The 225465-nt window shown below is 60.0% G+C and carries 212 protein-coding genes, 2 tRNA genes, 1 other RNA gene, 1 pseudogene and 1 riboswitch (2 of these 217 only partly in view); of the genes and pseudogenes, 116 read left to right on the forward strand and 100 right to left on the reverse strand.

Annotation, left to right across the window (positions count from 1 at the left end; genetic code table 11):
- From lpdA to pdhR, 4 genes are all read right to left on the reverse strand, one after another.
- Positions 1-478, reverse strand: partial view of a dihydrolipoyl dehydrogenase gene (lpdA, locus tag ACJ8J5_RS13685; protein ID WP_004937500.1) — the start only. It extends 947 nt beyond the left edge of the window; the window shows 478 of its 1425 coding nt (coding positions 1-478); its start codon is at positions 476-478; its stop codon lies off the left edge, out of view.
- Between the two features lie 233 nt (positions 479-711).
- Entirely contained in the window at positions 712-2592 is a 1881-nt protein-coding gene (aceF, locus tag ACJ8J5_RS13690; RefSeq protein ID WP_089196261.1) for a pyruvate dehydrogenase complex dihydrolipoyllysine-residue acetyltransferase, read from the reverse strand.
- Between the two features lie 13 nt (positions 2593-2605).
- Positions 2606-5269 (reverse strand): pyruvate dehydrogenase (acetyl-transferring), homodimeric type, encoded by a 2664-nt coding sequence (gene aceE, locus ACJ8J5_RS13695; RefSeq protein WP_025304233.1) that lies wholly within the window; start codon positions 5267-5269, stop codon positions 2606-2608.
- 165 nt (positions 5270-5434) lie between these two features.
- A complete protein-coding gene (gene pdhR / locus ACJ8J5_RS13700; RefSeq protein WP_004937490.1) occupies positions 5435-6199 on the reverse strand; it encodes a pyruvate dehydrogenase complex transcriptional repressor PdhR in 765 nt (254 codons plus the stop codon).
- 631 nt (positions 6200-6830) lie between these two features.
- Between pdhR and ACJ8J5_RS13705 the strand changes: the two genes are divergently transcribed.
- On the forward strand, positions 6831-8207 hold the full coding sequence (locus ACJ8J5_RS13705; RefSeq protein ID WP_025304234.1) for an amino acid permease: 1377 nt from the start codon (positions 6831-6833) through the stop codon (positions 8205-8207).
- Positions 8208-8270: 63 nt separating this feature from the next.
- Here ACJ8J5_RS13705 and ACJ8J5_RS13710 read toward each other — a convergent pair whose 3' ends face one another.
- Genes ACJ8J5_RS13710 through ACJ8J5_RS13720 form a run of 3 tightly spaced genes read right to left on the reverse strand, consistent with a single transcriptional unit; the run spans position 8271 to position 12843 of the window.
- Positions 8271-9506 (reverse strand): cytochrome c, encoded by a 1236-nt coding sequence (locus ACJ8J5_RS13710; protein WP_261127559.1) that lies wholly within the window; start codon positions 9504-9506, stop codon positions 8271-8273.
- Positions 9503-10057 carry a (2Fe-2S)-binding protein gene (locus ACJ8J5_RS13715; protein WP_025304236.1) on the reverse strand — a complete coding sequence of 185 codons (555 nt, stop codon included), beginning with the start codon at positions 10055-10057 and terminating at the stop codon, positions 9503-9505. The genes ACJ8J5_RS13710 and ACJ8J5_RS13715 overlap by 4 nt, the downstream gene beginning before the upstream one ends.
- Positions 10054-12843, reverse strand: a complete 2790-nt coding sequence (locus ACJ8J5_RS13720) for a xanthine dehydrogenase family protein molybdopterin-binding subunit (protein ID WP_414104529.1) — start codon at positions 12841-12843, stop codon at positions 10054-10056. The genes ACJ8J5_RS13715 and ACJ8J5_RS13720 overlap by 4 nt, the downstream gene beginning before the upstream one ends.
- Before the next feature lie 208 nt (positions 12844-13051).
- On the opposite strand from ACJ8J5_RS13720, the gene ACJ8J5_RS13725 reads away from it, so the two are divergent.
- Positions 13052-13636 (forward strand): nucleotidyltransferase family protein, encoded by a 585-nt coding sequence (locus tag ACJ8J5_RS13725; protein WP_173889754.1) that lies wholly within the window; start codon positions 13052-13054, stop codon positions 13634-13636.
- Positions 13637-13644: 8 nt separating this feature from the next.
- Positions 13645-14697 carry an XdhC family protein gene (locus ACJ8J5_RS13730; RefSeq protein ID WP_043141323.1) on the forward strand — a complete coding sequence of 351 codons (1053 nt, stop codon included), beginning with the start codon at positions 13645-13647 and terminating at the stop codon, positions 14695-14697.
- Here ACJ8J5_RS13730 and ACJ8J5_RS13735 read toward each other — a convergent pair.
- Together ACJ8J5_RS13735 and fumA are read right to left on the reverse strand one after the other, a co-directional pair.
- The gene (locus ACJ8J5_RS13735) at positions 14621-15487 is read right to left on the reverse strand and encodes a helix-turn-helix domain-containing protein (protein ID WP_043141326.1); all 867 of its coding nucleotides are present in this window, start codon (positions 15485-15487) and stop codon (positions 14621-14623) included. The two genes, ACJ8J5_RS13730 and ACJ8J5_RS13735, sit on opposite strands and share 77 nt — an antisense overlap.
- Before the next feature lie 150 nt (positions 15488-15637).
- Positions 15638-17284, reverse strand: coding sequence for a class I fumarate hydratase FumA (gene fumA / locus ACJ8J5_RS13740; protein ID WP_025304241.1), 1647 nt, complete (start codon positions 17282-17284; stop codon positions 15638-15640).
- A 349-nt stretch (positions 17285-17633) separates the two neighbouring features.
- Here fumA and ACJ8J5_RS13745 point away from each other — a divergent pair, with 349 nt between their 5' ends.
- The 6 genes from ACJ8J5_RS13745 to ruvX all read left to right on the forward strand — a co-directional run bounded on the left by ACJ8J5_RS13745 (position 17634) and on the right by ruvX (position 21838).
- The gene (locus tag ACJ8J5_RS13745; protein ID WP_261425154.1) at positions 17634-18146 is read left to right on the forward strand and encodes a SprT family zinc-dependent metalloprotease; all 513 of its coding nucleotides are present in this window, start codon (positions 17634-17636) and stop codon (positions 18144-18146) included.
- A 101-nt stretch (positions 18147-18247) separates the two neighbouring features.
- Positions 18248-18943 carry a deoxyribonuclease I gene (gene endA / locus ACJ8J5_RS13750; RefSeq protein WP_089196263.1) on the forward strand — a complete coding sequence of 232 codons (696 nt, stop codon included), beginning with the start codon at positions 18248-18250 and terminating at the stop codon, positions 18941-18943.
- A gap of 69 nt (positions 18944-19012) precedes the next feature.
- A complete protein-coding gene (rsmE, locus tag ACJ8J5_RS13755; RefSeq protein ID WP_025304244.1) occupies positions 19013-19744 on the forward strand; it encodes a 16S rRNA (uracil(1498)-N(3))-methyltransferase in 732 nt (243 codons plus the stop codon).
- A gap of 10 nt (positions 19745-19754) precedes the next feature.
- Positions 19755-20705, forward strand: coding sequence for a glutathione synthase (gene gshB, locus ACJ8J5_RS13760; protein ID WP_043141334.1), 951 nt, complete (start codon positions 19755-19757; stop codon positions 20703-20705).
- Between the two features lie 147 nt (positions 20706-20852).
- Positions 20853-21416 carry a YqgE/AlgH family protein gene (locus ACJ8J5_RS13765; RefSeq protein ID WP_004937452.1) on the forward strand — a complete coding sequence of 188 codons (564 nt, stop codon included), beginning with the start codon at positions 20853-20855 and terminating at the stop codon, positions 21414-21416.
- Entirely contained in the window at positions 21416-21838 is a 423-nt protein-coding gene (gene ruvX, locus ACJ8J5_RS13770; protein ID WP_025304246.1) for a Holliday junction resolvase RuvX, read from the forward strand. Before ACJ8J5_RS13765 ends, ruvX begins: the two co-directional genes overlap by 1 nt.
- Here the strand turns inward: ruvX and ACJ8J5_RS13775 are convergent.
- Complete coding sequence (locus ACJ8J5_RS13775) at positions 21835-22857, reverse strand: type IV pilus twitching motility protein PilT (protein WP_089196265.1); 1023 nt, start codon at positions 22855-22857, stop codon at positions 21835-21837. The two genes, ruvX and ACJ8J5_RS13775, sit on opposite strands and share 4 nt — an antisense overlap.
- A 20-nt stretch (positions 22858-22877) precedes the next feature.
- Between ACJ8J5_RS13775 and ACJ8J5_RS13780 the strand changes: the two genes are divergently transcribed.
- Genes ACJ8J5_RS13780 through hemW form a run of 6 tightly spaced genes read left to right on the forward strand, consistent with a single transcriptional unit; the run spans position 22878 to position 27045 of the window.
- Positions 22878-23585: a YggS family pyridoxal phosphate-dependent enzyme gene (locus ACJ8J5_RS13780; protein ID WP_025304248.1), complete on the forward strand. Its 708-nt coding sequence runs from the start codon at positions 22878-22880 to the stop codon at positions 23583-23585.
- A gap of 19 nt (positions 23586-23604) precedes the next feature.
- Positions 23605-24426, forward strand: a complete 822-nt coding sequence (gene proC, locus ACJ8J5_RS13785) for a pyrroline-5-carboxylate reductase (RefSeq protein WP_173889760.1) — start codon at positions 23605-23607, stop codon at positions 24424-24426.
- A gap of 31 nt (positions 24427-24457) precedes the next feature.
- Positions 24458-25012, forward strand: a complete 555-nt coding sequence (locus ACJ8J5_RS13790; RefSeq protein ID WP_060434544.1) for a YggT family protein — start codon at positions 24458-24460, stop codon at positions 25010-25012.
- Entirely contained in the window at positions 25009-25299 is a 291-nt protein-coding gene (gene yggU / locus ACJ8J5_RS13795; protein WP_004948014.1) for a DUF167 family protein YggU, read from the forward strand. Before ACJ8J5_RS13790 ends, yggU begins: the two co-directional genes overlap by 4 nt.
- 17 nt (positions 25300-25316) lie before the next feature.
- Positions 25317-25910: an XTP/dITP diphosphatase gene (locus tag ACJ8J5_RS13800; protein WP_060434546.1), complete on the forward strand. Its 594-nt coding sequence runs from the start codon at positions 25317-25319 to the stop codon at positions 25908-25910.
- Positions 25903-27045, forward strand: a complete 1143-nt coding sequence (hemW, locus tag ACJ8J5_RS13805) for a radical SAM family heme chaperone HemW (RefSeq protein ID WP_197759586.1) — start codon at positions 25903-25905, stop codon at positions 27043-27045. The genes ACJ8J5_RS13800 and hemW overlap by 8 nt, the downstream gene beginning before the upstream one ends.
- A 36-nt stretch (positions 27046-27081) precedes the next feature.
- Here hemW and ACJ8J5_RS13810 read toward each other — a convergent pair whose 3' ends face one another.
- The 6 genes from ACJ8J5_RS13810 to trmB all read right to left on the reverse strand — a co-directional run bounded on the left by ACJ8J5_RS13810 (position 27082) and on the right by trmB (position 30663).
- Positions 27082-27330 carry a DUF2442 domain-containing protein gene (locus ACJ8J5_RS13810; protein ID WP_025304253.1) on the reverse strand — a complete coding sequence of 83 codons (249 nt, stop codon included), beginning with the start codon at positions 27328-27330 and terminating at the stop codon, positions 27082-27084.
- Positions 27314-27556: a DUF4160 domain-containing protein gene (locus ACJ8J5_RS13815; RefSeq protein WP_004937418.1), complete on the reverse strand. Its 243-nt coding sequence runs from the start codon at positions 27554-27556 to the stop codon at positions 27314-27316. The genes ACJ8J5_RS13810 and ACJ8J5_RS13815 overlap by 17 nt, the downstream gene beginning before the upstream one ends.
- 95 nt (positions 27557-27651) lie before the next feature.
- A complete protein-coding gene (locus tag ACJ8J5_RS13820) occupies positions 27652-28374 on the reverse strand; it encodes a DUF2884 domain-containing protein (RefSeq protein ID WP_043141352.1) in 723 nt (240 codons plus the stop codon).
- Positions 28375-28404: 30 nt separating this feature from the next.
- Positions 28405-29328 (reverse strand): glutaminase B, encoded by a 924-nt coding sequence (gene glsB / locus ACJ8J5_RS13825; RefSeq protein ID WP_044031973.1) that lies wholly within the window; start codon positions 29326-29328, stop codon positions 28405-28407.
- A 289-nt stretch (positions 29329-29617) separates the two neighbouring features.
- Positions 29618-29944: a YggL family protein gene (locus ACJ8J5_RS13830; protein ID WP_025304256.1), complete on the reverse strand. Its 327-nt coding sequence runs from the start codon at positions 29942-29944 to the stop codon at positions 29618-29620.
- Entirely contained in the window at positions 29944-30663 is a 720-nt protein-coding gene (gene trmB, locus ACJ8J5_RS13835) for a tRNA (guanosine(46)-N7)-methyltransferase TrmB (RefSeq protein ID WP_043141355.1), read from the reverse strand. The genes ACJ8J5_RS13830 and trmB overlap by 1 nt, the downstream gene beginning before the upstream one ends.
- 177 nt (positions 30664-30840) lie before the next feature.
- On the opposite strand from trmB, the gene mutY reads away from it, so the two are divergent.
- The 3 genes from mutY (at position 30841) to mltC (ending at position 33350) form a co-directional block, all read left to right on the forward strand.
- Positions 30841-31941, forward strand: a complete 1101-nt coding sequence (mutY, locus tag ACJ8J5_RS13840; protein ID WP_170311447.1) for an A/G-specific adenine glycosylase — start codon at positions 30841-30843, stop codon at positions 31939-31941.
- Positions 31938-32210 (forward strand): oxidative damage protection protein, encoded by a 273-nt coding sequence (locus ACJ8J5_RS13845; protein WP_004937404.1) that lies wholly within the window; start codon positions 31938-31940, stop codon positions 32208-32210. Before mutY ends, ACJ8J5_RS13845 begins: the two co-directional genes overlap by 4 nt.
- 63 nt (positions 32211-32273) lie before the next feature.
- Positions 32274-33350, forward strand: a complete 1077-nt coding sequence (gene mltC / locus ACJ8J5_RS13850; RefSeq protein WP_004937402.1) for a membrane-bound lytic murein transglycosylase MltC — start codon at positions 32274-32276, stop codon at positions 33348-33350.
- Between the two features lie 50 nt (positions 33351-33400).
- Here the strand turns inward: mltC and speF are convergent, their stop codons facing one another.
- Entirely contained in the window at positions 33401-35566 is a 2166-nt protein-coding gene (gene speF / locus ACJ8J5_RS13855) for an ornithine decarboxylase SpeF (protein ID WP_049208424.1), read from the reverse strand.
- Positions 35567-36272: 706 nt separating this feature from the next.
- On the opposite strand from speF, the gene ACJ8J5_RS13860 reads away from it, so the two are divergent.
- The 16 genes from ACJ8J5_RS13860 (at position 36273) to ACJ8J5_RS13935 (ending at position 55010) form a co-directional block, all read left to right on the forward strand.
- Positions 36273-36348 (forward strand) — tRNA-Phe (locus tag ACJ8J5_RS13860).
- Positions 36349-36898: 550 nt separating this feature from the next.
- The gene (locus tag ACJ8J5_RS13865; RefSeq protein WP_025304260.1) at positions 36899-37381 is read left to right on the forward strand and encodes an Hcp family type VI secretion system effector; all 483 of its coding nucleotides are present in this window, start codon (positions 36899-36901) and stop codon (positions 37379-37381) included.
- Between the two features lie 47 nt (positions 37382-37428).
- Complete coding sequence (locus ACJ8J5_RS13870) at positions 37429-37911, forward strand: Hcp family type VI secretion system effector (protein ID WP_025304261.1); 483 nt, start codon at positions 37429-37431, stop codon at positions 37909-37911.
- 36 nt (positions 37912-37947) lie between these two features.
- Positions 37948-38808, forward strand: a complete 861-nt coding sequence (locus tag ACJ8J5_RS13875; protein WP_238476092.1) for a hypothetical protein — start codon at positions 37948-37950, stop codon at positions 38806-38808.
- Positions 38809-39737: 929 nt separating this feature from the next.
- Positions 39738-41033 carry a lysine N(6)-hydroxylase/L-ornithine N(5)-oxygenase family protein gene (locus ACJ8J5_RS13880; protein ID WP_414104530.1) on the forward strand — a complete coding sequence of 432 codons (1296 nt, stop codon included), beginning with the start codon at positions 39738-39740 and terminating at the stop codon, positions 41031-41033.
- A 50-nt stretch (positions 41034-41083) separates the two neighbouring features.
- The gene (locus tag ACJ8J5_RS13885; RefSeq protein ID WP_043142145.1) at positions 41084-41968 is read left to right on the forward strand and encodes an ATP-grasp fold amidoligase family protein; all 885 of its coding nucleotides are present in this window, start codon (positions 41084-41086) and stop codon (positions 41966-41968) included.
- 617 nt (positions 41969-42585) lie between these two features.
- Positions 42586-43500 (forward strand): alpha/beta hydrolase, encoded by a 915-nt coding sequence (locus ACJ8J5_RS13890; protein ID WP_414104531.1) that lies wholly within the window; start codon positions 42586-42588, stop codon positions 43498-43500.
- 427 nt (positions 43501-43927) lie between these two features.
- A complete protein-coding gene (locus tag ACJ8J5_RS13895) occupies positions 43928-44338 on the forward strand; it encodes a GNAT family N-acetyltransferase (protein WP_019453029.1) in 411 nt (136 codons plus the stop codon).
- A 27-nt stretch (positions 44339-44365) separates the two neighbouring features.
- On the forward strand, positions 44366-45055 hold the full coding sequence (locus ACJ8J5_RS13900; protein ID WP_025304266.1) for a helix-turn-helix transcriptional regulator: 690 nt from the start codon (positions 44366-44368) through the stop codon (positions 45053-45055).
- A gap of 20 nt (positions 45056-45075) precedes the next feature.
- Positions 45076-46377, forward strand: a complete 1302-nt coding sequence (locus tag ACJ8J5_RS13905; protein WP_060434746.1) for a cytosine permease — start codon at positions 45076-45078, stop codon at positions 46375-46377.
- A 530-nt stretch (positions 46378-46907) separates the two neighbouring features.
- The gene (locus ACJ8J5_RS13910) at positions 46908-47522 is read left to right on the forward strand and encodes a helix-turn-helix domain-containing protein (RefSeq protein WP_261127553.1); all 615 of its coding nucleotides are present in this window, start codon (positions 46908-46910) and stop codon (positions 47520-47522) included.
- On the forward strand, positions 47523-48419 hold the full coding sequence (locus ACJ8J5_RS13915; protein ID WP_004937338.1) for a queuosine precursor transporter: 897 nt from the start codon (positions 47523-47525) through the stop codon (positions 48417-48419). It abuts the gene before it with no gap.
- Positions 48397-49236: an NADPH-dependent 7-cyano-7-deazaguanine reductase QueF gene (gene queF / locus ACJ8J5_RS13920; protein WP_049204446.1), complete on the forward strand. Its 840-nt coding sequence runs from the start codon at positions 48397-48399 to the stop codon at positions 49234-49236. Before ACJ8J5_RS13915 ends, queF begins: the two co-directional genes overlap by 23 nt.
- Before the next feature lie 122 nt (positions 49237-49358).
- Positions 49359-51503 (forward strand): phosphocholine-specific phospholipase C, encoded by a 2145-nt coding sequence (locus tag ACJ8J5_RS13925; protein ID WP_414104532.1) that lies wholly within the window; start codon positions 49359-49361, stop codon positions 51501-51503.
- Between the two features lie 86 nt (positions 51504-51589).
- Positions 51590-52726: an ABC transporter substrate-binding protein gene (locus ACJ8J5_RS13930; RefSeq protein ID WP_025304271.1), complete on the forward strand. Its 1137-nt coding sequence runs from the start codon at positions 51590-51592 to the stop codon at positions 52724-52726.
- 160 nt (positions 52727-52886) lie between these two features.
- The gene (locus tag ACJ8J5_RS13935; protein WP_414104533.1) at positions 52887-55010 is read left to right on the forward strand and encodes a TonB-dependent receptor family protein; all 2124 of its coding nucleotides are present in this window, start codon (positions 52887-52889) and stop codon (positions 55008-55010) included.
- A 28-nt stretch (positions 55011-55038) separates the two neighbouring features.
- Here the strand turns inward: ACJ8J5_RS13935 and ACJ8J5_RS13940 are convergent, their stop codons facing one another.
- The gene (locus ACJ8J5_RS13940) at positions 55039-55935 is read right to left on the reverse strand and encodes a LysR family transcriptional regulator (RefSeq protein WP_025304273.1); all 897 of its coding nucleotides are present in this window, start codon (positions 55933-55935) and stop codon (positions 55039-55041) included.
- 272 nt (positions 55936-56207) lie between these two features.
- On the opposite strand from ACJ8J5_RS13940, the gene ACJ8J5_RS13945 reads away from it, so the two are divergent.
- From ACJ8J5_RS13945 to ACJ8J5_RS13980, 8 genes are all read left to right on the forward strand, one after another.
- Positions 56208-57524 carry a M20 family metallo-hydrolase gene (locus tag ACJ8J5_RS13945; protein WP_025304274.1) on the forward strand — a complete coding sequence of 439 codons (1317 nt, stop codon included), beginning with the start codon at positions 56208-56210 and terminating at the stop codon, positions 57522-57524.
- Entirely contained in the window at positions 57521-58972 is a 1452-nt protein-coding gene (locus ACJ8J5_RS13950; RefSeq protein WP_025304275.1) for a M20 family metallopeptidase, read from the forward strand. Before ACJ8J5_RS13945 ends, ACJ8J5_RS13950 begins: the two co-directional genes overlap by 4 nt.
- A 100-nt stretch (positions 58973-59072) precedes the next feature.
- Entirely contained in the window at positions 59073-60599 is a 1527-nt protein-coding gene (gene abgT / locus ACJ8J5_RS13955; protein WP_414104534.1) for a p-aminobenzoyl-glutamate transporter, read from the forward strand.
- A 177-nt stretch (positions 60600-60776) separates the two neighbouring features.
- Positions 60777-61703, forward strand: a complete 927-nt coding sequence (locus tag ACJ8J5_RS13960; RefSeq protein WP_147823216.1) for an aminoimidazole riboside kinase — start codon at positions 60777-60779, stop codon at positions 61701-61703.
- Between the two features lie 195 nt (positions 61704-61898).
- Positions 61899-63308: a carbohydrate porin gene (locus ACJ8J5_RS13965; protein WP_025304278.1), complete on the forward strand. Its 1410-nt coding sequence runs from the start codon at positions 61899-61901 to the stop codon at positions 63306-63308.
- A 63-nt stretch (positions 63309-63371) separates the two neighbouring features.
- A complete protein-coding gene (locus ACJ8J5_RS13970; protein ID WP_043142125.1) occupies positions 63372-64742 on the forward strand; it encodes a sucrose-specific PTS transporter subunit IIBC in 1371 nt (456 codons plus the stop codon).
- Positions 64742-66151, forward strand: coding sequence for a glycoside hydrolase family 32 protein (locus ACJ8J5_RS13975; RefSeq protein ID WP_414104558.1), 1410 nt, complete (start codon positions 64742-64744; stop codon positions 66149-66151). Before ACJ8J5_RS13970 ends, ACJ8J5_RS13975 begins: the two co-directional genes overlap by 1 nt.
- A 21-nt stretch (positions 66152-66172) precedes the next feature.
- Positions 66173-67216, forward strand: a complete 1044-nt coding sequence (locus tag ACJ8J5_RS13980; RefSeq protein ID WP_060434570.1) for a substrate-binding domain-containing protein — start codon at positions 66173-66175, stop codon at positions 67214-67216.
- A 55-nt stretch (positions 67217-67271) separates the two neighbouring features.
- Here the strand turns inward: ACJ8J5_RS13980 and exbD are convergent, their stop codons facing one another.
- Together exbD and exbB are read right to left on the reverse strand one after the other, a co-directional pair.
- Positions 67272-67694 carry a TonB system transport protein ExbD gene (gene exbD / locus ACJ8J5_RS13985; protein WP_004937307.1) on the reverse strand — a complete coding sequence of 141 codons (423 nt, stop codon included), beginning with the start codon at positions 67692-67694 and terminating at the stop codon, positions 67272-67274.
- Positions 67695-67697: 3 nt separating this feature from the next.
- Positions 67698-68675, reverse strand: a complete 978-nt coding sequence (gene exbB, locus ACJ8J5_RS13990) for a tol-pal system-associated acyl-CoA thioesterase (RefSeq protein WP_072269874.1) — start codon at positions 68673-68675, stop codon at positions 67698-67700.
- Between the two features lie 431 nt (positions 68676-69106).
- Between exbB and metC the strand changes: the two genes are divergently transcribed.
- Together metC and ACJ8J5_RS14000 are read left to right on the forward strand one after the other, a co-directional pair.
- Positions 69107-70303, forward strand: coding sequence for a cystathionine beta-lyase (metC, locus tag ACJ8J5_RS13995; protein WP_025304284.1), 1197 nt, complete (start codon positions 69107-69109; stop codon positions 70301-70303).
- Positions 70304-70448: 145 nt separating this feature from the next.
- Complete coding sequence (locus ACJ8J5_RS14000; protein WP_025304285.1) at positions 70449-71111, forward strand: DedA family protein; 663 nt, start codon at positions 70449-70451, stop codon at positions 71109-71111.
- 10 nt (positions 71112-71121) lie between these two features.
- Here ACJ8J5_RS14000 and ACJ8J5_RS14005 read toward each other — a convergent pair whose 3' ends face one another.
- Complete coding sequence (locus tag ACJ8J5_RS14005; RefSeq protein WP_049208379.1) at positions 71122-72042, reverse strand: LysR family transcriptional regulator; 921 nt, start codon at positions 72040-72042, stop codon at positions 71122-71124.
- A gap of 107 nt (positions 72043-72149) precedes the next feature.
- Between ACJ8J5_RS14005 and ACJ8J5_RS14010 the strand changes: the two genes are divergently transcribed.
- Complete coding sequence (locus ACJ8J5_RS14010) at positions 72150-73178, forward strand: zinc-dependent alcohol dehydrogenase family protein (RefSeq protein WP_414104535.1); 1029 nt, start codon at positions 72150-72152, stop codon at positions 73176-73178.
- 7 nt (positions 73179-73185) lie between these two features.
- On the opposite strand, the gene ACJ8J5_RS14015 is transcribed toward ACJ8J5_RS14010, so the two are convergent.
- Complete coding sequence (locus ACJ8J5_RS14015) at positions 73186-74073, reverse strand: AraC family transcriptional regulator (RefSeq protein WP_212637121.1); 888 nt, start codon at positions 74071-74073, stop codon at positions 73186-73188.
- A 226-nt stretch (positions 74074-74299) separates the two neighbouring features.
- Here ACJ8J5_RS14015 and yqhD point away from each other — a divergent pair, with 226 nt between their 5' ends.
- From yqhD to ACJ8J5_RS14030, 3 genes are all read left to right on the forward strand, one after another.
- Positions 74300-75463, forward strand: coding sequence for an alcohol dehydrogenase (gene yqhD / locus ACJ8J5_RS14020; protein WP_060434573.1), 1164 nt, complete (start codon positions 74300-74302; stop codon positions 75461-75463).
- A gap of 287 nt (positions 75464-75750) precedes the next feature.
- Complete coding sequence (dkgA, locus tag ACJ8J5_RS14025) at positions 75751-76575, forward strand: 2,5-didehydrogluconate reductase DkgA (RefSeq protein WP_046687817.1); 825 nt, start codon at positions 75751-75753, stop codon at positions 76573-76575.
- A 144-nt stretch (positions 76576-76719) separates the two neighbouring features.
- On the forward strand, positions 76720-77325 hold the full coding sequence (locus ACJ8J5_RS14030) for a transglycosylase SLT domain-containing protein (protein ID WP_025304291.1): 606 nt from the start codon (positions 76720-76722) through the stop codon (positions 77323-77325).
- Between the two features lie 63 nt (positions 77326-77388).
- On the opposite strand, the gene ACJ8J5_RS14035 is transcribed toward ACJ8J5_RS14030, so the two are convergent.
- Together ACJ8J5_RS14035 and ACJ8J5_RS14040 are read right to left on the reverse strand one after the other, a co-directional pair.
- Positions 77389-79557, reverse strand: a complete 2169-nt coding sequence (locus tag ACJ8J5_RS14035; protein WP_025304292.1) for a YgiQ family radical SAM protein — start codon at positions 79555-79557, stop codon at positions 77389-77391.
- 80 nt (positions 79558-79637) lie between these two features.
- Positions 79638-80372 (reverse strand): GntR family transcriptional regulator, encoded by a 735-nt coding sequence (locus tag ACJ8J5_RS14040; protein ID WP_043142111.1) that lies wholly within the window; start codon positions 80370-80372, stop codon positions 79638-79640.
- Positions 80373-81029: 657 nt separating this feature from the next.
- Between ACJ8J5_RS14040 and ACJ8J5_RS14045 the strand changes: the two genes are divergently transcribed.
- Positions 81030-82427, forward strand: coding sequence for a purine-cytosine permease family protein (locus ACJ8J5_RS14045; RefSeq protein WP_049204426.1), 1398 nt, complete (start codon positions 81030-81032; stop codon positions 82425-82427).
- Positions 82424-83356 carry a PfkB family carbohydrate kinase gene (locus ACJ8J5_RS14050; protein ID WP_060434575.1) on the forward strand — a complete coding sequence of 311 codons (933 nt, stop codon included), beginning with the start codon at positions 82424-82426 and terminating at the stop codon, positions 83354-83356. Before ACJ8J5_RS14045 ends, ACJ8J5_RS14050 begins: the two co-directional genes overlap by 4 nt.
- Before the next feature lie 34 nt (positions 83357-83390).
- Here ACJ8J5_RS14050 and ACJ8J5_RS14055 read toward each other — a convergent pair whose 3' ends face one another.
- Together ACJ8J5_RS14055 and xapA are read right to left on the reverse strand one after the other, a co-directional pair.
- Entirely contained in the window at positions 83391-84641 is a 1251-nt protein-coding gene (locus ACJ8J5_RS14055; RefSeq protein WP_025304296.1) for a nucleoside permease, read from the reverse strand.
- Positions 84642-84722: 81 nt separating this feature from the next.
- Positions 84723-85544 (reverse strand): xanthosine phosphorylase, encoded by an 822-nt coding sequence (xapA, locus tag ACJ8J5_RS14060; protein ID WP_049204424.1) that lies wholly within the window; start codon positions 85542-85544, stop codon positions 84723-84725.
- A gap of 136 nt (positions 85545-85680) precedes the next feature.
- Here xapA and ACJ8J5_RS14065 point away from each other — a divergent pair, with 136 nt between their 5' ends.
- Entirely contained in the window at positions 85681-86592 is a 912-nt protein-coding gene (locus ACJ8J5_RS14065; RefSeq protein WP_043142098.1) for a LysR family transcriptional regulator, read from the forward strand.
- 17 nt (positions 86593-86609) lie between these two features.
- Here the strand turns inward: ACJ8J5_RS14065 and ftsP are convergent, their stop codons facing one another.
- From ftsP to parC, 3 genes are all read right to left on the reverse strand, one after another.
- On the reverse strand, positions 86610-88025 hold the full coding sequence (gene ftsP, locus ACJ8J5_RS14070) for a cell division protein FtsP (protein ID WP_025304299.1): 1416 nt from the start codon (positions 88023-88025) through the stop codon (positions 86610-86612).
- Between the two features lie 132 nt (positions 88026-88157).
- Complete coding sequence (locus ACJ8J5_RS14075) at positions 88158-88892, reverse strand: 1-acylglycerol-3-phosphate O-acyltransferase (RefSeq protein ID WP_025304300.1); 735 nt, start codon at positions 88890-88892, stop codon at positions 88158-88160.
- Between the two features lie 246 nt (positions 88893-89138).
- A complete protein-coding gene (parC, locus tag ACJ8J5_RS14080) occupies positions 89139-91412 on the reverse strand; it encodes a DNA topoisomerase IV subunit A (protein WP_025304301.1) in 2274 nt (757 codons plus the stop codon).
- A gap of 325 nt (positions 91413-91737) precedes the next feature.
- On the opposite strand from parC, the gene ACJ8J5_RS14085 reads away from it, so the two are divergent.
- Positions 91738-92319: an NAD(P)H-dependent oxidoreductase gene (locus tag ACJ8J5_RS14085; RefSeq protein WP_334273841.1), complete on the forward strand. Its 582-nt coding sequence runs from the start codon at positions 91738-91740 to the stop codon at positions 92317-92319.
- Between the two features lie 33 nt (positions 92320-92352).
- Positions 92353-92661: a putative quinol monooxygenase gene (locus tag ACJ8J5_RS14090; protein ID WP_025304303.1), complete on the forward strand. Its 309-nt coding sequence runs from the start codon at positions 92353-92355 to the stop codon at positions 92659-92661.
- A gap of 8 nt (positions 92662-92669) precedes the next feature.
- On the opposite strand, the gene ACJ8J5_RS14095 is transcribed toward ACJ8J5_RS14090, so the two are convergent.
- The 6 genes and pseudogenes from ACJ8J5_RS14095 to nudF all read right to left on the reverse strand — a co-directional run bounded on the left by ACJ8J5_RS14095 (position 92670) and on the right by nudF (position 98086).
- On the reverse strand, positions 92670-93566 hold the full coding sequence (locus tag ACJ8J5_RS14095; protein ID WP_025304304.1) for a LysR substrate-binding domain-containing protein: 897 nt from the start codon (positions 93564-93566) through the stop codon (positions 92670-92672).
- A gap of 81 nt (positions 93567-93647) precedes the next feature.
- Positions 93648-95543, reverse strand: a complete 1896-nt coding sequence (gene parE / locus ACJ8J5_RS14100) for a DNA topoisomerase IV subunit B (RefSeq protein WP_025304305.1) — start codon at positions 95541-95543, stop codon at positions 93648-93650.
- 46 nt (positions 95544-95589) lie between these two features.
- The gene (yqiA, locus tag ACJ8J5_RS14105; RefSeq protein WP_025304306.1) at positions 95590-96174 is read right to left on the reverse strand and encodes an esterase YqiA; all 585 of its coding nucleotides are present in this window, start codon (positions 96172-96174) and stop codon (positions 95590-95592) included.
- Positions 96174-97001, reverse strand: a complete 828-nt coding sequence (gene cpdA / locus ACJ8J5_RS14110; protein WP_060434581.1) for a 3',5'-cyclic-AMP phosphodiesterase — start codon at positions 96999-97001, stop codon at positions 96174-96176. The genes yqiA and cpdA overlap by 1 nt, the downstream gene beginning before the upstream one ends.
- Before the next feature lie 27 nt (positions 97002-97028).
- A pseudogene (locus ACJ8J5_RS14115) lies at positions 97029-97454 on the reverse strand (DUF1249 family protein).
- Positions 97454-98086: an ADP-ribose diphosphatase gene (nudF, locus tag ACJ8J5_RS14120; RefSeq protein ID WP_043142088.1), complete on the reverse strand. Its 633-nt coding sequence runs from the start codon at positions 98084-98086 to the stop codon at positions 97454-97456. The pseudogene ACJ8J5_RS14115 and the gene nudF overlap by 1 nt, the downstream one beginning before the upstream one ends.
- 347 nt (positions 98087-98433) lie before the next feature.
- Here nudF and hasF point away from each other — a divergent pair, with 347 nt between their 5' ends.
- Positions 98434-99951: a multidrug efflux transporter outer membrane subunit HasF gene (hasF, locus tag ACJ8J5_RS14125; RefSeq protein ID WP_089181357.1), complete on the forward strand. Its 1518-nt coding sequence runs from the start codon at positions 98434-98436 to the stop codon at positions 99949-99951.
- 151 nt (positions 99952-100102) lie between these two features.
- A complete protein-coding gene (gene dhaR, locus ACJ8J5_RS14130) occupies positions 100103-102052 on the forward strand; it encodes a dihydroxyacetone kinase operon transcriptional regulator DhaR (RefSeq protein ID WP_060434582.1) in 1950 nt (649 codons plus the stop codon).
- Here the strand turns inward: dhaR and dhaM are convergent.
- From dhaM to ACJ8J5_RS14150, 4 genes are read right to left on the reverse strand one after another with little or no spacing between them, the layout of a single operon-like run.
- Positions 102049-103479, reverse strand: coding sequence for a dihydroxyacetone kinase phosphoryl donor subunit DhaM (dhaM, locus tag ACJ8J5_RS14135; RefSeq protein ID WP_334273842.1), 1431 nt, complete (start codon positions 103477-103479; stop codon positions 102049-102051). The two genes, dhaR and dhaM, sit on opposite strands and share 4 nt — an antisense overlap.
- Before the next feature lie 11 nt (positions 103480-103490).
- Positions 103491-104123, reverse strand: a complete 633-nt coding sequence (dhaL, locus tag ACJ8J5_RS14140) for a dihydroxyacetone kinase subunit DhaL (protein ID WP_025304312.1) — start codon at positions 104121-104123, stop codon at positions 103491-103493.
- 9 nt (positions 104124-104132) lie between these two features.
- Entirely contained in the window at positions 104133-105203 is a 1071-nt protein-coding gene (gene dhaK, locus ACJ8J5_RS14145) for a dihydroxyacetone kinase subunit DhaK (protein ID WP_025304313.1), read from the reverse strand.
- Positions 105204-105254: 51 nt separating this feature from the next.
- The gene (locus ACJ8J5_RS14150) at positions 105255-106355 is read right to left on the reverse strand and encodes a glycerol dehydrogenase (RefSeq protein ID WP_334273843.1); all 1101 of its coding nucleotides are present in this window, start codon (positions 106353-106355) and stop codon (positions 105255-105257) included.
- 353 nt (positions 106356-106708) lie between these two features.
- Here ACJ8J5_RS14150 and ACJ8J5_RS14155 point away from each other — a divergent pair, with 353 nt between their 5' ends.
- A complete protein-coding gene (locus tag ACJ8J5_RS14155; RefSeq protein WP_025304315.1) occupies positions 106709-107371 on the forward strand; it encodes a DUF1190 family protein in 663 nt (220 codons plus the stop codon).
- Between the two features lie 3 nt (positions 107372-107374).
- Positions 107375-108535 carry a glutathionylspermidine synthase family protein gene (locus ACJ8J5_RS14160; RefSeq protein WP_060434583.1) on the forward strand — a complete coding sequence of 387 codons (1161 nt, stop codon included), beginning with the start codon at positions 107375-107377 and terminating at the stop codon, positions 108533-108535.
- Positions 108536-108582: 47 nt separating this feature from the next.
- On the opposite strand, the gene ygiD is transcribed toward ACJ8J5_RS14160, so the two are convergent.
- Positions 108583-109365: a 4,5-DOPA dioxygenase extradiol gene (gene ygiD, locus ACJ8J5_RS14165; protein ID WP_060434584.1), complete on the reverse strand. Its 783-nt coding sequence runs from the start codon at positions 109363-109365 to the stop codon at positions 108583-108585.
- A gap of 325 nt (positions 109366-109690) precedes the next feature.
- On the opposite strand from ygiD, the gene ACJ8J5_RS14170 reads away from it, so the two are divergent.
- On the forward strand, positions 109691-111220 hold the full coding sequence (locus tag ACJ8J5_RS14170; RefSeq protein ID WP_334273844.1) for an alkaline phosphatase: 1530 nt from the start codon (positions 109691-109693) through the stop codon (positions 111218-111220).
- 53 nt (positions 111221-111273) lie between these two features.
- Here the strand turns inward: ACJ8J5_RS14170 and ribB are convergent, their stop codons facing one another.
- Entirely contained in the window at positions 111274-111927 is a 654-nt protein-coding gene (gene ribB / locus ACJ8J5_RS14175; protein WP_004937218.1) for a 3,4-dihydroxy-2-butanone-4-phosphate synthase, read from the reverse strand.
- A gap of 109 nt (positions 111928-112036) precedes the next feature.
- A riboswitch (FMN riboswitch) is annotated at positions 112037-112197 on the reverse strand.
- 147 nt (positions 112198-112344) lie between these two features.
- Here ribB and ubiK point away from each other — a divergent pair.
- The gene (gene ubiK, locus ACJ8J5_RS14180) at positions 112345-112620 is read left to right on the forward strand and encodes a ubiquinone biosynthesis accessory factor UbiK (RefSeq protein WP_025304319.1); all 276 of its coding nucleotides are present in this window, start codon (positions 112345-112347) and stop codon (positions 112618-112620) included.
- Positions 112621-112681: 61 nt separating this feature from the next.
- On the opposite strand, the gene hldE is transcribed toward ubiK, so the two are convergent.
- From hldE to ACJ8J5_RS14195, 3 genes are all read right to left on the reverse strand, one after another.
- Complete coding sequence (gene hldE / locus ACJ8J5_RS14185) at positions 112682-114112, reverse strand: bifunctional D-glycero-beta-D-manno-heptose-7-phosphate kinase/D-glycero-beta-D-manno-heptose 1-phosphate adenylyltransferase HldE (protein ID WP_019453075.1); 1431 nt, start codon at positions 114110-114112, stop codon at positions 112682-112684.
- A gap of 77 nt (positions 114113-114189) precedes the next feature.
- Positions 114190-117027, reverse strand: coding sequence for a bifunctional [glutamate--ammonia ligase]-adenylyl-L-tyrosine phosphorylase/[glutamate--ammonia-ligase] adenylyltransferase (glnE, locus tag ACJ8J5_RS14190; protein WP_334273845.1), 2838 nt, complete (start codon positions 117025-117027; stop codon positions 114190-114192).
- Between the two features lie 45 nt (positions 117028-117072).
- Complete coding sequence (locus ACJ8J5_RS14195) at positions 117073-118380, reverse strand: CYTH domain-containing protein (RefSeq protein ID WP_025304321.1); 1308 nt, start codon at positions 118378-118380, stop codon at positions 117073-117075.
- 278 nt (positions 118381-118658) lie between these two features.
- On the opposite strand from ACJ8J5_RS14195, the gene ACJ8J5_RS14200 reads away from it, so the two are divergent.
- Complete coding sequence (locus tag ACJ8J5_RS14200) at positions 118659-119279, forward strand: TIGR04211 family SH3 domain-containing protein (RefSeq protein ID WP_016930153.1); 621 nt, start codon at positions 118659-118661, stop codon at positions 119277-119279.
- Positions 119280-119401: 122 nt separating this feature from the next.
- Positions 119402-120646 carry a multifunctional CCA addition/repair protein gene (locus ACJ8J5_RS14205; protein WP_334273846.1) on the forward strand — a complete coding sequence of 415 codons (1245 nt, stop codon included), beginning with the start codon at positions 119402-119404 and terminating at the stop codon, positions 120644-120646.
- Between the two features lie 39 nt (positions 120647-120685).
- Here the strand turns inward: ACJ8J5_RS14205 and bacA are convergent, their stop codons facing one another.
- Positions 120686-121510, reverse strand: coding sequence for an undecaprenyl-diphosphate phosphatase (bacA, locus tag ACJ8J5_RS14210; protein WP_004937204.1), 825 nt, complete (start codon positions 121508-121510; stop codon positions 120686-120688).
- 132 nt (positions 121511-121642) lie between these two features.
- Positions 121643-122002, reverse strand: a complete 360-nt coding sequence (gene folB / locus ACJ8J5_RS14215) for a bifunctional dihydroneopterin aldolase/7,8-dihydroneopterin epimerase (RefSeq protein ID WP_004937203.1) — start codon at positions 122000-122002, stop codon at positions 121643-121645.
- A 107-nt stretch (positions 122003-122109) separates the two neighbouring features.
- Between folB and plsY the strand changes: the two genes are divergently transcribed.
- On the forward strand, positions 122110-122754 hold the full coding sequence (plsY, locus tag ACJ8J5_RS14220) for a glycerol-3-phosphate 1-O-acyltransferase PlsY (RefSeq protein WP_025304323.1): 645 nt from the start codon (positions 122110-122112) through the stop codon (positions 122752-122754).
- 30 nt (positions 122755-122784) lie between these two features.
- On the opposite strand, the gene tsaD is transcribed toward plsY, so the two are convergent.
- Positions 122785-123798 carry a tRNA (adenosine(37)-N6)-threonylcarbamoyltransferase complex transferase subunit TsaD gene (gene tsaD / locus ACJ8J5_RS14225; RefSeq protein WP_025304324.1) on the reverse strand — a complete coding sequence of 338 codons (1014 nt, stop codon included), beginning with the start codon at positions 123796-123798 and terminating at the stop codon, positions 122785-122787.
- 325 nt (positions 123799-124123) lie between these two features.
- Between tsaD and rpsU the strand changes: the two genes are divergently transcribed.
- From rpsU to rpoD, 3 genes are all read left to right on the forward strand, one after another.
- Positions 124124-124339 (forward strand): 30S ribosomal protein S21, encoded by a 216-nt coding sequence (rpsU, locus tag ACJ8J5_RS14230; protein WP_001144069.1) that lies wholly within the window; start codon positions 124124-124126, stop codon positions 124337-124339.
- 136 nt (positions 124340-124475) lie between these two features.
- Complete coding sequence (gene dnaG, locus ACJ8J5_RS14235; RefSeq protein ID WP_025304325.1) at positions 124476-126224, forward strand: DNA primase; 1749 nt, start codon at positions 124476-124478, stop codon at positions 126222-126224.
- Positions 126225-126381: 157 nt separating this feature from the next.
- A complete protein-coding gene (gene rpoD / locus ACJ8J5_RS14240; RefSeq protein WP_025304326.1) occupies positions 126382-128223 on the forward strand; it encodes an RNA polymerase sigma factor RpoD in 1842 nt (613 codons plus the stop codon).
- 55 nt (positions 128224-128278) lie between these two features.
- Here rpoD and ACJ8J5_RS14245 read toward each other — a convergent pair whose 3' ends face one another.
- Together ACJ8J5_RS14245 and mug are read right to left on the reverse strand one after the other, a co-directional pair.
- The gene (locus ACJ8J5_RS14245) at positions 128279-128722 is read right to left on the reverse strand and encodes a nuclear transport factor 2 family protein (protein ID WP_049204445.1); all 444 of its coding nucleotides are present in this window, start codon (positions 128720-128722) and stop codon (positions 128279-128281) included.
- A gap of 24 nt (positions 128723-128746) precedes the next feature.
- On the reverse strand, positions 128747-129235 hold the full coding sequence (gene mug / locus ACJ8J5_RS14250; protein ID WP_414104536.1) for a G/U mismatch-specific DNA glycosylase: 489 nt from the start codon (positions 129233-129235) through the stop codon (positions 128747-128749).
- A gap of 146 nt (positions 129236-129381) precedes the next feature.
- Between mug and ACJ8J5_RS14255 the strand changes: the two genes are divergently transcribed.
- Positions 129382-129457: transfer RNA gene (locus ACJ8J5_RS14255), tRNA-Ile, on the forward strand.
- A 106-nt stretch (positions 129458-129563) separates the two neighbouring features.
- On the opposite strand, the gene ACJ8J5_RS14260 is transcribed toward ACJ8J5_RS14255, so the two are convergent.
- Positions 129564-129785, reverse strand: coding sequence for a hypothetical protein (locus ACJ8J5_RS14260; RefSeq protein ID WP_033651283.1), 222 nt, complete (start codon positions 129783-129785; stop codon positions 129564-129566).
- A 265-nt stretch (positions 129786-130050) separates the two neighbouring features.
- Positions 130051-130686, reverse strand: coding sequence for a hypothetical protein (locus ACJ8J5_RS14265; RefSeq protein WP_147823202.1), 636 nt, complete (start codon positions 130684-130686; stop codon positions 130051-130053).
- A gap of 175 nt (positions 130687-130861) precedes the next feature.
- Here ACJ8J5_RS14265 and aac(6') point away from each other — a divergent pair, with 175 nt between their 5' ends.
- The 3 genes from aac(6') to ACJ8J5_RS14280 all read left to right on the forward strand — a co-directional run bounded on the left by aac(6') (position 130862) and on the right by ACJ8J5_RS14280 (position 133132).
- Positions 130862-131302: an aminoglycoside 6'-N-acetyltransferase gene (gene aac(6'), locus ACJ8J5_RS14270; protein WP_147823201.1), complete on the forward strand. Its 441-nt coding sequence runs from the start codon at positions 130862-130864 to the stop codon at positions 131300-131302.
- Positions 131303-131592: 290 nt separating this feature from the next.
- Entirely contained in the window at positions 131593-132234 is a 642-nt protein-coding gene (locus ACJ8J5_RS14275; RefSeq protein WP_043142050.1) for a YbhB/YbcL family Raf kinase inhibitor-like protein, read from the forward strand.
- 148 nt (positions 132235-132382) lie between these two features.
- A complete protein-coding gene (locus ACJ8J5_RS14280) occupies positions 132383-133132 on the forward strand; it encodes a helix-turn-helix transcriptional regulator (protein WP_197813187.1) in 750 nt (249 codons plus the stop codon).
- A 13-nt stretch (positions 133133-133145) separates the two neighbouring features.
- On the opposite strand, the gene ACJ8J5_RS14285 is transcribed toward ACJ8J5_RS14280, so the two are convergent.
- Positions 133146-133862, reverse strand: coding sequence for an HPP family protein (locus ACJ8J5_RS14285; protein WP_025304335.1), 717 nt, complete (start codon positions 133860-133862; stop codon positions 133146-133148).
- Between the two features lie 170 nt (positions 133863-134032).
- Here ACJ8J5_RS14285 and yfcF point away from each other — a divergent pair, with 170 nt between their 5' ends.
- Positions 134033-134668 carry a glutathione transferase gene (gene yfcF / locus ACJ8J5_RS14290; protein WP_197769527.1) on the forward strand — a complete coding sequence of 212 codons (636 nt, stop codon included), beginning with the start codon at positions 134033-134035 and terminating at the stop codon, positions 134666-134668.
- Positions 134669-134741: 73 nt separating this feature from the next.
- On the opposite strand, the gene ACJ8J5_RS14295 is transcribed toward yfcF, so the two are convergent.
- The 3 genes from ACJ8J5_RS14295 to ACJ8J5_RS14305 are packed head-to-tail and all read right to left on the reverse strand — an operon-like array spanning position 134742 to position 138774.
- Positions 134742-135983, reverse strand: a complete 1242-nt coding sequence (locus ACJ8J5_RS14295; protein WP_033639324.1) for an aromatic amino acid transport family protein — start codon at positions 135981-135983, stop codon at positions 134742-134744.
- A 58-nt stretch (positions 135984-136041) separates the two neighbouring features.
- Positions 136042-137496 (reverse strand): NAD-dependent succinate-semialdehyde dehydrogenase, encoded by a 1455-nt coding sequence (locus tag ACJ8J5_RS14300; protein ID WP_334273848.1) that lies wholly within the window; start codon positions 137494-137496, stop codon positions 136042-136044.
- 12 nt (positions 137497-137508) lie between these two features.
- Positions 137509-138774: a 4-aminobutyrate--2-oxoglutarate transaminase gene (locus tag ACJ8J5_RS14305; RefSeq protein ID WP_048234933.1), complete on the reverse strand. Its 1266-nt coding sequence runs from the start codon at positions 138772-138774 to the stop codon at positions 137509-137511.
- A gap of 121 nt (positions 138775-138895) precedes the next feature.
- On the opposite strand from ACJ8J5_RS14305, the gene pdxR reads away from it, so the two are divergent.
- Positions 138896-140386, forward strand: a complete 1491-nt coding sequence (gene pdxR, locus ACJ8J5_RS14310; protein WP_060434613.1) for a MocR-like pyridoxine biosynthesis transcription factor PdxR — start codon at positions 138896-138898, stop codon at positions 140384-140386.
- A gap of 13 nt (positions 140387-140399) precedes the next feature.
- Here pdxR and ACJ8J5_RS14315 read toward each other — a convergent pair whose 3' ends face one another.
- A complete protein-coding gene (locus tag ACJ8J5_RS14315) occupies positions 140400-142019 on the reverse strand; it encodes an ABC-F family ATP-binding cassette domain-containing protein (protein ID WP_414104537.1) in 1620 nt (539 codons plus the stop codon).
- 424 nt (positions 142020-142443) lie between these two features.
- Between ACJ8J5_RS14315 and ACJ8J5_RS14320 the strand changes: the two genes are divergently transcribed.
- Positions 142444-144465, forward strand: a complete 2022-nt coding sequence (locus tag ACJ8J5_RS14320) for an NADPH-dependent 2,4-dienoyl-CoA reductase (RefSeq protein WP_334273850.1) — start codon at positions 142444-142446, stop codon at positions 144463-144465.
- Positions 144466-144518: 53 nt separating this feature from the next.
- Here the strand turns inward: ACJ8J5_RS14320 and rlmG are convergent, their stop codons facing one another.
- Positions 144519-145658 (reverse strand): 23S rRNA (guanine(1835)-N(2))-methyltransferase RlmG, encoded by a 1140-nt coding sequence (gene rlmG, locus ACJ8J5_RS14325; RefSeq protein WP_173888554.1) that lies wholly within the window; start codon positions 145656-145658, stop codon positions 144519-144521.
- 149 nt (positions 145659-145807) lie between these two features.
- Here rlmG and ACJ8J5_RS14330 point away from each other — a divergent pair, with 149 nt between their 5' ends.
- From ACJ8J5_RS14330 to sstT, 5 genes are all read left to right on the forward strand, one after another.
- Entirely contained in the window at positions 145808-146314 is a 507-nt protein-coding gene (locus tag ACJ8J5_RS14330; protein WP_004937154.1) for a M48 metallopeptidase family protein, read from the forward strand.
- Between the two features lie 50 nt (positions 146315-146364).
- Positions 146365-147345 (forward strand): Gfo/Idh/MocA family protein, encoded by a 981-nt coding sequence (locus tag ACJ8J5_RS14335; protein WP_025304343.1) that lies wholly within the window; start codon positions 146365-146367, stop codon positions 147343-147345.
- A gap of 1 nt (position 147346) precedes the next feature.
- Positions 147347-148078, forward strand: a complete 732-nt coding sequence (locus ACJ8J5_RS14340) for a glutamine amidotransferase (RefSeq protein ID WP_334273851.1) — start codon at positions 147347-147349, stop codon at positions 148076-148078.
- 252 nt (positions 148079-148330) lie between these two features.
- A complete protein-coding gene (locus ACJ8J5_RS14345) occupies positions 148331-149299 on the forward strand; it encodes a TerC family protein (protein ID WP_414104538.1) in 969 nt (322 codons plus the stop codon).
- 262 nt (positions 149300-149561) lie between these two features.
- A complete protein-coding gene (gene sstT / locus ACJ8J5_RS14350) occupies positions 149562-150797 on the forward strand; it encodes a serine/threonine transporter SstT (protein WP_164063435.1) in 1236 nt (411 codons plus the stop codon).
- Between the two features lie 52 nt (positions 150798-150849).
- Here sstT and ACJ8J5_RS14355 read toward each other — a convergent pair whose 3' ends face one another.
- Both ACJ8J5_RS14355 and uxaC read right to left on the reverse strand, forming a co-directional pair.
- Complete coding sequence (locus tag ACJ8J5_RS14355) at positions 150850-152337, reverse strand: UxaA family hydrolase (RefSeq protein WP_334273852.1); 1488 nt, start codon at positions 152335-152337, stop codon at positions 150850-150852.
- Between the two features lie 20 nt (positions 152338-152357).
- Positions 152358-153770, reverse strand: a complete 1413-nt coding sequence (gene uxaC, locus ACJ8J5_RS14360; RefSeq protein ID WP_334273853.1) for a glucuronate isomerase — start codon at positions 153768-153770, stop codon at positions 152358-152360.
- Positions 153771-154054: 284 nt separating this feature from the next.
- Between uxaC and ACJ8J5_RS14365 the strand changes: the two genes are divergently transcribed.
- The 11 genes from ACJ8J5_RS14365 to ACJ8J5_RS14415 all read left to right on the forward strand — a co-directional run bounded on the left by ACJ8J5_RS14365 (position 154055) and on the right by ACJ8J5_RS14415 (position 161589).
- Positions 154055-155353 (forward strand): MFS transporter, encoded by a 1299-nt coding sequence (locus ACJ8J5_RS14365; RefSeq protein WP_334273854.1) that lies wholly within the window; start codon positions 154055-154057, stop codon positions 155351-155353.
- 118 nt (positions 155354-155471) lie between these two features.
- A complete protein-coding gene (exuR, locus tag ACJ8J5_RS14370; RefSeq protein ID WP_025304350.1) occupies positions 155472-156248 on the forward strand; it encodes a transcriptional regulator ExuR in 777 nt (258 codons plus the stop codon).
- Between the two features lie 186 nt (positions 156249-156434).
- A complete protein-coding gene (locus ACJ8J5_RS14375; RefSeq protein ID WP_025304351.1) occupies positions 156435-156881 on the forward strand; it encodes a hypothetical protein in 447 nt (148 codons plus the stop codon).
- Between the two features lie 136 nt (positions 156882-157017).
- The gene (locus tag ACJ8J5_RS14380) at positions 157018-157698 is read left to right on the forward strand and encodes a DedA family protein (RefSeq protein ID WP_025304352.1); all 681 of its coding nucleotides are present in this window, start codon (positions 157018-157020) and stop codon (positions 157696-157698) included.
- Positions 157695-158069 (forward strand): EnvZ/OmpR regulon moderator MzrA, encoded by a 375-nt coding sequence (gene mzrA, locus ACJ8J5_RS14385; protein ID WP_004937130.1) that lies wholly within the window; start codon positions 157695-157697, stop codon positions 158067-158069. Before ACJ8J5_RS14380 ends, mzrA begins: the two co-directional genes overlap by 4 nt.
- Positions 158070-158311: 242 nt before the next feature.
- On the forward strand, positions 158312-158683 hold the full coding sequence (locus ACJ8J5_RS14390; RefSeq protein ID WP_025304353.1) for a DUF1090 domain-containing protein: 372 nt from the start codon (positions 158312-158314) through the stop codon (positions 158681-158683).
- Between the two features lie 164 nt (positions 158684-158847).
- Positions 158848-159153, forward strand: coding sequence for a DUF883 family protein (locus ACJ8J5_RS14395; RefSeq protein WP_004937125.1), 306 nt, complete (start codon positions 158848-158850; stop codon positions 159151-159153).
- A 2-nt stretch (positions 159154-159155) separates the two neighbouring features.
- On the forward strand, positions 159156-159557 hold the full coding sequence (locus ACJ8J5_RS14400; protein ID WP_015379160.1) for a phage holin family protein: 402 nt from the start codon (positions 159156-159158) through the stop codon (positions 159555-159557).
- Positions 159554-159841: a YqjK-like family protein gene (locus ACJ8J5_RS14405; protein ID WP_004937121.1), complete on the forward strand. Its 288-nt coding sequence runs from the start codon at positions 159554-159556 to the stop codon at positions 159839-159841. Before ACJ8J5_RS14400 ends, ACJ8J5_RS14405 begins: the two co-directional genes overlap by 4 nt.
- A gap of 294 nt (positions 159842-160135) precedes the next feature.
- A complete protein-coding gene (locus ACJ8J5_RS14410) occupies positions 160136-160531 on the forward strand; it encodes a DoxX family protein (RefSeq protein WP_004937119.1) in 396 nt (131 codons plus the stop codon).
- A gap of 71 nt (positions 160532-160602) precedes the next feature.
- Positions 160603-161589, forward strand: coding sequence for a glutathione S-transferase family protein (locus ACJ8J5_RS14415; RefSeq protein ID WP_334273855.1), 987 nt, complete (start codon positions 160603-160605; stop codon positions 161587-161589).
- A gap of 50 nt (positions 161590-161639) precedes the next feature.
- Here ACJ8J5_RS14415 and ACJ8J5_RS14420 read toward each other — a convergent pair whose 3' ends face one another.
- The gene (locus ACJ8J5_RS14420; protein ID WP_004937113.1) at positions 161640-162536 is read right to left on the reverse strand and encodes a LysR family transcriptional regulator; all 897 of its coding nucleotides are present in this window, start codon (positions 162534-162536) and stop codon (positions 161640-161642) included.
- 107 nt (positions 162537-162643) lie between these two features.
- On the opposite strand from ACJ8J5_RS14420, the gene ACJ8J5_RS14425 reads away from it, so the two are divergent.
- The gene (locus ACJ8J5_RS14425) at positions 162644-163345 is read left to right on the forward strand and encodes a pirin family protein (RefSeq protein ID WP_049273683.1); all 702 of its coding nucleotides are present in this window, start codon (positions 162644-162646) and stop codon (positions 163343-163345) included.
- A 57-nt stretch (positions 163346-163402) separates the two neighbouring features.
- Here ACJ8J5_RS14425 and rnpB read toward each other — a convergent pair.
- Together rnpB and rsmI are read right to left on the reverse strand one after the other, a co-directional pair.
- Positions 163403-163780, reverse strand: an RNA gene (gene rnpB / locus ACJ8J5_RS14430) — RNase P RNA component class A.
- A gap of 41 nt (positions 163781-163821) precedes the next feature.
- Positions 163822-164685 carry a 16S rRNA (cytidine(1402)-2'-O)-methyltransferase gene (gene rsmI / locus ACJ8J5_RS14435; RefSeq protein ID WP_004937108.1) on the reverse strand — a complete coding sequence of 288 codons (864 nt, stop codon included), beginning with the start codon at positions 164683-164685 and terminating at the stop codon, positions 163822-163824.
- 62 nt (positions 164686-164747) lie between these two features.
- Here rsmI and ACJ8J5_RS14440 point away from each other — a divergent pair, with 62 nt between their 5' ends.
- The 4 genes from ACJ8J5_RS14440 to dolP are packed head-to-tail and all read left to right on the forward strand — an operon-like array spanning position 164748 to position 168364.
- On the forward strand, positions 164748-166787 hold the full coding sequence (locus ACJ8J5_RS14440) for a penicillin-binding protein activator (RefSeq protein ID WP_334273856.1): 2040 nt from the start codon (positions 164748-164750) through the stop codon (positions 166785-166787).
- A complete protein-coding gene (locus ACJ8J5_RS14445) occupies positions 166784-167137 on the forward strand; it encodes a YraN family protein (RefSeq protein WP_015379164.1) in 354 nt (117 codons plus the stop codon). Before ACJ8J5_RS14440 ends, ACJ8J5_RS14445 begins: the two co-directional genes overlap by 4 nt.
- A gap of 51 nt (positions 167138-167188) precedes the next feature.
- Positions 167189-167779 carry a DnaA initiator-associating protein DiaA gene (diaA, locus tag ACJ8J5_RS14450; protein ID WP_004937103.1) on the forward strand — a complete coding sequence of 197 codons (591 nt, stop codon included), beginning with the start codon at positions 167189-167191 and terminating at the stop codon, positions 167777-167779.
- A gap of 9 nt (positions 167780-167788) precedes the next feature.
- On the forward strand, positions 167789-168364 hold the full coding sequence (gene dolP / locus ACJ8J5_RS14455) for a division/outer membrane stress-associated lipid-binding lipoprotein (RefSeq protein ID WP_004937101.1): 576 nt from the start codon (positions 167789-167791) through the stop codon (positions 168362-168364).
- Positions 168365-168403: 39 nt separating this feature from the next.
- Here the strand turns inward: dolP and mtgA are convergent, their stop codons facing one another.
- From mtgA to ACJ8J5_RS14475, 4 genes are all read right to left on the reverse strand, one after another.
- Complete coding sequence (gene mtgA, locus ACJ8J5_RS14460; protein WP_025304358.1) at positions 168404-169135, reverse strand: monofunctional biosynthetic peptidoglycan transglycosylase; 732 nt, start codon at positions 169133-169135, stop codon at positions 168404-168406.
- Positions 169132-169785 (reverse strand): isoprenoid biosynthesis glyoxalase ElbB, encoded by a 654-nt coding sequence (gene elbB / locus ACJ8J5_RS14465; RefSeq protein WP_334273857.1) that lies wholly within the window; start codon positions 169783-169785, stop codon positions 169132-169134. Before elbB ends, mtgA begins: the two co-directional genes overlap by 4 nt.
- A gap of 237 nt (positions 169786-170022) precedes the next feature.
- Complete coding sequence (gene arcB / locus ACJ8J5_RS14470; protein WP_025304360.1) at positions 170023-172362, reverse strand: aerobic respiration two-component sensor histidine kinase ArcB; 2340 nt, start codon at positions 172360-172362, stop codon at positions 170023-170025.
- 92 nt (positions 172363-172454) lie between these two features.
- Positions 172455-173393, reverse strand: a complete 939-nt coding sequence (locus ACJ8J5_RS14475) for a TIGR01212 family radical SAM protein (RefSeq protein ID WP_334273858.1) — start codon at positions 173391-173393, stop codon at positions 172455-172457.
- A gap of 691 nt (positions 173394-174084) precedes the next feature.
- Here ACJ8J5_RS14475 and gltB point away from each other — a divergent pair.
- The 3 genes from gltB (at position 174085) to ACJ8J5_RS14490 (ending at position 180622) form a co-directional block, all read left to right on the forward strand.
- Positions 174085-178545 (forward strand): glutamate synthase large subunit, encoded by a 4461-nt coding sequence (gene gltB, locus ACJ8J5_RS14480; protein WP_060434641.1) that lies wholly within the window; start codon positions 174085-174087, stop codon positions 178543-178545.
- 14 nt (positions 178546-178559) lie between these two features.
- The gene (locus ACJ8J5_RS14485) at positions 178560-179978 is read left to right on the forward strand and encodes a glutamate synthase small subunit (protein ID WP_043141970.1); all 1419 of its coding nucleotides are present in this window, start codon (positions 178560-178562) and stop codon (positions 179976-179978) included.
- A gap of 164 nt (positions 179979-180142) precedes the next feature.
- Positions 180143-180622 carry a hypothetical protein gene (locus ACJ8J5_RS14490; protein WP_025304364.1) on the forward strand — a complete coding sequence of 160 codons (480 nt, stop codon included), beginning with the start codon at positions 180143-180145 and terminating at the stop codon, positions 180620-180622.
- Between the two features lie 62 nt (positions 180623-180684).
- Here the strand turns inward: ACJ8J5_RS14490 and sspB are convergent, their stop codons facing one another.
- The 5 genes from sspB to zapE form a co-directional block, all read right to left on the reverse strand.
- The gene (gene sspB, locus ACJ8J5_RS14495; RefSeq protein WP_025304365.1) at positions 180685-181185 is read right to left on the reverse strand and encodes a ClpXP protease specificity-enhancing factor; all 501 of its coding nucleotides are present in this window, start codon (positions 181183-181185) and stop codon (positions 180685-180687) included.
- Between the two features lie 5 nt (positions 181186-181190).
- Positions 181191-181832 carry a stringent starvation protein SspA gene (sspA, locus tag ACJ8J5_RS14500; RefSeq protein WP_025304366.1) on the reverse strand — a complete coding sequence of 214 codons (642 nt, stop codon included), beginning with the start codon at positions 181830-181832 and terminating at the stop codon, positions 181191-181193.
- Between the two features lie 325 nt (positions 181833-182157).
- Positions 182158-182550 carry a 30S ribosomal protein S9 gene (rpsI, locus tag ACJ8J5_RS14505; RefSeq protein ID WP_004937080.1) on the reverse strand — a complete coding sequence of 131 codons (393 nt, stop codon included), beginning with the start codon at positions 182548-182550 and terminating at the stop codon, positions 182158-182160.
- Between the two features lie 15 nt (positions 182551-182565).
- Positions 182566-182994 (reverse strand): 50S ribosomal protein L13, encoded by a 429-nt coding sequence (rplM, locus tag ACJ8J5_RS14510; protein WP_004937079.1) that lies wholly within the window; start codon positions 182992-182994, stop codon positions 182566-182568.
- Positions 182995-183269: 275 nt separating this feature from the next.
- A complete protein-coding gene (zapE, locus tag ACJ8J5_RS14515; RefSeq protein WP_173888540.1) occupies positions 183270-184397 on the reverse strand; it encodes a cell division protein ZapE in 1128 nt (375 codons plus the stop codon).
- Between the two features lie 231 nt (positions 184398-184628).
- Between zapE and zapG the strand changes: the two genes are divergently transcribed.
- The 3 genes from zapG (at position 184629) to degS (ending at position 187723) form a co-directional block, all read left to right on the forward strand.
- On the forward strand, positions 184629-185030 hold the full coding sequence (gene zapG, locus ACJ8J5_RS14520) for a Z-ring associated protein ZapG (RefSeq protein WP_004937074.1): 402 nt from the start codon (positions 184629-184631) through the stop codon (positions 185028-185030).
- Between the two features lie 175 nt (positions 185031-185205).
- Positions 185206-186576 (forward strand): serine endoprotease DegQ, encoded by a 1371-nt coding sequence (gene degQ, locus ACJ8J5_RS14525; RefSeq protein ID WP_414104539.1) that lies wholly within the window; start codon positions 185206-185208, stop codon positions 186574-186576.
- An 88-nt stretch (positions 186577-186664) separates the two neighbouring features.
- The gene (gene degS, locus ACJ8J5_RS14530; protein ID WP_025304369.1) at positions 186665-187723 is read left to right on the forward strand and encodes an outer membrane-stress sensor serine endopeptidase DegS; all 1059 of its coding nucleotides are present in this window, start codon (positions 186665-186667) and stop codon (positions 187721-187723) included.
- 71 nt (positions 187724-187794) lie between these two features.
- On the opposite strand, the gene murA is transcribed toward degS, so the two are convergent.
- The 7 genes from murA to mlaF form a co-directional block, all read right to left on the reverse strand.
- A complete protein-coding gene (gene murA / locus ACJ8J5_RS14535) occupies positions 187795-189054 on the reverse strand; it encodes a UDP-N-acetylglucosamine 1-carboxyvinyltransferase (protein WP_004937068.1) in 1260 nt (419 codons plus the stop codon).
- 55 nt (positions 189055-189109) lie between these two features.
- Complete coding sequence (gene ibaG / locus ACJ8J5_RS14540) at positions 189110-189364, reverse strand: BolA family iron metabolism protein IbaG (protein ID WP_025304370.1); 255 nt, start codon at positions 189362-189364, stop codon at positions 189110-189112.
- Positions 189365-189504: 140 nt separating this feature from the next.
- On the reverse strand, positions 189505-189807 hold the full coding sequence (mlaB, locus tag ACJ8J5_RS14545) for a lipid asymmetry maintenance protein MlaB (RefSeq protein ID WP_173888535.1): 303 nt from the start codon (positions 189805-189807) through the stop codon (positions 189505-189507).
- The gene (gene mlaC / locus ACJ8J5_RS14550; protein ID WP_414104540.1) at positions 189807-190436 is read right to left on the reverse strand and encodes a phospholipid-binding protein MlaC; all 630 of its coding nucleotides are present in this window, start codon (positions 190434-190436) and stop codon (positions 189807-189809) included. The genes mlaB and mlaC overlap by 1 nt, the downstream gene beginning before the upstream one ends.
- A gap of 14 nt (positions 190437-190450) precedes the next feature.
- Positions 190451-190999: an outer membrane lipid asymmetry maintenance protein MlaD gene (gene mlaD, locus ACJ8J5_RS14555; protein WP_025304373.1), complete on the reverse strand. Its 549-nt coding sequence runs from the start codon at positions 190997-190999 to the stop codon at positions 190451-190453.
- 4 nt (positions 191000-191003) lie between these two features.
- The gene (mlaE, locus tag ACJ8J5_RS14560; RefSeq protein WP_004937059.1) at positions 191004-191786 is read right to left on the reverse strand and encodes a lipid asymmetry maintenance ABC transporter permease subunit MlaE; all 783 of its coding nucleotides are present in this window, start codon (positions 191784-191786) and stop codon (positions 191004-191006) included.
- A 4-nt stretch (positions 191787-191790) separates the two neighbouring features.
- Positions 191791-192606 carry a phospholipid ABC transporter ATP-binding protein MlaF gene (mlaF, locus tag ACJ8J5_RS14565; protein ID WP_043141965.1) on the reverse strand — a complete coding sequence of 272 codons (816 nt, stop codon included), beginning with the start codon at positions 192604-192606 and terminating at the stop codon, positions 191791-191793.
- A 303-nt stretch (positions 192607-192909) separates the two neighbouring features.
- Here mlaF and ACJ8J5_RS14570 point away from each other — a divergent pair, with 303 nt between their 5' ends.
- The 11 genes from ACJ8J5_RS14570 to npr all read left to right on the forward strand — a co-directional run bounded on the left by ACJ8J5_RS14570 (position 192910) and on the right by npr (position 200944).
- Positions 192910-193887 carry a calcium/sodium antiporter gene (locus ACJ8J5_RS14570; RefSeq protein ID WP_033644493.1) on the forward strand — a complete coding sequence of 326 codons (978 nt, stop codon included), beginning with the start codon at positions 192910-192912 and terminating at the stop codon, positions 193885-193887.
- Positions 193888-193903: 16 nt separating this feature from the next.
- Positions 193904-194890 carry an arabinose-5-phosphate isomerase KdsD gene (kdsD, locus tag ACJ8J5_RS14575; RefSeq protein WP_025304376.1) on the forward strand — a complete coding sequence of 329 codons (987 nt, stop codon included), beginning with the start codon at positions 193904-193906 and terminating at the stop codon, positions 194888-194890.
- Positions 194891-194907: 17 nt separating this feature from the next.
- Positions 194908-195462: a 3-deoxy-manno-octulosonate-8-phosphatase KdsC gene (kdsC, locus tag ACJ8J5_RS14580; protein WP_414104541.1), complete on the forward strand. Its 555-nt coding sequence runs from the start codon at positions 194908-194910 to the stop codon at positions 195460-195462.
- Positions 195459-196037, forward strand: a complete 579-nt coding sequence (gene lptC, locus ACJ8J5_RS14585; protein ID WP_004937047.1) for an LPS export ABC transporter periplasmic protein LptC — start codon at positions 195459-195461, stop codon at positions 196035-196037. Before kdsC ends, lptC begins: the two co-directional genes overlap by 4 nt.
- Complete coding sequence (gene lptA / locus ACJ8J5_RS14590) at positions 196006-196545, forward strand: lipopolysaccharide ABC transporter substrate-binding protein LptA (RefSeq protein ID WP_025304377.1); 540 nt, start codon at positions 196006-196008, stop codon at positions 196543-196545. Before lptC ends, lptA begins: the two co-directional genes overlap by 32 nt.
- Positions 196546-196551: 6 nt before the next feature.
- On the forward strand, positions 196552-197277 hold the full coding sequence (gene lptB / locus ACJ8J5_RS14595) for an LPS export ABC transporter ATP-binding protein (RefSeq protein ID WP_004937040.1): 726 nt from the start codon (positions 196552-196554) through the stop codon (positions 197275-197277).
- Positions 197278-197329: 52 nt separating this feature from the next.
- Positions 197330-198763: an RNA polymerase factor sigma-54 gene (rpoN, locus tag ACJ8J5_RS14600; RefSeq protein WP_043141961.1), complete on the forward strand. Its 1434-nt coding sequence runs from the start codon at positions 197330-197332 to the stop codon at positions 198761-198763.
- Positions 198764-198786: 23 nt separating this feature from the next.
- On the forward strand, positions 198787-199074 hold the full coding sequence (gene hpf / locus ACJ8J5_RS14605) for a ribosome hibernation promoting factor (protein WP_004937038.1): 288 nt from the start codon (positions 198787-198789) through the stop codon (positions 199072-199074).
- A 155-nt stretch (positions 199075-199229) separates the two neighbouring features.
- Positions 199230-199691 (forward strand): PTS IIA-like nitrogen regulatory protein PtsN, encoded by a 462-nt coding sequence (gene ptsN / locus ACJ8J5_RS14610; RefSeq protein ID WP_016930212.1) that lies wholly within the window; start codon positions 199230-199232, stop codon positions 199689-199691.
- Positions 199692-199820: 129 nt separating this feature from the next.
- A complete protein-coding gene (gene rapZ / locus ACJ8J5_RS14615) occupies positions 199821-200675 on the forward strand; it encodes an RNase adapter RapZ (RefSeq protein WP_015379177.1) in 855 nt (284 codons plus the stop codon).
- A complete protein-coding gene (gene npr, locus ACJ8J5_RS14620) occupies positions 200672-200944 on the forward strand; it encodes a PTS phosphocarrier protein NPr (RefSeq protein ID WP_004937034.1) in 273 nt (90 codons plus the stop codon). The genes rapZ and npr overlap by 4 nt, the downstream gene beginning before the upstream one ends.
- A 40-nt stretch (positions 200945-200984) precedes the next feature.
- On the opposite strand, the gene ACJ8J5_RS14625 is transcribed toward npr, so the two are convergent.
- From ACJ8J5_RS14625 to ACJ8J5_RS14670, 10 genes are all read right to left on the reverse strand, one after another.
- The gene (locus ACJ8J5_RS14625) at positions 200985-202901 is read right to left on the reverse strand and encodes a BglG family transcription antiterminator (protein WP_049208316.1); all 1917 of its coding nucleotides are present in this window, start codon (positions 202899-202901) and stop codon (positions 200985-200987) included.
- A gap of 51 nt (positions 202902-202952) precedes the next feature.
- A complete protein-coding gene (locus tag ACJ8J5_RS14630; protein ID WP_334273859.1) occupies positions 202953-204167 on the reverse strand; it encodes a lactonase family protein in 1215 nt (404 codons plus the stop codon).
- A gap of 87 nt (positions 204168-204254) precedes the next feature.
- On the reverse strand, positions 204255-204995 hold the full coding sequence (gene dagF, locus ACJ8J5_RS14635; protein WP_033648993.1) for a 2-dehydro-3-deoxy-phosphogluconate aldolase: 741 nt from the start codon (positions 204993-204995) through the stop codon (positions 204255-204257).
- Positions 204992-206110 carry a DgaE family pyridoxal phosphate-dependent ammonia lyase gene (locus tag ACJ8J5_RS14640; protein ID WP_334273860.1) on the reverse strand — a complete coding sequence of 373 codons (1119 nt, stop codon included), beginning with the start codon at positions 206108-206110 and terminating at the stop codon, positions 204992-204994. The genes dagF and ACJ8J5_RS14640 overlap by 4 nt, the downstream gene beginning before the upstream one ends.
- On the reverse strand, positions 206094-207233 hold the full coding sequence (locus ACJ8J5_RS14645) for an amidohydrolase/deacetylase family metallohydrolase (protein WP_334273861.1): 1140 nt from the start codon (positions 207231-207233) through the stop codon (positions 206094-206096). The genes ACJ8J5_RS14640 and ACJ8J5_RS14645 overlap by 17 nt, the downstream gene beginning before the upstream one ends.
- A gap of 63 nt (positions 207234-207296) precedes the next feature.
- Positions 207297-207947 carry a DUF4310 family protein gene (locus ACJ8J5_RS14650; RefSeq protein ID WP_004937013.1) on the reverse strand — a complete coding sequence of 217 codons (651 nt, stop codon included), beginning with the start codon at positions 207945-207947 and terminating at the stop codon, positions 207297-207299.
- 11 nt (positions 207948-207958) lie between these two features.
- On the reverse strand, positions 207959-208735 hold the full coding sequence (locus ACJ8J5_RS14655; RefSeq protein ID WP_004937006.1) for a DUF4311 domain-containing protein: 777 nt from the start codon (positions 208733-208735) through the stop codon (positions 207959-207961).
- Between the two features lie 30 nt (positions 208736-208765).
- Positions 208766-209062: a DUF4312 family protein gene (locus ACJ8J5_RS14660; protein WP_004937003.1), complete on the reverse strand. Its 297-nt coding sequence runs from the start codon at positions 209060-209062 to the stop codon at positions 208766-208768.
- The gene (locus ACJ8J5_RS14665; RefSeq protein ID WP_004937000.1) at positions 209062-209427 is read right to left on the reverse strand and encodes a glycine-rich SFCGS family protein; all 366 of its coding nucleotides are present in this window, start codon (positions 209425-209427) and stop codon (positions 209062-209064) included. The genes ACJ8J5_RS14660 and ACJ8J5_RS14665 overlap by 1 nt, the downstream gene beginning before the upstream one ends.
- A gap of 36 nt (positions 209428-209463) precedes the next feature.
- Entirely contained in the window at positions 209464-209790 is a 327-nt protein-coding gene (locus ACJ8J5_RS14670) for a glycine dehydrogenase (RefSeq protein WP_399613861.1), read from the reverse strand.
- 444 nt (positions 209791-210234) lie between these two features.
- Between ACJ8J5_RS14670 and rnk the strand changes: the two genes are divergently transcribed.
- On the forward strand, positions 210235-210645 hold the full coding sequence (gene rnk / locus ACJ8J5_RS14675) for a nucleoside diphosphate kinase regulator (protein ID WP_004936993.1): 411 nt from the start codon (positions 210235-210237) through the stop codon (positions 210643-210645).
- A 37-nt stretch (positions 210646-210682) separates the two neighbouring features.
- On the opposite strand, the gene ACJ8J5_RS14680 is transcribed toward rnk, so the two are convergent.
- The 3 genes from ACJ8J5_RS14680 to ACJ8J5_RS14690 are packed head-to-tail and all read right to left on the reverse strand — an operon-like array spanning position 210683 to position 213796.
- On the reverse strand, positions 210683-211471 hold the full coding sequence (locus ACJ8J5_RS14680; RefSeq protein WP_043141945.1) for a sulfite exporter TauE/SafE family protein: 789 nt from the start codon (positions 211469-211471) through the stop codon (positions 210683-210685).
- Positions 211464-212345: a formyltransferase family protein gene (locus ACJ8J5_RS14685; protein WP_230489668.1), complete on the reverse strand. Its 882-nt coding sequence runs from the start codon at positions 212343-212345 to the stop codon at positions 211464-211466. The genes ACJ8J5_RS14680 and ACJ8J5_RS14685 overlap by 8 nt, the downstream gene beginning before the upstream one ends.
- A complete protein-coding gene (locus ACJ8J5_RS14690; RefSeq protein WP_334273862.1) occupies positions 212342-213796 on the reverse strand; it encodes an FAD/NAD(P)-binding protein in 1455 nt (484 codons plus the stop codon). Before ACJ8J5_RS14690 ends, ACJ8J5_RS14685 begins: the two co-directional genes overlap by 4 nt.
- Before the next feature lie 283 nt (positions 213797-214079).
- Between ACJ8J5_RS14690 and ACJ8J5_RS14695 the strand changes: the two genes are divergently transcribed.
- Positions 214080-214862 carry an AraC family transcriptional regulator gene (locus ACJ8J5_RS14695; RefSeq protein WP_141972382.1) on the forward strand — a complete coding sequence of 261 codons (783 nt, stop codon included), beginning with the start codon at positions 214080-214082 and terminating at the stop codon, positions 214860-214862.
- Positions 214863-214866: 4 nt separating this feature from the next.
- Here the strand turns inward: ACJ8J5_RS14695 and cybC are convergent, their stop codons facing one another.
- Positions 214867-215253 (reverse strand): cytochrome b562, encoded by a 387-nt coding sequence (gene cybC / locus ACJ8J5_RS14700; RefSeq protein ID WP_308379484.1) that lies wholly within the window; start codon positions 215251-215253, stop codon positions 214867-214869.
- A gap of 138 nt (positions 215254-215391) precedes the next feature.
- Positions 215392-216732, reverse strand: a complete 1341-nt coding sequence (gene pmbA, locus ACJ8J5_RS14705) for a metalloprotease PmbA (RefSeq protein WP_025304390.1) — start codon at positions 216730-216732, stop codon at positions 215392-215394.
- A 179-nt stretch (positions 216733-216911) separates the two neighbouring features.
- On the opposite strand from pmbA, the gene yjgA reads away from it, so the two are divergent.
- Positions 216912-217460, forward strand: a complete 549-nt coding sequence (yjgA, locus tag ACJ8J5_RS14710; RefSeq protein WP_004936968.1) for a ribosome biogenesis factor YjgA — start codon at positions 216912-216914, stop codon at positions 217458-217460.
- A 30-nt stretch (positions 217461-217490) separates the two neighbouring features.
- Here the strand turns inward: yjgA and ACJ8J5_RS14715 are convergent, their stop codons facing one another.
- From ACJ8J5_RS14715 to aaeX, 5 genes are all read right to left on the reverse strand, one after another.
- Positions 217491-217790 carry a barstar family protein gene (locus ACJ8J5_RS14715; RefSeq protein WP_004936963.1) on the reverse strand — a complete coding sequence of 100 codons (300 nt, stop codon included), beginning with the start codon at positions 217788-217790 and terminating at the stop codon, positions 217491-217493.
- Between the two features lie 5 nt (positions 217791-217795).
- Entirely contained in the window at positions 217796-218263 is a 468-nt protein-coding gene (locus ACJ8J5_RS14720) for a ribonuclease (RefSeq protein ID WP_025304391.1), read from the reverse strand.
- 280 nt (positions 218264-218543) lie between these two features.
- Positions 218544-220511: a p-hydroxybenzoic acid efflux pump subunit AaeB gene (aaeB, locus tag ACJ8J5_RS14725; protein ID WP_197769543.1), complete on the reverse strand. Its 1968-nt coding sequence runs from the start codon at positions 220509-220511 to the stop codon at positions 218544-218546.
- Entirely contained in the window at positions 220511-221446 is a 936-nt protein-coding gene (gene aaeA, locus ACJ8J5_RS14730; RefSeq protein ID WP_033644462.1) for a p-hydroxybenzoic acid efflux pump subunit AaeA, read from the reverse strand. The genes aaeB and aaeA overlap by 1 nt, the downstream gene beginning before the upstream one ends.
- Positions 221447-221453: 7 nt before the next feature.
- Complete coding sequence (aaeX, locus tag ACJ8J5_RS14735; RefSeq protein WP_004936952.1) at positions 221454-221657, reverse strand: p-hydroxybenzoic acid efflux pump operon protein AaeX; 204 nt, start codon at positions 221655-221657, stop codon at positions 221454-221456.
- Between the two features lie 314 nt (positions 221658-221971).
- Here aaeX and aaeR point away from each other — a divergent pair, with 314 nt between their 5' ends.
- Positions 221972-222883: an HTH-type transcriptional activator AaeR gene (aaeR, locus tag ACJ8J5_RS14740; RefSeq protein ID WP_004936950.1), complete on the forward strand. Its 912-nt coding sequence runs from the start codon at positions 221972-221974 to the stop codon at positions 222881-222883.
- Here the strand turns inward: aaeR and ACJ8J5_RS14745 are convergent.
- Both ACJ8J5_RS14745 and ACJ8J5_RS14750 read right to left on the reverse strand, forming a co-directional pair.
- Positions 222874-223218 (reverse strand): hypothetical protein, encoded by a 345-nt coding sequence (locus tag ACJ8J5_RS14745; protein WP_148123776.1) that lies wholly within the window; start codon positions 223216-223218, stop codon positions 222874-222876. The two genes, aaeR and ACJ8J5_RS14745, sit on opposite strands and share 10 nt — an antisense overlap.
- Entirely contained in the window at positions 223215-223490 is a 276-nt protein-coding gene (locus ACJ8J5_RS14750; protein ID WP_334273863.1) for a double zinc ribbon domain-containing protein, read from the reverse strand. Before ACJ8J5_RS14750 ends, ACJ8J5_RS14745 begins: the two co-directional genes overlap by 4 nt.
- Positions 223491-223697: 207 nt before the next feature.
- Between ACJ8J5_RS14750 and uriH the strand changes: the two genes are divergently transcribed.
- Both uriH and ACJ8J5_RS14760 read left to right on the forward strand, forming a co-directional pair.
- A complete protein-coding gene (uriH, locus tag ACJ8J5_RS14755) occupies positions 223698-224639 on the forward strand; it encodes a uridine-preferring nucleoside hydrolase UriH (protein WP_060434673.1) in 942 nt (313 codons plus the stop codon).
- A 693-nt stretch (positions 224640-225332) separates the two neighbouring features.
- A protein-coding gene (locus ACJ8J5_RS14760; protein ID WP_414104542.1) for a PglL family O-oligosaccharyltransferase crosses the window boundary here: on the forward strand, positions 225333-225465 show its 5' end (the start). It continues 1550 nt past the right edge of the window; the window shows 133 of its 1683 coding nt (coding positions 1-133); its start codon is at positions 225333-225335; its stop codon lies off the right edge, out of view.

Here is a 225465-nt window from a genome sequence, read left to right on the forward strand (position 1 = left end):
GATCTTCATGAGGAATGAATGGCAGTTGGATCGGACGAGAACCTGCAGCGATGATGGCGTTGTCGAAGTTGATGGTGGTTGGGCCGTTTTCGCCTTCCACAACCAGGGTGTTAGCGCCGGTGAACTTGCCCAAGCCGTTGACCACTTTCACTTTACGGCCTTTCGCCATGCCAGCCAGACCGCCGGTCAGCTGAGTGATGACTTTTTCTTTCCAGACGCGCACTTTGTCGATGTCGGTTTTCGGCTCGCCGAAAACGATGCCGTGTTCGGCCAGCGCTTTGGCTTCTTCGATCACTTTGGCAACGTGCAGCAGTGCTTTGGAAGGGATACATCCCACGTTCAGGCAAACCCCGCCCAGAGTGGAATAACGTTCAACCAGAACGGTTTCAAGACCTAAGTCAGCGCAACGAAAGGCTGCAGAGTAACCTGCCGGGCCCGCCCCAAGTACCACGACCTGAGTTTTAATTTCAGTACTCATCATGACCTCTTAATTGATTGTCCGGCGGGTCAGACGTCATTTTTATTGCTAATCGATCTCATAACGCCCTTCATCCACCGGGACGCTTACACCGCGAGCAGTTTACAGAATTGTTAATAATCTGCAAAGCGTGTTCGAGTGACCCGTGTCTCAACAATTTTGTCGAGTTGTGCAAAATCCGACAAAACTGCTACAGAATCATCAGGGGCGCAGCATGCTGCGCCCCTTTTGCATTACATCACCAGACGGCGAATGTCGGACAACATGTTGTTGATGATGGTGATGAAGCGCGCACCATCGGCACCGTCGATAACGCGGTGGTCGAAGGACAGCGACATCGGCATCATCAGGCGCGGCATGAACTCTTTACCGTTCCAGACCGGCTCCATCGCAGACTTGGAGACGCCCAGGATAGCCACTTCCGGCGCGTTGACGATCGGCGCGAAGTGGGTCGTCCCGATGCCACCCAGGCTGGAGATGGTGAAGCAGCCGCCCTGCATCTCGCCCGCGGTCAGCTTGCCGTCGCGCGCTTTCTTGGAGATGGCCATCAGTTCGCGAGACAGCTCGGTGATGCTCTTCTTGTTCACGTCCTTGAACACCGGAACCACCAGGCCGTTCGGGGTATCTACCGCCACGCCGATGTTGATGTATTTCTTCAGCGTCAGCTTCTGGCCATCTTCGGACAGCGAGCTGTTGAAGCGCGGCATCTGCTCCAGAGCGGCAGCAACGGCTTTCATGATGAACACGACAGGCGTGAACTTCACGTCCAGCTTGCGCTTGGCCGCTTCTTCGTTCTGTTGCTTGCGGAACGCTTCCAGATCGGTGATGTCGGTTTTGTCGAAGTGAGTCACGTGCGGGATCATCACCCAGTTGCGGCTCAGGTTCGCGCCAGAGATCTTCTGGATGCGGCCCATTTCGACTTCTTCGATCTCGCCGAACTTGCTGAAGTCCACTTTCGGCCATGGCAACATGCCTGGCAGACCGCCGCCGGCAGCAGCCGGAGCTGCTTCAGCGCGTTTCACCGCGTCTTTCACGTAAGTCTGAACGTCTTCGCGCAGGATGCGGCCTTTACGACCGGTGCCTTTCACTTTCGCCAGGTTAACGCCGAATTCACGCGCCAGACGACGAATGACCGGGGTCGCGTGCACGTATGCCGCGTTCTCGGCGAACTCGCCTTTGTCGTCAGCTTTCGCAGCCGGAGCGGCGGCTTTAGCGGCGGCCGGCGCCGGCGCAGCGTCCGCTTTAGCGGCTGGAGCGGCGGCAGCGGCAGGCGCAGCGCCTTCCACTTCGAACACCATGATCAGGGAGCCGGTTTTCACTTTGTCGCCGGTCGCGATCTTGATCTCTTTCACGGTACCGGCGAACGGCGCAGGCACTTCCATGGAGGCCTTGTCGCCTTCCACGGTGATCAGAGACTGCTCGGCGGCAACCTTGTCGCCCACCTTAACCATCACTTCGGTCACTTCGACTTCGTCACCGCCGATATCCGGCACGGCGACGTCTTTGGCCGCAGAGGCCGCAGGCGCTGCAGCGGCGGCAGGAGCTTCAGCCGCAGCCGGGGCGGCAGCGGAAGCGGCGCCAGCCACTTCGAACACCATGATCAGGGAACCGGTTTTCACTTTGTCGCCGGTCGCGATCTTGATCTCTTTCACGGTGCCCGCGAACGGCGCAGGGACTTCCATGGAAGCCTTGTCGCCTTCCACAGTGATCAGGGACTGCTCGGCTTCCACCTTGTCGCCCACTTTCACCAGGATCTCGGTCACTTCGACTTCGTCGGCGCCGATGTCCGGCACGGCAACGTCTTTGGCCGCAGCGGCGGCCGGGGCAGCTGCTGCCGCCGGTTTTTCTTCCGCTTTCGCCGCCGGTGCAGCTTCCGCTGCGCCTGCCGCTTCGAAGATCATGATCAGTTTGCCGGTTTCGGTTTTATCGCCGACCGCCACTTTAATCTCTTTCACCACGCCCGCCTGAGGGGATGGCACTTCCATGGAAGCCTTGTCGCCTTCCACGGTGATCAGCGATTGTTCCGCTTCAACTTTATCGCCGACCTTCACCAGAATCTCGGTGATTTCGACTTCATCTGCACCGATGTCCGGTACGTTGATTTCGATAGACATTATTCAGTACCTCTTAGGCCAGACGCGGGTTAACTTTTTCCGGGTTGATGTCGAATTTCTTGATTGCATCAGCAACCACAGAAGCTTCGATCTCACCGCGTTTAGCCAGTTCACCCAGAGCAGCAACCACCACGTAAGATGCATCGACTTCGAAGTGGTGACGCAGGTTTTCGCGGCTGTCCGAACGACCGAAGCCGTCGGTGCCCAGTACGCGATAATCGCTGGCCGGCACATAAGTACGAACCTGTTCAGCGAACAGTTTCATGTAGTCGGTAGACGCTACCGCTGGCGCGTCGCTCATCACCTGAGCGATGTAAGGCACGCGTGGCGTTTCGGTTGGGTGCAGCATGTTCCAACGCTCGCAATCCTGGCCGTCGCGCGCCAGTTCGGTGAACGAGGTCACACTGTAGGTGTCGGAACCCACGCCGTAGTCCTTCGCCAGGATCTGCGCAGCTTCGCGCACGTGGCGCAGGATAGCGCCGGAGCCCAGCAGCTGTACCTTGCCTTTGCTGCCTTCCAGCGTTTCCAGCTTGTAGATACCCTTGCGGATACCTTCTTCCGCACCCTGCGGCATCGCAGGCATGTGGTAGTTTTCGTTCAGCGTGGTCAGGTAGTAGTACACGTTTTCTGGGTTGTCGCCATACATGCGCACCAGACCGTCGTGCATGATCACCGCCACTTCGTACGCGTAAGCCGGATCGTAAGAGATGCAGTTAGGGATGGTCAGAGACTGAATGTGGCTGTGGCCATCTTCGTGCTGCAGACCTTCGCCGTTCAGGGTAGTACGGCCCGAGGTCCCGCCGATCAGGAAGCCACGCGCCTGTTGGTCGCCCGCTGCCCAGCACAGGTCGCCGATACGTTGGAAACCGAACATCGAGTAGTAGATGTAGAACGGAATCATCGGCAGATCGTTGGTGCTGTAGGAAGTCGCTGCGGCCAGCCAGGAAGAGGCTGCACCCAGTTCGTTGATGCCTTCCTGCAGGATTTGACCTTTCTCGTCTTCTTTGTAGTAAGCAACCTGCTCACGGTCCTGCGGGGTGTACTGCTGGCCGTTCGGGCTGTAGATACCGATCTGACGGAACAGACCTTCCATACCGAAGGTACGCGCTTCGTCGGCGATGATTGGCACCAGGCGATCTTTGATCGACTTGTTCTTCAGCATCACGTTCAGGGCACGCACGAAGGCGATAGTGGTGGAGATCTCTTTGTTCTGCTCTTCCAGCAGCGAGCTGAAATCTTCCAGCGCCGGCATTTCCAGCTTCTGGGTGAACTCCGGCAGACGGGTTGGCACGTAGCCTTTCAGCGCCTGGCGACGTTCGTGCAGGTATTTGTACTCTTCGGATTCTTTCTCGAAGGTGATGTACGGCAGTTTTTCGATGTCAGCATCGGCAACCGGCACATTGAAACGATCGCGGAAGTGGTGAACCCCTTCCATGTTCATTTTCTTCACCTGGTGAGCGATGTTTTTACCTTCCGCGGTTTCACCCATGCCGTAACCTTTGATGGTGTGGGCCAGGATAACGGTCGGTTTGCCTTTGGTGTCCTGCGCTTTTTTCAGTGCAGCGAAGATTTTCTTCGGATCGTGACCACCACGGTTCAGCGCCCAGATTTCGTCGTCGGTCATGTCTTTGACCAGCGCCGCGGTTTCCGGGTAACGGCCGAAGAAGTGCTCGCGCACGTAAGCGCCGTCTTTGGATTTGAAGGTCTGGTAGTCGCCGTCCAGGGTCTCGTTCATCAGCTGAACCAGTTTACCGCTGGTGTCTTTGCGCAGCAGCTCATCCCAACGGCCGCCCCAGATCACTTTCAGCACCTGCCAGCCTGCGCCGGAGAAGATACCTTCCAGTTCGTTGATGATCTTGCCGTTACCAGTGACCGGGCCGTCCAGGCGCTGCAGGTTGCAGTTGATGACGAACACCAGGTTGTCCAGCTTCTCGCGAGTCGCGATGGTGATGGCGCCTTTGGATTCCGGCTCATCCATCTCACCGTCGCCCAGGAAGGCGTAAACGGTCTGCTCAGAGGTGTCTTTCAGGCCGCGGTGTTCCAGGTATTTCAGGAACTTCGCCTGATAGATGGCGCTGATTGGGCCCAGGCCCATGGATACGGTCGGGAACTGCCAGAATTCCGGCATCAGCTTAGGATGCGGGTAAGAGGACAGGCCGTTGCCGTGCACTTCCTGACGGAAGTTGTTCATCTGTTCTTCGGTCAGGCGGCCTTCAAGGAAGGCACGCGCGTAAACGCCCGGAGAGATGTGGCCCTGGAAGTACACCAGGTCGCCGCCGTCTTTCTCGTTGCGTGCGCGGAAGAAGTGGTTAAAGCAGACTTCATAGAAGGTCGCGGAAGACTGGAAGGAAGCCATGTGGCCGCCCAGCTCCAGGTCTTTTTTGGATGCGCGCAGAACGGTCATGATCGCGTTCCAACGGATCGCAGAGCGAATGCGGCGTTCCAGATCCAGGTTGCCTGGGTAGGCCGGTTCGTCTTCTACCGCGATGGTGTTGACGTAGTTGTGCGCTGCAGCACCGGCCGCAACGTTAACGCCGCCTTTGCGGGCTTCTCCCAATACCTGATCAATCAGAAACTGAGCTCGCTCAACACCCTCTTCACGGATGACCGATTCGATCGCCTGCAGCCAGTCGCGGGTTTCGATCGGATCCACGTCATTGTTTAAACGTTCTGACATGGTGGTATTCCTTATCTGTCTAATGGTTTGTTTGGAGCCTGTCTTCCTGTGCTCTGTGCAAAAACACACGAAGACAGGCCCATCAGTTTAGTTGCCGCTTAAGTACTTAACTAAGTACCTCGAACTTAACCCCCGCAGGCTGGTGTACCCTGAAGAGGACAGCTCTTAATCCTTGCGTTGCTGGAGACGCCGTAGCGATCTCTCGCGCCGAGTATGCTCCCGGCTGAGATCCAGCAAGATTTCCTCGATAAACGCCAAGTGGCGATGCGAGGCTTCACGGGCCTTTTCCGGCTCGCGTGCCACAATCGCCTCAAAAATTCCGGCGCGGTGGCTGCTCACTTTTGCCAACATCTCACGGCGCGAGTAGAGCAATTCAAAGTTCTGACGCACGTTCTGTTCCAGCATCGGCCCCATGCAGCGTAGCAGGTGAAGTAACACAACGTTGTGAGCGGCTTCAGTCACGGCGATTTGATACTGCATGACCGCATCGGCCTCGGCGTCGAGATCGCCGCTGTCTTGAGCCTGTTGAATCACGATGTGGCAATCGCGGATGCGCGCCAGATCTTCATCGGTGCCGCGCAGCGCCGCGTAATAGGCGGCAATGCCTTCCAGCGCGTGACGGGTTTCCAGCAGATCGAACTGTGATTCGGGATGGTCGGCCAGCAGCTCGGCCAGCGGATCGCTGAAGCTCTGCCACAGATTAGTTTGCACGAAGGTGCCGCCGCCCTGACGGCGCAGGAGCAGCCCTTTCGCTTCAAGGCGCTGAATGGCCTCTCTCAGAGAAGGACGGGAGACATCAAATTGTTTCGCCAGCTCGCGCTCCGGAGGCAGTTTTTCGCCTGGGCGCAGTGTCCCCTCGAGGATCAGGTATTCGAGCTGTTGCTCGATAACATCTGACAACTTGGGTTGGCGGATTTTGCTGTAGGCCATGAGTGAATTCTTCTCTGCGAATGGCGCGGAGTCAATTGGTAATACCAATTTCAAAAACGTGACGGTAAAGTAACAAAGTATTCACCTCCTGTCCATACGGGCCTTGATCGAAATCAGGTTACCCGCACATTTTAACACCCCGCTGAAAACCCCGCTGCAAACCGGTAACGCCGTGATGGTATTACCATTTACGCGATGGGTTTGGGATTTAACTTTTACCAAACCTTACGCAAGGCAGAGTGCAAACTTTTTGCCCGAGTTTCATTGCATGGTTATGACGCTTTAATGAATGACTATTTGGCGAGCAGCGCAACGGCGGTTCGTTCATTATTTGAACGCACCCCACCGTTCAGATCTACGTTATTTTTGCGCATTATGTGATTTGTTGCTTATTTCATGCACTGAATCCCCCCCGCCGTCACACAACCCGCATTTTGTTTCCTAAACTGCTGCAATCTTAATCACTCACACGACAAAGCAGGTGCAAACCGACGCGCATAACATTATTCTCTGCCAAACGGTAGCGGCGCCGTGGAATTAATAGCTATAACGCCGTAAATAAAACAAAACACACATCGTAACCACTGCTTTACAGGCAGGTGGGCATTCACAACGACAGAGGGTTAGATTGATGGATGGTCAACAGCAGGGTGACCAGCTGAAACGCGGCCTGAAAAACCGCCATATTCAGCTCATCGCCTTAGGTGGCGCAATCGGTACCGGGTTATTTCTCGGTATCGCTCAAACAATAAAAATGGCCGGCCCGTCAGTGCTTCTCGGCTACGCCATCGGCGGCTTCATCGCGTTTCTGATCATGCGCCAGCTGGGGGAAATGGTGGTGGAAGAGCCGGTCGCCGGTTCCTTCAGCCACTTCGCCTACAAATACTGGGGCAACTTCGCCGGCTTCGCCTCCGGCTGGAACTACTGGGTGCTGTATGTCCTGGTGGCGATGGCGGAGCTGACCGCGGTCGGCATCTACGTGCAGTACTGGTGGCCGGAGATCCCGACCTGGGTCTCCGCCGCGGTATTCTTCCTGGCGATCAACGCCATCAACCTCGCCAACGTTAAAGTTTACGGCGAGATGGAGTTCTGGTTCGCCATCATCAAGGTGGTGGCGATTATCGGCATGATCGTGTTCGGCGCCTACCTGCTGTTCAGCGGCATGGGCGGCCCGGAAGCCACCGTCACCAACCTGTGGGCGCAGGGCGGGTTCTTCCCGAACGGCGTCATGGGCCTGGTGATGGCGATGGCGGTGATCATGTTCTCCTTCGGCGGCCTCGAACTGGTTGGCATCACCGCCGCCGAAGCCGACAACCCGCAAAAGAGCATTCCGAAAGCCACCAATCAGGTGATCTACCGCATCCTGATCTTCTATATCGGTTCGCTGGCCATTCTGCTGTCGCTGTACCCGTGGGGCAAAGTGGTCGAAGGCGGCAGCCCGTTCGTGCTGATCTTCCACGCGCTGAACAGCAACCTGGTGGCGACCGTGCTGAACGTCGTGGTGCTCACCGCCGCGCTGTCGGTGTACAACAGCTGCGTCTACTGCAACAGCCGCATGCTGTACGGTCTGGCGCAGCAGGGCAACGGCCCGAAAAGCCTGCTGAAGGTCGACGGCCGCGGCGTGCCGGTGGTGGCCATCGGCATCTCCGCCCTCGCCACCGCGCTGTGCGTGCTGATTAACTACCTGATCCCGGGCCGTGCCTTCGAACTGCTGATGGCGTTGGTGGTGTCGGCGCTGGTGATCAACTGGGCGATGATCAGCCTGGCGCACCTGAAGTTCCGCGCCGCCAAAAACCGCGAAGGCGTGGTGCCGAAGTTCAAAGCGTTCTGGTACCCGTTCAGCAACTACCTGTGCCTGCTGTTCATGGCCGGCATCCTGGTGATCATGTACCTGACGCCGGGCATTCAAATCTCGGTGCTGCTGATCCCGGTATGGGTGGCGATCCTGGCCGTCGGTTACGCCATCAAACAGCGCAGCCAACGCGTCGACGGCGTCACCAGCCGTTGAATCCCGTGACCGCGCAATAAAATGGCCCGCAGATGCGGGCCATTTTTTTCGTCTGAACGCCGCTTACTTGCGCAGCGCTTTCACCTGCTCGGCGGTGACGTCCGCCGGCAAACCGCCCCAGGTCACCCGCAGGTAATTTACCAGTTCCGCCACGTCGGCATCGCTCAGACGCTCGCCGAAGCCCGGCATGCTCTGCATGCTTTCACCGTTCGGGAACTGCTGGGCCGGCAGGCCGTCCAGCACCGACACGATCAGGTTCTTGCCGTCCGCCTGGCGCAGCGTGGCGTTATCGCGCATCGCCGGTGCGACGTGCGGTTTGCCTTCGCCTTCGCGCGCATGACAGCCGGCGCACTGATCCAGATAGGTCATGCGCCCGGCATCGCTGCCCTGCCCCATTTTCACCGGCACCGCCGCTGGCGGCTGCTCGCCCATCAGATACAGCGCCAGCGCCTGATGGTCTTCTGGCGTCAAATGACGGGTGCTGAGATCCACCACCATATGCATCTCACTGAAGGCCGAACCCTGCGGCGCGAGGCCGGTGCCGAGGAAGCGGCTGACGTCCTGCGGCGTCCAGCCGCGCTGCGCCAGGCCGTGCGGCGTAATGTCCGGCGCCATGAAGCGGCCGAGATCGCCGCCCTGCATCGGCTTGCCGAGATCCATCTGCCCCAGCGCGCCGCGCGGCGTGTGGCATTCGCCACAGTGGCCCAGCACGTCGGCCAGATAGCGGCCGCGCTGCCATTGCGGCGAGTTGCCCTGCGAACTGGCCGGCAGCGGATCCTGGCTGCGGAACAGCAGGTTCCAGCCGATCAGCGCCATGCGCTGGTTGAACGGGAACGGCATCTCGTTGGCCGGAATGGTCACGTCCACCGCCGGGCGCGTCATCAGGTAAGCGTAGATGTCGTCGGCGTCCTGACGCGACATGCCCTTGTACGAGGTGTAAGGCATCGCCGGGTACAGGTGCCGCCCGCCCGGCGCCACGCCCTGCGTCAGCGCCAGGAAGAAGTCGTCCTTGCTCCAGCGCCCGATGCCGTGGTCGGCCGACGGCGTCAGGTTGCTGCCGTAAATCGTGCCGAACGGCGTGTCCAGCGGATAGCCGCCGGCCAACGGTGCCCCGCCGCTGGCGGTATGGCAGGCGGCGCAGTCGGCGGCCTGCGCCAGATAGCGGCCGCGCGCGATCTGTTCGGCGCTGGCGGTCACCTGCTGCACCGGGCCGTCGTAACGGCGGTTTTCCCGCCACCACAGCAGCGCAATCACCACGATCGCCACCAGCACAATCAACACTGCGAGACGTTTTTTCATTGCGCCGTCTCCTTCAGCAGGCCCGGCGTTTTCAGCACCACGTCGCGCACCGCTTCGTAGTAGCGCACGTAGCCGGTGCAGCGGCAGATGTGGCTGTCCAGCGCCTGCTCGATGGCGTTTTCCAGCTGTTCGCGGGCGATCGGCTCACGCTTGAGCTTTTCCACGAAAATGGTGGCGGCGTTGACGAAGCCCGGCGTGCAGTAGCCGCACTGGAAGCTGTAGTGCTCCAGAAACGCCTGCTGGATCGGCGACAGTTCAACCACCTCGCCCTGCTCGTCCACCTTGGCATGGCCTTCGACGGTACGCACTTTCTTGCCGTTGAAGAAATGCGCGCCGGTGATGCAGGTGCGCACCTCTTCGCTAGTGCCGCTCGGGTGATCGACGATCGCCACGCAGGCGTGGCAAATGCCCTGCCCGCAGCCGAGGCGCGAACCGGTCAGGTCAAGGTACTCGTGCAGGAAATCGATCATCATCAAGCCTTCCGGCACCTCGATCGGGCCGTACTGCTTTTCGTTGATGGTCAGGGAAATCGGCTGGGTTTTAATGCTCATTGTAATACCTCACGAATATTTTCTGCACGAACGGGCAAATCACGGAAACGGTGGCCGGTGGCGTCGGCGATGGCGTTGACCAGCGCGGCCACGATCGGGATCATCACCACCTCCGCCATGCCTTTCGGCGGATCGGTTTCCGACAGCGCCGGCAGGATGTCGCCGCTCTGCTTCCACACCGCCACGTCACTAGCGCGCGGCAGGTGGTAACGGTTGAAGTTCCAGGTGCCGTTGCCCGGGCCGTCTTCGTACAGTGGTAAATATTCGTGCAGCGCATGGCCGATCCCCATCGCCAGCCCGCCCTGCAGTTGGCCGGAAACCAGTTCCGGCACGATCAGGTTGCCACACTCCATGATCGAGTGGTGATTCAGCAATTCCACCTGGCCGGTGGCGATATCCACCGCCACTTCCGCCAGCGTGCCAACGGCGCTGTAGTAGGTCACCGCCGCATTGTTGCGCTGGGTCGGCGGATAATAGACCTGCCCGCGCGCCAGCGGTTTGAATTCGCCGCCGGCGTTGCGCAGCGCCATGCCGTCAACCGGCAGGCGCTCGCTTTTGCCGTTCAACGTGAAATCGGCCTCCGCCCACTGCCAGCGGTTGAACACGTGCACCGCCGCGCCGGTGACGCCGCCCATCTGATAAGCCGTCTTGGCCAGCAGCTCGAGGCTCAGCACCGACATGCCCGCCGCCGTCAGGCCGCCTTCGACCCAACGCGCATCTTCGCGCCGCACCACCAGCGGCGCCGCCTGGCCGCCGCCGATACCGGCCTGCCACAGCGCCATCGCCGCCGGCCACAGGCCGTGATCGAAGATCAGGCGCGCCGCTTCGCGGGTGCTGTGCGAGAAGTAATAGGCCGAATTGCTGGCGCTCGACGGCGAACAGTAGCTCGGCGTCCAGTTGGGGTTGGTTTGCAGCTTGTCCTGCTCTTCTTGCGACATCAGGTAAGGATCGCCGCTGGTGACCATCGGCAGTACCGACCAGTCGGTGACCGAGAAGTGCGCTTCGTCGGCCGGTTTGCCCAGCCACTGCGCGCACAGTACCGACTGCGAGGTCGACATGCCGGTGCCCATCTCCGCGCCGCTGTGATGCAGGGTGATGCGCCCGTCTTCGCTCAGCTCCACCCGGGCGAACGAGGTTTCCGCCCCGGTGCCGAAGTCTTTCTGCACGCAGCCGAAGCCAACGCCATAGCGCTTGCCGGGATAGTGGCTCTCAAACTCGGCCTTGCGTTCGGCGCGCTTGAGCCACATCTCATGCTTCGCCGCCTTCTCCAGCACTTCATCGGCGCGGATCGCACCGGCCGGGATCGCCCCTTGGGTATTTTTCATGCCGGATTTCAGCACGTTGCGCAGGCGGAACTCGATCGGGTCGATCTTCAGCTCGGCGGCCAGCTCATCCACCATCATCTCGGTGGCGGCCATGCTCTGCAGCGTGCCGTAACCGCGCGCCGAACCGGCGTCGATGGCGCGTGAGGCCAGCCCGACCGACGACAGATCGCTTTTTGGGAAGTAGTAAATCGACTGGGCGGCGGTCGCGCCGACCATCACCACCGAAGGGGTAAAGTTGCTGCGGCCGCCGCCGTCCGCCGTCATGTCACCGAGGAACGACTGCATAACGCCGGTCTGGCGATTCACCGCGATGCGATAGTTCATGTCGAACGCGTGGCGCTTCAGCGCCGTCTGGAACTGCTCGAAGCGGTCATTGGCCAGGCGCACCGGGTGGCCGTCGCCGTACATCGCCGCCACTGCGCCGTAATAGGGGAAGTTGTAGTGATCTTTCGAGCCGTAGCCCACGGTGTAGCACGGGTGCAGGATCAGCTGTTTCACCGGCGGGTTGCGCTTGGCCAGCATGCGCGGCATCTCGTCGGCCACTTCCTGCGGCGACTGGGTCGGCACCACCAGATGCAGGGTTTGCGTCTGCGCGTCGAACCAGCCGTTGGCGTTGTCCGGCTCCAGCGCCGAGGTATCGATCGACTGCGTGGTGTAGCGGCGTGACATCACCAGCCAGTCGGCCGGCGGGTTGGCCATCTCGTCGGCGATCTGGCCCGCATAGCGCATGCCTTCCTGATCCAGCTTGCCGCCCTCGCGCCCTTCCGGCCACACCGGCAGGTGCTTTTTCATCGATACCGGGAAGATTGGCGTGTCCTTCAGGCTGGAGAAGCGATCGTCGTCGAACGGTTGATCGCCCCCCACCCGCACATAGCGGAAGCTGCCCCAGGGATCGCGCTCCAGCGGGCCGGTGACCGCGCCGAATTTGATGGTCTCTTCACGGAATTTCAGCTTGTCCTTGGCAAAGCGGAATCGGGCGAAGTCGTGATAGATCAGGATCGCCACCGCCTGGCCGAGGTAGGCCGGGGTTTTGCCGCTCGGCAGCAGCATGTCGTCACCGTAGAAGGCCGGGAAGGCCAGGCCATCGCGCGCCAGATCTTCCGCCGTCACCAGGCGATCCGGCTGCAGGTCGTCCCCCAACAGCGACAGATCGACCCCTTCGAACAGCCGGTCGGCTTTGGTGACGCGCAGAATGAAGGCGTGCGCCTGTTTCTGCGGCCAGTGCGGCATGTCCACCGCGCGGATATCGCGCGCGAACACCTTCTGCCCCATGACCTTGGCGCGGCCATCGATGCGGAAACGGACGCGTTTGGTCTGCGGATCCCAGTTAGGCGACTGGAGGATTTTTTGCTCGAACAGCGCGGCGTAGGCGCGGCTGTACAGGGGGGCTAGGTACACGGAGACCCCCGCAATCACGGCGCTTTTGATAAAGCGGCGCCGCGACGGGTTGAAATTGCTCATAAATAAGTCCTTCACGTCTTTCTTGTAATTGGTTTTTGTTCGCGGTGTTGTTGCGCAAACGCTGACGACCTTGCCGTAGACGTCATAAGCATATGCTTATAACTAAAATTATGTGATGATTAACAGACTGTTTTCAACAAAAAAACATTTGCAAAACACAGGTAGTTTGTAGGCTAATAAATAATTTGCGCAAACGCGGACTTCAACCATGACCACGGGCATTGTCATTACCGCCGCCGGACGCGGGGAGCGCTTTATCCAGGCCGGCGGCCAGGGCAACAAATTGAACGCCGGATTCGCCGATGCGGCGGGCGAGCAGCGATCGCTGTTCGAACACACTCTGCGCCAGGCGCTGGCTTCCGGCCTGCCGGTACAGGTGGTAACCCGGCCGGATAATCTGCCGGTGCTGGCAGCCTGCGCCGCCAAGCAAGTACCGGTCACCCTGCTCACCAGCGCGGGCCTCGGCGACTCGATCGCCGCGGGCGTTGCGGCCACGCCGCACTGGCAGGGCTGGCTGATCCACCTGGCCGATATGCCGTTCGTCGGCGCCGACGTTTTCCGACAGGTGGCGGATGCCTTACGGCAGCACCCGATCGTGCGCCCCTGCTATGCGCAACAGCCCGGTCACCCGGTCGGCTTTTCCGCCCGATTGCGCAAACCGCTTTGCCAACTGCGCGGCGATAATGGCGCGCGTGAACTGCTGCAAGGCGCGGCGGTACACCTGCTGCCGCTTGAGTACCCCGGCGTCGTGCAGGATATTGATCTTCCATCGCAACTCCCGGCCAGCGAGTAAACTCACCTATGCAACATCTTGATGTCACCGTGGTCAGCCAGGCGATAAGCTGGCTGCAGCAACAGCCGGTCTGGTTATGCACCGTGCTCAGTACCTACGGCTCTTCGCCGCGGTCGCCGGGCGCGTTGATGGCCGCGACCCGAGACGGCCGCTACAGCGGTTCATTGTCGGGCGGGTGCGTGGAGGAGGACTTTCTACGGCGCGTAGCCGCCGGGGAGTATCAGGCGCCCAGCCAGGTGATCCGTTATGGCGAAGGCGGCATGACGCCCAACGTGGCGCTGCCCTGCGGCGGCGTGCTGGACGTGCTGATCGAGTATCTGCCGGCGGGAGAAGCCAGCGTCGCTTATCTGCAACGCATCGCCGGCGCGCTGGAAGGGCATCACGCGTTGATCAAACGCCTGACGCTGCCCCACGCCTGCCACAGCCTTGAGCAGAGCCACTTCACCAGCGCCACCCAGGTCGAACGCCGGCTCGAGCAGATCACCCTGCACATCGCGGCCGCGCCACGCCTGCTGATCGCCGGGTTGTCCAGCGTGGCGCTGTACTGCGCCGACTTCGCCGTGGCGCTGGGGTTTGAGGTGCTGGTGTGCGAGAGCCGCCCGGAGGCGCTGGATAACTTCGCCGCCGAGCTGAAACCGGGCGTGACGCTGCTGCGCCAGTTTCCGGCCAAGTTCATTGAGGACGGCGGTTGCCACGCCAATACCGCCGTCGTGGCGCTGACCCACGATCCGCGCATGGACGACCTGACGCTGATGGAAGCGATCCACACCCCGGCGTTTTACATCGGCGCCATGGGCTCGCTCAGAAACAGCGCGCGGCGGCGCCAGCGTTTGCAGCAGATTGCCGAATTCACGCCGCAGGAGCTGGAACGCATTCATGCGCCGATCGGCCTGCCGCTGGGCAGCAAAACCCCGGCGGAGATCGCCCTGGCAGTGATGGCGGCGATCGTGCAGCAGAAAAACCGGCGGCCGGCCGCCGACGGGATCAGTGCAACGGCACCACCGGCACCAGATGCTGCAGCTCCAGATACAGCTCCTCTTTCCCGCTCAGCGAATAGCTGAACACCGTCATGTCCGGCCCGTCACCGCGGGCCAGCCCCATTTCGGGTAGCACCTGCGTGTAAATTTTAATGATGTGGTCGTTGAGCGCCACCGGCTTGCCGGAATAGCGAAAACGGCAAAACTCGCCGTGGATCTCCGGCAGCGGCTCCAGCGCCACGCCTTCGCGCAGCGGGTAGTCCGTCGTCACGCCCAGGGTATAGTCGACCCTGACCCGCTCGCCGTCCGGCACCAGTTGGGTAAACGAATAGGTTTGTGCCGGGCGCTCGCCCAACAAGGTGTAGAACTGCGCCCGAAGCGCGCTGCGCTGCGGCAGGTGCGACTTGTCCAGCTTCTCGATATCCAGATGGTACGCGTAATGTTTGCCGTGAAAGGCATATTGCCCTCTGGCGATGCTGACGCGTTCGACCTGAATATCGCCGGGCTGGCTGGCCGCCAGCGAACGCACCAGATTGCTGAAGTCCTGCTTGCGGGCATGGCGATACACGCTGGGCGATTCGGCGAAGTGCTTTTTGAAACAGCGCGAGAATGTCTGCTGATTATCGAATTGATATTCAACCGAAATGTCTAGAATGCTCTTCTGCGTGAAGCGCAAGGCGAAGGCGGCGAGGTAGAGGCGGCGAGCGCGGATATACGAGGCTAACGATAATCCGGTCTGCTTTTTGAACATGCGCTGCAGGTACCATTTCGTGTAGCCTGACTTGGCAGAAACGATATCCAACGACAGCGGATTGGTCAGGTTATCTTCAATCCAGACCAGCAATTCCTTGATGTGACTTTCCTGCGTTCCCATGTGCTTGCCGAACCTTCTGTTGCCGATATTCCATTAGTCGAATTTTAGTGCTACCCGCGTAGGGTATACAGGTTAAAACTCGACGTCCAGCAAGCTACAGGACTTTACACACTCCCCTTCACCGCCCGCGGGCGGCGAAGGGGGCAGCGATTATTTCAGACAGCTGGAGCACTGACCGGCCTGAATCTTCTGGAAGAAGTCATTGCCTTTGTCATCCACCAGGATAAACGCCGGGAAATCTTCCACTTCGATTTTCCAGATCGCTTCCATGCCCAGCTCAGGGTACTCCACGCACTCCAGGCTCTTGATGCTCTGCTGCGCCAGCACCGCCGCCGGGCCGCCGATGCTGCCGAGGTAAAAGCCGCCGTGCTTGTGGCAGGCATCCGTCACCTGCTGGCTGCGGTTGCCTTTCGCCAGCATGATCATGCTGCCGCCGTGGGATTGCAGCAGATCGACGTAGGAGTCCATACGCCCGGCGGTGGTCGGCCCCAAGGAACCGGACGCATAGCCTTCCGGCGTTTTAGCCGGGCCGGCGTAGTAGATCGGGTGATCCTTGACGTACTGCGGCAAGCCTTCACCGCGATCCAGGCGCTCTTTCAGCTTGGCGTGCGCGATATCGCGGCCGACGATGATGGTGCCGCTCAGCGACAGGCGGGTGGAAACCGGGTACTGCGACAGCTGTTTGAGGATCTCGGCCATTGGACGGTTGAGATCGACTTTGATCGCCTCGCCTTCCCCGGCCTGGCGCAGCTCCTGAGGAATGAATTTACCCGGATTGTGCTCCAGTTTTTCCAGCCAGATGCCGTCGCGGTTAATCTTGCCTTTGATGTTGCGGTCTGCCGAGCAGGAAACGCCCATGCCGACCGGGCAGGACGCGCCGTGGCGCGGCAGGCGCACCACGCGGATATCGTGCGCGAAGTATTTGCCGCCGAACTGCGCGCCCAGCCCCAAGTTCTGCGCTTCTTGCAGCAGTTCCGCTTCGAGTTCCAGATCGCGGAACGCCTGACCATGCTCGTTGCCTTCGGTCGGCAGGCCATCGTAATACTTGGTCGAGGCCAGTTTGACGGTTTTCAGCGTCGCTTCCGCCGAGGTGCCGCCGATGACGAACGCCACGTGGTACGGCGGGCAGGCCGCAGTGCCCAGCGTGCGCATCTTGTCGACCAGGTAGTTTTTCAGCTTGCCCGGCGACAGCAGCGCCTTGGTTTCCTGATACAGATAGGTTTTGTTGGCAGAACCACCGCCCTTGGCGATGCACAGGAATTTGTATTCTTCGCCGTCCACGCTGTAGAGATCGATCTGCGCCGGCAGGTTGCTGCCGGTATTGACCTCTTTGTACATATCCAGCGCGGCGTTCTGCGAATAGCGCAGGTTCTCTTCGATGTAGGTGTTGTACACCCCGCGCGACAGCGCTTCTTCATCGCCGCCGCCGGTCCAGACGCGCTGGCCCTTTTTGCCGACGATGATCGCCGTGCCGGTATCCTGGCAGGTCGGTAAAATACCCTTGGCGGCGATTTCTGAGTTACGCAGAAATTGCAGCGCAACGTACTTGTCGTTTTCGCTGGCGTCCGGATCGTCGAGGATATCGGCCACCTGCTGTTGATGCGCCGGGCGCAGCATGAACGAGGCGTCGTGGAACGCATGCTGGGCAAGCAGGGTTAACGCTTCAGGGGCAACTTTCAGTATTTCCTGGCCTTCAAACTCGCTCACGGAAACGTGGTCGCGGCTCAGCAGATAATATTCGGTATCGTCTTTCTTCAGCGGGAACGGATCTTGATAGTGGAACGGTTTATTCGACATTGATCTCTCACTTGCAACATCAGCTGCGTTAAATTCACACTTGTGGCGCGCGAGGCGGCGCCTTGTCAAAAAACTGCCTCCACCTTACGTATTTTTAATCAGTCAGTTATTGCGCCAAATCGCAAAATAACCGCTCTTTGCGTAAGGGATTACCACAGGCGGCGTTTCAACCTTGCTCGGTGAGAACTGCGGGTACAGGCTCATCATGCACGCATTATTATCCCGCAGTTAACACATTGATTACAATCCATCGACGGCGATCGCTTTATCAATGTGGCGAAAAAACGCGGATGCGGATTTGCGTCGGAGCATATTGTCAGCCGCCGTGCCATTGCTTAAGCTAGCCGCAATGAACAAACCAAGAATCCCCATCGCGCTGCAACAAGCGGTGATGCGCTGCCTGCGAGAAAAGCTGCAGTTGGCACGCCAGCATTTTGCCGTCGAGTTCCCCGAACCCAGCATCGTCTATCAGCAACGCGGCACCAGCGCGGGCACCGCCTGGCTGCAAAGCTGGGAAATCCGTCTGAACCCGGTGCTGCTGCTGGAAAACCAACAGCCGTTTATCGATGAGGTGGTGCCGCATGAGTTGGCGCACCTGCTGGTGTTTCGCCAATTCGGCCGTGTGGCGCCGCACGGCCGCGAATGGCGCTGGATGATGGAAAGCGTGCTACTGACCCCCGCCAGCCGCACTCACCGTTTCGAAACCGCCTCGGTGCAAAGCAAAACCTTCCCCTACCGCTGCGGCTGCGGGCAGCACCAGCTCACCATTCGCCGCCATAACCGCGTGCTGCGCGGCGAAAGCGAATACCGCTGCCGCCGGTGCGGCGAAAAACTGAAATTTCTTGCTAGCGAGAGCCTTTAGTTAAACGATTTATACGTTAAAACAAGCAAATATCGCCATTTGCCACTGCCGGCAAGTTCCGTTACCCTGCCTGCTTTTCCAATTTTGAGCTGTTTTGGAATATGCTTCGCAGAATTTTGTTTATGGCGGTTTTCGCCGCAGGCGCCGTACAGGCGCACGGCATCAATAACTTCTCTCAGGCCAAAGCGGCGGCGGCCAAGATTAATCAGGATGCGCCGGGCAGCTTTTACTGCGGCTGCCGCATCGACTGGCAAGGCAAGAAGGGTATCCCGGATCTCGCCGGCTGCGGCTATCAGGTGCGTAAAAACGTCCAGCGCGCACAGCGCATCGAATGGGAACACGTAGTGCCGGCCTGGCAGTTCGGTCACCAGCTGCAGTGCTGGCAGGACGGCGGGCGCAAAAATTGCAACAAGGACGCCACCTATCGCCAGATAGAAACCGATCTGCACAACCTGCAGCCGGCGATCGGCGAAGTGAACGGCGACCGCAACAACTTCATGTACAGCCAATGGAACGGCGGTGCAGGCCAGTACGGGCAATGCCCAATGAAGGTGGACTTCAAGAATAAACAGGCGGAGCCGCCCGCCCGCGCCCGCGGCGCCATTGCCCGCACCTACTTCTACATGCGCGATCGCTACCAGCTGCGGCTGTCACGCCAGCAAACCCAGCTGTTCGAGGTGTGGAACCGGCAATATCCGGTGAGCCAATGGGAATGTCAGCGTGAAGCACGTATCGCCAAGGTGCAGGGCAACCACAACCCCTATATTCAACAGGCTTGTCAGCAGCGGAAAAGCTAACCTACTATAGCCTTTATCTTTCATGGCGCCGCCAACCCGCGGCGCCGTTTCGTCAGGATCAGACTACCCATGCGCATACCCCGCATTTACCATCCGCAGCCGTTGACCGATCGGGCGGAGATCGCCCTCAGCGAGGACGCCGCCAACCACGTCGGGCGCGTGCTGCGCATGAGCGCCGGCCAGGCGCTGCAGCTGTTCGACGGCAGCAACCAGGTGTTCGACGCCGAGATAGTCCGGGTGGACAAAAAGAGCGTGCTGGTGCGCCTCGGCGACGGCCGCGTGGAGGACATCGAATCGCCGCTCAACCTGCATCTGGGCCAGGTGATCTCGCGCGGCGAGAAGATGGAGTTCACCATCCAGAAATCCATCGAGCTGGGCGTCAACGTCATCACCCCGCTGTTTTCCGAGCGCTGCGGCGTCAAGTTGGACGGCGAGCGTCTGGCGAAGAAAATCCAGCAATGGCAAAAGATCGCCATCGCCGCCTGCGAGCAGTGCGGCCGCAACCGCATTCCCGAAATCCGCGAGGCGATGTCGCTGGAGGCCTGGTGCGCCGAGCAGGACGGCAGCCTGAAGCTCAACCTACATCCGCGCGCCAGCCACAGCATCAACACGCTGCCGCAGCCGGTAGACCGCGTCCGCCTGCTGATCGGCCCGGAAGGCGGTTTGTCCGCCGACGAAATCGCTATGACCACCGACCACGGATTTACTGATATTCTGCTGGGACCACGCGTTCTGCGTACCGAAACCACAGCGCTCACCGCCATTACCGCTCTGCAGGTCCGCTTCGGCGACCTGGGTTAAAGGAGAAAAGATGATTAAGCTCGGCATCGTGATGGATCCTATCGATTCCATCAACATCAAGAAAGACACCAGCTTCGCCATGCTGCTCGAAGCGCAGCGCCGCGGTTACGAATTGCACTACATGGAGATGAACGATCTCTATCTGCACGCCGGCGACGGGCGCGCCCGTACCCGCCTGCTGAGCGTGAAGGAAGACAAGGAGAGCTGGTTCAGCTTCGGCGCCGAGCAGGATCTGGCGCTGCACGATCTGGACGTGATCCTGATGCGCAAGGATCCGCCGTTCGATACCGAATACATCTACGCGACCTACATTCTGGAGCGCGCCGAAGTCAAAGGCACGCTGGTGGTCAACAAGCCGCAAAGCCTGCGCGACTGCAATGAGAAGCTGTTCACCGCCTGGTTCTCGGAACTGACGCCGGATACGCTGGTCAGCCGCAGCGCCGCACACATCCGCAAATTCCACCAACAGCACGGCGACATCATCCTGAAACCGCTGGACGGCATGGGCGGCGCGTCTATCTTCCGCGTGAAGCAGGACGATCCTAACCTGTCGGTGATCATCGAAACCCTGACCGAACACGGCAGCCGTTTCTGCATGGCGCAGAACTTCCTGCCGGCGATCAAGGACGGCGACAAGCGCATCCTGGTGGTGGACGGCGAGCCGGTGCCTTACTGCCTGGCGCGCATTCCGGCGCAGGGCGAGACCCGCGGCAACCTGGCGGCCGGCGGCCGCGGCGAAGCGCGTCCACTGAGCGAGAGCGACTGGAAAATCGCCCGTACCGTCGCCCCGACGCTGAAAGAGAAAGGGCTGATCTTCGTCGGCCTGGACGTGATCGGCGATCGCCTGACCGAAATCAACGTGACCAGCCCAACCTGCGCGCGCGAGATCGAGGCGGCATTCCCGATTTCGATTACCGGCATGCTGATGGACGCGATTGAAAAGCGCCTGGCGGCGAAGTAATGCGTCATGCGGGCGGCATGCCGCCCGCTATCCTGTATCGCGCCCGCCAAAGCCCGCCTTTCCGGCAGCGGCTTGAAAGGCGGCGGGTATAGCCGCATACTGGCGGCTGTTTATTTTCTCACCCATTGATTACCTTATACTAACGCCATGAATTTACAGCACCATTTTCTGATCGCCATGCCAACGCTGCAGGATCCTCGCTTCAAGCGCTCGGTGATTTACATTTGCGAGCACAATGAAGAAGGCGCCATGGGTTTGGTGATCAATAAACCGGTGGAGCAGTTCACGGTAGCCACGGTGCTGAGCAAGCTGAAGATCATGCCGCCTGCGCGCGATCCGGCCATCAGCCTGGACAAGCCGGTGTTCGCCGGCGGCCCCCTGGCGGACGATCGCGGGTTTATCCTGCATACGCCGCGCCACGGCTTCGGCGCCAGCATTCAAATTTCGCCCAACACCATGATCACCACCTCGAAAGACGTGCTGGAAACGCTCGGCACGCCAGAGCAACCGGACGACGTGCTGGTGGCGCTGGGTTATGCGGGCTGGGAAAAGGGCCAGTTGGAGCAGGAAGTATTGGAAAACGCCTGGCTGACCATCGAAGCCAACACCGACATTTTGTTCCGCACGCCGATCGCCAGCCGCTGGCGCGAGGCGGGGAACCTATTGGGTATCGACATTCGCAGCATCGCCAACCACGCAGGACACGCCTGATGAGCAACCGCACCATTATCGCCTTCGACTTCGGCACCAAAAGCATTGGCGCGGCCATCGGCCAGGAGTTGACCGGCAGCGCCCGCGCCCTGCCGGCCTTCAAAGCGCAGGACGGCTCGCCGGACTGGCTGAAAATTGAAAAACTGCTAAAGGAGTGGCAGCCGGATTTGGTGGTGGTCGGCCTGCCGCTGAACATGGACGGCACCGAACAACCCGTTACCGCCCAGGCGCGCAAGTTCGCCAACCGCCTGCACGGCCGCTTCGGCATCCAGATCGATCTGCATGACGAGCGCCTGAGCACCGTGGAAGCGCGCGCCAACCTGTTCGACCGCGGCGGCTTCCGCGCCCTTGATAAAGGCAGCGTGGATTCCGCCTCCGCGGTAGTGATCCTCGAGAGCTGGTTCGAACGGCAGCTGGGCTAAACACCCGTTCCCTCCCCCGCACAGTCCCCCAACACACCGGCGTCAATCCGCTGCTGCAAACCTTGCTCAAAGGTTTGCATGCCGGACTGTGCGCCGGTTTGCAACACGCTCGCCAACTGATGCGTTTTCCCTTCGCGGATCAGGTTGCTGACCGCCGCCGTCGCCGTCAGCACTTCGAAGATCGCCACGCGTCCGCCGCCGGGCCGCCTCATCAGCTTTTGCGCGATCACCGCCTGCAGACTGCCGGCCAGCTGGGCGCGCACATAGGGTTTTTCTTCCGCCGGAAACACGTCCACTAACCGTTCCACTGCCTGCGACGCGCTGCGGGTGTGCAGCGTCGCCAGCACCAGGTGGCCGGTCTCCGCCGCGGTGAGCGCCAGCCGGATGGTGGTGGTATCGCGCAGCTCGCCCAGCAGGATCACATCAGGATCTTCGCGCAGCGCGGCGCGCAACGCCGCATCAAAGCTGTGGCTGTCGCGGCCGATCTCCCGCTGCTGGATCAGCGATCGCCGGCTGCGGTGCAGGAATTCAATCGGATCCTCCAGCGTCAAAATGTGCCGCTGCTGGTGCCGGTTGATCTCGTCGATCATCGCCGCCAGCGTGGTGGACTTGCCGCTGCCGGTGGCGCCGGTGACCAGGAGAAGCCCATCGTCGCGCCGCAGCAGCGCCGGCACGATGGCCGGCGCTGCCAGCTCGGCAAGCGAGGGCGACTGCCCGGCGATGCGCCGCAACGCGAGAGACATCCCCGCGCTTTGCTGAAAAACGTTGGCACGCAGCCGCTCTCCACTCGGCCTGTGCAGCGCCAGATCGACCTGCCCCAGCCGCCGCAGGCTCTCGCGCTGCTGCGCATTCAGCAATCCGTCGCAGAGGGCCTGCACGCCTTGTGCCGTCAGCGTTGGCGCCGCCGCCAGCGGCTGCAGTTCACCGTCGATGCGCAACATCGGCGGATGACCGGCACAAAGGTGCAGATCGGAAGCATTATGCTTTACACTAAGGGCCACGAATTCATCGATATCCATATCACTCTCCCGGGTCAATAATGAGCACTATCCAACAGAACCTGCAGGATGTCAGAAACCGCATCGCGGCCGCCGCGCAAAACTGCGCGCGGGCGCCAGAAGAAGTTGCTCTGCTTGCAGTCAGCAAAACCAAACCTGTGGCGGCGATCGAAGAAGCCATCGCCGCCGGCCAGCGCGCCTTCGGCGAGAACTACGTGCAGGAAGGGGTAGACAAGATCCGGCATTTCGCCGAGTCGCCTCAGGGCGGTGAGTTGGTGTGGCACTTTATCGGCCCGCTGCAATCCAATAAGAGTCGGCTGGTGGCGGAACACTTCGCCTGGTGCCATACCGTGGATCGGCTGCGCATCGCCCAGCGCCTGAGCGATCAGCGCCCGGCCGACCTGCCGCCGCTCAACGTGCTGATTCAAATCAACATCAGCGATGAGCAGAGCAAATCCGGCATTGCATTAAGCGAACTGCCGGCGCTGGCCGAGGCGCTCGCTGCGCTGCCGAACCTGACGCTGCGCGGCCTGATGGCCATCCCGGCGCCGGAAGCGGATTACCAGCGGCAGTTGGCGGTATTCAACCAGATGAACGACGCCTTTCTCGCCCTGCGCCAGCGTTATCCGCAGGCCGATACGCTGTCGATGGGCATGACGGACGATATGGCGGCAGCGATTGCCGCAGGCAGCACCCTGGTGCGCATCGGCACCGCAATTTTTGGCGCCCGCGACTACTCGCAGGCCTGACAAACAGACGAGGGATTTGATGCAACATCGCAAGATTACCTTTATCGGCGCCGGCAACATGGCGCGTGCAATCATCGCCGGCCTGGTGGCGGGCGGCTATCCGGCCAAATCCATCAGCGTCTGCGCCCCTTCGCCGAAAAACCGTGACGCGCTGGCGGCGGACTACGGCATCGTCAGCAGCGGCGACAACGTCGCCTGCGCGCGTGAAGCTGAGGTGGTGGTGCTGGCGGTCAAACCGCAGATGATGGCCGACGTGTGTCAGCCGCTGCGCGAACAGGTCGATTTCGGCGGCAAACTGGTGCTGTCGATCGCCGCCGGTATTCAGGTCAGCCGTTTCTATCAGCTGCTCGGCGACCAGCTGGACATCGTGCGCATCATGCCCAACACCCCGTCGCTGGTCGGCAAGGGCATGAGCGGGCTGTACGCGCCGGAGCAGGTCAGCCAACAGGATCGCGACTACACCGGCGATTTAATGGCGTCGGTCGGTAAAGTTTGCTGGGTAGATGACGAAAATGGCATCAACGGCGTGATCGCCGCAGCGGGCAGCGCCCCGGCTTATTTCTTCCTGTTTATGGAAGCGATGCAAAAAGAGGCCGAACGCATGGGCTTCGACAGCCAGACCGCGCGCGATCTGGTGCAGCAGGCCGCTTCCGGCGCCGCCGCGCTGGTGGAAGCCAACCCGGATACGCCGCTGGGCACGCTGCGCGAGCAGGTGACTTCCAAAGGCGGCACCACCGCCGAAGCGCTGCGGGTGTTCAACGAACGCCAACTGCCGGAAACCGTGGCGCAAGCGATGCAGGCCGCCGTTTCTCGTGCCCAAGAGATGGAAAAATTATTTTAAATAACCATGAGTTAAGGAGAAGGACCACTTCATGCTAACGCTGACTTTCCTGGTCAAGACCGTTATTGATCTGTACGTGATGGTGCTGTTGCTGCGCATTTGGATGCAATGGACGCGCACCGATTTTTACAACCCGTTCTCGCAGTTTGTGGTGAAGATCACTCAGCCGATCGTCGGCCCACTGCGCCGCATCATTCCGTCGCTGGGGCCTATCGACAGCGCTTCGCTGCTGCTGGCGTTCCTGCTGATGACCATCAAGTACCCGCTGCTGCTGCTGATCCAGGGCGGTGCGATGTCGCTCAGCCCCTATAACCTGCTGTTTGGCCTGATCTCGCTGGTGAAATCCGCCGGCTACCTGATCTTCTGGGTGATGATCATTCGTGCGCTGATGAGCTGGGTAAGCCAGGGCCGCAGCCCGATCGACTACGTGATGTACCAGCTGACCGAACCCTTGATGGCGCCGATCCGTCGCATCATCCCGGCGATGGGCGGTATCGACTTTTCCGCCATGGTGGTGATCCTGATCCTCTATCTGATCAACTACCTGGGCATGGATCTGTTCGGCGAGATCTGGTTCCTGCTGTGAGTGCAGTCACTCCGGTGCTGGACGGGCTGGCGATCAGGCTATATATTCAGCCGAAAGCCAGCCGCGACCAAATTATCGGCTTGCATGGCGACGAACTAAAAGTCGCCATCACCGCCCCGCCGGTCGACGGCCAAGCCAACGCCCATTTGATCAAGTTTATCGCCAAGCAGTTCAAAGTGGCGAAAAGCAACGTCACCATCGAGAAAGGCGAACTGGGGCGGCATAAACAGTTACGCATCGTGAATCCGCAACAGATCCCCGCCGTGGTCGCGGCGCTCATCGAATAATTTTCAAGGTAGTCATTATGCAAAAAGTCGTTCTTGCCACCGGTAACCCGGGCAAAGTGCGCGAACTTGCCGACCTGTTGGCCGATTTCGGCCTGGACGTGGTCGCGCAAACCGATCTGGGCGTGGAATCCGCCGAAGAAACCGGGCTGACGTTTATTGAAAACGCCATTCTCAAAGCGCGCCATGCGGCACAGGTCACCGGCCTGCCGGCGATCGCCGACGACTCCGGCCTGGCGGTCGACGCGCTGGGCGGCGCGCCGGGCATCTACTCCGCACGCTATGCCGGTGAAGACGCCGACGATCGGCAGAACCTCGACAAGCTGCTGGCGGCGCTGAAAGGCGTAGCGCCGGGCCGGCGCGGCGCACAATTCCACTGCGTGCTGGTCTATCTGCGCCATGCAGAAGATCCGACGCCGCTGGTGTTCCACGGCAGCTGGGCCGGTGAGATCACCGAACAGGCCGCCGGCGAAGGCGGCTTCGGTTACGATCCTGCCTTCTACGTGCCGGAGCTGGGCCGCACCGCCGCCGAGCTGAGCCGCGACGAGAAGCGGGCGATTTCGCACCGCGGCAAAGCGCTGAAGCTGATGTTGGAAGCCATGCGCAATGCTTAAGCTGCCCCCGCTAAGTCTCTACATTCACATCCCGTGGTGCGTGCAGAAATGCCCGTACTGCGACTTCAACTCCCATGCGCTGAAGGGTGACGTGCCGCATCAGGAGTATGTCGATCATCTGTTGGCGGATCTGGATGCCGACCTGCCGCTGGCCGGCGGCCGGGAGATAAGCACCATCTTCATCGGCGGCGGCACCCCCAGCCTGCTGAGCGCCGAGGCGATGCAAGCCTTGCTGGACGGCGTGCGGGCGCGCATTCGCGTCACCGACGACGCCGAAATCACCATGGAGGCCAACCCCGGCACCGTGGAGGCCGATCGCTTCAGCGGCTACCAGCGCGCCGGCGTCAACCGCATCTCCATCGGGGTGCAAAGCTTCAGCGCCGAGAAGCTGACCCGCTTAGGGCGCATCCACGGCCCGGAAGAGGCCAAGCGCGCGGCAACGCTGGCGACCGGCCTCGGCCTGCGCAGCTTCAACCTCGATCTGATGCACGGCCTGCCGGATCAGTCGCTGGAAGAGGCGCTGGACGATCTGCGCCAGGCTATCGCCCTGAACCCGCCGCACCTGTCGTGGTATCAGCTGACCATCGAGCCGAACACCCTGTTCAGCTCACGCCCGCCGGTTTTACCGGACGACGACGCGCTGTGGGACATCTTCGAGCGCGGCCACCAGCTGCTGAGCGCCGCCGGCTATCAGCAGTATGAAACTTCGGCCTATGCCAAACCGGGCTACCAATGCCAGCACAACCTCAACTACTGGCGCTTCGGCGACTACCTGGGGATCGGCTGCGGCGCGCACGGCAAGGTGACCTTCAGCGACGGGCGCATCCTGCGCACCGCCAAGACCAAGCACCCGCGCGGCTTTATGCGCGGCGACTACATGGACAAGCAGCATGAGGTGGCGGCGGCAGATCGGCCGTTCGAGTTCTTCATGAACCGCTTCCGCCTGCTGGAAGCCGCGCCGCGCGCCGACTTCGTCAACTACACCGGGCTGGCGGAAAGCGTCATTCGCCCGCAGTTGGACGAAGCGCTGGCCAAAGGCTATCTGGAAGAAACCGCGGAGCACTGGCAGATCACCGAGAAGGGCAAACTGTTCCTCAACTCGCTGCTGGAACTGTTCCTGGCGGACGACGAGTAAAAAAAAGCGCTGAATAATCAGCGCTTTTTTTCATGTTCAGGCGGCATTATGAGGGCGGTGCGTCACGTCGCCACGCCCCTTCAGCAATCCCTCAACGGAAACATCCTCGTCCAACGCGTCCCAATGGATGCCGCGAGCGCTGAGCTCATACCCCGCCCGCTGTTCTTCCGTCGCGTTCAACAAACGGGGAAACCAGGCCAGCGGCACGCCAATAATTCTGGCGTCACTTAGTTCGACCCACATCGTCGTATCGTCAAAGCTGACGCGTTTAGCCGAAATACTCATGCCAAGCCTCCAAAAACAATGCCTGATAGGTATCAACCAGACCAGCCAACTCTTTTAGCGTTCTGGCGTTAAAGCCATCATTACGCGCCAACTGCACGCCAGGAACCAACCAAAATTTCGCTTCAGCCTCAGCGTCTCTGATATGAACATGCGGCGGCTCAAGCGGGTCACCCTCATTTGAATAAAAAAAGAACCTATAGCCTTTATAACGGAATATCACTGGCATCAATGCAAAATCCTTTTGCCGATTGATTATAGTTTAGCCAGTTTCTCAGATAGCCGTCGTGAGGTCAAAGAACGCACGGCGGCTATGCCTATCCGTTACTTCAACGCCTTCAGCAGATCCTTGCGCTGGGTTTCCAGTGCGGTGACGCGGTTGCACACGTCATGACCGAAGTTCTGGAAGTCCTGCTCCTGGTTGTTCCATTCGTTCTGGATCGCCTTCTGCAAGCCGCCCAGGTTGCCCATGATCGCCTGCAGCGGGTTGCCGCCGCTGTTGGCGGCCTGTTTGACGCCCATCTCGTTCAGGCTGTCCTGCAGCACCCCGCCCATGCTCTGCTGCACGATGTTGCGGCCGTCCTGTTCCACCTGGTCAATCGCCTGGTGGTGGAAGGTCAGACCGTCGCTGCGGTGTTCGATGATGCGGTTCATCTGCTGTTTCAGTTGGCCATTCAGGGTGGTCAGCCGGTTGCGCACGTTACTGTTGCTGCCCAGCTCTTTAACGATCACCTTATCCAGCGCCGAGCGGGCTTTCTCCAGGTGTTTCTGCGCGCCGTCGTCGATCCACGGCAGCTGCTTGCGCAAGGCGCTCTGGTAACTGAAGGCTTTCTGCCGCTGGCTGTCGTTCAAGCTTAGCGCCTGGCCGTTGCGGATCACGTCGCCATCCGGCGATATTTGCAGGTCGCCACTGGCGCCTTTCACCTGCACGCTCTGCGGGCTGATGATCACATCATCCTGGGGTTTAACGCTGCATTGGTACTCAGCGTGGGCCTGTGCGGCAGTCGCCGCCAGCAGCAGTAAGGCTAACCCGGTTTTCTTCAACATAGCTTCTCCTGACTCCCATCCAGATTGGGATTAAAAAATCGAACGACCGATACGTTGAGACAACAGTTCCAGCGCCGCAGTTCCCGCCAGTGAGTTGCCGGAGGCATCCAGCTCCGGCGACCAGACGACGATCGACAGCTCGCCCGGCACGATGGCCACGATGCCGCCGCCCACGCCGGACTTGCCCGGCATCCCCACCCGATAGGCGAATTCGCCGGCGCCGTCGTACATGCCGCTGGTCATCATCAGGGCGTTGATCTGCCGGGCCTGCAGCGGGCTGATCACCGCCTCGCCGCTGAGATCGCGGCCGTGATTGGCCAGATAGACGAAGCTGCGCGCCAGCTCCACGCAGCTCATGCGCAGCGCGCAGTAGTGGAAATAGGTTTGCAGCACGGTAATCACATCGTTCTCGAAGTTGCCGAACGACTTCATCAGATAGGCGATGGCCGCATTGCGATCGGAGTGTTCGAACTCGGAGCGCGCCACCCGCAGGTCATAGGCCAGGTCGTCTTCACCGGCCAACTGACGCACCACCTCCAGCATGCGCTGTTTGGGGGCGCTGAGCCGGGTTTGCAGCATGTCGCACACCACCAGCGCGCCGGGGTTGATAAACGGATTGCGCGGTTTGCCCTGCTCCATCTCCAGCTGCAGCAGCGAGTTGAACGGCAGGCCAGAAGGCTCTTTGCCGACGCGCCGCCAGATCTCAGGCTCCTGATAGCGCGTCAGCGCCAGCGTCAGGCTCAGCACTTTGGAGATCGACTGAATGGAGAAGCGCTCCGCGGCGTCGCCGGCCTGGAACAGTTCGCCGTCCACCGTGCAGACGGCGATCGCCAGCCGATCGGCGGGCACTTCCGCCAACGCCGGGATGTAGTCGGCCACTTTTCCCTGGCCAATCAGCGGACGCACCTGTTGCAGGATCTCTTCCAGCAACGCATTATCCAATGTTGTTACCACCTCGGTCACACTCCGGGCAAAACAAAGGCGCCGTTAAGGCACCTTAAATCCATCCCCGTCATACTTGAATCCGCATCTGTGTTGGCTGCGCAGTTACTCGGCCCATCCGTGGGCCTCACCCCTTCGGGGCCGCTGCAAGCAGCGTTTAAATCTGCTCCCGGCAGATTTTTCACCCCAGTCACTTACTGAAGTAAGCTCCTGGGGACTCACACTCTTGCCGCCGTGATGCAAATCCAATTATTTAGGGGGAAATAAGCGGCGCGAAGCCGCGCTCATCGGGCAAGCGCGATCAATCCCACCAGATATCGAACAGATCGCTGACCTTAACGTCGGACAGTTTGCGCGCTTCCAGCCAGTTTTTCACCAGTTCGCGATGCTCGTCGGTGCAGTGGCCGATCTTCTGCAGGCAGATCAGACCTTCCCACTGCAGGTAGCCGCTGCCGTCAAACGCCAGACCGTTCGGCTCGATCACTTCATCGATGAAGGTATCCAGCGTGCTGTCGATATCTTCCACCGACGTGCCTTCGGCGAAGCGCCAGGCTACGGAGAAACCCAGCTCCTGAAATTCTTCAATGTGCAACTTTTTACGTAAACGACGACTGCGGTTCTTAGCCATTATTCTTTCCTCTCAAACATCAAGTCCCAAACGCCATGTCCCAGGCGCTGGCCGCGTAATTCAAATTTCGTCAGTGGGCGCGAATCCGGACGCGGCACGTAATCATTATCGCTGGAAAGATTACGGTAGCCTGCGACCCCGTTCATAACCTCTAACATATGTTCCGCATAAGGTTGCCAATCGGTGGCCATGTGGAAGACGCCGCCGGTCTTCAGCTTGCGCAGCACCAGTTCGACAAACGGCGTTTGCACGATGCGGCGCTTGTTGTGGCGCGCCTTGTGCCACGGATCGGGGAAGAACAGCTGCACCATGTCCAGCGAGCCGTCCGGGATCATGTTTTCCAGCACTTCAACCGCATCGTGGCACATCACGCGCAGGTTGCTCAACTTCGCCTCGTGGGCGTCGGCCAGGCAGGCGCCCACGCCCGGCGAGTGCACTTCGATCCCTAAAAAGTTCTGCTGCGGGTTGTTACCCGCCATGGTCACCAGCGAGGCGCCCATGCCAAAACCGATCTCCAGCACCGTCGGCGCTTCGCGGCCAAACAGCGCGGTGAGATCGACAGCGTCAGTCTGATACTCCACGCCCATCACCGGCCAATAGTTCTCCAGCGCGTGCTGCTGGCCTTTGGTCAGCCGCCCCTGGCGGCGGACAAAACTGCGGATACGGCGCATCGCGCGGCCGTTCTCATCAAATTCCGGGGAGATGACGTCATTAATCATAGTGCTTTCTGTCTGTTTGGCTGCCAATTAGGGAAACGCGCATTATGCAAAGATACATTGGTTTAGCAAGTGTTCATCTTCTGTACCCGCCGTGCGGCGTCGGAAAGTTCCGGTTTACAGCACCATGACTCTATGCTGCAATCTCGCTTCATTTTCTGCCGGATAACGACGCTGCTCATGATGCAAGCACAACAATTCGCACAGGTGGTGCTTGACTGGTACCAGCGCTACGGCCGCAAGACCCTGCCATGGCAGCTGGAGAAAACCGCCTATCAAGTATGGCTCTCCGAGGTGATGTTGCAACAGACCCAGGTTGCCACCGTCATTCCTTATTTTCAGCGCTTTATGGCCCGTTTTCCTAACGTGCGCGCGCTGGCGGAGGCCCCGCTGGACGAAGTGCTGCATCTGTGGACCGGTCTCGGCTATTATGCCCGCGCCCGTAACCTGCACAAGGCGGCGCAGACCATTGTCTCACAGCACGGCGGCGAGTTCCCGACAACCTTCGCAGAAATCGCCGATTTGCCGGGCGTTGGCCGCTCTACCGCCGGCGCGGTGCTGTCGTTGGCGCTGGGCCAACACTATCCGATCCTCGACGGCAACGTGAAGCGCGTGCTGGCCCGCTGCTACGCGGTGGAAGGCTGGCCGGGCAAGAAAGAGGTCGAAAACCGGCTGTGGAAAATCAGCGAAGAAGTCACCCCGGCCCAGGGCGTCGGCCAGTTCAACCAGGCGATGATGGATCTGGGTGCCATGGTCTGCACCCGCTCCAAGCCCAAGTGTGAACTCTGCCCGCTCAACGTCGGCTGCCTGTCTTACGCCAATCACAGCTGGGCCAACTATCCCGGCAAGAAACCCAAGCAGACCCTGCCGGAAAAAACCGCCTACTTCTTATTGCTGCAGCACGGCAACCGCGTGTGGCTGGAGCAGCGCCCGGCGGTGGGCCTGTGGGGCGGCCTGTTCTGCTTCCCGCAGTTCAGCGCGCGCGTGGATTTGGAACTCTGGCTGCAGCAGCGCGGTCTGAAAGGCAAGCGCCTGGAACAGCTGACCGCGTTTCGCCACACGTTCAGCCATTTCCATCTCGATATTGTGCCGATGTGGCTGTCGCTCGACGCGGCGGGCAGCGGCATGGATGAGGGCGCGGGTCTCTGGTATAACTTAGCGCAGCCGCCGTCGGTCGGGCTGGCAGCGCCGGTAGATCGCCTGTTGCAACAGCTGGCGAAGCAGCCCCCGATCCAACAAAACTTATATGGCGATAGCGCCATCGATGAGGAATTAGCATGAGCCGCACCATTTTTTGTACTTTCCTGCAGCGCGACGCCGAAGGCCAGGACTTCCAGCTTTATCCCGGCGACGTCGGCAAGCGCATCTACAACGAGATCTCCAAGGAAGCCTGGGGCGAGTGGATGAAGAAGCAGACCATGCTGATCAACGAGAAGAAGCTGAACATGATGAACGTGGATGACCGCAAGCTGCTGGAAGAGGAAATGATCAAGTTCCTGTTCGAAGGGCACGACGTACACATCGAAGGCTATACGCCGCCGAGCGAATAATGCTGTTGGGGCCAGGCGCTGGCCCGCTTCAATCCTCTTATACTTCTTCCAAACGGCTTTAAGATGAAGAAAATTTTAGCTTTGCTCGTAATAGCGCCTTTGCTGATCTCCTGTTCCGGCAAAAAAAGTGAAGAAATCAACGAAGCCTGGATCAAAGATACCAACGGCTTCGACATTCTGATGGGCCAATTTGCCCACAACATCGAGAACATCTGGGGTCTGAATGAAGTTCTGATCGCCGGGCCGAAAGACTACGTTAAATATACCGACCAATACCAAACCCGCAGCCACATCAACTTCGACACCGGCGCCATTACCATCGAGACCATCGCCACCACCGATCCGGCTGCGCACCTGCGCCAGGCGATCATCAGCACGCTGCTGATGGGTGACGATCCGGGTTCGATCGACCTCTATTCCGACGCCAACGATATCCAGATCAGCAAAGAGCCGTTCCTGTACGGCCAAGTGCTGGATAACAAGGGCGCGCCGATCCGCTGGGAATGGCGCGCGGCGCACTTCGCCGATTACCTGCTGCAGACCAAGCTGCAAAAACGCACCTCCGGCCTGCACGTGATCTACTCGGTCACCATCCAACTGGTGCCGAACCACCTGGACAAACGTGCGCATAAATACCTGCCGATGGTGCGCAAGGCGTCGGAAAAATACGGCGTGGACGAGTCGCTGATCCTGGCTATCATGCAGACCGAATCGAGCTTCAACCCGTATGCGGTGAGCGGTTCGGACGCACTGGGCCTGATGCAGGTGGTGCAGCACACCGCCGGTAAGGATGTGTTCCAGATGCGCGGCAAGTGGGGCACCCCGAGCCGCAGCTACCTGTTCGATCCGGAGAACAACATCGACACCGGCACCGCCTACCTGGCTATCCTGCAGAACAACTACCTGGGCGGCATTCAGAACCCGACCTCGCGCCGCTATGCGGTGATCACCGCTTACAACGGCGGCGCAGGCAGCGTGCTGCGGGTGTTCTCCAGCGACAGAACGCGTGCGGTGGGCATCATCAACGGCATGCAGCCGGGCGACGTGTACCAAACGCTGACCACCAAGCACCCGGCCGCCGAGTCGCGCCGCTATCTGGTGAAAGTAAATACCGCGCAGAAGAGCTACCGCAGAAAGTAACGCTTCCCGCGTGGATAAATGAGAAGGGCCGGTGCGAACCGGCCCTTTTTCTATGGCTTGATCATATAGCCGAAGATGCGCTTCCAGCCGTGATCTTTTTTCTCGATGTAGACCCCCTGCAGCTCCGGCGAGAAGCCCGGCAGGCGGTTGATGCCCTCTTCCAGCGCCAGGAAATAGCGCTGCACCGCACCGCCCCACACTTCGCCCGGCACCACGCACAGCACGCCCGGCGGGTACGGCAAGGCCCCCTCCGCCGCGATGCGCCCTTCCGCCTGGCCGATCGGCACCAGCTCGACGTTGTCGCGGATAAACTCCACGTTGGCGTCCTGCGGGTTCATCACCACTGGCGGGAAATGATCCTGGCGGAACATCTCTTTTTGCAGCTGCTTGACGTCGAAGCTGACGTACAGATCGTGCATCTCCTGGCACAGCCGGCGAATGCTGTAGCCACGATAGCGCTGCTCGTTCTTGCGGTACACCGTTGGCAGCACCACGCTCAGCGGCGCGTCTTCTGCAACATAGCGCTCGAACTGCGCCAGCATCTCCACCAGCTGTTCCATCTTGGCCGGGTTTTCCGCCGGAGTCAGCAGGAACAGGATCGAGTTGAGATCGCACTTCTCCGGCACGATGCCGTTCTCGCGCAGGAAGTTGGCCAGAATGGTGGCCGGCACGCCGAACTCGGTGTATTGGCCAGTCGCGGCGTCAATCCCCGGCGTGGTCAGCAGCAACTTGCACGGATCCACCAGATACTGATCCTGGGCATAGCCTTCGAAGCCGTGCCACGTTTCCCCCGGTACGAAGGTGAAGAAACGCGCGTCGTTGGCAATCAGATCGGTATCGTAATCCTGCCAGTCCTTGCCCGCCACCTGCAGCGGAATAAACGGCTTCAGCTGCGAGCAGCGCGTGAGCAGCTGTTTACGCGTCTCGATGCCCAGCTTGACGCAGTCCATCCACATGCGACGTCCGGCGGCGCCGGCATGCATCTTGGCGTTGACGTCCAGCGCGGCGAACAGCGGATAGAACGGGCTGGTCGACGCATGCAGCATGAACGCATTGTTCAGATGCTTATGGTTGCAGTGGCGCTTCTGCCCTTTGATATGGTCGTCTTTCTTGTGGATCTGCGAGGTCTGCGAGAACCCCGCCTGCTGTTTATGCACCGACTGGGTGACAAAAATGCCCGGATCGTGCTCGTCCAGCTCCAGCAGCAGCGGCGAGCACTCTTTCAGCATCGGAATAAAGCCTTCGTAGCCCACCCAGGCGGAGTCGAACAGGATGTAATCGCACAGGTGGCCGATGGTGTCGATCACCTGGCGAGCGTTGTAAATCGTGCCGTCGTAGGTACCGAGCTGAATGATCGCCAGCCGGAACGGCCGTGCCGCTGCGGCTTTCTCCGGCGCCACTTCGCGGATCTGCTCGCGCAGGTAGCGTTCGTCGAAGCAGTGCGCATCGATACCGCCGATAAAGCCGAACGGGTTGCGGGCGGTTTCCAGATAGACCGGCGTGGCCCCAGCCTGGATCAGCGCCCCATGGTGGTTGGATTTGTGGTTGTTGCGATCGAACAGCACCAGATCGCCACGGGTCAGCAGCGCGTTGGTCACCACCTTGTTGGCCGCCGAGGTGCCGTTGAGCACGAAGTAGGTTTTATCGGCGTTGAACACCCGCGCCGCGTGCTTTTGCGCATCCTTGGCCGATCCTTCGTGGATCAGCAGATCGCCCAGCTTGACGTCGGCGTTGCACATATCGGAACGGAACAGGGTTTCACCGTAGAAATCGAAGAACTGCCGGCCGGCCGGGTGTTTGCGGAAGAACTCTCCGCCCTGATGCCCCGGGCACGCAAAGGTCGAGTTTTCCATTTCGACGTAGGTCTTCAGCGTTTTGAAGAACGGCGGCAGCAGCGCCTGCTCGTAGGCGTCGGCGGCGGCCTCCAGCTGCGCCATGTAGAATGGCTTGCTGGCGCCGGCCAGCAGCGCGAAGACCCCGCTGACAAACGGCAGATAATCCGGGGAAAGATGCTCGTCCCCTTCCACCGCTACGAAGGTCGGAATATCGAACCCCGTCGCCTGCAAGCGCGCCAGAATGCCGGCGTCCACGTCGGCGACCGACACCACCACCGCCGCCACGTCAGTGTAGTCCGTCTGCTCTACGCGCACGATCTGGCGCAGCGTCTCAATGGTGGCGACCAGGCTGGCGCTGGTCGCGATTTTCAATTCTTTCATCATGCTGACTCTCAAACGGTGAAGGATGAGGGTGTGCCACCGGCACGGTAATGAGATAACGCGGTTATCCCGGTAAAAGCGATACCCGGGCACGGCAGCATAAGCGGCGTGCGTGACCGGCTCATGATCGGGGGATCATCAGGCGGCTATCGGGGGAACTGGTCTTGGCAGCATCCGACAGGCATCAGTAAAATCAGGGCAGAAGCGCTGGCTTTACGCATGCCTAACAGCGAGCATCAGGCGGCCTTACCGCATGGCCGGCAGGCGTATTCGGGCGGAGGACGTGCGGAGGAAACAACGACGGAACGGTGACGGCGTCAGATGTCTGGTGCGCAGCAGCGCTTGAGCAACAAAACCAGTCATGCCAATAACCCTCTGGCTTATAAGAAGCGGGAACACCGTCAGGGAACGGAGAGTGCTAAAATTTGCGCAATGATTGCATGATTCGTTGCGGGGTTCAAGCAAGAATCGTCTTGATTGAACGCCTATTAAACCAAGCATAACTAATTGTTATTTAATTTAAAAACAAGAAATCACGCATTTTAAAGTGGTATAAATACACGTTTTATATGCATATTTATTGAGTAGCGTTGGCTCCCTGCGCCACTCCCCTTTTGGTTATCTGCCTGAAAATAGAGCAACCGATCGGCTTTGTGACAGAAAGCGATTGACGCCATCCGGCCAATACGGTTTAATGCGCCCCGTTGCCCGGATAGCTCAGTCGGTAGAGCAGGGGATTGAAAATCCCCGTGTCCTTGGTTCGATTCCGAGTCCGGGCACCATATTCAGAAGAACCCGCCTATGGCGGGTTTTTCGCTTTCTGGGGTACGGACTCTCCATCGAACTGCGTTCGATTATTCGGTCTGAGACCTCACCCTGCGGGCCAGCGCTGAAGCGCTGTTCAACACGGCGCCAGCGCCGGTTGTCCGAGTCCGGGCACCATATTCAGAAGAACCCGCCTATGGCGGGTTTTTCGCTTTCTGGAGTACGGATTCCCCATCGCTTCATCCGATGGGGTGTAACTTCGCATTACAGGTGGGCTCTCTCGAAAGAGCGCCCCTAATCCCCGACTATCCGAACGTCAAACGAACGCGCTCATATTCCGTGTTTATTGGGTGTTTTATTGTCGAACGGTGGTGGGATACAGTTACGAACATATAACCGTATCCAATTGTTAAATAATAATATATTGCACAAAAACTAGGAACATTCCGAATAAAAACGACATTACTGTCAATTCATTCATATAGGGCTATGCTGAATTTTACCCATTGATAAGGCATTTTTAACCTATTCCGCTGCCAACACGAAATAATGGAGGATCCGGCGACAATGGCCATTGATATGTATATGAAAGTTGAAGGAATGACGGGCGAGTCCCAAGACAGCAATCATAAAGGATGGACCGACGTACTTTCGTTTAACTGGGGCGCTTCACAGCCAGGAAATATGGCTGTTGGCGGCGGGGGTGGCTCCGGAAAAGTGAATTATCAAGACCTCCGTATTCAAGCCCTTATCGACAAATCTACGCCCGCTATTCTCAAATATTGTTCCAGTGGAAAACATGTCGCGAAAATCGAGCTTTCCGTATGCAAAGCGGGCGGCAACCAGGTGGAGTATTCCAAAATCGTTCTCGAAGACGTTCTGGTGACGCAAACCGATTTTAACGGTGTAGGCCAAAATGATGCGATCGTGGTTGATTACGCCTTCCAGGCGTCAAAAGTCACCATGAGTTACTGGGAACAAGGCAGCAGCGGCACTAAAGGCGCGGAAAGCAAATCTGGTTGGGATATCAAGCAGAATAAAGAGAGCTAAGCGCATTCTGGCACCTAACAATACGTTAATGATCGGGTGATAAAATCATGGCAATGGATATGTTTTTAAAAGTTGAAGGCATTAATGGTGAATCGAAAAATGCGAATCACAAGCAATGGATCGATGTCTTTTCCTTTAACTGGGGAGCGCGACAGCCTGGCAATATGGCCGTTGGCGGCGGCGGCGGTGCGGGTAAAGTGAACTTTCGCGATCTGACCGTACAGGCTCTGATAGATAAAGCGACACCTGCCTTATTGAAATACTGCTCGGCCGGTAAACATCTCGCCAAGGTGCAGTTGTCTCTTTGCAAAGCCGGTGGGCAGGAAGTGGAATATACCCGCATTACCCTGGAAGATGTATTGGTGACTCATACCGACTTCATCGGTGTCGAGCACGGTTCCACGCTAGGCATTGAGTACTCTTTTCAGGCCGGTAAAGTGTCGATGGAATACTGGGAGCAAGCGAAGCAAGGTAATAAAGGGGCTTCGGTGCAGATGGGCTGGGATATTAAGCAAAATAAAGAAAGCTAATCATATTACGGTGCATATCGTAATGACGGGGGCGTTATGGCATTTCCTAAGTCACATGAAATTCTAGCTCTGACATCGCAACACGAATCGAATAATCGGGTGTCAGCCAACTTTTTGACCCGCGAGATTTTAAATGAGGCGCTGATCCTCGTCAGGTCTCTGTCACCAGAAGAAGTCTTTCGATTAACAAAAACGGAGACCGGCCAGATCGCGTTTACGCTGGGTGAACTCAAAGATGAAAACAACCGCCGGTTGACAGCCAACACTATTGAGTCAGGACAACGACCAGGCGGAAGAATTAATCACCTGGATAACCGAATTAATGTCTCTTTTCCCGGAACCTCATGGCAAATGGGAGCCCGTGTTCAGCATTTTGAGAATATCGCATCGAGTACCGTAGGCGGGGCCGGTCTGGTTTTGATCGCGGGATTATGGACGGGAGCCGGTTCTGGCGTTGGCAGCATTTTAGGCCGAAATGCCGCCCAGCTCGCTGTAGTGACAGGCACTTATTTGGGTAAACGCTTCGTGACCAATAAAACCATGGTCGTGAATCAGATGGCGGCGCATATCAAAAACCTTGCCGATATGTTTAACTCTACCCACAATGCCTTTAATGATTTCAAGTTTGAAAGCACAGCCAAACGCGCACAATACAGCCCCGATCCTCAAGCAGAGTACCCTATTACATTTGAACAAAAAGTCACGGATAATAATGCAGTTCCTGCTAACTATGCCGAGACCATTCAGGCCATCGTGCGCCGTTTTGTAACGGGAACCTACGAGCGTGTAGATATCGTCGGCCAGGGCGATATGTTTATAAAAGTTTTTTTCAGCGATGGGGAACTGGACATTTCGAAAGCCCAGTATGACTATCTCAGCAATTTGAAGCTCCCGTGATTGATCAACCTGGCAGGTCTTCACGCTTGTGGCGCAACGGTAGCCATTCAGTCCAGGGGGCAAAAATGCCTCGAGCTGACCAAAAGATTTTTATTGTCGGTAAGAATGGTCAATGATGATGACAAGGCAGATTGCCGGATCGGATTCAACCGTTGCGCCAGCGTGGCCAGGTTTTTCACACTCGCCTCGAGCAAGCGTCCTCTCCGGCCAGCCTTTGCCCGGCATTAATTAAACGAACCCTAACACCGGTAGTTAACGCGAACCATCCGCGCCCATAGGGTGATGCAACTCGGGGTAAAATATTGCCATTCGGGGGGCAACAAGAAGAGATAAAGGTACAGAAGTGTGCGTATCACCTTAGTGAAAGAGTGTGATACCCTGCCGCAAAAAACAAAATAACACATTGAATTTAATGATAAAAACTAAATCACAACGCGCAGATTTCATAATTTCACTTCCGATTTCATCTTTGCAAAAAGCATCCTGCCTCTAATATCACGTTATTTCACCTTCCCCGTGCCTATTTTAAGGCTATTCTAAGCAACGAATACACCGATCCCGGCAATGCAATGGCATAGACACCAGATAAGCAGATAAGAACTCATACGGTGGGCATCCTCCCTGGTGGCCGTTTTCATGGCTTGATGAATCAGGGAGAGATCGGATTTTTACTTAGGAATATTCATTAAATACACGCGCAAAACCTTCATAGGAATTTTCATGGAAAGAAATACACCCGTAGCCTTTACCTAATGCGCTACCGAATTCTAAACGGGCATTTAAAAGTGCGGTATTTTTGGCCTGCACACCGTTTAATTACATTTAATTCGTGAAGCTTACTTATAAGAAAAAGGCAGCCTGGTTGCTATAAGCCACCCTATCTGCGGCCGTATTTCTGGGTATTATTCTCATTATACTGGAGCTTATTAATGAATCAGCATTTGGATATCATCGGTATTGGCCTTGGCCCGTCGAATCTTAGCCTGGCAGCCTTAGGAAGTGAAATAGAGGGATTTACGGGACAATTCCTTGAACGCAAACCTCATTTCTCCTGGCACCCAGGGATGATCCTGGCGGACTGCAGTATGCAGACCAACTTTTTAAAAGATTTAGTGAGCGCGGTTACCCCAACCAATCGCTACAGCTTTCTCAACTATCTGGTAAAAAACAGAAAATTTTATCGTTTCCTGACGACGGAGCAGCGCACCGCATCGCGCGAAGAGTTCGCCGATTACCTCACCTGGGCCGCCGCCGGGATGGGATCATTGGCATTCAATCAAGACGTTCAGCGGGTCGAATTTGACGATCGGCAGCGCCAGTTCGTGGTGACAACCTCGAATAAGGTCTTCCACGCCAGGCACGTAAGTATCGGTATTGGCAAGAAAATAAAGCTGCCTGATTGTGTGACAACGCAAAGCGATCGCTGTTTCCACGCCAGCGAAATGATGCTGCGCAACCCCGATCTGACCGGCAAACGCGTGGCGATCGTCGGTGGCGGCCAGAGCGGCGCAGACCTGTTCCTCAATATTTTTAAAGGGGAATGGGGGCAACCGGAGCAGCTCGACTGGATATCGCGCCGCAACAACTATAATGCGCTCGATGAAGCGGCCTTTGCCAACGAATACTTCACGCCCGATTACGTCGAGAGCTTTTACTCACTGGATAGCGCGGCCAAACGGCATATGCTGGCCGAACAGAAAATGACCTCAGACGGCATCACCAGTGAGTCGCTGCTAGCGATTTATCGCGCCATGTACCACCGCTTCGACGTCCTGCGCGAGAAATTATGGGTGCGCCTGCTGCCCAGCCGTTCGCTGACGGCCGTGAAACACACGCTGGATAACGCCTACCAACTCGAAACGCGTCATCATCTCGATCACGGCGAAGAAGCCTTCAAGGCGGACGTGGTGATCTTTGCCACCGGTTATCAATCGGCCACGCCAGAGTTCCTTGAACCTTTGGCCCACCGCTTACTAACCACTGCGGAGGGCGAATACCGCATCGCCCCAGACTTTACCTTTGAGTGGGAAGGCCCGGCGGAGAACTGCTTATTCGCCATGAACGCCAGTATGCACAATCACGGCATTGCCGATCCGCAGTTGAGCCTGATGGCGTGGCGGTCGGCTCGCATTCTTAATCGGGCGTTAGACCACAAGCCATTTGATCTGGGAACAACGCCGACAGCCATTCAATGGCGCAGTGAAAGCGCACCACCCGCGTTTTAAATACAAGAACGACTTAATCATTGTCACTACGCTTTGATGGAATTACGTATATGAAAAGACAAGTCATTAAATTTATTACGAAGCAGCTGGCCGTATTGGCCCCCGAATTCAAGGCCAGATTGCTCTACAAAAAAGCATTTGGCAAACCGTTAAACTTGCAGGCGCCGTCCACCTGGAATGAAAAGATCAATCACCTGAAATTGAATGGCTATAGTCACAATGCGTTGGTGAAGCAGTGTGCAGATAAATATGCGGTAAGACAGTACATCAAAGATCAAGGGTGCGAAGAGATCCTTAATGAATTGTACTTTGCCTGTGATTCAGTAAACGATATTCCGTGGGACGCATTGCCGGATAAGTTTGTGATCAAAGGGAATCACGGTTCCGGGTATAACCTGATTTGCCAGAATAAAAAATTGCTGAATATCAAGAGCGCAAAAAAATTGATCGACGGTTGGATGAAAGACGATTATTGGAAAACTTATGTAGAGCTCAACTACAAAGGGATACAAAAAAAGATCATTGGGGAGAAATATATCGAATCGGCCAATGGTCACGGACCTGAAGACTATAAAATCTATTGTTTCCGCGGTGTACCTTACTGCACGTTGCTGTGTGTCGGCAGAGAAACCGGGTCGCCGAAGTATTACTTCTTTGACAAAGATTTCAAGTTTCTGTGCTACAGCGATGACTGCCTGGCCTTGAGCCAGGAAGAAATAGACGCCTTCGTGAAGCCAGAAGGCTACGATGAGCTGTTTGAGTACGCCTCACGCTTGTCCGCGCCCTTCGAGTTTGTTCGCGTTGATTTCTACATCTCCAAAGGCCAGATCATTTTCGGCGAATTGACCTTTACCCCATCCGCCGGGCTGGATACGGATATTCTGCCGCCAACCGATGTTTTGCTTGGCGAGATGTTGACGTTGCAACAGCACTGATTTTCACCTGGTCCCACATCCCACAGTGAAGATCGGCTGCGCCTGAGGATAAATACCGGCCGGCCTTTTTGCAGCCCGCGGGCCGGTATTGCCCTGAGGGATATCGGGCCGATGACCTCGCCTGTTCATGCCACCGTTACAGCAAAATCTCTGCTGCCTATCCCTGGCAGCCCACACCCGACCCAAATGCAATACGCCAGTCAGATCACATAACCATTTGAAAAACAATGGCATTAAATGATTAATAAGAATCACTTACATATTTATAATAAAATGTTCTATATGTATAGGAAGCTATAATATAAGATACAGGAAAGTTTCCCTGGTGTTGTTGTGTGTCTTTGCCCTATTTTATAGGGCTTTTTTCGCTAAAAATCGTTGATAACCGTGTGTTTTTACCTACCTTCACCATTTCCCTCTCCATAAAAACCATAACCATTTCTAATTAATTGTAATCCCTCTTATTCCTGACTTACCAATAATAACAATGAGTTGCTATTAACCTGGCAAAGCAACGGCTGGCAGCGCTTCGCGACCGGAATGTCCGCCCTAAAGGTAGGTTTTTACCGGGCGCGAACGGATGCTACTATCGGCCTTTTTCGAGGATGTTGATCCGCATGTTATTGTCCAACCGGCATTTTATCTCCGCGCTTCTGGCGCTCGCCATCGGCCTTTGGCTGCCGGGCTCCGTGCTGGCCAGGCCCGATTTGGAACGCAAGATTGGCACTACCGTAGCCGATAGCGATACTGCGGATTACCGCTTCAGCGATCTGCGATTCACCTCCGCCGATGGCCAACGGCATTATCGTGTTCGCATCGCCCAACCGCGTCAGGCGCCTGTGCCAGACGGCTATCCAACGGTTTATTTCCTCGACGGCAATGCGGTGCTGATGGAGTTGAACGCCGCCTTACTGGCCAAATTGGCAGCAACGAAGCGGCCACCGGTGCTGGTGATGATCGGCTATGACAACGATCTGCGCATCGATGCCGCCGGCCGCGCCTACGACTATACGCTCCCTCTGCCGGCAGGCATGAAGAAACCGCCGCGGGCCGTCGGGGGCGCGGATGCGTTCCTGCAATTGATTGAGACCCAGATCAAACCGGCGATCGCCGCCAAACTGGCGGTCGATCCTCAGCGGCAAACGCTGTGGGGGCACTCCTACGGCGGGCTCTTCGTTCTGCATACGTTGTTCACCCATCCCACCGCCTTTCAGCGCTACATCGCCGTGGAACCCTCGCTGTGGTGGGGCGACGGCATGATCCTGCAAGAAGCACAGCAGATGACAGAACGGCGCGCGGCGCCGGCGGCCAGGTTGCAACTGTGGGTTGGCCTGGCAGAACGCGATCGGGCTGCCCCGCCCGGCGTGAAGAGCCCCGCTCTGCCGGCGGACGCAACGCGTTTATTGGCCGAACACCTGGCACAGCTCGACGGTCTCACCGTCGGCTATCGCGAATGGCCTGCCCTGGGACACGGCGCCATGCTGGGTGCGGCCATCGAGCCGGCGCTGGGCAGCGTCATTGCAGAGGACTAAATCAGCGGATCAGAAGCTATCGGCCATATTTTCATCTGCGGCGCATATCTTCTGATAAGAAGAGTGTTTACTATCTGAGACAGAGAATGGCGGGCGCGGGTGGGGGCGTCAAAAAACAAAGTGGCTCCCCCGTCGGCAAGTGAGCTTGCTCTATCCGGTGGAGCCATACAGTACTGCAGTTTTCCCGGTGGGGCCCTGGTGAGGCGCAAGTAGGAAAAGATGGTGTTAGCAGGGCATTTCAGCGTTTTAATACCGCCTGTTTCACTATTTTCTTCTCCCTGTGGCACCTACTATAAGCGGCCTCTCACCTGGCGGAAAAGGGTGAAAACCACCCTTGAAATACATTAATGAAAGTGATATTAGAAGCGGTTAGGGCGAAAGCGCCTAGTTCAGTTTTGAATAATTAAATCAGGGAATTATATTAAAAATGAATATTAATATCACCGACAAACCCAACCCGCAGGATGAAGAGTTCGTTATCGACAGCCTCTGGGCTCACAACCATAAAACCCAGCCAGTAGACATTCACCCACTGTTCCTGACCGTCACTGACGACAACCAGCAGATCGTCGGTGGCCTGGTCGCACGCACCTGGTGGGGCGGCCTGGAAGTGCAGTATCTGTGGGTCGGCGATCAATGTCGCAAAAGCGGTTACGGCCGCCAGCTGATGCAACTGGCCGAAGAAGAAGCCCGCAAGCGCGGTTGCCATATGGCCTATGTCGATACTTTCGATTTCCAGGCCCGAGGCTTCTACGAAAAACTGGGCTACCGGGTCTACGGCGAGCTGGGCGACTACGCGCATCGCCACACCCGCCATTACCTGGCTAAAAGCCTGTAACGCGGCCTGAGCGGCGCAGAGGTAGGTATGGATTCATCGCATAAAAATAATGAATCTTATTTTAAGGGCCTCATCACCATGATGGAGCACCTGAGCGAGCCCTGGGGCATCAAAGACCAGCTGTCCCGCCACCTCTATATGAACCGTGCCGCTTATCTCTATACCAATACGCCGCTGAATTTCGACGTCGCCGGCAAATATGACCACGAATTCCCCGCCGACTGGGCCGACTCCGCCGCCGACTTTATCGAGCATGACAAGATGACCGAAGCAGCGCGCGATCGGGTCACGGTCATAGAAACCCACTACTGGTACGGCAAAGACAGCCTGACGCCGTTTATCAGCGAAAAGCTACCGGTGTACAACGATGACAAACAGGTGATTGGCGTGATCTGGAACGCCAAGCCGATGAACAGCCTGTCACCGCTGAAATACATCAATCAGCAAAAACCCAGCGTGTTGACCACCGAAGTCAATAACGAGCTGTTCACCCGTGCCGAACTCGATGTCATTTTTCTTATGCTGCAACGATTTACGGTAAAAGAGATCGCAAAAATCTATAACGTCAGCAATAAGACCATCGAAAACCGCATTTATAACATTTACCAGAAGGCCAACGTGCATACTCAGCAACAATTTGAGGAATACTGCAAATACGCCAATCTGGATAACTACATTCCCGATCGCCTGATAACCAAAGGCATTCAGTTTATTTGAACCGCAAGGAAGATCTCACCGTGATAAAGATCGAAGATTATCCGCTCACCCGGGTGCCGCAGGATAAAAGAGTCTCGTTTTTAAGCGTGGCCATCGTGCATATGGGCATGTTGACCGCGCTGGACCAGTTCATGCTCGGCGCCGTACTCGGCAACTCCATGACGCTGATTGACGCTTTCACCGCCATTTTCGTCGGCAGCCTGATCTTCGGCGTGGTGACCTACGGCCTGGGGCTGGCGGGCATGCGTGAAGGCATTTCCGGCAGCCTGCTGGCGCGCTGGTGCGGCTTCGGCCGTCTGGGCTCGGTGCTGATCGGCGTGGTGGTGGCCGTCAGCCTGCTGGGATGGTTCGGCATTCAGAACGCCATTTTCGCCAAGTCGCTCGACTTCGCGCTCGGCAATAAGCTGGGCTTTGGCTTGGCCGCCGGGCTCTCGGGCACGCTGTTGACTATCCTGGTGGCATTCGGTTTCAAGGCGCTGCGCATCGCCGCACGTATCGCGGTGCCGATGTTCATCATGCTGGTGGCCTTTATTTCAGTGACCGCGCTTTCCGGGCATAACCTGCAGGAGATCATCCAGCTGGCGCCGCCGGGTGAACCGCTGACCATCAGCGCCGGCATCACCATCGTCGTCGGCGGCGCCATCGTGGCCAGCCTGATGACCCCCGATCTGACCCGTTACTCCAAAAACGGCAAGCACGTGCTCGGCGTCACGCTCTTCACCATCATCGCCGGCGAGTTCGTGGTAAACGGCCTGGCGATCCTGATCGCCAAAACCCTGGGCACCGCGGATGTAGTCACCATCATGTCACAAGCGGCCGGCGGCGCCGGTTTGCTGGTAGTGGTGTTCTCCACCCTGCGCGTCAACGATCTCAACCTGTATTCCTCTTCGCTGGGCATCGTCAACGCGGTGGAAGGCATCACCGGCAAAAAGCTGAAGTACACCTACACCACGTTGGTGATCGGGATTCTGGGCACTACGCTGTCGGTGCTGGGCATTCTCGACCGCTTCGTCGACTTCCTGACGGTGCTTGGCGTGGTCTTCCCGCCGATTATCGGCATCATGTTGGTGGACTATTACCTGCTGCGCAGCCACCGCAAGATCCTGGACGAGAGCCGCCGCATGGGCCAGTTGCCGAACGAAACGCCAACCATCGGCTGGGCGGCGATCGTCGCCAGCATCGCCGGCGGCGCCGTTGGCCTGGCGACCGAATGGGGCGTACCGACCATCAATTCCCTGGTAGCGGCCAGCCTGCTGTATTGGGTGCTTAAACTGGCCTTCAGTCGGGCGCAAAAACCGCTGGCCTCGCAGAAGTCTCTCTGATTTTCGCGCACGCGGTAATGCACTCCTCCGGTATCGGGGGAGTGTTTGACGCTCGAAAAGGGGATTCAATGCAAAAGATGGGGCCGATCGCGCAGACAAACGGCCGTGGTGTTTAGGGTCCCTGGTGTCGGTAGCAAGCTATCCATTTATGCTCAGAGTGTGGCAATGCCCCCTCTGAGCTTTTTATTATAAAAACTGTCGGCTTCCGTATTTTGATCGTAAAGAAAAACTTCAGCTTGCATGAACAGTAGCCCATGAAATCGGCTTTGGTCAACATAAAAGTAAACACAAAACCGGCTTTTGTGTTCACTTTTCTATAAGTAAAACCTAATCAATTGATTTGCACGGCTTTATCTTTCTCGCAGAGGAAGCAGGCTACCCCCGCTGACATCACTGCGCTAAACGGCTGACGGTAAACAATAATTACCGCTAATAATCAGTTCGTTACCCGCTCGTCTGCGCCTTTTTATCTGGACAACGCCAATGCGTAAGATATAGTGAAGCCTGCGTAATGTTTGTAAGGACAGCCAATGAAAACCACCAACGCACAGCGCAAAATCAACATCATTAAAAATATTGAATATCTGATGCGTACCCGCGGTGAAACCAAGGCTTCCTTTTCCAATCGCAGCGGCCTGACGCGCACTACCCTCTACAAAATTCTTGACGGAAGAGTGAACAACGTTCAGCAATCCACCGTGAATCGGATCTCCGACTTCTTCGGTGTCTCCTGTGAAGAGATCGAAGACTACGATCTGGAAAAACTGGAGCTGCTCAACGAAACGCTGTCCACCGAAGGCAACAAGAACCCTTCCGCCATTCCGGTGATCCCCCAGTCGCGCTATCTGGCCGTCTCGCAGCGCAAGATCGGGCAGTTGGTCACCGAGTTTCCTCTGACTTATTTCTTCGGCGATGAGTCGAACATGTTGGCAATAAAAATAGAGACCGAAATTAAAGGGTCATTTATTCCCGGCGAGGTCATCATCATCAAAAGGCCGCCGGTACTGATTTGCGATTCACCTTTGCTGTATCACTCGGGAAAACGCGGCTTCTTTGTGGTTGACGACAAAGACAGCGAAAGCATGGACAAACGCCCTCAGGACACCGTGCACTTCCTGGGTTACATCGTTGGAGAAAGGTTATAAATGGAACCGAATCAGAAGTTCAAGCTGTTGGGCTTCACCCGGCATGGCACCATCGCGGCCAATGTCATGGTATTGGCCACCGGCAAAACCATTACCATGGGGCTGAATGAGCTGGCCGACAGCGAAATATCAGAAGATCTGAGCCGGCACGAGCTGCAGGCGCTGTACCGCAAACTCTATGGCGATAACCAACAAAAAACCGCCTACGAGCTCAGCGATCGCCACGAACGCTCCTGGTACGCCTACCTGATTATTACCGTGGCGCTCAGCGTGATTTATATTTTCTCAACGCTGTGCGGCGTCAAGCCGATCCAAATCCCGGTGCTGAATCTCATCACGCCGCCGGCGATCTTCATCTACCCGCTCACGTTCATTCTGGTGGACATCCTTAACGAATTCTATGGGTTGCGGCTGGCTCGGCGCACCATCATCATCTCGTTTATCGCCAACCTGACCTTCGTCCTGGGGGTCTGGGTAACAACGCTGGTGCCGAGTATTCCGCAGTGGGAGTACAGCGAGACCTACAACGGCATCGTGCACAGCATCATGGCGGTGCTGGTGGCCTCGTCGGCGGCCTATCTGATCTCCGAGAACGTCAACTCCTACCTGCTCTGCAAAATCAAAGAGTTGACCAACTCCCGCTACCTGTTTGTGCGCGTGATCACCAGTACCGTAGTGGCGTCGGCCATCGACAGCGTGGTGTTCTGTACGCTGGCGTTCTACAACGTGCTGAGCTGGGACATCATCAAAACCATGATCCTGTCGCAGTTCCTGATCAAGGTGGTTTACGCCCTGCTGGGCGTCGGGCCGATCTACGCCACCCGCAGTCTGTTTAACCGCTACATCAATACCGAACAAGCAAAGGGCAATGAATATGCATATCCAAAAGCAAGATAAGATCACCCATCTTGGCGCGAACTCCGATTATCCGGATCAATATGCACCCGCATTGCTCGAAGCCCTGCCGCGCGCGCGCGGCCGCGATCTGATCGGCGTGGACGAGCAGCAGCTGCCATTCAGCGGCTTCGATCTGTGGACCGCCTTCGAGTTGTCGTGGCTCAACGGCAAGGGCAAACCGGTGGTGGGCATCGGCGAATTTACCTTCCCGCACTCTTCTTCCAACCTGATCGAATCCAAATCGTTCAAGCTGTATCTCAACAGCTTCAACCAAACGCGCTTCGACAGCGTGGAACAGGTGAGCGCCGCCATGCAGAAGGATCTGTCGCAGGCGGCCAATGGCCAGGTCACCGTCAAGCTCTATCCGGGTTTGGAAGGTTACCCCGCGCAGATCGATCGTCTGCCGGGCATCAACATCGACGATCTGGATATCGCGGTCGACGACTTCGCCTTCAAACCGGAATACCTGAGCGGCGCGGCCGATCAAGGGGAGCACGTAGCGGAGACGCTGTCTTCCAATCTGCTGAAATCCAACTGCCTGGTCACCAACCAGCCGGACTGGGGCAGCGTGGTGATCCACTATGAAGGCCGCAAAATCGATCGCGAAAGCCTGCTGCGCTACCTGATCTCCTTCCGCCAGCACAACGAATTCCACGAGCAGTGCGTCGAGCGCATTTTCAACGACATCAAGCAGAGCTGCCGCCCGGAAAAACTCAGCGTGTTCGCGCGCTACACCCGCCGTGGCGGCCTGGACATCAACCCCTTCCGCAGCGATTTCGAAACGGCGCCAGCGCTCGGCCGCCTGATCAGGCAGTAAGCGTTACCCCCCAATGCTCCCGCCAGGGAGCATTGTTTCCTCGCTTTCATCTCCCTGTTATTTTTCGCCATTATCGTCGTCAGCGGCTATCTTCAAAGCACACTGACGGAGATTAACGACGCATGCCTGGCCTTTCTCGCAGAGACCTACTGCGGGCCGCTGCCATTGGATCGGCTTTCACGCTGTTGCCCGCCTCGATTCGCAAAGCGCTGGCCATTCCCGCCAATAACCGCACCGGCACCCTGCGCGACGTCGAACACGTGGTGATCCTGATGCAGGAGAATCGCTCTTTCGACCACTACTTCGGCACCCTGCCGGGTGTACGCGGCTTCAGCGATCGCTTTACCATCCCATTGCCCGGCGATCGCCTCGTCTGGCAGCAGCAGGGCGCCGAGCGGCTGGTGCTGCCCTACCATCTGGACAGCAAACGCGGCAACGCACAGCGCGTCACTGGCACGCCGCACTCGTGGGTGGATGAGCAAGCCGCCTGGGATCACGGCCGCATGAGCGCCTGGCCCACCTACAAAACGCCGGCCTCGATGGGCTACTACCGCCAGCAGGAGCTGCCGTTCCAGTTCGCACTGGCCAACGCCTTTACCCTGTGCGACGCCTATCACTGCGCTATCCACGCCGGCACCAACACCAACCGGCTGTTCCACTGGACCGGCACCAACGGCCCGTCCGCCGCCGACGTGGCGGTGGTGGTCAACGAGTGGGACAGCCCCGGCCCGGCGGAGATCGGCTACCAGTGGACAACCTATCCGGAACGGCTGGAGGCGAGCGGCGTCAGCTGGAAGGTGTACCAATTCCTGCCGGACAACTTTACCGACAACCCGCTGGCGGGCTTCCGCCAATACCGCGCCGCCAGCATTCAGGTGGGCAACCCGGCGCGGCCGCCGAAAGACTTCAACGCCTTCGTGCCCTATCGTGATGCGCTCAACGCGACCGCGCCGCTGTACAAGGGCAACGGCAACACCCTGCCGGCCGCCGACGGCAACGATCTGGACGCCATGCTGGCCGGATTCCGTGCCGACGTGCAGCAGGGCAAACTGCCGCAGGTCAGCTGGATCATCGCGCCGGCGGCCTATTCGGAACATCCCGATCCCTCCAGCCCGGTGCAGGGCGGCTGGTTCACGCAAGAGATCCTCAACGCGCTGACCGATAACCCGGAGGTGTGGAGCAAAACCGTTCTGCTGGTCAACTACGACGAAAACGACGGCTTTTTCGATCATATGCCTTCGCCTTCTGCACCGTCGCTGCGTGAAGACGGCAGCTTCGCCGGTAAATCGACCGTGCCGTTCGACACCGAGATCTTCCAGCACGTGGCGCCGCCCGGCTCGCAGGATCAACCGCCGCCGGACGGCCGCATCTACGGCCCCGGCCCGCGGGTGCCGATGCTGGTGCTATCGCCCTGGAGCCGCGGCGGCTGGGTCAATTCGCAGGTCTTCGATCACACCTCGGTGCTGCAATTCCTGGAAAAGCGCTTTCAGGTGCATGAACCCAACATCAGCGCCTGGCGCCGCGCGGTGTGTGGCGATCTCACCTCAGCGTTCAACTTTGTCGACCCTAACGGCGAAGCGCTGCCAAGCCTGCCCGCCACCAGCCGCCACGCCGCCGATGGCCTGCGCCAGCGCCAGGAACAGCTGCCGCAGGTGCCGCTGCCATCGCCCGCCCACCAGCGTTTGCCGCACCAACGCCGCCTGGCGCGCCCTTCCCGCGCACTGCCCTACCAACTGCACGTCGAGGCCACCGTCGCGACCGAGCAGCGCCGCGTGACGTTGAACCTGTTCAATACCGGCGAGCAGGGAGCGGTATTTCACGTCTACGACCGGCGAGACCTGACGCAAATCCCGCGCCGCTATACCGTCGAGGCCGGCAAGGCGGTCAGCGACGACTGGCAGGCGGACAATGAGTACCATCTATGGCTGCTCGGCCCCAACGGCTTTCATCGCGAGCTGCGCGGCGTCCTGAGTCGGCCGCAGCCGGAAGTGCGTTTGCGCCCAACGGGCCGCAGCCTGCAGCTGCAGTTGAATAATCCGGGCACCGAAGCGATAGCGGTCACCCTCGAACGCTGCCCTTACACGCAGCAAGGCCCGTGGCCTATTACGCTGCCTGCGGGCGGCAGCCACCACCAAACGTTTGACGCCCGCACCAGCGGCGGCTGGTATGATCTTACGCTGCGAGGCCCCGGCTGGCTGCGTCGCCTGGCGGGGCGGCTGGAGGACGGTGAGCACAGCGTCAGCGACCCGCTGATGGGCCAGGGATGATCTATCGGCATCAAGGGAGTTCAAAAAGCGAAAGGATATCGCTTATCATTGCGTTCTCGTTCTTCGCCGATTACCCAAGGATCTTCATGCCCGCTGTTCTTATCGCTAAAGCCGGCCGCTGGTTGGCCGCCTGTGTGTTGCTGTTGGCCGGCACCGCTCAAGCCGCGCCGATCGTCGTCACCGATGTCGCCGGCCGCCAGGTCACCCTGCCGCAACCGGCCAAACGCGTTATCCTGGCCGATGCCCGTGCGCTGCTGGCGCTGAATATTCTGCATCCGCAGGAGCCGCTGAAAAACATCATCGCCTGGGACAACTCGCTGAAGGTCAAAGCGCCGGATCTGGTGGAGGCCTACGCGAAAAAATTCCCGCAGGTCATGCAGATCCCCACCTTCGACAACCCCTACACCAGTGATTTCAGCGTGGAAAGCGCGGTAGTGCGCCAACCGGATCTGATCATTTTCGACATCGGCCTGCTGAGCAAATTGAAAGACAGCGGCGTGCTGACCCAGCTGGAAAAAGTCGGCATCCCAGTGCTGATCATCGATTTTCGCCAGCAGCCGCTGACCAACACCGTCGCCAGCATGGCGCTGTTGGGAAAAGTGTTTGACGAGCAGCCCAACGCCGATGCTTTTATCCGCCTCTATCAGCAACGCCTCGAACTGGTGCGCCAGCGGGTCGCCACGCTGAAACCGGAGCAGCGCCCCAGCGTCTTCATCGAGCGCAGCGCCGGCATCAAAGGCGAACAGTGCTGCAACACCTTCGGCAAAGGCAGCTTCGGCCAGTTCATCGATACCGCCGGCGGCAACAATATCGGCAGCAAGCTGTTTTCAGACATGGGCGGAGAAGTGAACGTCGAGCAGGTGATCAGCAGCAACCCGGATTTCTATCTGCTGACCGGCGCCGACTGGAGCCGTGGCCATCGCGGCACGCTGGCGGTACCGCTGGGTTACACCACCGATATGGCCACCAGCCAAAAGAAACTGGCGCATCTGCTGGATCGTACCGGTATTAACGTGCTGAAAGCGGTGAAAGAAAAACGCGTGATGGCGATTTATCATCAATTTTACGACACACCGCTCAACTTTATCGCGGTTGAAGCGATCGCCAAATTCCTGCACCCGGCGCTGTTTAAAGATATTGATCCGCAAGCGGATATCGAAATGGTGCACCAGAAATTCACCGCGCTGGATTACAGCGGCGTCTTCTGGCTTACGCCACAATAACCTCCCGCAGGGCCCGCCAGTCGGGTCCTGTTTCCCGCATTCATTATTTAGTTACCCACTTAACTATCCCGTAACAATTCTATTTACTTGCCAATAATTATCATTAAGATTGTCTTTTCTAAAAAAACACATCCGGGTCTGAAACTCTTAAGGCATTATTATGTCACCTCTTTTTCGGCTTTCCCTGCTGACGGCTTCCATCGCCATCGCATTCCCTGTCCTTGCTACTGATAACTCATCTCAGAACGATACCGACACCGTGACCGTCGTCGGCAACTGGCTGGACAACCCTGATACCAGTTCGGTGCTGCTCAACCATCCGGGCGCGCGTTCCATCGTCACCCAGCAGCAGATGCATGAGCAAGGCGACCAAACCATCGCCGACAGCCTGCGCGGTGTGCCCGGCGTGCAGGTGCGCGACAGCAACGGCACCGGCGGCAGCGACATTTCGCTCAACGTCGGCGTGCGCGGCCTGACATCGCGTCTTTCTCCGCGCTCCACCATTCTGATGGATGGCGTCCCGCTGGCGGTTGCGCCTTACGGCCAGCCGCAGCTGTCGATGGCGCCGCTATCGATCGGTAACCTGCAATCGGTGGACGTGGTGCGCGGCGGCGGTGCGGTGCGCTACGGGCCGCAAAACGTCGGCGGCGTGATCAACTTCGTTACCCGCGACATTCCCAAAACGTTTGGCGGCACCGCCAGCGTACAAACCCAGGGCGCCAGCCACGGCGGCCTGAAGACCCTGACCAGCGCCTCCGTGGGCGGCACCGCAGACAACGGCCTCGGCGCCGAGCTGCTCTATTCCGGCCTGCACGGCCAGGGCTACCGCGACAACAACGACAACACCGACATCGACGATTTCATGCTGAAAACGCGTTATGCGTTCACCGATCGCGACGAACTGCTGGCCAATTTCCACTACTACGACGCCAAAGCCGGCATGCCGGGCGGGCTGAGCAGCGCGCAATACGCGCAGAACCCGTTCCAGTCCACGCGGCCGTGGGATCAGTTCGAAGGCCGCCGCAAGGATATGTCGTTCAAATACAAACATCAGGAAGACGACAAGCAGTTCGAAGTGTTGACCTACTTCACCGACAGCTACCGCGGCAGCAACATCGAATCGGAAGGCACCGGCAAAAACGCGGGCCAGCGGCGCATGGTGTCCTACCCTCGCCATTATTCGACCTGGGCGATCGAGCCAAGCTATTCGCAGCTGTTTCGCTTCTGGGATATGGCGCACGAGATCACCCTCGGTTACCGCTATCTGAATGAAACCATGGACGAAAAGGCGTCGCGTTCCGCCTGGTATAATCCGGCGAATATCGGCTCGACGCCGGATACCCCGGACTATTACCAACACACCTCCGGCGGCACCGCTGCCAACGCGTTCTATATCGACGACACCATCAACGTCGGCAACTGGACGGTCACGCCGGGCTTGCGTTATGAAAGCATTCGCACCCACGTGGACGATTCGTTCAACAACATCAGCCGCGAGAAAAGCTACAGCGAGCCGCTGCCGTCATTGAACGTGATGTACCACCTGTCCGACGCCTGGAAACTGTTCGCCAACGCCAACACTTCGTTCGGCAGCATGCAGTATTTCCAGTTGACCAAAGGCGGCAACGGCAACCAGCCGGCGCCGGGGCTGACGGCGGAAAAAGCGCACACCTATGAGTTCGGCACCCGCTACGACGACACCGTGGTCAAGGCCGAGGCCACGCTGTTCTACATCGACTTCGATAACCAGCTGCAGTACATCAGCAACGACGTGGGCTGGACCAACATGGGCGCCACCAAGCACAAAGGCATCGAGCTGGCGCTCAGCTACGATCTCAGCGAGCTGAACCGCGCGCTCGACGGCGCCAGCGTCTACACCAGCTATACCTATACTAAGGCCAGCACCGACAAGGGCGACTTCGCCGGTAAAGACCTGCCGTTCTACTCGCGCCAGGTGTATACCGTCGGTACGCGTTACGCCACCGGCAGCTGGGTATGGAATCTGGACGGTTACGCGCAGTCCAAACAGCATTCGCCGGGCACCGGGCCGGAGTACGTCACGCAGGAAAGTGCCGATGGTCAGTTCGGCAACATCGCCGGTTACATGGTGTGGAATATGCGCGGGGAATATAATTTCGGGCCGCAGCTGTCGAACCTGACGCTGGGCGCCGGGGTAAAAAACCTGTTCGATCAGCGCTACTTTACCCGCTCCAACGACAATAACTTCGGCAAGTACGTCGGCGAACCACGCACCTTCTTCGTGCAGGGGTCGATCGCCTTCTGATACCCAGGCCCCCGATGGGGCCTCGGTATCACCGACAATAAAGACGAAACAGGCGCGCCAAGTGCGCGCCCATCGGCGTCAGGGTGGTGTCCTTGCGTTGGATAAGATAAAACGTCGCTTTCGGCAGACTCTCTTCCAGCTCAAGCGGCACCAAATGCTTGCCCAGAATCGGATCCGAAATCACGTCCACCGACAGAATGCTAACAAAATCGCTCTGCGCCACCAGGCTGGTACAGGCCATAAAGGTCTCACAGGTTACGCTGATCGACGGCGCCATGCCCAAGTCCCCGAACAGATCGTGCAATAGCCGGTAATAACTGCCTTTCGGCGTCGGCATGGTCCAGTCGCAGTGCTGCAGCTGTTTCAGCGAGGTTGCCCCCTCCATCGGATGCCCTTTGCGCACCACCACCCGATACTCTTTTTCCATCAGCCGTTCGTACTGCAACTCGTTGTCGAGGCTGCTGGGGTAATAGGTATTGACGGTAAAATCCAGCTCGCCCTGACGCAGTTCAGGGATCATCGACACCAGCTGCCCCTCGACGATGCGCACCTTCACGTTGGGATACTCACGATGAAACTGAGTGACCACCTGCGGCATCACAGTACGCGCAATGCTGCCACCAACGCCGATATTCACCGTGCCGCCCGCCAACCCCAGCCGCTGCTGGATATCTTCCTGCGCCACCCGCAGCTCCTCAAGGATCAGGCTGGCATGCTGGAAAAAGTTATCGCCACAGTCGGTCAATACCACACCCTGGCTACGGCGAATAAACAACTTGGCGCCCAGCACCTCTTCCAGCTCCTGAATGGCTTTGGTCAGTGCAGGCTGGGAAAGGCGTGAGGTACGGCTAGCGGCGCGGATGCTGCCCTGGCGGCTAACGTCCACAAATGCACGTAATTGGTGCAATTTTATCGAGGCTGGCATAGGCGAAAGGCGATAACCGTTATTTATCAATAGCAAGATATTGGCATCTTATTTAGCCAGATTCCATTGTGTACATTCGGAAAAAACATAATAAATAACCAAATTCTTATTTCGCTTAATTAAGCGCATTTTCTGCGCCAATAAGCGCCATTCACGGCAGTTAGTAACCAAATACACCTTTTTATTTGCAAGAGCATCACCGTCTGATTTCAGTTCAGAGCATAACTGCTGCCTGGAGCAATCCAGCGCGCGATAACTTATGAGATATCACTATGACTAATTCGCTTTCGATGTTGGTGGCCGATCTGTACCCGCAATTGCAGGCCTGGCGCCGCGACTTCCACCGCTATGCCGAATCCGGCTGGTTTGAGTTCCGCACCGCCACCCTGGTGGCGGAAGAACTCGATCGGCTGGGTTACCGCCTGCAGCTAGGCCGCGAGGTCATCAAGGCCGAGGCGCGCATGGGACTGCCCTCGTCCGATGAGCTGGAGGCGCAGGAACTGCGCGCCCGCAATCAGGGCGCGTTGGAAAAATGGTTGCCGCATTTTTCCGGCGGCTTCGCCGGCATCGTCGCAACGCTCGATACCGGCCGCCCCGGCCCGACTATCGCCTACCGCGTGGATATGGACGCCCTCGATCTCAACGAATTGCTGGAACCCGAACACCTGCCGTTCCGTGAAGGCTTCGCCTCTTGCAACAGCGGCATGATGCATGCATGCGGTCATGACGGCCATACCACCATCGGCCTGGGGCTGGCGCACGTGTTCAAAAGCCTGGAGTCCCAGCTTAGCGGCACCGTCAAACTGATCTTCCAGCCGGCGGAGGAAGGCACACGCGGCGCAAAATCGATGGTGGAGGCCGGCGTGGTGGACGACGTCGATTTCTTCACCGCGGTGCATATCGGCACCGGCGTGCCGGCCGGTGAGCTGGTATGTGGCAGCGACAGCTTTATGGCCACCAGCAAGCTGGACGTTACCTTCCGCGGCGTCGCCTCCCACGCCGGCGCCAAGCCGGAAGACGGTCGCAACGCACTGCTGGCGGCGGCGCAGGCTGCGCTAGGGCTTTACGCCATCCCGCGCCACAGCGAAGGCAGCTCACGCATCAATGTCGGCGTGCTGCAGGCCGGCACCGGCCGCAACGTGATCGCCGATCGGGCGTTTATGAAGGTGGAGACGCGCGGCGCCACCAATGAGATCAATACGTTCGTCTATCAGCAGGCCCTGAACGCCATCGAAGGCGCCGCCAAAATGCACGGCGTCGCCTGCGACATCGCGCTGATGGGCGCGGCGCAGAGCAGCAAACCGACCCAACCGTGGGTGGATTATATCCGCCGCCAGGCGCAGCAGATAACCGAGCTGACCTCGGTGGTCGATCGCCGCGAACAGGCGGCGGGTTCAGAAGACGCCACCTACATGATGGAACGGGTGAAATCCCGCGGCGGCCAGGCCTCATACGTCATTTTCGGCACCGAGCTGAGCGCCGGGCACCATAACGAGAAATTCGACTTCAACGAACAGGTGATGGCGGTGGCGGTGAAAACGCTGGCGTCGCTGGCGCTGAACCTGCCGACATTCGGGAGCGGAGCATGAGCAACTCAGAACTGCAGGCATTTATCGACGACTACATTGACCAACGTCAACCCCGCTTCAGCACGCTGAGCGACGCGATTTGGGATCACCCGGAAACGCGCTTCAACGAGACCTATTCCGCCACGTTGCTGGCCGATGCGCTGGAACAGGAAGGCTTCTCGGTCGAACGCGGTGTGGGCGACATCGAGACGGCGTTTATCGCCAGCTACGGCAGCGGCCACCCTGTTATCGCGCTGCTGGGCGAGTACGACGCGCTGGCCGGGCTGAGCCAGCGGTCCGGTTGCGCCACGCCGCAGCCGCTGGTGGAAAACGGCAACGGCCATGGCTGCGGCCACAACCTGCTGGGCACCGCCGCGCTGGCGGGCGCCTTCGCTGCCAAGGCGTGGATGCAGCAGAACCGGCTGACCGGCACCCTGCGCTTCTACGGTTGCCCAGGCGAAGAAGGCGGCTCCGGCAAAACCTTTATGGTGCGCGAAGGCCTGTTCGACGACGTCGACGCCGCCCTCACCTGGCACCCGGAAGGCTTCAGCGGCATGTTCAACACCAGCACGCTGGCCAACATTCAGGCGGCGTTTCACTTTAAGGGCGTCGCCGCCCATGCCGCCAACTCGCCACACCTGGGGCGCAGCGCGCTGGACGCGGTGACGCTGATGAATACCGGCGCCAACTTCCTGCGCGAACATATCGTGCAGGAAGCGCGGCTGCACTACGCGGTCACCCACACCGGCGGCAGCTCCCCCAACGTGGTGCAGGCCGACGCCGAGGTGTTGTACCTGATCCGCGCGCCGCAGCTCGACCAGGCGCAGGACATTTACCAACGGGTGATTAACATCGCCAAGGGCGCAGCGCTGATGACTGACACTCAGATGGACGTGCGCTTCGACAAGGCCTGCTCCAACTATGTGCCGAACCGCAGTCTTGAACGCGCGATGTATCAAAACCTGTGTGATTTCGGTCTGCCCGAGTACAGCGACGCCGAACGCCGCTTCGCCGAGGAAATCCGCCAGACGCTGAGCCGCGACGATCTGCGCAACGCCAAACTCAACATAGCCCGCACCGGTGGCGCAGCCGGGCGCGAGTGGGTACAACTGCTGGGAGATAAGGTGCTGATGGACGAGGTCGCTCCTTATGTGGAGTCCGACGACCTGCTGTACGGTTCTACCGACGTTGGCGACGTGAGCTGGGTGGCGCCAACCGCCCAATGCTTTAGCCCCTGTTTCGCACTCGGCACTCCTCTGCACACCTGGCAACTGGTGGCGCAGGGCCGCACCGCTATCGCCCATAAGGGCATGTGCCTGGCCGGCAAGGTGATGGCGGCGACCGCCATCGATCTGCTGAGCGACAGCGCCCTGCTGGCGAGCTGCCGCAGCGAGTTTGAGCACCAACGCGCCGAACAGCCGTATCGATGCCCTATCCCACAGGGGGTAAAACCCTCCCCATTGAAATAGCATGAACAGACAGGGCCCGGTTCACCGGGCCACTAAGCATAATTATAAATAAATCAAATAATAACAATCACACAACAGAGCAAACACAGAGGGTAAAATCATGAGTGAGGCCACAACGCCAATCAATAAAAGCCCCGGACGCGTTTTTTACTGGGTGGAACGCATCGGCAATAAGATCCCTAATCCGTTTTTACTGTTCGTCTATTTGATCCTGGTGCTTATGCTGGCCACCGCGCTATTTTCCTGGCTCGACGTGGCGGTGAAAAATCCGGCCACCGGCGAGCTCATCAAGGTGAATAATCTGATGAGCGTGGCGGGCATGCAGTGGATATTTCCCAACATCATCCATAACTTCAGCAGCTTTGCGCCGCTGGGGGCTATTTTGGCGCTGGTGATAGGCGCCGGCCTGGCGGAAAAGGTCGGCCTGCTGCAGGCGCTGATGTACAAAATGGCCTCGCGCGTCAGCGCCCGCTACGCCAGTTATATGGTGCTGTTTATCGCCTTCTTCAGTCATATATCGTCGGACGCCGCGCTGGTGGTGATGCCGCCCCTTGGCGCACTGATGTTCGTGGCGGTGGGCCGCCACCCAATAGCCGGACTGCTGGCGGCGATCGCCGGCGTCGCCTCCGGCTTTACCGCCAACCTGTTGATCGTCACCACCGACGTATTGCTTTCCGGTATCAGTACCGAAGCCACCAAAGCGGTGGATGGCGCGGTTCACGTCAGCGTGATCGACAACTGGTACTTTATGGCCACCTCAGTGGTCGTGCTGACCATCGCAGGCGCGCTGCTCACCGACAAATTTATCGAGCCCCGTCTGCCGAAGTGGCAAGGCAGCGCCGAAGGCAAAATCGCAGCGCTGACCCCGCTGCAAAACCGGGGGCTGATGATGAGCGGTATCGCCGCGCTGGTGTTTATCGCCATCATCGCCGCTCTGGTGGTGCCGGAGGCCGCGCCGCTGCGTGACCCAAACACCGGTTCGGTGATCCCTTCCCCGTTCATCAAGGGTATCGTGCCGATCATCATCCTGTTTTTCTTCACCGTCGCCATTACCTATGGCGTAGTCACCAAACAGATCCGTCGGCCGGACGATATTCCCCATCACTTGCTCGATCCGATGAAAAGCATGGCGGGTTTTATCGTGATGGTATTTCCGCTGTCGCAGTTCGTGGCGTTCTTTAACTGGAGCAACATGGGCAAGTTTATGGCCGTCGGCCTGACCGATATGCTGGAAGCCGCCGGCATGAGTGGCGCACCGGCATTTCTCGGCCTGATGTTCCTCTCCGCCTTCCTGTGCATGTTCATCGCCAGCGGCTCGGCGATCTGGTCAATTTTAGCGCCGATCTTCGTGCCGATGTTTATGCTGCTCGGTTTCCACCCGGCGTTCGCCCAGATGATCTTTCGCATCGCCGACTCTGCGGTGCTGCCGCTGGCGCCGATGTCGCCGTTCCTGCCGCTGTTCCTCGGCTTCCTGCAGCGCTACCGCAAAGACGCGCAGCTCGGCACCTATTACGTGCTGATCCTGCCCTATCCTTTGGTGTTCTTCAGCGTGTGGATTTTGCTGCTGCTGGTCTGGTATGCGCTAGGCTTGCCAATCGGTCCCGGCGTCTATCCGAAGCTGGGCTAAACGCTCTGCTATCTCGCCCCGCGCTGGTTCGCGGGGCAGATTCCCTCCCCCCAAGCCCAGTAGAAAGATTGATCTTCCTCACTGCCCAAGCGGCTCTGAGGATTATTTCATTGCCTTGCTAAATCGGTTCTTCTATTTTAGCTAACCATCTGACAACGACAAAAATAGGGATTAAGCATGATGAATCGCGTATGGGTACTGGGCGACGCCGTGATCGACCTGGTGCCGGAAAATGCCAACGGTTATCTCAAATGCCCCGGCGGCGCGCCGGCGAATGTGGCGGTGGGTATCGCCCGGCTCGGTGGCGACAGCGCTTTTATCGGGCGTGTGGGGCAAGACGGCTTCGGCGCCTTTCTGCAGCAGGTACTGAGCGATGAAGGGGTGGATATCGGTCATATGAGACCGGATCCCGACCACCACACTTCCACGGTGGTGGTGGATCTCGATCTGCAGGGTGAGCGCTCATTCACGTTTATGGTGCAGCCCAGCGCCGATCTGTTTTTGCAGCCCGACGATCTGCCGGCTTTCCAACGGGGCGAATGGCTGCACCTCTGCTCCATCGCGCTTTCACAAGAACCCAGCCGCAGCGCGGCCTTTGCGGCGATGGAACGCATTCGGGCGGCCGGTGGCCAGGTCAGTTTCGATCCCAACATCCGCGAAGAGGTCTGGCGCCAGCCGGAAGCGCTGCGCCCCTGCCTGCAAAAGGCGCTGTTGCTGGCGGACGTGGTGAAACTGTCGCGCGAAGAGCTGGCTTTCATCAGCCACCTTGACGATGTAGAGAACGGCATCCGCTGGATGATGCAAACCTACCCGACACGCCTGCTGCTGGTGACGCTGGGCGGCGACGGCGTCTGCGTACACGATGGGCATCGCCTGCGCCATTTCCGCGCGCCGTCGATCGTGCCGGTCGATACCACCGGCGCCGGCGACGCGTTTGTCGCCGGTCTGTTAGCGGCGCTGGCACGCCTTCACGAATTGCCGCAGGAAACGCAGTGGCCGGCGGTTATCGCCCAGGCTCAGGCCTGCGGCGCACTGGCCACCACCGCCAAAGGCGCCATGACCGCCCTGCCCCGCGCCGAAGAGCTCACCGCTTTTCTGCGCTGATCCCTGCATCCACGGCGATCCCCTGGGCGCCGTGGTCTTTTACCCCCACGATTTGCGCACTCGATCACAATAGCTGAATCGGGTTAGCAAACTTGATTGCCAGCCCGCTTCTTGATCGTTATCTTTCGCCTTGAAAAACCGGTTTAGCAATTTAGCAAAAAATAATAACAACCCTTACCCGGATGATAGACGATGATGAAAAAACTCAGCTATTTGGCGATAACAACAGGGCTTTTCCTCTCTGCTTCCAATGCAGCGGCCTCGGGCAGCGGCAGCATCGAGGCGCGCCTCAACGCGCTGGAACAGCGCCTGGCGCAGGCGGAACGGCGCGCCGCACAGGCTGAAACCCGCGCGACGGCGGCGGAACGCCGGGCGCAACAGCTGGAGCAGCGCACCGCCAACACGGAACGGCAAACCGCGCAGATTGCGCAGCATACCGCCGCGCCGCAAACGCCAATTGCCCCGATCAGCGCACTGAAACTGAATGGATTCAATGATCTGAAACTGTACGGCGACGTGGAGTTCAATCTGGACGGCGCCAGCCGCAGCGGCCAGCTGACGTCGCTGAAAGGCAGCGACCACAAAGACTGGAAGCCTGGCAACAAAGAACGCTGGGATATCAACGGCCGCATTCTGGTCGGGCTGGACGGCTACCGCCGCAATCCGGACGGCAACTTCTCCGGCTTCAGCGTGCAACCGCTGGCAGACATGAGCGGCAAAATGAACCTGGATGACGCCGCCTTCTTCTTCGGCAATGAAAAGAACTGGCAAACCAAAATCGGCCGCTTCGAAGCCTACGACATGTTCCCGCTGAATCAGGACACTTTCATTCAATACTCCGGCAATACCGCCAACGATCTGTACGCCGACGGCTTCGGCTATATCTACATGATGAAAGAAGGCCGCGGCCGCAGCAGCAGCGGCGGCAACCTGATGTTGAGCAAATACGCCGGTGATGTCTATTTCGAGCTGAACACGCTGGTGGAGGACGGCACTTCGCTGTTCCAGGACAGCCGCTATCACGGCAACGCCCTGGACAATAAGAAAAACGTCGCCTATTTGCGCCCGGTGATCGCCTGGAAAAAAGACGCCTTCAGCATCGCGGCGGCAATGGAAAGCAACGTGGTAAATAACGCCTACGGGTATCAGGACAGCCAGGGCCGCTTCGTCGATCAGTCCAAGCGCAACGGTTACGGCATGACGATGAGCTGGAACAACAGCGCCGCCAACCCGGATAACGGCGTGGTGGCCAACCTGAGCACCGCCTATCTGGATGCCTCAGGCGAGCAAGACTTCACCGCCGGCGTGAACGTGCTGTGGCGGCGCTTCGAACTGGGTTATATCTATGCCCATAACAATATCAAAGAGTTCAATACCGCCGGGATCGCCGCCGATATCCACAACCCGCTCAGCGAACCGGGCAACTACGACATCCATACCGTTCACGCGTCGTATCAGATACCTAACATTATGAATATGAAGAATTTCAATCTGTATTTAGGCGCCTATGTGTCGCTGCTGGAAGCCAACGCCGACAACAAGATCGCCAACGGCGACAACGATCAACGTTACGGCATGCGCGCCAGATTCAAGTATTTCTTCTGACATCGATTCACGACGCTGCGTCGCAAACTGCGCGGCGGCATTTTTATTTAGCAAGGGGACAACATGGACATTACCGCAACCGCCAACGCGCTGTTGCCGCTGCTCGGCGGTAAAGAGAACATCGCCAGCGCCGCCCACTGCGCCACGCGCCTGCGTCTGGTGCTGGTGGACGACAGCAAGGTGGACAAAGAGGCCATCGGCAAACTGGACGGCGTCAAAGGCTGCTTCAGCAACGCCGGTCAAATCCAGGTAATCTTCGGCACCGGGCTGGTCAACAAGGTGCATGCGGAATTCATCAAGGCGGCGGGCGTCAGCGAATCCAGCAAGGCCGAAGCCGCCGATATCGCGGCGAAAAAGCTCAACCCGCTGCAGCGCATCGCCCGCCTGCTGTCGAACATCTTCGTGCCAATCATCCCGGCGATCGTCGCTTCCGGCCTGTTGATGGGGTTGCTCGGCATGGTGAAAACCTACGGCTGGGCCGATGCCAACAGCGCGCTGTTCATCATGCTGGATATGTTCAGCTCGGCGGCGTTCATTATCCTGCCGATTCTGATCGGCTTCACCGCCGCACGCGAATTCGGCGGCAATCCCTACCTGGGCGCCACGCTCGGCGGCATTTTGACGCATCCGGCGCTGACCAACGCCTGGGGCGTCGCGGGAGGGTTCCACACTATGAACTTCTTCGGTCTGGACATCGCCATGATCGGCTATCAGGGCACCGTGTTCCCGGTGCTGCTGACGGTGTGGTTCATGAGCCTGTTGGAGAAACGGCTGCGCAAGGTGATCCCCAACGCGCTCGATCTGATCCTGACGCCGTTCCTGACGGTGGTCATCTCAGGCTTTGTCGCCCTGCTGTTTATCGGCCCCGCCGGCCGCGCGCTGGGTGACGGCATCTCCTTCGTGCTCAGCACGCTGATTGCCCATGCGGGGTGGTTCGCCGGGCTGCTGTTCGGCGGCCTCTATTCCGCTATCGTCATCACCGGTATTCACCACAGTTTCCACGCGGTAGAGGCCGGGCTGCTCGGCAACCCCACTATCGGCGTCAACTTCCTGCTGCCGATCTGGTCGATGGCCAACATCGCTCAGGGCGGCGCCTGCCTGGCGGTGTATTTCAAAACCCGCGACGCCAAAATCAAAGCCATCGCGGTGCCTTCCGCCTTTTCTGCCATGCTCGGCATCACCGAGGCGGCGCTGTTTGGTATCAACCTGCGCTTCGTGAAACCCTTCCTGGCAGCGCTGGCGGGCGGCGCGCTCGGCGGCGCCTGGGTGGTGGCCAATCACGTCGGCATGAACGCGGTCGGGCTGACGGCGATCCCTGGCATGGCGATTGTGCAGGCCAGTTCGCTGGTCAGCTATATCATCGGCCTGGCGATCGCGTTTGGCACCGCCTTCATACTCTCCCTCCTGTTGAAATATAAAACGGACGCGCAATGATGGAAGAACTCAGCTTAATCAAACAGGCGATGCAGGCTGTCATGAACGGCCAGCCACGCGCGCTGCGCGATCCGCACCGCCCGGCCTGGCATCTGGCGCCCAGCGTTGGCCTGCTGAACGATCCCAACGGCTTCATCCAGCACAACGGCGTTTATCACCTGTTCTATCAGTGGAATCCGCTGGGCTGCGATCATCGCAACAAGTGCTGGGGACACTGGCAGTCGACCGACTTGCTGCGTTGGGCGCATCAGCCGCTCGCCCTGGCACCAGGTGCCTGTTACGACAGCCACGGCTGTTATTCCGGCTCAGCGGTGGTGGCGGAAGATAAAATCACGCTGATCTACACCGGCAATGTGAAATTCCCCGACGGCTCACGCACTGCCTATCAATGTCTAGCTCAGGAAAGCGATCGGGGCGAATACCGCAAGCTCGGGCCGGTGCTGCCGCTGCCGGACGGCTACAGCGGGCACGTACGCGATCCCAAAGTGTGGCGTCATCAGGATACCTGGTACATGGTGCTCGGCGCGCGTGACTTGCAGGATCGCGGCAAGGTGCTGCTGCTTCGTTCCAGCGATCTGCGCGGCTGGCAACCGCTGGGCGAAATCGCCGGTTCCGGCCTGCACGACCTGGGTGAATTCGGCTACATGTGGGAGTGCCCAGACCTGTTCTCGCTGGAGGACGCCGACGTGTTGATCTGCTGCCCGCAGGGGCTGGCGCCGCAGCCGGAACGCTATCTCAACCGTTATCAGGCCGGCTATCTGCTCGGCAAGCTGGATTACCTGCAGCCGGCCTTCAGCCACGGCCAATTTCGCGAGCTGGACGCCGGCTTCGAGTTCTATGCACCGCAGACGACGCTGGCGGAAGATGGCCGCCGCCTGCTGTTCGCCTGGATGGGCGTGCCCGAGCAAGATGAAGAAGCCCATCCGACGCGCCGTTATGGCTGGATCCACACCATGACCTGCCCACGCGAGCTGTCGCTGCGGCATGGCCGCCTCCACCAGCGCCCGGCGCGCGAGTTGCAACAGCTGCGCGGCGAGCGAGAAGACTGGCGAGGCCGCGCCGATGACGCCCCCGCCTATGCGCTGGGCGCCGCGGAGCTGCAGCTGACGCCGCAGGGCGCGTTCAGCGCCGCGTTTGGCGAGGCAATGACGCTGAACTGGAACGGCGAAAGGCTGCAGCTGACGCGCGCTTCCCTGGCCGACGGCCAGCCGGAGCACCGTTACTGGCGCGGCCCGGTCACGCATCTGCAGTTGCTGTTCGATCGTTCCAGCGTGGAGATCTTCATCAACCGCGGCGAGGCGGTGATGAGCGCGCGCTACTTCCCGGCCAGCGAGCCGCAACTGCGGCTGTCCGGAAGCGCGCCGCTGGCGTTGGAATACTGGCCGCTGACGCCATGCATGCTAGAATGACGCATCCTCCGATGACTTCAGATGGCGTCAGTGAAAAAAAATAAACGCATTACCATCAGTGACATCGCCACGCTGGCCGGGGTGTCGAAATCGACCGCCAGCCTGGTGCTGAACGGCCGCAGCAAGGAATATCGGGTGTCCGACGACACCCGCGACCGCGTTCTGGCGCTGGCGCACGAACACCATTATCAGCCCAGCATCCACGCTCGTTCTTTGCGCTCCAACCGCAGCCACACACTGGGGCTGGTGGTGCCGGAGATGACCAACTACGGCTTTGCGGTGATTTCGCGCGAGCTGGAAACGCTGTGCCGCGAAGCCGGTCTGCAGCTGCTGATCGCCTGCACCGATGAAAACCCGGCGCAGGAGATGATGGCGGTGAACAGTCTGGTACAGCGGCAGGTGGATGGCTTGATCGTCGCCTCCAGCCAGTTGAACGATGCAGAATACCAGAAGATCAACGCCGGGCTACCGGTGGTGCAGATGGACCGCCTGATCGCCGGCTCCGAACTGCCGCTGGTGATCACCGACTCGGTTAATGCGACCGCCGACCTGGTGGAAAAGGTCGCGCGCCAACATCCGGATGAGATCTATTTTCTCGGCGGGCAGCCGCGCATTTCGCCGACCCGCGATCGCCTCGCCGGCTTCCAGCTTGGCCTGGAGCGCGCCGGCATCACGTGCAAACCGGAATGGATCATCAACGGCAACTATCACCCCAGCTCAGGTTACGAGATGTTCGCTCAGCTGTGCGCACAGCTGGGGCGTCCGCCCAAAGCGCTGTTTACCGCCGCCTGCGGCCTGCTGGAGGGCGTATTGCGTTATCTGACGCAGCATCAGTTGATGGAGAGCGACATCCACCTGTGCAGCTTCGACGATCACTACCTGTTCGATTGCATGACGCTGAAGATAGATACGGTCGCGCAAGACTGCCGGGCGCTGGCGCAGCATAGCTTCGACCAGGTGACCGCGCTCATCGACGAGCGGCCGCTGGAACAGCATGCGCTTTATCTGCCGGGCCGTATCCACTGGCGTCATGCCGGTTCCCGGGCGTTGTTGGCCGGGGAGTGATATCTCAGAATCAATAAAAAAGGGCGCCTGAGCGCCCTTTATCGTTGTGCTGCCGCTATTTGGCGGCGCCTTCCATGCCCACCAGCCCCACTTTCAGGTAGCCGGCTTTACGCAGGGTGTCCATCACGCTCATCAGCGTTTCATAGTCCACGCTCTTGTCTGCCTGGAAGAAGATGGTGGTTTCTTTGTTCGCCTGAGTGCGTTGATCCAGCACCGAAGTCAACTGATCGGCATTCACCGGCTGATCGCCGACGTAGAGCTGCTTGTCGGCCTTCACCGACAGGAACACCGGTTTTTCCGGCCGCGGCTGCGGTTTGGCGGAGGAGGCCGGCAGATCGACGCGAATATCTACCGTTGCCAGCGGCGCGGCCACCATAAAGATGATCAACAGCACCAACATGACGTCGATAAACGGCGTCACGTTGATTTCATGCAGTTCGCCGCTGTCGTCCAGATCTTCATTTAAGCGCATCGCCATGACTCACCCCGCCCGCAGTTGGTGTGCGTGCTGTGAGCGCTTGGCTTCCGCCGTTGCGGCCAGATCCAGATCGCGGCCCTGCAGCAGCAAGACCTGCGCCGCCACGTCGCCTACCTGGGCGCGATGGCCGCTGATGACGCGGGCGAAGATGTTGTAGATAACGACCGCAGGGATTGCCGCCACCAGGCCCATCGCGGTCGCCAGCAGCGCCTCTGCGATGCCCGGCGCCACGACCGCCAGGTTGGTAGTCTGCGAATGGGCGATGCCGATGAAGCTGTTCATGATGCCCCAGACGGTGCCGAACAGGCCGACGAACGGCGAGATGGCGCCGATGGTGGCCAGGAAGCCGTTGCCGCGGCCCATGTTGCGGCTGTAGGCCGCCACGCGGCGCTCGAGGCGGAAACCGGTACGTTCTTTGATGCCGTTGTTGTCATTGGATTCCGCAGACAACTCCAGCTCATTTTGCGCATCGTTCAGCAAGACAGCACTGACGCTCTCCGGGGAGAAGTTTTGCGCCAGCTCGGAAGCCTCATCCAGCGAACGCGCTTCGGCCAGCGCCAGCTGCTCGCGGCGCAGACGGCGCTTGGCACGCAGCAGTTCGCTGCCTTTGGCGAACAGAATGGTCCAGGTCACGATAGACGCCAGCACCAGGCCGATCATCACCGCTTTCACCACCGCGTCGGCGTGCTGGTACATGCCCCAAATGGACAGGTCCATGCCGCGGGTTTCCGGTGGCTGGATCGTCGGTGCCGGGTTCACCGGCGTGATGCTCTCCGGCGCGGCGGCTGCAGGTGCCGGCGCGGTGGTCGGCGCAACGCTTTCGGTAACGGCCGGATTGGCCGCCGGCGCTGCCTGCGCGCTGCCGGCCAGCCCCACGACCAGCACCATAGAAGCCATCAGGCTGCGGCCAAAGGCCTTGCCCCACTGCGCCCGGCCCTGGCCGAACGATCCTTGATTTAAATTCTTGCCAGCCGTTTTCACGCTGTGCCTCCACCCATTACCGATCAAAATTAAGGAATAATTCAGCGTGCGATCATATCAAACCAACCGGGGATTGATAGTAGTTCTCATTATTATTTACCAAATAAACGCGAAAATTTTAGCCAGCCCCGCGGCAAAGCGCCAATCCGCGCCCGTTCACCGCCAAACGCTCCTTTTATGGGGTTATTTCGTTACTTTTCTCCCACAACGGTGCAACAAGACCACCCTGCCGAACGACGTCTCGACCGATGAATGGGCTTCTCTCTCGCCGCTCGGCAGAAGGATGAGGCGAGAAATGCGCCGCTGACAGCCAATTATAGCCGTTTCTATATCCAGAAGTTAAAACGTCTGGATGGCTATATCAACTCATGCTAACGTAAGGGCTATCGTAAACGGGCACGTGCAGAGCAACCAGAGGTGAGCCAGGTACCATGACGTCAAAACACATCGAAACCACGCTGATCGGCGCCGGCCGCGGCAAACGCTACACCCAGGGCTCCGTCAATCCCGTCACGCAACGCGCCTCTTCTTTGGTCTTCGACTCAGTCGCCGCCAAAAAGCACGCCACCGCGCAACGCGCCCACGGCGAGCTGTTTTACGGCCGACGCGGCACGCTGACCCACTTCGCCCTGCAAGATGCGATGGTCGAGCTGGAGGGCGGCGCCGGCTGCGTGCTGTACCCCTGCGGCGCGGCGGCGGTGGCCAATGCGATCCTGTCGTTCGTCGGCGCCGGCGATCACCTGCTGGTCACCGGTTCGGCGTACGAACCGACCCAGGATTTCTGCACCCACATCCTCGGTCGCATGAACGTCAGCACCACCTATTTCGATCCGCTGATCGGCGCCGATATCGCCACGTTGATCCAACCCAATACCCGCGTGGTGTTCCTGGAATCCCCCGGCTCCATCACTCTGGAAGTGCAGGATATCCCGGCCATGGTGCAGGCCATTCGTGCCGTGGCGCCGGAGGTGGTGATCATGATCGACAACACCTGGGCGGCGGGCGTGCTGTTCAAGGCGCTGGATTTCGACATCGATATCTCCATTCAGGCCGGCACCAAATACCTGATCGGCCATTCCGATTACATGCTCGGCACCGCCGTCGCCAACGCGCGCTGTTGGGATCGGCTGCGCGAGTACTCCTATCTGATGGGGCAGATGGTGGATGCCGACACCGCCTACATGGCGAGCCGCGGCCTGCGTACCCTGAGCGTGCGCCTGAAACAGCACGAGCGCAGCAGCATTGAGGTCGCCAACTGGCTGGCCGAACGGCCGGAGGTGGCGACGGTCAATCACCCAGCCCTGCCCAGCTGCAAGGGCCACGAGTTCTATCGCCGCGACTTCAGCGGCTGCAACGGGCTGTTCTCTTTCGTGCTGAAAGAGCGGCTGGATGATGCCCAGCTGGCCGCTTACCTGGACAACTTCAGCCACTTCAGCATGGCCTACTCCTGGGGCGGCTTCGAGTCGCTGATCCTGGCCAACCAGCCGGAAGAGCTGGAAGCCATCCGGCCGGCGGGCGGCGTCGATTTCTCCGGCACGCTGGTGCGCATACACATCGGCCTGGAGAACGTCGAAGACCTGATCGCCGATCTGGCGGCCGGTTTCGATCGCCTCAACGGCGTGCGCTAAGGCGGATTCCGGTAATTTTCTTCGTCTCGTTTAATGTCGGCTTAAGCTATTAGCGGTACACTAACCGGATAACTGTCAGATACGGTAACCGCCGCATCCTGGAGAACGTGACCCCGGGCGCAACCGGCATGCAACAGGACATAAAATGGATGTATTACGAGAGATTATTCATGCGCTTTGGCAGCAGGACTTTATCGCCCTCGCCGATCCTAGCGTGATTTGGGTGGTTTATGCCGTGCTTTTCACCACCCTGTTTTTGGAAAACGGACTGCTGCCCGCCTCCTTCCTCCCCGGCGACAGCCTGCTGCTGCTGTCGGGTGCGCTGATCGCCAAAGGCGTGATGGGCTTTGCCCCCACCCTGTTGATTCTGACCGCCGCCGCCGGCCTCGGCTGTTGGCTGAGCTATATCCAGGGCCGCTGGCTGGGCCACACCGGCCTGGTGAAAGGCTGGCTGCTGCAATTGCCGGCGCAATATCACCAGCGCGCTCATAACCTGTTCAATCGCCACGGGCTGACGGCGCTGCTGATCGGCCGTTTCCTCGGCTTCGTGCGCACGCTGCTGCCGACCATGGCCGGCATTTCCGGGCTCAACAGTTCGCGCTTCCAGGTGTTCAACTGGCTGAGTGCGGCGATCTGGGTCTGCGCGCTGGTCGGCCTCGGCTACGCGTTCAGCCAAATCCCTCTGGTGAAACGCTACGAAAGCCAGGTGATGACCGGCCTGATGCTGCTGCCGCTGTTGCTGCTGTTCGTCGGCCTGCTGGGCGCCATGCTGGTGATCTGGCGTAAAAAGCGCGCCTCCTCCTCCTGATCCAGGCGCACTACAGCGCCTTCTCAACCAACGCCAGACTGGCGGGCAACTTGCTCACCAGCGTATCCACCGCCAGCCGCACCTTCAGCGGCAGGTGGGGCGTGTGTGGCCATACCGCATGCGCATCAAAGGCGGCGCCGGGCCGATCGCGCAGTAAGCGCACCAGCGCCCCGCTCAACAGCTGCTCACGCACCAGCCAGCACGGCAGCCAGGCGATGCCGAAACCCGCCGTCGCTGCATCCGCAATCGCCTGCAAATCGTCCATCTGCAACCGGTTATTCGGCATCACGTCCTGCGGTTTGCCGTTCTCGTCCAGCACCCGCCAGCTGCGCCGCGCGCCGGCGCGTATATAGGTCACCGCCTCGTGCTGAGCCAGTTGCTCAATGCTGTGCGGTTCGCCGCACCGCTGCAGATAGGCCGGCGAGGCGCACAGCGTCATGCGGTGATCGCCGATACGACGCGCCACCAGCCCGCTGCTGTTGGCCAGCGTGCCGTTACGGATCGCCATATCGAAACCGTCCTCAATCAGATCCACCACCCGATCGCTGAATGACAGCTCCAGCTCCAGGCCAGGGTGCTCACGCGTCAGATCGGTCAGCAACGGCGCAATACACATGCGGCCAAACAGCACCGGCATCGACACCCGCAGCCGGCCGCTGACCTGCCGCTTGCCCGACTCCAGCAACGTTTCCGCGCTGCGGATCTCCTCCAGCGCCCGCAGGCAGCGCTCATAGAACAACGCACCGTCGTCGGTCAGGCTCTGGCTGCGGGTGGTGCGATGAAACAGCCGCACGCCCAGCCGTTGTTCCAGCCGGGCGATGGTTTTCCCTACCGCCGAACGCGACAGGTGCAACCGACTGGCCGCCAACGCAAAACTGCCCGCCTCCACGGCGGTGACGAATACCGAAATGCCGCTCAATCGATCGCTCATGATTTGTCGCTCTGAAAGAAACAATCTGCGGAAATCTTATCGCCACTGGCGAACCTCTATCAACGATATTATCGACAGGTCGTTAATCGCTGACTTTGGAGAACATCATGACCGACACGATGCAACGCTGGACGATGGACGCCCTGGGGCGTGAACACCTGCAGCTGACCACCGACGCGATCCCGCAGCCGGGGCCACACGAAATCAGAGTGAAAGTGAAGGCGGTAGCGCTCAACTACCGCGACAAAATGATGATTGAAAGCGGCATGGGGCTGACGCTGCCGCAGTCGTTCACCCCCGCCTCTGACATGGCCGGCGAGGTCGACGCTATCGGCCCCGGCGTCAGCCGGTTCCAACCCGGCGCCCGGGTCATCTCCACCTTCAGCCCCGGCTGGCTCGACGGCCGGCAAAAACCGTACGGCGATGCGCGCCAGGTGCCTTACCACACCCTTGGCGGCTTCTATCAGGGCGTACTGGCGGAATACGTGATTTTGCATGAAGACTGGCTGGTGGCGGCGCCGACGTCGCTGGACGACGCGCAGGCCAGCTCCCTGCCGTGCGCCGGGCTGACCGCCTGGTTCGCGCTGGTAGAGCAAGGCAAACTGCATGCCGGCGAGACGGTGCTGGTGCAAGGCACCGGTGGCGTGGCGCTGTTCGCGCTGCAGATCGCCAAAGCGCACGGCGCCGAGGTGTACGTGACCTCCGGCAGCGATGAAAAGCTGGCGCGCGCCCGGGCACTGGGCGCCAGTCACGGCATCAACCGGCTGAACGGCGATTGGGTGGAGGCGGTTTATGCGCTGACGCAGGATCGCGGCATCGACCATGTGATCGACACCGTCGGCGGCCCGAATCTCGGCAACTCAGTACGCGCCGTGGCGGTGGGCGGCCGCATCTCGGTGATCGGCGTGCTGGCGGGCGCCGAGATTTCCGCGCCCGCCGGCCTGCTGCTGCTGAAATCGGCGCAGATCCAGGGCATCGGCGTCGGCCATCGCCGCGCGCTGGAAGATCTGGTGCGCGCCGTGGACGCCGTCAACCTGCAGCCGGTGATCGATCAGGTATACCGCTTAGACCAGCTGCCGCAGGCGTTGGATCATCTCGATCGCGGGCCGTTCGGCAAGATCGTTCTGACCCCGTAAACGCGGCTCAGCCCTCCAGCAGCAGCGGATTGGCATCGCGCAGCCGGGCGACTTCATCGCTCGGCGTCATGCCGAACAGCCGTTTGAATTCACGACTGAACTGCGACGCGCTCTCGTAACCGACGCGGATCGCCGCCGTGCTGGCCTTCAGACCGTCATGCACCATCAACAGGCGCGCCTTATGCAGCCGGTACGATTTCACGTACTGCAGCGGAGAGGTGTTGGTCACCGCCTTGAAGTTATGGTGAAATGCCGACACGCTCATGTTGACCTCGCTGGCCAACTGCTCGACGTTGAGATTGTCGGCATACTGATTTTCTATGCGCCGCAGCGCCTTGGCGATCTGGCTGAAGTGGGTATGCCGATTAACCAGCTCCTGCAGCGACGCACCGCAGGTGCCGCGCAGCACATAGTAGAGGATCTCGCGCACGATCTGCGGCCCCAGCACCCGGGCGTCGAGCGGCTTGGCCATCACGTCCAGCAGGCGTTCAGTGGCACACAGCAGCGCTTCCGTCAGCTCGGCCAGATTTACCCCGTTGCTCTCCGCCCGCGGCTGCATCAGGTAGTCGTCGTCGCCGATGTCGATCAGCAAATCCTGCAGCATTTGGGTATCGATATTGACCGCCAACCCCACCAGCGGCAACTCCGGGCTGGCGAAGGTTTCGCACTCGAACGGCAGCGGCACCGTCATCAGCAGGTAGTTGCGCGGATCGTATTGGAACACCTTGTTGCCGCAATAGCCGACCTTGTGCCCCTGAAAGATGATGACGATCCCCGGTTCGTACATCACCGGTTGGCGCGGGCAGTGGCGATCGACATACAGGATCTTCACCCGCGGCACCGGTGAGGACGTGTAGCCATTGCCGGTGGCGATAGCCATCGCCTGGCGCGCCATGCGGCTGCGCAGCGCATCGATTTCAGTCACGGAAACACCCTCTTACAGTCAGAACGATTCGGCATAAATCATAATTTAAAGCTCTCCATTTCTACAGGCAGTTGTAGAAATAGGCAAGAACCAAACAGGAATGTGCATTGTGCGTTGCCGCCAGGTTCCTGACAATACGGGCCAGACACCTTTGCGCCGCGTTGGCGCCCGCCTGACAGAAAGAGAGAAATCAACCATGCAAAACTTCATTCTGCATACCCCAACCAAAATCCTGTTCGGCAAGGACCAAATTGCCGACGTGGCCGGCCAGATCCCAGCGGACGCACGCATCCTGATCACCTACGGTGGCGGCAGCGTGAAGAAAAACGGCGTGCTGGATCAGGTGTACAGTGCGCTGGCCGGCCGTGACGTGCGTGAGTTCTCCGGCATCGAGCCGAACCCGACCTACGAAACCCTGATGAAAGCGGTCGAGGTGGTGAAAGCGGAAAACATCGATTTCCTGCTGGCGGTCGGCGGCGGTTCGGTGGTTGACGGCACCAAGTTCATCGCCGCCGCGGCCCGTTATACGGCCGACAGCGATGCCTGGCATATTCTGCAGACCGTCGGCAGCCACATCACTGACGCGGTGCCGATGGGCTGCGTGCTGACGCTGCCGGCCACCGGTTCCGAGTCCAACAGCGGCGCGGTGATCACCCGGAAGAGCAGCGGCGACAAACAGCACTTCTTCTCGCCGCTGGTGCAGCCGCGCTTTGCCGTGCTGGATCCGGTCGTGACCTACTCGCTGCCGCCGCGCCAGGTAGCCAACGGCGTGGTCGACGCCTTCGTACACACCCTGGAGCAGTATCTGACCTACCCGGTCGACGCCAAGGTGCAGGATCGCTTCGCCGAAGGCCTGCTGCTGACCCTGCTGGAAGACGGCCCGCGCGCGCTGGCCGAGCCGGAAAACTATGCGGTGCGCGCCAACGTGATGTGGAGCGCTACCATGGCGCTGAACGGCCTGATCGGCGCCGGGGTGCCGCAGGACTGGGCGACCCACATGCTGGGCCATGAACTGACCGCCATGCACGATCTCGACCACGCACAAACGCTGGCCATCGTGCTGCCGGCGCTGCTGCACGAGAAGAAAGCGCAGAAGCGCGAAAAACTGCTGCAGTACGCTGACCGCATCTGGGGCCTGCGCGAAGGCAGCGAAGACAGCCGCATCGACGGCGCCATCGCCGCCACCCGCGCCTTCTTCGAACAGATGGGCGTACCGACCCGCATGGCGGATTATCAGCTCGACGGCAGCAGCATTCCGGCGCTGCTCGACAAGCTGCATCAGCACGGCATGACCGCCCTGGGCGAGCATCAAGACATCACCCTGGACGTCAGCCGCCGCATTTATGAAGCGGCGCGTTAATCGCAAAACGGCGATTTTTTGCTAGGCTTTAGTCTCCGTCAGCCATTTTTCGCCGCATCCGGCGCCCGGCCGATCGCCGGGCGTCGTCGGGCGCCTCAGCGCGCCGCCGATCGTTTCGCACCCCTCGTCTTACCGCTCATTCGCAGGGAGAGCGGGGAGAGAATCGCCCTCCCGCCACCGCTGAAATTAGGCTGGCAAACCCGGCAACCGCCCACTTTGCCAACTAGAATTTATCTATAGCCGTTTCGGTGCCGCAGGCGCCGCAATCCGTACACAAGGAGATGCGCATGACAACGCAACAACCCATCATCAAACTCCACGATGGTAATCTGATGCCGCAGTTGGGTCTCGGCGTTTGGCAGGCGAGTATTGAAGAGACCACCCACGCGGTCAGCAAAGCACTGGAGATCGGTTACCGCTCCATCGACACCGCCGCGATCTACAAGAACGAGGAAGGCGTCGGCGCCGCGCTGCAGTCCAGCGCGCTGCCGCGCAGCGACCTGTTCATCACCACCAAACTGTGGAACGACGATCAGGGCGATCCGCTGGCGGCGCTGGAAACCAGTCTGGAAAAGCTCAAGCTGGACTATGTGGATCTGTATCTGATCCACTGGCCGCGCCCACAGCAGGATCAATACGTCTCCGCCTGGCGCGAGCTGATCAAACTGCGCGAACAAGGCCTGGTGAAAAGCATCGGCGTGTGCAACTTCCATACGCCGCACCTGCAGCGTCTGTTGGATGAAACCAACGTGGCGCCGGTCGTCAACCAGATCGAGCTGCACCCGCTGCTGCAACAGCGCCAACTGCGCGCCTGGAACGCTACGCACCATATCGCCACCGAATCCTGGAGCCCGCTGGCGCAGGGCGGTGAAGGGGTATTCGACCAGCCGCTGATCAAGGCCCTGGCCGAGAAATACGAGAAAACCCCGGCGCAAATCGTGGTGCGCTGGCACCTGGACAGCGGTCTTATCGTGATCCCGAAATCCGTCACGCCGTCGCGCATTCGCGAAAACTTCGAGGTATTTGATTTCAAACTCGATAAGGACGAACTGGGCGAGATCGCCAAGCTGGACGTCGGCAACCGCCTGGGGCCGGATCCGGATACCCTGTAACCCCACGCTCAAGCCCTCTCCCGCCGGAGGGGGCTTTTCCTTCCCACACATTGCTCCTTTGCGCCGCCTGACGTTATGATGACGACGCCGGAGGCTCCGGCCACCGGTTAACGCCGTTAAAAAAACAGACAAGCACGGAGCACCATGAAATTCTCTTTCTCACACGGGTCACGGCTGGGCATGCTTTGCATCATGCTGGTGCTGGCGGGTTGCGCCGGCAAGAAACAGCGCGTCAGCTACGATCGCCACGCCTTCGATAGCGCCATCAAAGACGCCGCCAGCGAATACGGCGTGGACGCCAAGCTGATCACCGCCATGATCCAGGTGGAGTCCGGCTTCAACCCTTCCGCAGTGAGCAGATCCAATGCGATCGGCCTGATGCAGCTGAAAGCCGATACCGCCGGCTGCGATGCCTACCGCTACAAAGGCAAACGCGGCTGCCCGGACGACGATGACCTGCGGGATCCCGACACCAATATCGATCTCGGCGCCGCCTATCTGGCCACCTTGCAAAAACAACAGCTTAAAGGGATCGCCAATCCCGTCACGCTGCGCTACGCCACCATCATCGCCTACGTCAACGGCACCGGCGCGCTGCTGCGCACCTTCTCCAGTAACCGCCAGCAGGCGATCGCGATGATCAACAACCTGTCGCCAGAAGCCTTTAACTGGCACGTGCGCAAATACCATCCCGCACCGCAGGCGCCGCGCCATTTGATGAAAGTGGAAGCCGCTTACGAACGGTTGTAATTAGCTAAAGTAAAAAGGAGAACCCGGGGGTTCTCCTTTTTGTTTGCGCACGCGGCGTGGTCGTTACGGCTTGGCCTTGCGAATCGGCTTGCGCGGCGGCCGGTTGGACGGCGTGCGCTGCCGATTAATATCGGTATGTTTGGTCAGCGCCGGCCGGGTGTGGCGCTGCAGCCGTTTCGCCTCGCGCTGCTCGTCGATGCTCGGCGCCGGCACCAGACACTCGCGGCGGCTGCCGATCAGGTGCTTCAGCCCCATCTCTTCCAGCGCGGTGCGGATCAGCGCCCAGTTGGCCGGATCGTGGTAACGCAGCAGCGCCTTATGCAGGCGACGCTGGCGCTCGCCGCGCGGCACCACCACGTCTTCGCTCTTGTACCCCACCTTGCTCAGCGGGTTTTTGCCGCTGTAATACATGGTGGTGGAGTTGGCCATCGGCGAAGGATAGAAGTTCTGCACCTGATCGAGGCGGAAACGGTTCTTCTTCAGCCACAGCGCCAGGTTCACCATGTCTTCATCGCGGGTGCCCGGGTGCGACGAGATGAAGTACGGGATCAGGTACTGCTCTTTGCCCGCCTGCTTCGAATAGTGATCAAACAGCTGTTTGAAGCGATCGTAGCTGCCCATGCCCGGTTTCATCATTTTCGACAGCGGGCCTTCTTCGGTGTGCTCCGGCGCGATCTTCAGGTAGCCGCCGACGTGGTGGGTCGCCAGTTCCTTGATATAGCGCGGATCTTCCACCGCCAGATCGTAACGTACCCCGGAGGCGATCAGGATCTTCTTGATGCCCTCCAGCGAACGCGCGCGGCGGTAAAGCTTGATGGTCGGCTCGTGGTTAGTGTCCATATAAGTGCAGATCTCCGGATACACGCACGAGGCGCGGCGGCAGGTCTGCTCGGCGCGCGGGTTAGTGCAGCGCAGCATGTACATGTTGGCGGTCGGGCCGCCCAGATCGGAGATCACGCCGGTAAAGCCCGGCACCTTGTCGCGGATCTCTTCGATTTCGCGAACGATCGAATCTTCCGAACGGCTCTGGATGATGCGCCCTTCATGCTCGGTGATCGAACAGAACGAACAGCCGCCGTAGCAACCGCGCATGATGTTCACCGAGAAACGGATCATGTCATAGGCCGGAATGCGATCCTGGCCATAGGACGGGTGCGGCACACGCTGATAAGGCAGGGCAAAGACGCTGTCCATCTCCGGCGTGGTCAGCGGGATCGCCGGCGGGTTGATCCACACGTAGCGGTCACCGTGTTTCTGCATCAGCGCGCGGGCGCAGCCTGGGTTGGTTTCATGGTGCAAAATGCGCGAGGTGTGCGCATACAGCACCTTGTCGCCCTTCACTTTCTCAAAGGACGGCAGCAGCACGTAGGTCTTCTCCCACGGCTTCGGCTTGGCGGCGCGCACCGTGACAGGCTTGGCTTCCGGCTCTTTCGGTTTGGCGCCGTCGGCGCACGGCAGATCCTCGCCGTACGGGTTCGGGATAGGTTCGATGCGGCCCGGCTTGTCGAGGCGGGTGGAATCCACGCCGCTCCAGCCCGGCAGCGCTTCTTTGCGCATCACCGCGGTATTGCGAATATCGTGGATATCGCCGATCTTCTCGCCGGCGGCCAGACGGTGCGCCACTTCTACCAGCGGGCGTTCGCCGTTGCCGTAGATCAGCATGTCGGCTTTGGAATCCACCAGCACCGAACGGCGCACGGTATCCGACCAATAATCGTAGTGGGCGATGCGGCGCAGACTGGCTTCGATGCCGCCCAACACGATCGGCACGTCTTTATAGGCTTCTTTGCAGCGCTGGCTGTAGACCAGGGTGGCGCGATCCGGGCGTTTGCCGCCGACGTTGCCGGCGGTGTAAGCATCGTCGTGGCGCAGTTTGCGATCGGCGGTATAGCGGTTGATCATCGAGTCCATGTTGCCGGCGGTGATGCCGAAGAACAGGTTCGGTTTCCCCAACCGCATGAAATCTTCTTTGTTGCTCCAGTCCGGCTGCGCGATGATGCCGACGCGGAAGCCCTGCGCTTCCAGCATGCGGCCGATGATCGCCATGCCGAAGCTCGGGTGGTCGACATAGGCGTCGCCGCTGATGATGATCACGTCGCAGCTGTCCCAGCCCAGTTGATCCATCTCGGCTCGCGACATCGGTAAAAACGGCGCGGTGCCATAACATTCCGCCCAATAAGGCTTATAGGAAAACAGTTCACGATCGGGTTGGATCAGGCTGGTGGTGCTCATTCTGCCGCTCTTTTTACAGGTTAATTAATCGCCGGGCGGCGATTATACGCACTAGTGACAAAAAGAGCATGGTTATTTCGCTAACCATTCACCTCGAATTCATAAACATCGCTGCGGCACAAGATATCACTGTACTCCAATGCCTCGCCCCGGGCGTTGCGGCTGGTCTGGATGATGTGCAACAACGGCGCGCCGCACGGTACGTTGAGCAGTTCGGCGACCTCGTCGCTGCAGGATACCGCCTTCAACAGAAAGTGTTTATCTTCAGGCACGATGCCGCGCGATTGCCATAGCGCATACAGCGAATGTTCCAGCTGCCCCGGTTCTGGCAGGAAGCGCGGCGGTATATAGGTGGTTTCCAGCGAGACCGGGCTGCCGTTCAGCAAGCGTAACCGCCGCAGTTTAATCACCTCGTCTCCCTCCGCCAGCCCCAGCGCCGCCGCGGCCTTGGCCGGCGCGCCGACCCGGGTGCGCAGCAGCCATCGATTGCTGACGCGGCTGCCGTGGCGCAGCGCCTGAGCGGTGAAACCGCTGTCCTTATCGAGGGAATAACCAATGTGCATCGCCACGCGGGTACCAACGCCCTGCTGCCGCGAAATCAGCCCCTTCTCCTCCAGCAGCTTCATCGCCTTGCTGACGGTGACGCGCGACAGCGCCAGGCCTTCCGCCATCTGCCGTTCCGGCGGCAAAAACGCCTCCGCCGCCAACACCTGCTGCCTGATTGCAGTTTCTATCGCCGTCGCCAGCTGAATATAACGCGGCGCTACCGCCCCCTGCGCCAGATGGCCACGCAGCCAGGCCATAAAATCCGTCATTCGCCCGCCCTCCTGCTTATGCCATTTGTCTGAATTTCATTTTTATCCTATCGCCTGTCCGGCGATAAGCCCCTCACCTTAACTAAAATATCGCTAATGTTTTCAGAGTGGCATCACAATTTTTGCCTAATGGACTTTCATTGGATCTAGATCGCGCGTAATCTGTGCTTATTGATGTTGATACATCAATAGCACCAACACCAGGGACCCACTTTAAAAACAATAAAAAACCCGCTGCCAGCCCTAAAGGATACCCTTGATGGCCGGCAGCGGGCATATACTGCCAGCAAAAACGGCCGATAATAAGCAACGGAGCTAATGGATAGCTTGCTCACGGCTCATAGCCGCGTCACAGGATCCTATCGCGTGAGCGAACCGGACTGATGTCGGCAAATAGAAACGTACCCGCTTCGCCAACCCCCGCTGCAGACCCACTCTTTGGCTACACTCATTGGCGCCGTGCGGCCGACGTGCCTCACCCGATAAGGCGGATACCGCCCTCATTTTGACAGACCTGGCGGTCTCAGCCGCTACACACTGCGCGGAATCGGTGTCGTCCCCCGACCACGGGATAGCCAGTCTCAACCGCGCCAACGGAATCGATTTTCAGTCAACTGCGGCGGCCCTCGCGGCCCTGCGCAACAGGGATCATTTGCTATGACCGATATCAATCGCAATGAAGCATGGAAGGTAGAAAGCACCGGTATCGACCGGGTGCCGGACGCGGAGCAGACCGGTAAGCCCATCGAGCTGTTTTGGATCTGGTCGGCGGCCAATATCGGCATCCTCGGCGTAGTGTACGGCGCCATCATCGTCGGCTTCGGCTTATCCTTTCTGCAATCGGTGCTCGCCGCGCTGGTCGGCGTCGCCAGCTTCGTGCTGGTCGGCCTCACCAGCTTCGCCGGCAAGCGCGGGCGCACCTCTACGCTGACGCTGTCGCGGGTGATTTTCGGGCTGAAGGGCAACGTGGCGCCCACCCTGTTCAGTTGGATCAACCTGATGGGCTGGGAAGCGGTCAACGTGATCACCGGCACCCTGACGCTGGCGGCGCTGTTCGAGGCCTTCGGGTTGGGGGCCAGCCACCTGCTGACCGCGCTCAGCCTATTGTTGTTCGGCGGGCTCACTGTCGTCGTCAGCCTGCTGGGGCAAAATACCGTGGTCTGGATGCAAAGCTGGTTCAGCCGCATCTTCGGCACCATGACGCTGATCGTGGTGCTCTATATCCTGTTCAACACCGAATGGAGCCAGGTGCTGGCGCTGCCTTCCGGCAGCTGGTTGACCGGCTTCCTGCCGGCGGTATCGGTGATCGCCGCCGGCACCGGCATCAGTTGGGCGATCGCCGGCGCCGATTACAGCCGCTATCAAAGCCCGAGCTCGTCGAGCAAAGGCATTTTCGCCGCGGTGATGGGCGGTGCCTGTTTGCCGCTAATGCTGCTGATGCTGGCCGGTATTCTGCTTTCCGTGCAGCTGCCCGATCTGGCCAGCGCCGCCAACCCCATCGCGCTGATTGGCTCGGTGCTGCCCGCCTGGATGGCGATCCCTTATCTGCTAGCCGCCACCGCCGGCATCGTCACCATCGCGGTGCTCAGCCTGTATTCCGCCAGCCTTAATCTGCTGACCATCGGCGTGCAGGTCAAACAGTGGTTGGCGGTATCGATCGACGCGGTCGTGGTGCTGGGCATCGCCCTGTATGTGCTGTTCATCTCCGGCGACTTTATGGGGCCGTTCATCTCCTTCCTGGTCTTCTGCGGGGTGTTCCTGGCGGCCTGGGAGGCGATTTTCCTGCTCGATTACCTGTGCCTGCGCCGTCGCCACGGGTATGATGGCAACGCTTTGTACGGCCTGCATGGCCAGAACCGCGGCGTGCGCAAAGCCCCGCTGTTTTGCTGGTTCCTCGGCGCCCTGTGCGGCCTGCTGGTCACTAAAACTGGTTTTATCGACGGCCCGCTGGCCAAAGGCTTGTTTGCCGATTCCAGCCTGGGGCTGTTTGTGTCGTTTGCGGTGAGTCTGATCGCTTACGGTCTGTACCTGACCCAACGCAGAGAACATCAATGAGTGAGTGGGAAGCTGTAACACCTGTCCTGGTGATTGGGGGCGCGGTCGGCGATCTGGTGATGACGCTGCCCCGCCTGCCGACCAGCGGCGAAGATATCGAAGCCCAGCCGCAGGCGCGGCAAATCGGCGGTTGCGCGTTCAACGTGGCGCGCGCGCTGACGCGCCTTGAAGTGCCGGTGATTAACGGCATGCCGGTTGGCAACGGCGAATGGGGCGCGGCTGTCGAAGCCGCCATGGGCGAACTGGGGCTGGAGGTGCTGTTGCGCCATGGCCAGATGGACAATGGCTGGTGCCTGGCGCTGGTGGAGCCGAACGGCGAACGCACCTTCATCACGGTTTCCGGTTGCGAAAGCCAATGGAATAAAGCGCAGCTGGCCACGCTGCCGCTGACGGAACACACCCTGATCTACGCCAGCGGCTACGAGCTGGCGGGCGAAAACGGCGAAGCGCTGCGCGAGTGGCTGACGCGCATGCCGTTCGACCAACCGCGTCTGATCGATCCCGGCCCGCGCATCGCCCAGCTCAGCGAAGATTTCTTCGCCATGCTCAGCGACAGCCACACCCTGCTGACGCTCAACCGCGACGAAGTGGCCGCGCTGTGCGGCGCAGGCGACGCCGTGGAGGCCGCGCAACGCTATGCCGCCGCCCGTAACCTGACGCTGATCTGCCGCCTGGATCGCGACGGCGCGTGGATCTGCGACGGCCGCACACCGCCGCTGCACGTTCCCGCCTATCCGGTAGACGTCATCGATACCATCGGCGCGGGCGATGCCCACTGCGCCGGTTTGCTGGCGGGCCTGTCCGCCGGCTGGCCGCTGCCGCAGGCGGTCGATTTGGCCAACCGGGTCGCCGCCTGCGTGGTGGCCAGCCTCGGCGCCGCCAATCCGCCGGACCGGCATCACCTGCAACAACGCTTCCCGCAGGCCTGACGTTTCAAGGCGCCGTCACTCGGCGCCTTCTGCCTTAGTGCGCCGCCGCCGCGCTCTCCTGCGGCGAGTGGCGATAGTTGAAGCTCAACGCGAACACAATCCCCAGTACCAGTGTATACAGCGCAAACACCAGCCAGATGCTCTGCCAGTCTTTCACGCCGTCATGACTGAAGAAATCCACCACTTCGCCGCTGGCGAGCGCACCCACATAGGCGCCCAACCCGTTCACCATGGTCATGAACAGCCCCTGCGCGCTGGCGCGGATGCGGTGATCGGCCTCTTTCTCGACGAAGATGGCGCCGGAGATATTAAAGAAGTCGAACGCACAGCCGTAGACGATCATCGACAGCAGCAGCAGAACGAAACCAAAGCCGACCGGCGTGCCGTACGCCAGGAACAGGAAACGCAGCGTCCAGGCCGCCATGCTGATCAACATCACCTGCTTGATGCCGTAACGGCGCAGGAAGAAGGGAATGGTGAGGATAAAGAACACTTCGGAGATCTGCGACAGCGACAGCAGCACCGCCGGATACCGGACGCTGAGGCTGTCCTGATACAGCGGATTGAGCGACAGATCGTGCAGAAACGGGTTACCGAAAGTATTGGTTATCTGCAGCGCCGCGCCAAGCAACATGGCGAACAGGAAAAACAGCGCCATGCGCCGCTGGCGGAACAACACCAGCGCATCCAGCCCCAGCACGCTCACCCAGCTCTTCGACTCGGCCGCGCGGTTGGTCGGGCAGCGCGGCAGCGTCAGCGAATAGGCGGACAGCAGCAGCGACGCCGCAGAAGCCAGATACAGCTGCAGATTGCTGAGCTCGATTTGGCTAAAGCCGACCAGCCACATTGCCAGAATGAATCCCACCGTGCCGTACACCCGCACCGGCGGAAAGTCCTTCACCGTGTCAAAGCCGTGCTTCTCCAGGCAAAAATAGGAAATGGCGTTGGAGAGCGCGATGGTCGGCATATAAACCATGGCGTTGAACAGCATCACCCAGAACATCAGCATCGGTTGCTCGACCTGCGCCGCGCAGTACAGCGCCAGCGCCCCGAACAGGTGGCAAAGCGCATACAGGTAGTTGGCCTTCATCCATCGATCGGCGATGATGCCCGCCAGCCCCGGCATGATCAGCGCGGCGATACCCTTGGCGCTGTAAACCATTCCCACCTGCATACCGCTGAAATGCAGCGTGTTGATCATGTAGGAGCCCAGCGTCACCAGCCAGGCGCCCCAAATAAAGAACTGCAGGAAAATCATGACTTTTAATCGTGTTTTTATCGCCATCGCCATCACCTTGTTATTATGTTTTCAACGATGATTGGTGCAGCAGGCCCCCTGCAGCCCGCCGCCGGTTTGCTTGCGGTGTTACAGCGTTTTGAACAGCTCGCGGATAAGGCGCATGAAATCGTCCGCCGCCAGCGCCGCGCAGCTGAGCGTTTGTTCATGGGAGAGCGGCGTGTCCGACAACCCTTCGGCGTAGTTGGTCATCGCGGACACCACCAACACCTTGAGACCGCAGTGGCGCGCCGCCAGGACTTCCGGCACGATCGACATGCCCACCACGTCGCAGCCCAGGGTCTGCATCATGCGGATCTCCGCCGGCGTTTCGAAATTCGGCCCGGTGTAGGCGGCGAATACCCCTTCCGCCAGCGGGATGCCCGCGCTTTCGGCCACCGCCGCCAGTTGGGCGCGCAGATCGCGATCGTAGGCGTTCGCCAGGCTGAAGAAGCGCGGCCCGAAGCGCTCGTCGTTGGCGCCGACCAGCGGCGATTCCGGCATGAAGTTGATGTGATCGGTAATGGCCACCAGGCTGCCCGGCGCCACCGAGCGGCGCAGCGAACCGGCGGCGTTGGTCGCCAGCAGGAATTCGCAGCCCAGCAGTTTGAAGGTGCGCACTGCGGTGGTCATCACCTGCATGCCGCGCCCTTCATAGAAATGACCGCGCCCTTTCATGCACAATACCGGCACGCCCTCCAGCTTGCCGGCGACCAGTTGCCCGGCGTGGCCGGCGACGCCGCTCACCGGGAAACCCGGCAGCTCCGCATAGTCGAGGGTGACGGTTTCGGTCATCACCTCCGCCAAAGCGCCGAGCCCGGAGCCGAGAATCAAGGCCGCTTTCGGCTGGAAGCCCGGCAAACGGGTGCGGACGACATCGGCGCAGGTAAAAGCATCTTCTTGATTAAACATCGTATTCTCTCTTTCAGCGGGGGATAATAATCCCCATAGTAGAGAGCGAGGCGCGGCCGAGACCAATACATTCTTGGCGGCCGATTTATTCCATTTACCTATAAGTTGAGCTGCGTCACAGGAGGCGTTACCCCGGATGAACCCGCCCCAAGCCCTGCCCGATCCCGGCCGGATTAACTTCCGCCTGCTGCACTATTTCCGCGTGGTGGCGGAAGAGATGAACTTCACCCAAGCGGCGCGACGGCTGAATATGTCACAGCCGCCGCTCAGCAAGCACATCAAGGATCTGGAAAGCCAACTCGGGGTGGTGCTGTTCAAACGCACCACCCGCTCCATGACGCTGACGCCGGCCGGCCGCACGCTGCTGCGCAACGTCGAGCGACTGCTGGATCAGGCCGACAGCGCGCTGCATCAGGTGCAACAGATGGGGCGTGGCGAAGGCGGCCATATGGTGGTCGGTATGGTCGGCACCTCGGCCTGGGGCGGGCTGATCGCGGCGCTGCGGCGATTCAGCGAGCGGAGCGCCGGCGTCACCTGGTCGTTGAACGAGCTGACGCCCAGCCAGCAAATCATCGCGCTGCAAAAGCGGCATATCGACATCGGGGTCTGGCGAGAGGCACAGCAACAGACGCTGCCGGGGTTGACCTGCCAACGGTTGGCAAGCGAAAGCATCGCCGTGGTGCTGCCGCTTGATCATCCGCTGGCGCAGCAGGAAAACATTCCGCTGGCGGCGCTGCAGAACGATAGCTTCATCGTGCTGCCGCCGCATGAGGCCAGCCTGGGGCTGTATCTGCACAATCTGTGCCTGCAGCAGGGATTTTTGCCGGACGTCGCTTATCAGGTTAACGAGCCGCAAACCCTGCTGGCGCTGGTGGCGGAAGGCTGCGGCATTACGCTGCTGCCGGACAGCTACGGCCGCATTCCGTGGCCCGGCGTACGCTTTTGCTCGCTGCAACAGGCGCCGCCGGCGGATCTGTACGCGGTTTACCGCGCAGACAGCGTCACGCCGGTGGTGCAGGCCTTCCTGGAGATGCTGCGGGCGCCCTAAGCGGCCCGCAGAGCGGGTTACATTGTCGGCTGCACCATCAGCTGGCCGGCGGTGCCGCGATCGGCCATCTCCAGCGTCTGGCTGTAATACAGGAACGGGAAGTGTTCGGAGGTCGGTTGGTTGAAATACACCAACAGCTCGACGTCGCCATCGACCCAGACGGTGTCCTTCCAGCCGCGATCTTCCGCCATCGGCTGCGCGCCGTTGACGCGTTTGATCAGGAACTGCACGCCCTGAATATGGAACGACTGCGGCGTATCCGCATGAATGTTCCAACGTTCCCAGGTGCCTTGCTGTGCCTGTACGTCGATGCGGTTCATGTCCCAAATCGCGCCGTTGATGCCGGCGCCGCCGTCGCCCAGGCGGAAATCGCGGGTGCGGCTGGCGCTGCCGTCCAACAGCTGATCCGCCAGCAGGCGCATCGGCAGGTTGTCGGTCACCAGCGGCAGCAGGCCGGTCGGGCGCAGCGTCAGCACCTGGGTGGACACCAGAATGCTCGACGGCTCGAACAGGCCGCGCAGGCGATCCATGATGCCCGCCGCTTCACCGGCGGTGATGGTCACCTCCTCGCCCTTCGACATGTCGATCAGCACTTCCCGGCGTTCGCCCGGCGCCAGCGAAAGCTGTTGCACCGCGACCGGCGCAGGCAAGAAGCCCTGATCGCTGGCGATCACGTTGAACGGCCGCCCGTCGCTGAGCTGCAGGGTATAACGCCGCGCGTTGGAGGCATTTAGAAGGCGCAAACGCACCCAGCCGCGCGATACGTCGACATACGGGTTTTGCACGCCGTTAACCAACAGCGTATCGCCGACGAAGCCGCCTTGCGACGGCGCGTCGTATTGTGGCGTGCCGAAGTTATCGAAGCGTTTGTCTTGAATGATCAACGGGAAATCGTCGACGCCATAGTGGTTGGGCAGCGGCAGCGCTTTGCTGACGGCATCCTCCACCAGCCACAGCCCGGCCAACCCGTTGTAAACGTGCGGCGCCATACGGTTTGGGGTGTTGGCGTGGTACCAGCAGGTAGCCGCCGCCTGACGGATGGGCAGCACCGGCGACCAGTCAACGTTGGGCGACATCATGCGCGGCGCGCCGCCCATCAGGGTGCCCGGCACCTGCAGACCGCTGATGGTCATCGCCACCGGCTCCTGCAGACGGTTGCTGTAAATCAGTTTGACGTCGTCACCGCTGTAAACCCGCACCGTCGGCCCCAGGTACATGCCGTTGATGCCCCACACCGCCGCTTTGCGGTTATCCATAAACGCCCAGTGGGCGCGCTGCAAGGTCAGGAACAGCGGCTGACCGCGGCGAGACTCCAGCAGCGGAGGAATGGGTAACGGGGTCTGCGTTCCGCTCGCTTCAGCCCTCAGCGGCACGGCGCCCGCGCACAGCGCCAGGCCCGATGCCTGTAAAAACTGACGTCGACTGAGTGACATATCTTCTCCATGAAAAGCAATAACTAAACCGTGTGCAAAACCCAAACGCCCGCCAATCAAGATTAGCAGGCGTTCAGGCGTTAACGGCGCTGAACGCCAATTAAAAACGTATTCTTTGAAGCCGGTAGACTCTTATTTTTTGGCGGCGTTGCGCTGGGCGACTTCAGCGTCCAATTCGGCGATTTTCGCCTCCATCAGCTCGCGGCAATGGGCCGCCAGCTCGCGCACGTTTTCTTTGCCGTATTTGCTGGTATCCACCGGCGCCAACATCTCGACGATCACATGCCCGTTATTCCAGCGATTAAGATTTATATTACCGCTGGTGGTGGATACACAGATCGGTACAATCGGCACGCCGGCGGCGATGGCCGCGTGGAACGCGCCGGTTTTAAACGGCATCAGCCCACGGCCACGGCTGCGGGTTCCTTCCGGGAACATCCAGATAGAAATGTCTTTCTTTTTGAACTGCTCCGCCACCTGGGCGATGGTGCCGTGCGCCTTGGCGCGATTATCACGATCTATCAGCAGATTACCGGTCAGCCAATACAGCGGGCCGAAAAACGGGATCCATACCAGACTTTTTTTACCGACGGTCACGGTGCGCGGCTGCACAATATTAGAAGCCGTCACCATGTCGTAGTTATTTTGGTGGTTGGCGATATAGATGCACTTGCCGTTGTTGGCCGCATCGGCCGGCACACGGGTTTCAACCTTGATGCCGAACAGCGTCGACAGGCGGCCGAAAAGATGGCCGAAGGTCGCCACATGGCGGGGGTTGCGCGGGCTGAACAAGCAATAAATAGAACCGAAAATACACACCAGAATACAGAAGAGAGTGGCGAGAACGGCACGCAAAATCAATAACATAACAACCTCATTAGCACACTGCCAACGCAGTTTACTTCGCTGCGCAGATTCCTTTACTCATTATTTGCCGGCCGGGCGATAAGCACGCCCATGTCGCCCGCATTTCTCGCTATTTTCCTGCCAGGCGGCAGTACGCACAATAATTTTATGCGCAGAAATGTTAACTATTTGGAAAATAAACGCCAGCAAAAATAAATAAGGCGGCCACAGCATGCTGCGACCGCCCGTTAACGCTAGCGCCAACGCTTACTCTTCGCTGTCGCCACCCGACGCCCGCACCGGCGCATCCACTTCGACGCGATCGATGCGCTGCAGGCCACGCGGCAGCTGGGTACCCTTGCGGCCGCGCTCCGCGCGGAACTTCTGCAGATCTTCCGGGCGCAGCGTCAGCTTGCGTTTGCCAACGTGCAACGTGACGGACGCCTGCGGCGGCAGCACGAACAGCCAGGCCAGCTTGTCTTCACCGGCTGCGGCCTGCGCCGCCGGAATGGAGACGATCTTGTTGCCCTTGCCCTTCGACAGCTGCGGCAGATCGGCGACCGGGAACATCAGCATGCGCCCGGCGGCGGTGATCGACAGCAGCATATCGTCTGCGCCGTGAATTTCCATCGGCGGCAGCGCTCTGGCGTTGTCCGGCAGCGTGATCATCACCTTGCCGGCGCGGTTGCGCGCCACCAGATCGTTGAAGGTACAGACGAAGCCGTAACCGGCGTCGGAAGCCATCAGCAGCTTCTGGTCGTCGGCCGCCATCAGCACCTGCTCAATGGTGGCGCCCGGCGGCGGTGTCAGCTTGCCGGTCAACGGCTCGCCCTGCCCGCGTGCCGACGGCAGCGTCATCGGATCGAGCGCATAGCTGCGCCCGGTAGAATCGATGAACACCACCGGCTGGTTGCTCTTGCCGCGTGCCGCACCACGGAAACTGTCGCCGGCCTTGTAGCTCAACCCGGCAGGATCGATATCGTGGCCCTTGGCGCTGCGCACCCAGCCCATTTCCGACAGCACAATGGTCACCGGCTCGGACGGCACGAAGTCATGCTCGCTCATCGCCTTGGCTTCCGCACGCTCGGTCAGCGGTGAACGGCGATCGTCGCCATAGGTTTGCGCATCGGCCTGGATCTCTTTCTTGATCAGCGTATTCAGCTTGCGCTCGGACGCCAGCAGCGCCTGCAGCTGATCGCGCTCTTTCGCCAACTCATCCTGCTCACCGCGGATCTTGACCTCTTCCAGTTTGGCCAGGTGACGCAGTTTCAGCTCGAGGATCGCTTCCGCCTGGGTATCGGAGATGCCGAAACGCTGCATCAGCACCGGCTTCGGCTCATCCTCGCTGCGGATGATGTGGATCACCTCGTCGATGTTGAGGAACGCCACCAGCAAACCTTCGAGGATATGCAGACGCTTGAGCACTTTCTCGAGGCGGTAGTTCAGGCGGCGGCGCACCGTATCGCGACGGTAGGCCAGCCATTCGGTGAGGATCTCCACCAGCCCTTTCACCTGCGGGCGGTTGTCCAGACCGATCATGTTCATGTTGATGCGGTAGCTGCGTTCCAGATCGGTGGTGGCGAACAGGTGATTCATCACCTGCTCCAGATCGATGCGGTTGGAACGCGGCACGATCACCAGACGCGTCGGGTTTTCGTGGTCGGATTCATCGCGCAGATCCTCGACCATCGGCAGCTTCTTGGCGCGCATCTGGCTGGCGATCTGCTCCAGCACCTTGGCGCCGGAAACCTGATGCGGCAAGGCGGTGATCACCGCGCTGCCATCCTCTTTCTTCCACACGGCGCGCATGCGCACCGAGCCGCGGCCACTCTGGTAAATTTTGCGAATCTCATCGCGCGGAGTGATGATCTCGGCTTCGGTCGGGAAGTCCGGCCCCTGCACGAACTCGAGCAGATCATCGAGCGAGGCGCCCGGTTTGTCGAGCAGCGCCACCGCCGCGGCGGCGACTTCACGCACGTTGTGCGGCGGAATGTCGGTCGCCATGCCGACCGCGATGCCGGTGGTGCCGTTCAGCAGGATGTTTGGCAGACGCGCCGGCAGCATCTTCGGCTCTTGCAGCGTGCCGTCAAAGTTCGGGATCCAGTCGACCGTGCCCTGGCCCAGTTCGGCCAGCAAGACTTCGGCGTATTTGGACAGGCGCGATTCGGTATAGCGCATCGCCGCGAACGACTTGGGATCGTCCGGCGCGCCCCAGTTCCCCTGGCCGTCCACCAGCGGATAGCGATACGAGAACGGCTGCGCCATCAGCACCATGGCTTCATAACACGCGCTGTCGCCGTGCGGGTGGTATTTACCCAGCACGTCGCCCACGGTACGGGCGGATTTCTTGAATTTGGCGCTGTTGTTCAGCCCCAGCTCAGACATGGCGTAGATGATACGGCGTTGTACCGGCTTCAAACCGTCGCCAATGTACGGCAACGCCCGATCCATGATGACGTACATGGAATAGTTCAGATAGGCGTTTTCAGTGAATGTGTGCAGCGGTAAACGCTCTACACCGTCATGAGTCAGATCACTCATTACTCAATTATCCTCAGACCGTGGCTTGGCAATCCCTTGGACGACAAAAGGCATCGCTTGTCGATTCTGCCCGCGATAGTAACCCATCTGCGGGGTAGCTGTCACAGTTGGCGCAAGGATCGCCGGCGACGGCCAATTCCGCGATGCGGTTTATGCAAAATTTCGCTACCTGGCGGCTTCTTTATTGACTGGCAGTCAACACTGTTGTGCGCCGGATCGCATTTTTACTTGCCTGACTAACGATTACACTCGTCACCAGCGAAATGGTTTCCGCCTTTTCGGCGGGAAGCATGCCATATCTTAACTCTGACGGGAGCCGCGAAAGATGAGCAATATCCTGATTATCAACGCTAAAAAACAATTCGGCCATTCCAGCGGCGAACTCAACCAAACCCTGAGCGACGTGGCGGAAAGCTTCCTGCGCGATCTGCAGCACGATGTGCAGGTCACCGTGGTCGACGACGGCTATGACATCGAAGCCGAAGTACAGAAATACCTGTGGGCCGACGCGGTCATCTATCAGATGCCGGGCTGGTGGATGGGCGAACCCTGGATCCTGAAAAAATACATCGATGAAGTGTTCACCGCCGGCCACGGTAGCCTGTATGCCAACGACGGCCGCTCTCGTTCTGACGAAAGCAAAAAATATGGCTCCGGCGGCCTGATCCAGGGCAAAAAATACCTGCTGAGCCTGACCTGGAACGCCCCGCTGGAGGCCTTCACCGATCCCGATCAGTTCTTCCACGGCGTCGGCGTCGACGGCGTTTACCTGCACTTCCACAAGGCCAACCAGTTCCTGGGGATGGAAGCGCTGCCGACCTTCATCTGCAACAATGTGATCAAAGAGCCGAATATCGCGGACGACATCACGCGTTATCGCGAGCATCTGGCGAAAATTTTTGCTTAACTGACGCAGAACATTCTCATCAACGAGGTAAGCATGATCACCGTAATCGCAGAAATCAAAGTGAAACCCGGCCACCGCGCCACCGTACTGCAAGCCATTGAAAAGCTGGTGCCACTGGTGCTGGCGGAAGACGGCTGCGGCGAATACACGCCGATGGTCGACAGCAATACCCAGGCGCCGTGGCAGAAGCGGTCGCCGGATTCGGTGTTCATGCTGGAGAAATGGGAAAGCATGGCGCATCTGGAAAAACACCTGGCCATTGAACATATGCTCAAACACCGCGACACCCTCAAAGACAGCGTGCTGGACACCGAGATCTACATCCTGGAAAACGCCCTGTAAGCCCCGCCTTATAACGTCTGCGCGTCGATGTGCGCGCTGACGTAGTCAAGAAAACAGGTGATGCGCGCCGCCAATTGCGTATTGCGGTAATACACCGCATTGATTGGCTGGCGCACGTCCAGCGTCTCCTGCTCCAGCAACGTCACCAACTTGCCCGCTTCCCGATCGCGTCGGGTCATAAAGTCTGCCAGCTGTACGATCCCCTCGCCCCGCAGCGCCAATTGCCGCAGCGTTTCACCGCTGGACGCCGAGATCGTCGGCGTGATGGTGAAATGCGGCGCCTGGCGATAGCGCAACGGCCACTGGTTCAGCGATTCCGGCTGGGTAAAACCAAGCAGACAATGCCGGTGCAACGCCTCCACGCTCTGCGGCGTGCCGTGCTGCTGCAGATAAGCCGGGCTGGCGAGGATGCGCAACCGGCTGGCGCCCAGCGCGCGCGCATGAATGGTCGAATCACGCAACGCACCGATGCGAATGGCAATATCCGTGCGTTTTTCCAGTAGATCGATAACCAGGTTGTCAGTATTCAGCTCGAGCGAAATTTGCGGATAACGTTCCCTGAACCCCGCTACCAGCGGCACGATGACGTGCTCCATAAAAGGCGCAGCCGCGTTTATCCGCAACCGCCCGGCCGGCATCTGCCGGCGCACCGCCATTTGTTCTTCGGCATTTTCCACCGAGTTGATGATCGTACGCGCATGGCTCAGGAAGCTTTCCCCCTCTTCGGTCAGCTCCAGGCGACGCGTAGTGCGGCGCATCAGGGTGGTATCGAGTTTGTTCTCCAGGCGGCTGAGCGCGCGGCTGATGCCGGATGTCGTCTGGCCGAGCCGATCGGCAGCGGAGGTGATGGAACCGCTGTCGACCACCGAGGTGAACGCCAGCAATTCTTCGAGCGTGATCTTCATGCATTTCGGCCCAGGTTATCGGGCGCCGCATGAACGCCCTGCGGGAAAGCAGGCCCGGCGTTCACCGGGCCAGGGTCAGGCTCAGACCGCCAATTCGGCCATGTCGCCCTTGTCTTGCAGCCAGTTACGGCGATCTTCCGAACGCTTCTTGGCCAACAGCATGTCCATCACCGCCAGCGTCTGATCGACATCATCTTCCGCTACCGTCAGTTGCACCAGCCGGCGGGTATTCGGATCGAGGGTGGTTTCGCGCAGCTGCAGCGGGTTCATCTCACCCAGCCCTTTAAAGCGCTGGACGTTCGGCTTGCCCTTCTTGCGCTTCAGCTGTTCCAGCACGCCGGCCTTCTCTTCTTCATCCAGCGCGTAGAACACTTCTTTACCGAGATCGATGCGGTACAGCGGCGGCATGGCGACATAAACGTGGCCGCCTTTCACCAGCGAACGGAAGTGGCGCACGAACAGCGCGCACAGCAGCGTGGCGATGTGCAGGCCGTCGGAGTCCGCATCCGCCAGGATGCAGATTTTGCCGTAGCGCAGCTGGCTGAGATCTTCGCTGTCCGGATCGATGCCGATCGCCACGGAAATGTCGTGCACTTCCTGCGAGGCCAGCACTTCGTCCGAGGACACTTCCCAGGTATTCAGGATCTTGCCCTTCAGCGGCATGATCGCCTGATATTCGCGATCGCGCGCCTGCTTGGCCGATCCGCCCGCCGAGTCCCCTTCCACCAGGAACAGTTCGGTCATGGCCAGATCCTGCGAGGTGCAGTCCGCCAGCTTGCCCGGCAGCGCCGGCCCGCTGGTCAGCTTCTTGCGCACCACTTTCTTGGCCGCGCGCAGGCGGCGCTGGGCGCTGGAAATCGCCAGCTCGGCCAGCTGTTCCGCCGCCTGAACGTTCTGGTTCAGCCACAGGCTGAAGGCGTCTTTCACCACGCCGGAAACGAAGGCCGCACACTGACGCGAAGAGAGACGTTCTTTGGTCTGCCCGGCGAACTGCGGATCCTGCATCTTCACCGACAACACGTAGGCGCAGCGATCCCAGATATCCTCCGCCGACAGCTTCACGCCGCGCGGCAGGATGTTGCGGAATTCGCAGAACTCGCGCATCGCGTCCAGCAGCCCCTGACGCAGGCCGTTGACGTGGGTGCCGCCCTGCATGGTTGGGATCAGGTTGACGTAGCTTTCGGTCAGCAGCTCGCCGCCTTCCGGCAGCCACAGCAGCGCCCAGTCCACCGCTTCGGTATCACCGGCGAAATTGCCGACGAACGGCGCTTCCGGCAGGGTGATCAGGCCGTTAACCGCTTCCATCAGGTAGTCGGTCAGGCCGTCCTGGTAGCACCAGCGCTGCTCGGTGTTGTTCACCTTGTCGATGAAATAGATCTCGACGCCGGGGCACAGCACCGCTTTGGCTTTCAGCAGGTGAGTGAGGCGCGATACCGAGAAACGCGGGCTGTCGAAGAACTGTTCGTCCGGCCAGAAGTGCACGCTGGTGCCGGTGTTGCGTTTGCCGCAGGTGCCAGTCACCGTCAGGTCTTGCACTTTGTCACCGTTTTCGAAGGCGATGCCGTAGACGTTGCCGTCGCGGCGCACGTTGACTTCCACCCGCTTCGACAGGGCGTTGACCACCGAGATCCCAACGCCGTGCAGGCCGCCGGAGAACTGGTAGTTTTTATTCGAGAATTTACCGCCGGCGTGCAGCCGGCACAGGATCAACTCAACCGCCGGCACGCCCTCTTCCGGGTGGATGTCCACCGGCATGCCGCGGCCGTCGTCGATCACTTCCAGCGACTGATCGGCGTGCAGGATCACGTCGATACGCTTGGCGTGACCAGCCAACGCTTCGTCGACGCTGTTATCGATCACCTCTTGGCCGAGGTGGTTTGGGCGCGTCGTGTCGGTATACATGCCGGGACGACGGCGCACTGGTTCTAGACCGCTGAGTACTTCAATGGCATCAGCGTTATAGCTGGATTGAGTCATCGTTGATTATTTTTTCGTGGTTAAAGGGAGGTGCCGGAACGGTCCGTCAGACCGCGTTTAGCCCTAAAAAATCCACAATCTGGGGGAAGTAGTGCTCGAAACCGACGAAGGCGTGGTTTCCACCCGACTCCACCGTTTGCCGACACGCGGTGTAATACGCCACTGCCTGGCCGTAATCGAGAATTTCATCGCCCGTTTGCTGCAGCAGCCAGATTAAATCCGGCGACTCCAAGGGATCGATCTGCATCACTTTCAGATCGTAAACGTGCCGAGACTCTAACACATATTGCTGGCCGGTGTAGGGGTTCTCGTTGGCGCCGAGATAGTCCACCAGCAGCTCAAACGGCTTGACCGCCGGGTTGACCACCACCGCCGGCAGGGAAAAACACTGCGACAGCCAGGTGGCATAATAGCCGCCCAGCGATGAGCCGACCAGCCCGAGCGTTTGCCCGGCGCGTTCCAGCACCATATTTTCCAGCATCTCGGCGGCCTCCGCCGGAAAGGCCGGCAGCTGCGGCACCAGCATCTCGATGTCGGGATGGTGCTCGGCCAGCCAGGCCTTGAAGGCCACCGCCTTGGCCGACTGCGGCGAACTATTGAAACCGTGCAGGTAGAGCAGCGTCGAAGGCATCAGTATCCATCCGAGTCCATATCGGGGCGGAAATCGTCGTTTTCCAGGCGGAACACCTGCGTCTCGACGCGGCCGTCCGGCAACAGATCGAGGTAACGCCAGCCGGGGGAGACGTCGTCGATGGTAAAGTTAGTGCAGTGCGGCTTGAATTGCACGCAGGTGGACGGCGTCGCCAACAGGCGCCGGCCCTGCCATTCCAGATCCAGATCCTGATGAATGTGCCCGCACACTACGGTATTCACTTTCGGATAACGCAGCAGGATCGCGCCCAGCATATGCGGGTTGCGCAGGCTGTGCTGATCGAGCCAGGTGCAACCGGACGGCAGCGGATGATGGTGCAGCAGCAACAGCGTATAGCGCTCGGGGTGGGCCTGCAGGCAGCGCTCCATCCACTCGAGCTGATACTCGCTCAATTCGCCGTGCGGCACGCCGAACACCTGGCTGTCCAGCATCAGCACCTGCCAGTCGTCGCCCAGCAACACCTGTTTGGAAGGGGCAATACCGGCGGCGGCCAACGCGTCGACCATCGCCGGTTGGAAATCGTGGTTACCCGGCAGCCACACGCAGGGGGCCGGCAATTGCGCGATGCCGGCGGCGAAGTGGCGGTACGCCTCTTGCGAATGATCCTGCGCCAAATCTCCCGTGGCGACGATCAAATCAACGTCGCGGCGCTGCGCCTGGATGGCGTCCAGCACCGCGTGATAGCTGCGATAGGTATTGATGCCGAGCAACGTCTCGTGTTCGCCGGCAAAAAGGTGGGTATCTGTTATTTGTAGAATCCTGACCGCGGCCCCACTCGCCACGGGCAGTTTAAACAGGCTTTCCAAATGGTGTCCTTTGTTATTTCAGTCTGTCTAACAAACCGGAACCGCCATCGCTCCATGCGCCAAACAGTAGCGCAGCCAATCAGCAAGAAACTGGTTAATTTGATGCTTTTCGTCGCGTTGATGCAACTTTTTATTAGGATAATCATAACGCGCTTTAAAGCGGTAGATCTGCTGACTGGAACACACTTCCGCAACCATGGCGTCATGGTACAACCGCACCGTCATCGCGGGCAGGCTCTAGTAGCTGACCGCCGGAAAGATCTGCTCGATCTCCACCAGCGACGTGTAACGCGTGGACTCAACGATGGTCAAACGATAGCCGGCGCCGTTCACCTGATAAGTCACCGTTTCGCCCGCTTCGTCGTTGCGCGGCAGCAAGCGGCGCAATTGCGCGAAGTTGGTTTCGCACAATCTCATCATTTCGGGGAAATCAGGGGTATAGCGCTGTTTCATTAGTTGGCCCACTCTTTTCTCAACGATTCATGGTGCAACGCCAGCCATTGCAATGCAATCACTGATGCGGCGTTATCGATCGCGCCCTCCTCTACCCAGCGGTAAGCCTGCTCGCGGCTGACCACGTGGACGCGGATATCTTCATGCTCTTCCGCCAGACCGTGGATGCCCTCGGCGGTGCGGGCGTCCACTTCGCCGACCATGATCGACAAACGTTCGCTGGTACCGCCGGGGCTGGCCAGGTAGCTCAGCACCGGCTTACAGCGCCCGACCACCACGCCGGCCTCTTCCTGCGCTTCGCGGCGGCACACGTCTTCGACGCTTTCGCCGGTTTCGATCATACCCGCCACCATTTCCAGCAGCCAGGGCGAATTACGGGTATCGACCGCGGCGATGCGCAGTTGTTCAATCAGCACCACTTCATCGCGCACCGGATCATAGGGCAGCAGCACCGCCGCATGGCCGCGCTCGAAAATTTCACGCGTGATTTCAGGGCTCATTTCGCCATTGAACAACCGATGGCGAAACCGGTATAAATTGAGTGAAAAAAAACCACGGTACAGCGTCTCGCGTGCAATAATTTCTACATCTTTTTTATCGAAAGTAACGGGCGATGGCTGCGAACGGTTCATGCGCGAATTCTCCTGCTTGAGTATGCCGATAAAATAAACGGTTTTGATGACAGAAACAGCGGGACTCTCCGCCGCGGCTTTATGTTAGGCTGTTTCTCGCCGCCGGATGCGGCACGTTTGTGCGCTCGCAGGTAATAGCGGGAAACAATCCGGATTGTCAGCCATAATATCAGCTGCAGTCGACCGGGGCAGTACGCCAAGGTAAATGGGCGGTCTGAAAGGTAAAAGTTACGTGAGATGGCACATTCAGCCACCTGATGCGTACCGCAGACTCTGCTAGAATCGGCAACTATTTCGTCTATCGTCAGCGCTAACATAGCAATATTGCTGCACAACAAGGAATGCAAATGAAGAAACTGCTCCCCCTTCTTATCGGACTGAGCCTGGGCGGCTTCAGTGCAATGAGCCAGGCAGAGAACCTGCTGCAGGTCTACAAACAGGCCAGGGAAAGTAACCCGGATCTGCGCAAAAGTGCTGCTGACCGCGACGCCGCATTCGAAAAGATCAATGAAGCGCGCAGCCCGCTGTTGCCGCAGCTCGGTTTAACCGCAGGTTACGATTACACCAACGGTTATCGTGACAGCAATGGCGTTAACAGCAACGTGACCAGCGGTTCGCTGGCATTGACGCAAACCCTCTTCGACATGTCGAAATGGCGCCAGCTAACGCTGCAGGAAAAGACCGCCGGCATCTCTGACGTCACCTTCCAGACCGCAGAGCAGTCGCTGATTCTCAACACCGCCACCGCTTACTTCAACGTGCTGAAAGCGATCGACACGCTGTCCTATACCCAGGCGCAGAAAGACGCGGTCTACCGCACGCTGGATCAAACCACCCAACGCTTCAACGTGGGCCTGGTGGCGATCACCGATGTGCAGAATGCCCGTTCGAACTATGACACCGTGCTGGCGGCCGAAGTCTCCGCCCGCAACGATCTGGATAACGCGCTGGAAACGCTGCGCCAGGTGACCGGGGCCTTCTACCCGGAGCTGGCCTCGTTGAATACCGATCGCTTCAGTACCCAGCGCCCGGAAGCGGTGAACAACCTGCTGAAAGAAGCGGAAGCGCGCAACCTGAGCCTGCTGTCCGCCCGTCTGAGCCAGGATCTGGCGCGTGAGCAAATCCGTGCAGCCCAAACTGGCTATATGCCGACGATTGACGTCAGCGCGTCGACCGGCATCAGCAATACCAAATACAACGGCTCCAACACCGGCGGCGCGAATGCAGCACGCTACAGCGACTCCGATGCGGGCCAAAATAAGGTCGGCATCAGCTTCAACCTGCCGCTATACAGCGGCGGCGCGACCAATTCGCAGGTGAAACAAGCGCAGTACGGCTTCGTCGGCGCCAGCGAGCAGTTGGAAAGCTCACACCGCAGCGTGGTGCAGACCGTGCGTTCGTCGTTCAACAACGTTAACGCTTCGATCAGCAGCATCAACGCCTACAAACAGGCGGTGATCTCCGCGCAAAGCTCCCTGGACGCGATGGAAGCCGGTTATCAGGTCGGTACCCGCACCATCGTCGACGTGCTGGACGCCACCACCACCCTGTATAACGCCAAACGTCAGCTGTCCGACGCGCGTTATACCTATCTGATCAACCAACTGAACATCAAGTCGGCGCTCGGCACGCTGAACCAGAACGATCTGCTGCTGTTGAACGGCGCGTTGGGCAAACCGGTATCGACCGCGCCTGACGCCGTCGCGCCGCAGAATCGCGCGCAGGACGCCTATGCGGACGGCTATCAGGACAATGCGCCGATGCAACAAACTGCGGCGCCGGCACCGGCGGCCACTCGCGCATCCGCGCCGGCCGTTACCACCAGCCAACCGGCTCGCCACAGCGGCAACCCATTCCGCAACTGATGCGCGCACGCTGACAAACACGGGGTCCGGCCTGCGCCGCGCCCCGTTTTTTTTTGCCCCGATTTCCCCGCTTCTGCCCACCGCCTCACAGCCGCCGCTACACCAGGTGGTATCATCTTCACTCTCGTTTTCGCAGTCTGGATGAGGTTCGATGGACAACGATTCACGCTGGCAGCGGCTGATTAACGACGGTGAACTGCCGCCGCCGCTGCGCCCGACACAAGCCGTTTACGCCTCCTGGCTACGCTGCCGCAGCCTGATGCAGCCAGACGTTTGGCAGGCACCGCACCGCGCTCAGGGCGCCACCTTCGAATCGATTTGCCGCCGCAAGAACGATCTGCTGACGCTTGGCCAGGCGGCGCTGGAAGACGCCTGCGAATACATGGAGCCGCGACGTTGTCTGTTGCTGATCCTCGACGAGAGCGGCTGCACGCTGTGGCATTGCGGCGACGCCCAAACCTGGGAACATCTGCAGCAACTGGGATTCGCCCCCGGCGCTTACTGGGCCGAAGGACAGATCGGCACCAATGCCCCGGCGCTGGCGGCGGCGGAAGGCCACCCGGTGCGGGTGAGCGGTGAAGAGCATGTGCGCCAGGCGCTGCACGGCTGGTCGTTCTGCGCCACGCCGGTCTACGACAACAGCGGCCGCCAGCGCGGCTCGATCGCGCTGGGTTGCCTGCTGCCCGATTGCGCCGCCGGCGATCTGTCGCTGACGCTGGCCATCGCCCGCGAAATCGGCAACTCGCTGAACGCCGACGGCCTGCTGGCGGAATCCAACCGCCATCTGAATCAGCTTTACGGCCTGCTGGACGGCGTGGACGACGGCGTCATGGCCTGGGATCACCGCGGCTACCTGCAATACATCAACCAGCGCGCCGCCGGCCTGTTGAAGCTGGACGAACAGCAGAGCCAGGGCAAGCCGCTGACGCAACTGTTGACGCTGCCCGCGCTGCTCAAGCGCGCCATCGCCGATCGCCAACCGCTGCAACACGTCGAAGTCACCTTCGAAAGTCAGCGACAATTTATCGCCGCATTGCTGACGCTCAAGCCGATTTTCGACGGCGATCGCTGCAGTTTCATCGCCCTGCTGCACCCGCTCGAACGGCTGCGCCAGTATGTCAGCAGCCAGCTGGGGCGCGTCAGCCACAGCTTCGAACAGATGCCCTCCACTTCGCTGGAAATGCGGCGACTGATCCGTTACGGGCAGCAGGCGGCCAAAGGCCAGCATCCGATCCTGTTGCGCGGGGAAGAAGGCGTTGGCAAAGAGCTGCTCAGCCAGGCTATCCACAACGCCGGCGAACGCGCCGCCGGGCCGTATATCGCCCTCAACTGCCAGCTGCTGACGCAGGCGCAGGGGCTGCGTGAGCTGCTGGGCAACGACGCCAGCGAAGAAGAGGCGGGCCAGCTCAGTAAATTCGAATTGGCCAACGGCGGCACGCTGTACCTCGAACAGATCGAATACCTGCCGGCGGAGATGCAGTCGGCGCTACTGCAGGTGTTGAAAACCGGCGTGGTGATCCGCCTCAATTCCAGCCGGGTGATCCCGGTCGATGTGCGTGTGATCGCCGGCAGCGCCGCCGATCTGCCGCTGCTGGTGCAGCAAAACCGTTTCCGCCGCCAGCTATTTTACAGCCTGCAGGCGTTCGAAATCCTGATCCCGCCGCTGCGCCAGCGGCTGAGCGATATTCCGCTGCTGGTCAAACACCATTTGCGCACGCTGGAGCTGCATTTTCAGTGTCGCTTCCGGGTCGATGACGAGGTGATGACCCAGTTGGCGCTTTATCTGTGGCCGGGCAACGATTTGGAACTGAAAGGGGTGGTGGAGCGCGCGGCAATGATTTGCCACGGTCACCACATCCAGTTGGCGGATCTGCCGGCGCACCTGCTCGGCCAGCCGTCGCTGCTGGAAAGCGATCCGCAGCCCGGCGCACCGCTGTTGACGCTGACGGACATGGAACGCCAGGCGATCCTGCGCGCGGCGACCGTCAGCCGTGGCCAGGTGACGGAGATGGCGCAGCTGCTGGGCATCGGCCGCACCACGCTGTGGCGGAAGATCAAACAGCACGGGATCGACATCCGCCAGTTCAAGCTGCGTGCCTAGTGGCTGAGCTGCAATACCCCGCGCGCGGCGTCCAGCATCGCCTTCTGCCCGCTGCGGGTTTTGCTCAGGCAATCCTGCATGCCGACCACCATCGGAATGCCCATCGCCTTCGCCAGAATGGCGCTGTGCGACAGGGCATTGCCGCCGCTCAGGCAGATGCCGAGCACCAGCCGCCTGTCGAGCATCACCACCTCCGAGGGCATCAGCTCGTCCATCACCAAGATTGACGGTTCTGCGAGCGCCATGGCCGGCAGCGGCAGCCCCTGCAGATGGCACAGCGTGCGGCGCAGCATGTCGCGCACGTCCAATTCGCGCGCCCGCATGTAGTCGTCATCCAGCTCACGGTACTCTTCGGCGATCGCCCCCAGCACCTGCCGCCAGGCCTGCTCGGCGCAGCACAGCTGCTGCGCGATGCGGGTGTAAGCCGCCTGCTGCAGATCCGGATCGTCCAGCAGCATGCTGTGGGCGCCGAAGATCGCCGCCTGCGGCTTGCCGATCAGCGTACCGGTACGCTCCGCCAGCCGGTTCAGATCGCTCAGCGTGTGCTGTAGCGCCTCCCGCAGGCGTTGCTGTTCGCCCAACACCTCGTCCGCACCAATCCGTCGATCGACGGTTGGCGGCCAGAGGCTGTGGGCCTGGAACACGGGTCCGCTGGTGACGCTTTCCGCCACCGGGATACCGTGCAGCGAAGGCTGCTGCCGCTCGGAGACCGTCTCGCCGAAATGTTGTTCCGCCAGCGCTTTGAACGCCGCCAGCGCCTCGTCCGCCTGCGCACCGTCGGCAATCAGGCGAACGGTGTCGCCGTGACGAACCTGCAGCAGCGCCAGCTGATTGAGGCTGCGCGGATCGACGCACTGCCCCTGCTTCTCCAGCACCAGCTCGGCCTTGAACGGCGCCAGCGTTTCGACCAGCCGCGCCGCCGGGCGCGCATGCAGCCCGTGCGGGTTCTGCACCGTCCAGGTTACGCTTTTGCCCTGCGCCAGCGGCAAGGCCACGATTTTCGCCGTCGGTGAAGCCTCACCCAGCTGTGCCTGCTTGGCCTGCAGCGCCCCCTGCGCCTCCGCCACCACCTGTTCCAGCGAAGCACCGGAGTTGGCGGCCACCACCGCCGCCAAGGTGCCTTCAACCAGCGGCGCCGCGCACAGCCGCACTTTGGCGGCCAGGTCCGGGTCCAGCAGATCGAGCGCGGTTTCGGCACTGAGCAGCGCGCTGCCCAGATCCATCAGCACCAGAACGCCGTCGCCGCCGGCGACCGCTTCGATCGCCTCCATCACTTTGACCGCGTCGGTACCGATCGGGTGCTGCTCGTCATCCACGCCCGCCGCCAGCGCCAATTTGCAGCCGTCACCGCGCATCATCTGCCGCGCCAACTGTTCAACGCCGCGCGCCAGCAACGCGCTGTGCGAAACCACCACGATATTAATCATCTCGCCTCCTGCTAACTGCCGGCGACCTCGGCCAGCGTTTTCATCATCAACATCACCGAAGTGGCGCCGGGATCCTGGTGGCCGATGCTACGCTCGCCCAGGTAACTGGCCCGCCCTTTACGCGCCTGCATGGTAATGGTGCTCTCCACCGCCCGCTCGGCGCTGTCGGCGGCGCGCTGCAGCGCCTCCGCCACGCTCAGGTTCTGCTGCGCGGACTGGCCGAGGCTTTCCACCACCGGCCACCAGACGTCGCACATGGTCTTGTCGCCCGGCTCCGCCTTACCGCGCATCACCACGCCTTCCACCCCTTCCTGCATCACCTGATGCAGCTCCACCAGATCCAGGCTTTGCTTGGCGTTCGCCGCCTGCGCCGCGCGGATGAAGAAGGTGCCGAACAGCGGACCGCTGGCGCCGCCCACGCTCGACAGCAGCGTCATACCGGTGTTTTTCAGGATAAAGCCGATATCCTTGTCCGCCACCGACGGCAGCTTTTCTACCACCTTATTGAAACCGCGATTCATGTTCAGACCGTGGTCGGCATCGCCGATCTCGGTGTCCAGTTGGGTGAGAAAATCGCGCTCCCGGCTGAATACTTCGCCGCAACGCATCAGCCAATCGACGACCTGTTGTTTGGTCAACGCCATAATTCCTCCTCAGCAACCCCAACGCAGCGCAGGCGTTTTCACCGGCGCATCCCACAAGGACAACAGCTCGTCGTCCACGTTCAACAACGTGATGGACACGCCCTGCATATCAAGCGAGGTGCAATAAGAACCCACCAGGTTGCGTTCGATAATGATGCCCGCCTCGGCGCAACGCTCCGCCAATCGATGGTAGACGCCATACAGCTCGGACAGCGGCGTGGCACCCAGGTTATTGACCAACGCGATCACCCGATCGCCGCGCGTCAGCGGCTGCTTGGTCTGCATCTCGTCGCGCCACTCGCCCTGCTGACGATCCCAGACGCGGATCGTGCGCTGATAGTGGCCGTGGTCGATCAACGTATGGAACATGTCGTCCACCGCCGCGTTGAGCGTGGTGAACGTGCGGCGCGCAATGCCCGGCTCGCCGTGAATGCCGACGCCGAACTCCATCTCGTTCTCCGCCAGGGTGAACGACGGTTTGCCGGCGGCGGGGACGGTACAGGCACCCAGCGCAATGCCGATCGAATGCCCGTGGTTGTTGATGCGATGCCCCAGCGTCACCACGCTGTCCAGATCGTCGCCGCGCGCCGCGGCGGCGCCCAGCAGTTTCTCCATCAGCACGGTATTGGCCACCCCACGCCGCCCGGCGGTAAACAGGCTGTCCTTGACCGCCACGTCGTCATCCACCAGCACCGTCGCCACCGCGACGCCGCTGTCGTGCAGCAGCTCGGTGGCGGTTTCGAAGTTGAGCACGTCTCCGGTGTAGTTCTTAATCAGCAGCAACACGCCGGCGCCACCGTCGATCGCCTGACCGCACTCGTACATTTTATCCGGCGTCGGCGAGGTGAAAATCTCGCCCGGACAGGCGCCGTCGAGCATCCCTTCGCCGACGAAACCGCAGTGCATCGGCTCGTGGCCGCTACCGCCGCCGGACAGGATCGCCACCTTGCCCGCCACCGGCGCGTCGGCGCGGGTCACGAACACCGGATCCGCGTGCACCAGCAACTCGGGATGGGCCTCCGCCAGCCCCTGCAACTGCTCTTCCAACACCGACTCGACCTGATTAATCAGTTTTTTCACGATGATTTCCTCTGTAAGCCCAGGGGCGCGGCGCACCGCGCCCCAACGGTATCAATGACGCTGCAGCCAGGCGGTGCCCAGCCTGTCCGCCGTCAGGATCGCCGCCTGCACGCCCGTAGGGGTGACCTTGAACGGCATGTTGTGAATGGTTTCGCCGGCGGCGCAACTGGCCTCGGCCACCGCCATCATCTTCGCCGTCGCGTCGCCGGTGACGCCCATCTGCGCCAGCGTGATCGGCAGGCCGATGTCATGGCAAAACGCCAACACGGTTTCAATCTGCGCCATCGGGCTGTTCTGCAATACCAGCTGCGCCAAGGTGCCGAACGCCACTTTTTCGCCGTGATACAGGTGGTGGCACTCTTCCAGCACGGTGAAACCGTTGTGAATGGCGTGCGCCGCCGCCAGCCCGCTACTCTCGAAGCCGATGCCGCTCAAATACGTATTGGCCTCAATAATGCGCTCCACCGCTTCCGTTACCACGCCGGCCTCGACCGCCAGCTTGGCCTTCACCCCTTCGGCCAGCAGCGTGTCATAGCACAGCCGCGCCAGACTGAGCGCCGCCAGCGTCGATTTGCCGCCGGCCATGCTGGTGGCCTGAGCGTCGAAGCAGGCCTGCGCCTCGAAATAGGTGGAAAGCGCGTCGCCCATGCCGGCGACCAACAGGCGCACCGGCGCGTTGGCGATGATGGAACTGTCCATCACCACCATATCTGGGTTGCGCGGGTAGATCAGGTATTCGGCGAATTCGCCCTGTTCGGTGTAGAGAACCGACAGCGCGCTGGTCGGCGCATCGGTGGAAGCAATGGTGGGAATGAGCACCACCGGCAGCTGTTGGTAGTGGGCGACGGCCTTGGCGGTGTCGAGCGTCTTACCACCGCCGACGCCGATCACTCCGCGGCAACCGTGGGCCTGCAGCTCGCGGCCGAGCCGGTCTATCTCTTTGCGGCAGCACTCGCCGTTGAAGCGGGCCGCGTGATGTTTCACGCCGTGCTGCTGCAAGCTGCCCATCAGGGTGTCGCCCGCCAGCTGCATCACGAAGTCGTCGGCGATCACCAGGTAATGATCGGCGAGGGATTTGGCGTATTCGCCGACGACGGCTAGCGCATTGGCGCCCTGAATGTATTTACCTGGTGACTGGATGATTCTCAACATAACCGGATCCTTGTAGGGAGTTGGCGATGGTAACGTTCAGATATCAGGTGATGACGCGCCGACTTCGCCGTCGGCTTGTTGTTGTGCTTCGACTATGAGCGCCTGCCATCCGCCTGGCGAGCTTCGCGATTTTTGTTCCATTATGGAACATCATCATAGCGATAACGTTTCATGATGAAACGCCAACGCGCGTTTTTTCGCCGCGAAAGCGAACTGGCGCACACCCCAACGTATAACTGCGTAAAGAGTGGATTCTACGGGCGTTTCAGCTTTAATTTTGACCATGTTTCCCCTATCCTTAGCGCCACTACTGGGAAAGGGCGAAAACAGCCCGCATGATGGGATTGATAACGATGAAACGGACAAAAAACATCAACCAAGAGACGTTCCGCAAATCCTGGCGCAGCTACCGTGTCGCGCCCGTGGCCTTGGCGATCAGCGCCGTCTTTATGCTGGCCGGCTGCGAGAAGAGCGATGAAACGGTCTCCCTGTATCAGAATGCCGATGACTGTTCGCGCGCCAATCCTTCGATGAGCGAGCAGTGCACCACCTCCTACAACAACGCCCTGCAAGAAGCGGCGAAAACCGCGCCGAAATACGCCACCCGCGAAGACTGCGTCGCCGAGTTCGGCGAAGCGCAGTGCACCCAGGCGCCGGCACAGGCCGGCATGGCGGCGGAATCGCAAAGCAGCGGCAGCTTCTGGATGCCGCTGATGGCGGGCTACATGATGGGCCGCCTGATGGGCGGTTCCGGCTTCGCGCAGCAGCCACTGTTCACTTCCAAGAACGCCGCCAGCCCGGCGAACGGCAAGTTTGTCGACGCCAGCGGCAAGAGCTACGGCCCGGCCACCGCCGGCGGCCGCACCATGACGGTGCCGAAAACCGCCATGGCGCCAAAGCCTGCGGTCACCAACACCGTGACCCGCGGTGGTTTCGGCGAGACCGTGGCCAAGCAGACCAGCATGCAGCGCAGCAGCGCCACTTCCAACTCCGGCTCTCGCAGCATGGGCGGTTGATGCATGAAACGTATTGCTATTACCGAGCGCCCGGACTGGCGTGAAAAAGCGACCGAGTTCGGTTTCCGTTTCCACACCATGTACGGCGAGCCGTACTGGTGTGAAGACGCCTATTACCAGTTCACGCTGGTGCAGATTGAAGAGATCGAAAACGCCACCGCCGAGCTGCACCAGATGTGCCTGCAGGTGGTGGAAAAGGTGGTCGGCAGCGATGAGCTGATGGCCAAGTTCTGCATTCCGAAACACACCTGGGAGTTCGTGCGCAGTTCCTGGCGCACCAACCAGCCGTCGCTGTATTCGCGTCTCGATCTGGCCTACGACGGCGTCAACCCGCCGAAGCTGCTGGAGAACAACGCCGATACGCCAACCTCGCTGTATGAGGCGGCCTTCTTCCAGTGGCTGTGGCTGGAAGACCAGATCAACGCCGGCAAGCTGGATCCGGAATCGGATCAGTACAACAGCCTGCAGGAGAAGCTGATCGAGCGTTTCGCCGAGCTGAAAGCGCATCACGGCTTCGGCCTGTTGCACCTGGCCTGCTGCCAGGACAGCGAAGAAGATCGCGGCACGGTGCAATATCTGCAGGACTGCGCGCAGGAAGCCGGTCTGCCGACCGAGTTCCTGTTCATGGAAGAGATTGGTCTTGGCGAGAAAGGTCAGTTCACCGATCTGCAGGATCAGGTGATCGGCAACCTGTTCAAGCTCTACCCGTGGGAATTCATGCTGCGCGAGATGTTCTCCACCAAGCTGGAAGACGCCGGCGTGCGTTGGCTGGAGCCGGCCTGGAAGAGCATCATCTCCAACAAGGCGCTGCTGCCGTTGCTGTGGGAAATGTTCCCTAACCACCCTAACCTGTTGCCGGCTTATTTCGCGCAAGACGATCATCCGCCGATGGATCATTACGTCACCAAACCGCTGTTCTCACGCGAAGGCGCCAATATTCAGATCGTCGAAAACGGTCAGGAAGTGGCGCGCGTCGATGGGCCGTACGGTGAAGAAGGCATGATCGTGCAGCAATTCCATCCGCTGCCAAAGTTCGAAGACAGCTACACGCTGATCGGCAGCTGGCTGGTGAACGATCAACCCTGCGGCATCGGCCTGCGCGAAGATCGCGAACTGATCACGCAGGATCTATCGCGCTTCTATCCGCACACCATCCTCGGCTGATCACCCCGCTGAAGACAAAACGCCAGTCTCTGACCGGCGTTTTTTATTTACCCCACCTGCACCGACAGCATGCTCAGCGCCCCCATTTCGATACCGTCGATCGGCACGCTGATGGCTTCTTTTCCATCCCAGCCGCCGAGCACGTACAGCAACGGCAGATAGTGTTCCGGCGTCGGGTTTGACAACGCCGCGCCCTCATGGCGCATGAAATCCACCAGCGGGTGGTTGTCGCCCCGATAGCGCAGGTTATCCCGGACAAAGTTATTGAACGATTCCGCCCACGGGTAGGCGCTGGTATCGCCCTGCCATTTCACCATGCGCAGGTTGTGCACCACGTTGCCGCTGGCGACGATCATCACGCCCTCATCCCGCAGCGCCGCGAGTTTGCGGCCCAGCTCATAGTGATAGGCCGCCGACTGTGTGCCGTCGACGCTGAGCTGCACCACCGGAATATCAGCATCGGGATACATTTTGATCAATACGCCCCAGGTGCCGTGATCCAATCCCCACTCGCCGAGATCCGCCGTTACCGGCACTGGCGCCAGGATTTGCTGCAGCTGCGTGGCCAGCGCGGGAGAGCCCGGCGCCGGATAGCGGGTATCAAACAGCGCCTGCGGGAACCCGCCGAAGTCGTGAATGGTTTTGGGTTTTTCCATCGCGGTGACCGCAGTGCCGCGGGTGTACCAATGCGCGGAAACCGCCACGATCGCCTTCGGACGCGGCAATGACTCACCCAACGCACGCCATGCCCGGGTGTAACGGTTGTCTTCCAGCACGTTCATCGGGCTACCGTGGCCAAGAAACAGTGCAGGCATACGAGAGGTGTTCATAGGGGGATCCTTAGTTCAAATTGTGCTATGGCGTTACATTACGCGCTTTGCCGCAGCAACACAGCCGGATAACCGTGATGATGATATTCAATAAATTTGAATTAAAAAGCACAAAAATGCACCGGCCAACAGAAAGTTAAAAAATACATACTTTTCAATTAATTAATAAATTCTGTGAATACCATGGCATTACTGCCACACAGATCTAATTTGTGAACAATTTATGTATTTTTTGTTAACACAGTCGATACACTCCTCTTTCAGTCGACAGGGTGTTGGCAGCCCGTCGGCGCTACGGGAATCACGTCTCACCAAGGAGGAATTCATGTTCAGACTCACACTGGCAACCCGCCTGGCGCTTTCCATGACCTTGTTCGCCACGGGGGCAGTCGCCAAAGCGACGGACAACGCGCCGCTGACGCAGCGCGAAGACCCTTACTTCCTTCAGGCGCAAGCTCAGCTGCAACAGCGGCTGAAGCAGACACCAAACACCAACCGCGCCAAAAACGTCATTCTGGTGGTCGGTGACGGCATGGGATTTTCCACCGTGACCGCCGCCCGCATTTTTGAAGGGCAGCAGCGCGGCGTGGATGGCGAGTCCAACGTGCTGGCCTGGGAAGCCTTCCCCTATTTGGCGGCGGCCAAAACCTATTCCGCCGACGCCCAAATCACCGACTCCGCGCCCAGCGCGGTGGCAATGACCACCGGCGTCAAAACCATCAACGATCTGATGGGCCTCAACCATACGGCCGCCCTCAACAATTGCGAGGATCAGCAAACCAAGGCCGTCACCACGCTGTGGGAGATGGCCGCAACGCTCGGCATGGCCACCGGCGCCGTGACAACCGCGACCATTACCCACGCCACGCCGGGCGCCACCTATGCCCATATCGCCAACCGCGACTGGGAGTCTGACGCCAAAATGCCGGCGGACGCCCTGGCCGCAGGCTGCCGCGACATCGCGCGCCAGCTGGTGGAAATGAAATACGGCAACGGCCTGAACGTGGCGATGGGCGGTGGGCGCGCCAACTTCCTGCCCGACAGCGTGAGCGATCCGGAATATCCCAGCAAAACAGGCGCCAGAAAGGATGGCCGCGACCTGACGCAGGCCTGGCTGCAGCGCTACGGCGAGCGTGGGCAATACGTATGGAATCAGGCACAGTTCGATAAAATCGAGCCGGGTAAGGTCGACCACCTGTTGGCCCTGTTCGAGCCATCACACATGAACTTCGAGCACGATCGACGGCAAGACGCGGCGGGAGAACCTTCACTGGCAGAGATGACCGGCAAGGCCATCGATATTCTGGCCAAGAACACCGAAGGCTACCTGCTGCTGGTGGAGGGTGGACGCATCGATCACGGCAGCCACAACGGTAACGCCTACCGTACGCTGAGCGACGCGGTCGCCCTGAACGAGGCGGTGAAAACCATCGTCGGCAAGGTCAACCTGGACGAAACGCTGGTGATCGTGACCGGCGATCACAGCCACACGCTGACCATCGCCGGCTATGCCAAGCGCGGCAATCCTATCCTCGGCATTTCCGTCGGCGTCGACGGCAAACCGCGGCTGGGCAGCGACGGCAAGCCTTATACCACCGTCGGTTTCGCCAACGGCCCCGGCGGCGCGATCCCGCTGACCGAGCGCCCGGCATTGACCATGGAGCAAACCACCGCGCCCGACTTTATTCAGCCGGCACTGGTGCCGCTGAAAAGCGAGACGCACGGCGGGGAAGATCTCGGCATCTACGCCATCGGCCCCTGGGCGCATCTGTTCCAGGGTACGGTTGAGGAGAACTACACCTTCCACGTGATGAATTACGCCAGCCGCATCGGCGAACGCCTGTCAAAGCGGTAGCCACAAAAAAAGCCGCGTTACGCGGCTTTTTTATCGTTGAAAGCGGCCGGCTATCAGCTGGCTTTTTTCTCGTGCGCCTGGCGGTAGGCCACCAGATCTTCGATGGTCAGCACTACCATGTCGTGCTGTTTGGCGAAGGTAATCACTTCCGGCGCATGCGCCATGCTGCCGTCGTCATTGGTCAGTTCACACAGTACGCCGGCAGGTTTGAAACCGGCCATGGAGACCAGATCGATGGTTGCTTCGGTGTGGCCGCGACGGCTCAGCACGCCGCCCGGCTGCGCACGCAGCGGGAACACGTGGCCCGGACGGTTCAGGTCGCTCGGCTTGGCGCTGTCTGCCACCGCCGCGCGGATGGTGGTCAGGCGATCGGAAGCGGAAACCCCGGTGGTCACGCCCTGCGCCGCTTCGATGGTCACGGTGAAGGCGGTCTGGAACTGGCTGGAGTTGTTGGTCACCATCATCGGCAGCTCAAGCTGCTGACGGCGTTCTTCGGTGATGCACAGGCACACGATACCGCTGCCGTGGCGGATGGTCAGCGCCATCTGCTCAACGGTCATGGTTTCCGCGGCGAAGATCATGTCACCTTCGTTTTCACGATTTTCATCATCGAGCACCATCACGCCGCGCCCGTTGCGCAGTGCGTCGATCGCGCGTTCAACGCGTTCTGTCGGCGTGCCGAAGTCTGAAAGTAGCGTCTGATTCATGGTAAAAAACCTCATTAAAAATTATGGATTACCAGAACCAGGGCGATCTTGAGGAGTAGCTAGCAATAGCTAAAAAAATAACGCAAGCGGGCGCATGCCCGGCAGATACCGTTACTCTCTCCCATCCGGACTATAACCGTCGGCCCCGGAATTACACCGGATCTGCTGACCTCTAACCGGCCTTTACAGGCTGGCTGAGCGCTCGCGGGCTTTCACCGTAGAAGGTGATTTACCGCCGGTGGGGACTTTCACCCCGCCCTGAGAATAAGCAAGATGACTATAACGCTAATGGATAGACAGGGCAATTGGCAAAAGCACAATTCGGCCACGCGCGGCGAATGCGCTTAATGGTGTTTATCCGGCGGGCAACTCGCATTACACTAAGCGGCAGCTATTAAACTCTGAAAGGGATACGCCATGATTGACCCGAAAAAAATCGAACAAATCGCACGCCAGGTTCATGAGTCCATGCCTAAAGGCGTTCGTGAATTCGGGGAAGACGTTGAGAAAAAAATCCGTCAGGTCCTGCAATCGCAGTTGACCCGCCTGGATTTGGTTAACCGCGAAGAGTTCGACGTGCAGACTCAGGTGCTGTTGCGCACCCGCGAGAAGCTGGCGCTGTTGGAACAGCGCATGGCCGAGCTGGAAAGCAAACTGAGCACGGCGCCGGCAGCCAAGCAGGAAGACGAATAATTCCCGCGAAGGGCGCGCACCTGTATGAACCGCGCGCCCTTGTTCTTTAGATTACCCGGCGTTAGCCGCGCCCGTCTTTAATCGCTTTGATGATGTTGGTGGTCGACAGGCCGTCTTCAAAGTTCAACACTTTGACATCGCCGCCGTTGGCCCACACTTCCGCACTGCCGGCAATCTCTTCCGGTTTGTAATCGCCGCCTTTCACCAGCAGATCCGGCAGAATGTCGGCGATCAAGCGCTGCGGCGTGTCCTCTTCGAACGGCACCACCCAATCCACCGCTTCCAGCGCGCCCAGTACAATCATGCGGTTCTCCAGCGCGTTGACCGGGCGTGTTTCCCCTTTCAGGCGCTTGGTCGACGCATCGCTGTTCACCGCCACGATCAGGCGATCGCCCAGCTTGCGGGCGTTGGCCAGATAAGAGACGTGGCCGGCATGCAAAATGTCGAAGATGCCGTTGGTCATCACCACTTTTTCGCCGCGCTGACGCGCCTGCGCGACGGCATGCTTCAACTGCGCTTCGGTCATCACGCCAAAACCGGTCTCGGCGCGGCCGCGCACCGCGTTTTCCAGCTCGATCGGCGACACGGTGGAGGTACCGAGCTTGCCCACCACCACGCCGGCGGCAGCGTTGGCCAGGAAACAGGACTCTTCCAGCGAGTTACCGGCGGCCAGCGAGGCGGCCAGCACGCCGATCACGGTGTCGCCGGCGCCGGTCACATCAAACACTTCCTGCGCCTGGGTCGGCAAGTGCAGCGGTTCAACGCCCGGCTGCAACAGCGTCATGCCGTGTTCTGAACGGGTAACCAGCAGCGCCGACAGCTCGAAATCCGCCACCAGCTTCATGCCGCGTTCCACCAATTCCGCTTCATCCTTGCAGTGGCCCACCACCGCTTCGAACTCGGACAAGTTCGGCGTCAGCAGCGTCGCGCCGCGATAGCGCTCGAAATCGGACCCTTTCGGATCGATCAGCACCGGCACCTTGGCGGCGCGCGCCAGTTGGATCATGCCCTGCACCTGGCTGAGCGCGCCCTTGGCGTAATCGGACAGCACCAGCGCGCCGATCTGCGGCAGCGCCTGCTGAATACGCTCCAGCATCGGCTGTGGATCAACGTTGGAGAAGCCTTCTTCGAAGTCGAGACGGATCAGTTGCTGGTTGCGGGACAGCACGCGCAGCTTGGTGATGGTCGGATGGGTCGGCACCGAGACGAAGTCGCAGCGCACGTTGACTTCATTCAGCTTGGCGCTCAGCGCCCGCGCCGCATCGTCGATGCCGGTCAGGCCCACCAGACGGGAAGTGGCGCCCAGCGAAGCGATGTTCATCGCCACGTTAGCCGCGCCGCCGGGACGCTCTTCGATGGTATCGACCTTGACCACCGGCACCGGGGCTTCCGGTGAAATGCGGCTGGTCGGCCCATACCAATAGCGATCCAACATGACGTCACCGACCACCAGCACACCGGCGCGGCGAAAATCAGGCAGCGTAACTTTCATCCGATAACTCCAAAAAAGAACAAAATTTTAGTGGCGCAGATATTACCACAGACCGCCGGAATACCCGCAAAAAGGTATTAATCCAGCCATTTGGCCCAGCTGGCGCGTACCTGCTCGCGCTCGGCGGCAAACAGCCCGCTGCCGACCTTGCCGGAATGTTCCTGCAGCGCCAGATGGTGGATCTCATCGCGCATGGTGACATAGGCCTGGGTCAGCGCGCGCGCCTCCTCTTCCGGCATGATGTCGTAATTGGCCATCAGCTCGAAGATGCGCACGTTGTCCGACCAACGCGTCAGGCGCGGTTCACCCGGCGCATAGCGTAAGACCAGATATTGGGCGATAAATTCGATGTCGGTTATGCCGCCCTCATCGGTTTTGATATCAAACAGATCGCGCTGCTTGCTGCCGAGATGGTTGCGCATCTTTTCGCGCATCTCGCGCACTTCGCGCTTCAGGGTCTGCGCATCGCGCGTTTTGCACAGGATCTCGCGCCGGATTGCGTCAAACTGCTGATGCAGCGCCGGATCGCCATGCACGATGCGCGCACGCACCAGGGCCTGATGCTCCCAGGTCCAGGCTTCGTTTTGCTGGTAGTCGGCGAACGCTTCGACGGTGCTGACCAGCATCCCCGCCGCACCGGAAGGCCGCAGACGCGCGTCAACCTCATACAGAATGCCGGAGGAGGTGCGGGTGCTGAACAGATGCATCACCCGCTGTGCCAGCCGCAGGTAGAACTGACGGCCGTCGATGCAGCGATCGCCGTCGGTCATCACTTCCGGCGGGCAATCCAACAAGAACACCAGATCGAGGTCGGAACTGTACCCCAGCTCCCAGCCGCCCAGCTTGCCGTAGCCGATCACCGCAAAGCCGCGCCCTTCGCGTTCCTGCAGATGGGTCGGCTGGCCGTAGCGCGCCACCATGTCGCTCCAGGCCTGTTGCACCACCGCGTCGATGATCGCCTCCGCCAAATAAGTCAGGTGATCGCTCACTTTCATCACCGGCAGCGCGCCGGCGATATCCGCCGCGGCGATGCGCAGCTGCTGTGCCTGTTTGAACTGACGCAGCGCCTCCAGCTTTTGCTCTTCGTCGTCTTCCGGCACCCGCAGCAGATACTGCCGCAGTTCGCTGCGGTAGGCGTCCAGCGCCACCGGCTGATACAGCGTGGCCGGATCCAGCAGCTCGTCCAGCAGCAGCGGGTAACGCGACAGCTGGTTGGCAACCATCGGCGACGCGGCGCACAGGCGGATCAGATGGCTGAGCGCCGCGTGGTACTCCACCAACAATTCGAGGTAGGTGGTGCGGGTGACGATGCTGAGCAGCAGCTGCGCCAGCCGCACCAACGCGGTCGGCGCGTCCTGGCGCGGGCACACCTCCGCCAGCAGGCGCGGCATCAGCTGATCGAGCACGTCGCGGCCGCGCGGGCCGATGGTGCGCTTGTCGACGTCGTGACGAAAATCGGCGATGGTGCGCAGCATCTGTCGGCGCCCCTCTTCATCGAGGTGCGGCGTCAGCGGCGCCAGCTCGTTCTCCTCCAGCGCGTCCTGCCACAGGCTGTGGTAGTGCTGGTAATCGGGATCTTCGCCGACATCCGGGCTATCGTCGCCGATCAGGTCGTCGAACACCGCGCGCACCGCCTGCATGTGCGCGTCCAGCGCCGCCATCAGCGCCGGCCAATCCGCCAATCCCATGCCGTAGGCCAACCGCGCCTGATCGAGTGCCTCCTGCGGCAGCGTCTGGGTTTGCTGATCGCCGATCGCCTGCAGCAAGTTCTCCAACCGCCGCAGGAACAGGTAGGCGGCGCTCAGCGCCCGCACCTGCTCGGCCTCCAGCAGCCCCAGCTCACCCACCGCCTGCAGCGTCGGCAGCAGCGAACGCCCCTGCAGCGCCGGCTCGCGGCCGCCGCGGATCAGCTGGAATACCTGGGTAATGAATTCGATTTCGCGAATGCCGCCGGCGCCCAGCTTGATGTTGTCCTTCAGGCCGCGACGCCGTACTTCACGGGCGATCATGCCCTTCATGTTGCGCAGCGACTGGATGACGCTGAAATCGATGTAGCGGCGGAACACGAACGGCCGCAGGGTTTTGCGCAGCTCCTGGCTGTAGACGTCTTCCGCCCCGCCCATCAGGCGCGCCTTCACCATCGCATAGCGCTCCCAGTCGCGCCCCTGCTCCTGATAATAATCTTCCAGCGCCGCGAAGCTCATCACCAACGGGCCGCTGTCGCCGAACGGCCGCAGCCGCATGTCGACGCGATAGACGAAGCCGTCGATGGTCTGTTGATCCAGCGCCTTGATCAGCCGCTGGCCGAGGCGGGTGAAGAACTGGGCATTGTCCAGCTCGCGCCGCCCGCCCTGGGTTTGACCATTTTCCGGGTAGGCGAAGATCAGATCGATATCCGACGAGAAATTCAGCTCGCCGCCGCCCAGCTTGCCCATGCCGAGGATCAGCAGCGGCTGCGGTTCGCCAGCGGCGTTGCACGGCGTGCCCCACTCGCGGCAGCAGGTTTGGTACAGCCAGTCGCGTGCGCTGACGATCAGCGTCTCCGCCAGCCCGCTCAGCTGCAGCAGCGTTTCTTCGGTCGAACACAGCCCCTGCGCCTGCGCCCAGGCGATACGCACCAGCGTCTCGCGGCGAAACAGGCGCAGCGTGCGCATCAGCTGCGCTTCGTCGCGCACCTCTTCCAGCTCGTCCTGCAGCCAGGCGGCATAGTGTTGCCACTCGCCGGGCGCCGGCGGCTGCTCGCGCAGCGTCGCGAGCCAGGCCGGCTGGGCGAGCAGCGCGTCGCTGACGAAGTCGCTCGACGCCAGCACCCACTGCTCCTGCTCGCTAAAGGCGCTGTCCGCGCCGTGAACTTCCTGAAAACGCTGCACAACCTGCTGTGCCTGAGCCTGTAACGCGGCTGAAAGTGGCGACATAGTGTATGACCCGTTCTGCGGCCCACGGCTGGCGGGCCGACTGGATTAACGAAGCGCGCCGTTTAACCAGAATGGCGCATGCGATAAGGCCTGTTTGCGGCTGGCTTCATACCAGCCCTGGCGGCGCTCGCTCAGCGCCGCCTGCAACTCGCGCCAGGCGTCGATATAAGGCCCGGTCTGCTCGTCGGGGTAAGCGCCCGACAGCAGGATCAGCGCCGAAATCTGACGCGTCAGGCGCGGCAATTGTTCCTGATATTCATCTTCGTTCAGGGTACGGCTGAAGGCTTCTTTCAGCTCCGCGCCGCTGCGCCCCAGCATGATGTCGCTAAAGCGTTTGAAAGAACCGTCCAGCTTGGTCTGCCCTTTGGCATCGATAAACGGCCTCCAGGCGCCGCTCACCAGCCATGATGTGAGCGCCAACTTACATTGCAGGTAAGCTGTGCTGTAGCACAGGGTCTCTGGTTGCGCGGCTTTATCCGCCAACAATGGTTCGAGTTCGGTCAGACGGGCGCGCAGATCGGCGCTGGCCTTGCGCGGCACCAGGCCGCCGAAGATCACCAGCGCCTGGCGGATCGTGCCGACCGCTTCGATGACCGCCCCGCGCGCCTGCGCGTCGCCGCGCAGCCACAGCTCTTCATGGTACTGCCAGTGGTTCAGCGCCAGTTCGAAGGCGGCGATCATCCCCTGCTCCACGGTCGCCTTCGCCGCCGGCTTCAGCACCTGCAGCGAGCGCACCTCGCGCGGCGGATTGCCCTGCGCCAGGTGGTAACCACGCGCCGCCTTGCTCAGGCTGCCCTGACGCAGCCCATCGTGCGCCGCCAGCTCACCGGCCAATGCCAGCAGATCGGCGGTGTTGCCTTTCAGCAACTCCAGTTCTATCTCGCTCAGGGCTTCGCTGAGATCACCGGCGCGCACCTCACCCTGATCCAGGCCAATCTCTATCTCACTTTGGCCGTAAGTAACCACCCACTTCTCACGCACAAAATCGGTACGGAACAGCGGTTGCAACGCCTGCTGCAGCGCCGCGATATCGCAATCCTGCGGCCAGATGTCGGCAGGAAACTGCGCCAGCGCCAGCTGCGGTTCGGCGATGGCGACATTGTATTCCGGGCGCTGGTGCAGGCCGGCCACCACTTTACCTGCGGTTTTGATGGTCATCTCATAGCGATCGTCGAAACCGCGAATGCGCAGCCCCATGTCGTGACGGCGCAGGAAATTGTCGGCCGTTTCGAAGTAAATGTTGGTCAGTTTTTGCGGCGCGGAATGCTGATGCGGCCAGGCGGCGAGCCAGTGTGGCAGTGCGGCCACCGCTTGCGGCGCGGCGATGAATTTCAGTTCAATTTCAACGGTCATAATTCTTTAACACCAATAAGTTACGCATTCACGTCGGTTTCAGCTCGGCGCGCTCGGCCCGCCGTATGCTGCCCACTGACGCACAGTTGCCGTTATCTTACCGCGATTCCCGGCGCCTTAACCCTGCTAACTGTAGAAAAAACCTGTTACGTTATAAAACGCTGCGCAACTCACAGAATCAGCCACAGTAAGATAGTTCTCATTCCGGTTTTGGCGTTGCGTCGTCAGACTGAACCCTCTACTATCGTTCCATAAATTCACCCAGAAACGATGAACTAATGCAGAAATTACGCCTGATTTTCCTTGCCGCGCTGAGCTTCAGCATCACTTGGGCCGCACATGCCGAAGATAAACGCTATATCTCCGATGAGTTAAGCACTTATGTCCATAGCGGCCCAGGTAATCAGTACCGTATTGTCGGCACTCTGAACGCCGGTGAAGAAGTGACCCTGCTGAGCGTCAACGACAGCACCAATTACGGCCAGATCCGCGATCCCAAAGGCCGCACCACCTGGATCCCGCTCGATCAGCTCAGCCAGACGCCAAGCCTGCGCACCCGCGTGCCCGAGCTGGAACAGCAGGTGAAAACCCTGACCGACAAACTGGCCAACATCGATAACACCTGGAACCAGCGCACCTCGGAAATGCAGGAAAAAGTCGCGGGCAGCGACAGCACCATCAGCAGCCTGCAGAAGGAAAACCAGGATCTGAAAAACCAGCTGGTGGTCGCGCAGAAGAAGGTCAACGCCGTTAACCTGCAGCTCGACGACAAACAGCGCACCATTATCCTGCAGTGGTTCATGTACGGCGGCGGCGTTGCCGGCGTCGGTTTGCTGTTGGGCCTGCTGTTGCCGCACCTGATCCCGCGTCGCAAGAACAACAATCGCTGGATGAACTGATTTCAGTATCGTTCAGTTTGAGTATGGGCGCCTGCGGGCGCCTTTTTCATTGGCGCCGACATCCCGCGGCCAATTCATGTAATCTGATAGACAGGGCCTTACACGATATTCAGGAGTCAACAGTGCAGATTTATCTGGTCGGCGGCGCCGTTCGCGACAGCCTGCTCAATATTCCGGTGGTCGATCATGATTGGGTGGTGGTGGGCGCCACGCCCGCAGAGCTGCTGGCATTGGGTTACCAACAGGTCGGCAAAGATTTCCCGGTGTTCCTCAACCCCGATTCTCATGAGGAATACGCGCTGGCGCGCACCGAGCGCAAATCCGGCCAAGGGTACACCGGTTTTACCTGCTATGCCGCGCCGGACGTCACGCTGGAGGAAGATCTGCTGCGGCGCGATCTGACCATCAACGCCATCGCCCGTTCCGCCGAAGGGGAGCTGATTGACCCTTACGGCGGCGTGGCCGATCTGCAGGCGCGCGTGCTGCGCCACGTTTCCGACGCGTTCGGCGAAGATCCGCTGCGCGTACTGCGCGTGGCCCGCTTCGCCGCTCGCTTCGCCCACCTGGGTTTTCGCATCGCCGACGAAACGCTCGCCCTGATGCGCCAAATGGCGCACGGCGGTGAACTGGCTGCGCTGACCGCCGAACGCGTCTGGAAGGAAACCGAAAAGGCGCTGCAAAGCCAGAGCCCGCAGGTCTATTTTCAGGTGCTGCGCGATTGCGATGCGCTGGCGGTGCTGTTCCCGGAAATCGACGCGCTGTTCGGCGTGCCGGCCCCCGCCAAGTGGCACCCGGAGATCGACACCGGCGTGCACACGCTGATGGCGCTGGCGATCGCCGCCCGCCTCACGCCGGAGGTGGACGTGCGCTTCGCCACCCTGTGCCATGACCTCGGCAAAGGGTTGACGCCAAAAGAGTTCTGGCCGCATCACCACGGCCACGGCCCGGCGGGCGTACGGCTGGTCGAGGCGCTGTGCCAGCGGCTGCGGGTGCCTAACCCGGTGCGCGATCTGAGCAAGCTGGTGGCCGAGTACCATGATCTGATCCACACAGTGAACAAGCTGCGGCCGGAGACCCTATTGAAGCTGTTCGACGCCATCGACGTCTGGCGCAAGCCCCAGAGGCTGGAGCAGATGATCCTGACCAGCGAAGCGGACGCGCGCGGACGCACAGGCTTTGAGAAGAATCCCTATCCGCAGGGCGACTATCTGCGCCAGGCGTATCAGGTGGCGAACGCGGTATCGATTAAAGAGGTGGTAGCCAGCGGGCTGCAGGGCACCGCGATCCGCGACGAGCTCAAACGCCGCCGCCAGCAGGCGCTGGCCGAGTGGAAGCTCACCCAAACGATTATCAACGATCAGGCATAAAAAAACCCCGCAGAGCGGGGTTTTTTCTTGGTATCGGGCTTACAGGAACACCATGTAAACCACGGCCGCCACGATAAAGCGGTAGATGGCGAACGGCACGAACGAGATGCGTTTGATCAGCGACAGGAAGGTCTTGATCGCAATCAGCGCCACCACGAAGGCAGTAACGAAGCCGACGGCAAACATCGGCAGATCGCCCCAGGTCAGGAAGTGCAGGCTCTTGTACAGATCCAGGCCGCTGGCACCAATCATCATCGGCACCGCCAAAATGAAGGAGAACTCGGACGCCGCATAGCGGTTCACGCCCACCAGCATACCGCCGGCGATAGTAGAACCCGAACGGGAGAAGCCCGGCCACAGCGCCAGGCACTGGAAGCAGCCGATCATGAACGCCTGGCGGTAGGTGATGTCATCCAGCCCTTCCGCGCTCGGTTTCTTCGGCTTCAGCCATTCCGCCGCCAGCAGCAGCAGACCGCCGACCACCAACGCATACATCACGTTTTTCGGCGCGAACAGCGACTTGATGAAATCATGGAAGGCCAGGCCCAGCACCACCGCCGGGATCATCGCCAGCAGGATGTGCCCCAGCTTCAGCTGACCGCTGGTTTTACCCTCGTGCTCCACCGGCTTGCCGCCGAAATGGATGCCGATCAGGCCGAACAACCTGCGCCAGAACATCACGACGACGGCCAGGATCGACCCCAGCTGGATGATGACTTCAAAGGTTTTGGCTTTGTCGCCGGTAAAGCCCAGCCACTCGCCAACGATAATCATATGCCCGGTGGAAGACACCGGCAGAAATTCGGTTAACCCCTCGACAACCCCAAGAACAAACGCAATAAACAGTGAATGCATGTCAGCCATGTGCTTCGCTCACCCTATAAAATAACGGCTATCACATAAAAAAGCGGCAATGCTTAAAGACAATGCCGCTAAAATAATTCTCAGGATTAAGACCAGCTTAACGGTCTTTCGTTGCAAGCAGATGACATAAAATCATGCGGGACGAGTGCCGCGCTCAATGATCACGCCGACCCGATTGGCATGTGCTACAGCGCCCGGTTTGCTGACCTTAATACGGACCCACGGGGAATTGAAGCGCTGAAGCAAAATTTCAGATATTTCCTCCGCCACGCGTTCCACCAGGGCGAAGCGGTTCGACTCCACGTGTTGGATCACGGCATCGCTGACGTCGGCATAGCTCAGACAGTCAGTTACGTCGTCGCTGGCGGCGGCCGGCCGGTTATCCCAGCCCATTTCGATATCGAACACCAGCTTCTGACGAATGCCCTGTTCCCACTCATAAACGCCAATGGTGGTAATTACGGTAAGCTCTTCAATAAATACGATATCCATCACGTCATTCTCTGTTTTTGGCCTTGCCGGATACCACTTCCAGCGGAATGTGCGTATTATCCATAGATGTTGCGAGTAAAACGACCATTATTAAACGGAACCGCGTTATGAGTGCTACCGCGCTTGGCATGATTATCTTCGCGTATCTGTGCGGCTCGATTTCGAGCGCGATCCTGGTTTGCCGGATCGCCAGGCTGCCGGACCCGCGTGAGCATGGCTCAGGAAATCCCGGGGCGACCAACGTCCTGCGCATCGGCGGCCGGCTGGCGGCGGCGGCGGTGCTGGTGTTCGATATTCTGAAAGGGATGTTGCCGGTCTGGCTGGCCTACAAACTCGATGTGCCGCCGCTGTACCTAGGCCTGACGGCGATCGCCGCCTGTCTGGGGCACATCTACCCGGTGTTCTTCCACTTCCGCGGCGGTAAAGGCGTGGCGACGGCGTTTGGCGCCATCGCGCCTATCGGCTGGGATCTGACCGGCCTGATGACCGGCACCTGGCTGCTGACGGTGCTGCTCAGCGGCTACTCTTCGCTCGGCGCCATCGTCAGCGCGCTTATCGCCCCGTTCTACGTCTGGTGGTTCAAACCGCAGTTCACCTTCCCGGTAGCGATGCTCTCCTGCCTGATCCTGATGCGGCATCACGACAATATCCAGCGCCTGTGGCGCGGCCAGGAAGGCAAGATTTGGGGCAAGTTCCGCAAGAAGAAAAACGACGCGGATGAGGATAACGGCGACCAGCCGAAAGACGAATAACAGAAGGGCCGGATTATCCGGCCCTTTGCTTTATACCGCAGGTAGTTCCGCCAGCGGCCAGCGCGGCCGCACCGAAACGCTCAGCTCCGGGTTGGCGCCGCTCTTCAGCCGCACCATGCCGGCATAGGCGATCATCGCGCCGTTGTCGGTGCAAAATTCCGGGCGGGCATAGAACACTTCCCCGCCGCGTTTCTGCATCATCTCCGCCAGCTTGGCACGCAATGTGCGGTTGGCGCTCACGCCGCCGGCCATCACCAGGCGTTTGAAGCCGGTTTGCTCGAGGGCACGTTTGCATTTGATCGCCAGCGTATCCACCACCGCATCCTCGAAGGCGCGGGCGATGTCGGCACGCGTCTGATCGTCGTTGCCGTTGGAGCGAATGGTGTTGGCGGCGAAGGTTTTCAGCCCGGAGAAGCTGAAGTCCAGCCCCGGACGATCGGTCATCGGCCGCGGGAAGGTGAAACGCCCCGCCGTGCCCTGCTGCGCCATCTTCGACAGCATCGGCCCGCCGGGATAATCCAGGCCGAGCAGCTTGGCGGTTTTGTCGAACGCTTCGCCGGCGGCATCGTCGATCGACTCGCCCAGCAGTGCATACTCACCGATGCCGGTGACGCTGATCAGCTGAGTGTGGCCACCGGAGACCAGCAGCGCGACGAACGGGAACGCCGGCGGGTTATCTTCCAGCATCGGCGCCAGCAAGTGGCCTTCCATGTGGTGTACCGGCACCGCCGGCACGTTCCAGGCGAACGCCAGCGCACGCCCGACGGTAGCGCCGACCAGCAGCGCGCCTACCAGGCCCGGCCCGGCGGTATAAGCCACGCCGTCGATATCGGCCGGAGTCAGGTTGGCCTCTTTCAGCGCCGCCTGAATCAGCGGCACGGTTTTGCGCACGTGATCGCGGGAGGCCAGTTCCGGCACCACGCCGCCGTAGTCGGCGTGCAGCTTCACCTGGCTGTATAATTGGTTGGCCAACAAACCGGTTTGATCGTCATACACTGCAATTCCGGTCTCATCGCAGGACGTTTCTATACCCAGTACTCGCATTACATTTCCCATCATTCACGTGCGGCCGCCAGTCTACCACATTCCGCCGCATTTACCGCCGATGCGGCGCATCTTGTCACCGGCTTGCGCCTATGTCGATGATTCATCCAGAAAATGCCCGAGCGATTAAATACGAGCATTTTTTTCTGATTAGTCTATAATCAGCGCCCGGTGCAAAATTGCGCACGTTGCGGCAGAGCGACGCGGGTTTCAATTTGCTGTGATGCTTTACAAAGCAGCATCCATTGGAGTAAAATTCCGCACCATTTTGAAAAGGCTGGCGCTTGGCCAGCAGCAAACCGAATTTTATTGAGGTGAGAGGCACATGCCGGTAATTAAAGTACGTGAAAACGAGCCATTTGACGTTGCTCTGCGTCGTTTCAAACGCTCTTGCGAAAAAGCGGGTGTTTTAGCTGAAGTTCGTCGTCGTGAGTTTTATGAAAAACCAACTACCGAACGTAAACGCGCTAAAGCTTCTGCTGTGAAACGTCACGCGAAGAAACTGGCTCGCGAAAACGCACGCCGCACTCGTCTGTATTAATTCTTCGGGGGCAACCCCACCGCGTGAATTTCTGATTTTCAAAATCGCGCAGACCGAGTAGTTGCATACGAAGGCCGTGCTTTCCGAAAGGAATGCGCGGCTTGTTCTCGTTTATAGGCTAATGAAGTAAGGGCTTATGGCTGGACGAATTCCGCGCGTATTTATCAATGACTTGCTGGCTCGCACCGACATCGTCGATTTGATCGACGCCCGCGTGAAGCTCAAGAAGCAAGGCAAGAACTACCACGCGTGCTGTCCGTTCCACCACGAAAAGACGCCTTCCTTTACCGTTAATGGCGAAAAGCAGTTTTATCACTGTTTTGGGTGTGGTGCGCACGGCAACGCCGTCGACTTTTTGATGAATTACGACCGACTCGAGTTTGTCGAAACCATCGAAGAGCTGGCGACCATGCACGGGCTGGAAGTGCCTTACGAAGCGGGCACCGGGCCGACCCAGATCGAACGCCATCAGCGCCAGAGCCTGTACCAACTGATGGAGCAGCTCAGCGCGTTCTATCAACAGTCACTGCAGCAGTCCTCCGGGGCACCGGCGCGCAGCTATTTGCAGCAGCGCGGATTAAGTGACGACGTTATTCGCCATTTCGCCATCGGCTTCGCGCCGGCGGGATGGGACAACGCCCTGAAGCGTTTCGGCCGCGATGCCGACTCGCGCCGCGCATTGAACGATGCCGGCATGCTGGTGACTAACGATCAGGGGCGTTCGTACGACCGTTTCCGCGAACGGGTGATGTTCCCCATCCGCGACAAGCGCGGGCGCGTGATCGCCTTCGGCGGCCGCGTGCTGGGCGACGGTATGCCGAAGTACCTGAACTCGCCGGAAACCGAAGTTTTCCATAAGGGCCGCCAGCTGTACGGCCTGTATGAAGCACAGCAGAACCACCCTACCCTCCAGCGGCTGCTGGTGGTGGAAGGGTATATGGACGTGGTGGCGTTGGCGCAATTCGGCATCGATTATGCCGTCGCCTCGCTCGGGACCTCGACGACGGCTGAACACATTCAGCTGCTGTTCCGCGCTACCGACAACGTCGTTTGCTGCTACGACGGCGACCGCGCCGGCCGCGAAGCGGCCTGGCGGGCGCTGGAAACCGCGCTGCCGTACCTGAACGACGGGCGCCAGCTGCGGTTCATGTTTTTGCCCGACGGTGAAGACCCGGACACCCTGGTGCGCAAAGAAGGCAAAGAAGCCTTCGAACAGCGAATGGAGCAGGCGCAGCCGCTGTCCACTTTCCTGTTCGAAAGCCTGCTGCCGCAGGTGGATTTGAGCAGCCCGGACGGGCGCGCCAAGCTGAGCACGCTGGCGCTGCCGCTGATTACTCAGGTGCCGGGCGAAACGTTGCGCTTGTACCTGCGTCAGGAGCTCGGCAACAAGCTGGGGCTGCTGGACGACAGCCAGCTCGACAAGCTGATGCCCAAGCAGGCGGAAAATGCGAATCCTTATCAGGCGCCCCAGCTAAAACGCACAACCATGCGTATACTGATAGGGTTACTGGTGCAAAATCCGCAGTTGGCTACACTTATCCCTTCGCTGGAAGGGTTGGAGCAGACCAAACAGGCGGGATTGCCGCTGTTCGTCGAACTGGTGCAGACCTGTTTGGCGCAGCCGGGCCTGACAACCGGGCAATTGCTGGAGCTGTATCGCGACAACAAATTCAGCCAGCAGCTTGAAACCTTGGCGACATGGAACCATATGATCGTTGAGGACATGGTCGAACAGACCTTTTTGGATACGTTGGCCAGCCTGTACGACTCGGTGCTCGAGCAACGGCTGGAAACGCTGATCGCCCAGGCCAGAACGCGCGGCCTGAGCCCGGAGGAACGTGAGGAAGTCCGTTCTCTCAACCAGGTTTTAGCGAAGAAAAACTGAATACCAAACGGCTTAAGTGCCGATAATTGCGAGGGCAGAGCCCTGCACAGTGCCGCCATAGTGGGCCGCGGCGATAACGAAAACGCCCCAAATGCTATTGTTGGCGGTTTCGCCGACCGACACCAACCTAAATACTCTGAAGTGTGGATACCGTCTTATGGAGCAAAACCCGCAGTCACAGCTGAAGCTACTTGTCACCCGTGGTAAGGAGCAAGGCTATCTGACCTATGCTGAGGTCAATGACCATCTGCCGGAAGATATCGTCGACTCCGATCAGATCGAAGACATCATCCAGATGATTAACGACATGGGCATCCAGGTGATGGAAGAAGCACCGGACGCCGATGACCTGCTGCTCGCCGAAAACTCGAACAGCACGGACGAAGATGCGGAAGAAGCCGCCGCACAGGTTCTGTCCAGCGTGGAATCCGAAATCGGCCGCACCACCGACCCGGTGCGCATGTACATGCGCGAAATGGGTACCGTCGAACTGCTGACGCGCGAAGGCGAAATCGACATCGCCAAGCGCATCGAAGACGGCATCAACCAGGTGCAGTGCTCGGTTGCCGAATACCCGGAAGCCATCACCTACCTGCTTGAGCAGTACGATCGCGTCGAAGCGGGCGAAGCGCGCCTGTCGGATCTGATCACCGGCTTCGTCGATCCTAACGCGGAAGAGGACATCGCCCCTACCGCGACCCACATCGGTTCTGAACTGTCGAGCGAAGAGCAAGACGACGACGAAGAAGATGAGGACGCCGAAGACGACGACACCGAAGACGACAACAGCATCGATCCTGAGCTGGCGCGTCAGAAGTTCGCCGAGCTGCGCGATCAGTATGAAGCGACGCGTCTGGTGATCAAAAAGAACGGCCGCAGCCACGCCAGCGCAGCGGACGAGATCCTGAAGCTGTCTGAAGTGTTCAAGCAGTTCCGCCTGGTGCCGAAGCAGTTCGACTTCCTGGTCAACAGCATGCGCACCATGATGGACCGCGTTCGCACCCAGGAACGCATCATCATGAAGCTGTGCGTTGAACAGTGCAAAATGCCGAAGAAAAACTTCGTCACCCTGTTCGCCGGCAACGAAACCAGCGATTCCTGGTTCGAAGCCGCACTGGCGATGGCCAAGCCATGGTCGGAAAAGCTGAAAGACGTGGCTGAAGACGTGCAGCGCAGCCTGCAGAAACTGCGTCAGATCGAAGAAGAAACCGGCCTGACCATCGAGCAGGTCAAAGACATCAACCGTCGCATGTCGATCGGTGAAGCGAAAGCCCGCCGCGCGAAGAAAGAGATGGTTGAGGCCAACCTGCGTCTGGTTATTTCCATCGCCAAGAAATACACCAACCGCGGCCTGCAGTTCCTGGATCTGATCCAGGAAGGCAACATCGGCCTGATGAAAGCGGTAGACAAGTTCGAATACCGCCGCGGCTACAAGTTCTCGACGTACGCCACCTGGTGGATCCGTCAGGCTATCACCCGCTCCATCGCCGATCAGGCGCGCACCATCCGTATTCCGGTGCATATGATTGAGACCATCAACAAGCTCAACCGTATTTCGCGCCAGATGCTGCAAGAGATGGGCCGCGAGCCGACGCCGGAAGAGCTGGCCGAGCGCATGCTGATGCCGGAAGACAAGATCCGCAAAGTGCTGAAGATCGCCAAAGAGCCAATCTCGATGGAAACGCCGATCGGCGACGACGAAGATTCGCATCTGGGCGACTTCATCGAGGATACCACCCTCGAGCTGCCGCTGGATTCCGCGACCTCAGAGAGCCTGCGTTCCGCTACCCACGATGTGCTGGCCGGCCTGACCGCGCGCGAAGCGAAAGTGCTGCGCATGCGTTTCGGTATCGACATGAACACCGACCACACGCTGGAAGAGGTAGGCAAGCAGTTTGACGTTACCCGTGAGCGTATTCGTCAGATCGAAGCCAAGGCGCTGCGCAAGCTGCGTCACCCGAGCCGTTCCGAAGTGCTGCGCAGCTTCCTGGACGATTAAGTCCGGCTGCCGCACCAAAAGCAAAAACCCCGGCTTGCCGGGGTTTTTTTATGCCTCAGAACATGCTGTTGCCGCTGGCGGTCTTCTCCGGCACCGGCTGCGTTACATCCCAATGCTCGACGATCTTCCCGGCGCTGTCGAGACGGAAGATATCGACGATCGCCGCGGTCTTGCCGGCCTCGCGCCCGCTGACTTCCACATGCAAAATCACGAAGTCGCCGTCGACAAACGCCTGTTTCACCTCACTGTGCGAATTGGGGTAACGCGTTTTCAGCAGCTCGACAAATTGACGAAAGCCCGCCACGCCGTCTTTAGCGTTGGGGTTATGCTGCTTGTACTGCTCGCCCAAAAACGGCCGCGCCGCCGCAAAATCCTTGTTGTTCAGCCCCTGCCGATAAAACTCCAGCACGTTCTGCTTGTTGCGCGCCTCCTGTGGCGAATGCCCCGCCTGTGCAGTGCCGGTCACCAATAACAGCGCCATCACACAACCTTTCATCATCGATGTCATCGCAACTCCCTTATGTCATTGCAGCGCCAGGAACAGCTCGCGATAGCTGGCAGTCAGCTGCTCCAGCGTGGCGCGGTTCAATCCGCTGGGGTTGGGCAATACCCACACCTCGGTTTGCCCCAGCACCATCGTCTGCTTGCCCCAGGGCGCGTTTTTCACCCCGAAGGCGGTGGTGAACGCCTGCTTGCCCAAAATCGCCAACGCGCGCGGCTGGTAGCGCAGGATCTTCTCTTGCAGCGCCTCGCCGCCGCTGCGCACCTCGTCGCGCGACAGCTCGCTGGCCGCCACCGTTGGGCGCGCCACCAGCGCGGTAATGCCACAGCCATTATCCTTCAACTGCTGCCACTGCTCCGGCGCCAGTTGGCGCTCGGTAAAGCCGGCCTGATGGATCACCTTCCAGAAGCGGTTGCTGCCGTTGGCGAAAGGGTAGCCCTGATGGGCGGAAGAAAGGCCGGGGTTGATGCCGCAAAACACCACCCGCAGGCCAGGCGCCAGAAGTTCCATGAGTGTCGTGAGTCCATTGCAGGGATTTACTGCGGTTATCGCAAAATCCGCCAGCAATTACAACAGGCTAGAACTGTGCAGAAAAGCAACATACGGGCGGGTAACAGTAGACCGCCGCTTAAGGATTCCCTATAATCTCGCGGCTTGGCCCCTTAGCTCAGTGGTTAGAGCAGGCGACTCATAATCGCTTGGTCGTTGGTTCAAACCCAACAGGGGCCACCAAATTTTAGCTTTAAAATCATATAAAAAAGCCACTTCTCTCGAAGTGGCTTTTTTATTTCTTGCTCACAGTGGCGGCAAAATGGCGGCGGTATGCCGGCACTCTCAGCTATCTTTCCCCTCTTAACCAGCCTATAGCCAGACTTACCAGGAAGCCGGCAAAGAAGATCGCGACAGCCGCAGCGATAGATTTCCACCACTCATCAAACCAGAACAAGGCAACAAATGCCGCTATAGAGAACAGGCCAATGACTATGGACTCAGCCAAGTCAGCAGTTTGCCGGCCAACAAATTTAACGAACTTCACAAGAAAGGATTTTAGCCAGTTCATTGATTTTCTTACTTAACGATAGGAAGTCATCATCACTTGATCATTAGTTAAAATCCAACCGCTGGCTTTTGATTGATTTATCCGCTATCGCTCGCCTCTCACAAGGCTACACAAAGCAATAGTGACAAACACCAGCAACAGGAATATTGCCGCGCTTAGAATTCGTTGCCACCATTCGTCGAACCAGAACAGTGAGCCAAACGCAGCGATAGAAAATATCCCGCCCAAAATCGCTTCCACAAGGTGCGACAATCCTTTACCGAGCTTACTGCCCCAAGACTTTAGATAGCTCATGATTCACACCTTCACAGAACATTTTCGATTTGCTGGTATAGGCAACAAAGGGTTCAAGATACTCCTCCGCCAGAAAGTAGATCATGTCCAAATTTCGTGGCGTGAGCTTATGGTACGTTGAGGGATATTGTTCCCGCAAACGACGCGAAGAAACGGCGGCCTTTTCAATAATTCCTTGTAAAAGAATGATGTTTAGCCCAGCAATGGTGACACCTTTGAATACCCATTTGAAAAGTGTGCTGCCGATAACCTTTTTCAAAATATGGTGTGTGATTTGCTGAACCAGAATGAACTGCGTCCCCATACGTCCTGTAAGATAACCCTCTGCATGGTTAAATTTTTGGCTTAGCGCGGTTTGTGTTTGCAGATCCATCCGCTGATAGCAGTCACGGATAATCACCACTATCAGCTCACGTAGCGGGGTTTCGATACCATAACCGGCACGAACGACCTTAATAAATCGTTCCGTTTCAATTTCATTGCGGTGCCTAAGCTCTCGGCCGCCGAGCCCTGCTCCCTGCCATGTCCTACGAGCACTATAGGCAATGCCCCTTGGTAAAGACTCTATTCCCTCAAGAATTCCTTGAGCTACGGCTTTCGCATCCATAACAATCCCTTATCAGCGCCCTGGCCGTACCCTATACTAACTTCGCTTAAAATATCAACATCCCTTTCATCCTAATGAAGGGCGCCCCTCGGCATAATGGCTTTTTTGTTTCCCGCCGCCGTGCCACACTTCCCTCTCGGCATTCCTGATTTATTCCGACTCATAAGGCCCCTGCATGATCGTCAACTGCGACCACGACAACCTTGATGCCTGGCTGGCTCTGCGCTCGGCGCTGTGGCCCACCTGCCCGCGGGAAGAACACCGCGCGGAAATGCGCGAGATATTGGCTTCGCCGCACCACACCGCGTTTATGGCGCGGGGGCTGGACGGCGCTTTCGTTGGCTTTGCCGAGGTCGCGCTGCGCTACGATTATGTCAACGGCTGCGAATCGTCGCCGGTGGCGTTTTTGGAAGGGATTTATACCGCCGAACGCGCCCGCCGCCAGGGCTGGGCCGCGCGCCTGATCGCGCAGGTGCAGGAGTGGGCGAAGCAACAGGGGTGCAGCGAGCTGGCGTCGGATACCGACATCGCTAATCTGGATTCCCAACGCCTGCATGCGGCGCTGGGCTTTGCCGAAACGGAGCGGGTGGTGTTTTACCGCAAAACGCTGGGCTGATCAGGCACCTTGCGTTGCCGCTGATGCGTCAACGGCTCGGCGCGCAGCAGTCTCTTCCCCACCAATATTAACCAACCCCCCTTCCTCATCCAGCGTTTTCGCCGTGGCACTCTCATCGGCACAGCAATCGTATCGGTCGCCCATCAATATAATGCCACCAAATACAATCACAATGAGCGTAATTGGTTCTATTTTGATTGGATTTGTCGCCTTGTTTTATTTTGAAAAACTTATAATGGGGACATCACATACCCGCAGATACCGCTCAATAGAACAGGAGATTGGCATTTATGAAACTGACCAGCCAAAGCTTTAAAGAAGGAGAGTTCATTCCCGGTGAGTTCGCCTTCGCTATCCCCGATGCCGCCAACCATGTCGCTTTATCGAGAAATCGCAACCCCCATCTGGCCTGGAGTGAAGTGCCTGCAGGCACGCAGTCTTTCGTGATCGTTTGCCATGATCCCGACGTGCCAAGCCGTGGTGATGATGTGAATCAAGAGGGTCGGGTTGTGCCCGCATCGTTGCCGCGCGTTGATTTCTTTCACTGGCTGCTGCTGGATATTCCGGCCAGTACCGTGGAAATTGCGGCGGGCTCTCAATCGGACGGCGTAACGCCGCGTGGCAAATCCGGGCCAAACGCCCCTTCGGCCTATCGCCACGGCATCAATGACTATACCGGTTGGTTTGCCGCCGATGAGCAGATGAAGGGGGAATACTACGGTTACGATGGCCCATGCCCACCGTGGAACGATACGTTAGTTCATCATTATATTTTCACGGTTTATGCGCTTGCTACCCCCGGTTTGGATGTACAAGGGCCTTGGACAGGGGCTAATGTGAATGCTGCCCTGGCGGAAGCGCCGGTGTTAGCCCAGGCGAGCCTGACAGGCCTTTACAGCCTGAACCCTAACGTAGCATCAACGGCGAAATAATCGCATAAAGGAGTCGAATATGAGCCGGACCGGTTCCTTCGGATCAGTGCGAACCAGACGCGAGCCGGGCGCGAAACTTTTGCACTGGCACTCTCCGTCGGGGGCTCCGGTGTTGAGGCGCCGCTTGTGCGGGGTGTGCCAGCCGACATTGAAACGTCAGCTACACACGCCGCAGTTCGTCTTCCATGAAGCGACGGTCTTGCTGATCGTGGCGGGCCAACTCGGTATCACATCGGCTTCACAACATTTGTCTCTGGAGACCCCCGGGGAACTGCTCCTGGTCCCCCCCAACACCCGCGCAGATTTAGTCAAAACGCCGGGCGATATCGATCGGCCTTTTCGCTCGATACTCCTGACGCTGTCGGCAGAACTGCTGGATGTCTTTCACCGAACCCGGCAGGCTTCACCCCCTATTCCCCCTAAAGATGACGCGTGGAAAACGCTGCCTCTGGACGAAGACCTGTCGGCGACGTTTTATCACGTGATTGAAAGCGTGGAAAAACAGGAAATCAGTGATATTCGCCTGCAATACCGCCTTCTGGACTTTTTGACCGCGCTGGCCGAACGAGGACATGTTTTTACGCATTTGCCATTGGATAGCCCATCACAGCGCCTGCGCACCTTGATTTTTGAGGCTCCGGAACAAAACTGGACGGCAGAAACAGCGGGAAAAACGTTAGCGATGAGCCCGGCAACGTTGCGGCGGCGCCTTGCCGCCGAACAGACACGCTTCGAAGACTTGCTGATAGACATCCGTATGCATCACGCCATGATGTTGCTTCAAACCACCCGATGGGATATGACCCGCATTGCAGAGGCCTGCGGTTACAAATCCAGAGCGCGTTTTAGCGAACGCTTTCAAAAGCGTTTTGGTTACGCGCCTTCCGCCATCCGATAAAACGCTGGGCTGATCAGGCGATCTTGCTTTGCCGCTGATGCGCCAACTGCTCGGCGCGCAGCAGGATCTCCTGCAGATCGTCCTCGTCGATATCGAACAGATCCCCCTCCATCAGCGCCTCGTGCAGATCGGCGCGGGTGATGGAAACGGCATCGATCGGCAGATTGGCCGGTTTGGCCTCCGCCGGCGCCAGCGCATGCGGGTAGCGTCGCCCGGCCAGGTTATTGAACAGAATGGCCAGCGCCGCCAGCAGCACCGAGTTCAGCAGCACCGGATACAGTACGAAGTCATAGCCCATCTGGTGAATGCCGGGGCCGCCGAGGATGGCGGTCAGCGCCACCGCGCCGCCGGGTGGATGCAAGCAACGCAGCTTGAACATCAGGCCGATGGCCACCGCCGCCGCCGCGCCGCAAGCCAGGCCCGGATCGGGGATCAGCAGACCAGCGCTGACGCCCACCGTTGCCGCCAGCGCATTGCCGCCGACGATCGACCAGGGCTGCGCCAGCGGGCTGTTGGGCACGCCGAACAGCAGAACCGCCGAAGCGCCCATCGGCGCGATAAACCACAGGTTCACCTCGCCCAAAATAAAGTGGCTGATCCAACCGGCGAGCATCAGCCCCAAACCGGCGCCGACGCTGGAAATCAGCATCTCTCGCTTGCCCACCGCCAGCGGGTGCGGCCACAGGCGCGCAACTCCCACTTTTACCCGTTCAATCCACTGCGTCTTCATGTTACCCAATACGGCTCAATTCACTTGTTGGCAACAAATATATCACATCATCCTGAAGGAACTCACGGCGCCGTAAACCGCGCCGCCCAAGAACTTTTAGCTAACAGATTGATTTTTAGCCTCCCCTCGACAATGATGAATGTTCCCCCCTTAACCCCGAGGAACCGCCGATGTCTCAACCGATCACCGAGCTTTATACCGACAGTGAATTTTTCAGCCCGTACGCCATGTCCGCCTTTGTCGTGCTGACGGAAAAAGGCATTCCGTTCACCGTGAAGCCGGTGGATCTGGCGAAGGAAGAGAACAAAGAGGCGGCCTACGCGGCGCTGTCGCTCACCCGCCGGGTGCCGACGCTGGCGATCGGCGAGTTCCAGCTCTCGGAGTCTTCGGCGATCGCCGAATACCTGGAAGACATCCACCCGGCCCACGCCGTGTACCCGCGCGACGTGAAGCTGCGTGCCAAAGCGCGCGAGATCCAGGCCTGGCTGCGCAGCGATCTGCTGCCGATCCGCGCCGAGCGTTCGACCGAGGTGGTGTTCAACAACGGCAAATTCCCGCCGCTGTCCGAAGCCGCGCAAGAGGCCGCGCGCAAGCTGATCGCCGCCGTGGAAAAGCTGCTGAGCCACGGGCAGGATAATCTGTTCAGGGAGTGGTGCATCGCCGACACCGATCTGGCGCTGATGCTCAACCGGCTGGTGATGCACGGCGATCCGGTGCCGGAGCGCGTGCGCCACTATGTGCACAAGCAGTGGCAGCGCCCGTCGGTGCAGGCGTGGCTGGCATTGTCGGAAAAACGGCGCGCCTGAGAAAAAAATCGGCGGCCACGACGCCGCCGTTCTCAATGCCGAGAAACAACATCACTGCTTGAGGGAAGGCAAATCACCATCCAGAGGGCAGATAGCCTAACAATGAAGCGATGGCGTACACCGCGCTGGCCAGGTACAGCAACACAATGCTGACCTGCAGCAACGGGTGCGTGATCCAGTTGCACTGCCAGCGCGGGGTCTGGTCGCCATGCTTGCGCGCGCCGCGCAGGATCAGCATCGGCATGATCGACAGGATCACCCCGCTGAACACCCCGGCGAAGTAGAGCGCGTTGACGAACGACACCAGCCCGCTGTAGGCCAGCACGAACGGCGGCACCACCACCAACAGCAGCACGCCGAAGCGGCGCAGCGGCAGCTCGTCGTTGCCCAGCCGAAACTTGTCGAAAATATTGGTCAGGAAGCTGCCGCCCAATCCCCAGTACGAGGTCAGCATCGCGCACAGCGCGAAGATGTTGGCGGAGAAGAACGCCCACTGCCCCAGCGCCTGGCCCCAGGAAATGGTGGCCACGTCGGAGATGTCATCCAGCCCGCTGAGCGCGATCACCGACATCGGCACCGCCGCCAGCAAAATGAAGGTCACCACCATGCCGACGATGATCGCCTTCGGCAGTTGCTCCGGCTTGTCGGCGAAGCCGCGCGCCATCTCCGGCACGATGTACTGCGCCGAGAAGCAGAACACCACCACGTTGAACACCGGCACCATATAGCGCCAGTCGCCGTCCAGCAGGTTGCGCATCTGGGTGGTGTCTTTCAGCAGCGTCGCCGCCACCAGCGCGGTCAACATCACCACCATGCCGATGCTGATAAATTTCTCGCCGCGGCCGATCGCTTTCAAACCGAGGTACAGCACGCCGGCGGCGGGCACGAAGAACAGCAGGCTGCCCAGCGCCGGCGAGATGCCGAACAGCGATTGCAGCAGCTTGCCGCTGCCGGTCATATAGGCGGTGAGCGCCCCAACGCTGTTGACGCACACCGAAGCGAACATCAGCCAGGCGCCCAGGCCGCCGACGTAGCGCTTCGCCAGCCCGCTCAGCTGCAGATGCGCGCGGGTGCGCAGCGTGGATTCGGCAACGTACAGCATGGTGATGGTGGTCAGGCTTCCCACCAGCACCAGCCAAAACAGCAGCGGCAGGAAACCGGCCTTGCTGGAGGCGTAGGCGATGGAGAGTACGCCGGCGCCGATGTTGGTGCCGACGATCATCGCCACCCCTTCGAGGAAACTTAACGATTTGGCGGGTGCAGGTGCTCGCACCCCGGCGGCAAGCGCCGGAGAAACAGAGATATTATCAGACATGCATCATCCTTTATCACCCGGCGACGCTGGCCGCCGGGATGGGTTAACGTCCTGACGCTCAACAGCTCACATCGATACACAGGTATTTCAGCTCCAGATATTCTTCTATCCCGTAGCGCGATCCTTCACGCCCGAGCCCTGACTGTTTCACGCCGCCGAACGGCGCCACTTCGTTGGAAATCAGCCCGGTGTTGATGCCGACCATGCCGTACTCCAGCGCCTCCGGCACACGCCATTGGCGTGCGGCGTTCTGCGTGAACAGGTAGGCGGCCAGGCCGAATTCGGTGTCGTTGGCCATGGCGATGGCTTCCGCCTCGTCATGGAAGCGGAACAGCGGCGCCACCGGCCCGAAGGTTTCTTCTTTGGCGAAGCGCATCTTCTGCGTCACGCCGGTCACCACCGTCGGCTGGAAGAAAGTGCCGCCGAGCGCGTGCGGCTGGCCGCCGGTGGCGATCTGTGCCCCTTTGATCAGCGCGTCGTCGATATGGCTCTGCACCTTCGCCACCGCATCGCTGTCGATCAGCGGCCCCTGGGTGGTGCCTTCGTGGCTGCCGTCGCCGACGTTCAACTGCTCGACCGCCGCCACCAGTTTCTCCGCCAGCCGCTCGTAGATGCCGTCCTGCACGTAGATACGGTTGGCGCACACGCAGGTCTGGCCGCTGTTGCGGAACTTGGAGGCCATGATGCCCGCCACCGCCGCATCCAGATTGGCGTCGTCGAACACGATGACCGGCGCATTGCCGCCCAGCTCCAGCGACAGTTTCTTGATGCTCGGTGCGCACTGCGCCATCAGGATGCGGCCGACCTCGGTCGAGCCGGTAAAGCTCAGCTTGCGCACCACCGGGCTGTCGCACAGCACCTTGCCCACCTGCGCCGCTTCGCCGGTCACCACCTGCAAAACGCCGGCGGGAATGCCGGCGTCCTGCGCCAGCTTGGCCAGCGCCAGCGCGGTCAGCGGCGTTTGCTCGGCCGGTTTGACGATGATGGCGCAACCGGCCGCCAGCGCTGGCGCCACCTTGCGGGTGATCATCGCCGCCGGGAAATTCCACGGGGTGATGGCCGCGCACACGCCGATCGGCTGCTTCACCACCACCAGGCGCTGCGAAGCCTGCGGCGCCTGCAATACCGCGCCGTCCACCCGCTTGGCCTCTTCGGCGAACCAGGTGATGAACGACGCGGCGTACGCCACTTCGCCGCGCGCTTCCGCCAGCGATTTGCCCTGCTCGGCGGTCATCAGCTGCGCCAGATCTTCCTGTGCGGCCAGCACCTTGTCGGCCCAGGCCAACAGCAGCGCGGAACGCTGCTTGGCGGTCAGCTGTTTCCACTCGTTTTGCGCCCGCTGCGCCGCCGCGATCGCCTGCTGGGTTTCCTCTTCGCTGACCAGCGGAATGCTGGCCAGTTCGGCGCCGGTGGCCGGGTTGATCACCGCTTCGCGCTTGCCGCTCAGGGCATCGCACCATTCGCCGTTGATCAGACACTGGCTGCGCAGCAGCTCGGGATTATTCAATTTCATGCCGTTCGCTCCTTAGTGAGCCAGCGCGCGGGACAGGATGCCCATCGCCTTGGTGAACTGATCGTCCGGGATGGTCAGCGGGTAGAGGAAGCGGATCACGTTGCCGTTCACGCCGCAGCTCAGCAGCAGCAGCCCTTCCTCCATCGCCTTCTGCTGCACCTGACGGGTGATATCGGCTGAAGGTTTACCGGTAGCCGGATCGTTGAACTCCACCGCCACCATCGAGCCTTGCGCGCGCACATCGGCGATCGCCGGGCTGGTTTTGCGCGCCTGCTGCAACACTTCCACCAGGTGCTGCCCCAAGCGCTGGGCGCGCTGACACAGCTGCTCTTCGTCGATCACGTCCAGCACCGCGTGCGCGGCGGCCACCGCCAGCGGGTTACCGGCGTAGGTGCCGCCCAGCCCGCCCGGCGCCGGCGCGTCCATCACCTCGGCGCGGCCCGCCACCGCCGACAGCGGCATGCCGCCCGCCAGGCTTTTCGCCATGGTGATCAAATCGGGCTTAACGCTGTAGTGCTCCATGGCGAACAGCTTGCCGGTACGGGCGAAGCCGGTCTGCACCTCGTCGGCGATCAGCAGAATGCCGTGCTGGTCACACAGCGCACGCAGCGCCTGCATGAACTCGGCCGGCGCCACGTTGAAGCCGCCTTCGCCCTGCACCGGCTCCAGCACAATGGCCGCCACCTGCTTGGGATCGATATCCGCTTTAAACAGGCGATCCAGGCTGTTCATCGCGTCTTCGGTGGTCACGCCGTACAGCGCGTTCGGGTACTGGCCGTGGAACACCGAGCCGGGGAATGGGCCAAAGCCCAGTTTGTAAGGCGCCACTTTGCCGGTCAGCGCCATGGTCATATAGGTACGGCCGTGGAAGCCGCCGCCGAAGGTGATCAAGCCCGGACGGCCGGTGTAAGCGCGGGCGATCTTCACCGCGTTTTCCACCGCTTCCGCGCCGGTGGTGAAGAAGGCGGTTTTACACGGGCCGGCGATCGGCGCGCGCTGGTTGATGCGCTCCGCCAACGAAACATAGCTTTCGTAAGGAACGATCTGATAGGCGGTGTGGGTGAAAGCCTGCAACTGCTTTTCAATCGCGGCGATCACCTTCGGGTGGCGATGGCCGGTGTTCAGCACGGCGATCCCCGAGGCGAAGTCGATCACTTCTTTGCCTTCCACATCCCACAGCGTGGCGTTCTCTGCGCGCTCGGCGTAAAAACCACACATCACGCCCACTCCGCGCGGGGTGGCGTCCTGACGGCGTTGGTTCAATTCTGCGTTTTTCATGCTGTTCTCTCCGGTCGGTGCCAGTTACACGTTTCGTTCACATTCGTGAAACAATGCCGTTTATTTACACAGGATGTGGCCCTATAATCGAGTGCCAGTTACGAATAATTGAGGGATCCAATTGCGCTCATTGAGTGGTGATCTGTTGCTGCAGCGCCTCGGCGAACAGCCCGATGACAAGCTGCACAAGCGGCTTTACAACGCGATCCGCACCAGCATTCTCGACGGCAGCCTGCCGCCCTCCAGCCGCCTGCCCGCCTCACGCGATCTGGCGCAGGAGCTCAGCCTGTCCCGCAACACTGTGTTAACCGTTTATGAACAACTGCTGGCGGAAGGCTACGTGTCGGCGCGCGCCGGCAGCGGCACCTTCGTCGCTGACACGGTGCCGGACAGCTGCCTCTCCACCGGCGGCGCTCCGGCGGACGGCAGCGGGCAACCGCGGCGCGTCGAACTGTCGGAGCGCGGCGCCACGCTGCTGCACCACGCCAGCGCCAGCCCAAAACAGTGGGGGGCGTTCATTCCCGGCGTGCCCGACGTCAACGCCTTTCCCCATCAGCTGTTCAGCAAGATCCAGGCGCGCCTCAGCCGCCGCCCGACGCCGCAGCGGCTGACCTACAGCAATCAGGGCGGCAGCCCGGAGCTACAGCATGCGTTGGTGGAGTATTTACGGGTGGCGCGCTCGGTGCGCTGCTCGCCGGAACAGATCCTGATCACTGAAGGCATCCATCAGGCGATCGATCTGGTGACGCGCATGTTGTGCAATCCGGGGGATGACGCCTGGATCGAAGAACCGGGCTATTGGGGGATCCGCAATATCCTGCGCATCAATGCGTTGAACATCTGCCCGCTGGCGGTGGACGAGGCCGGGCTGGTGCCGCCGGAGCAGCCAACGACGCCACCCCGCCTGATTTTCGTCACCCCGTCGCACCAGTATCCGCTCGGCTCGGTGATGAGCCTGGCGCGCCGCCAACGGCTGCTGGCGCTGGCGCGCAACGCCGGCGGCTGGATCGTCGAGGACGACTACGACAGCGAATTCCGCTTTTCCGGCCAACCGATCCCGGCGCTGCAAGGGCTGGAGGCCGATGCGCCGGTGATTTACATCGGCACCTTCAGCAAAACGCTCTACCCGGCGCTGCGCCTCGGCTATGTGGTATTGCCGCCGCCGCTGGTGCAGCCGCTGAAAACCGCCCACGCCGAGCTGTATCGCGGCGGGCACCTGCTGATCCAGAGCGCGCTGGCGGAATTCATCCAAGAGGGGCACTACACCGCGCACATCCGTCGCATGCGGCTGCTGTACGCCCGGCGGCGCGCCTTCCTGACCGGCCTGATCGAACAGCACCTCGGCAAACAGGCGCTCAGCGAATTCAACAGCAACGCCGGATTGCACCTGATCCTCAACCTGCCGGACGAGGCCGACGACGTGGCGATCGCCGCCGCCGCCGGCGCGCAGGGGGTGCTGGTGCGGCCGCTGTCGCGCTACTACATGCTGCCCAACCGCCGGCGCGGCCTGCTGATGGGGTTTGCCTGCGTGCCAGAAGAACAGATGGCCGCGGCCTTCACCCAGTTGCTGGCGTGCATCAACGTACCTGCAATAAAAAAGGCGGCTCCTTAAGGTCGCCTACGCATTACCAGGCCTGAAGCCGCCAGCCATCCGCCTGCCGGTGCAGGCGGTGCGTCGGCCGCAGCGCCTGCAGGAAGTCTTCGTCGTGCGACACCACCAGCATCGCGCCGGGGAAATCCGCCAGCGCAGTTTCGATCGCCAACGATGACGCCAGATCCAGGTGGTTGGTCGGCTCGTCGAGCAACAGCAGCTGCGCCGGTTGCTGTCGCCACAGCGCGCAGGCCAACGCCGCCTTGAGCCGTTCACCGCCGCTCAGCGAGCCCAGCGGCAGCGCGATGCGATCTGCGCCAAGCTGCAGCTGCGCCAACCGGGTGCGCAACGCGCCTTCCGCCAACGGTGAATCCTGCAGCCCCAGATGCTCCATCACCGACAGATTCGGGTCGAGCTGTGACAGGGTTTGATCGAGGTAGGCCGTCGGCAGCGGGCAATGACAATGGCCGGAAAGCGCCGTCAGCTGACCGAGAACGGTCTTCAGCAAGGTGGACTTGCCACAGCCGTTGGGGCCGGTCAACGCCACGCGCATCGGGCCGTCGATACGCAGATCCAGCGGCGGCGCGCTGACGAACGGCAGCTGCAGCTGCTCGAGCACCAGCACCTGCTTGTTCGCGCTCACTTCGCTGCCGGGCAGCGCCAGCAACACCGGCTGCTCCTCTTCCACCCGCTGATAGGCTTCGCGCACCGCCGCATCGAGGCCGTCGCGCTGATCCTGATGCTGTTTGCGCAGCGTACCGAGGCTCTCCTTCGCCGCCGACTTGTAGGCCACCCGCTCAAAAGAGGCGATATTCAGCGTATCGACGACGCGCAGCGTTTGCGCCGAGCGCCGCTGGCTCATGTCGTGCTCTTTCTGCTGGCGAGCGCGGGTGCGGCGACGCTCCTCGCGCGCATGCTCCAGATCGGCGCGCGCCGCCTGCTGTTCCGTGTCGCGCTGGCGCCGGTAGTCATCGTAGTTGCCGCCGTAGCTGCGCAGCGCACCGGGTGTCAGTTCGACAATGCGCTCCATGCGCGCCAGCAGCTGCCGGTCATGGCTGGCGATCAGCAGCCCGCCGCGCCACTGATCCAGCTGCTGATACAGCCAGGCACGCCCGACGCTGTCGAGGTGGTTGGTCGGTTCGTCCAGCAGCAGAAAATCCCCCTCGCCGATCAAGGCGCCGCACAGCGCCGCGCGCATTCGCTCGCCGCCGCTCAGAGAACTTGCGGATCGCAACGGATCGAAGGCCGGCAGCCCGGCGGCGGCGAAGGCGTTTTGCAGGCGATCGTTGAGATCCCAGCGCCCTTCCAGACGATCGATATCGTCCGCCAGCGGCCGCCCCTGCTCGAGACGCGCCAGCGCGGCAAACACCTCGCCATAGCCCAACAGCTGGGCCAGCGTGGTGTCCGCGGCGATCTCCGGCTGCTGCGCAACGTAAGCCAATGCGGCATGGGATTCGACGTGACCGTTACCCGGCCGATCCAACCCGGCGATCAGGCGCAGCAGCTGGGTTTTGCCGACGCCGTTGCGCCCCACCAGGCCACAGCGCTGCCGATCGAAAGCGAGATCCAGCGGGCCGAACAGCGTTTCGCCGTCAGCAAATTGGCAGGTCAGTTGATGTAAAACGAAATAAGGGGACTGCGCAAAATGAGCCATAAGCACTCCTGAATGAGATCAAAACATCCCCACAGGGCGCAAGAGCGCACAGCGTGGGACCAGATATCAACAGGTGTGGGTGTTCATTTTCGGTAGTGGCTCCGCAGAGAGAAGGAATTTACAACGCGCAAAGGTTAACCGATCTTTTGTTCGTTATGCAAACAGAGTCTGAGATTCATGACGTCTATCACATTCGGCGCAACGCAGATTCCCAAGCGGCATGACAACGGCTAGATTTATCTCATCCGACCACTTGTGTTCACATAATAATAACAGATGCTCATCCCCAATCGCTTTCAACCTGCAGCTAGGCGGCAAGTTCGGGCGTTCCCAGGAGCTTACTCAAGTAAGTGACTGGGGCGAGCGAACGCAGGCAACAACGCTGCAGGTTGAAAGAGGCGGGGGATGAACGATGGAGAGTGCAATGAGCAATTATCCTCACCTGCTGGCGCCGCTGGATCTCGGCTTCACCACCCTGAAAAACCGGGTGTTAATGGGATCGATGCATACCGGCCTGGAAGAGCTGCCCGACGGCCCGCAGCGCCTGGCCGCGTTCTATGCCGAGCGCGCCGCCGCCGGCGTGGCGCTGATCGTCACCGGCGGCATTGCCCCGAACGAACAGGGCGTGGTGTTTCGCGGCGGTTCGATCCTCAACAGCGAGGCGCAATTGCCTCACCACCGCCCGGTAACCGAGGCCGTCCACCGGGCGGGCGGCAAAATTGCGCTGCAGATCCTGCACACCGGCCGTTACAGCTATCAACCCAAGCTGGTGGCCCCTTCCGCGCTGCAGGCGCCGATCAACCCGTTTACGCCGAGCGCGCTCAACGCAGCGGAGATCGAGCAGACTATCGCCGACTTCGCCCGCTGCGCGGCGCTGGCGCAGCAGGCCGGCTATGACGGCGTTGAGGTGATGGGATCCGAGGGCTATCTGATCAACCAATTCTTGACGACGCGCACCAATCAGCGCGACGACCAATGGGGCGGCAGCTTCACCAACCGCATGCGCTTCGCCGTCGAAACCGTCAGGGCGGTGCGCCAGGCCGTGGGCCCGGCATTCATTCTGATCTACCGGCTGTCGATGCTCGATCTGGTGGAGGACGGCTCCAGCTGGCAGGAGATCGAACAGCTGGCGCTGGCGGTCGAACAGGCGGGCGCCACGATCATCAATACCGGCATCGGCTGGCACGAAGCGCGTATCCCGACCATCGCCACCATGGTGCCGCGCGCCGGATTCAGCTGGGTAACCCGCAAGCTGATGGGCAAGGTCAGCATCCCGTTGATCACCACCAACCGCATCAACGATCCGGCGGTGGCCGAGCAGGTGCTGGCGGACGGCAGTGCCGACATGGTGTCGATGGCGCGTCCGTTCCTCGCCGACGCCGCCTTTGTACAGAAAGCCGCCGAGGGGCGCGCCGACGAGATCAATACCTGCATCGGTTGCAACCAGGCCTGTCTCGACCAGATCTTTGAAGGCAAGCTGACTTCGTGTCTGGTCAACCCGCGCGCCTGCCGCGAAACCGAAATGCCGCTGACGATGGCGGAGAAACCGAAAAAACTGGCGGTGGTCGGCGCCGGCCCCGCCGGGCTGGCGTTTGCCACCACCGCCGCCAGCCGTGGTCATCAGGTGACGCTGTTCGACGCCGCCGAACAGATCGGCGGCCAGTTCAACATCGCCAAGCAGATCCCCGGCAAGGAAGAATTCCATGAAACCCTGCGTTACTTCCGCCGCCAGCTGGCGCTGCGTGAAGTGACGGTCAGGTTGGGCGTCAAGGTCGAGGCGGCGGATTTAAGCGAATTCGATGAGGTGATCCTCGCCTGCGGCATCGTGCCGCGCACCCCGGATATTCCCGGCATCGGGCACGCCAAGGTGCTGAGCTATCTGGACGTGCTGCGCGATAAAAAACCGGTCGGCCAGCGGGTGGCGATCATCGGCGCCGGCGGCATCGGCTTCGACACCGCCGAGTACCTCAGCCAGCACGGCATGTCCAGCAGTCTGGACCAGGCGGAATTCAACCGCGAATGGGGCATCGATGGTCGCCTTGAGCAACGCGGCGGGCTTGCAGCGCAAGGCCCTCAGGCGCCACGCGCCGCGCGGCAGATCTACCTGTTGCAACGTAAAACCAGCAAGGTAGGCGAAGGCCTGGGGAAAACCACCGGTTGGATCCACCGCGCCAGCCTGGCGATGCGCGGCGTGAAGATGCTCAATAGCGTCAGCTATCGGCTGATCGACGATGAAGGGCTGCACATCACCCGCGCCGAGCAGGAAAGTTGCCTGCCGGTGGACACGGTGATCGTCTGCGCCGGGCAGGAACCGCGCCGCGAGCTGCAGCAGCCGCTGCTGGCGATGGGGAAAATCGTGCACCTGATCGGCGGCGCCGACGTGGCTGCCGAGCTGGACGCCCGCCGTGCGATCGATCAGGGCACGCGGCTGGCGATGTCACTGTAAAAAAGGGGCGCCCGACGCCCCTTTTTATTCACTCAGCGACGCGCGTTATTCACTCAGCGACGCGCGCCGGATTTCACCGCTTTCAGGATCACGAACTTCTTGTTCGAGGCCACCAGCGTGCAGTTGCCGAACAGGCGCTTGAGTTTCTGATGGTAGTCGAGGTGACGGTTGCCGACGATGCGCAATTCGCCACCCACCTGCAGGCAGCGCTTGGCGTCGCAGAACATCTGCCAGGCGGTGTGATCGGTAATGGCGTGCTGCTGGTGGAACGGCGGGTTACACAGCACCGCCTGCACGCTTTCGCGCTCGATGCCCGCCAGCGCGTTGTTCACCTCAAACTGACAGCGATCCAGCTCTTGCGGCAGGTTGTGCTCCACGTTCAGCTCGCTGGAGGCTACCGCCATGTAAGATTCATCGACGAAGGTCACCTGCGCTTCCGGGTTTTGCGCCAGCGCCGCCAGGCCAATCACGCCGTTGCCGCAGCCCAGATCGACGATATGGCCGTTCAGGCCACGCGGCAGATGCTCCAGGAACAGGCGCGCGCCGATATCCAGGCTGCCACGGGAGAAGACGTTGGCGTGGTTGTGGATCAGCCAATCGGTGCCGTCCAGCGTCCAGTTGGTGGTTTCCGCCGCCGCCGCCGGGACGATGTCCGCCGCCTGGCAGAAAATCAGGCGCGCCTTCTTCCACGCTAGGCTGGTGCGCGTCGGGCCCAGCACCTTTTCAAACAGCTGCATCGTCGAAGTATGCACGTCGCGCGCTTTGGCGCCGGCGACGATCAGCGTGTCTTCGGTCACAACGTGGCGCAGCGCGCGCAGCTGCTGTTCCAGCAGCGCCAGCGCTTTCGGCACGCGAATCAGCACCACCGCCGGCGCCGCCGGCAGCTCGGCGAGGCTGTCCAACAGCGTGACCTGCTCAGGATCCAGACCGTTGAGCTTGAGGTTGTGACGCGTCGCCAGCTGGCTCATGTACGAGTCGCTGACGCTGTAAGGGCGATGCGCGTGCAGCGCACAGGCCAGGGTGCCGAAGTTATCGTTGAAAATCAGCACCGGGCGTCCGCCGATATCTACGTTTTCAAGCTGTTGCAGCAGATATTCGTCCGCCGCTTCCCACGCCTGCAGCTGGGTGGATTCTTCCTGTTGGGGATAACGCTCCAGCTCAAGTTGCTGTGTTCCCAGATCGAGTTGGCTCATTGCCCCTCCTGACTGATAAAATTTGGGCTGTTTATCCCCTAAAAACGCCCGTCAGTAAAATGTTTTTTCGGATAAATTGCGTATGTCAGGATTTGAGCGAAAAAACAGCATAGAATGACCGGCTGAATGGCCGTTGATACGGAACAAGAATGTCTGAATTGACCTACCTGCAAGGCTACCCAACGCATCTGCAAAGCCAGGTGCAGCAACTGATCCATCAGAATCGGCTGGGGGACGTGCTGCTGCAGCGCTATCCGCAGGTGCACGACTGCACGACCGACAAATCGCTGTATCAGTTTACCGTCGATCTGAAAAACCAGTATCTGCGCAACGCCCAGCCGCTGAGCAAGGTGGCCTACGACAGCAAGATCCACGTCATGAAGCACGCGCTCGGCCTGCATACCGCTATCTCGCGCGTGCAGGGCGGCAAGCTGAAGGCCAAGGCGGAAATCCGCGTGGCGACGGTGTTCAAGGTCGCGCCCGAACCGTTCCTGCGCATGATCGTGGTGCATGAGCTGGCGCACCTGAAAGAGAAAGATCACAACAAGGCATTCTACAGTCTGTGCTGCCATATGGAGCCGGATTACCACCAGTTGGAATTCGATACCCGGCTGTATCTGACGCACCTTTCGCTGTTCGGCGAGCTGTATGCATAGCGCGTGAGGGCGTGATAATCTGCGGTTTTAAGCCTGGACCGGAGCTCGCCATGATTCGCTTTGCCGTCGTCGGCACCAACTGGATTACGGAACGTTTTATCGATGCCGCCCATGAAAGCGGCAAACTCAAGTTGAGCGCCGTGTATTCACGCTCGCTGGAACAGGCGCAGGCGTTTGGCGCCAACTATCAGGTCACGCAGTTTTTCGACTCTCTCGAGGCGATGGCCCAGTCCGACGCCATAGACGCGGTGTATATCGCCAGCCCCAATTCCCTGCACTGCCCGCAATCGCTGCTGTTCCTGCGCCATAAAAAGCACGTGATCTGCGAAAAACCGCTGGCCTCCAACCAGCGCGAAGCGGAACAGCTGGTAGCCTGCGCGCGGGAAAATCAGGTGGTGCTGTTCGAGGCGTTCAAAAGCGCCTATCTGCCGAATTTTCTGGCGCTGCAACAGGCATTGCCGAAAATCGGCCGGCTGCGCAAAGCCTTCATCAACTACTGCCAATACTCTTCGCGCTACCCGCGCTACCTGGCCGGCGAGAACCCCAACACCTTTAATCCACAGTTCTCCAACGGCTCCATCATGGACATCGGCTACTACTGCCTGGCCAGCGCGGTGGCGCTGTTCGGCGCGCCGCAGTCGGTGCTCGCCAGCGCCACGCTGCTCGATACCGGCGTGGACGCCCACGGCACCGTCTGCCTGAACTACGGCGATTTCGACGTCACGCTTTCCCATTCCAAGGTCAGCGACTCGGCGATCCCCAGCGAGATCCAGGGGGAGGAAGGCACGCTGATTATCGACAAGATTTCCGAGTGCCAGGGCGTGGCGCTGACGCCGCGCGGCGGCAACCGTCAAGATCTGAGCCAGCCGCAGCACATCAACACCATGCTGTATGAGGCGCTGGCCTTCGCCGAGTTGGTTGAGAAGCGTCAGGTGGAACATCCAGGGCTGGAGAATTCGCTGATCGTCGCCCGCCTGCTGACCGACATCCGCCGCCAGACCGGCGTCGTTTTCCCCGCCGACGGAGAATGAGATGAAACCGCTGCTCGTGATGCAAACCGGCGACGCGCCGCAGGCCATTCGTCAGGAATTGGCCAACTTTGAAGGCATGTTTCTGCAACAGGGCAACATCGACGCCGAACGCGCGCACATCGTGCATCTGCCCGCCGGCGAGCGGCCGTTGCCGCCGGCCGCCTATTGCGGCGTGGTCATCACCGGCTCGCCGGCGATGGTGACCGAACGGCTGCCGTGGAGCGAGGAGGCCGCCGAATGGCTGCGCCAGGCAATGGCGATCAAACTGCCGCTGTTCGGCGTCTGCTACGGCCACCAGCTGTTGGCCTACGCGCTCGGCGGCGAAGTGGGTTACCACCCGCAGGGCATGGAGGTCGGCACGCTTGAGATCGAACTGCTGCCCGCCGCGGCCGAAGACCGGCGGCTCACCCTGCTGCCGCCGCGCTTCAAAGCCAACCTGATCCACTCGCAGAGCGTGCTGACGCCGCCCGCCGGCGCGCAGACGCTGGCGCGTTCGCAGCAGGATGCGCACCAGATCCTGCGCTATGGCGATCATGCCCTGACCACCCAGTTCCACCCGGAATTCAACGGCGCGGTGATGAGCCAGTATCTGCAGTGGCTCGGCGAGCTGCATCCCGAGCAGCAGGACCGCTATCAGCAGCAACAACAACAGGTTAGCGACACGCCGTTCAGCCGCCTGCTGCTGCAGGGATTCGTCGTCAGCCTCGGCGCGCAAAAAGCGATGGCCGGCTAACGCGATTCACGTTGACCGCCGACACATTTTGCATTACTTTCTGCTCTGCAAAGGGGAGTAACTTCATTGCCGGTCAATCGTCATTACGATGCGCAAGCATCCGGTTACCGGGCAACCTGATGTCAAAGGTGTAATCACCTTCATCAACGTTGTAAGTGAGACCTTGCCGGAAGGCGAGGTTTGCTTGCAGCGTTCACAGAGCGGCTGGCGTCTTCCGACGTTGGCCGTTTTTGTTTTTGAAGGATACCTCTGATGATGAATTCCGTTGGCACACCGTGGTTATGGGGCAGCTTCGCCGCCGTCATAGTCGTGATGCTCGCAATCGATCTCCTGTTGCAGGGCCGTAAAGGCGCGCACACCATGACCCTGAAGCAGGCCGCCAGCTGGTCGCTGGTGTGGGTCAGCCTCTCTCTGCTGTTCAATTTCGGTTTCTGGTACTACCTGAATGAAACCGCCGGGCGCGCCGTCGCCGATACCCAGGCGCTGGCCTTCCTGACCGGCTACCTGATCGAAAAAGCGCTGGCGGTGGATAACGTGTTCGTCTGGCTGATGCTGTTCAGCTACTTCGCCGTGCCGGCCAACCTGCAACGGCGGGTGCTGATCTACGGCGTGCTGGGGGCGATCGTGCTACGCACCATCATGATCTTCGCCGGCAGCTGGCTGGTCAGCCAGTTCCAGTGGCTGCTGTATCTGTTCGGCGCTTTCCTGCTGTTCACCGGTATCAAGATGGCGCTGGCGAAGGAAGATGATTCGGCGATCGGCGACAAGCCGCTGGTGAAATGGCTGCGCAGCCGCCTGCGCATGACCGACAGCCTGGAAGGCGAGCGTTTCTTCGTGCGCCGCAACGGCATCCTGTTCGCCACCCCGCTGGTGCTGGTGCTGATCCTGGTGGAACTGAGCGACGTGATTTTCGCGGTGGACAGCATCCCGGCGATTTTCGCCGTGACCACTGACCCGTTCATCGTGCTGACCTCTAACCTGTTCGCCATCATGGGCCTGCGCGCCATGTACTTCCTGCTGGCCAACGTGGCGGAACGTTTCTCGATGCTGAAATACGGCCTGTCGGTGATCCTGGTGTTTATCGGTATCAAGATGCTGATAATCGACTTCTTCCACATCCCGATCGGCATCTCGCTCGGCGTGGTGGCGGGCATCCTGACGCTCACCTTGCTGATCAACGCCTGGGTCAATCGCCGCAACGATCGCCTGGCGCAGAAATAACCATAATCTGTTATCCGGGGCGCTAGTCGCCCCGCGATTGTTTGGCAATTCCCCCAAAACGCCAAACGTTATTACGATCACACAAATGTAACCAGTATGTTATCAAGTGTTGATCCGCGCTCAGAATTTCACCCTCGCCTCTTTCCAACATCATTCGATTGCTGAATACTGATTCGGCAAACACACTTAGTTACAGAATCATATAAAGCTGCCCGGCGTCGTTCCCGCCGCGGCGGCCAGATAACATCAGGAAGAAAGCACTATGCAAAAACTACTACAAAAGATCACGCAGGGCAGCCTGGTCAAACAAATCATGGTCGGCCTGGTGGCCGGCATTCTGGTGGCGCTGGTTTCACCGGCGGCGGCAGCGGCGGTCGGCCTGCTCGGCACCCTGTTCGTCGGCGCGCTGAAAGCGGTAGCGCCACTGCTGGTGCTGATACTGGTGATGGCCTCGATCGCCAACCATAAACAGGGGCAGAAAACCAACATTCGCCCGATCCTGTTCCTCTATCTGCTGGGCACCTTTGCCGCCGCGCTGGTGGCGGTCGTCGTCAGCTTTATCTTCCCTTCCACGCTGGCGCTGACCACCGGCGCAACCGACATCACCCCGCCAGGCGGCATCGTGGACGTGATGAAGGGCCTGTTGATGAGCGTGGTGGCCAACCCGTTCCATGCGCTGATTAACGCCAACTACATCGGTATTCTGGCGTGGGCCGTCGGGCTGGGGCTGGCGCTGCGCCACGCTTCCGAAACCACTAAAGGGCTGATCAACGACATGTCCCATGCGGTTACGCTGGTGGTGCGAGCGGTGATCCGCTGTGCGCCGCTTGGCATCTTCGGCCTGGTGGCTTCCACGCTGGCGGAAACCGGCTTCGGTGTGCTGTGGGGCTACGCCCAGTTGCTGATGGTGCTGCTCGGCTGCATGTTGCTGGTGGCGCTGGTACTCAACCCGCTGATCGTTTACTGGAAAATCCGCCGCAATCCGTATCCGCTGGTGTTCGCCTGCCTGCGCGAGAGCGGCGTGACCGCCTTCTTCACCCGCAGCTCCGCCGCCAACATCCCGGTGAACATGGAGCTGTGCAAAAAGCTGAATCTGAATGAGGACACCTACTCGGTTTCCATCCCGCTGGGCGCCACCATCAACATGGCCGGCGCGGCGATCACCATCACCGTGCTGACGCTGGCGGCGGTGAACACGCTGGGCATCGCGGTGGACGTCCCGACCGCTCTGCTGCTGAGCGTGGTGGCCGCCCTGTGCGCCTGTGGCGCCTCCGGCGTGGCCGGCGGCTCGCTGTTGCTGATCCCGCTGGCGTGCAACATGTTCGGCATTCCGAACGACGTGGCGATGCAGGTGGTGGCGGTCGGCTTTATTATCGGCGTGCTGCAGGATTCGGCGGAAACCGCCCTCAACTCCTCCACCGACGTGCTGTTCACCGCCGCGGCCTGCCAGGCGGAAGATCAACGGCTGGCGAACGAGGACCCGCTGAAGGTGCGTTAATCGCGCGTTGCTTCATAAAAAGGCGCTCCCTCGAGCGCCTTTTTTGTCAGCTTTAGAGCGTCACCCCGCTTTTAAAGATCGCCAGCTCGCGGAAATCGTTGGCTTCATTGCGCGCCGGGCGGCCGTTGGCGATCTCGACAATCAGATCGATGAAGCGGCTGAGCAGCGTCTCCATCGCCACGCCGTGAACCAGGCTGCCGGCGTCGAAATCGATCCAGTGCGGTTTCTTCGCCGCCAGCTCGCTGTTGGTGGCCAGCTTCACCGTCGGCACAAAGCCGCCGTACGGCGTGCCGCGCCCGGTGCTGAACAGCACCATATGGCAGCCGGCGCCGGCCAGCGCGCTGGTCGCCACCGCATCGTTGCCCGGCGCGCTGAGCAGATTCAGCCCCGGCACACGCAGCCGCTCGCCGTATTTCAGCACGTCTACCACCTGGCTTAGCCCCGCTTTTTGGGTGCAGCCGAGCGATTTCTCCTCCAGCGTAGTGATGCCGCCGGCCTTGTTGCCCGGCGACGGATTCTCATAAATTGGCTGTTGATGGGCGATGAAATAGCGTTTGAAATCGTTGATCATATCGACGGTTTTTTCGAAGGTCTCCCCATCGCGGCAGCGGCTCATCAGAATGCGCTCGGCACCGAACATCTCCGGCACTTCGGTCAGCACCGTGGTGCCGCCGTTGGCTATCACATAGTCGGAGAACCGCCCCAGCAGCGGGTTGGCGGTGATACCCGACAATCCGTCCGAACCGCCGCACTCCAGGCCGAACTTCAACTCGCTCAGGCGGCCCGGCTCGCGGCGATCGTAGCGCATCTCCCGGTACAGCTCGTGCAACAGCGCCAGCCCGGCTTCCACCTCGTCGTCCTGTTGTTGGCACACCATAAAGCGCAGCCGCCGCTCGTCCGCCATCCCCAGCGTGGCGCGAAAAGCATCTACCTGATTGTTCTCGCACCCCAACCCGATCACCAGCACCGCGCCGGCATTGGGATGGCGCGCCAGGTTTTGCAGCATGATGCGGGTGTTGGCATGATCCTGCCCCAGCTGCGAGCAGCCGAACGGATGGCTGAACAGATGCACGCCGTCGATCCCCTCCGCCTGCGTTTGCTGCAAAAAGCGCTGCTGGATCTGGCGGGCGATGCCGTTGACGCAGCCGACGGTCGGCACGATCCACAGCTCGTTGCGGATCCCCACGTCGCCGCCGGCCCGGCGGTACAGCTGCACCTCGCGATCCGCCGCCTGCGGCGGCAACGCCGGGAACTGCGGCTGGTAACGATAGCTGTCCAGATCGCTCAGGTTAGTTTTGGCGTTTTGCGAATGAATGTGCTCCCCAGGCGCAATGGCCGCGAGCGCATGGCCGATCGGCTGGCCATATTTGATGATGTCTTCGCCCTCGGCGATCGGGCCGAGCGCAAACTTGTGCCCGCGCGCCACCGGCTGCGCCAGCTGAATACGCTCCCCGCCCAACTCAAGCATTTCTCCGGCGGCCAGATCGCGCAGCGCCACCGCCACGTTATCCTGCTCGTGAATCTTTATCGTACTTTGCATAAACCAGTCCCGGATAACGGCTACGCCAGTTCGATGGCGAAATAGTTTTTGGCGTTGTCGAAGCAGATGTTTTTCACCATCTCGCCCAGCAGCGCGATATCCGCCGGCGCTTCGCCGTCCGCCACCCAACGGCCGATCATCTGGCAAAGAATGCGGCGGAAGTATTCATGACGCGTGTACGACAGGAAACTGCGACTGTCGGTCAGCATGCCGACGAAGCGGCTCAACAGCCCGAGCTGCGCCAGCTGCGTCATTTGGCGCTGCATGCCATCCTTCTGATCGTTGAACCACCAACCGGAGCCGAACTGCATCTTGCCCGGCGTGCCTTCCCCCTGAAAATTGCCGATCATGGTGCCGATCACTTCGTTATCGCGCGGATTGAGGCAATAGAGAATGGTTTTTGGCAGACCGCCCTGCCGCGCCTGAGCATCCAGCAGCCGCGACAGCGGTTCCGCCAGCGGCCGGTCGTTGATCGAGTCGAAGCCGATATCCGGCCCGACGGCGGCCAACATGCGGCTGTTGTTATTACGCAGCGCGCCGATGTGATACTGCTGCACCCAGCCTCGGCGCCGGTATTCGCCAGCCAAAAACAGCAGCACCGCGCTTTTGAACTGGGCGCTCTGTTCCGGCGTCGGCAGCTCGCCGTTCAGGCGGCGCAGCAGGATCGCATCCAGCGCCGCTTCATCGGCCTCGCCGAACACCACCACGTCCAGCGCATGATCGGCCACTTTGCAACCGTGAGTGGCGAAGTGATCCATGCGCTTGTACAGGGCGTTGCACAGCGCGCTGAAGCGGCCGATGGCGGTGTCCGCCGCCGCCTCCAGTTGCCGCAGATAGTCGTTGAAGCCGGGCGCATCGATGGTGAAAGCTTTGTCCGGCCGCCAGCTCGGCAGCACCTTGATATCGAAGCTATGATCGTCGGCGATCGCCCGATGATGGCGCAGATCGTCGATCGGATCGTCGGTGGTGCCGACCATTTTCACATTCATCTGCTGCATGATGCCACGTGCGCGAAACTCATCCTGCGCCAGCAGCGCATTGCCGCGCTGCCAGATTTCATCCGCCGTGGCCGGCGACAACAGCGTATCCGTGATGCCGAACGGCCGGCGCAGCTCCAGATGCGTCCAGTGATAGAGCGGGTTGCCGATGGTGTGCGGCACCGTGGCGGCCCAGGCGTCGAATTTCTCGCGATCGCCCGCATCGCCGGTGCACAACCGCTCCGCCACACCGTTGGTGCGCATCGCCCGCCATTTGTAGTGATCGCCCCGCAGCCAGATATCGTACAGGTTGCTGAAGCGGGTATTCTCCGCGATCTGCTGCGGCGGCAAATGACAGTGATAATCAAAAATCGGCTGCTGCGCCGCGTAGTCGTGATACAAGCGCCGGGCAAATTCGCTGTCCAGCAGGAAATCTTCGCTCAAAAACGTCGCCATCTCGGGCTCCTTACTTGCCGTGCGGCACGGGGTTCGAATCACAAAAGTTATCACACCAATTTTCACTAACGTCCAGCAGATTTTTCCCGAGGTCTACCGTTCATCCTCTCTCTACGCCCTTTTTCGCTCAATTTACCGGCAAAAATGCCCTATTTCACCGACCACAGTATTGCTCAGGCGAATAATTCCTTTTGTGATATCACTCAACTTTTAAACCTGTATGACAGGTTATTGTCTCGCCAGCCGCATCGACGGCCACACCTTCAAACGGGGAGACACTTCGGATGCGTAAAATTAAAGGGTTACGCTGGTACATGATCGGACTGGTGACCATCGGCACCGTGCTGGGTTACCTGACCCGCAACGCCATTGCCGTGGCGGCGCCGACGCTGGAAGATACGCTGCACATCACCACCCAACAGTATTCCTATATCGTCGCCGCCTACTCCGCGTGCTACACCGTGATGCAACCGGTGGCGGGCTACGTGCTGGACGTGCTGGGCACCAAGGTCGGCTACGCCATGTTCGCCATTCTGTGGGCGCTGTTCTGCATGGGCACCGCACTGGCCAACAGTTGGGGCGGGCTGGCGTTGGCGCGCGGCGCGGTCGGCATGGCGGAAGCGGCAATGATCCCCGCCGGGCTGAAGGCCAGCAGCGAATGGTTTCCGGCCAAAGAGCGTTCGATCGCCGTCGGCTATTTCAACGTGGGCTCGTCGATCGGCGGAATGATCGCCCCGCCGCTGGTGGTATGGGCCATCGTCGCGCACAGCTGGGAGATGGCGTTCATTATCACCGGCGTGCTGAGCCTGATCTGGGCCATCTGCTGGCTGCTGTTCTACAAACACCCGAAAGATCAGAAGAAACTGAGCCAGGAAGAACGCCGTTACATCCTCGAAGGCCAGGAAGCGCAGCACCAGACCTCTAACGCCAAAAAGATGTCCGCCTGGCAGATCGTGCGCAATCGCCAGTTCTGGGGCATCGCGTTGCCGCGCTTTCTCGCGGAGCCGGCGTGGGGCACCTTCAACGCCTGGATCCCGCTGTTCATGTTCAAGGCCTACGGCTTTAACCTGAAAGAGATCGCCATGTTCGCCTGGATGCCGATGCTGTTTGCCGATCTCGGCTGCATCGTCGGCGGTTATCTGCCACCGCTGTTCCAGAAGTATTTCAAGGTCAACCTGATCGTCTCACGCAAGCTGGTGGTGACGATGGGGGCGGTGTTGATGATCGGCCCCGGCATGATCGGCCTGTTCACCAACCCTTACGCGGCTATCGCGCTGCTGTGCGTCGGGGGCTTCGCCCATCAGGCGCTGTCCGGCGCGTTGATCACCCTCTCTTCCGACGTGTTCGGCCGCAATGAGGTGGCGACCGCCAACGGGCTGACCGGCATGGCGGCCTGGACCGCCAGCACGCTGTTCGCCCTGGTGGTCGGCGCCCTGGCGGACACCCTCGGCTTCAGCCCACTGTTCGCCGCGCTGTCGGTCTTCGACATTCTCGGCGCCATCGTCATCTGGACGGTGTTGCAAAACCGCCCGGCCGCCGAACCGCAACCCGCCGCGCTGCAGCCCACCCCGGCGCGCAGCTGATCCCCCGCCCGGCCGCTGCGCCGGGCCCCTTGCTCCTCTGGCAGCGGTGCCGAATAAGTGGTATAACAAATCCGATGGCCACGCGCCCCTTCCCACCGCACCGTATAGAGCATTCACTATGGAATTCACTGAAACCAGACGCCTGTATCAGCAACTGGCCGCCGAGCTGAAGCAACGCATCGAAAGCGGCCGTTATCCGGTAGGCGACAAGCTGCCGGCCGAGCGATACATCGCCGAAGAGATGAATGTCAGCCGCACCGTGGTGCGCGAGGCGATCATCATGCTGGAAGTCGAAGGCTATGTGGACGTGCGCAAGGGATCCGGGATCCACGTGGTGTCCAACCAGCAAAAACACCTGGTGGTGCCGGGCGACAGCATCGAGTTCGCCACCGCCGGCCCGTTTGAGCTGCTGCAGGCGCGCCAACTGATAGAAAGCAACATCGCCGAATTTGCCGCCACCCAGGTGACCAAGCAGGATATCGTGCAACTGATGGAGATCCAGGAGCATGCCCGCAAAGAGGATCGTTTCCGCGACTCGCAGTGGGATCTGAAGTTCCACGTGCAGGTGGCGCTGGCCACCCAGAACACCGCCATGGCCACCATCGTGGAAAAAATGTGGGTGCAGCGGGTCAACAACCCTTACTGGAAGAAACTGCACGAGCATATCGACGAACGTTCGATCGCCAGCTGGTGCGACGATCACGATCAGATCCTCAAGGCGCTGATGCGCAAAGATCCTTACGCCGCCAAACTGGCGATGTGGCAGCACCTGGAAAACACCAAGCAGATGCTGTTCAACGCCACCAGCGACGACTTCGAATACAACGCCGATCGCTACCTGTTCGCCGAGAATCCGGTGGTGCATCTGGATGGCGTGGGCCACGAGCCGAAATAGCCACGGCGGTCAAAAACCGTCGGCTTATGTCAGGTAATGTAAAATCCGCTGAATCGATGCCGGAACCGCCGTTTGCCGTGTACTATTTCACCGTCGGCAACGTAGATTTCCCTGTTGCCAATCGTGCTATTTTGGTAGAGTTAGCCCACTTTTTTACCCATTGCTGCGGGGGCGGGACGCGAATAAATGCGCTGGTTGTTTGCCATGCTGATTGCTGTTTTCTGCTGGACCGGTTCGGTCTCCGGCCCACAGCTATGCGTGGCGTCACCCAAGCCCACCCCCAGCGCGCTGAGCAGCCTGCCGCTGTTGGCGGAGCCGGCGCTTTCCCCCTATGATCAGGTGTATCGGGCGCCGGCCGAAGCGCGCCGCAAAGCCCCCGGCAAGTTGCCGCTGCTGCTGCCCAGAGCGCACTCTTTCTCCGGCTCGCTGCTCGCCTCCTCCCTGCCGGTGCCGGTCTATACCCTGGCCGCAGAGCCAGGCTACCGAATTCGCTTCCCCCGCCAGGACACGCCGGCCCCCAACCGGCTTGCCCAGGTCGACGGGATGCTGGATGCCTCCAGGCAACAGAGTCGGCAGGCCGGCTGGAAAGAAAGTAACATGCAGTACCGTGGCACGCTGACTTACCACCTATGACCGGTGTCGCACCGCTAAGAAACCTTAAAGCAACGCCGTTTCATCGTTATCAGCATTCAGGATCGCCGCGCGTTTTCAGCCCACGCCCGTTCCACCGCTGAGATAAAAATAAACAATGACGTTTTAGGAACACCGGATGGATATCATTAAAGAACTGATACATGCCTTGTGGCAGCAGGATTTTGAGACGCTGGCGAACCCTTCGCTGGTGTGGACCCTCTACATCCTGCTGTTCATGATCCTGTTTTTGGAGAACGGCCTGCTGCCGGCCGCTTTCCTGCCGGGCGACAGCCTGCTGATCCTGGTCGGCGTGCTGATCGCCAAAGGCACCATGGGCTTCCCATTGACCATCGTTATCCTGACCGTCGCCGCCAGCCTGGGCTGCTGGGTCAGCTATATACAGGGCCGGTGGCTCGGCAATACGCGAACGGTGCAAGGCTGGCTTTCGCATCTGCCGGCCCACTACCATCAGCGCGCCCACAACCTGTTCCACCGCCACGGCCTTTCCGCCCTGCTGGTCGGCCGCTTCCTGGCCTTCGTGCGCACCCTGCTGCCAACCATCGCTGGCCTGTCCGGCCTGAACAACGCGCGCTTCCAGTTCTTCAACTGGATGAGCGGCCTGCTGTGGGTCTTGATCCTGACGACGCTGGGCTTCGCCCTCGGGAAAACCCCGGTGTTCCGCAAGTATGAAGATCAGCTGATGTTCTGCCTGATGATGTTGCCGCTGGTGTTGCTGGTGGTTGGGCTGGTCGGCTCGCTGATCGTGCTGTGGCGCAAGAAACGCGCCAGCGGCCAGAACCCGGGGAAAGGGGCGTGACAGCAAAGCGCCCGCGCTGGCAATACGTCTTGATGATCGCGCTCGCCCTACTGGCGTTGGCGACGCTGCTGGTGCCCTGTATGGTGCGCACCGAGAGCGAGCTGCGCATTCGCGCCAGCCAGCAAGGGCTGTCGCTGCCCGACGGCTTTTACGTCTACCAGCGCCTGGATGAGCGCGGCATCCGCATCAAAAGCATCACGCCGGAAGGTGATGGCCTGGTCATCCGTTTGGATTCGCCGGAGCAGCAGTTGCTGGCGCGCGAAGCGCTGCAAACCATCCTGCCGCCCGGTTACCACATCGCGTTGAGCGAATCCCCCGTGCCATCGCATTGGGTGCGCGAATTTGCGCGTTCCCCACTCAATCTGGGATAATCCCCCTTCAGATGAAGGGGTTTCCTTTCACTGCCATTATCTTCATTTTCATTCGCACCGATTAGCTCAAGAATTAATCAGTCAGCACTGAGTCACGGCTGATTCTTTGGGGGCACGCCGGTTTCATGACTATGCTGAAGGATAACTTCAGCCGGCAATGAACGCCCTCCTCTCGCGCTGCCGCCTTCGGCAGCCAGGAAAGCGGGTGCCTGTTCAGGTACCCCATGAAAAGGAACTGAAAGATGAAATTACGCCACTCCCTGTTACTGCTGTTGCCTCTCTGCACGCTGCCGGCCCTCGCTGCGGCCGCTGAGGGCGGTTGTGCCGCCAAAGCGCAAAACATCCAACAGCAAATCGACTACGCCACCCAGCACGGTAACACCCACCGCGTGGACGGGCTAAAAAAAGCGCTGAGCGAAGTGCAGACTCACTGCACCGAAGCCGGCCTGCAGGCCGAACGCCAAAAAAACATCGCAGAGAAACAGCGCAAGGTCGACGAGCGCCGGCAGGAACTGAAAGAAACGCAGCAAACCGGCAAGCTGGACAAGGTCGCCAAGAAGCAGCAAAAGCTGGCGGAAGCGCAGGCTGAGTTGAAACGCGCCCAGGCGGAATAATTTTTTCACACCAGCGGATTTATCGATGAGAGCCCCATCACACGGGATTTCTTAAGCATATGAAATTGATGTCTGGTGTTATCTGCTGGCCATCACCCCTTTGCTCCGGCGAAAAAATCCGCTATGTTAAAAGTCTGTCGAAATAAACGTTAAGGAATAATCACATGGCACATGATTCAAATGCAGAAAACTTACGCGCTGAACTGAAGTCCTTAGCCGATACGCTGGAGGAAGTGCTGAACTCCTCCACCGACAAGCCGAAAGCCGAGCTGGAGAAGCTGCGCTCGAAAGCGGAAGGCGCGCTGAAAGAGACCCGCGCTCGCCTGAGCGACGCCGGTGACAAGCTGGCTTCGCAAACCAAGCAGATCGCCGGCCAGGCCGACGACTACGTGCGCGACAACCCGTGGACCGGCATCGGTATCGGCGCGGCGGTCGGCGTCGTGTTGGGCGTGCTGCTCGCGCGTCGTTAATCATGGCTGAACAACCGCAAGTGCGCGCGCAGGGCCCCGCTAAAGGGGTCCTGGATATCGGTCAGCGCATCATCACGATCCTGGTCGGCATGGTGGAAACCCGCGTCCGGCTGGCAGTGGTCGAGCTGGAAGAGGAGAAAGCCAACCTCATTCAGCTGCTGATCATGGCCGGCATGACGCTGCTGTTCACCGCCTTCGGTTTGATGAGCCTGCTGATCCTGATCTTCTGGGCCATCGATCCGGTCTACCGGCTGGTGGCGCTGGGCGCGACAACCGGCGTGCTGCTGTTCCTCGCCGTGGTCGGCACCATCTGGACGCTGGTCAAGGCCCGTCGCACCACGCTGCTCGGCGCCACGCGCAAGCAGCTGGAACTCGACCGCGCCGAACTGGAGCGCGAGCCATGAGCCGCCGCCGCTACCTGGAATGGAAAAAAGAAAGGCTGATTCGCCAGATCCAGCAGCAACGCCTGGATCTGGCCGAACACAAGTCTCTGTGGTTGGAGAAGACCGAACGCATTGACCGCGGCTGGCAGACGGTGTTTGGCCTGCGCCGCTATCTGGTGCTCGGTTCCAGCGTCATGGCGCTGTACGGCATTCGCCACCCCAGCAAGATGATCCGCTGGTCGCGCCGCGCTTTCGGTGCCTGGAGCGCTATCCGCCTGTTTAAAAAGACCTTCTCCGCCAAGTAAGCCTCACGCCTTTCCTTCAAACATCCTGTTGCTCCGCCCTCGTTTTCCCCCTAAAACAGCGCTGCTTATCCCGAGGGCCGGGCAACCTGCTGACCAGCGTCAGTTTATTAGCACGCTAAAGATTCAGATTTTTTGAAAAATTACGACAGTTTTACTTGCTAACAACCTGAGCACTTCCCGCTTAACATTCACTCCATCAATACGATACGGAGCGGACAGGGTCAGAGACCCGCTACGCCGCCCGTTGATATGACTACCGCCGAACAGGCGCACAAAAACACTTTGGAGTAGATGATGAAAAAATTAGAAGATACAGGTTTGTTGGTTGCTCGTATTCTGATGCCAATCCTGTTTATCGTGGCAGGCTACGGCAAAATGGGTGACGCATATGCCGGTACCCAACAGTACATGCAATCGATGGGCGTGCCTGGCTTCTTGCTGCCGCTGACCATCCTGCTGGAATTTGGCGGCGGTCTGGCGATCCTGTTCGGTTTCCTGACCCGCACCGTGGCGCTGTTCACTGCCGGTTTCACCATTCTGACCGCGCTGCTGTTCCACACTGACTTTGCGGAAGGCGTAAACCAGCTGATGTTCATGAAAAACCTGACCATTGCCGGCGGCTTCATCGTGTTGGCGGTCGCAGGCCCGGGCGGCTTCAGCATCGACCGTCTTCTGAACAAGAAATGGTAATCTAAACTGTCATTCAGGGCCCGGCATGCCGGGCTCTGTCGTTTTTTAACTCGGACACCAAGGAGATTCCCATGGGACAACTCGTCGATGGCGTTTGGCAAGACATCTGGTATGACACCAAATCTACCGGCGGCCGTTTCAAACGTTCAACCGCTCAGTTTCGCAATTGGGTGACCGCCGACGGTCAGCCGGGCGAACACGGCGTGGGCGGCTTCCAGGCCGAAGCGGGCCGTTATCACCTTTATGTTTCTCTCGCCTGCCCCTGGGCGCACCGCACGCTGCTGATGCGCAAATTGAAAGGGCTGGAGCAGATCATTCCGGTCTCGGTGGTGCACCCGCTGATGCTGGAAAACGGCTGGACCTTCGGCCAGGATTTTCCGGAAACCACCGGCGATCCGCTGTATCACGCCGACTTCCTGTACCAGATCTACCTGCGGGCCGATCCGCACTACAGCGGGCGCGTGACCGTGCCGGTGCTGTGGGATAAACAGCGGCAAACCATCGTCAGCAACGAATCCGCCGACATCATCCGCATGTTCAACAGCGCATTTGACGGCGTCGGCGCTCGGGCAGGTGACTACTACCCGACCGCGCTGCGCGGCAAAATCGATGAGCTGAACGGTTGGATTTACGATCAGGTGAACAACGGCGTGTACAAGGCCGGTTTCGCCACCAGCCAGGAAGCGTATGACGAAGCGGTCAACGGGGTCTTCAACGCGCTGGAGCGCCTGGAGCAGATCCTGGGGCAGCACCGCTACCTGACCGGCGATCGGCTGACCGAAGCCGACCTGCGTCTGTGGACCACGCTGGTGCGCTTCGATCCGGTGTACGTCACCCACTTCAAGTGCGATAAACACCGCATCAGCGACTACCTGAACCTGTACGGTTTCCTGCGCGACATCTACCAGATGCCGGGCATTGCCGACACGGTCAGCCTGCCGCACATTCGCAACCACTACTACCGCAGCCACGCCACCATCAACCCGCACGGCATCATTTCCATCGGGCCGGCGCAGGATCTGGACGAGCCGCACGGCCGCGATCGGCTCTTCGGCTAAGACAAAAAAATCCCCTTGCCGCCCGGCAAGGGGATGTCATCCCACCGACGTTAACGCTGCGCGAACAGGCGCGGAATTTCGCGCAGGAACCAGGCTTTCGCCTCCCCCATGCTGTCGCGTCGCCAGGCCATGATGATATCGGCTTCGCGGCTGTATTCCGGCCCCACCACGCGCAGCCGCCCGGCCTCGATGTCTTTCTCCACCATCGGATACGGCATGGTCGCCACCCCCAGCCCGGCCAGCAGCGCCAGACGCTTGTCTTCGATGGTGCTCACCGTCAGACGCTGCTGCTTATCCAGCAGCTGCACGGTCAACACCGGGCGCTCGCGGGCGGTATCCGCCACCGCGATGCCGCGGTACTTCACGCGGGTCACCTCGGACAACGGCTCCGGCTCCTGGTGGATAGGATGATCCGGCGCGGCGACGTAAACGCTCATTACCTTGTACAGTTTGCGGGTGTTGATCTCCGACGACGCGCGAAAATGCATGTCCGGCGCGATCACGATGTCGGCGCGCCCCTGCTCCAGCCGTTCCCAGGCGCCCGCCAGCACCTCGGTGAAAATCGACACCTGGGTGTTGGCCTTCAGCGCCAGCTTGTCCACCAGCGGAAACAGCAGGCTTGGCGGCGACAGCGCTTCGCTGACGATAGTCAGGTGGGTTTCCCAACCGCGCGCCAGCGCCTCGGCGTCGGTGGTCAGCTTGTCGGCCGCTTCCAGCAGCACCCGCCCGCGCTCCAGCAACATGCGCCCTACGTTGGTGAACTTGGTGCGGTGGCCCGAACGGTCGAACAGCACCACGTCCAATTCTTCTTCCAATTTTTGCATGGTGTAGCTGAGCGCCGACGGCACCCGGCCCAATTCGTCGGCGGCCGCGGCGAAGCTGCCGCGGCGGTCGATCGCGTCCATCACTCTCAGCGCCTCAAGCGTGAGCGCCCGATCTCTGGCCATCACATCCCTCTGTCAGGAAATTTGAATATGCCGACCAGATTAACTGGCTAACAATCCGACGTCCAGATGCTTACCATTTGGATAATGAATTTAGAGAGCCGATTGCCATGATTACATGCAGAACAGCACAACAATGCGGGCAAGCTGACTTTGGTTGGCTGCAGGCTCGCTACACTTTTTCCTTTGGTCACTACTTCGATCCCAAACTGATGGGCTATGCGTCGCTGCGGGTGCTGAATCAGGAGGTACTGGCGCCGGGCGCGTCGTTCCAGCCGCGCACCTATCCCAGCGTGGATATCCTGAACCTGATCCTGCAGGGCGAGGCGGAATACCGCGACAGCGACGGCAACGCCGCGCGCGCCAAAGCCGGCGAAGCGCTGCTGCTGGCCACCCAGCCAGGCCTGAGCTACAGCGAACAGAACGTCAGCAGCGATACGCCGCTGACCCGCCTGCAGCTGTGGCTGGACGCCTGCCCGGAACGCAACAACGAGCGGGTGCAGCGCCTGACGCTGCCGACGGCGGGCAACCTGCTGCTGGCCTCACCGGACGGCGCGCAGGGCAGCCTGCAGCTACGCCAGCAGGTCTGGATCCACCATCTCGATCTGCAGCCGGGCGAAGAGCAAACGCTGACGATTAACGGGCCGCGCGCCTATTTGCAGTCGATTCACGGCACCATCGCCGCCACCGGCGAACGCCACGAAGCGCAGCGCCTGACCTGCGGCGACGGCGCCTTCGTACGCGAGGAGAATCGCCTGACGATCCGCGCCGAGACCCCGCTGCGCGCGCTGCTGATTGACCTGCCGGTGTAAGCCGGCCGGAAAACGAAAAACCCCGCGCAACTTGCGTTGCGCGGGGTTTTCTTTTGTCGAGGGAGTTGACCGGTAAGCCGGGTTCTGTCGTGGACAGTCATTCCTCTAGGCCAGCAATCGCTCACTGGCTCAAGCAGCCTACCCGGGTTCAGTACGGGCCGTACCATGTGAACCCCTATTTGGCCTTGCTCCGGGTGGAGTTTACCGTGCCACGAACTGTTGCCAGCCGCGCGGTGCGCTCTTACCGCACCCTTTCACCCTTACCTGATCCCGCTTGCGCGGGCCATCGGCGGTTTGCTCTCTGTTGCACTAGTCGTAGGCTTGCGCCTCCCAGGCGTTACCTGGCACCCTGCCCTATGGAGCCCGGACTTTCCTCCCCTCCATCTGTCTCCCCGAAGAGGACGGCAATGAAGCGGCGACTGTCTGGTCAACTCCGGCGCGGATAGTAGCGTCGCGGCGGCGGCAGGTCAACCGCTTTACGGCTGTTGTTGCTCCAGCGCGTGCTTATACAGCGCATTTTTCTTCACGCCGTGAATTTCCGCCGCCAGCGCCGCCGCCTTTTTCAGCGGCAGCTCTTTTTGCAGCAGCGCCAGCGTGCGCAGCGCCTCGAGCGGCAACGCATCCTCCTGCGCCTTGTGGCCTTCGACGATCAGCACCATCTCGCCGCGGCGGCGCACTTCATCTTCCTGCACCCACGCCAGCAGTTCGCCCACCGGCGCACCGTGGATAGATTCCCAGGTTTTGGTCAGCTCGCGCGCCAGCACCACATAGCGCTGCGGGCCCCAGACGGTGACCATGTCCTGCAGGCTTTCCAGCAGGCGGTGAGTGGATTCGTAGAAAATCAGCGTGCGCGGTTCCTCCGCCAGCGCCATCAGCGTATCCTTGCGCCCCTTGGTTTTCGCCGGCAGGAAGCCTTCGTAGCAGAAGCGGTCGGAAGCGACACCCGCAGCGCACAGCGCGGTGGTGGCGGCGCAGGCGCCCGGCAGCGGCACCACGCGAATGCCGGCCTCGCGGCAGCGGCGCACCAGGTGATAACCGGGATCGTTGATCAGCGGCGTGCCGGCGTCGGACACCAGCGCGATGCTCTGGCCTTCCTGCAGTTTCGCCAGCAGCTGATCGGCCTTTTGCTGTTCGTTGTGGTCATGCAGCGCGAACAGACGCGCGTTGATCGCGAAGTGTTGCAGCAGCAATCCGGTATGGCGCGTGTCTTCCGCCGCGATCAGATCAACGCTTTTCAGTACCTCTAACGCACGGTGAGTGATATCGCCCAGATTGCCGATGGGGGTGGGCACCACATACAGCGTTGATGCAGAAATGACTGATTGTTGGTGTTGATTCATTGTTTCATCCGGGTTGCCGATTTAATATTGAGCATCTTGAAAAAAACATCACTGGATACAGTATGCTTTCCTCAACATTCGTTCGTACCAAAGCAGGGCGTTCCAAGCCTGTCCGACTTACCGCAGTCATCGCGGCCGCCCTTTTCCTGGCAGGCTGTCCAAGTCGGGCCCCGCAAACGCCGCCCGCCAATATACAGGACGAAGCGAGCGCCAGCTCCGATTACTACCTGCAGCAGTTGCAGCAAAGCAGCGATGATAACAAGGCTGACTGGCAATTACTTGCTATTCGCGCCTTGCTGCGTGAAGGAAAACTGCCGCAGGCCGGCGACCAGCTGAACCAGCTGCCGAAAAACCTCAGCGGTGCGCAGCAGACTGAACGCCAGTTGCTGGCCGCCGAACTGCAGATCGCCAACAAGAGCTACGTCAGCGCCCGCAGTACGCTGGGCCATCTGGACAGCGCTTCGCTGTCGCCGAATCAGAAGGTGCGCTACTACCAGGCGCAGATTGCCGCCAATCAGGGCAAAGCGTCGCTGCCCTTGATCCGCGCCTATATCGCTCAGGAGCCGTTGCTGACCGGCAAACCGCACCAGGACAACCTGGATCAGACCTGGCAGGCGCTGCTGCAGCTGACGCCGCAGGAGATGAACAGCCTGGTGATCAACGCCGACGAGAACGTGCTGCAAGGCTGGCTGGATCTGCTGCGCGTCTATCAGGACAACAAGCAGGATCCCGATCTGCTGAAGGCCGGCATCAAAGACTGGCAGAACCGTTATCCGAAGAACCCGGCGGCCAAAACGCTGCCCGCTCGCCTGAACCAGGTGCTGAACTTCACCCAGGCCTCCACCTCGAAAATCGCCCTGCTGCTGCCGTTGAACGGCCAGGCGAAAGTGTTCGCCGACGCCATCCAGCAAGGCTTCGAAGCGGCGAAAAACGGCGGTTTCATGCCGGCGCCGCAACCTCAAGCCGCGCAACCTGCCAGCGCACCGGCCCAAACGGCGCCGGCCGATCAGGCCGCAGCGGGTGACATCAACGCCAACGGCGCGGTCAGCCCTTCGGCGCAAGAGAGCCAGCCGGCCGTGACCGCCGCGCAACCCGCTGCACCGTCCAGCGCGCCGATAACGCCGCTGCAGGCCGCTAATGCGCAGGTCAAAGTGTACGACACCACCAGCCAGCCGCTGGCCGCCTTGCTGAGCCAGGCGCAGCAGGATGGCGCTACTCTGGTGGTCGGGCCGCTGCTCAAAGAGAACGTCGATCAGCTGTCCGCCAGCACCACCACGCTGAACGTGCTGGCGCTCAACCAGCCGGAAACGCCGAAGGACAACCTGAACATCTGTTACTTCGCCCTGTCGCCGGAAGATGAAGCGCGCGACGCCGCCCGCCACATCTGGGAACAGCAGAAGCGTCAACCGCTGCTGCTGGTGCCGCGCGGCGCCTTCGGCGATCGCGTCGCCAAGGCCTTTAACCAGGAATGGCAGAAACAAGGCGGGCAAACCGTGCTGCGTCAGGACATCGGCTCTGCCGGCGAGCTGCGCCAGATGGTGAACAGCGGCGGCATCCGCATGACCGGCACGCCGATGTCGAGCGCCCCGGCGCCGCAGAGCGTCACCATCGCCGGGCTGACCATTCCTGCGCCGCCGAGCGACGTGCCCGCCGCCACCGGCGGCAGCGTCGACGCGGTGTATATCGTCGCTACCCAGTCCCAACTGACGCTGATCAAACCGATGATCGACATGGCCACCAGCTCGCGCGGCAAACCGGCGATGTACGCCAGCTCGCGCAGCTACCAGGCCGGCGCCGGCCCGGACTTCCGTCTGGAAATGGAAGGCCTGCAGTTCAGCGATATCCCGCTGCTGGCCGGCTCAAACCCTCAGCTACTGCAGCAGGCCAGCGCGCGCTTCCGCAACGATTACTCGCTGGTGCGCCTGTATGCAATGGGGATGGATGCCTGGACATTGGCCAACCACTTTGCTGAAATGCGCCAGCTGCCGGGTTTCCAGGTTTCCGGCACCACCGGTACGCTGAGCGCATCGCCGAACTGCGTGATCAACCGCAAGCTGCCTTGGCTGCAATACCGTCAGGGTACGGTCGTTCCGGTCTCTTGAACCCACGCGCCTCCGGGGCGGGCTACGAGTTACTGGCCCGCCGTCACCTGGAACACGCCGGGCTCACCTTCTGCGCCGCCAACGTCGCGGTGCGCGGCGGTGAGCTCGACCTCATCATGCGCGACGGCACTACCTGGGTATTCGTCGAAGTGCGCTACCGCCGCAACGACGCCTTCGGCGGCGCGGCCGCCAGCGTCACCTTTCGCAAACAACAGCGGTTGCTGCACGCCGCCGCCGTCTGGCTGGCGGGGCGCGGAGCCAGTTTTGACACATCATCTTGCCGTTTTGATGTTTTGGCCATTACCGGTAGCCAGTTAGAATGGATACCCAACGCCTTCAATGCGGATTAATTGGGGTTTTGCGGCGCAGACCGGCCCTTTGACTTAGTGGATTAATACAACGTGCTGGATAGAATTAAAGTCTGTTTTACCGAAAGCATCCAAACCCAGATCGCGGCGGCGGAAGCACTGCCGGACGCCATTTCCCGCGCTGCGATGACGCTGGTTCAATCCTTACTCAACGGCAACAAAATCCTGTGCTGCGGCAACGGCACCTCGGCGGCCAACGCGCAGCACTTCGCCGCCAGCATGATCAACCGTTTTGAAACCGAGCGCCCCAGCCTGCCAGCCATCGCCCTCAACGCCGACAACGTGGTGCTGACGGCGATCAGCAACGATCGGTTGCACGACGAAGTGTACGCCAAGCAGGTGCGCGCACTTGGGCACACCGGTGACGTGCTGCTAGCGATTTCCACCCGCGGCAACAGCCGTGATATTGTGAAAGCGGTCGAGGCGGCCGTGACCCGCGATATGACCATCGTCGCGCTCACCGGCTACGACGGTGGCGAACTGGCCGGGTTGCTCGGCCAGCAGGATGTCGAGATCCGCATCCCATCGCACCGCAGCTCGCGCATTCAGGAAATGCATATGCTGACCGTAAACTGCCTGTGCGACCTGATAGACAATACGTTATTCCCCCACCAGGACGATTAAGGAACTGAGATGAAGCTAAAAGCCACATTTGCAGTGCTGTCCAGCGCCCTGCTGTTGCAAGGCTGTATCGCCGGCGTCGTCGTCGGCAGTGCGGCCGTCGCGACCAAAACCGCCACCGACCCGCGCAGCGTCGGGACCCAGGTGGATGACGGCACGCTGGAAGCCAGGGTCGAAAGCGCCCTGAGCAAAGACCAGCAGTTGAAGAAAGATGCCCGGGTGGTCGCCACCGCCTATCAGGGCAAGGTGCTGTTGACCGGCCAGTCGCCTAACGCCGATCTCACCGCGCGCGCCAAGCAGATCGCCATGGGCGTGGAAGGCACGACCGAAGTGTATAACGAGATCCGTCAGGGCACGCCGGTCAGCCTGAGCACCGCGTCCTCCGACACCTGGATCACCACCAAGGTGCGTTCGCAGCTGCTCACCAGCGATACGGTGAAATCGTCCAACGTGAAGGTTACTACCGAAAACGGCGAAGTGTTCTTGCTGGGCCTGGTCACGCAGCAGGAAGGGCAGTCAGCGGCGCAGATTGCTAGCCAGGTCAGCGGCGTGAAGCACGTCACTACCGCCTTTACCTATGTGAAATAAACCGCTTGGCGGGAGCGGCACCGTGCCGCTCCCGCACGTTTAATCCAGCTTGTTCTCGCGTAAAAACGCTTCCCCGCCCAGTTGCCGCATTTGGCGCATAATCCATTGTTGACGCTGCACCACATAGCCGGACGGCGCATCGGCCCTGAAGCGGTGCGGATTCGGCAATACCGCCGCCAGCAGCGCCGCTTCGGCCGCGCTCAGACGTTTGGCCGGCTTATGGAAAAAGCGCTGTGAAGCCTCTTCCACGCCGAACACCCCGTCGCCGAACTCGACGATGTTCAGATACACCGTCAGAATACGTCGCTTGGTCCACACCAGCTCGATGCCCGACGTCAGCCCGGCCTCCAGCCCTTTGCGCAGCCAGCTGCGGCCATCCCACAGAAACAGGTTTTTAGCGGTCTGCTGCGACAGCGTGGATGCGCCGCGGATGCGCGTCGGGCGTTTCTCGTTGTGGCTGAGCGCCTTTTCAATGGCCGCCACATCGAAGCCCCAATGGTCTGGAAACTTCTGATCCTCCGCCGCCATCACCGCCAGCGCCATTTGCGGCGAGATATCGTCCATCGACACCCAGTCCGAATGGGCGACGTAGCCGAAGTCGCCGCTCAGCCAGGCGCTGACTTGCCTCTCCACCATCACGGCGGAAAACGGCACCGGCAGGAAGGCAAAGAGCACAATGCCCAACACCCACAGGCCGATAATCGCGATGACACCGCGCTTCAGCCAATACCACGGGCGCAGCCGCCGCCATCCGCCGAGCGATTTTCTCATTCAGACAGTTCCAGCACCCGCGCCACCAGCTTATCGATGCCGAGGGCCGCCTGCGCGATCGACGGCGCCAGCATATAGGCTGGCGTAGTCACGATCTTGTGCTCGCTGTCCACCACGATGTCGTCCACCGGACAAATCACCGGCTCGCCGCCCATGGCGTCAATCACATCCCCCAGGTCCGGATCGTTGCCAATGGTGAGCCGCGCTTGTTGATCCAGCAGTTTCGGCAACAGCGCCGGCGCGATGCACATCAGGCCAATTGGTTTGTTGGCCTTATGCATCTCGCGCGTCAGACGCACCAAATCTTCATCGACCCAACATTCCGCGCCGGCTTCGGCGAAATTGCTGAGATTCTTGGCGGCACCAAAGCCACCGGGCACGATCAGCGCATCCAGCTGGGCGGCTTCCGCCAGCGCCAGCGGCTGCACTGCCCCGCGGGCAATGCGCGCCGATTCAATCAGGACATTGCGCGACTCCGCCATCTCCTCACCCGATAAGTGATTAATAACATGGCATTGTGGTTTATCAGGCGCAAAGCACACCGCCTGGGCGCCGGCACGGTCCAACGCCAGCAGCGTCAGCACCGCTTCATGGATCTCCGTACCGTCATAAACGCCGCTGCCGCTGAGGACTACACCCACCTTTTTCATCACTCTTACTCCTGTCGCTGCTGTCAACTGGTTCGTGCTCTGAGTTGACAAACACTAATCTACATCACACATTTTAATGAATCTTCTAACAAGAGCGCTTACATTTGCTATGTTGTTGGCTGTATGATGTTTAGGAATTCGCAACAACCTGCTCGACCAGAACACTGAAACCAATACGCAGGTTCACAATTTCCCTGGTGTTGGCGCAATATTCGCGCACCCCGGCTTAGGTCGGGGTCATTTTTTTTCAGCGTTCTCAACCCAAGCCCGCAGTACCTGCACATCGTTGCGCCACTCTTGCTTCAACTCATCCACCCAATCCTGCACGTTATCCCACCAGGCCGGCAGCGTCGGCGTTTGAATCTGCTGCGCCAGCTGCTGCAGATGGCGCAGACCGACCGAACCGGCGGCGCCCTTGATCTTGTGCCCTTCCTCGGTGATGCCTTTCTGATCGCGCGCCGTCATGTTGGAGTCCAGCACCGCCAGGTAGCCCGGCATCATCTGTTCGAACATCTCCAGGCTTTGGTGGATCAGCTGCGGGCCAACCAGATCCATGTACTGTTCCAGCATCGCGGTATCGAGTAACGACTCATTAATCTGCATCGCCTTGTGCTCCGTTTTCTTTGAAGTGTGAGAAGGTTGATGATCCCAATAGTGTTTGATGACCTGGGTCAGCGCCGGCACCGACAACGGCTTGCTCAGCACATCGTCCATGCCCGCCTCGAGATACTCTTTTTTGTCTTTCAGCACGTTGGCGGTCAAAGCCACCAGCGGCGGCAGCGCCTGCCCGGCATAGCGTTCGCGCAGCGCCCGGGCGATATCCAGCCCGGTCATGTCCGGCAGTTGAATGTCCAGCAGAACCAGATCGAACTCGTCCGGGTCGAACATCGCCAGCGCATCGTGGCCGTTCATCGCCACATCGACGCTGTTGCCCAATTTCTCCAGCACCGATCGCGCCACGATCACGTTCAGTTCGATATCCTCCACCAGCAGGATGTGCAGCGCCGGCAACGGCAGCTCCTCTTCCTCCGATACCTCGCTGACGGCTTCCTGCACCGCCGGCGCCTGGATGGTCAGAGTGAAGCAAGAACCGTGCCCCTGTTCGCTGCGCACGGTGATGTCACCCCCCATGCTCTGCGCCAGCCGCTTGGAGACCGCCAGCCCGATGCCGGTGCCGGTGGCCGGACGGCCGCCGCGCTGATCTTTCACCTGGTAATACATGGCGAAGATCTTGTCCTGCTCGTCCTGCGGGATGCCCATGCCCGAATCTTCCACCTCGAACACCAACTTCTCCTGCGCCTCGCGCCGCACGCGCACCACGATTTTCCCCTGTTGGGTAAATTTCACCGCGTTGCCGATCAGGTTCCACAAGATCTGCCGCAGGCGCGTGCCGTCGGTCACGATCTGCTGCGGCAGCGGCGTCTGCGGATCCATGATGAACTGCAGCCCTTTCGGCTGCGCCAGCAGGCCGGAGAGGTTCTCCAGATCTGCCAGGAAACCGGTGAAGTCCACCGGCTGGTTGTCGAGCTGCACCTTGCGCCGCTCGAGCTTATCCATTTCGATAATGTCGTTGAAGATATTGCCGAGGGTGATGGCGCTGACGTGGATGGTCTTCAGGTATTTCAGTTGCTCGTCATTCAGCTCGGTATCGAGCAGGATGCGGCTCAGGCCGACGATGCCGTTAAGCGGCGTACGCAGCTCGTGGCTGATGGTGGAGATAAAGGTGGTCTTCTCCCTGCTGGCGTTCTCCAGCGCGTCCTGGTAGCGCTTACGCTCGGTAATATCGCGGCCGAAGCCCATCAGCCCGTGGCGTTTGCCCACCCGGTCGTAAAACGGGACCTTGCGCAGCTCGAAACAGGCTTTGCGGCCGTCGGGATACACCAGCCATTGTTCGTAGGTCAGCGAGACGTTGTGGCGGAACACCTTCTCGTCGGTCTCAATGACCTTTTCGGCGATCTCCTGGCCGTAGACGTCGAACGGCGTCAGGCCGATCAGCTGCTTCTCGCTTTTGCCGGTCAGCAGCTCCATCGCGCGGTTGCAGCCGGAGAACTCTTTGTCTTCGTTGCGGTAGTAGACCAGATCCGGCGAGGCATCGAGGAAGGAACGCAACAGCGCCGATTGCTGGCCCAGCTCAATCTGCGCCAGCTCGCGCTGTTCCATCTCTTCGGTCAGCTTTTCCATCACCTGCAGGCGCTCTTCTTCCGCCTTGATACGGTCGGCAATCTCCTGATTCAGCTGGCTGATATTGTCTTTGAGCTGCTGATTGAGCTCCAGATCGCGGTGGCGCATCTCTTCGAGCTTGTCTACCAGCCGCGCCAGCCGTTGGCGCGACTCTTCCAACTGTTCCACCACCACCGAGAGAAAATAGACCGCCCACGGGGTGATCAACAGGCCGAAGAAGATCGAACGCACCACGTCGATGCTTTCCACTTCGCCGCGCAGCAGCATGGTCACCGCCATCTGCACCACCATCGCCAGCACCACCAGCGCCGAGGCCAGCAGCAGCGAGAAGCGCACCAACCCCAGTTTCACCATTAAATCAACGTAGTACTGGGCCAACACCCGGATTTGCTTCATAGCGGCTCCCATCAGACACAATCTTTTGAATCATACCGTAAAACCGCGGTGAGATAAGGCGGCAAACGCCGAAGTGTGGCAAAGATTGCACTTCAGAGCGGCATTCCAGGGCGGTAGCGCCACTTTTCATCCAGCGCGCTGCCCTGCCCACCGCGCTGTTGCAGATAAGCACCGACCGCCTGCATGCCACTCCAGCGGTTTTCGCACCACAGCGGCGCCAGCAGCGTCGGCCGACGGGCGCTGGCGGAAAGACGGTGATACACCACCTCGCTCGGCGTGTGGCGGATCATCTCCCCGGCGCTGACGGCGTAGTCCTCCAACGCCAGTTCGGACAAGCGCCCGGCGCGCCACGCGCGGGCCAGGGTACTGCCGGTAACGACGTGCAGCGGATGCAGTTTGATGCCATCCACGCCAGTCTCCACCACCCGCTGCAGCGTGAGCAGATGATCGCGCTGAGTTTCTCCCGGCAGCCCGACGATCAGATGGCAGCACACCTTCAGCCCGCGCTGCCGGGCCAGCCGCGCCGTCTGCTGATAACAGCGAAAATCATGGCCGCGATTGATGCGCTTCAGCGTTTTATCGTGCGCCGTCTGCAGCCCCAGCTCCAGCCACACTTCATAGCCTTGCTCGTGGTATCCCGCCAGCAGATCCAGTGCGGCGGGCGGCACGCAGTCCGGCCGGGTGCCGACGCACAGGCCGACCACGGCGCTCTGCGCCAACGCCTGCCGATACATCGACGCCAGCCGTTCGATCTGCGCATAGGTGCTGGTATAGGCCTGGAAATAGGCCAGATAGCGCCGCGCCCGATCGACCCGCGCGGCCTGTTGCGCCAGCTGTTCGTCGATGCTCTGGCGCTGCATCGCTTCATCGGCGAACGAGGCGACATTGCAGAACGTACAGCCGCCGCGCCCCAACGTGCCGTCGCGGTTAGGGCAGCTGAATCCGCCGTGCAGCGTGAGTTTATGGATCTTTTCGCCATAGCGGCGCTGGAGATCTGCGCCAAACATATTGACTAATTGCGGCAACTGCATAATCTTGGTGATTCTCTGTGTTCAAAGCCGCGATGCTAATAAGAAACGGCTTTTCCCGCGATGACAGAGATCAACGCTTTCCCCGCAAGGCGCCACCAGGCATAACTATTCATCATAAACGCAAATCAATTCACTATAATTCTGATGAATTATTCTAATCGTCACGCAACCGTTAACGGCAATATGACAACACGGTGAAAAATAGTCATAAACATCAGCCAAGCAATATCTTATAGAATAAAATTCTGGCATTAACCCCCGCACTAGCATGGTGCAGAGATTAAGGGGTTGCACTATAGTGAGACAGCTCACACTTCTGCGGGGATCGGTGTTGCCCCACGACAGTGCAAAAATGCATTAAATTACTTATTTATCAAATAAATAAACATCATTAATTCGATAAGAATCTATCTTAAGCCCACATTTGACCTGCGAATTCTTTCTCGCTAAGTTGGAAGTCCGCTGGAAGCTTTCTGGACGGGCAAACGTCTCGTCATATTTATGCAGTAATTGAAGACTCCCTCTTAAAACAAGTCCTATACCACTTGTGAGACCGTCACGAGAGGCCATTGATGGAGGGCGGAAAAGCAGATTGGCGGGGTTAACTTGCTGATTGGACTTCTGCCTGAAATTGGGAAGCCCCCTCGCAGTAGGTTGTGAGAGTCACGCAGAGCCTGGGGAGGTTCACGATATGTTGTACGATAAATCCCAAGAGAGGGACAACTGTGGTTTCGGCCTGATCGCCCACATAGAAGGCGAACCTAGCCACAAGGTGGTGCGCACCGCCATTCACGCGCTGGCCCGCATGCAGCACCGCGGCGCGATCCTGGCCGACGGCAAGACCGGCGACGGCTGCGGCCTGTTGCTGCAAAAACCCGATCGCTTCTTCCGCATGGTGGCGGAAGAGCGCGGCTGGCGTTTGGCCAAGAACTACGCCGTCGGCATGATGTTCCTCAGCCAGAATGAAGAGGAAGCGCGCCTCAGCCGCCGCATCGTGGAAGAAGAGCTGCAAAACGAAACGCTGTCGATCGTCGGCTGGCGCGAAGTGCCGACCAACCCGGACGTGCTGGGTGAAATCGCCCTCTCCTCCCTGCCGCGCATCGAGCAAATCTTCGTTAACGCCCCGGCCGGCTGGCGCCCGCGCGATATGGAGCGCCGCCTGTTCGTGGCACGTCGCCGCATCGAGAAACGCGTGCAGGACGACAGTTTCTACGTCTGCAGCTTCTCTAACCTGGTGACGATCTATAAAGGCTTGTGCATGCCTGCGGATCTGCCGCGCTTCTATCTCGATCTGGCGGACCTGCGCCTGGAGTCGGCCATATGCCTGTTCCACCAGCGCTTCTCCACCAACACCGTGCCGCGCTGGCCGCTGGCGCAGCCGTTCCGCTACCTGGCGCACAACGGCGAAATCAATACCATCACCGGCAACCGCCAATGGGCGCGTGCCCGTACCTACAAATTCCAAACGCCGCTGATCCCGGATCTGCAGGCCGCCGCGCCGTTCGTCAACGAAACCGGCTCCGACTCCAGTTCGCTGGACAACATGCTGGAGCTGCTGCTGGCGGGCGGGATGGATCTCATCCGCGCCATGCGCCTGCTGGTGCCGCCGGCCTGGCAGAACAACCCGGACATGGACGGCGATCTGCGCGCCTTCTTCGACTTCAACTCGATGCACATGGAGCCGTGGGACGGCCCGGCCGGCATCGTGATGTCCGACGGCCGCTACGCCGCCTGTAACCTCGATCGCAACGGCCTGCGCCCGGCGCGCTACGTGATCACCAAAGACAAGCTGATCACCTGCGCCTCCGAAGTCGGCATCTGGGATTACCAGCCGGATGAAGTGGTGGAAAAAGGCCGCGTTGGCCCCGGCGAGCTGATGGTGATCGACACCCGCAGCGGCCGCATCCTGCACTCAGCGGAAACCGACAACGATCTGAAAAGCCGCCACCCGTATAAAGAGTGGATGGAGAAAAACGTCAAACGCCTGGTGCCGTTCGAAGATCTGCCGGACGATCAGGTCGGCAGCCGCGAGCTCGACGACGCGCAGCTCGAAACCTACCAGAAACAGTTCGGCTACAGCAGTGAAGAGCTGGATCAGGTGATCCGCGTGCTGGGCGAGATTGGCCAGGAAGCCACCGGTTCGATGGGCGACGATACCCCGTTCGCCGTGCTCTCCAGCCGGCCGCGCATCGTTTACGACTACTTCCGCCAGCAGTTCGCGCAGGTCACCAACCCGCCGATCGATCCGCTGCGCGAAGCGCACGTCATGTCGCTGGCCACCAGCATCGGCCGTGAAATGAACGTGTTCTGCGAAGCCGAAGGCCAGGCGCACCGCCTGAGCTTCAAATCGCCGATCCTGCTGTACTCCGATTTCAAACAGCTCACCACGCTGGAAGGCGAATACTATCGCGCCGAGACGCTCGATCTGACCTTCGATCCGCAGCAGCAGGATCTGGAGCAGACCATTCGCGCCCTGTGCGACGAAGCGGAACGCAAGGTGCGCGAAGGCGCAGTGCTGTTGGTGCTGTCCGACCGCGCCATCGCGCCCGGCCGCCTGCCGGTACCGGCTCCAATGGCCGTGGGCGCCGTGCAAACCCGCCTGGTGGAGAAAAGCCTGCGCTGCGACGCCAACCTGATCGTTGAAACCGCCAGCGCCCGCGATCCGCACCACTTCGCCGTGCTACTCGGCTTCGGCGCGACCGCCATCTACCCGTATCTGGCCTATGAAACCCTGGCCAAGCTGGTGGACAGCCAGGCGATCGACAAGAAATACCGCGACGTGATGCTGAACTACCGCAACGGCATCAACAAAGGCCTGTACAAGATCATGTCCAAGATGGGCATCTCGACCATCGCCTCTTACCGCTGCTCCAAGCTGTTCGAAGCGGTCGGCCTGCACCGCGATCTGGCGGATCTGTGCTTCCAGGGCGTGGTCAGCCGCATCGGCGGTGCCAGCTTCAGCGACTTCCAGCAGGATCTGCAGAACCTCTCCAAGCGCGCCTGGCTGAAACGCAAGCCGCTGGAGCAAGGCGGCCTGCTGAAGTTCGTACACGGCGGCGAATACCACGCCTACAACCCGGACGTGGTGAACTCGTTGCAAAAAGCGGTGCACAGCGGCGAGTACAGCGACTACCAGGCCTACGCCAAGCTGGTGAACGAGCGGCCGGTCGCCATGCTGCGCGATCTGCTGGCCATCACGCCGAAAGGCGAACCGATCCCGGTCGATCAGGTTGAACCGGCGGAGTCGCTGTTCAAACGCTTCGACACGGCGGCGATGTCGATCGGCGCACTGAGCCCGGAAGCGCACGAGTCGCTGGCGATCGCCATGAACGGTCTCGGCGGCTTCTCCAACTCTGGCGAAGGCGGCGAAGATCCGGCGCGCTACCGCACCAACAAGGTGTCGCGCATCAAACAGGTGGCCTCCGGCCGCTTCGGCGTGACGCCGGCCTACCTGGTGAACGCCGACGTGATCCAAATTAAGGTCGCGCAAGGCGCCAAGCCGGGCGAAGGCGGCCAGCTACCGGGCGACAAAGTCACTCCGTACATCGCCAGATTGCGTTATTCAGTGCCGGGCGTGACGCTGATCTCCCCGCCGCCGCACCACGACATCTACTCGATCGAAGATCTGGCGCAGCTGATCTTCGACCTGAAGCAGGTCAACCCGAAGGCGGTGATCTCGGTGAAACTGGTGTCCGAGCCGGGCGTGGGCACCATCGCCACCGGCGTGGCGAAAGCCTATGCCGATCTGATCACCATCGCCGGTTACGACGGCGGCACCGGCGCCAGCCCGCTGTCCTCGGTGAAATATGCCGGCTGTCCGTGGGAACTGGGCCTGGTGGAAACCCAGCAGGCGCTGGTGGCCAACGGCCTGCGCCACAAGATCCGCCTGCAGGTGGACGGCGGCCTGAAAACCGGCGTGGACATCGTCAAAGCGGCGATCCTGGGCGCGGAAAGCTTCGGCTTCGGCACCGGGCCGATGGTGGCGCTGGGCTGCAAATACCTGCGCATCTGCCACCTCAACAACTGCGCGACCGGCGTCGCGACTCAGGACGACAAGCTGCGCCGCGATCACTACCACGGCCTGCCGGAACGCGTGACGAATTACTTCCAGTTTATCGCGCGTGAAACCCGCGAGATCATGGCCCAACTGGGCGTGAGCCAGCTGGTGGATCTGATCGGCCGCACCGAGTTCCTGACCGAGCTAGACGGCATCTCCGCCAAGCAGAACAAGCTGGATCTGTCGCCGCTGCTGAAAACCGCCACGCCGCATCCGGGCAAAGCGGTGTACTGCACCGAAAGCAGCAACCCGGCGTTCGACAAGGGCCTGCTGAACAAAGAGCTGCTGGCGCAGGCGCAGCCGTATATCGAAGCGAAGCAGGGTAAAACCTTCTATTTCGACATTCGCAACACCGACCGCTCCGTGGGCGCTATGCTGTCCGGCGCGATCGCCGACGTGCACGGCGATCAGGGCATGGCGGCCGATCCTATCAAGGCGCACTTCTCCGGCACCGCCGGGCAGAGCTTCGGCGTTTGGAACGCCGGCGGCGTCGAGCTGACCCTGACCGGCGATGCCAACGACTATGTCGGCAAAGGCATGGCCGGCGGCAGCATCGCAGTGCGTCCGCCGATCGGCTCCGCCTTCCGCAGCCATGAAGCCAGTATCGTCGGCAACACCTGCCTGTACGGCGCCACCGGCGGCAAGCTGTTCGCTGCCGGCCGCGCGGGCGAACGCTTCGCGGTGCGCAACTCCGGCGCCATCACCGTGGTGGAAGGCATCGGCGACAACGGCTGCGAATACATGACCGGCGGCATCGTCTGCGTGCTGGGTAAAACCGGCATCAACTTCGGTGCCGGCATGACCGGCGGCTTTGCCTACGTACTGGACGAAGACGGCGAGTTCCGCAAGCGCGTGAACCCGGAGCTGGTGGAAGTGCTGGATGTCGATCAGCTGGCGATCCATGAGGAGCATCTGCGCGGCCTGATCACCGAACACGTGCAGGCGACCGGCTCTTCCCGCGCGGAAGAGATCCTGGCCAACTGGCCGGAATGGGCGCCGAAGTTCGCCCTGGTCAAACCGAAGTCCAGCGATGTCAAAGCGCTGTTGGGTCACCGTAGCCGCTCCGCAGCCGAGCTGCGGGTGCAGGCGCAGTAAGAGGTAGGTCATTAATGAGCCAGAACGTTTATCAATTTATCGACCTGCAGCGTGTTGATCCGCCAAAGAAACCGCTGAAGATCCGCAAAATCGAGTTCGTCGAGATCTACGAACCGTTTTCGGAAACCCAGGCCAAGGCCCAGGCGGACCGCTGTCTGTCCTGCGGCAACCCGTATTGCGAGTGGAAGTGCCCGGTGCACAACTACATCCCGAACTGGCTGAAACTGGCCAACGAAGGCCGCATCATGGAAGCGGCGGACCTGGCGCATCAGACCAACAGCCTGCCGGAAGTGTGCGGCCGCGTGTGCCCGCAGGATCGCCTGTGCGAAGGCTCCTGCACCCTGAACGACGAGTTCGGTGCGGTCACCATCGGCAATATCGAGCGCTACATCAGCGATAAGGCCATCGAAATGGGCTGGAAGCCGGACATGTCGCACGTGCAACCGACCGGCAAGCGCGTGGCGATCGTCGGTGCCGGCCCTGCCGGGCTGGCCTGCGCCGACGTACTGACCCGCAACGGCGTCAAAGCGGTGGTGTATGACCGTCATCCTGAGATCGGCGGCCTGCTGACCTTCGGTATCCCGGCCTTCAAGCTGGAAAAGGAAGTGATGGTCAAACGCCGCGGCATCTTCAGCGAGATGGGCATCGAGTTCCAGCTGAACACCGAAGTGGGCAAAGACATCAGCATGGAGACCTTGCTGAGCGAGTACGATGCGGTGTTCCTCGGCGTCGGTACCTATCAGTCGATGCGCGGCGGCCTGGAGAATGAGGAAGCGCAGGGCGTGTACGACGCGCTGCCGTTCCTGATCGCCAACACCAAGCAGCTGATGGGGTATGAAACCGAGCAGCACGAGCCTTACGTCAGCATGGAAGGCAAGCGGGTAGTGGTGCTGGGCGGCGGTGATACCGCCATGGACTGTGTGCGTACCTCGGTGCGTCAGGGCGCGACGCAGGTCGTCTGCGCCTACCGCCGCGACGAGGCCAACATGCCGGGCTCCAAGCGCGAAGTGAAGAACGCGCGGGAAGAAGGGGTGGACTTCCAGTTCAACCTGCAGCCGCTGAGCATCGAACTGAACAGCGCCGGCCGCGTGGCCGGGGTGAAAATGGTGCGCACTCAGCTGGGCGCACCGGATGCCAACGGCCGTCAGGCGGCGGAGCAGGTACCGGGTTCCGAACACGTTATCGACGCCGACGCGGTGGTGATGGCGTTCGGCTTCCGCCCACACCGTATGGACTGGCTGGCGGCGCACGACGTGCAGCTCGATAAACAGGGCCGCATCGTGGCGCCGGAAGGCAGCGACAACGCATTCCAGACCAGCAACCCGAAAATCTTCGCCGGTGGCGACGCGGTCCGCGGCTCCGACCTGGTGGTGACGGCGATCGCCGAAGGCCGCAAAGCGGCTGATGGCATCATGAACTACCTGGAAGTGTAAACCTTCCGTACCGCCAAAGGCCCGGCACGTTGCCGGGCCTTTGTTTTAACCGGCCACGCTTTGTAACAACCGCCCCTCTCCCCACCGCCTCAACGCGCTATAGTATTGAGTTAGCACCATTGCAGGGCGCGGCTGCGCCTGACACCGAGATAAGGATAGCGAACATGAAATGCTCCATTTCCCTGTTGGCCGGCGCGCTGCTGGCCGTCAGTTTCAGCGCCTCAGCCCTGGCGCTGGATTCGCAGGAGGTCGGTTACAATATCGAAGCGCGCGGCGCGCGGCCGGTCGTGGCGCAGTTGGGCAAGGCCGGGCAGTTCAGCGCCGTGGAAAACAGCATCCGGTTGGGGGACGACAACTGGATTGCTCTGGCGCCCAAGCTGGCCGGCGGCGGCAATGCCGGATTTACCGCCGGCATTAAATCTGCCCTCTCCGCGGCCCTGATCTACAACCCGGCGGCGGTATTGCAGGCGCTCAACAAAGGCAACGATCTGCCGCTCAATGACATCTGCACCGCGCCACCGGAAGTGCAAGGCGACACCGCCATCACCAGCTTCCGTGAGCGTGCAGCCCACGCGCTGTCCACCGTGCGCGTAGGCGATCTCAGCGCGCCGCGCGATGCCTGCATTGCCGCCTTGAAAGGCTGATCCGCTTCGTCCGGGCAAAAAAAAGCACCCCACGGGGTGCTTTTTCGTTTGTTCACGCGGGCTTATTTCACCACACGCAGCGCCGGGCGGCCACCGCGCGGCGGCTGCGGCGGTTCGTCGTCCGGGCCGTCATCTTCCGCGGTATCCGGGCGATCGCCGTCGATCACTGACATCAGGGTTTCCGACGGGATCGTCTCATTGTCCAGACCTTCGAACACGCCTTCGCTCTCGTCGTAGGCGGCTTCCGGTTCGAACATCGTGCCGGCGCCGTTTTCACGCGCATAAATCGCCAGTACGGCTGCCATCGGCACCGAAACCTGACGCGGCACGCCGCCGAAACGTGCGTTAAACTGCACGTCTTCGTTGCCCAACGCCAGGTTGCCTACCGCGCGCGGCGCGATATTCAACACGATCTGGCCATCACGCGCGAACTCCATCGGCACCTGAACATCCGGGCGAGTCACGTCGACCACCAGGTGCGGCGTCAGCTGGTTATCCAGCAGCCAGTCGTAGAACGCCCGCAGCAGATACGGGCGACGCGGCGTCATCTGAGACATGTCCATCGCGCTTAGCCCCGGGTTTGCAGGCGCATTTCACGCTCGGCTTCGGTCAGGGAAGCCAGGAAAGCGTCGCGTTCGAAGACGCGGGTCATGTAGCCTTTCAGCTCTTTAGAGCCGGCGCCGCTCAATTCGATGCCCAGCTGCGGCAGACGCCACAACAGCGGTGCCAGGTAGCAATCCACCAGGCTGAACTCTTCGCTCATGAAATACGGCGTCTGGCCGAAGATAGGCGCGATCGCCAACAGCTCTTCACGCAGCTGACGACGGGCGGATTCCGCTTCCTGACCGCTGCTCTTCTCGATCTTGTCCATCAGCGAGTACCAGTTCTTCTCGATGCGCAGCATCATCAGACGGCTCTCACCACGGGCAACCGGGTAAACCGGCATCAGCGGCGGGTGCGGGAAGCGCTCATCCAGGTATTCCATGATGATGCGGGATTCATACAGGGTCAGTTCGCGATCGACCAGCGTAGGCACCGTCTGGTAAGGGTTGAGGTCAATCAGATCTTGCGGCAGGTTATCCATTTCGACCTGCTCGATCTCGACGCTGACACCTTTCTCCGCCAGTACGATACGTACTTGATGGCTAAAAATGTCGGTCGGGCCAGAGAACAGCGTCATTACCGAACGTTTGTTGGCAGCGACAGCCATGAAAACCTCCAAGTTATCTAGAAAATACTGCGAATAGCCAACTGACAGGCTGCTATCCTGAATAATCTTGCCGCAGGCCGGCAGCACGCAGCGCGACCCGAACCCATAAAAAACCGGCCCAGGAGGTCAACTGCACGGCGAACAGGCGCAAAAGTGGGTGATAGTTTACCAGATTTTGCTTGTTTTGTGGGGGCGGTGCGGCGAATTCATGTTGAATTGTCTGATATGCCACAGATTTTAGTCGAGGACGGCGGATTTCAGGCATAAAAAAACCCGGTGAAGCACCGGGTTTTTTGCGTAAATCGCACTGCCGAAGCAGCGAAAATTAACGCTTGGAGAACTGCGGACGACGACGTGCTTTACGCAGACCGACTTTCTTACGTTCAACCTGACGAGCGTCACGGGTGACGAAGCCAGCTTTACGCAGTTCAGAACGCAGAGTCTCATCGTACTCCATCAGTGCACGGGTGATACCGTGACGGATAGCGCCAGCTTGACCGGAGATACCACCACCTTTAACGGTGATGTACAGATCCAGTTTGCCAACCATGTCGACCAGTTCCAGCGGCTGACGAACTACCATGCGGGCAGTTTCGCGACCGAAGTACTGTTCCAGGCTGCGCTGGTTGATAACGATGTTACCGTTGCCCGGCTTGATGAAGACGCGAGCGGCGGAGCTTTTGCGGCGACCAGTGCCGTAGTATTGATTTTCAGCCATTGCCATTAATCCCGATTAAATGTCCAGAACTTGCGGTTGCTGTGCCGCGTGATTGTGCTCGGTGCCCGCGTAAACTTTCAGTTTACGGAACATAGCACGACCCAGCGGGCCCTTTGGCAGCATGCCTTTAACCGCGATTTCAATCACGCGCTCAGGACGGCGGGCAATCATCTCTTCAAAGGTCGCTTGCTTGATACCACCGATGTGGCCGGTGTGGTGGTAGTACACTTTGTCTGTACGCTTGTTGCCGGTTACAGCAACTTTGTCAGCGTTCAGAACGATGATGTAATCACCGGTATCCACGTGCGGGGTGTATTCCGCTTTATGCTTGCCGCGCAGGCGACGAGCCAGTTCAGTAGCGAGACGGCCTAAAGTTTTACCATCTGCATCAACAACGTACCAGTCGCGTTTTACGGTTTCTGGTTTAGCTGTAAAAGTTTTCATTAGAAAGCTTACCCAATAATTAGTTACACGTTGGTGAACACCCAAACGCTCGAAAACAGTTGAGGCTCACACGACCATACAAGTCCAGCAAACCTACCCCTTCGAATAGCCATTGCCGGCACTATAAAGTTTTTGGGAAAAAAAACTTTGTTGTAACGTGGGGTCGCAAGATTATAGAGAAGTCGCTCACAAAGATCGAACGGTTTTTGAATGGAAAATAAATTTATCGCCGGCGGCGGACAACCGGCGATATGGCGGCGGCAAGCCCGGCAGATTCAGGGCAGATGCGGCAGCTTGAGGTACTCTTCGCTCTGCATTTCCTGCAGGCGCGACAGGCAGCGCTGGAATTCAAATTTCAGCTGCACCCCCTGATAGATCTCGAACATCGACGCTTCGGCGCCGATCACCAGCTTGATGTGCCGTTCGTAGAATTCGTCCACCAACGCCAGGAAACGGCGCGCGGTATTCTCTTTCAGCGGCCCCATCACCCGCACATTATACAGGATCACGCTGTGATACAGCCGCGACAGCGCGATGTAGTCCAGTTGGCTGCGCGCCTCTTCGCACAACGTGTGGAAATCCACCGCCAGCACGCCGTCCACCGAACGGATCGCCTGCAGCGGCCGATGGTTGATCTGCAGCATCGGCGCCTCCTCCCCCGCCTTGCCCGCCAGCTTGACGAACATCCGATCCAGCGTCGCGCGCGTCTGATCGCTCAGCGGCGTCAGGTAGAGGTGCGCCTGGGTCAGAGTACGCAGACGATAGTCGATACCGGCGTCGACGTTCATCACGTCGCAGTACTCGTTGATCAGATCGATAGCCGGCAGGAAACGCGCCCGCTGCAGACCGTTGTGGTACAGATCGTCCGGCGGGATGTTCGACGTGGCCACCAGCGTGATGCCGCGCGCGAACAGCGCCTGCAGCAGCGTGGCCAGCAGCATGGCGTCGGTGATGTCGGACACGAAGAATTCGTCGAAGCACAACACATCGGTCTCGGCCTTGAAGCCGTCGGCGACGATTTCCAGCGGGTTTTCCCGCCCTTGCAACTCGGTCAGCTCTTCATGCACCCGCAGCATGAAGCGATGGAAGTGCAGACGCATTTTGCGATCGCCCGGCAGGCTGTGGAAGAACATGTCCATCAACCAGGTTTTGCCGCGCCCGACGCCGCCCCACATATACAGCCCCTGCACCGGACGCTGCGGCGCCGTTTCGCCGCCCTTGCCCAGCAAGCGATTGAGCTTGCCGCGCAGCCCGCCGGTCGGCGCGCTCGCCGCAGGCTTTTGCAGCAGGGCCTGATAAATGCGATCCAGTTGAGTAACGGCCCGACGTTGAACCTCATCGGCCTGATATTCCCCCGCGTCCAGCGCCTGCTGGTAGCGAGATAACGGTGATAGTGCCTGCATCTGTTCGATGTTCCCTAAGAACGCTTAGAAATTATTTAGCCAACGTTGGCGGCAAGTTGATGCCGATTCGCACCGTTATCGCCACAAATGCCCGCTGCGGGCGCCGCTGAAAACCCTGTAAAAATTAGGTGGAAGCGCATCAGGATTCCACTCGGACAAGGTTAACGGTTATAGTGGATATTATTAAGTGAAAAATCCCTGCGGAACAACGAAGTCAAAATAGGAGTCATCATGACCTGGGAGTATGCGCTGATTGGTTTGGTCGTCGGTATCGTGATTGGTGCGGTGGCGATGCGTTTTGGCAACCGTAAATTACGTCAACAACAAGTCCTGCAGAACGAATTGGACAAGAGCAAAACCGAGCTGGAAGAGTACCGTCAGGAGCTGGTCGGCCACTTTGCCCGCAGCGCCGAGCTGCTGGACAACATGGCACGCGATTATCGTCAGCTGTATCAGCACATGGCGAAAAGCTCCAACAACCTGCTGCCGGACCTGCCGATGCAGGAAAATCCGTTCCGCTATCGTCTGACCGAAGCGGAAGCAGACAACGATCAGGCGCCGGTGGAAATGCCGCGCGACTATTCGGAAGGCGCCTCCGGCCTGCTGCGCGGCCAAAGCGCGCGCCGCGACTGATATCCCTTCGCCCGCGGGGCCACCCGCGGGTTTTCCCCCGTTTACCGTCTTGACCTTCCCTCGTATTACCTTTACTGAACTTTGCACGCAAATTCACGGTCTTACCCTTCACTATGACAAGGTGATTGCCTTATCATCAAATTTTCATCGGCAGGTATTGAGAGAGTTATCATCAATGAAGAAAAAGTCGTTAATTCTTAGTGCATTGGCAATTAGCCTCGGCCTGACGCTCAGCTCCGTACCGGTGGCCAACGCGGCCCTGCCCGTCGCCGTTCAGGGGCAGCCGCTGCCGAGTCTGGCACCGATGCTGGAAAAAGTCCTGCCCGCCGTAGTGAGCGTGCATGTCGCTGGCACTCAGGTGCAGCGTCAACAGTTGCCGGAAGAGTTCAAACGCTTCTTCGGCCCTAACTTCCCCGGTCAACAGCAGAGCTCCCGCCCGTTTGAAGGGCTGGGTTCCGGCGTCATCATCGACGCCGCCAAAGGCTATGTGCTGACCAACAACCACGTCATCAACAACGCCGATAAAATCCGCGTGCAGTTGAACGACGGGCGCGAGCTGGACGCCAAGCTGGTTGGCCGCGATGAGCAATCCGATATCGCCTTGCTGCAGCTCAGCGACACCAAAAACCTGACCGCCATCAAGATGGCCGACTCCGATCAGCTGCGCGTCGGCGACTTTGCCGTCGCGGTCGGCAACCCGTTCGGCCTGGGCCAAACCGCTACCTCCGGCATTATCTCGGCGCTGGGGCGTTCCGGCCTGAATCTGGAAGGGCTGGAAAACTTCATTCAGACCGACGCCTCGATCAACCGCGGTAACTCCGGCGGCGCGCTGGTTAATCTGAATGGTGAGCTGATCGGCATCAATACCGCCATTTTGGCACCGAGCGGCGGCAACGTCGGCATCGGCTTCGCTATTCCGAGCAATATGGCGCAGAACCTGAGCCAGCAGCTGATTGAATTCGGCGAAGTGAAACGCGGCCTGCTGGGCATCAAGGGCAGCGAAATGACTCCGGATATGGCCAAAGCCTTCAACACCGACGCACAGCGCGGCGCCTTCGTCAGCGAAGTGTTGCCGAAATCCGCCGCCGCCAAGGCCGGCATCAAGGCCGGCGATATTCTGGTTTCCGTCGACGGTAAACCGGTGAGCAGCTTCGCTGAGCTGCGCGCCAAGGTGGGCACCACCGCGCCGGGCAAAACCCTCAAAGTGGGCCTGCTGCGCGACGGCAAACCGCAGGAAGTCTCGGTCACGCTGGACAACAGCGAGAGCGCCTCGACCAATGCCGAAACGCTGTCGCCGGCGCTGCAGGGCGTCTCCCTCAGTAACGGCGCGTTGCCGAGCGGTGACAAGGGTGTGAAGGTGGAGAACGTGGATAAAGGGTCAACGGCGGCGCAGATCGGCCTGCAGAAAGGCGACGTGATCATCGGCGTCAACCGTCAGCGCGTGGACAACATCACTACGCTGCGCAAAGTGCTGGAGGCCAAGCCACCGGTGATGGCGCTCAATATCGTGCGCGGTAACGAAACCATTTATCTGCTACTGCGTTAATTTGTACAAAAACCGGGCTCGGTGACATACTGCGCCCGGTTAACTCATGCTATCCTCCGAACATCGTTCACCACACCACGAAAACTCCATGTTTGCTAAGCTTTTGCGTTCTGTCGTTATCGGTCTCATCGTTGCCGGCCTGCTGTTGGTCGCTCTGCCCATGCTGCGCTCTTCCAACGGCCTGTTTGCAGAGAAAACCGAGAATACCAGCGACGAAACGCCGGTGAGCTACAACAAGGCGGTGCGCCGCGCCGCCCCCGCCGTGGTGAACATCTACAACCGCAACCTGAACGGCGCCGCCAATGTGCTGTCGCTCGGTTCCGGCGTGATCATGAACGAACGCGGCTATATCATCACCAACCGCCACGTGATCAAAGACGCTCAGCAGATCACCGTGGTGTTGCAGGATGGCCGCCGCTACGAAGCACTGTTGGTCGGCTCCGACGGCCTGACCGATTTGGCGGTGCTGAAGATCGATCCCGGCAATTTACCGGTGATCCCGACCAATAAAAATCGCGTTGCCCACGTCGGCGACGTGGTGCTGGCAATCGGCAACCCGTATAACCTGGGGCAAACCGTGACTCAGGGCATTCTCAGCGCTACCGGGCGCATCAGTATGAGCACCACCGGCCGCCAGACGTTCCTGCAGACCGACGCCTCAATCAACCGCGGCAACTCCGGCGGCGCGCTGGTCAACTCGCTGGGTGAGCTGATCGGCATCAATACCCTGACCTATGACAAAATCACCGACGGCGAAACGCCGGAGGGTCTCGGTTTTGCCATTCCGATCGAGCTGGCCACCAAAATCATGGACAAGCTGATCCGCGACGGCCGCGTGATCCGTGGCTATTTCGGCATTCAGGGCAAAGAGATCATTCCGCTGCGCTCCTCCAATTCCGGCATCGATCGCCTGCAGGGCATCATCGTGACCGAAATTACGCCGAACGGCCCGGCGAGCAGCGCCGGTTTCCAGATCAACGACATCATCATCAACGTGGATAACAAACCGGCGGTGTCCGTGCTGGAAACCATGGATCAGGTCGCGGAGATCAGGCCGGGCACCGAGATACCGGTTATCGTGCTGCGCGACGGCAAACGCATTACGCTGAAAATGACGGTGGGTGAATTCCCGGAAGACAGCAATTAAAAAAGGGCCGGCATTGATAGCCGGCCCTTTGATTTTCATCCTGCCGACGCAGCCGCGCCGGCGCTAATGCCTTACTCGCCTTTCACACGCTCGATGTTCGCACCCAGCGCGCGCAGCTTGTCTTCAATACGCTCATAGCCGCGATCGATGTGATAGATGCGATCGACGACGGTCACGCCGTCGGCGATACAGCCGGCGATCACCAGGCTAGCGGAAGCGCGCAGATCGGTCGCCATCACCTGAGCGCCGGACAGCTGCTCAACGCCATGGCAGATCACGGTATTGCTCTCGATTTCCGCGTGTGCGCCCATGCGGATCAATTCCGGCACGTGCATGAAGCGGTTTTCGAAGATGGTCTCGGTGATAACGCCGGTGCCTTCCGCCACCAGGTTCAACAGGCTGAACTGGGCCTGCATGTCGGTCGGGAAGCCCGGGTGCGGCGCGGTGCGCACGGTGACCGCTTTCGGGCGTTTACCGTGCATGTCCAGGCTGATCCAGTCTTCACCCACTTCGATATCGGCACCGGCTTCGCGCAGCTTGGCCAGCACCGCATCCAGCGTATCCGGGCGGGTGTTGCGGCACATCACTTTGCCACCGGAAACCGCGGCGGCGATCAGGAAGGTCCCGGTCTCGATGCGGTCAGGCAGCACGCGATACACGCCGCCGCCCAGACGCTCGACGCCTTCGATGGTGATCTTGTCGCTACCGGCGCCGCTGATCTTCGCGCCCAGCGTATTGAGGAAGTTGGCGGTATCGACAATTTCCGGCTCACGTGCGGCGTTCTCGATAACGGTGGTGCCGGTCGCCAGAGTCGCGGCGCTCATGATGGTTACGGTCGCGCCCACGCTCACCTTGTCCATGACGATGTGCGCGCCCTTCAGACGGCCCTCGACGGACGCCTTAACGTAGCCTTCTTCCAGCTTGATCTCGGCACCCAGTTGCTCCAGGCCGGTGATGTGCAGATCGACCGGACGCGCGCCGATCGCGCAGCCCCCCGGCAGGGAAACCTGACCGCGGCCGAAGCGCGCCACCAGCGGCCCCAGCGCCCAGATGGAAGCGCGCATGGTTTTCACCAGATCGTAAGGGGCGCAGAACTCGTTCACGCCGCTGGCGTCCACGAAGACCGAACCGTTACGCTCAATCTTGGTACCCAACTGGTTGAGTAGTTTAATGGTGGTGTCGATGTCCTTCAGCTTCGGGACATTCTGCAGCTCGACCGGCTCTTCCGCCAACAGGGCGGCGAACAGGATCGGCAGGGCGGCGTTTTTGGCCCCGGAAATAGACACTTCACCGCTCAGGCGGGTCCGACCCTGCACACGAAATTTATCCATCTGACTACTCTCTGTTATCTAATCTGAAGCTGCCCGCCCAGCAGGGCAAACAGCCTTAAAATCCGTTGAGTTTGCGGTCTCGCTGCCACTCTTCAGGGGTGTACGCCTTGATAGACAAGGCATGAATGCGGTTGTCAGCAATGTATTCCATCAGCGGTGCGTAAACCGTCTGCTGTTTTTTGACGCGGCTCATGCCGGCGAACAGTTCACCGACCACGATCGCTTGAAAATGGCTGCCGTCGCCCGTCACATGTGCTTCATCCAGTGCCAATGCCTGCATCAGCACGTCTTTAATCTCGTTGGTTTCCATAGTATCCAGTTCTGCCGCTAAAGGATCATAAACAGCCTAGTATCTTAGTGGAATACGATGTTTTCTTAAACTAAAGAAAAAGCCCCTGCATAACAGGGGCTTTGTATCGTTTTACCACGCAATGGCGGCGTAAAACGCCGCTAACCGACGGTATCGACAGGCATTATCGCCTGCAGGTTGTAGAGCGCGATCAGCGTTTTCAGGCGCTCGGTGGCGCCGAAAATTTTCAGCGCTACGCCGCGTTGGCGCTGCTCTTCCTGCAGATGCAGCAACAGCGCCAGCCCGGCGGAGTCCACGCGCTGCAGTTGCGCCACGTCGATCGCGGTTTTATCCGCCATCAGCGCGTCGCGCTGCCGCCACAGCCGCTGCAGCGTTTCCCGATCCAGTTCACCGCGCAGGATCAGCGTCTGCTGCTCTGATTCGAAGCTGAGCGCTGCCGACATCAGTTTTTCTTGTCCAGCGTGATAGGCTGCGCGGCGGCGGCCTGCAGCTGTTTGGTCAGGCCGTCGATGCCCTGAGTACGCAGCGTAGACGCCCACTCGTTCTGCTTGGTAGTGATCATGCTGACGCCTTCGGCGATCATGTCATACGCCTGCCAGTAGCCGGTTTTGCTGTTCTTGCGCCATTGGAAATCCAGACGCACCGGCGGACGGCCGCCGTTGTCGATGATGGTGACGCGAATAGCCACGATGTCGGCATTGCCCAGCGGTTGTTCAGGCGCGATCTGGTAAGTCTGGCCGTGATACATCGCCAGCGCCTGGCCGTAAGCCTGCTCCAGGTAAGCCTGGAAGGCGGTGAAGTAAGCTTCGCGCTGCGCAGGCGTTGCCTCTTTGTAGTAACGCCCCAGCACCAGCGCGCCGGCGTATTTCACCTGCACGAACGGCATCAGTTCCTGATGCACGATGGCACGCAGGTAGTTCGGGTCCTGCTTGATCTTCGGCTGTTCGTTCTTCAAACGGCTGAAAGTCTTCTGCGCCGCGTCTTGCATCATGCTGTAAGGATTGGTTTGGTCGGCTGCGCTCGCCAGCGGTGCAACCACCAGCAGAGCCACTATCAGTAAACGTTTAAACATGCAGGTATCCTCTCTTAATGATTTGGAACAGCGGGTTGCGGTGCGGCGCCGGCAGCCGGCTCAGCGGCCGCGTCTCCCGATTTGGCGCTGTCCTGACCGCCGCTTTTATACAGGAACTGGCCGATCAGGTCTTCCAGAACCATGGCTGATTTGGTGTCCTGAATGGTACCCCCGTCTTTCAGGATGGTGGTACCCATCTCAGGATCTTCAAAGCCCACGTTAAGCGCCAGGTATTGCTCGCCCAGCAGGCCGGAGGTGCGGATCGCCAGCGAGCTGGTATCTGGGATTTGGTCGTACTTTTTCTGGATATCCAGCGCCACGCGCGGCGTGTAGGTTTTCGAATCGAGTTCGATGTCAGCCACGCGGCCGATCACCACGCCGCCAATCTTCACCGGCGAACGCGGTTTCAGGCCGCCGATGTTGTCGAACGTTGCGTAAATGCGGTAGGTCGGCTCGCTGCCGATCGATTTAAGGTTCGCCACCTGCAGGCAGATAAACACGATGGCGCACAGCGCGATCAGCATAAATGCCCCAACCCAGATTTCACTCTTCTTCGTTTGCATCGAATCAATTCCCAAACATCAGTGCTGTCAGCACGAAATCCAATCCCAACACCGCCAGTGACGAATGCACCACGGTACGCGTCGTCGCCCGGCTAATCCCTTCAGAGGTAGGCACGGCGTCGTACCCGTTGAAAATGGCAATCCAGGTTACGGTAATGGCGAATACCACACTCTTGATCAGGCAGTTGAGCAGATCTTTTTTCCACTCTACGGCGCCCTGCATCGCCGACCAGAAGAAGCCGCTGTCGATGCCTTTCCAGTCCACGCCGACCACCGAGCCGCCCCAAATGCCGATCGCCACGAAAATGATGGTCAACAGCGGCATGCTGATCAGCCCCGCCCAGAAGCGCGGCGCCACGATGCGCCGCAGCGGATCGACCGCCATCATTTCCAGGCTGGAGATCTGCTCCGTCGCCTTCATCAGGCCGATTTCCGCCGTGAGCGCGGAACCGGCGCGGCCGGCGAACAGCAGCGCCGTGACCACCGGCCCCAGTTCGCGCAGCAGCGACAGCGCCACCATCATGCCGAGGCTGGCCTCGGCGCTGTAGGTGGTGAGCACGATATAGCCCTGCAGGCCCAGCACCATGCCGATAAACAGCCCGGAAACCATGATGATCAGCAGCGACTGCACGCCGACGCTGTAGAGCTGTTTCAACAACAGCGGCCACTGCTTGCCGGGTTCCGGCCGGCCAATCAACGCGTTGAACAGCATCAACCCGGCGCGGCCGAAGCTGGCGCTGGTGTTGATGCCACTGCGCCCCAACGACGCTAACGCTCTTAATAACATGAGCTTATTTACTCCCTAAGCCTAGCAGTTCGGCCTGATAATCCCCGGCCGGATAGCGGAACGGCACCGGCCCATCCGCTATACCATCCAGGAACTGGCGCACGCGCGCATCAGGATTGTTCTGCAATTGCTGCGTGGTGCCTTCAGCGATCACCCGGTGATCGGCCACGATGTAAGCGTAGTCAGCGATGCTCAGCACCTCCGGTACGTCGTGCGACACCACGATGCAGGTAATGCCCAGCGCATGGTTCAGCTCGTCGATCAGCTTGACCAGCACCCCCATGGTGATCGGATCCTGGCCAACGAAAGGTTCGTCGAACATGATCATTTCCGGGTCCAGCGCGATCGCACGCGCCAACGCCGCCCGGCGCGCCATACCGCCGGAAAGCTCATTGGGCATCAGCTGAGCCGCGCCGCGCAGCCCCACGGCTTCCAGCTTCATCAGCACCGTGCTGCGCAACAAAGGCTCCGGCAGGTTGCTGTGCTCGCGCAGCGGGTAAGCCACGTTTTCGAATACGGTCAAATCGGTAAACAGCGCGCCCGACTGGAACAGCATGCTCATCTTTTTGCGCGCGTCGTATAACTGACGGCGGGACAACGCGGGAATGTTGTCGCCGTCGAACCAAATCTCCCCGCTGTCCGGCGCCAGCTGGCCGCCTATCAGGCGCAGCAGCGTGGTTTTGCCGATGCCCGATGGCCCCATGATCGCCGTGACCTTACCGCGAGGCACCGTCAGGTTGATGTCTTCAAATATCCGTCGGTCGCCGCGCGAGAAGCTCATGTCGCGCACTTCGACCAAATTATCTGCCTTTTGGAGCATGTTAATGGACCCTTTACGACTCATCTTTTGCTGAATCTACCCGTGATGTTAAAGCAATGGGCGCAATCCGTCTCATCTTTACAAAAACTTACTGCCATTTCGCAACCAATGGTGCCATTGGTTTTACTTTTCCGCGCCACCCGGTCAAAATTGGCGCCATAACGAAAAAAAACGAAACTGTTCAACAATTAGCCGGGGAAAACCGTTGCTGCGGCTCAAACGCGCGCAACGGAGGGCAAGCAATACCGCCGCATTGACGGCTTTAACCAACGAACCGGGATAATACCCGACAAAGGACCCTGCATGTTTCTCGCGATAGCATTATTAATCGTTGGTTTATTTCTACTGGTGTATGGTGCAGACCGCTTAGTTTATGGTGCTGCCGTGATTTCCCGCTCGCTCGGCGTACCGCCGTTGATCATCGGCATGACCATCGTCGGCATCGGCACGTCGCTGCCGGAGCTGATCGTGTCCACCACCGCCGCGTTGAACGGGCAGATAGATATGGCCGTTGGCAACGTATTAGGTTCCAACATCACCAACATCTTATTGATCCTGGGGGTGGCGGCGCTGATTCACCCGCTGGCCGCACGCTCCGAGATACTGCGGCGCGAACTGCCGCTGATGTTAGCGGTCACAGTATTGTGCGGTTTCGTGTTGATGGACGGTACCCTGAGCAGGCTGGACGGCGTGCTGCTGCTGACCGCCGCCGCCGGCTTCATCTTGTTGATGCTGAAAATCGCGCGGCTGGCGCAGCGCGAGGGAAGCGACAGCCTGACCATGGAGCAGATCGCCGAACTGCCGCAGGACAGCAGCAATACCGTGGCGGTGCTGTGGCTAGTGCTGGCGTTTATCATTCTGCCGCTCTCTTCCAGAATGGTGGTCGATAATGCGACGGTGATCGCACACTATTTCGGCCTGAGCGAACTGGTGGTCGGTTTGACCATTATCGCCATCGGCACCAGCCTGCCCGAACTGGCCACCTCCATCGCCGGGGCGCTGAAGGGCGAGGATGATATGGCGATTGGGAATATCATCGGATCCAATATTTTCAACACGGTGATCGTGCTGGGCGTACCCGCCCTGCTGTCGCCGGGCAGCGTGGATGCCGCCGCCTTCCAGCGCGATTACTGGGTGATGCTGGCGGCCAGCGTGCTGCTGAGCGTGCTGTGCATCGGCCGCAAACACCGCATCGGCCACCTGGCCGGCGCGCTGTTATTATGCGGCTTTATTGCGTATCTTGCGGTGCTGTTCTTTAACCCTTTCAGTACTTTCGGCTAAACCGACGGGAATGAGTATGTCGAACATTGAGTTGCAACCGGGCTTCGATTTTCAACAGGCCGGCAAAGAAGTGCTTCAGATAGAGCGTGAAGGGCTGGCTCAGCTCGACAGCTATATCAACGCGGACTTCACTCGCGCCTGCGAAACGATCGCCGCCTGCGGCGGCAAAGTGGTGGTGATGGGCATGGGCAAATCCGGCCATATCGGCTGCAAGATCGCCGCGACCTTCGCCAGCACCGGCACCCCCTCATTCTTCGTTCACCCGGCGGAAGCCAGCCATGGCGATTTGGGCATGGTCACCCCGCAGGACATCGTGCTCGCCATCTCCAACTCTGGCGAGTCCAGTGAGATCCTGGCGCTGATCCCGGTGTTGAAACGCCAACAGATCACCCTCATCTGCATGACCAACAATCCGGAAAGTTCGATGGGCAAAGCGGCGGATATCCACCTGTGCATCAAGGTGCCGCAGGAGGCCTGCCCGCTGGGGCTGGCGCCGACCACCAGCACCACCGCCACGCTGGTGATGGGCGATGCGCTGGCCGTCGCGCTGCTGAAGGCGCGCGGTTTCACGCCGGAAGATTTCGCGCTGTCGCATCCGGGCGGCGCACTCGGCCGCAAACTGCTGCTGCGGGTTAGCGATATCATGCACAGCGGCGACGAAATGCCCCACGTCAGCGCCGACGCCTCGTTGCGCGACGCGCTGCTGGAAATCACCCGCAAAAATCTGGGCCTGACGGTTGTCTGCGACGACCTGATGAAAATCGCCGGCATCTTCACCGACGGCGACCTGCGCCGGGTGTTCGACATGGGCATCAACCTGCACGAGGCGAAGATCGCCGATGTCATGACGCCGGGCGGCGTGCGGGTGCGCCCCAACATCCTGGCGGTCGATGCATTGAACCTGATGCAACAACGCCACATCACCGCGCTGCTGGTTGCCGATGGCGACCAACTGCTGGGTGTGGTACATATGCATGACATGCTGCGCGCCGGCGTCGTTTAATTAAGGAATAGAACGGAATGGGTATGGTAGAAACCTGCTACGGGCCGGTAGAACAAGAGGTTATGGCGCGTGCCGGTAACATCCGCCTGTTGATTTGCGACGTTGACGGCGTGCTGTCGGACGGCCTGATCTTCATGGGCAACAACGGTGAAGAACTGAAGGCGTTCAACGTGCGCGATGGCTACGGTATCCGCTGCTTGAAAACCTCGGACATCGAGGTGGCGATCATTACCGGACGCTCCGCCAAGCTGCTGGAAGACCGTGCGCAAACGCTCGGTATCACCCATCTGTATCAGGGGCAATCCGATAAGCTTTTGGCCTTCCGTGAACTGTTGGATAAACTGTCGTTAACGGCGGATCAGGTCGCCTATATCGGCGATGACCTGATCGACTGGCCGGTGATGGCGCAGGTCGGCCTGGCGGTCGCGGTGGCGGACGCCCACCCGCTGCTGACGCCGCGCACCCACTACGTCACCCGCATTGCCGGCGGCCGCGGTGCGGTACGCGAACTGTGCGACATCATTCTTTTGGCTCAAAATAAGCTGGAGGACGCCAAAGGGCTGTCGATATGAGTAAAACCAAACTGTGGATCACCATCCTGTTGACGGTGATCGTTCTGGCGCTGATCGGCTGGAACATGACGGACTTCAGCGACGACACGGCCCCAGGCCCGGTCAACGATCAGGATCCGACTTACCAGAGCCAGCACACGGTCACCGTGGTGTACAACCCAGCCGGCAAGCTGAATTATAAACTGGTGGCGGAAGACGCGAAGTATTACACCGCCGGCGAGCTGAGCTGGTTCACCCAGCCGGTGATGACGCTGTTCGATGAGAATGCGGTGGCCACCTGGTCAGTTCGCGCCGATCGCGCCAAACTGACTAAAGACCGGATGCTGTATCTGTATGGTCACGTCGAGGTTAACAGCCTGACCACCACCTCGCAGCTGGAAAAAATTAAGACGGACAACGCTCAGGTAAACCTGGTCACCCAGGACGTCACCTCCGATGACGAAGTCACGCTTTACGGGACCAATTTTACCTCTAACGGCATGAAAATGCGTGGGAACCTGCGGACCAAAACCGCTGAGCTGATTGATAAGGTTAAGACCAACTATGAAATTCAGAACCAAAAACCAACTCCGTAACCTGTTGCTCGGCAGCTTAGTTTTGGCCGCCAGCGCCCCCGCTCTGGCGCTGAAATCCGACTCCAGCCAGCCGGTCAGCATCGACTCGCTCAAGCAGTCGTTGGACATGCAAAGCAACGTCAGCACCTTCACTGACAACGTGGTGATCAAACAGGGCACCATCGATATTCGCGCCGACAAGGTGGTCGTCACCCGCCCGGGCGGAGATCAGAATAAGACCTATATTGAAGCGTTCGGCAACCCGGTAACCTTCTACCAGATGCAGGACAGCGGCAAGCCGGTCAAAGGCCACGCGCAAAAAGTGCGCTACGACGTGGCGACCCAGCTGGTGACCCTGACGGGCAACGCCTATCTGGAGCAGCTCGACAGCAACGTGAAAGGCGATCGCATCACCTATCTGGTGCAACAGCAGCAAATGCAGGCGTTTAGCGACAAAGGCAAACGCGTGACAACGGTTCTGGTACCGTCGCAGTTGCAAGACAAAAACGGGCAAAAAAAGAGTAACTAATCACTTATGGCAACACTCATCGCAGAAAACCTGGCGAAAGCCTACAAGGGCCGTAAAGTTGTCGAAGACGTCAGCCTGAAAGTGAAATCCGGCGAGATCGTCGGCCTGCTCGGGCCGAACGGCGCCGGTAAAACCACCACCTTCTACATGGTGGTCGGCATCGTGCCGCGCGACGCCGGGCGCATCGTGATCGACGAAGAAGACATCAGCCTGCTGCCGCTGCACGCCCGCGCGCGCCGCGGCATCGGCTATCTGCCGCAGGAAGCGTCGATCTTCCGCCGCCTGAGCGTGTACGACAACCTGATGGCGGTGCTGGAGATCCGTCCCGATCTCACCAGCGAACAGCGCGAAGACCGCGCCAAAGAGCTGATGGAAGAGTTCCATATCTCCCATCTGCGCGACAGCCTCGGCCAGGCGCTGTCCGGCGGCGAACGCCGCCGCGTCGAAATCGCCCGCGCGCTGGCGGCCAACCCGAAATTCATTCTGCTGGACGAACCCTTTGCCGGGGTGGATCCGATTTCCGTTATCGATATCAAGAAAATCATCGAGCACCTGCGTGACAGCGGCCTGGGCGTGCTGATCACCGACCACAACGTGCGCGAGACGCTGGACGTGTGTGAACGCGCCTACATCGTCAGCCAGGGCAAACTGATTGCCCACGGCACGCCGGATGCTATTCTGGCCGACGAGCAGGTTAAACGCGTTTATCTGGGCGAAGAGTTCCGCCTCTAAGCGCCGGCGCGCCCTGTGGGGCGACACCGTTAACGGAAGTAGACAGAAAACTATGAAGCAAGGTTTGCAACTCAGGCTCAGCCAACAGCTGGCCATGACACCTCAGCTCCAGCAGGCGATCCGCCTGCTGCAGTTGTCCACGCTTGAGCTTCAGCAAGAGATCCAGCTGGCGCTGGAGAGCAATCCGCTGCTTGAACAGACCGATCTGCACGACGAAATCGACGCCAAAGAAACCCAGGAGACCGAGGGGCTCGATACCCGCGAGGCACTGGAACAGAAAGACATGCCGGAAGAGCTGCCGCTGGACGCCACCTGGGATGAGATCTACACCGCCGGCACACCGTCCGGCACCGGCACCGACTACAGCGACGACGAGCTGCCGGTCTATCAGGGCGAGACCACCCAAACGCTGCAGGATTACCTGATGTGGCAGGTGGATCTGACGCCGTTTTCCGATACCGACGCCGCCATCGCCACCTCCATCGTCGACGCGGTGGATGACACCGGCTATCTCACCGTGCCGCTGGAAGACATCCTGGAAAGCCTGGGCGACGAGAACGTGACCCTCGAGGAAGTCGAGGCGGTGCTGAAGCGCGTGCAGCGTTTTGATCCGATCGGCGTCGCCGCGCGCGATCTGCGCGATTGCCTGCTGGTGCAGCTCTCCCAATACGCCAAAGATACGCCTTATCTGGCCGAAGCGCGGCTGATCATCAGCGAGCATCTGGATCTGTTGGCCAACCATGACTTTCGCAGCCTGATGCGATCAACCCGGCTAAAAGAAGATACACTGAAAGAAGCGATGCTGCTGATTCAGTCGCTCGATCCGCGCCCGGGGCAGTCGATCAATACCGGCGAATCGGAATACGTGATCCCGGACGTGCTGGTGCGCAAGACGCAGAACAAATGGACGGTAGAGCTCAACGGCGACAGCGTGCCGCGTTTGAAGATCAATCAGCAGTACGCCGCGCTGGGCAACAGCGCCCGCAGCGAAGCCGACGGCCAGTTTATCCGCAGCAACCTGCAGGAAGCCAAGTGGTTGATTAAAAGCCTGGAGAGCCGCAACGAAACGCTGCTGAAGGTCACCCGCTGCATCGTCAGCCAGCAGCAGGCGTTCTTCGAGCAAGGCGAAGAGTTTATGAAACCCATGGTGCTGGCGGATATCGCCCAGGCTGTGGAGATGCATGAATCGACGATCTCGCGCGTTACCACGCAGAAGTTTCTGCACAGCCCGCGCGGCATTTTCGAATTGAAATATTTCTTCTCCAGCCACGTGAATACCGACAGCGGCGGTGAAGCCTCCTCGACGGCGATCCGCGCGTTGGTGAAGAAATTGATTGCGGCGGAAAACCCCGCCAAACCACTCAGCGACAGCAAGCTGGCCACCCTGCTCGCCGATCAGGGGATCATCGTGGCCCGGCGCACCGTCGCCAAGTACCGAGAGTCTTTGTCCATCCCGCCGTCGAACCAGCGTAAACAGTTGGTTTGACCTCTATTGAGAAGGAAGACACTATGCAGCTCAACATTACCGGACACCACATCGAAATCACCGATCCGTTGCGCGAGTTCGTGAACAACAAGTTCGCCAAACTCGAACAGTATTTTGATCGCATCAATCAGGTGTATGTTGTATTAAGTGTGGAAAAAGTGCAGCAAATTGCGGAAGCAACGGTGCACGTGAATGGAGGCGAGTTGCACGCCACCTCGGAAGACGAGAATATGTATGCCGCAATTGATACGCTGATCGATAAATTGGCACGTCAATTGAACAAACATAAAGACAAATTGAAGCAACACTGACACCCTAACCCATTCCGTGAGGTTGCCTCCGTCGCAGCCTCGCCCTTCGGCGCGTGACCCGCATGGGTGACGCGCCGAACGGTAATCAGGGTTAAAACCGACGAAAAACCGCCTTGCCGGGTGCGCCCGGCGGCGCGGTTTTAAGTGAAGATGAGATGAACAACGAATATATGCAATTAAGCTCGGTGTTAAACATCGAGTGCACCAAAAGCTCGGTACACTGCACCAGCAAGAAGCGGGCTTTGGAAATTATCAGCGAACTGGCCGCCAAACAGCTCAATCTGCCTTCGCAGGTGGTGTTTGACGCGGTTCTCACCCGGGAACGCATGGGCAGCACCGGTATCGGCAACGGTATCGCCATTCCCCACGGCAAACTGGAAGAGGACACACTGCGGGCCGTTGGCGTGTTTATCCGTCTCGACCAACCCATCGCTTTCGACGCTATCGACAACCAGCCGGTCGACCTGCTGTTCGCGCTGCTGGTGCCTGCCGATCAGTGCAAAACCCATTTGCATACGCTGTCGCTGGTCGCCAAACGCCTGGCCGACAAAACCGTATGCCGCCGCCTGCGCGCCGCGCAAAGCGACGAAGAACTTTACCAAATCATCACCGAGTGATACCCGGTCGGCGTGACTTCCAGCCCGGATAACGTTACTGTTTCACGATGATGGATCCGGCCTCGGCCGGAATAACAAAGTTTACACCGGTGGCGATGAACGCCGCCGCGATGCCAGGGGAGTTGCCACATGGTGCTGATGATTGTCAGCGGCCGTTCCGGTTCCGGAAAATCCGTCGCCTTGCGGGCGCTGGAAGACATGGGTTTTTACTGCGTTGACAACCTGCCGGTGGTTCTGCTGCCGCAGCTCGCCAATACGCTGGCGGAACGCAATATCTCCGCGGCGGTCAGCATCGACGTGCGCAACATGCCGGAATCGCCGGAAGTGTTCGAATACGCGATGACTCAACTGCCGGACAGCTTCTCGCCGCAGCTGCTGTTCCTCGACGCCGATCGCAACACGCTGATCCGCCGTTACAGCGACACCCGCCGCCTGCACCCGCTCTCCAGCAAAAACCTGTCGCTAGAAAGCGCCATTGACGAAGAGAGCGATCTCCTCGAACCGCTGCGCTCCCGGGCCGACCTGATTATCGACACCTCGGAAATGTCGGTGCACGAACTGGCCGAAATGCTGCGCACCCGCCTGCTCGGCAAGCGCGAGCGCGAACTGACGATGGTGTTCGAATCCTTCGGCTTCAAGCACGGTATTCCGATCGACGCCGACTACGTGTTCGACGTGCGCTTCCTGCCGAACCCGCACTGGGATCCGAAGCTGCGGCCGATGACCGGTCTGGACAAGCCGGTGGCGTCGTTCCTCGATCGCCATACCGAAGTGCACAACTTCATCTACCAGACCCGCAGCTACCTGGAACAATGGCTGCCGATGCTGGAAACCAACAACCGCAGCTACCTGACGGTCGCCATCGGCTGTACCGGCGGCAAACACCGTTCGGTGTACGTGGCGGAACAGCTGGCCGATTACTTCCGCTCGCGCGGCAAGAACGTGCAATCGCGCCACCGCACGCTGGAAAAGCGCAAGCAATGACGGTCAAACAGACGGTTGAAATCAAAAACAAGCTGGGCATGCACGCGCGCCCGGCGATGAAACTGTTCGAACTGGTGCAAAGCTTCGACGCCGAAGTGATGCTGCGCAACGAAAGCGGCACCGAAGCCGAAGCCAGCAGCGTCATCGCGCTGCTGATGCTGGACTCCGCCCAAGGTCGGCACATCGAAGTCGAAGCGACCGGCCCCGATGAAGTCAACGCGCTGGCGGCGGTGGTCGAGCTGTTCAACTCCGGGTTTGATGAAGATTAGTCGCTGAGGGCACTTCTGCGCCCAATCACTCACATGCCCCTCAACTCCGGCTCAGGCAGTCCAGCGCCACCGCTTTGAAGCTGTCGAAGCTGTCGCTGCCCAGCAGGCGGCTCATTGAGCGTTCACGCACGAAGGTGACGAACAGCTCGTAGATCGCCATCGCCTCTTCATAGTCGCTCTTGCTGATCGCCAGCAGGAAAATCACGTGCGCGATCTCACCTTCCCCCCAGGCGACCCCCTGCGGCGCTAGCAGCGTCACTACCACGGTCTTTTTCGCCAGCAGCCCCAGCGAGTGCGGCAGCGCGATGCCTTCACCCAGCAGCGTGGAGACGATCGCCTCACGTTCGACCAGCGACGGATAAAAGTCCGCGCCGACGTACCCTTCCTGCTCCAGCTGGCCGCACACCCGGCTGAACAGCTCCGCCTGCGTCAGCGGCTCGTTGAGCACCATGAAATGCTCGGCGTCGAAAAACTTCTCCAGCATGTACGGTTTGGTGCGATCCACCAGCACCAGCTTGCCCAGTTGCTCCAGCTGATAATCGGTCGGGAACGGCGACATTACCACCACCGGCTTGTTCTTTTCGCCGATGCGGGCGTTGGAAATCACGAAGTCTTCGTCGATGTGCGCAAGCATCTCGTAATCGCGCAGCGAGACGATGCGCGTCATCACCAGCTGCGGGTACTTGCGCGCAATCTGCGCCTGGATCATCCGCACAGTTGAGTTGCCGGTATCGCACACCAGCATCACCTGCGGGTGGCGTTCATAACCGATGTTGTAATGCCGCTCCAGCCCCACGCCAATATGTAACACCAGATAGCCTATCTCGTTCTCGCTCAGGGTATAGGGGGTGTATTTGCCCCAGCTGGAGACCGCCGCCAGCGTCACGTCGTAAGCCATCGGATAGTGCTGCTTGATATTGGCCAATAGCGGATTGGGGATATTGATCTGGTATTTCACCCGCGTAATCATGGTTTTGATATGGGTAAGCAGATCGGCCCGCAGCTGCTCGTCGCCCTGCAGGTTGTAGTTATAGTGTGCGTTGATGTAGGACAGGATGTAGTCCACCAACGCTTCTTCATCGTCGGCATTGATCTCGGTCGGTTGCACGTCCTGCACGCGGCGCGCGGCGATGTTGACCCGCAGATAGGCCTCTTCGGCCATCGAGATCTCTTTGCCGGAGGCCGCACGCAGCTCCGCCGCCAGGCGGGTCGACACCTGGCGCACCGCGTCGTCGCCGTCCTCCACCTCGAAGTCCGGCAGCGGATAGCCGTCGTTGATGCGCCGCAGCGCCACCGCGCAGTAGAAAATCAGGTACTGTTCGCCCTCATCGGTCAGGCGAATGGCATATTGCGACAACAGCGGATGCAGCAATCCGGCGAACGCCGCTACCTGCGGCTGCAGCAGGATCTCGTTGTTGAGCAGCGGGTTCTCGGCATCGGCCAGCTGCAGCTGGAACAGCAGATCGGTGAGGCAGGCGCGGATCGCCATCTCGGCGCCGAACAGCTTCATGCCGTAGCGCGGTTTGGTTTCGATCGTCAATTGATAGTGCGCCAGACGTTCCCTCACCTCAGCCATGTCGTTTTGCAACGTACCGCGGCTGACGAACCATTCGTCGGCCAGATCTTCCAGTTTAAGGGAGAAGGCTGAGGTCAAAAAACGCACCAGCAGATAATGCACCCGCTCTTGCGCGCTGCGCGGGGTAGCATGCTTGCGGCGCTCCTGATGCTGCAGGGCGCTGAATAGCGCGGCGTTATCGACCTGCAGGCGATAGCCGGCCCCACGGCTATGCACGAAACGCGCGCCGTACTTGTCCAGGATCTCGTTCAGCGCGGTGATATCCGCCCGCACCGTGCGGGTTGACACGGCGAAACGCTTCGCCAGCTCATCCTGCGGCAAAGTCTCGGTTTGCAAAGCATCGAACAAGTAAGCCAAACGCGGGTAAGGAAATCGCACCATTCTGTATCCGTCAATCAGGCGGCCCACCCGGCGAACCGGGCGGGCCACGGGTTACTTCGCCGGCGGCAGAAATGCCATTTGCGAGGGGCTGCCGATCGGCAGATAGCCGTCCACAAAGCTGAGCTTGCCGTCCGTCGGGTTGACGCTGAAGCGAGTGACGTTATCGCTGCGCTGGTTCAACGCATACAGATAGCGGCCATCCAAGCTCAGCGCCAGCGAACGCGGGTAATCGCCGCGGGTCCAGGTTTCCGCCACCGGTTTCAACTCGCCGCCGGCGCCCACGCTGAACTGGGCAATGCTGTTATGCAGCCGGTTGGCGACGTACAACGTGTCGCCGTTCTTGCTGAGCGCCAGCCCCGAAGCGAAGCTGGCACCCTGATAGTCGGCGGGCAGCGCGGAAACTGCATGCAGTTGTTTCAGAGTACCTTTTTGGCGATCAAAACGGTAGCTGGTCAACGTTGAAGCCTCTTCGTTCACCAGCAGCACGGTGTCGCCATCCGGATGAAACACAAAGTGACGCGGGCCGGCGCCGGCGGACGAGGCAGCGATCCACGGTGGATCGTTGGGCGTCAGCCGGCCGCTCGCGGCGTCAAAGCGCCATTGGTAGATGCGATCCAATCCCAGATCGGTAGAGAACACAAACTTGCCGCTTGGATCGCTGGCGATCATATGGGCATGCGGGCCGTTGTGATCGCTGATGGCGAAGCTGCCGTTCACCGCCGCCGCCGGTTTGGCAGCGCCCGCCGGGCCCTGTTGTTGCTGCACCGAGCTGGCGGTGCCCAGGCGGCCGTCCGCTTCGATCGGGAAAGCCGCCACGCTGCCGCTGACGTAGTTCGCCACCAGCAGATGCCGCCCGTCCGGCGTCGATGAGAGATACACCGGCCCCGCCCCCTGCGAATCCACCTGGTTGAGCTGCGTCAGGCCGCCGTCGGCCGGATTGACCCGGTAGGCGGTGATGCCGCCGTGCTTACCGCCGTTGAAATCGGCCACTTCGCTGGCGACATACAGCGTTTTGCCGCCGACGCCCAGCGTCAGCTGCGCCGGATTCGGCACGTTGCTGACCAGCGTGGCGTGGCTCAGCGCGCCGCTGGCCGGATCGACCTGCACCCGGTAAACGCCTTCGCCGTTGGGATTGTAGGTGCCGATATAGGCAAAATGAGATGACGTGGAGTTCATTGCATCCTCAGCATGCAGCGCCGGGCCGGTCACGGCCAGCAGCGCCAGGAACAACGCGGTGCGTCGGGTTGGAACCTGCCAGTTTCGCATAGTAATCCTCAGTATAGGTAACGGCGCGGCATGCCGCGCCAGGGGAAAACCTTCGCCTCCCAGCGTTTACCTCATCCCATTGTGCGTTCAGCCCACCAGCTTTTTGGTCATCGCCAGCAGGGTTTTCACGTCCTGCGGACGCGTGTCGCCGCTGGCGGCGTCGATGATCGAGCTATAGATATGCGGGATCACGCGTTTCACGCCGGCCGCCAGCGCGATCTCGACGATCGGCTCGTAGTTCTCCAGATCGATGCCGCCGGTCGGCTCCAGCATAAAGTCATGTTCGGCGCAGGCCTTGGCGACGTACTGGTATTCGTCCTTGCATTTCAGGCCGCCCATCGGGAAATACTTGATGGAGCTGCCGCCCATGTCCTTCAGCAAAGCGATGGCGGTTTCCACCGGCACGATGCCGTCCGGCGCCGCGGCGCTCAAGGGGCCGGTAGAGATCTTCACCCAACCGACGCGGCCGGTCGGCGACACCAGGCCGTTGACCACGCTGTCGTTCTGGCCCAGCAGCGCGCGGCTGGCGCCGACGCCGGTAAACACCTGGTTAACGTGCTGCGGCTGCACCTGCTGAGCGATCAGGCTAACCATCGCCGACTGCTTCGGATCGCCGGCGCCCAGGCCGACCGAGAGCGCGTTTTCAATCAGGCGCGCATAGCGCAGCATGTCGGTCACCGCGCTGTCGACGTCCGGGTAGTTCTTGGAGAGCACGCCCACCAGCACATGGCCTTCCGCCGCGGCGTAGATGTCCTGCGCGTTGGCTTTGGAGCCGGCCAGCACGTTCAGGCAGACGCGGTCGCGATAGTAGTTAGGCTGCAGCTTCATGCTTGTTTCTCCGTAAACAGGTTTTTGATACAGGTAAAGACGGTCATCAGTTGCCGCTCGTCGACGCTGCGCACATCGACCTCAATCTTGCCCTCGTTGGCCTTGTAGCCGCGGAAGTAGATGGCAATATCGCCGGTTTTCAGCGCCTGGACGATGTCATAGGTCGACCGCCCCAACACCGCTTCGTCGAAGGTAATCTCGGCGCGGGCGATATCGCGGCCGGCGCTGTCCCAGACGGTCTTGGCGCTGACGCCGGTCAGGGTGTTGAGGCTGTTGAGGAATGGCGTCATCCGCGCCACCATCTGTTGCCCGGTGGTTTTCTCAAGCGTCAGATAGCTTTCAATCGCCTGCGTCAGGCCGAGGATGCCCTCTTTACCGACCTTCATCGCCCGGCCTATGCCGCCGGATTGCAACTTCACCCACTCGACGTACTGTTTCTTGCCGACAACCAGACCGCTGGTCGGCCCCTCGATGGCTTTGGCGCCGCTGTAGATCACCAGATCGGCCCCCATCTGGTAGTAACACATCAGATCTTCTTCCGCCGCGGCGTCGACGATCAGCGGCAGGTTATGCTTGCGCGCCACGACCGCCGCCTGTTCGACGGACAAAATGCTTTTCTGCACGCAGTGGTGCGATTTGACGTACAGGATCGCCGCGGTCTGCGGCGTGATGCAGGCTTCAATCTGCTCCGGCGAACATTCGTTGGCGTAACCCGCCTCCACCACCTTGCCGCCGCCCAGCGCCACCATGGTGTCCACCGGCGCGCCGAAGTTGACGTTGTGGCCGCGCGGCAGCACGATCTCGCGCGGCACGGTCACCGGCGCCGAGTGCAGGTTCACCAGCAGATTGGCGTTATCTTTGACGATCACGGCAGCCACCGACTGGGCGATGCCCGCCGAGGCGCAGGAAACGATCACCGCGTCCTCCACATTGAGCAGATCGGCGATGTAGGCGCCGGTCTTATTGACCAGATCCTTGATTTCGAAATAGTGGTTCAGACCGTAATCAACGGCGTCGATCACGTCCTGGCGCGGCGTAGAAACGCCGAGAATGGTCATGCGGCCGGAGGTGTTGATCACCTGCTTCAAACCGTATTTTTCATAAATCGAAGACATGGCTTGCCTCCCCTTGTTCGGTTAATAGGATTTCCCCGGCCACCACGGCGGCCAGCGGCACCAACAGCTGTTCGCCCTCGGCGGTTTGCCCTTCGGCGTCGGCGAACACCTGCGGTTCCCGGCGCAGTTCAAACAGCGTGAAGTCGGCGTCATAGCCCGGCTCCAGCCGCCCTTTGCCGCTCAGCTGCAGCGCCGACGCAGCGTTCTCCGTCACGCAGGCGATCACCTGCGGCAGCGTCAGGCCGACGCTGAAGAATTTGGACATCACCGTCGCCAGGCTATGCACCGGCCCGTTCATGCGGTTGCGGCAGTAAATATCGGAGCTGATGGTGTGCGGCAAAATACCCAGCGTGATCGCCTGGCGCGCCACCTCGAAGCTGAAGCTGGCGGTGCCGTGCCCCACGTCGAGCAACACGCCGCGCCGCAGCGCGCGCTGGATAGACTCGCGCAGCGTGCCCGCCGGCGTCAGAATGCGGTTCGGTTTACCGTTGTAGCAGTGGGTGATGATGTCGCCACGGGTCAGCAGATCGGCGATCTCGTCCAGATTCGGCGGGTTGTTGCCGATATGCACCATCAGCGGCAGTTGGCGGTTTTCCTGCTGGATCTCTTTGGCCAACACCAGCGGGCGAGTGCCGTTCTTGCCCACCACGCTGCTGCTCATGCGCGTCTTGATACCGATGATGAAACCGGGATGGTTGGCGATGGCCTGGCCGGCCTCGCGCTTGTCGATGTCCGTCATCTCCGCCAGCTCGTTCTGCCGCAGCAGGCCGATGCGCGAGATATTGAGGAAGGCGAAAACGTTGGTTTTAGCGCTGCGCGTCAGCTGATAAAAAGCGTCGATATCGTCGGCACCGGTGCTGCCGGCATCGACCACGCTGGTGACGCCGCTGGCGACGCCGACCCGATCCGGCTCGTCATGGTAGATCGGCGATTCGGGATAGCAGTGCACGTGCGCATCGATCCAACCGGCGCTCAGGCGGCAGTTGCCCGCCAGATCCAGCTGGCGAACGGCGCGGACATCCGCCGCCAGCCGCCCCACCGAGGCTATTTTGCCGTCTTTCACCGTCAGATCGATCAGCGTATCGTCCGCCAGTCTGGCGCCTCTGATTACTAAGTCATACATACCGCATTGCTCCTGTTAGCCCGGGCGCCGCCGCAGCCTCGGGCGGCGCCTGGCGCAGGCCTCTTAAGAAATGGCTACCGGGAAGATCGCCCCCAGGATCATCGCGCCGAGGATCGCTCCGCCGGTGATCGGTTTACCCCAGATATAGAACAGCAGCGCGCCGAGCAGCGAACCGATGCCGATCGGGATCGAGGCGGTCATCGCCGACAGGATGATCAACGGCCCGAGGAAGCGGCCCGAGGAGTTGCCCGCCCCCATCATCACGTCCGCCCCGTAGGTGGAGTTGCTTTGATTGATGGTGAATTTACGCGCCAGAATGATCACATAACCGATCGCCAGGCCGATGATCAGGCCGGTGGCCAGCGAAGCGGCGAAGTTGGCGACCGGGAACACGATGCCGGCCCCCAAAAGCAGCGCCGGTACGCCCAGCCCGACGCCGGTCTGGATCGCACCGCCGATGTCCAGGATGCCCACCAGCGAGCCTTCGATGATGCGCGCGAACAGGAAGCTGGCGCCGAACGCCGCCACCGCGCCATACACACCGGTATCCATCCCCGCCCGCAGCATGGAGACGAAGGCCACTTCGTTAAAGGCGCCGATGCCGTACAGGTAGTACATGTGCGTCCCGGCGAACACGCCGGAGGACAGCAGGCCAACAAAAATCGGGAATGACCAGTCGGCGTACCAGAAGCCCTTTTGGGTTTGCTCTTCCATCATCCCGCTCCTTATTTACCGCTCAGGGTATTGTGAATGGCGTCCAGCCAGCCCGGCACGCCGAGGCTGAAGGACTCGAGAACTTTCATGTCGAAGCCGCGGAAGAAGCCGCTCAGCACGAACAGCAGCACGATCACCGCCATCATGATCTTGGTGATCTTGTTCCAGCCGCTCTCTTCCACGCCTTTGCCGATCAGAATGCCCAGCACCAGGCCCGGTACGGCGTTGCCCATGATCAGCTGCGCCAGGCCGCCGAAGATGGTGCCCCAGAAGCCGGAGCGGCGCCCGGCGTCGATCGCCGCCAGCCAGAAGATCACCGGCATCACGGTGTTCACCAGCAGGTTGGCCGCCGGCACCAGCACCTTGATCGCGGTGACTTGCAGCGCGGCAGGCACGGCGGAAGCGGTGGTATTGAGGAACGCCACTACCAACATGCCGATGATGCCGCAGGCGATGGCCATTTTTTTCGGATCGTGCAGCGTTTGCGCCAGATTGCGGTTCTTGACCATCAGGGCCGCCGCGCCCCAGTGCGGGATGATGCGGTGATCGACGTCCTGCGTGAAGGAGCCCGCCGCCACGGAAGACGCCCAGGCGTTGAAGAAGAAGCCCAGACCGAATGAGAAGTGGGAAGCCGGATCGCCCTCGCAGGAATTCAGCTCGCCCAGGGTGCGAAACGCCCCCATGCCCTGTGTTGTCGGTGCGTGGAACATGCGCGCGGCGCCGGCCCCTACGCCGACCCCCACCAGCCCACCGATAATAATCGATTTAAATAAGATGATTAAAAACATCAGTATACCCTTTCATTTATGCTAACGTTTTTATTTCGTGACGAAGACAACCTTCTCGGTATTGATAATGGTTACGTTCACGGTTATTTCCAGAGAAACGGCATAGCTCTTTCTTTCACGCGGCAAAAAGAAGAAAAGAAATTTCTCTTTAGTTATTTTCTCTTCCGCTTTCACTACGCTGACGTCCTGCGGCTCGATACGCAGCAGAATATTGTTGGTGGACTTTAATACCGCACCCTGCACATTAGCCAAGGCGGAAGCAAAAGCTTTCGCTTTGCTGTCGCCTTTACCCTCCACCTTTACCGATGTGGTATATTGCTCTTTCATTATGGATTGCCATGTTTTTTGACGTAGGCTTCCACCAGTTTCTGGCCCAGCTCTTCCTTATCCATAAAGCCGAAACCCAGCACGTTGCAGCCTTCGTTAATTGCCGTCACGCCCTCTTCCACCGAACGCATGCCGTATTTGGCTTTGTAGCCGTATTTGGTTTGCGCGGTAATCGCGCCGGCGCCGCCGCTGCCGCAAAAAGAGATGCCCAGCTGCGCGTTTTCCGCTTTCATGACGTCGCCCAGTTTCATATCTGCCGCCACGCCGGGGATAACCACCGCTTTTCCGCCTGCGTTTTCAACGCCCTGGCCGACTTTTTGCCCTTTGCCCAAACGATCGCCGATCACTACGGTAATTTGACCCATGGTATATTCTCCTGATTGAAATCGATGCGTTAACCGCTATGCGTTATTATCTTTCGCCACTTCGAAGTGCACTGACAGTAAATAGGCTTCTTCAATAGGCAATGTGTCAAACTGATTCACCACACGCTCCGCCATTTGCATGGATTCGGCAGAGATTTCGTCGAACAATGATTTATCCACCTCCGGCAACGGCTCACCGGTTATTGAACGCAACACCATGGCGCGAATATGCGATTCCAGCATCTGTTGCTGCACCGCATTGGTATAAATATTCTCAGCATTCAGCATCGCGGTAATATCCACCAATACCCGAGCAGCGATCGCTCCGGCTTCGCTGACATCGGATTGTTCAATTTCTTTTATCGAAGCAGATCCATCATTCACTTTTCAGTACCCCTAGATCCTACATTAATCAGTAAGCCGTAAAGCGCATCACCTGAATAACCCGCTTTCTGTGATGTCTTTACCCTACCCCCGGTAGGATTTTCTGTGTAGACCGGTTTTTTCCAGTTTGAAGTGGAAATCGAATGACGCGCGGGGATCCATTTCGCAAAACGGCACCAAGGTGAAAAAGTCAATGAGATAACAAATAGATAACCGGGCTAACCGTTTCTTTTGCCACGATTGACGATAAAAGCCTTCGTGATCGGGATCTCTTTCTTTTCTCGCCCCAACCGCCTACTATCAATAGGACAAATCGACATTACCCACACCCCCGCTCCTCTGGCGCGGGGGTGTTGCTTTGTGTTGTTTTTCCGAATTTATGGGTGCACAGACTGGCACCCTTTGATTTGACTGGAGAGTGGAATGACCAAACCCATCATTACTATTAATGAGCTGGATGCGGAACGCCTGGATGCGCTATTGGAACAACCGGCCTTTGCCAACACCGACGTCGCCGCCGCGCTGAACGACGAGTTGGATCGCGCGGAAATCCTGCCGCCGGAGAAAATGCCGGCCAACGTGGTGACCATGAACAGCCGCGTGCGTTTTCGCGATCTGCACACCGATGAAGAGCACGTGCGTACGCTGGTTTACCCGGCATCGCTGAAAGACAGCCACGATCAGCTGTCGGTAATGGCGCCGCTGGGCGCAGCGCTGCTCGGCATGCACGTCGGCAAGCAGATCTCCTGGCAATTGCCGAACGGTGAAGAAGCGCGGATTGAAGTGCTGGAATTGCTGTACCAGCCGGAAGCGGCGGGCGAATACCACCGTTAAGCGGTTCTCAGGGCGGCATCCGGCCGCCCTTTCTGTCTCAGAGGCAGATAGCGATCAGCACGGCGATCAGCAGCAGCACGTAGATTTTGGCATGCAGCGCATCGCTCACCTTAGGCAAACAGCGCCTGGCAAACACGATCCCCGCAATCCCCGCGACCACCAACAACCCCAGAATGTTCAGATTGACGTAACCCAGATACTGCGGCCCGCTCATCTCGTGCCACCCCAACACGATATACATCAGCGCCCCGATCACCGCCACCGGGATCGACAGCGGGTTGGCGGCGCTGACGCAATATTTCATGTCGTAACCATGGCGACGCAGCAGCGGTACGGTCATCACGCTGCCGCCCACTCCCAGCAGGGTGGCGATGCCGCCGATCAGCGGCCCCCCGCCCCACAGCGTGACGGGGGACAGCTCGGCGCGCGCCGGTTTGATCAAAAAACCCCGGCGGAACAGACAGTCGGCGATGGTCACCGCCATATAGACCACAAACAGCCCGCGGATCACGCCGTCCGCCAGCAGCGAAGAGGCGAAAGCGCCCAGCGCCGCGCCGATGCCGATGAAAAAGATCAGCGGCACGATGGTTTCGCGCAGCAGGTTGCCGCTGCGCCAGTTAGTCAGCGTGGCGTAACTCGCGTTGAGGATCATCACCGCCGTCGAGGTCGCCACCGCGATATGCATCGCCTGGCCGGGCTGCTCGCCCGACACAGAGATCAGGTGATAGACGAAAGGCACCACCACAAAGCCGCCGCCGAAGCCGAACAGAATGGTGGTGATGCCGGTCAGAAAACCGGCACCCAGTACAATCAAGGTTTCAATCATGACCGTGCGCCCGCACGAAGTCGTCGAACCCGGCGCAGAACTGCCCCGCCAGCGGGTGGAAACGATCGCCGACGAACAACCCCAGATACTGCTCGCGCACGGCGTCATGGTCCACCAGCTCAATGCCCGCCTGTTCTGCCTGCGCCAGCGTCTGCGCGTCCGGGAAGCCCCAGTAGCGCGAATCGCCCTGCTTTTCCGCCGCTATCGCTTCGCTGTGCTCCGCCCGCATCAGCTGGCGCGCCAAAAAGGCGCCGCTCTGTACGCCCAACAGCATCATGTTTTCCAGGAACGACAGGTCGTGACGCAGCTCGGCGGGCAGACGGGCGATCACCGGGCCGGCGTCCCAGTGTTCATCCATTTCATGCAGCGTTACCGCGCAGTCCCTGTCACCGTTCATCATCGCGCGGAACAGCGTCATCACCCCGCGATAGCGCGGCAAATCTCCCGGGTGCAGGTTCCACAGCAGCTTGCCGCGTCGGCTGAAGGCGCGCACATAGTCGGCGGAGAATTTCTGATAACAGCGCAGGGAGATCACCCCATCCATATGCCCCAGGCTGCTGATAAACGCGGTGTCGTTGATGTCGAGAACGCGATGCGCTTTTACCCCGGCGGCGGCCAGGAACAGGGCCGGCGACTGATAGGCGCCGTCGCAGGCGGCGGCGTTGCGGCCCACGAACGGGAACACGAAATCGTTCAGCACTTCGCGCTCATACAGCCCCAGGCGGCGAACCGCCGGCTCCAGCGTGCGCCCGGCGCTCTTCGCCAAGGGGAAATACACCGTAAAGGCACACTCGTCCTTCAGAGCGGCGATCAGATCCTGACACACCAGCCAGGAGAAAATGTCGTTGCCGACAAAGAGCGCTACGTTTTTCATACTTCAGCCTTCTTTGCGTTGAAAATAGGGTTGTTAAACACGATCTTGCTGATATCCCGCGTGATGGATTCCATCGCCGAGGTGTAAAACAGGTCGCCCTTGGCGGGCGCGCCGAGCGAGTAGAGGTGCTGCTCACGGCCGCGTCGGTCGGCGATTTTCAGCGTGTGCGGGTTGCACTTCACGCCGCCGAACAGGTTCTCTTGCACCAACCCGTCTTGCAGCAGCTGATGGCTCAGGCGGTTGGGCGGCAGTTGATAGGAAGGCGTGGTGCAGTTGAACAGATACTGCGCATGCACCCGCGTCTCATGGCAACGGAGGGTAAACCCGTCCGCTCCCTTGCTGATATCCGCCAAGCCGCCGCAGGCGCGCAGGCGTTGGCTCTCCAGCGCCGCCACGATCTTGTTGGCGTTCTTGATCGGCATGGCGTGCCGATTGCGCATCCAGGAGGAGTTGTAAAAGCGCATGAAGACCTGCCGGTTGTTGGCATCCATCTTGACCCAGGCGGCGCACACCGCCGGGTGGATCGCCGCCAGATAGCTGCAGATATGCTCCCGGGCAAAACGCGCGCGATCGAGGCTGTCCGCCAGATCGCGATAGCAATCGCGCCTTTCCCCCAACGCCGAGAGCACCGTCAGCCGCTCCGCCCCCGGATAGTGGCGCGCCAGCGCGGCATTGATCGCATGCACCAGCTGATGCGCGTCAATGAAATCGCTGCCGGCGACATAGCGCCGCACCCCCTCCACAAACGCCTCCGGCGGCGGACGCATCAGCGCCGGCTGCACGCTGGGGAACAGGCCCGAGCGCGACAGGGCGCAGATGTCGGTCGCCCCCAGGCGCTCCATCAGCTCAACGATGGCATCGATCGCCGTCAGGCTGCAGCCGATTACGCCGATGCTCGAATAAGGGTTGATCGGCGGCAGATCCTGGTGGGCCTGATAAGCGATCACGCCATCCACCGGATAGAGACACTCCGGCGGGTTGTGCCCCGAACACAGCACTAGCGCATTCATCTGTTCGGCGCCGCCACAGGTGGTGGTCAGCCGGTAGCCGGCTTCTAGCGGCGCGATGGCATTCACTTCGGCGGTCACGAAATTCAGCGCGACGTTACTGTCCGCCGCCATATAAATCGTCATGTCGCGAATAAAGTCGAGATATTCCCGATACAGCCAGCGCGGCGGATAACGATCCTGGCAAAACTGCGGGAAATGCATGGCGATCCAATCAACGAAGTGCGTGTCGTCGAAAATATCCGCCGACATATTTTCCGGCGTCATATTTAATATATGGCTGTCAAAATCGCTGCTGTATGCCATTCCGCCCTTGAAGCCCTGCTTGTCGAACACCGTCAGGGAAAGCGGCCTTTTGCAATGATTAACCGACTTATTTTTTATAAAGTTATACGCAAAAGCGATCCCGGCGGCTCCGCCGCCAACCACACCGAACTTATACATGAAATATCACCTTATAGTCATTGAACTGCGCTAAGAACTATTGCTTCAGGTGTTGGAATAAAATGACGCTTTATTCCTTATTAACTTCTTGTATTGCGAGAACGAAAACCTTCGTCCCACCCCGGTGTGAAAACTTGCACGGGCTTTATGGCCGATAAAATAACGGCGCCGCGAACAAGCATTATTTTTCTGCCCCGATAGTAGGGCGGCGGCTGCTGGCTTGCTTTATATGAAGGGCCAACTATCATTGCGTTTCGGCCAATCTGCCCGCCAAAGGAAACACATGCGCAACGTCCGCATTGATGACATCGACCACGTAACGCGCACAGTGATCGCCATCGGCACCGATTATCCGCCGGGACACCTGCTGCCGATGCACAGCCACCGGCGCGCGCAGTTGCTGTACGGCGCCACCGGCGTCATGCACGTTTTCACGCAGCAAGGCAATTGGGTCGTCCCGCCGCAGCACGCGGTGTGGCTGCCGCCGCAGATGCCGCACGCGGTGAGGATGGTCGGCGTCACCACCCGCAGCCTGTACCTCGAACCCGGCGCGTTACCCGCCGAGCGGCCGCAGGTCTGCCAGGTGGTCAGCGTCACTCCGCTGATGCGTCAGCTGTTGATGGCGGCGGTGGATATGCCGCTGGAATATGAACAAGAGGGGCGCGACGGAGCGCTGGCGACGCTGCTGCTGCATGAGCTGGCTAGGCTGCAGCCTTTGCCGTTGCACATCCCGCTGCCCGCCGATCCTCGGCTGGGTGAGCTGTGCCACGCCTTTTTGCAGCACCCCGACGCCCACGACTCCGCGCAGCGGTGGGCGCCTCGTCTGTACATGAGCATTCGCACCTTCAGCCGCTTCTTTCGCGCGCAGACCGGCCTGCCGTTTTCGCAATGGCGCCAGCGCGCCTGCGTGGTGCTGGCGTTGGCGCTGCTGGCCGAAGGGCGCAGCGTAACGCAGGTGGCGATGGAGATGGGATATGACAGCAGCGCGGCGTTTTCAACCATGTTTCGCCGCGTGCTGGGGCAGGCACCCTCCTCCTATCTGACGGAAGATGGGCGCGACGGTTGACGAATTAGCGGAATTTCTTGTGGTTGGCGTCGCGGGTTTGCTTGAAGCCCTGCGCCAGCTGCTTCGCTTCGGCGACTTTGCCCTGACTGGCCAGCGCCAGCGCCTGATCGATTTGGCCGATCAGGGTATCCAACCCGCGGCGGAAATCTTTCATCTCCGGGCTGTCGGCGGCTTTGTCTTCCAGCTTCGGCGGAGTGCCCTGTTTGGCATCCTGCGCGGCGGCGCGCATGTTTTGCAGGCTCTGTTTGAGGGTAGCGGCGGAGTCGGTATTCAGCACCGTTTTATAGTTTTCCGCCAGGGTGTCCATATCGTCGCCCAGATCGGCGGCGGCCGCCAGCGAACTGGCTGCCAGCAGCGTCAACGCCGCCAGCGCTTTCAGGGTATTCTGCATGTTTGCTCACCTTCCAGTTATTGTTTTAATTAACCCACCGTTACCATAGGCAAGGCCGGGCAAAACCGAAACCGGAGATTTGTAAGCAAGGTTGAGACGGGATAACGCGCGACCGGCGGGTGCCGGCCGCGCAGAGGATCACTGACCGGCGATCTTCATTTCCGGCAGCAGCACCGAACCGCACTGGATATTACTGCGGGTTTCAATATCGCTGCCGACGCTGACGATGTTGCGCAGCATGTCTTTCAGGTTGCCGGCAATGGTGATCTCGCTGACCGGGTACTGGATCTCGCCATTTTCCACCCAGAAACCGGCGGCGCCGCGCGAGTAATCGCCGGTGACGCCGCTGACGCCCTGGCCCATCAACTCGGTGACCACCAGGCCGGTGCCAAGCTGTTTCAACATGCCGGCGAAGTCCGCGCCCTGCCCGGCAATGCGCCAGTTATGGATGCCGCCGGCATGGCCGGTGCTGTGCAGGCCCAGCTTGCGCGCCGAGTAGCTGGTCATCAACCAGGTCTGCAGCACGCCGTCCTTGATGATATCGCGCCGCTGGGTGCGCACGCCCTCGCTGTCGAACGGCGTTGACGCCAGCCCTTTCAGCAGGTGCGGATGCTCCTCGACGGTCAACCATTCCGGCAGGATCTGTTTGCCGAGCGAGTCCAGCAGGAAAGTGGATTTACGGTAGACGCTGCTGCCACTGATGGCGCCCACCAGATGGCCGAAAAGCCCGGTGGCCACTTCGGAGGCGAACAGCACCGGCGCCTTCATGGTCGACAGTTTGCGCGGCGCAAGACGCGCCAGCGTGCGGCGGGCGCACTCCTGCCCCACCCACTCGGGGCTGTGCAGATCGCCCATCGCACGGCCGATGGTGTAAGCGTAATCCCGCTCCATATCGCCGTCCTGCTCCGCAATGACGCAGCTGGACAGCGAGTGGCGGCTGGAACAGTAGCTTTGCAGCATGCCGTGGCTGTTGCCGAACACCTTGATGCCGTAGTGGCTGTTGAAGCTGCCGCCTTCGGTATTGGTAATGCGTTTGTCCGCCGCCAGCGAAGCCTGCTCGGCGCGCGCCGCCAGCTCGATGCCGCGCTCGGCGTCCAGCTCGGTCGGGTGGAACAGATCGAGATCCGGCGCCTCGAACGCCAGCAGATCTTTCTCCGCCGGGCCGGCGCAGGGATCTTCAGAGGTGTAGCGCGCGATGTCCAGCGCCGCCTGTACGGTGCGGGCGATGGCGTCCGGACTGAGATCGGTGGAAGAGGCGCTGCCTTTGCGTTGGCGGTGATACACGGTGATGCCCAGCGCGCCATCGCTGTTGAACTCGACGTTTTCCACCTCGCCGAAGCGAGTGCTGACGCTGATGCCGGTCGATTTGGTGACCGCCACTTCCGCCGCGTCGGAACCGGCGCGGGCCAGCTCCAGCGCCTGAGAAACGGCCTGTTCCAGCGCCTTGCGCTGTTCTGCAACTTGAGTGACTACTTTCATCAATCTGCCATAATTAATCAGAAAATCGTTGAGAAAAGTGCCGGAGCGGCGTAGTTGTGCACGCGGAGCGGCGCGCAAAAATCCTGAGATCTCTGCCGTTGAGTCTAACAGGAACCGCGTTGAATTTCGCATAAAGCCGGCAACCTGTTAGGATTAGCCTCTTTTTAACGGAGCCTACCATGAACAAACAGCCTGAAGACTGGCTCGACGATGTCCCGGAGAATGAAAACGAGGACGATGACGAGATTATCTGGGTCAGTAAAAGTGAAATTAAACGTGATGCCGAAGCGCTGAAAGACCTGGGGGCCGAAATGGTCGATCTGGGCAAAAACGCGCTGGATCGCATTCCGTTGGACGAAGATTTGCGCGCCGCCATCGAGCTGGCGCAGAAGATCAAGAAAGAGGGCCGTCGCCGTCAGCTGCAGCTGATCGGCAAGATGCTGCGCGCCCGCGATATCGAGCCGATTCAGACCGCGCTCGACAAGCTGAAAAACCGCCACAACCAGCAGGTTTCGCTGTTCCATAAGCTGGAAGCGCTGCGCGACCGCCTGGTGGAAGAAGGCGATGACGTCATTCCGTCGATCCTGGATCTGTATCCAGCAGCCGATCGTCAACAGCTGCGTTCACTGGTGCGCAACGCGCAGAAAGAGAAGGCCGCCAACAAGCCGCCTAAGGCTTACCGCCAGATCTTCCAATACCTGCGCGAGCTGGCCGAAGCGGCTGACTAAGCGCCGCCGCCGTCCCGGGATGAACCCGTTTCATCCCCGGTGATGCGCCGGTTCGCCGCTGCTTTCGCGGATATTGAAGCGCAGGCTGCCTTCCAGCTCTTCTTCCGCTTCTTCAAACAGCAGAATGATTGCGCCGAAACGACGCTTGCTGCGGGCATTGAGGTGGGTGAACTCGATTTCCACCGGCAGACCGATATCGCCGGTCACCACGTCCCACAGCGCGTCGAGGTTGGCGCCAAACCCCTCGTCCAGCGCAAACTTGTGCGCGAAATCGCGGTAGAAGGTTGGCACGTCCTGGATCTGCTCAAAATCAAACTCTACTTTTGCCATCAAACTCACTCCACACGAATGAAGTTTTTGTAATGGTCGCGCGTAACGAAGATCAGACCGTCGCTCGAATACAACAGGCGATCGGCGCCGCGCCGGCCACACTGGTAATTGATGTCCGCTTCGCGCCAGACCCGGCCGCCGGCGCTCGGCAGTTGCCCTTCACGGTTAGAGAATCGATCGCCGCCAATCGCCTTGCCCGGCAATACTGCACAGAGGTTGCCTGAACGCGGATCCCAGCCCTGCTCGCGCGCCTGCTTCTTGGTGACGTAATAGTCCGGCAGCCGCTGATGCTGCTGCAGGTAGCTCACCACCGTTTGCTGCTGCGTGAGCCGGTCGATGCTCTGCTGCTGGCCCGCCGGTGCCGGCACCCTCGCCGGATTGCCGTCGATCGCACGGTGCTCGTTGCCGCGCAGCGCGCTGAAGACGGCGATGACCACGGCGATGACAATCGCCAACAGAATCCGCTTGTTCATGACATTCCCTGAAATTATGCCGCCGAAGGCGCCGCAGCTCCCCCAGGCTAGTTAGGTATATAGTCGACCTGGATGAAACTAAGATGACCGGCACGTCACGTTTTCGCGGCGGTAAGCGTTTCATCCATTCATGACAATGATGCCACTTTCCAGCCGTTCTGGCACTCGGAGTCTCTCTGAAAACGGGCCGCCTCTTATGAGACGGCCCGCCAGATCGGGCACTGCTTTCAGTATAGTCAGGGAAGACGCCGCACAACGCGGCGCAACAGGAGGGAACGCATCAATCGATCAAGGCGTGACGATAGCGATGCAGCATATCGGCCAGGCGTTTCACGGGCCCGGTGACGCTGAGCGGTGCCTGATTGTCCACCAGCTTCTGCTGGTACTCGTTCATCTCACCCAGCAAGCGATCGTAGTAATAGGCGCGCTTGACGTCGTTCTTGGCGGAGACCACCCGATCGGCGGTGCTGCGGATCTGGCGGTGGAAGGCCGACAGCTCTTCGCTGGCCGGAATTTCCGCTCGCTGCATGCGCTGGTGGGCGATGATCAGGTTCAGCGCCAGACGATACTTGGCGATGTCGTTCGGGAACATCATCAGCAGCTGATTAAGCTGCTGATACAGCGCAGGCAGGTGGTTTTGCCGACGGCGCGCCGCCTTGGTGGTCAGCGCCGACACCGCGCTGCTGACGAACTGGTTGAGCAACGTGCGGCCGGTGCGTTCGCGCGAATTATCGCGGATCAGCAGCAGCACCATCAGCCCAACGCAGCTGCCGAGGAACTGGCCCAGCGCCCCATCGAGAAACTGGGTCACGTTGAACTCCATCGGGTTGCTCAGCACCAGAATGTTGATGGTCCCCGCCAGCAGCCCCAGCGAACCGAGCCGCCGCTTCTGCACCTCGATGCCGATGAAAAACGCCAGCAGGCCGAGGCTGAGACACAGCAGCAAAATGCTCTGCTGGGTCGCCGGCAGGATCACCATGAAGAACAGGGAACCGACCGGGATCGCCGCCAGCATGCCCAGCACGAAATCCATCGCCACCATGCGCGGCGCCGGGGTGCGCATCGCCAGCGAGGTGATCACCGCGATGATCACCATAAAACCGCTGCCGGACGTCCAGCCGGTCCACAGCCACAGCAGGCTGCCGAAGGCCGTCGCCACAAAGGTACGCAAGCCGTTGATCATCGCGTGATGCCCTTCCGCCGAGGTCGGTTTGACCACGGTTTCGTTGCTCAGCACCCCTTCTTCCACCGCGCTGATGCTGCAGTTGGCGTGCACGCCTTTCGACAGCAACAGGTAGCGCGTCGCCGCGCCGACCCAGCCGGTGATGGTCGGCAGCGTTTCCTCGGAACGATGCGTGGTCAGCACCTGGCGCAACAGCTTCATGCGCTTGTGGATCTCCTGCGGGGTTTCCGCCGGGACCATCAGTTGCTCCCGCAGGCTGTCTTTCAGTGCCTCCGGGTGATTCAACAAGATCAGATAGGTTTCGCAGGCCTGGGTGATCAGCGTCAGCGACAGGGTATGCAGCGCCTTCACCCGTCGATTGACCTTCTGCCAGCGCGAGGACTCCATCATCAGGTTGTTGCGCATGCCGTCCAGGGCCGTGGTGCTCTTGACCAGATTGCTCCAGGCGCGATCGATCTCTTCTTTATCGGCGTTGCTGATGCACATCTGCATCAGGCGGTATTGAGCCACCAGCAGCTGATCCACCGCCCGATCGATGTCCTGTTTGATCGAACGCGGCGAGAACAGCAGATCCGCCAACACGGCGCTGACGATCCCCAGCACGATCTCGCTGCAACGCTCGATGGCGAACTGCGGCGCTTCCAGCAGATGAGACTCGCTGGTAGCGACCGTCACGATGATGATCAGCGCGGTATATCCGGCCAGCCCCCAGGCATAGGAGTTCTCCACCTTGATGAGTGAAGAAAGCCAGGTGCAGAAACCGGCCCAGATGCAGCACAGCAACAGCATCACCACCGGCGCGCGGGCGGTGGTGATGATAATGATCAGGCCGACGAAGCAGCCGATAAAGGTGCCGATGATACGCAGCCAGCCGCGGTGGCGGATGGCGCCGGAGAAGGGTTCACCGCCGGCGGCAAAGGCCGGGCCGGCGGCGACGATGGCGGCGGTCATCGCCGACCAGCGCGGGGTTTCCAGATTGAGATGGAAGCCGACGAACAGCGCAAACACAATCGCGAAGCTGAGTTTGAAGGCGAATCTCAGCCGGATAAAGGTTGGGCTGCTCATTAGCCGAACTCACGCAGCCGGTGCATCAGGCGCACAAAAGGTGAGCCGCTGTCGGCATTGCGATCGTTTTTGCCAACGATCACCACGGTGGCAGTGGTGCCGGCCGGGTACGGATGCTGTTGATCCTTGGCGTCCAGCAGGATTTTCACCGGCACGCGCTGCGCCAGGCGTACCCACTCCAGGTTGCTGTCGATCGAGGCCAACCCTTTGTTGTTCACCGTGCTGCTGCTGTTGTTCACCGCCGCCGCCACGCTGTCGACGGTGCCGTGCATGATGCGGTTACTGCCGAGCGGAGTGATCTCCGCGCGATCGCCCTTATTCAGGCCGTTCAGCTTGGTCTCTTCCAGGTACGCCAGGATGTAGAAGGAATCTTTCTTCACCAGCGCCACCGCCACCGACCCACGGGTGATGTATTCACCGGCGTGTACGTTGAGGTTGGTGATCCAGCCATCGGCCGGGGCGCGCACCGTGGTGCGCTCCAGATCCAGCTGCGCCAGCTCGCGCGCCGCAATGGCCTTCGCCAGCTGGTGCTGCACGGTCTGCAGCGAGTTGTTCGACTGGTCAATCTCTTCCTGCGACATCGCCTGCACGCCCAACTTCACGCGGCGGCCGGCCTCACGCCGTTTCTCCGCCGCCAACGTCTGATAGTAGGCGACGTCGGCGCCGGCTTCCGCCAAGGCCTGCTCATAACGCGGCCGATCGACCACGAACAGCACCTGACCTTTTTTCACCAGCTGGTTGTCCACCACCGGCACGTCGGTCAGCAGGCCGCTGACGTCCGGCGCGATCGCCACCACGTCGGCGGTGAACTTGGCATCACGCGTCCACGGCGACTCGGTGTAGAACACCCAGGCCTTGAATACCGCGGCAATGCCCAGCAGCACAAGAATCAAAGTGATCGCGATTCGGGTTATTTTTATCGAAAAATTTTTCACAGCGACCTCAAACAAAAAGACACGAAATCAGATAAAACAAGCAGCAATACAGCGCGGTATTAAACAGCGCCGGATGCCAGACAAAATCGTAAATCCCCGTCGGCTGCAGCAGGCGGCGCAAGAGAAAAAATAGCGCCAGCGACACCAGCAGCTCGAAAAACACCGGCGGAAACGACAGTCCGAAGATGACCATAACCGGAAGCAAACTCATCACTTTTTCCTTATTGTTCACTGCGCCGGGGAAAGACACATCTCGCCATTCACATTCTCTTTACATTTTAGCGTGCGCGCGCCACAAATCTTGACCAGACAGCTTGTCCAGGTCACGAACCCGAAAAAAGGTTAAACTTTGGGGCAGACGTCCACGACAGGGATTGCGAGGGTGCCGGAGGAGCGGCAGGATTACGTCGCCGATCGCTCTCGCACGTTGGTAAGGTCTATTCACCCGACCACGTTATATTAGCCTGCTTACTATCAAGGCATCAACAATCTGTGATCTAAATCACTTTTAAGCCAGAGTGAATAATGGAAAGATTAAAACGGATGTCGGTATTCGCCAAAGTGGTTGAGTTCGGGTCGTTTACCGCGGCCGCGCGCCAACTCGACATGAGCGTTTCATCGATCAGCCAAACCGTCTCGAAACTGGAAAATGAGCTGCAGGTCAAGCTGTTGAACCGCAGCACGCGCAGCATCGGCCTGACCGAGGCCGGCAAAATCTACTATCAGGGCTGCCGACGCATGCTGCAGGAAGTCAGCGAAGTGCATGAGCAACTGTATGCGTTTAACAATACGCCCGCCGGTACGCTGCGTATCGGCAGCTCATCCACCATGGCGCAAAACGTGCTGGCGAACATGACCGCCGAGATGATGAAAGAGTATCCGGGTCTGACGGTCAACCTGGTGACCGGCATTCCTGCGCCGGACCTGATCACCGACGGATTGGATCTGGTGATCCGCACCGGCGCGCTGCAGGACTCCAGCCTGTTCTCCCGCCGCCTGGGGCAGATGCCGATGGTGGTGTGCGCCGCCAAAAGCTACCTCAGCCAGCACGGCACGCCGCAGAAGCCGAGCGACATGGTCAACTTTTCCTGGCTGGAGTACAGCGTGCGGCCCGACAGCGAATTTGAACTGATGTCGCCGGAGGGCATCACCACGCGCATTTCCCCGCAGGGGCGCTTCGTCACCAACGATTCCTCCACCATGATCCGTTGGCTGAAAAACGGCGCCGGCATCGCCTACGCCCCGCTGATGTGGGTGATCGAAGAGATCAAACGCGGCGAGATCGAGATCCTGTTCAAAAGCTACCATTCGGATCCGCGGCCGATCTACGCGCTCTATACCGAGAAGGACAAACTGCCGCTGAAGGTGCAGGTGTGCATCAATTATTTAACCGACTATTTCGAACGCGTGGCGGCGGTCTATCAGGGCTATCGCTGAGCGCCGCTCAAATAACGGTGCGCCAGCGTGCCCAGCAGCACCAGCGCCAGCATGCCGAGGCCCCATAGCAGCCAGACGGCGTAGCCCGCCCAGGTCAGCAGCAGAGGAAAATAGCTCGCCAGCCCGCTGGCCAGCTGTTTCAGCCACGGTAGCCAGACGTCCAACACCGCCTGCGGCACCAGGTTCAGCGCACCGTTCACCGGCAACGATGCTTTCCCGGCTGCCTCCGCCAACGACGGGAGCCAGGCCAGCACCCCGGCGACGCCCCAGGCCAGCAGCGTCCACAGCACCATGGCGCCCAGCAGCAGCGCGAGTGTCCAACCGCCCCGGTTCACGGCACACCGCCGCCGCACTGCGGACAAAAGCAGCTCCCCGGCGGCAGCGGCGCGGCACACTGTCCGCAGGTGGCGCTCGCCGCGGCAAACGGCTGACCGCAGCGGTGGCAATAACGGGCGCCCGATTTATTCACGGCCCGGCATTCCGGACACTGCGGCCCCGGCTCGCCATGCTGGTTATAGCGGTTGCCATGATGCCCACCGCCGTGGCTCGCACGCTGATGACCGCCGTTAATACCGCCTTGCCCCAACAACCGTTTCAGTAAGCTCATCCCGCCTCTCCTCTGTGCATTGACGCTGAACCTCACTGTAAACCCTGGAGTAAACTCCAGGGTAAAGCCCGACGAGCAGGATTTACGTTTCATTACATCGTAAAAGTGGCAAGGCTTTGATGCCGTTAACAAAAGCACCATCGGCATTATCCCACGCCACCGCGCTGCGTTATGCTGCGGAAACCTCTCCCTGCATCAGGAATAACCATGAAAAAAATCATACTGGACTGTGACCCGGGGCATGACGACGCCATCGCCCTGTTGCTGGCCTGGGGCAATCCGCAGATCGACCTACTGGCGGTCACCACCGTGGTGGGTAACCAAACGCTGGACAAAGTGACGCGCAACGCGCTGGCGGTGGCCCGCATCGCCAATATCACCGGCGTGCCCTTCGCCGCCGGCTGCCCGCGCCCGCTGGTGCGCAATATCGAAGTGGCGCCCGACATTCACGGCGATTCCGGCCTCGATGGCCCGGTGCTGCCGGAACCCCACCTGCAGCTGGACTCGCGCCACGCGGTGGATCTGATCATCGATACCGTGATGGCCCACCCGCCCGGCAGCGTGACGCTGGTGCCTACCGGCGGCCTGACCAATATCGCCATGGCGGTGCGTAAAGAGCCGCGCATTGCCGAGCGGGTCAAGGAAGTGGTGCTGATGGGCGGCGGCTACCATGTGGGCAACTGGAGCGCGGTGGCGGAGTTCAATATCAAAATCGATCCCGAAGCGGCGCACATTGTATTTAACGAAAAATGGCCGCTGACCATGGTCGGGCTGGATCTCACTCACCAGGCTTTGGCCACGCCGGCAGTCTGCGAACGCATCGCCGCCCTAGGCACCCGGCCGGCCGCCTTCGTCGGCGAACTGCTGGCATTCTTTGGCCGTATGTACCGGCAGGCGCAGGGCTTCAGTGCCCCGCCGGTGCACGATCCTTGCGCGGTGGCCTATGTGATCGATCCGAGCGTCATGTCGGTGCGCAAAGCGCCGGTGGATATCGAGTTGACCGGCACCCTGACGTTGGGCATGACGGTCGCGGACTTCCGCGCGCCGCCGCCGCCGGACTGCCACACCCAGGTCGCGGTCAAACTGGATCAGGATAAATTCTGGGATCTGGTGGTGGATGCGCTGGAACGGATCGGCGACGTGGAGTAAGCGCACAAGAGACGAGACTAACGCGCTTGGGCAGGCGCGTTAGTCTGTATTCTGCCGCGGCAACGGGGAGGCTCAAGTCATAACTGCTTTTATTTCCAATGCAGCAGAACAATCCTAATAATAAATCATTTCATGAAAATTTAAAAAAACAGATAAAGACAAGAAGAATCCTAATAAAAATAATAAAATGAAAATCACATTGAATTTAAAAATCAGCAATGAGAAACGATGAGGTAAATTTCCGCCGTCGCGCCGACACTGACGACATCAATTAAAAAAGCAGATACCTCTTTTATTCTTCACAGGGCCTGCCAATATAGGCCATTGCCGGGATACTCCACGATATTCACGCACGCAAGAATCACAATCAACCATTTGATTTCAATTGATAAAAACAAGAATTAGATTATGAATTGACTGAATCACAATAGATTTGAGAAAATGACGCGTCTGTTTTGCAAACAACAAACATACCTTTTGCGGGTGAAAAATACGGCTTAACCTTTCTTTGGGTACACAGCCTCGCGCATTCTCAGGGCAAACATTATTTATCGCTTCACCATAAAGACGGTTTAAATTTTCCGTGAGACATTTGCGAATTGAACATTACACGCATTTCAATATCAGGACAAAGGAAAGGGAATAATAAAAACATGCATTCAATAAACGCTATCAGGCCATGGCAGGTTAACCATGGCCGATAAATCTTCCGCTAACGCAGCGACCATCGCCGTGCTGCCCCTGCTGCTGATCTGGATGACGGTGATCCTGCCGATTTATTACCCCAATATGGGCGGCGACGGTCTGGCGCTGCCGCAAAACATTC

Origin of the sequence: Serratia sp. CY43202 (assembly GCF_052168755.1) — a bacterium.
Taxonomy (GTDB): domain Bacteria; phylum Pseudomonadota; class Gammaproteobacteria; order Enterobacterales; family Enterobacteriaceae; genus Serratia; species Serratia bockelmannii.

What these genes read in the sequence shown, in the direction of transcription:
- metC (WP_025304284.1), top strand. Translation starts at nt 69,107, where the DNA reads ATGACGTCAAAACACATCGAAACCACGCTGATCGGCGCCGGCCGCGGC.
- yfcF (WP_197769527.1), top strand. Translation starts at nt 134,033, where the DNA reads ATGTCTCAACCGATCACCGAGCTTTATACCGACAGTGAATTTTTCAGC.
- ACJ8J5_RS14090 (WP_025304303.1), top strand. Translation starts at nt 92,353, where the DNA reads ATGATCACCGTAATCGCAGAAATCAAAGTGAAACCCGGCCACCGCGCC.
- mutY (WP_170311447.1), top strand. Translation starts at nt 30,841, where the DNA reads ATGATGCAAGCACAACAATTCGCACAGGTGGTGCTTGACTGGTACCAG.
- glnE (WP_334273845.1), bottom strand. Translation starts at nt 117,027, where the DNA reads ATGTCGCCACTTTCAGCCGCGTTACAGGCTCAGGCACAGCAGGTTGTG.
- degS (WP_025304369.1), top strand. Translation starts at nt 186,665, where the DNA reads ATGTTTGCTAAGCTTTTGCGTTCTGTCGTTATCGGTCTCATCGTTGCC.
- murA (WP_004937068.1), bottom strand. Translation starts at nt 189,054, where the DNA reads ATGGATAAATTTCGTGTGCAGGGTCGGACCCGCCTGAGCGGTGAAGTG.
- ACJ8J5_RS13815 (WP_004937418.1), bottom strand. Translation starts at nt 27,556, where the DNA reads ATGCCAGTGATATTCCGTTATAAAGGCTATAGGTTCTTTTTTTATTCA.
- sspA (WP_025304366.1), bottom strand. Translation starts at nt 181,832, where the DNA reads ATGGCTGTCGCTGCCAACAAACGTTCGGTAATGACGCTGTTCTCTGGC.
- ACJ8J5_RS13935 (WP_414104533.1), top strand. Translation starts at nt 52,887, where the DNA reads ATGTCACCTCTTTTTCGGCTTTCCCTGCTGACGGCTTCCATCGCCATC.
- hpf (WP_004937038.1), top strand. Translation starts at nt 198,787, where the DNA reads ATGCAGCTCAACATTACCGGACACCACATCGAAATCACCGATCCGTTG.
- ACJ8J5_RS14055 (WP_025304296.1), bottom strand. Translation starts at nt 84,641, where the DNA reads ATGGCGATAAAAACACGATTAAAAGTCATGATTTTCCTGCAGTTCTTT.
- rsmE (WP_025304244.1), top strand. Translation starts at nt 19,013, where the DNA reads ATGCGCATACCCCGCATTTACCATCCGCAGCCGTTGACCGATCGGGCG.
- ACJ8J5_RS14315 (WP_414104537.1), bottom strand. Translation starts at nt 142,019, where the DNA reads ATGGCTCATTTTGCGCAGTCCCCTTATTTCGTTTTACATCAACTGACC.
- ACJ8J5_RS14345 (WP_414104538.1), top strand. Translation starts at nt 148,331, where the DNA reads ATGATGAATTCCGTTGGCACACCGTGGTTATGGGGCAGCTTCGCCGCC.
- pmbA (WP_025304390.1), bottom strand. Translation starts at nt 216,732, where the DNA reads ATGAAAGTAGTCACTCAAGTTGCAGAACAGCGCAAGGCGCTGGAACAG.
- ACJ8J5_RS14340 (WP_334273851.1), top strand. Translation starts at nt 147,347, where the DNA reads ATGAAACCGCTGCTCGTGATGCAAACCGGCGACGCGCCGCAGGCCATT.
- proC (WP_173889760.1), top strand. Translation starts at nt 23,605, where the DNA reads ATGCAACATCGCAAGATTACCTTTATCGGCGCCGGCAACATGGCGCGT.
- ACJ8J5_RS13970 (WP_043142125.1), top strand. Translation starts at nt 63,372, where the DNA reads ATGGACATTACCGCAACCGCCAACGCGCTGTTGCCGCTGCTCGGCGGT.
- mltC (WP_004937402.1), top strand. Translation starts at nt 32,274, where the DNA reads ATGAAGAAAATTTTAGCTTTGCTCGTAATAGCGCCTTTGCTGATCTCC.
- uriH (WP_060434673.1), top strand. Translation starts at nt 223,698, where the DNA reads ATGAAAAAAATCATACTGGACTGTGACCCGGGGCATGACGACGCCATC.
- mlaC (WP_414104540.1), bottom strand. Translation starts at nt 190,436, where the DNA reads ATGTTTAAACGTTTACTGATAGTGGCTCTGCTGGTGGTTGCACCGCTG.
- lptA (WP_025304377.1), top strand. Translation starts at nt 196,006, where the DNA reads ATGAAATTCAGAACCAAAAACCAACTCCGTAACCTGTTGCTCGGCAGC.
- mlaF (WP_043141965.1), bottom strand. Translation starts at nt 192,606, where the DNA reads ATGCTCCAAAAGGCAGATAATTTGGTCGAAGTGCGCGACATGAGCTTC.
- ACJ8J5_RS14695 (WP_141972382.1), top strand. Translation starts at nt 214,080, where the DNA reads ATGCGCAACGTCCGCATTGATGACATCGACCACGTAACGCGCACAGTG.
- endA (WP_089196263.1), top strand. Translation starts at nt 18,248, where the DNA reads ATGCTTCGCAGAATTTTGTTTATGGCGGTTTTCGCCGCAGGCGCCGTA.
- ACJ8J5_RS13800 (WP_060434546.1), top strand. Translation starts at nt 25,317, where the DNA reads ATGCAAAAAGTCGTTCTTGCCACCGGTAACCCGGGCAAAGTGCGCGAA.
- ACJ8J5_RS13895 (WP_019453029.1), top strand. Translation starts at nt 43,928, where the DNA reads ATGAATATTAATATCACCGACAAACCCAACCCGCAGGATGAAGAGTTC.
- ACJ8J5_RS14490 (WP_025304364.1), top strand. Translation starts at nt 180,143, where the DNA reads ATGAAATGCTCCATTTCCCTGTTGGCCGGCGCGCTGCTGGCCGTCAGT.
- ACJ8J5_RS14570 (WP_033644493.1), top strand. Translation starts at nt 192,910, where the DNA reads ATGTTTCTCGCGATAGCATTATTAATCGTTGGTTTATTTCTACTGGTG.
- ACJ8J5_RS14085 (WP_334273841.1), top strand. Translation starts at nt 91,738, where the DNA reads ATGAGCAATATCCTGATTATCAACGCTAAAAAACAATTCGGCCATTCC.
- ACJ8J5_RS13930 (WP_025304271.1), top strand. Translation starts at nt 51,590, where the DNA reads ATGCCCGCTGTTCTTATCGCTAAAGCCGGCCGCTGGTTGGCCGCCTGT.
- ACJ8J5_RS13925 (WP_414104532.1), top strand. Translation starts at nt 49,359, where the DNA reads ATGCCTGGCCTTTCTCGCAGAGACCTACTGCGGGCCGCTGCCATTGGA.
- npr (WP_004937034.1), top strand. Translation starts at nt 200,672, where the DNA reads ATGACGGTCAAACAGACGGTTGAAATCAAAAACAAGCTGGGCATGCAC.
- ACJ8J5_RS14015 (WP_212637121.1), bottom strand. Translation starts at nt 74,073, where the DNA reads ATGGCGCGCCAGGCGATGGCTATCGCCACCGGCAATGGCTACACGTCC.
- pdhR (WP_004937490.1), bottom strand. Translation starts at nt 6,199, where the DNA reads ATGGCCTACAGCAAAATCCGCCAACCCAAGTTGTCAGATGTTATCGAG.
- zapE (WP_173888540.1), bottom strand. Translation starts at nt 184,397, where the DNA reads ATGCAGGCACTATCACCGTTATCTCGCTACCAGCAGGCGCTGGACGCG.
- mlaD (WP_025304373.1), bottom strand. Translation starts at nt 190,999, where the DNA reads ATGCAAACGAAGAAGAGTGAAATCTGGGTTGGGGCATTTATGCTGATC.
- rpoN (WP_043141961.1), top strand. Translation starts at nt 197,330, where the DNA reads ATGAAGCAAGGTTTGCAACTCAGGCTCAGCCAACAGCTGGCCATGACA.
- nudF (WP_043142088.1), bottom strand. Translation starts at nt 98,086, where the DNA reads ATGAACCGTTCGCAGCCATCGCCCGTTACTTTCGATAAAAAAGATGTA.
- dhaL (WP_025304312.1), bottom strand. Translation starts at nt 104,123, where the DNA reads ATGGCGTTGACCAAACAACAGGTCGTCGATTGGCTGATGCGTTGCGGC.
- ACJ8J5_RS13965 (WP_025304278.1), top strand. Translation starts at nt 61,899, where the DNA reads ATGAAAAAACTCAGCTATTTGGCGATAACAACAGGGCTTTTCCTCTCT.
- ACJ8J5_RS13790 (WP_060434544.1), top strand. Translation starts at nt 24,458, where the DNA reads ATGCTAACGCTGACTTTCCTGGTCAAGACCGTTATTGATCTGTACGTG.
- ribB (WP_004937218.1), bottom strand. Translation starts at nt 111,927, where the DNA reads ATGAATCAGACGCTACTTTCAGACTTCGGCACGCCGACAGAACGCGTT.
- fumA (WP_025304241.1), bottom strand. Translation starts at nt 17,284, where the DNA reads ATGTCGAATAAACCGTTCCACTATCAAGATCCGTTCCCGCTGAAGAAA.
- ACJ8J5_RS13890 (WP_414104531.1), top strand. Translation starts at nt 42,586, where the DNA reads ATGTTATTGTCCAACCGGCATTTTATCTCCGCGCTTCTGGCGCTCGCC.
- ACJ8J5_RS14335 (WP_025304343.1), top strand. Translation starts at nt 146,365, where the DNA reads ATGATTCGCTTTGCCGTCGTCGGCACCAACTGGATTACGGAACGTTTT.
- ACJ8J5_RS14010 (WP_414104535.1), top strand. Translation starts at nt 72,150, where the DNA reads ATGACCGACACGATGCAACGCTGGACGATGGACGCCCTGGGGCGTGAA.
- ptsN (WP_016930212.1), top strand. Translation starts at nt 199,230, where the DNA reads ATGAACAACGAATATATGCAATTAAGCTCGGTGTTAAACATCGAGTGC.
- ACJ8J5_RS13830 (WP_025304256.1), bottom strand. Translation starts at nt 29,944, where the DNA reads ATGGCTAAGAACCGCAGTCGTCGTTTACGTAAAAAGTTGCACATTGAA.
- yqhD (WP_060434573.1), top strand. Translation starts at nt 74,300, where the DNA reads ATGCAAAACTTCATTCTGCATACCCCAACCAAAATCCTGTTCGGCAAG.
- ACJ8J5_RS13875 (WP_238476092.1), top strand. Translation starts at nt 37,948, where the DNA reads ATGGCATTTCCTAAGTCACATGAAATTCTAGCTCTGACATCGCAACAC.
- rsmI (WP_004937108.1), bottom strand. Translation starts at nt 164,685, where the DNA reads ATGAATCAACACCAACAATCAGTCATTTCTGCATCAACGCTGTATGTG.
- ruvX (WP_025304246.1), top strand. Translation starts at nt 21,416, where the DNA reads ATGAGCAACCGCACCATTATCGCCTTCGACTTCGGCACCAAAAGCATT.
- ACJ8J5_RS14305 (WP_048234933.1), bottom strand. Translation starts at nt 138,774, where the DNA reads ATGAAAAACGCAGAATTGAACCAACGCCGTCAGGACGCCACCCCGCGC.
- dhaR (WP_060434582.1), top strand. Translation starts at nt 100,103, where the DNA reads ATGGACAACGATTCACGCTGGCAGCGGCTGATTAACGACGGTGAACTG.
- gltB (WP_060434641.1), top strand. Translation starts at nt 174,085, where the DNA reads ATGTTGTACGATAAATCCCAAGAGAGGGACAACTGTGGTTTCGGCCTG.
- ACJ8J5_RS14475 (WP_334273858.1), bottom strand. Translation starts at nt 173,393, where the DNA reads ATGCAGTTGCCGCAATTAGTCAATATGTTTGGCGCAGATCTCCAGCGC.
- ACJ8J5_RS13730 (WP_043141323.1), top strand. Translation starts at nt 13,645, where the DNA reads ATGCAACATCTTGATGTCACCGTGGTCAGCCAGGCGATAAGCTGGCTG.
- ACJ8J5_RS14395 (WP_004937125.1), top strand. Translation starts at nt 158,848, where the DNA reads ATGGCACATGATTCAAATGCAGAAAACTTACGCGCTGAACTGAAGTCC.
- ACJ8J5_RS14410 (WP_004937119.1), top strand. Translation starts at nt 160,136, where the DNA reads ATGAAAAAATTAGAAGATACAGGTTTGTTGGTTGCTCGTATTCTGATG.
- sstT (WP_164063435.1), top strand. Translation starts at nt 149,562, where the DNA reads ATGCAAAAACTACTACAAAAGATCACGCAGGGCAGCCTGGTCAAACAA.
- rplM (WP_004937079.1), bottom strand. Translation starts at nt 182,994, where the DNA reads ATGAAAACTTTTACAGCTAAACCAGAAACCGTAAAACGCGACTGGTAC.
- hasF (WP_089181357.1), top strand. Translation starts at nt 98,434, where the DNA reads ATGAAGAAACTGCTCCCCCTTCTTATCGGACTGAGCCTGGGCGGCTTC.
- ftsP (WP_025304299.1), bottom strand. Translation starts at nt 88,025, where the DNA reads ATGTCACTCAGTCGACGTCAGTTTTTACAGGCATCGGGCCTGGCGCTG.
- lptB (WP_004937040.1), top strand. Translation starts at nt 196,552, where the DNA reads ATGGCAACACTCATCGCAGAAAACCTGGCGAAAGCCTACAAGGGCCGT.
- tsaD (WP_025304324.1), bottom strand. Translation starts at nt 123,798, where the DNA reads ATGCGAGTACTGGGTATAGAAACGTCCTGCGATGAGACCGGAATTGCA.
- ACJ8J5_RS13940 (WP_025304273.1), bottom strand. Translation starts at nt 55,935, where the DNA reads ATGCCAGCCTCGATAAAATTGCACCAATTACGTGCATTTGTGGACGTT.
- mug (WP_414104536.1), bottom strand. Translation starts at nt 129,235, where the DNA reads ATGGAACTTCTGGCGCCTGGCCTGCGGGTGGTGTTTTGCGGCATCAAC.
- ACJ8J5_RS14685 (WP_230489668.1), bottom strand. Translation starts at nt 212,345, where the DNA reads ATGAAAAACGTAGCGCTCTTTGTCGGCAACGACATTTTCTCCTGGCTG.
- ACJ8J5_RS14265 (WP_147823202.1), bottom strand. Translation starts at nt 130,686, where the DNA reads ATGGATGCGAAAGCCGTAGCTCAAGGAATTCTTGAGGGAATAGAGTCT.
- ACJ8J5_RS13820 (WP_043141352.1), bottom strand. Translation starts at nt 28,374, where the DNA reads ATGTTGAAGAAAACCGGGTTAGCCTTACTGCTGCTGGCGGCGACTGCC.
- ACJ8J5_RS13900 (WP_025304266.1), top strand. Translation starts at nt 44,366, where the DNA reads ATGGATTCATCGCATAAAAATAATGAATCTTATTTTAAGGGCCTCATC.
- aceF (WP_089196261.1), bottom strand. Translation starts at nt 2,592, where the DNA reads ATGTCTATCGAAATCAACGTACCGGACATCGGTGCAGATGAAGTCGAA.
- ACJ8J5_RS13735 (WP_043141326.1), bottom strand. Translation starts at nt 15,487, where the DNA reads ATGGGAACGCAGGAAAGTCACATCAAGGAATTGCTGGTCTGGATTGAA.
- aceE (WP_025304233.1), bottom strand. Translation starts at nt 5,269, where the DNA reads ATGTCAGAACGTTTAAACAATGACGTGGATCCGATCGAAACCCGCGAC.
- ACJ8J5_RS13880 (WP_414104530.1), top strand. Translation starts at nt 39,738, where the DNA reads ATGAATCAGCATTTGGATATCATCGGTATTGGCCTTGGCCCGTCGAAT.
- ACJ8J5_RS14170 (WP_334273844.1), top strand. Translation starts at nt 109,691, where the DNA reads ATGTTCAGACTCACACTGGCAACCCGCCTGGCGCTTTCCATGACCTTG.
- ACJ8J5_RS14035 (WP_025304292.1), bottom strand. Translation starts at nt 79,557, where the DNA reads ATGAGCACCACCAGCCTGATCCAACCCGATCGTGAACTGTTTTCCTAT.
- ACJ8J5_RS13975 (WP_414104558.1), top strand. Translation starts at nt 64,742, where the DNA reads ATGGAAGAACTCAGCTTAATCAAACAGGCGATGCAGGCTGTCATGAAC.
- hemW (WP_197759586.1), top strand. Translation starts at nt 25,903, where the DNA reads ATGCTTAAGCTGCCCCCGCTAAGTCTCTACATTCACATCCCGTGGTGC.
- yjgA (WP_004936968.1), top strand. Translation starts at nt 216,912, where the DNA reads ATGAACAAACAGCCTGAAGACTGGCTCGACGATGTCCCGGAGAATGAA.
- ACJ8J5_RS14200 (WP_016930153.1), top strand. Translation starts at nt 118,659, where the DNA reads ATGCAGAAATTACGCCTGATTTTCCTTGCCGCGCTGAGCTTCAGCATC.
- ACJ8J5_RS13915 (WP_004937338.1), top strand. Translation starts at nt 47,523, where the DNA reads ATGGAACCGAATCAGAAGTTCAAGCTGTTGGGCTTCACCCGGCATGGC.
- ACJ8J5_RS14275 (WP_043142050.1), top strand. Translation starts at nt 131,593, where the DNA reads ATGAAACTGACCAGCCAAAGCTTTAAAGAAGGAGAGTTCATTCCCGGT.
- ACJ8J5_RS14715 (WP_004936963.1), bottom strand. Translation starts at nt 217,790, where the DNA reads ATGGCAAAAGTAGAGTTTGATTTTGAGCAGATCCAGGACGTGCCAACC.
- rpsU (WP_001144069.1), top strand. Translation starts at nt 124,124, where the DNA reads ATGCCGGTAATTAAAGTACGTGAAAACGAGCCATTTGACGTTGCTCTG.
- ACJ8J5_RS13910 (WP_261127553.1), top strand. Translation starts at nt 46,908, where the DNA reads ATGAAAACCACCAACGCACAGCGCAAAATCAACATCATTAAAAATATT.
- gshB (WP_043141334.1), top strand. Translation starts at nt 19,755, where the DNA reads ATGATTAAGCTCGGCATCGTGATGGATCCTATCGATTCCATCAACATC.
- ACJ8J5_RS14390 (WP_025304353.1), top strand. Translation starts at nt 158,312, where the DNA reads ATGAAATTACGCCACTCCCTGTTACTGCTGTTGCCTCTCTGCACGCTG.
- mtgA (WP_025304358.1), bottom strand. Translation starts at nt 169,135, where the DNA reads ATGAGAAAATCGCTCGGCGGATGGCGGCGGCTGCGCCCGTGGTATTGG.
- ACJ8J5_RS14680 (WP_043141945.1), bottom strand. Translation starts at nt 211,471, where the DNA reads ATGATTGAAACCTTGATTGTACTGGGTGCCGGTTTTCTGACCGGCATC.
- ACJ8J5_RS14065 (WP_043142098.1), top strand. Translation starts at nt 85,681, where the DNA reads ATGAACCCGCCCCAAGCCCTGCCCGATCCCGGCCGGATTAACTTCCGC.
- ACJ8J5_RS14750 (WP_334273863.1), bottom strand. Translation starts at nt 223,490, where the DNA reads ATGAGCTTACTGAAACGGTTGTTGGGGCAAGGCGGTATTAACGGCGGT.
- mlaB (WP_173888535.1), bottom strand. Translation starts at nt 189,807, where the DNA reads ATGTCGGCAGCGCTCAGCTTCGAATCAGAGCAGCAGACGCTGATCCTG.
- xapA (WP_049204424.1), bottom strand. Translation starts at nt 85,544, where the DNA reads ATGTTTAATCAAGAAGATGCTTTTACCTGCGCCGATGTCGTCCGCACC.
- yqiA (WP_025304306.1), bottom strand. Translation starts at nt 96,174, where the DNA reads ATGCCTTCGACGCTGCTCTACCTGCACGGTTTCAATAGTTCGCCGCAG.
- ACJ8J5_RS14155 (WP_025304315.1), top strand. Translation starts at nt 106,709, where the DNA reads ATGAAACGGACAAAAAACATCAACCAAGAGACGTTCCGCAAATCCTGG.
- ACJ8J5_RS14415 (WP_334273855.1), top strand. Translation starts at nt 160,603, where the DNA reads ATGGGACAACTCGTCGATGGCGTTTGGCAAGACATCTGGTATGACACC.
- ACJ8J5_RS14045 (WP_049204426.1), top strand. Translation starts at nt 81,030, where the DNA reads ATGACCGATATCAATCGCAATGAAGCATGGAAGGTAGAAAGCACCGGT.
- ACJ8J5_RS14485 (WP_043141970.1), top strand. Translation starts at nt 178,560, where the DNA reads ATGAGCCAGAACGTTTATCAATTTATCGACCTGCAGCGTGTTGATCCG.
- speF (WP_049208424.1), bottom strand. Translation starts at nt 35,566, where the DNA reads ATGAAAGAATTGAAAATCGCGACCAGCGCCAGCCTGGTCGCCACCATT.
- uxaC (WP_334273853.1), bottom strand. Translation starts at nt 153,770, where the DNA reads ATGGCGACGTTTTTGAGCGAAGATTTCCTGCTGGACAGCGAATTTGCC.
- ACJ8J5_RS14380 (WP_025304352.1), top strand. Translation starts at nt 157,018, where the DNA reads ATGGATATCATTAAAGAACTGATACATGCCTTGTGGCAGCAGGATTTT.
- ACJ8J5_RS13775 (WP_089196265.1), bottom strand. Translation starts at nt 22,857, where the DNA reads ATGGATATCGATGAATTCGTGGCCCTTAGTGTAAAGCATAATGCTTCC.
- parE (WP_025304305.1), bottom strand. Translation starts at nt 95,543, where the DNA reads ATGACTCAATCCAGCTATAACGCTGATGCCATTGAAGTACTCAGCGGT.
- ACJ8J5_RS14405 (WP_004937121.1), top strand. Translation starts at nt 159,554, where the DNA reads ATGAGCCGCCGCCGCTACCTGGAATGGAAAAAAGAAAGGCTGATTCGC.
- ACJ8J5_RS14320 (WP_334273850.1), top strand. Translation starts at nt 142,444, where the DNA reads ATGAGCAATTATCCTCACCTGCTGGCGCCGCTGGATCTCGGCTTCACC.
- rpoD (WP_025304326.1), top strand. Translation starts at nt 126,382, where the DNA reads ATGGAGCAAAACCCGCAGTCACAGCTGAAGCTACTTGTCACCCGTGGT.
- ACJ8J5_RS13705 (WP_025304234.1), top strand. Translation starts at nt 6,831, where the DNA reads ATGGATGGTCAACAGCAGGGTGACCAGCTGAAACGCGGCCTGAAAAAC.
- ACJ8J5_RS13725 (WP_173889754.1), top strand. Translation starts at nt 13,052, where the DNA reads ATGACCACGGGCATTGTCATTACCGCCGCCGGACGCGGGGAGCGCTTT.
- ACJ8J5_RS13950 (WP_025304275.1), top strand. Translation starts at nt 57,521, where the DNA reads ATGAGCAACTCAGAACTGCAGGCATTTATCGACGACTACATTGACCAA.
- ACJ8J5_RS13960 (WP_147823216.1), top strand. Translation starts at nt 60,777, where the DNA reads ATGATGAATCGCGTATGGGTACTGGGCGACGCCGTGATCGACCTGGTG.
- ACJ8J5_RS13870 (WP_025304261.1), top strand. Translation starts at nt 37,429, where the DNA reads ATGGCAATGGATATGTTTTTAAAAGTTGAAGGCATTAATGGTGAATCG.
- ACJ8J5_RS14400 (WP_015379160.1), top strand. Translation starts at nt 159,156, where the DNA reads ATGGCTGAACAACCGCAAGTGCGCGCGCAGGGCCCCGCTAAAGGGGTC.
- ygiD (WP_060434584.1), bottom strand. Translation starts at nt 109,365, where the DNA reads ATGAACACCTCTCGTATGCCTGCACTGTTTCTTGGCCACGGTAGCCCG.
- ACJ8J5_RS14630 (WP_334273859.1), bottom strand. Translation starts at nt 204,167, where the DNA reads ATGCGAAACTGGCAGGTTCCAACCCGACGCACCGCGTTGTTCCTGGCG.
- ACJ8J5_RS14245 (WP_049204445.1), bottom strand. Translation starts at nt 128,722, where the DNA reads ATGATGAAAGGTTGTGTGATGGCGCTGTTATTGGTGACCGGCACTGCA.
- rnk (WP_004936993.1), top strand. Translation starts at nt 210,235, where the DNA reads ATGACCAAACCCATCATTACTATTAATGAGCTGGATGCGGAACGCCTG.
- ACJ8J5_RS14660 (WP_004937003.1), bottom strand. Translation starts at nt 209,062, where the DNA reads ATGAAAGAGCAATATACCACATCGGTAAAGGTGGAGGGTAAAGGCGAC.
- ACJ8J5_RS13845 (WP_004937404.1), top strand. Translation starts at nt 31,938, where the DNA reads ATGAGCCGCACCATTTTTTGTACTTTCCTGCAGCGCGACGCCGAAGGC.
- ACJ8J5_RS14665 (WP_004937000.1), bottom strand. Translation starts at nt 209,427, where the DNA reads ATGGGTCAAATTACCGTAGTGATCGGCGATCGTTTGGGCAAAGGGCAA.
- hldE (WP_019453075.1), bottom strand. Translation starts at nt 114,112, where the DNA reads ATGAAAGTTACGCTGCCTGATTTTCGCCGCGCCGGTGTGCTGGTGGTC.
- ACJ8J5_RS14295 (WP_033639324.1), bottom strand. Translation starts at nt 135,983, where the DNA reads ATGTCTGATAATATCTCTGTTTCTCCGGCGCTTGCCGCCGGGGTGCGA.
- ACJ8J5_RS14000 (WP_025304285.1), top strand. Translation starts at nt 70,449, where the DNA reads ATGGATGTATTACGAGAGATTATTCATGCGCTTTGGCAGCAGGACTTT.
- kdsD (WP_025304376.1), top strand. Translation starts at nt 193,904, where the DNA reads ATGTCGAACATTGAGTTGCAACCGGGCTTCGATTTTCAACAGGCCGGC.
- ACJ8J5_RS14655 (WP_004937006.1), bottom strand. Translation starts at nt 208,735, where the DNA reads ATGTTTTTAATCATCTTATTTAAATCGATTATTATCGGTGGGCTGGTG.
- zapG (WP_004937074.1), top strand. Translation starts at nt 184,629, where the DNA reads ATGACCTGGGAGTATGCGCTGATTGGTTTGGTCGTCGGTATCGTGATT.
- ACJ8J5_RS14640 (WP_334273860.1), bottom strand. Translation starts at nt 206,110, where the DNA reads ATGTCTTCGATTTATGAAAAATACGGTTTGAAGCAGGTGATCAACACC.
- dolP (WP_004937101.1), top strand. Translation starts at nt 167,789, where the DNA reads ATGAAGCTAAAAGCCACATTTGCAGTGCTGTCCAGCGCCCTGCTGTTG.
- ACJ8J5_RS14425 (WP_049273683.1), top strand. Translation starts at nt 162,644, where the DNA reads ATGATTACATGCAGAACAGCACAACAATGCGGGCAAGCTGACTTTGGT.
- abgT (WP_414104534.1), top strand. Translation starts at nt 59,073, where the DNA reads ATGAGTGAGGCCACAACGCCAATCAATAAAAGCCCCGGACGCGTTTTT.
- ACJ8J5_RS14150 (WP_334273843.1), bottom strand. Translation starts at nt 106,355, where the DNA reads ATGTTGAGAATCATCCAGTCACCAGGTAAATACATTCAGGGCGCCAAT.
- bacA (WP_004937204.1), bottom strand. Translation starts at nt 121,510, where the DNA reads ATGGCTGACATGCATTCACTGTTTATTGCGTTTGTTCTTGGGGTTGTC.
- exuR (WP_025304350.1), top strand. Translation starts at nt 155,472, where the DNA reads ATGGAATTCACTGAAACCAGACGCCTGTATCAGCAACTGGCCGCCGAG.
- aaeB (WP_197769543.1), bottom strand. Translation starts at nt 220,511, where the DNA reads ATGAGCAGCCCAACCTTTATCCGGCTGAGATTCGCCTTCAAACTCAGC.
- lptC (WP_004937047.1), top strand. Translation starts at nt 195,459, where the DNA reads ATGAGTAAAACCAAACTGTGGATCACCATCCTGTTGACGGTGATCGTT.
- aaeX (WP_004936952.1), bottom strand. Translation starts at nt 221,657, where the DNA reads ATGAGTTTGCTTCCGGTTATGGTCATCTTCGGACTGTCGTTTCCGCCG.
- ACJ8J5_RS14365 (WP_334273854.1), top strand. Translation starts at nt 154,055, where the DNA reads ATGCGTAAAATTAAAGGGTTACGCTGGTACATGATCGGACTGGTGACC.
- ACJ8J5_RS14330 (WP_004937154.1), top strand. Translation starts at nt 145,808, where the DNA reads ATGTCTGAATTGACCTACCTGCAAGGCTACCCAACGCATCTGCAAAGC.
- ACJ8J5_RS14720 (WP_025304391.1), bottom strand. Translation starts at nt 218,263, where the DNA reads ATGAACAAGCGGATTCTGTTGGCGATTGTCATCGCCGTGGTCATCGCC.
- ACJ8J5_RS14040 (WP_043142111.1), bottom strand. Translation starts at nt 80,372, where the DNA reads ATGACGGATTTTATGGCCTGGCTGCGTGGCCATCTGGCGCAGGGGGCG.
- ACJ8J5_RS13715 (WP_025304236.1), bottom strand. Translation starts at nt 10,057, where the DNA reads ATGAGCATTAAAACCCAGCCGATTTCCCTGACCATCAACGAAAAGCAG.
- ACJ8J5_RS14005 (WP_049208379.1), bottom strand. Translation starts at nt 72,042, where the DNA reads ATGAGCGATCGATTGAGCGGCATTTCGGTATTCGTCACCGCCGTGGAG.
- ACJ8J5_RS14030 (WP_025304291.1), top strand. Translation starts at nt 76,720, where the DNA reads ATGAAATTCTCTTTCTCACACGGGTCACGGCTGGGCATGCTTTGCATC.
- mlaE (WP_004937059.1), bottom strand. Translation starts at nt 191,786, where the DNA reads ATGTTATTAAGAGCGTTAGCGTCGTTGGGGCGCAGTGGCATCAACACC.
- dhaM (WP_334273842.1), bottom strand. Translation starts at nt 103,479, where the DNA reads ATGATTAATATCGTGGTGGTTTCGCACAGCGCGTTGCTGGCGCGCGGC.
- ibaG (WP_025304370.1), bottom strand. Translation starts at nt 189,364, where the DNA reads ATGGAAACCAACGAGATTAAAGACGTGCTGATGCAGGCATTGGCACTG.
- kdsC (WP_414104541.1), top strand. Translation starts at nt 194,908, where the DNA reads ATGGGTATGGTAGAAACCTGCTACGGGCCGGTAGAACAAGAGGTTATG.
- ACJ8J5_RS14650 (WP_004937013.1), bottom strand. Translation starts at nt 207,947, where the DNA reads ATGGAAGAGCAAACCCAAAAGGGCTTCTGGTACGCCGACTGGTCATTC.
- ACJ8J5_RS14625 (WP_049208316.1), bottom strand. Translation starts at nt 202,901, where the DNA reads ATGGTGCGATTTCCTTACCCGCGTTTGGCTTACTTGTTCGATGCTTTG.
- dagF (WP_033648993.1), bottom strand. Translation starts at nt 204,995, where the DNA reads ATGAAGCTGCAGCCTAACTACTATCGCGACCGCGTCTGCCTGAACGTG.
- dkgA (WP_046687817.1), top strand. Translation starts at nt 75,751, where the DNA reads ATGACAACGCAACAACCCATCATCAAACTCCACGATGGTAATCTGATG.
- ACJ8J5_RS13780 (WP_025304248.1), top strand. Translation starts at nt 22,878, where the DNA reads ATGAGCACTATCCAACAGAACCTGCAGGATGTCAGAAACCGCATCGCG.
- ACJ8J5_RS13865 (WP_025304260.1), top strand. Translation starts at nt 36,899, where the DNA reads ATGGCCATTGATATGTATATGAAAGTTGAAGGAATGACGGGCGAGTCC.
- ACJ8J5_RS14050 (WP_060434575.1), top strand. Translation starts at nt 82,424, where the DNA reads ATGAGTGAGTGGGAAGCTGTAACACCTGTCCTGGTGATTGGGGGCGCG.
- rpsI (WP_004937080.1), bottom strand. Translation starts at nt 182,550, where the DNA reads ATGGCTGAAAATCAATACTACGGCACTGGTCGCCGCAAAAGCTCCGCC.
- elbB (WP_334273857.1), bottom strand. Translation starts at nt 169,785, where the DNA reads ATGAAAAAGGTGGGTGTAGTCCTCAGCGGCAGCGGCGTTTATGACGGT.
- rapZ (WP_015379177.1), top strand. Translation starts at nt 199,821, where the DNA reads ATGGTGCTGATGATTGTCAGCGGCCGTTCCGGTTCCGGAAAATCCGTC.
- ACJ8J5_RS13810 (WP_025304253.1), bottom strand. Translation starts at nt 27,330, where the DNA reads ATGAGTATTTCGGCTAAACGCGTCAGCTTTGACGATACGACGATGTGG.
- ACJ8J5_RS14260 (WP_033651283.1), bottom strand. Translation starts at nt 129,785, where the DNA reads ATGAACTGGCTAAAATCCTTTCTTGTGAAGTTCGTTAAATTTGTTGGC.
- cybC (WP_308379484.1), bottom strand. Translation starts at nt 215,253, where the DNA reads ATGCAGAATACCCTGAAAGCGCTGGCGGCGTTGACGCTGCTGGCAGCC.
- ACJ8J5_RS13885 (WP_043142145.1), top strand. Translation starts at nt 41,084, where the DNA reads ATGAAAAGACAAGTCATTAAATTTATTACGAAGCAGCTGGCCGTATTG.
- arcB (WP_025304360.1), bottom strand. Translation starts at nt 172,362, where the DNA reads ATGAAGCAAATCCGGGTGTTGGCCCAGTACTACGTTGATTTAATGGTG.
- aaeR (WP_004936950.1), top strand. Translation starts at nt 221,972, where the DNA reads ATGGAAAGATTAAAACGGATGTCGGTATTCGCCAAAGTGGTTGAGTTC.
- ACJ8J5_RS13980 (WP_060434570.1), top strand. Translation starts at nt 66,173, where the DNA reads ATGGCGTCAGTGAAAAAAAATAAACGCATTACCATCAGTGACATCGCC.
- ACJ8J5_RS14285 (WP_025304335.1), bottom strand. Translation starts at nt 133,862, where the DNA reads ATGAAGACGCAGTGGATTGAACGGGTAAAAGTGGGAGTTGCGCGCCTG.
- rlmG (WP_173888554.1), bottom strand. Translation starts at nt 145,658, where the DNA reads ATGAGCCAACTCGATCTGGGAACACAGCAACTTGAGCTGGAGCGTTAT.
- ACJ8J5_RS14095 (WP_025304304.1), bottom strand. Translation starts at nt 93,566, where the DNA reads ATGAAGATCACGCTCGAAGAATTGCTGGCGTTCACCTCGGTGGTCGAC.
- ACJ8J5_RS14075 (WP_025304300.1), bottom strand. Translation starts at nt 88,892, where the DNA reads ATGTTATTGATTTTGCGTGCCGTTCTCGCCACTCTCTTCTGTATTCTG.
- ACJ8J5_RS13710 (WP_261127559.1), bottom strand. Translation starts at nt 9,506, where the DNA reads ATGAAAAAACGTCTCGCAGTGTTGATTGTGCTGGTGGCGATCGTGGTG.
- plsY (WP_025304323.1), top strand. Translation starts at nt 122,110, where the DNA reads ATGAGTGCTACCGCGCTTGGCATGATTATCTTCGCGTATCTGTGCGGC.
- ACJ8J5_RS13765 (WP_004937452.1), top strand. Translation starts at nt 20,853, where the DNA reads ATGAATTTACAGCACCATTTTCTGATCGCCATGCCAACGCTGCAGGAT.
- ACJ8J5_RS14690 (WP_334273862.1), bottom strand. Translation starts at nt 213,796, where the DNA reads ATGTATAAGTTCGGTGTGGTTGGCGGCGGAGCCGCCGGGATCGCTTTT.
- trmB (WP_043141355.1), bottom strand. Translation starts at nt 30,663, where the DNA reads ATGATTAATGACGTCATCTCCCCGGAATTTGATGAGAACGGCCGCGCG.
- ACJ8J5_RS14355 (WP_334273852.1), bottom strand. Translation starts at nt 152,337, where the DNA reads ATGCAAAGTACGATAAAGATTCACGAGCAGGATAACGTGGCGGTGGCG.
- ACJ8J5_RS14375 (WP_025304351.1), top strand. Translation starts at nt 156,435, where the DNA reads ATGCGCTGGTTGTTTGCCATGCTGATTGCTGTTTTCTGCTGGACCGGT.
- ACJ8J5_RS14160 (WP_060434583.1), top strand. Translation starts at nt 107,375, where the DNA reads ATGAAACGTATTGCTATTACCGAGCGCCCGGACTGGCGTGAAAAAGCG.
- ACJ8J5_RS14300 (WP_334273848.1), bottom strand. Translation starts at nt 137,496, where the DNA reads ATGAAATTGAATAATCCCGAGCTGCTGCGCAGCCAGTGTCTGATCAAC.
- ACJ8J5_RS14420 (WP_004937113.1), bottom strand. Translation starts at nt 162,536, where the DNA reads ATGGCCAGAGATCGGGCGCTCACGCTTGAGGCGCTGAGAGTGATGGAC.
- degQ (WP_414104539.1), top strand. Translation starts at nt 185,206, where the DNA reads ATGAAGAAAAAGTCGTTAATTCTTAGTGCATTGGCAATTAGCCTCGGC.
- ACJ8J5_RS14645 (WP_334273861.1), bottom strand. Translation starts at nt 207,233, where the DNA reads ATGTATGACTTAGTAATCAGAGGCGCCAGACTGGCGGACGATACGCTG.
- exbD (WP_004937307.1), bottom strand. Translation starts at nt 67,694, where the DNA reads ATGGCGATGCGCTTAAATGAAGATCTGGACGACAGCGGCGAACTGCAT.
- dnaG (WP_025304325.1), top strand. Translation starts at nt 124,476, where the DNA reads ATGGCTGGACGAATTCCGCGCGTATTTATCAATGACTTGCTGGCTCGC.
- ACJ8J5_RS14195 (WP_025304321.1), bottom strand. Translation starts at nt 118,380, where the DNA reads ATGACCGTTGAAATTGAACTGAAATTCATCGCCGCGCCGCAAGCGGTG.
- ACJ8J5_RS13745 (WP_261425154.1), top strand. Translation starts at nt 17,634, where the DNA reads ATGAACAAACCAAGAATCCCCATCGCGCTGCAACAAGCGGTGATGCGC.
- ubiK (WP_025304319.1), top strand. Translation starts at nt 112,345, where the DNA reads ATGATTGACCCGAAAAAAATCGAACAAATCGCACGCCAGGTTCATGAG.
- ACJ8J5_RS13945 (WP_025304274.1), top strand. Translation starts at nt 56,208, where the DNA reads ATGACTAATTCGCTTTCGATGTTGGTGGCCGATCTGTACCCGCAATTG.
- parC (WP_025304301.1), bottom strand. Translation starts at nt 91,412, where the DNA reads ATGAGTGATCTGACTCATGACGGTGTAGAGCGTTTACCGCTGCACACA.
- ACJ8J5_RS14440 (WP_334273856.1), top strand. Translation starts at nt 164,748, where the DNA reads ATGCTTTCCTCAACATTCGTTCGTACCAAAGCAGGGCGTTCCAAGCCT.
- ACJ8J5_RS13720 (WP_414104529.1), bottom strand. Translation starts at nt 12,843, where the DNA reads ATGAGCAATTTCAACCCGTCGCGGCGCCGCTTTATCAAAAGCGCCGTG.
- queF (WP_049204446.1), top strand. Translation starts at nt 48,397, where the DNA reads ATGCATATCCAAAAGCAAGATAAGATCACCCATCTTGGCGCGAACTCC.
- sspB (WP_025304365.1), bottom strand. Translation starts at nt 181,185, where the DNA reads ATGGACATGTCTCAGATGACGCCGCGTCGCCCGTATCTGCTGCGGGCG.
- folB (WP_004937203.1), bottom strand. Translation starts at nt 122,002, where the DNA reads ATGGATATCGTATTTATTGAAGAGCTTACCGTAATTACCACCATTGGC.